Origin of the sequence: Vibrio nomapromontoriensis (assembly GCF_050337205.1) — a bacterium.
GTDB classification, from domain to species: domain Bacteria; phylum Pseudomonadota; class Gammaproteobacteria; order Enterobacterales; family Vibrionaceae; genus Vibrio; species Vibrio nomapromontoriensis.
On sequence record NZ_JAKJSS010000007.1, the window covers coordinates 518,192 to 748,877 of the forward strand.

A 230,686-nucleotide genomic window follows, 5' to 3' on the forward strand; every position below is an offset into this window, starting at 1 on the left:
TAAATACCATCATTTTCAGGTTCGGTAGTGTCACCTCTGAACCATTCGATTTAATCTTTTTGCCTGGTTCTAGAAGACTGTCTACCCAACGAGCAACCGGAATTACTCGGCTATAGCCATTAAAGTCTTGGTTAGTGTATTTCGGCTTCTGCCCTTGATCGATGTTCAGCGGGAACGAACCCGGCGCTGCAAATCCTGTCGCTGGTACGCCGATACCTGAGTAGTGGTGACCATAAGAAATACCGCCGCCCGGCAAACCAATTTGTCCGATCATCGCTGCAAGTACGGCACACATCCAGTATGGCTGTTCACCGTGCTCTTGACGCTGGACACTCCAACCGACCATGATCTGAGTACGACCATTCACCAACATGTGAGCAAACTTACGAATCTCTTCGGGGCTTACGCCACAGATTTCCGACGCCCATTCCGGTGTTTTCTCAACTTTGTCTTTGGTTTCACCCTGAACATAGCCAATAAAGTCTTCGAAACCTAAACAGTAAGTATCGATAAACTTCTTGTCGTACAAGTTTTCATTGTACAGAACATGAGCAACGCCCAGCATGAACGGTACATCAGTCTGCGGATTGATATATTGTTGTTCATTTTCTAAGTAGCGAGCGGTTTTGTTACGAACTGGATCAACAGAAACAACGTTGATTTCCTTGTTCGCAACTTTGTCTTTTAGCTGCTCCAAATACGCATAAGATTGGTGGGTTTCACAAGTCCAACCTACTTGTAGGTTTTTAACTGGATCATTACCCCAAAGAATAATGTTGTCACTATTCTCTAAGATCAAATCCCAAGACGTGCCTTGTGCGTACACTTCGGTAGAACCAAGTACATACGGTAGAATCGTCTGTCCTGCACCGGTTGAGTAGTCACCCACTTTCTTAACAGAGTAACCATGTAGCCCCATCGCACGCTGCATATGGTTGGTACAACTATGGAATTGACCCGTTTGACGCCAACCCGTTTGACCAGTGTGCAGTGCCCATGGTCCATAGTCTTTCTGTATGGTTTCTAACTCACGATAGAAAAGATCAAGCGCTTCATCCCACGTCACACGAACAAAACGGTTGTTGCCACGAGTCTCAGCCGCGTATTTATGTTTCTTTAGCCAATCTAGACGTACCATTGGGTAACGCACTCGTGATGGACTGTAGATGATGCCTTTAATGCCATTTAGCATGTCTGTCGGATGTTTATCGACTTCAAATGGCTTAATTTCTTGAACCTTGCCACCCCACACACGGGCACGAAATGCGCCCCAGTGTGAGCCTGATATTTTCCACGTTCCTTCTGTCTCTGCTGCACTAGCAGACGCCGAAGCTAATAAGCTTGGGCCGATAAGAGATGCTGCACTGGTACCTGCAACACCTTTAAGGAAGCTTCTTCGTGTAATTGCCATTTTGCTACTCCAATTAACGTCTATTAGTGGTGGCCTTCAGAAAAGTCTGATGAATGCTTCTGTAGATACTTAAGAACCAGAGCTTCAGTGTCTTTATCGAAGTTCACAAATGCGATCATACCGTCTAGCATGCCTACCCAACCATTGGCACTAAAGTGTGCGACGTCAGGTTGTGTGTGACACGTTGAGCAGTTGGTTTGATACGCTTCACCTGCCGCGTTCCAAATTGGCGTGTAGTCAGGCAACATGGATTCTTTTTTCATCCATAGGTTGACTGAAACTTGTTCCCAAGGCAGACCCGTTAGCTCGTCTTCTTTCTTCTCACCAACAACAACGTCAGAGCTTTGAGATACTTCTTTAGTCAGAATGGCTGTTGATATGTTCATACCAAAGTCTTCTTGAATAACTCGACCAAAGCCTTTTGCTTTGCGCCAGCCATCGATTTTAACTTCAATCATATCGCCTTTGTCATCAACAATTGCCACTTCACTTGCCGGGCTTAACAAACCAGCTTCAGTTGCAGCCGTTGCATCGGTGTAAAGTGGTAGATGACGAATTGAAACCACATCATTACCTTTAGAGTAAGACGTGCTGCTTGCTATCTGTTCTAGATCGCCAACAATGCCGCTTGCACTAGCCATATCTTTTGGTAAATGGTGAGCAATACCTTTATGACAATCAACACAACTTTGATCTCGCTCTGCTGCTGACGTCATTTGAATGCGTGCCGTCGGAGACATTTGCTCAAAGTCCATTGACTCATAAGCGTGACAGTTCTTACATTCTAATGATTTGTTCGCCGAGAAACGATCCCACTCATGGCGAGCAAGTTCGAGACGACGGGCCTCAAATTTCTCTGGCGTATCTAAATCACCAAAAATTTGTGCGAATACTTCTTTAGAAGCTTGCATTTTACGTGCAATTTTATCGGTCCAGTTATGCGGTACATGGCAATCTGGACAGGTGGCACGCACACCAGAATCATTTTTCCAGTGCACCGTTTCCTGAAGCTCCACATACACGTTCTCACTCATGGTGTGACAACCGATACAGAACTCTTCGGTATTGGTTGCTTCCAACGCCGTATTAAAGCCACCCCAGAAAATAACGCCTGCCAAAAAGCCACCAGCGGTTAGAACACCTAAGCTGATATGAACTGCGGGTCTACTGATAGTACGCCAAAGTTTGATTAAAAAGGATTTCATGTCTTACTCTCTCGAAACTCGTAATAGATTGAATGGCGGTTAAATTAGCCGTGAACGCCTGGAGGTCCAAATACGAAGATCTGAAGCATCCACACAGTAAAACCGTAACCACCTACGATCGCCACACTCAAGAGAGGAAAGAAAACTGCGCAGATGAAAAAGAAAGACTTCCATTCCATACCATGTTTTTCAGTGCTCTCAACTTTGTTAACATCACTCATACATTTGCCTATTTTGTATCGTGTTAAAGCTGCGATTTACTCTTATGAATAAATCAATTATTGAAACTATTCTAAGGAAAATGCTAAACCATACTATGTGTGTGGTTCAACCAATTCCGACCTCTCAACCCTTGTTAATCAACACTTTTTTGAGGTCACCCTAACTTGTTATTAATTAAATGTTGATATATAAAAATGTGAATGGATGTGAAGAAATAATATCTGTACAAGTATGTAAACAAGATCGCAATTATGCAACATTTCGCGGAATTATCCGTGCTAGAGTCGGATGAGATTTCATCAAATAGTGGGGAATGTCGTACAAAAATGTTACGTAAGAGTTAATAGAAGAGATCAATAACTGCCAAAAATCAGTGTGTGATTTCCAATAGTCCCGTAAAATAACGCCATCATCCCTTTGACGAAAATAGTGGTTATGCAAGACGTCATAGACATAACTTGGTGGCAGTTACTCGGATTTTCGACAACCTTATCCATCCCCTTTTTGATAAGCCGATACTATGCGCTCAATCTAAACAAAGACGCTTGTATCAGCATTCTTCGAATGACAGTGCAGCTCGCTCTCGTTGGTCTTTATCTTGAATATTTGTTCTACTTAGACAACATTTTCATCAATGCAATTTGGTTAACCGTGATGGTCATCGTTGGTGGAAGTGCTATTTTAAGCAAAGCCCGATTACCTAAGAAGCCGTTACTGCCTTATATCGTCCTGTCACTATTGATTGGTTTGTTACCTATCATCACTGTGCTATGTGTGGTGATCATCCAACCTGTCCCTGCTTATAGTGCCCAGTACGTTATTCCTCTTGCAGGCATGCTACTTGGCAATAGCCTGAGTGGGAATATTGTCGCGCTGCAAAACTTTTATGGGGCATTACATGACCGCTGGACAGAATACGAAGCTGCAATTTCGTTAGGGGCACCCGTCCCATTGGCCACACTGCCCTTTGTACGTCTTGCCCTACAAAAATCACTAGCGCCGATTCTCGCGACCATAGCAACGACTGGCTTGGTATCCTTACCCGGCATGATGACTGGTCAAATTTTAGGCGGAGCAAGTCCCCTTGTCGCCATTAAGTATCAACTGCTGATTATGCTCGCCATTTTTGTCATGATGAGTGTTTCTATTACTATTAACTTAAACCTGATTGTTCGGCGTGGATTTAGTCGTTCCGGTATGCCTTATGTATCACCACAACATGATACACGCTGAATATTGCTGTTTTTCGAGCACACCCATTCGAGATATTGCATTCCTTTTATAGCGCTCTCAACATCAAAGGTGCGCGATACTATCGTCAATATCTGTATTGTTAAGGCTCTTAAGACGAATCAAAAATGCCTAAAAATCATGTTACACACCTACTTTAAACTTGGTTATCCACAGGATATGTGGATAACCAAGTTACTGAGTTATTGATACTTTTCTTAATCAATGAAAAATAACAAAACCCTTCACGTTCATCTGTTCGTCATACGCAATAAGTAATTTGATTACTCGTTAGTCAGTGCAATGCACTCTGCCGCAAAATCAAAAGGGACGAGGGAGAAGCTATATGGAAAGCAAGCTTAATTGGATAACGTACAAAGCCAGTACAGAGCGTGATTCGGATTCCATGCAAGATAACGGCAAAAACTGGTTAATTTGCACACCAGCAGTGTTGTCTGAGTGTCATTCAGCTCCGCCTTGTGAGTTATCACCAAAAGCCTTTAACGATAGTTTTAGACACACTATTTTTTAGACACACGATAGCTTTAGTCATCATTTTCGGGTTAGCCGTTGCCATGGCGTGAGTCAGAGTCCTCGCCTTAACCGTCACTGAAATAGTAATAAGCACCGAGAGAAATGGGTGTTGATAAATTTAAACGAATAAAGCGCCCGGAAGGCGCTTTATTCGTTAGTTGGCGGATTTTTATAAGGTGTTAATGGCTAGGCGATGTCGCACCGCTCCCACAAAAGGTATGCATTACCTGACTTAATCGCGTAAATAGATTAACCAGTACAGCATTCCGACAAAGATGCCACCGCCGATTATATTACCCAACGTCACTGGAATAAGATTATTAGTGATAAATGCCAGCAAATTTAAGTCAACAAAATCTGCTGGCGTCGCACCGATGTTTTGCCAAAATTCTGCGGGTGCAAAGTACTTAATTCCAACCGCCATTGGAACTTGAAACATATTGGCAATACAATGCTCAAAGCCTGCTGACACAAACATCGCAACAGGCAACACCATCACAATGATCTTGTCTGTCAATGTTCTGCCGCTAAATGTCATCCACACTGCAACACAAACCAAAACATTACACATAATGCCTAACGCGACGGCCTGCCAAAATCCATGGTGCAACTTATGCTGAGCAATTTGCATCGTATTTAGACCAACCTGCCCTGCATCGAATAGATATTGCTTAGCGGTAAGCATTATCGCAACCAGGAACAATGCTCCTAGCATATTGCCAAAATAGACAACAGCCCAGTTCTTAAATAACGCACCCCAAGTAATCTTACCGCTTGCTCTGGCAACCAGCGTCAACACTGAACTGGTGAACAACTCACCACCCGTAATGATCACAAGTACTAGGCCAAGACTAAACGCCAATCCACCCAAGAAACGGGTTAAACCCCAAGGTAAATCATCAGCGCCGGTAGTGATGGTGGTATAAAAAATAAAAGCGATACCAATGTGTAAACCTGCCGTGATGGCAAGTAAAAAGGATTTCATTGGATCTTTCGTCGCTTTACCTACACCCGCCTCAGCGGCACGCTCTGCCATTTGTGGTGGCAACAAAGCATCGAACTGGTTCATTTCCATTTTCTCAATACATGTTTAGTAACAATTTGGTGGTGGCGGATAATGCTCCCAATCAATAGATATGGCAAGTGACATTTTCACTCATTATCAATATAAATATCTCATCCATGCTAAACCACAAAAAAATTACTTAAAAAACAATTAGAAGGTAGATAGTCCACATTTTTGCAGCCTTATTTTTCACCCGATTTTTTTCAAAAAAAAACACCGCCAACTGGCAGTGCTCTTCTGGTCACTCTGACCTTATGTCAGTATGTTACTATCAGGATAAAACGGTCAGTCCGCAGCTTGCTCTTGCAACGCACTAACTAACTTCTTCAGATTTTCAATCTCAGCTCTATTATTAGCGGCTTTATCCATCGCCTCGGACACGACTTGGTCATTTGCGCTCTGAACATCTCCACGCTGCATTTCCAGCAGTGCCAGTTTTTGCTTAAGTAACGCGTTCTCTTTACGTAAAGCAATGGACTGATCCGCTTTATTTAGCATCTCAACATCGTGCGCTATTCGCTCTGATTGCGATGTAAGATCCTGATCTCGGTAGTCATTGCCTTTCGCAGCAATGGATATTTTATGAAGACGGGATTCTGCATCCAACACTAACGGCTCAAAGTTAGACTTTTCAACATTAGACAACTTAGTCACCTCGGAGACGATAGCCTCCAGTCGTCGAAACTGGAAGTTGATGCTATCCACATCATGTTCAATGGTTTCAAAATCGCGTGGTGATTGGCTCACAAGTTTACGTAATTCCAAAATGCCCTGCTCAACATAGCTAAAGCTAATCGGTGCCATCACATTGTACCTAGCCTTAGACAACGAAGATAACTTTTGCGCCAATGGTTCCACGTATATCGCATCGATCACACGAACCTCAAGTGCCATCGCTTTCTCCAGAAATATGGCCTGATAGCTTTCCGCCCGATCCACTTCTGACACAACTAGGTATTCAAACAAACGCTCATATTCGCGCGTCACACTGGTCGTCGCGTGGCGGAAATACTTTGCTGCCTCTATTTTTCTTAAGTAGGCCATCTGGGTCATTGCTGGCTCAAGCAACTCATCGGCCTGCTTTTTTAAACGTTGGATCGCGGTAAAGTTATACTCCACGCTATTAATGCGATCTCGAAACGCAATCGCGTATGTTTCGCTGGAAAAGACGGAATGCTTCACATCAACTTGCGACGGATCTTTTCTCATTTCAATAAACAGCTCATGCGCGTCTTTCCATGAAGACATCATATCGCGATAATTTTCCGGTGCGTATATCCTTAATGACTCCGCATCTTCCAGTTGATTAGCCCACATCGAATGCGTTTTTAATACGTCTTGATAGACTTGATTTTGTGCTTGCTGAATCTGTTCAGGACTCAGATTCGGATCTCGCTCAACCGCCGTAGGAGTTGATGCACAAGAAGTAATGCCCAAAACACACATGAGTACCACAACCGCTTTGCGCGTAGACATTTTCGCTCCTTTACAACTAGATAGCCGCAGCGTATCTAGCCAACTAAAATCATAATAATTATGGATCTTCACTCACTATATGCAAACTCGAAAGTAAAAGACATGACTTAGACATTCAAATGGTTACAATTCATCCACTTAGAGTAAAAATCTTACAGAATACATAGAGAACACGGGGTCATCTAACAAAATATTCACTATCTGATTGTCATTACGCCCAAATCACTCTATGTTGATCGGACTATCTAAATGAAAAGGCACAGCTATGAAATTAACGTTAGAACACCTTGCCGAAATGAACTTGCTACTGCAATTTGACTTAAGCAGTTCAGCTACTGGAATCAAAGTTCATACCGACGCCAACGAAGAGATGCAAAAAGCAGTCCAACAGCTTCATGCTAAAGGACTATGTACCATGCCTGACGGTGGCTATTTAACGAGCGAGGGAATTGAAGTGGCAGAACATGCCGATAAAATCTTGCGAGTATTGAACGCGAACCTGTAATTCTGATGCTTTTCCCTATGAGGCGGCAGCTTTCTTCCGCCTCATCTATTTCCAACCTAGCGTACCCGTATGATCCTCATAGCAACTGGTTATCAAACCCGTATTTAGTGGTTATTAAAACTTCCTACCCAACGTTGATACGGCTGATATTTGTCATACACCCAATTAAATATCGTGGTGTAAAAAAAGAAAAAAATTAAAAATCCCGCCTCAATTAGTAATGCCATCCATAATGAAACCTGCAAAAACCACGCGATGACAGGAATAGTGAACAGTATAAGACCGGCTTCAAAACCGATAGCATGTACCGCTCTCACTAATATTGAGCGCTCACTTCGCCCCCCTGGAAGCCACTTATCAAACTGAACGTTGTAAATGTAATTCCAAATAACAGTAAATATACTCATTCCGATCCCGACCGTCATTAATGACAACGATTGACTTCCCGTAGCCATAGAAGCAACAGGCACAATGATAGCTAGAGCTAGCACCTCAAAAACAACAGCATGGAATATTCTTTCTTTATTATTCATAGCGATAACCTAAAATACCAATAATCAACATTACCAATATTATTATTATCCGCTATTCTAACCTCATTGAATAACGAGATTCCATCAGGATAACTGATATGTTAAGTATCGAGCAAATAGAAGCGTTTATTACGACGGTAGAAACCGGTTCGTTTTCTGCTGCCGCTCGGCAACTTGGGAAAGTGCAGTCGGCAATAAGTCAAAATATTATGAACCTTGAAATCGATTGCGGCGTCGAAGTATTTGACCGCAGCAAGCGCTACCCAATTTTAACGGAGGCGGGCTCTAAGCTCCTGCCCTACGCCAAAGCCACTATGATTCAACACCATCGACTGTCTGAACTTGCTGGTAGTTTAACGCTCACTGACATACAACCTATTGTACTTGCTGTAGACGAAGGGATCCCACTAGAACGCATCACTCCTATCCTAAAAGCATTGTCACAAGAATTCCCAACCCTGCAGCTTGAGTGCCTACTCGCCTCCAGTATCGACATCATTGAGATGGTGCAATCAGGGCGTGCAACTTCTGGGCTCGTATACGGCGAGCACGTCATTCCATTTTCGTTGGATTTTGAACATGTCGGGGCATTTGAATTCGATATCTTTGTTGCAGCATCACACCCTCTCGCTCATACAATCGCCCCCCATATTGAAATACTGAGCTTACATCGACAACTCGTCGTAAGCTCAAGAAACGCGCAAGAAAGCAGCTTTCATCAAATTCTAAGCCCAGATGTCTGGTATTCGGATAGCTACGCTATGATTATGGAATGGTGTATTGAAGGGTTTGGCTGGGCCTATGCGCCTTCCTATATGGCAAAAGCCGCACTTGAGCAAGGCACGTTGGTTCAAGTTCCTATAGAATTTGAAAAATTGTCAGCAATCATCAATATCGACTTAATCCAACACTCTGGGAAGAGTAAAGACGCTGGTCATAAAAAATTACGAGAGCTACTACGACATCGCTTCGAGGACGTTTAATATGAATGGAAATCACATACTCATTGTGGGGGCTGGCTGGCTAGGTCTTCCACTTAGCAAAGCCTTAATTAGCCGTGGATACCCAGTGACTGCAACCCGTACCTCTCAACAAGGTTGTGACGTCCTTACCGAAAGCGGAATCGACAATTTATGCTTAGATCTCAACACGCTTCGAGACGAGAGTGACGAGCTTGCGTTGACTAACCAACTCGTCAACAAACAAATCACTACCATCATTGGCTGCTTTCCCCCTGGCTTTAGACAAGGTGGTGGAGCTCGCTACGCGTCGCAATGGAACCAACTCTGCCAAATTGCCAAGCGCTTAGAGGTAGATAAAATCATCATGGTAAGCTCAACAACTGTCTACCCAGAGACTGCTGAGCTCATGACAGAAGATATGGCAAGGCTGCCTATCGCTCGTGGACGAGAGGACTTTACCGCGAAATCCATCATCATGTTGACGGCAGAAGAACACGTTAGAAATTCGACATTGGACTACGCCATCCTACGTTGTAGTGGCTTATTTGGCCCAGAGCGCCACCCTTCTAGGTTTGCTTCTAAGCTAAAATCGGTGAGTAATCAAGCTTCAGCAAATATGTTACACCTTGATGACGCAATTAATGCCATCATCTTTTCACTCGAAAATATCCAGTCTGGCGTCGTCAATGCAACGACACCCACCACCTGCGACAAAGTCACCTTTTACCGAGCAGCTCTGCGTTCGGTAGGGCTTGATACATCGCTTAATTTAGTCAATTCCGAGCCTGGGAAAACCATTTCCAGCGAGAAACTGCAGCGACTGGGCTATCACTTCAAATACCAACACGTTTTGGATGCGCTGTAGCTTTTGGCTGCGTAATAGTTATAAGTAACGGTGCTGTCATATTATCGATACAAAAAAAGGAAGCGTTCGCTTCCTTTTTAATACCATTAAATTTTTGCTGAGACTACTTACCAAGTGCCTCTTTATAGTGCTGACGACACGCGGATACGTACTGGTCATTACCACCAATTGCGACCTGATCACCTTGGGCTATCGCTACACCATTTTCGTCGGTACGAATCACCATATTGGCTTTACGGCCACAATGACAGATGGTTTTAAGTTCAACCAGTTTATCTGCCCAAGCAAGTAAGTATCGACTGCCTTCAAACAACTCACCTAAGAAATCGGTTCTTAGTCCGTAACACAGAACTGGGATGCGCAGCTTATCTACAACCTCCGTCAGTTGATAGACCTGTTCTTTAGAAAGAAACTGGCATTCATCAACGAGAATACAATGGCGTGGATTTTCAGCATGAAGCGTTGCAATCACATCATAAAGGTCGGTGTCCGGGCGAAATAGTTGAGCATCAGACTGTAGACCAATTCGAGAACTTACCTTACCAACACCATAGCGATCATCTAGAGCTGCAGTAAAAATAAGTGGGGTCATTCCTCGTTCTTGATAGTTAAACGAAGATTGAAGAAGAGTTGTAGACTTACCCGCATTCATCGCTGAGTAATAAAAATACATCTGAGCCAAAATGTTACACCACATCTAAACTTAAAAATAAGCCCTTGTCAGGCAAGGGCTAGATAATAATTTACGTTACGTTCAAAACACTGATGAATTATTTACGACGCCATGTAGTGCCGGCGGCGCCATCTTCAAGAACAATGCCCATCTCCGTCAATTTGTTACGAGCTAAATCAGCATTCGCCCAATCTTTTGACGCTCGAGAATCGTTACGAAGCTTAATCAACGCTTCAATCTCAGCCACTTCATCATCATCGCCAGCATCACCTTTCAGGAACGCTTCAGGGTCTTGATGTAAAATACCAATAATATCAGCCAGTTCACGCATCACAGCGCCGAGTTGGCTTGCTTGCTCAACGTCGACAGTTTTCAGACGATTGATTTCACGAGCCATGTCGAACAGCACTGAGTAGGCTTCTGGTGTATTAAAGTCATCATTCATAGCCGTAGTAAAACGTGTTACGTACTCTTCGCCACCCGTAGGTTCTGCATCCGCATCTAAGCCACGCAATGAAGTATAGAGACGCTCTAGCGCCGCTCTTGCCATATTTAGATTGTCTTCGCTGTAGTTTAACTGACTGCGGTAGTGACCAGACATAAGGAAGTAACGTACCGTTTCAGCGTCATAGTGGGACAATACGTCACGAATAGTAAAGAAGTTGCCTAATGACTTAGACATTTTTTCTTTGTCGATCATCACCATTCCGCTATGCATCCACGTATTCACATAAGGCGTGTCATGAGCACAGCAAGATTGAGCAATCTCATTCTCATGGTGAGGGAACTGCAAATCAGAGCCACCACCATGAATGTCAAAATGGTCACCAAGAATAGAAGAGTTCATCGCTGAACACTCGATGTGCCAACCTGGACGACCAGGTCCCCAAGGTGATTCCCATGTTGGCTCACCTGGCTTAGACATTTTCCACAGTACGAAATCGAGCGGGCTACGTTTCGCCGTTTCGATATCAACACGAGCACCCGCTTGCAGTTGTTCAAGATCTTGCTTAGATAGTCGACCATAATCGTCAAATTTACCGACTTCAAACATTACATCACCGTTGTCAGCAACATAAGCAAAGCCTCGTTCAATAAGACGCTCGACAAGCGCTACGATTTCTTCAATAAACTGAGTGGCACGAGGCTCAACATCAGGGCGCTTCATATTTAGCGCATCAAAGTCTGCATGCATTTCACCAATCAAACGCTCAGTAAGTGAATCACAGCTTTCGCCATTTTCATTCGCTCGCTTGATGATTTTGTCATCAATATCGGTGATGTTACGTACGAAGTTTAGATCGTAACCAACGTATCGAAGATAACGAGATACAACGTCAAAAGATACAAACGTACGGCCGTGACCAATATGACAGAGATCGTAAATAGTGACCCCACAGACATACATACCAACTTTGCCAGCATGAATAGGTTTGAATTCCTCTTTTTGTCTCGTCAGTGTGTTGTATATTTTTAACATGATCTCTATCTGGATTATTACGTTCAAAAGTATCGTCGATTATAACCATAAACCTCAACAGAATGGAGCGCTTAAACGAAGAAAACTCACAAATTGTCGTCATGAAACCCCAATCTCATCAATATCGAACAAAAACCACGCGCTGAGTGACGGATCTGTGTATTTGCCCGTTTGCTTGTCACCTCAGTTAAGCTAGAATCGTGGTTTCAACATAAAAACACGATAATAGGTATTCATCATGATCACCCTTCATACTAATTTCGGCGACATCAAGGTTCAATTAAACGAAGAGAAAGCACCAGAAACAAGTGCAAACTTTCTACAGTACTGCCGTGATGGTTTTTACGACAACACTTTGTTCCACCGTGTTATCGATGGTTTCATGATTCAAGGCGGCGGCATGACGTCTGGCCTAAAAGAAAAAACAACACGTGCAACTATCAAAAATGAAGCAAACAATGGCCTAAGCAACAAAGTAGGTACATTGGCTATGGCTCGTACAATGGAACCTCATTCTGCTAGCTCTCAGTTTTTTATCAACGTAAACGACAATAAATTCCTAGACTTCCGTTCAGAGAGCCTTGATGGTTGGGGTTACTGCGTTTTTGCTGAAGTTGTTGAAGGTCTAGATATCGTAGAAAAAATCAAAGGCGTTAGCACTGGCTCTATGGGTATGCACCAAGATGTACCACTAGAAGAAGTTATTATTACCAGCACAACGATCCACGAGTAATGGTGAGGGAGAGCGTGGCTCTCCCCTTTTTAATATGACGACACTATTTATATCTGACCTGCACCTCTCGCCTTCTCTTCCCGACACAACGGAATGCTTCATTAAGTTTATGCGTCATGAAGCGGTACACGCTGATGCCTTGTATGTACTCGGTGATTTATTTGAATTCTGGATCGGCGATGATGACCCGTCCGATTTTGCTGAGTCTATTCGCCATGAGTTTAAGCAATTGACCAACTCAGGCGTGCCGTGCTTTTTTCTGCAAGGTAATCGTGATTTTTTACTCGGCAAGCGTTTTTGTCGCGATACAGGCGTCACGCTATTACATGAGCAAACCGTTATTGACCTGTATGGGAAGAAAGTTGTGGTATTACATGGTGATACGCTGTGTACTGACGACACAAAATACTTAGCTTACCGTGCAAAGGTCAATCAGCCTTGGCTGCAATGGATTTTTAATCGCCTCCCATTCTTTACAAGACAGCGTATTGTTAATAAGATACAAGGCGATATCCGTGTAGAGAAAGTTGAAAAATCGCTCGACATTATGGATGTCGCACAAAGCGCGGTGGAAACCGTAATGAAGGCGGAAGACGTAGGTATGATGATTCATGGTCATACGCACCGTCCGAATATTCATACATTCAATCTTGGAACCGAAGAATATACGCGTATCGTCTTAGGAGATTGGTACACCCAAGGCTCTGTGTTGGTCTGTACGCCAGAAAAACAAGAACTACAAGTACGAGATTTTGTTGAAAGCATGAGCCATTCCACAGAAAATCCGACAGATCGATAGTCAACGTTACCTATTAAACGTTAAGATAGTTGATACGTTTATGAGATCATGATGCCAAATTTGAAATACTCGTACATTGCCAGACAACCTATTTTAGATATCCAACAAAAAACAGTTGGTTATGAGTTACTCTTTAGGGATGGCCCAAATAATACGTTTCCTGATATCGACCCAGATATCGCCACTAACCGACTACTTTCGGAACATTTTCTGGCAACGCATTACAGTACGATTGGCGATAAACTTGGCTTCGTGAACTTTCCTTATCAAAGTCTGGTCAATCTGGTCCCAACCCTTTTCCCGAAAGACAATTTGGTGGTTGAGATTCTTGAAAGCTGTGAGCCGACACAAGAATTATTATTTGCAATCAAAAAGATGGCAAATGCGGGCTATACCATTGCTCTGGACGATTTCATTCCTAAAAAAGAATGGCTGCCTTTCCTGCCCTATATCTCTATCATTAAGGTTGATATTCGCCAGTTTTCCCTCGACAAAGCAAAAGCATTGATTGAAAAGTTGCAGCCACACAACATTACTTTTCTTGCCGAAAAAGTAGAGACCTATGAAGAGTTCGAACAGGCCAAGGCGATCGGATTCACGCAATTCCAAGGCTATTTCTTTAGCAAACCACAGTTGATACGACGTAAACAAATCAAGCCGTCGTTTTTAACAGTGGTTCAACTGTGCAAAGAAATTTCTAACCCTGATATTAATTACGATGAGCTTGAACGCTTGTTCTCTGTTGACGTGACGTTGTCATACAAACTACTCACATTCGTTAATTCATCCTATTTGATCCGAGCAGAAATTAAGTCATTTAAGCAAGCATTGGTCTATTTAGGAGACGATCGTTTACGCAAGTTTATTTCCTTAGTCGCCATTACATCAACGCAAGACGACAAACCAGACTCACTTTATAGCCTGTCGATACAACGCGCTCGATTTTGTGAACTCATCCTACAAGATTTAGATAGCAATATTGAAGATGGGCTTGGCTTTCTAACAGGTATGTTTTCTTTGCTAGATTCGCTGTTTGACCAACCTTTAGAAGAGCTAGTTCATAAAATGCCAATCAATAATCTGGTTAAGTCCGCACTGGTGATCAAGCAAGGTAAGCTGGGCGATATCCTTTGCTTAGTTAAAGCGTACGAAAGTGCTGACTGGTGCTCTGTCATCTCGATTCGCGACAAGTTACGACTGAATGATGATAGACTAGCAAAGCACTACGACGATGCGATAAAATGGACCGAAGATCTACTTACGATCGAATCTGAATATCACGCTCACGCTTAATCTGGACCAACTATGTCACTTTGCTTTTGTGGTAGCCAAGTAGATTTTTCTGCTTGTTGCCAACCCGTTCATCTCAACCCTCTTTTAGCCAATACACCAGAGCAATTAATGCGCGCGCGCTTTTGTGCTCATATGACAAAAAATGTCGATTTTGTTGTCGCAACCTATCATCCTAGCTGTCACGCTGAAAATGAACGAGCATCCATTGCCGAGTCTATCAATGAGCGTTGGACCAAACTTGAAGTGGTAAGTACCGAAGCGGGCACGAATCCAAATGAAGGGTATGTGACATTTAAAGCCTTTCTTGAGCAAGATGGGTTTGAACATTGCCTTTCAGAATGCTCTCGATTCCTGTTTGAAAACAACCAGTGGTATTACGTTGATGGTGAGCTAGATGACAGCATCGCCCCTCGTCCGCTTACTGTTGCGTCAAGCAAAGTAGCAAGAAATGATCCTTGTCCATGTGGTAGCAATAAAAAATATAAGAAGTGTTGCGGCTAGTTATCTCACACCGCTCATTATTTGTCCGATTCATACGTACTCAGCAATCAAGACGACTAAGGAAAACAGCACGTCAGCAACGTGCTGTTTTCAATGTTACCTCTGATAGGCCTTAAATTGATTAGTGAGCGGATCATACTGATAACCTAACATATCAAGCTTGCTTATCACGCCCTCGACATCCATCTCATACATGCAAACCAGTTCTTCAAAGGAGTCGCACTCTAAGCGCAGTTTCTCATTGACGATACCCAATAAAATAATACTGTCAAAACTACTTACATTACTCAAATCCATAGTCATACTCCCTAAAAAAGGCCAGTCTTTTTAAGACTAGCCTTTTTTAACCAAATAGACAGGTAGCTGTCACAGACCGTGACACGATTCACTCAAAGGCAACTACATCTACATCTACATCTACATCTACATCTACATCTACATCTACATCTACATCTACATCTACATCTACATCTACATCTACATAAAGGAATACAGTCTAAATAGCCCGACACAAGCAGAAAGCAAGCAGAAAAAAGCAAAACTTAGTTGGCGTTTTTCCGGTGCGGTATGGCGGATAAGGTGCCAGATCCAGCACACAATACCAGCCAACAACATCAAGAATGACATGAGTAATTCGATTAAATAGCCCTGTGCTACTTCTTCAGGCCAGTGATAGGCGTTGACTAAAAATACCAATGCAAACGCCATTGCCAATATCACACCAGTTAGAGGTAAGATTTTATGGAATGCTTGCAAGCGAGAACGCGCAATCACCAGCAGCAAGTGGGCAAACGCACAGCCGAGTAGCAGTCCAGAGATCAACAACGCAACGCCCTGCCCTAATGTGGCTTGGGAAGAAATAACAATGCCAGAAAATGCCAATCCAAAGCCATTCGCTAAATGGATAACCCAAAATGGCCCTTTATCTCTTGTTTTTCCGGTTTTCACTTTTGAGTAAAAATAGAAAATAGCGAAAACAACCAGAAATGCTTCTACTTTTAATGACGCAATAGCGAGCCACAAAAGGCCGATAGCCGGAAAAAGCTTATGGATACGACCTCGCTGCCCCGGACAAATATCGCCTTTGGCCAAAATGAGCGTAAGGATTAAAAGGGTGATCGTAAGGGCTGGTGCCAAAAGTGTTAATATTGCAGTAACCATAATTCCAAGTGATGACTGGGCTAAAAGTGCGCTGATAATATATCAGCTCAGCATAATTTACTATTCCCTCTCCGCGCTTTCCACTTACTGCTATAACCCTACAGGCTATATCCTTATAGACTCTAATGACAAAGTCATTAGTTTTGAAGTCTCTGAGTTAGGAGTATATAATGCGCGCCTCCAAAGTTAGAGGTCAACTCATGTACAACGACATAACCCCAATCCATGAAACCAAAAAATACTGGGCAGAATGCTTCGGTGTCGCTCCCTTTCTGCCAACAAGCAGAAAAGAAATGGACGCACTTGGTTGGGACAGCTGTGACATTATTATTGTAACCGGCGACGCTTATGTCGATCACCCTAGCTTTGGTATGGCGATCATTGGTCGTTTGTTAGAAGCGCAAGGCTTTCGAGTTGGCATCATTGCTCAACCAGAATGGCAAAATAAAGACGCTTTTATGACTCTCGGTCAGCCTAACCTGTTCTTTGGTATTACTGCCGGGAACATGGACTCCATGATAAACCGTTATACCGCGGACAAAAAGCTTCGTCACGACGACGCTTATACACCAAATAACGAGGGTGGCAAACGTCCAGACCGTGCAACACTAGTCTATTCTCAGCGCTGCCGTGAAGCCTACAAAGAATGCCCAATTGTACTCGGTGGCATAGAAGCTAGCCTACGTCGCATTGCCCATTACGACTACTGGTCTGACAAAGTCCGTCGTTCGGTTTTATTTGATGCGAAAGCGGACATACTGCTTTTCGGGAATGCTGAGCGTGCCTTGGTTGAAGTCGCTCATCGCCTGGCTGACGGAGAGGACATCGCCACATTAACCAACATTCGTGGTACAGCGATCAACCTTCCAGCAGAGCCTGAAGGTTATACCATCATCGATTCTTCTCGAATTGAGAAACCAGGTAAGGCGTTCGTACCACAAAACCCTTACGCCGTAGAGAGCAATTGCGACACCAATAAAAAAGAACCCGATGTCACGGTAGAAGCAAAACCGATCGCAATTAGACCATCACGACACGACTCCAAGACGACAGCAGTTCGACTTCCTCCGTTTGAAAAGCTGAACAATGACCGTATTCTATATGCGCATGCAAGCCGTGTCATGCACCTAGAAACCAATCCATATTCAGGTAGAGCGCTCATTCAGCGCCACGGTAATCGTGAATTATGGGTTAACCAAGCTCCTATTCCTCTCGCCACGGAAGAGATGGATTATGTGTTTAGCTTACCTTACGCACGTGTTCCACATCCAATGTATGGTAAGGCTAAAATTCCGGCATATGACATGATCAAAACGTCCGTCAATATCATGCGTGGTTGCTTTGGTGGTTGCTCATTCTGTTCTATTACAGAACATGAAGGTCGTATTATTCAAAACCGCTCAAAAGAGTCGATCATCGGAGAGCTCGAAGAAATCCGAGATAAAGTTCCTGGATTTACTGGCACTATCTCTGACCTAGGTGGCCCAACAGCGAATATGTATCGCTTAGGCTGTTCGGACCCTAAAGCTGAAGCGAACTGTCGTCGCCCATCATGTGTGTTCCCTGGAATCTGTAACAAACTCAATACCGACCATAAACACACCATCGATCTTTATCGATCGGCAAGAAAAGTTGATGGTATTAAAAAGGTGATGATTGCTTCTGGAGTTCGATATGACTTGGCAATTGAGTCACCAGAATACGTTCGCGAGTTGGTCACTCACCATGTCGGTGGCTATTTAAAAATTGCTCCTGAACATACAGAGAAAGCCCCACTGGATCTTATGATGAAACCAGGTATGGGTACCTATGACCGCTTTAAAGAGATGTTCGAGAAATACAGTAAAGAGGCAGGTAAGAAACAATATCTGATCCCTTACTTTATTTCAGCTCACCCTGGAGCAGAGGATGAGGACATGTTGAACCTTGCACTTTGGTTAAAGCGCAATGAGTTCGAGTGCGACCAAGTACAAAACTTCTACCCTTCTCCAATGTGTAACGCGACATCAATGTATTACTCAGAAACAAACCCGTTAAAACGAGTGAAATACAAGAAGCGTGAAGACGTACCTGTAGCAAAAGGGGAACGTCAACGTCGCCTACACAAAGCACTATTACGCTACCACGATCCGGCAAACTGGCCGATGATCAGAGAAGCCTTAACCAATATGGGCAAAGCCTACCTTATTGGTGATAAAGCAAGCTGCTTGGTCCCAGCTGAAGATGTCGATTCACAAACACCGGCACAAAGACGAAAGTCAGGACGTCATGGTGCAAACCGTTTTGCCACCAAGCACACCAAAGGGCAGCCGGATATCCGTACCGATAAACCAAGAAATAGCAAAGGACCAAAGGCATCAGGCGGTCGAAATAATGACAACCGCAGTAATGGTAGTCGTACCAATAATGCGCCGCACTCAGCAGGTAAACCTAACAAGAATCGCAAGCCACGAACGCGATAGAGGCTAAGTATACTCCGTCTACTCTCTGCATTAAAAAGCGCTTCTCATATTGAGACGCGCTTTTTTTATTTTGAGAAACCAACCTTTCTAATTGGTTAACTATCTGATAAGACGCACTTTAATAAACTGGCACAGTTGATGCTTTTTCAATATTGTCACCACACTTTCGAGGCAATAGACATGGAACTAGTTAAAGCAGAAACCAATAACCATACTCTACGAGTGCAGCTTTTTGGAGACTTTGATGCAAGAGGTAGCCGCGAAGCCCAGACTGAAATTGATAACATTATCCACAACGATTGGCATCATGAAGTCGAAGTAGACCTAAAGAAGGTCCACTTTATGGATTCTTCAGGCATCGGTGCTATTGTTTATTTGTATAAGCGTCTGATTGAACGTGAACGCATAATGAGAATAGAAAACGTCACGGGTCAGCCATTGCAAATCATGAAGTTATTAAGAATTGGGCAAGCTATCCCAGTCAACACGCACGTCAACAACGAATACTTATAACAACAGCGTTTGGCTTCATCACGTTGAGCTAGGAGTAATATATGGATATATTTTCTCACGTAAAAGTTGCCACTGTTTCCGCCGCTATTTTGCTGTTAGCGGCGTGTTCAAGCTACCCTGAAGAAGGAACGGGTGGCGTTGCAGAACAATACGCGGGTTCAGATTTTTCCCCCGTCATGCCAGATGAACCACTAGGCCCAGAGCACGGACTAAGATTTGATTGGAAACTCGCAAAGCTTCAGCTTGACTCACTCATTCGTGAGGGGGCGAGCTGGTGTTTCCCAGCCGCCGTATTACAAGCCCAAGAAAAACAAAATCGTATTGCGAGAGAACTAGAAGGTGGACTATGGATTGACGCCGCCAATGATATCGTTATTCAACGCAAAAAGCTTAATGACTTGGAACTACGTCTCGACTACGTTCGCTCACAAGCAGCCTGCGCACCCCCAATGCAAGGTGACGATTTCAACAACTTGATGCAAGTCGTCCAACAGATTTACGACCTTCTTAACGTTGATAATCAATTTGCCGTAGATTCAACGGAAATTAACCCAAAGTACATGGGGCACCTTGCCGAAGCGGCGAATATCCTAAAACGTCACACTTCTATTCGCCTTTCCGTAACTGGTCATGCCGATATTACTGGTAGCAGTGAACACAATGACAAACTCGCTTTAGGTCGAGCGCAGCAAGTTAAACGCTACCTGTCTATATTCGGCTTAAACCCTCAAAGAATTGATACCTATTCCCTAGGAGATGAATTGCCACTATATGAAGGTAATTCCGATGGTGTTCGCTTAACAAACCGCCGAGTCAGCATTGAAGTCCTTGCCGACGATGCCAGCAGCACTGCGATGGAGGCATTATAATGAAATCAATATTGGCTCCGGCTCTGTATTACCTAACCAGCTTGCTTCTTCTAGTATCATTGTCACTTCATGCTGAGACAAAACAAGTTCAAGTTGGTGACCTGATTCAAGTAGACTTACCCGGCGAGTCGACGCTTAATCGAGGCTTTCAAGTCGATAAGCGCGGTCGGATCTCACTCCCAGAAGTCGGGACTATTTTTGTCGCCGGCTACGATGAAGAACAACTTGCAACAACGGTAACCACCGCGTTATCCCAAGCCTTCCGTGATACAACGAATGCTAAGGTGTACATCGCTGAACGACAAATACTCGTATCCGTTCAAGGCTATGTGACATCTCCGGGCGAATATACTCTTCCCCACAATTCTAATATCCAAATGGCCTTGCACGCCGCAGGCGGTCTACGCTCTGGCGCACAGCTAAATAAGATGATTCTAAAAAGAGGCGCTGAACGTCAAGATTTTGATTACAAGCGTTTTCTTGATACAGGAGATGATAACAACCTGCCCACCTTACAATCACTTGATACGCTATTTGTTCCGGCCTCCCCACTCGTGGGCAACATAGAACAAGAGTTTGATCCCTCTAAACTCGCGGATGCTGGTGACAGTGCTGACGCAAAAAAAGCCATCAAGGTGTTTGGCGAAGTGAATGCGCCCGGTTCGTTTTCTTACAAATCTGGTACCGACCTTGTCGACATTCTTATGCGCGCCGGAGGCGTTACTCGCTACGCGGGTGTCGAACAAATTCGAGTCATTAGTAACAATGTCCCAATATTATTTAACCTTAAACGTTACTTAGACTCTGGCGATACCTCACAGCTTCCTCCGTTGGTTGCTGGCGCGACCATTTTTGTGCCAAAACAAGAAGAGGAAATCAAATCTGGAGCGAACACCGTTTATGTCATGGGTGAAGTTGCGAGTCCCGGTGCTTACGAAGGAAAGCGTGGCGCAACATTTATGGATATCCTTGCCAATGCAGGAGGACCAACTCGATTTGCGGAGTCACGTCAAATTAGAGTCATCAAAGCAAGCGGAAAGGTCGTTAAATTCGATATGACCGCTTTTACAGAAGGACTTAAAGGGAATAGAGCACCGGACATTGGCCCTGGAGACGCGATTTTCGTACCAGAAAAGACCGACATGAATGAAAAGTCATGGCTAAAAATAGCCCCTGACCGTGCGGTTAATGTTATTGGTGAAGTGGTGCGCCCTGGCCGTATCGAGTGGTCAGATGAAATGGATTTAATGGACTTATTGGCGCATGTTGGAGGTCCGACCCTGAGGGCTGATACGACAAAGATTGAAATCGCTAATGGTAGAAAAATGAAGGTTTTTGACCTTGATAAGTTCATTAAAAATGGCGCGCCTCAATCGGGACTGCCTTATATTACCGCAGGCACCATTGTTCGCATTCACGATCTACCGCAAGATCCGTCAGACAATAAATCACAATGGGTTAGACAAAGCTCAGATGCATCAATTTACGTATTTGGCCAAGTCAATGCTCCCGGCCGCTATCGATTCACAAAAGAGATGCACTTTCTTGACATTCTTTCGGCTGCTGATGGTCCAACCAAGGATGCAGATATACATAATATTCGCGTTACTCATCGCGATAAAACTTACGCCAAAGTGAGTAAGTTGAATCTCTCTCTATACTTTGAAACCGGGGATGAGTCCATACTACCTAATGTACTTCCGGGCGATACCATTTATCTTCCTGAAAAGGATAAAAACTGGCTTGATACACCGAAAGAAGAAACGGTAAGGGTACTTGGCGCCGTGAATAATCCCGGTCGTTATTCATTTAACGACAACATGACCATCCTAGATATTTTGGCAGAAGCTGGTGGTCCAAGTGATAAAGCCTACCTAGAAAAAATCAGTGTGGTCAATATGTCCTGCTGCCAAGGCCAAGCTCGATCTTTTGACCTGGTGTCATTTAGTAAAACTGCTGATATCAGAAAGCTCCCAGTACTTCGAGCTGGTGACACCATTTATATTCCTGATAGAAGAGACAGCTTAGCCGAGAAAGCGCGCCTTGGTCTTAGCGATATTCTAAAGCTAACCACCACCATTATTTTAATAGGAGCGCTATAATGACTATTCCGGCGACTCACTCAGAGATTGAAGAAATTTACCTCAATGCAGAGCTTCATCAATGTCGCTCCCTGTGCATTTCCGCTTGTAATGAAGAAGAAGGCACTTCGTCGATTGCCCAAGCATTAACTGAGCGTTATTTACTTGCAGGATATAGAACCTTGCTAGTCGACCTCAATATGCATCACCCGAGTTTATTGCCGCTCTCTCTAAATAGCAAAGATCATTCTGTAGAAGAGACTGACGAAGCGTGGGTACAGCACAATGCCTCGCCCCGTGTTTTTCTTGGTATTGCCGCTCCAAGCGACCCAGCGACTAGGCTCACCTACAAAGATCCCCGCTTATTACAACAAGAAGTCACTCATTGGTTAGAAGAGTATGACCGCGTGATCATTGACACTTCCCCCATTCTCAACGTAAACAAAAATAACATTCCTGCACCTTGTGTCGCCAATGCGTGCGATGGCACTATTTTGGTCGTGTTAAGTGGAGTGACCGTCATCAACCAAGTAGAGGATGCCATTACACGTCTCACTCAAGGCGAACGTACCCGTGTACTCGGCACCGTTCTAAATTATCAACACCAACCGTCTCTCGCTTCAGAGATCTGCCGAGAAATCGATCGATTCAGTTGGCTACCACAAACTCTCACTGCGCGCCTAAAGCGCTCAGTCAATAACAATCGCTTTTTGTCATTGTCTATTTGAGGATGTATCTACCATTAAGACTTGATAGTCATTTTTACAGTGCAACTTATGATTAAAACCTTAACCTTCATACTGTTACCGATAAAAAACATTAACAATGCTCAGTTTTCGTCTATGCTTAAAGTCATCAAGGATGAATAACAAGAACAAGGACTGAGACATGACTCCGAAAGTACTTCTCATAGAAGACTCGTCATCTCTTGCTGTACTCTATAAACAGTTTTTGAAAGATGAACCCTACGACGTCATTCATGTCGCGACTGGCGGTGAAGCAAAGCGCATGCTTGAACGCACATTGCCTGCCCTAGTTATTCTCGATTTGCAACTTCCAGATATGCAAGGTGAAGTGATATTAGAATGGATTGCAGAAAAAAACCTGCAAGTTCCTGTCATTATTGCCACTGCACACGGCAGTGTTGATATTGCGGTTCACTTAATACAGAAAGGGGCAAAAGACTTTTTAGAAAAGCCCATTCGAGCCGACCGTCTCAAAACCTCGATTAGCATTCATTTGAAGCAAGCAAAACTTGAGCACATGTTGGACGATATCCAACAACGTTTAGACCGACAGCATTTTCATGGTTTCATCGGTGCCTCACTGCCAATGCAGGGGGTATATAAGATTATTGATGCGGTCGCAAACACCAATGCCAGCGTCTTCATTATTGGTGAAAGTGGCACGGGTAAAGAAGTGTGCGCTAACGCAATACATAATGAAAGTGACCGTCGCGACAAACCATTTATTGCTATTAACTGCGGTGCTATCCCAAAAGATCTCATGGAGAGTGAAGTTTTTGGTCACATGAAAGGCGCATTTACAGGCGCGACAACCGATCGAAAAGGCGCAGCAACCCTCGCCCATGGCGGTACGCTATTCTTAGACGAACTGTGCGAGATGGATTTAGAGATGCAGAAGAAGCTTCTGCGATTTTTGCAAACCGGAACCTTTACACCTCTAGGTGGTACGAAAGAACATAAAGTCGATACACGCATTATCTGTGCGACCAATCGTGATCCCCTTCTCGAGGTCCAAGAAGGACGTTTCCGGGAAGACCTTTACTATCGGGTTCACGTGGTCCCTGTCCATATGCCTCCATTAAGAGAGCGGGGGCAAGATATCGTTACGCTTGCTGAACATTTCTTAAACCAGTATGCCAAGCAAGATAACCGTCGCTTCCAAAGTATTTCACAAGATGCCCAACGCTATTTTAAAAAATACGCGTGGCCAGGTAACGTGAGACAGCTTCAAAACATTATCCGCAATATTGTCGTACTTAATGACGATAAATCGCTTGGTGTCCAACACTTACCCCCTGAAGTGAAATCTGGTAGCCCCTCGGTTTCTCTGAGCGTTGTCTCACCGCAACATCCCTCAATCACCACTCCCCCTTCGCAAATACGCGAAGTTTCGTCAACAAACCATGATGTTGCAGCTAGAGACGTATTACCCAATGGTATCGAACGCCGTAAGTCTGATATTCACCACCCCGAGATGGAGCCAGAGCCTGTCTTTTCTCAGCAGCACACTGCAAGCAACGATGCCTCCTCATCAACATCAGACATTAGTAATAGCAATGGCATAAGACCAATGTGGCAAATAGAAAGGGAAGCTATCCAACAAGCTATTGATTTTTGTGATGGAAATGTCCTGAATGCAGCGGTATTGCTCGAACTCAGCCCATCTACCGTGTACCGTAAAAAGCAAGCATGGGAATCTGAGGAAGATGCCTATCAACAATAACGTTTGGCTTGTTTTAGACAGCAGCCAATTTGGCGGCATAGAAACGCATGTTCTAGAGCTTGCTAAAGGATTGAAGCACCACCAGCAAAACGTCGTTGTGGTCATATTTGACCAGTACGACGAGTCACCACCTTTAATTGAAAAACTCAAACAACATCAAATTGCTACGCTAATACTCAGTACCCACTACCCCAACGTTCCAATATGGCGACAGTTACACTGTGCGATTCAGCAGGCAACCGCGTCATCAAATACCCCCGCAGTCATCCACTCCCACGGTTATAAAGCCAACATTCTAGCGAGGGTTACTCGCGTTTGGGGCCGTTACCACAACATCGCTTTTGTCGCCTCATTCCATGCCGGCGAGACCCCATCGGGCAAAGTTCGGCTATATGACTGGTTAGACCGTTATAGTTCAGTCTATAACCATTTGCGTATTGCTGTCAGTGAAGCAATATTGGCAAAGCTACCTCGTAGACAGGATGCAGCACTGGTTAATAATTTTGTTCCACTTCAGCCTGTTCAATCGCATTGCCACAACCGAATCGCTTTTGTTGGGCGTCTGAGTGAAGAAAAAGGACCGGATCGCTTTCTAGAGATCGCAGCATCCTGCCCAAGTGGTCACTTCGATATTTATGGAGACGGGATCATGCTATCGCAGCTGCAAGATAATGCTCCGTCCAACGTGACATTCCATGGCCAACAAAAAACCATGGATGTAGTGTGGGAGCGCATCGATCTACTGCTCATTACCTCCCGATTTGAAGGGTTGCCCATGGCCGCATTAGAAGCCATGTCTAGGGGCATACCCGTGATGAGTTTCCCGCTAGGGCAACTGCCCACATTAATTGAAACCGGCAAGAATGGCTGGATTGTCGAATCCAATCTAGAAATGGTGACCGCACTCAATAGATGGCTAGAAATGCCAGCTAAACAGCGCCAACGGCTCAGCCAAGCGGCTCATCGACAAATTCAACAGCACTACTGTACTGACATTATCATTCCACAATTACTTGACCTATACCAACACGCCTCACCAGAAACATCACTGTAGTATTGAGAGCAATAAACCATCGGTTTTCTGTATTTAACTCTGCTCTCAAGCGAACCCACTCACATTGCAAACTGATTCCTATATTGAGAATCCCTGTCACTCGTCCTTAAACGCACGCCAATCAAATTATAAGTAATTGTTTTAAATCACATATTTTATTGGCATTGCAATTGCTCTAGTAAAGTATCGATTGAACTATTGCTGAATGATTGTGAGGCCAATATGAAAAACATCTTGTATGTCCACTTTGGAGAAAATTGGATTCGTGGTAGTGAGCAATGCCTCATTCAGCTCATCGACCACTTAAACATGGCGGAGTATCACCCTGTTGTTTGGACGAATAACCGTACTCTTAACGATCTACTGGCGACACACTCCATTGACTCCCAACTGGATAACTTCACCCTACTAATGGGAGGATACCAACCGAATTTCAACGTCAAAAACTGGTTCCAACTCATCAGTAAAGGGATCGCGCTCATTAAGCAATTCAACATTGATGCTATTCATGTCAACAGTGGCGCACCATGCCAATGGATGAACCTCGTCGCCAAGGTAACGGGTACACCTTTGGTCACCCAGCTACACTCCGACTATATTCTACGCGATCGTTTTTGGCTTGGATTACATCTCTCACCACGAGTCGTGACTGTAAGCCATGCCATCTCTAAAAACCTGCTTGCTGACGGCTTCCCAAAAGATCAACTTGATGTGATTCACAATGGTATACCTAATACCTCCGCCTCAGAGACTGCACCAGAACAGTATCAAGAACTGCCGTCATCGTGGGTAAAACAGGAACTTCAACTCCCTGATGACACACTTCTATTTGCAACGGTAGGTTCTCTTATTCACCGCAAGGGCGTCGATCGGTTGCTACATGCTTTAGCTCGACTTACTCCCCACTACCCGAACTTGCACTTGGTAGTTATTGGCGATGGGGAATTAAGGCAAGCGCTGCAATCCCTCACTATGCACCTTCGCATCGAAAATCATGTCACTTTCGTTGGTGAACAATCCAATGTCTCGCAATGGCTGATCGGGGGTGTCGACGGTTTTATCAGCGCAGCTCGAGAAGAAGCATTTGGCCTGGTTATCGCCGAAGCAGCCTTAGCTAAGTTGCCCATTATTGCCCCAAACACAGGCGGTATCCCAGAATTTGTCACCCACAATACCAGTGCTCTTCTCTTCGACAATCAAGGTGACGATGAGCTCTTAGTTCAGTGGTGCCGACTCATTGATGAGTTTCCAAGCTTATCTCCGACGCTAGCCGACCATGCTTATAGCTATGTGTCTAAGCACCTCAGTGTAGAAACTAATACCCGAGCGATTGAGCATATCTACGACAAAGTAATCAAAAACCAAGCTCAGGAGAGTGTGTCTCTTTTTGCAGCATTAAGACCGCTAAAAACGTATATTCAGCGTCGTTGGATAGGAGGTGTCCGTCATGTCTAATTTGAATCCAGTCCCTGACAGCAAGTCTACACCAAACCGCCACGCGGTGATCTTTGATCCAATGCCTTTCCATGGTGGTTCAAAGGTCGCCACTCAAGCCATTCTCTCAGTTTGTGATGAGCCTGATTTTTCAGTCAGCGTTATTACCGCTCACCCTCGAGGGTGGCAAGAGTATGCTCGAACTGAGGGAAAGGAAATCAAAATACTCACTATTCCTTTTTCATCTTGGATGTCGTCGATCACGGGGCGAGTGTTTTATTTAGTACTGCTATTTCGCCTATGCTTGTGCATGGCTTATCTCACTTGGCTACCCAAGGCTACCTTACTAATAGGGACAACTCAGCCAGGGTCGGACATGGTACTTTACCTGCTCAAAACCCTACTTAAACTGCCGATTATTCAATTCATCCACGGACCGGTTGGAAATTCTCGCTCTGTCGCATGGTGCCTAAAACAAGCTGACCAGATTTATTACTTAGAAAGCACAAAAGCCTCTATTCAGCTCGCATTATCGATGCTAAATGATGGCACTCAACTTCGCCATATTAATACGACACCATTCATTAATGGGCTCAGCGTATCGCAATGGCCAAGTCTTCGCCAACAATCTCAAGCACGAGTATTTTGGGCAGCATCACTGCTAAAATGGAAAAACCTCGACCTTCTTACGGCTGCAATAAAGAGCATGAGTTGCCCTGTTGAAGGCGATATTTGTTACATCAAACCTAGTTCAATGATATCGCAACACGATCAATGCGCCGCCCCTCAGCCAGTGCCGACACTAAGTTGGCACGAGCAACCAGACAATCTTGATGATATTCGCAAGCAGTGCAGTATTTTCGTCTCCACCAGTACCCATGAGCCTTTTGGTCTTTCAGTACTTGAAGCGATGGCGACGGGCTTATGCCCTGTCATTCCAGAAGACGGCGCGTACTGGGACCAAGTACTCACCGATAACGTTGATTGCTTGAAGTATCAACCAAACAATGCACAGTCTCTTGCAGATAAACTTGTGTTACTCAGTCAGTCGCCACTGTTACGCGAAGAAATCAGTATTGCAGCATTAGAGAAAGCTCAAAACTACCGTGCCGATATTTGTTATCACGATGCCGCTCATTCAATTTCGATACTTTCTCAACCAATGTGCCTACGAGAAAGTTCTCATGAATAAGTCGTGGCAACACTTCATCACTTATGGCTTTAGCATTGTCGTGACACGAGGGCTTTCACTCATCATGCTGCCGTTCATTACTCGATATTTGGCGCCAGAACAAATTGGTAAGCTTGAACTACTGGCAACAATTAGCGTATTTGTTGGCTTATTCATTACCTTTTGCCTTCATGAAGCCCTTTATCGATATGCTGGTCACTTTACCTCTGTAAAAAAACAATACGTAATCGCTAATCGACTCTTTAGTTTATCGTGCTTAGTAGCCGCTATTATCGGTCTACCACTTTGTTTGTTAGCGTTTACTCTAGACCACCAGCTTCTGTCTCCTATAACGCATAAAGAACTGCTACTGGTATTAGTGAGCGTACTCTTTACTGGACCACTCTCTGTCTCCACTGCTTGGCTTCGAATGCAGGACAAAGCTCGCTCATTTTTCATCATTAGTGCAATCGCCAGTCTCATTCAAGTCATCTGGATCGTTATAGCGCTCAATCTACACGCAACAGTGGGTGCCATTCTTTGGGCAGGCCTGGTGGCGACATTATTCCAAATGGTGGCGCTACAAGTCGCAAACCAGTTTCGTTTGCGAAAAATGCCAAGTTCACAGGTGAAACAGTACCTTATTTACAGCCTACCCATTGTCGGTTCAGGCCTTGTTGCCTTTGGCCTAAGTGGTGCGGAAAGATGGATACTCGCGGCGAATACATCACTACTGGAACTTGGGCTATACGCCATCGCGGCTAAATTTGCGCTTGCCATGTGCCTATTAGTTCAGCCTTTCGGTATGTGGTGGATGCCAAAACGATTTCAGATGATTAAAGAACAAGGCCGCACGGCAGTCATCAGAATATCGCAAGCCGGACTCATCTATATTTTTATGCTTGTCGCAGCGATGAGTTATGCTGCCCCGCTGTTTATTTCAATCGCGTTGCCCATCGACTACGAGCCTGCCATCACTTTCATCGTTCCCGCCCTTATGATCGCCATGTTCAAGGAAATGGGTGAAATCACTAACATCGGCATTCTTTATCGCAAACAGACTCAACACCTATTCACCATCAACTTAATCAGTGCCGTCGTCGGCGTTTCTAGCGCTTTTTTTGCAGGCCAGTGGGGAATAATCGCCATACTAACGGTCCTATCCCTAGTGGGCATTGGACGGTTTGTCGCTATTAGTATCGTCAGTCACCGTTTGTACCGTCTCTATTATGACTGTGGTTCATTACTTGCTTTAGCTACGCTATCCATAAGTTTTTGTTTCCTGTCCATCTATGTACAGGACATGACGACTCGCTTGCTCATGAGCGTCCTCTCACCTATTTTTATTCTATTAACCGCATTATTGCTGCAGCGTTTTGCATTAACCCAACTGCCAACCCTACAGCAGCAGAGTGAGCCTTAAATGACAACAACGCATGCTAACCCAACCGCAAAACATGGTTTGCTCAGCCTTGGGGTTACCTTGTGCGTTGGCCTTATTTGGTGGTTCATTCCTCACCCGGTATTGGGGCTAGCACTCAGTTTATTGCCCATAGCAATTTTATTTGTTCTTAGTCAAACCTTTTGGCTCGTGACCCTCTTCATTGTCTTTTCATTTTTCCGAATCCATGAGGTTTTCCCGGTCCTTTACCCTTTAAAGTTCCCACTAATACTGTCTGCAGGGGCACTTGGTGCTTTACTTTGGCATACGCTCATCAGCCAGCAAGTCAAACTCTATTGGCACCAAACCTATATTTGGCTGCTTGCCTTTTGGGGACTGGTCATTGTCGGCGTGATTCTCGCAGCCAATAGAGGAGTCGCTCTGGCTATGTTCAATGGCACCTATTGGAAAATCATGGTCATGACATTGGCGGTATCGTGGCTTATCACGTCTCCCAAAGAGCTGTCTCGCTTCTCTTTTTTGATGGTAACTTCTGGGTTACTCGTGGGTTGCGTTGCCTTGTTTAATTCCGTTAACGGTATTGGGTTGGTTGAAGGCTCACGTGTAACTATTGGGCGAGATTTTGGCTCTATGCTTGGCGACCCAAACGATCTCGCGTTAGTGCTAATGTTCCCACTGGCGTTTTCTGTCGGCGCTGCGACGACAAAAGGGATAGGTGGCTTTTTTCGTACTTTTTCTTTCATTACCTCTATCGTGTTGTTGCTCGCCGTTATCGCGACTCAAAGTCGTGGAGGGTTGCTTGGCTCAATGTCCGTATTCGGAGTCTATGCTTGGCGACTTATTCAATCTAAAACCTTATTCTTTTCTATCGGCGGAATTGCCGCACTTGTTTTATACGCGGTTGCCGGTATCTCTGACCGCGCTTCTGGCGGTTCGGAAGAAGCTGGGATTGATGCGTCCGCAATGGGGCGGCTGTATGCGTGGGAAGCGGCTTATAAAATGGCACTAGATAATCCAATCTTTGGTGTAGGTTTGGATAATTTTTATTATAACTATTTTTTCTACAGCCCCCATTGGGATGGCGTCAATCATGCGGTTCACAGTACATGGTTTGGCGTGTTAGCCGAAACCGGTTTTTTAGGTCTAGGGCTATTCATCATGTTTATCTATTCTTTAGTAAAATGCGCTCGCCAAACCCTTCAGACCATCGATAGCCAAATCGATGTTCCCCCTTATCTTTTATCAATGGCACTCGCCGTCTACAGTGGATTAATCGGCACCATCGTTTCTGGTACCTTTCTTACTCAAGGCTTCAATTGGCCTATTTATCTCCTCGCTGCACTCACTATCGCCGTGTCACAAATTGCTTCTCAATTTGAGAATGCTCATGAACACCAATAACAACAGTTCGTAAGTAACTGTTTTAAAACAACTAAAATAGTTGGCTCGCTTCTTGTAATTCTATGAAGACCTCTAGCTTTTTGACAAGGACTTCAAAGATGAACGCCACTACTTCATTTGATTTTAAAACTTGGTTACGCTCGCACCCGAATCCTAAAATGCAAAAGCTGTTTGTCTTTTTGAAAAAAACACGAGCAGCTGGCCTCCCAACACCAAGGTTCTACAATAAAGTCCTCTATGCGGTGGTGACCTTATGTCGCAATAGTATTGAGACCTTCACTCGTTTAGTTATTTATACGCCGGCATTCAAAGGGCGTATCGCCAGCTACGGCCACTCATTGTATCTTTATAGTGGCCTCCCCCTTATTACCGGGCCACTGACCATTGAATTAGGTAACGAATGCCGGGTCTCTGGCCACACAACATTCAGCGGTCGAACCACTCCCCACCCTGATCCTCAGGTACAACCCAAACTGCTAGTGGGTAGTAATGTCGACATTGGTTGGCAAGTCACGATTGCCGTATCAGAGCTGGTTGAAATTCAAGACAACGTGAGAATTGCGGGTCGTTGCCAGCTATTTGGTTACTCAGGACATCCTCTCAACGCAGAAAAACGTGCATTAGGCGATCCTGATGAAGACCACCGTATCGGCAGTATCATTCTTGAAAAAGATGTTTGGCTAGCTACAGGCGTCACCATACAACCTGGAGTGACTGTCGGCGAAGGCACAATTGTCGCTGCTGGAAGCGTCGTCACCCATGACTTACCTTCAAACGTGATTGCGGCGGGTAGCCCAGCAAAGGTAGTCAAATATATCAACCAAGATCAGTAATGGATCAGCGCAAGTGAATAGCCGTCGTTGCCACTCAAGTAAGGAAATAATGATGAGAGATCTGATTGTATTTGGGGAAGATTTTGGTGCTCTGCCGTCAAGCACGCAGCACTTGGTCAAGCGTCTAGCCAAGCAAAGAAAAGTGCTGTGGATCAACTCAATTGGCTTACGTCAACCCCGTTTTAGCCGCCACGATCTTCACCGAGCGGCGAACAAACTTCTTGGCAAAGACAAGTCTCATCAACTTGATTTAGATACTGAAACGGTGCCGAATTCGATAACAATCGTTAACCTCATTACCATACCCGCGCCTCGTTCAATGGTCGCAAGAAAGCTGGCCGCAAACCTAATGGCTTATCAGCTTCGTCCCATCATCAATAAGTTATCATTAAATAACGCGCTCGTATGGACGTCGCTTCCAACCGCGGTTGACGTCTGTCCACTACTAGGAGACTACCCTGTTGTTTACTATTGCGGCGATGATTTTGGTGCGCTTGCCGGTGTTGACCACCGCACCGTGTTGGAACACGAGGAGAGACTGGTTGCCAATGCAAACATGATCATTACGGCAAGCGAAAAATTACTAAGCAAGTTTCCAGACTCTAAAACGAATGTCTTAAACCATGGTGTTGATTGCGGAAAATTTTCCACTCCTGCAATTAGAGCTACCGATCTTCCTAATAATAACCGTCCTATTGCTGGCTTTTATGGCAGCCTGTCCGATTGGTTGGATTATCCACTGTTGAATGACGCGATCCGAGCATTGCCCCATTGGGACTTTGTCTTTATTGGGCAATTAGAGTTAGATAGCTTTCCTATCATTCAAGCCGATAACGTCCACTACCTTGGACCTCGCCCTCATTCGCAATTACCTAGCTATAGCCAGCACTGGACGGTCAGCCTACTGCCCTTTGTGTTGAACGAACAAATAATCGCATGTAATCCACTCAAACTTAAAGAGTATTTAGCCTCTCGACGCCCGATCGTAACCAGTAACTTTCCTGCACTCGAACCTTACCGCGAGCACGTGAACGTCGTCCATGACTCTGCGTCACTGATAGAGGCACTAAAACGTCTTGAGTTACACTCCGCAGAGTTGCCCAAAGGGATTGTAGACAGCGAAAGTTGGGATCAGCGAGTCATAACACTAGAGCGTTATTTGGAGGTGATATGAGTGAATTAAAGCTGCGCCTTCTCATTATTTTCACCGCGGCATGGCGACGACGTTATGCCATCGCGATTCCAATATTGGTCATGCCATTTATTGCCTATGCGATTGCCACTTTAGCGCCATTAAAATACAAAGCTCATACCAGTATGCTGATTCAAGAAACAGCAAAAATGAATCCGTTCCTTGAAGATCTTGCCGTGTCTACCATGCTCAAGGATCGCATCGCTGCCTTAAAAACACTGCTCAACAGTCGCCACGTTTTATTATCTGTTGCCGCTGACCTCGGGCTAACCAATGATCAAATGCGCCCAGAAGAAGTGGAACAAGTCATTAATAAAATGTCTGCAAGCTTGATGGTGACACAACTCAGCAAAGATTTTATCAAAATCGAACACACCGCCTCACGACCTGAAGGCATGCAAGCGATGCTCGAAGCCGTCAGTGTCCACTTTATAGAAGAGTTACTTGCGCCAGAGCGCTCATCCATTCGTGATTCCAGCGAGTTTCTCGCCATACACATAGACAAACGACAAGAAGATCTTGATTCAGCAGAACAAGCACTGGCTGATTATTACAACCAGTATTCATCTTCAACACCCGAGATGCAAAATGAGAACCTTAGCCGCCTAGCCTCTTTACGCCAAACCCTCGCGGAAAAAGAAGCTGAGCTATCTGGTGTAGAAAAAAGTCTCGGGACGCTAGACCAACAGTTATCTAAAACCAACCCTATTGTCGGAAAGATTGAAGAACAAATCATAGAAACCCGCAGTGCCCTCACGCTACTCAAGGCGAAATACACCAATAGCCACAGCGCTGTGCAAGCGCGGGAGAGAGAACTCGATAGACTCGAGCAGGAAAGAACCTTACTTCTCAACTCAGAGCAATCCAGCTTAGATAATGATCAACTATGGGACATTGCCAATGCTTCTGTCAGTACGCAAGCAAGTGAGCTACAACCACTGCTTATTACGCAATTGCTGAGTCTGCAAGTCGTCAGAAGTCGCTACGAGTCGCTAAAACAAGAGACTGGCAGCTTAAAACGAATGATAAACGACCTCTCTGATACAGCCCAAAACTACGGTAGTACAGCAAAACAACTGTTAAAACTACAACGAGACGTGGCGTTAAAACGCCAGCTATATGACGAGCTGGTCGAGCGTTACGAAATGGCTCAATTAACGGGTTCGCTTGGGGTCTTTGAACAAAACAAACGAGTTAAAATTATTGACCGCCCTTTTACCCCTAGTGCCCCAGTCAACATTCCACCGATTGTTTTCCTTTTGGCTGGGATTTTTGCTGGGTTAGCACTTGGTATAGGTATGGCCATCGTCTTAGAGCTTTTTGATACCACCATTAGACGTAGACAACAACTCGAAACGATATCAGGTGTTCCACTCATCACAGCTATACCAAAATTTGAATAGCGTGTTTATCTCGCTTCAAACTGATTCTCAATTTAGGAACTGGCTACCACAACACCTGGGATGGTTTTAACTCACTGAAATAAGGTTATTTAATTTTTGGCATGAGGAATGCAATAACTATTTATCAATGATTGAAAACCCAAATTATCAACTATCAGATACTCAAACATCCACATTCCCCTCCCTTAAGGATGAGTGCAGGACAAGTTAGACATAAAGGAGAACACCATGAAAACGTCGCCTCTGATTGCCCACAAAGGTAAAGGATCCACTTTAAAAGTCATTCATGTTGTACAACATATGGCACCCGGTGGCCTTGAGACCATGGTCCTAGAGCTATTAAAGCAAGCTAACGATACCGAACGCGTTTTTATAGTAAGCTTGGAGGGTGAAATGGAACAAGCACTGGAACATTGGCCAAAGCTACGTCCATACCGCTCACATTTATTCTTTCTTGCTAAACCATCAGGCACTCAAATCACCTTAGTAAGAACGCTTTCGCGTCTGTTTAAAGTTCTGTCACCTCAAGTTGTTCATACTCACCATATAGGCCCACTTCTATATGGCGGTATCGCGGCAAGACTCGCTAAAGTACCGATTCGTATTCACACCGAACATGATATGTGGCACCTCAATTGCGAAAAGCGTCAGAGCGTAGAAGGCCTTGCACTTAAACTGGTGAAACCCATCTTAGTGGCAGATGCGTGTGGTGTACAACAACAGCTTATCGAGCTATTCCCCAACACTGAACCGCTGCTCATCAAAAATGGCATCGACTGTGACCGTTTCATACCTGGCGATCGTCTAAGCGCCCGTAGAGCACTCAACTTACCGGCTCATCCTATGATGATTGGTACTGCGGGTAGATTAGAAACCGTCAAGGGTCAGGTCTTTTTGCTCAAAGCATTAGCTCGAATGCCTAAGCACATCCACTTAGCAATTGCAGGAATTGGTTCACTCGACACCGACTTGAAACAACTGTGCCATAAGCTTGATATTCAAGACCGCGTCCACTTCCTTGGTCTCGTCGACCAAATGCCAACATTTTATCAAGCCCTAGACGTTTTTTGTTTACCGTCTTTGCAAGAGGGCTTTCCTCTATCACCGTTAGAAGCGCAAGCATGCAATATTCCAGTTGTCGTTACTGATGTTGGCGCCGCAAAAGAAACATTGTGTCCCCTATCAGGGGTAGTAACTGAACCCCAAAACGTCACTTCGCTTATTGATTCTCTCACTCTTACCCTTCAAACCAAGCATTTATTTTGTCCTCGGGATTTTGTCGTAGAAAACAATGATGTGAGAGCAATGAGCCAAGCCTATCGCAATCTGGTATTCAAGGCTTAGCGTTATACCCCAAGATTATGGCAGTCGATGTCATTCACAAATTTAGTAAAACAGCATTGCATAGGAGCAATTCAATGGACGGAATCTGGTTAGGTATATTTTTGATATGTGCGGCGCTCATCATTTACCATCATGCTGGCTACCCTTTGCTACTACGTTGGTATTCGAATAAACATCCGCTCAAAGCCGTGGCGTCGTCAAACCGCGGCTATCGCGAACAGAATAAAGACCGCGTCCTACCTAGCATTACCATTTTGATGCCGGCGTTTAATGAAGAGTTGTGGATTGCGGAAAAGATTCGAAACATCGCCTGCCTTGATTACCCCCAAAGTAAGCTTCGTGTACTCATTATTGCCGACGGCTGTACTGATAACACTGTACACGTAGCAGAATCGACGATACAGGAAGCGATATGTTCGGAAGCACATTTTGAAGTCATCGCCCACGAGAAGAACCGCGGTAAAGTCGCCATATTAAATCAAATATTACCCTGTATCTCTTCCGACATTACCGCGATCACCGATGTGTCATCACTTATCTCGATCGATGCTCTCGTTATTGCAGCTAAACAATTTGGTGACCCAGAGGTTGGAGTGGTGAATTCTACCTATCATCTACTCAATAAAGAAAGCAGTGAAGCGGCATACTGGCATTACCAAAATCAGATCAAGTATCGAGAAACGACATTGGGCTCCACTATCGGCAGTCACGGTGCACTGTACTTTATCCGTACAGCCCTATTCGAAGCACTGCCCACTAATGCCATTAACGATGACTTCCTCATTCCAATGCACATCGTGCACAAAGGGTATCGCGCTGCCTATTCACCTGACATGAACGCCGTTGAACTAGAAGCGACCCGAGCTGGGGATGACTTCAAACGTAGGATCAGAATTTCTGCAGGTAACATGCAGCAGGTTGTTCAGTTATTTGACTTATTTTCCCCACGTTTTAAGGGGGTCGCTTTTGCCTTTTTCTCAGGAAAAGGACTAAGACTACTTACACCTTACTTAATGATTATCTGTCTCATAACATCGGGTTTATTGAGCCAACACCTTTTGTTTCTATGCTTTTTCGTTGCTCAAATTGCGATCTACAGCTTAGCCGCTTTAGCCTATTGCTTCCCGTATTTACAACGTACTAAACCCTTACAGCTTTTAACGTATTTGGTCGTTGGTCACACTGCAAATTTCATTGGTGGCTTGCGCTACCTGCTAGGACTTGAAAACGGAAAATGGAAGCGTATCTTACGCTAGGAGAATTACCATGAAAAATAACACCTATGAAAAGCCAACCATTCGCATCGCTAAACGTATCTTCGATTTAATTGGCGCAAGTATCGGTGTGGTAATCTTAGCGATTTCCTTTCTTCCCGTTGCTATCGCGATAAAGTTAACGTCTAAGGGTCCGGTTTTTTATCAGCAATTAAGAGTCGGTAAGTTTACGCCGACAAAAGTTGACCTCATTCACGTCCTTAAATATCGCACCATGTACATTGATGCGGAGAGCCGAAGCGGCGCAACGTGGGCGACGGAAAATGATCCGCGAATAACGCCAGTTGGGCGATTTTTAAGAAAAACTCGACTCGATGAGTTGCCTCAGTTCATTAATGTCATCAAAGGCGATATGTCTTTAATTGGACCAAGACCTGAACGCCCTGATTTCTATACCAAGCTTGAACAAGATATCCCATTTTTTACCGAGCGAACCTATGATGTTTTACCCGGTATTACGGGGTTAGCACAAGTCAACCAAGGTTATGATACCTGTGTCGACGATGTAAGAAGAAAGGTAGGATTTGATCACAGCTACGCGTTATCGCTATCATCATTTAAAACATGGTTCATGACCGATGTTCATATCGTCATTAAAACATTGAAGATCATGGTTGATGGTCGTGGCCGTTAAGCCGTTAAGGATAACTAATCCTGTGGCTACAAATATAAAAAATCCAGCCTTAGCTGGATTTTTTTGCGGTAAAGATGCACATCAGTCCGACAAGAATAAACCCAATGCCAAACAACTTCACTCCATTAAATGGCTCATTCAACCACGGAAGCGTTACGGCCAGCGCATAAACTAAAACGTAACTCAAACTCAATAACGGATAGGCAACGCCTAAAGGTAAATGTTTAAGCGCCGTGACCCAACATGCCATTGAGGTGGCATAGCATAACAACCCTATCGCAACACAAACTAACGCAGGCCAAGTCGCTAGCCAAAGTTGCACTAACTCATATTGAGCGAGTAGCTCTGCTATTAGGGTCCACTGAGAAGATAAATTACCCATCCCCCACTTCATCGCCAATTGAGCGACGGAGATGAGAACGACGCTTAGCAAGGCAACCGGAAGTCCTGCTTTTAAATCTTTCAATACCATTAGCCAGCACCACCCAAAATACCGACACCAATCATGATAAACATTACACCAAGCCACTGCTTCGGAACGATCACTTCTCCAAATGCAAACTTCGAAACCAACAGCATGATGACAAAATTAATACTGAGTAATGGGTAGGCAATGGATACATCCCACTGACTCAGAACCCCAAGCCATGTAATAGCACTGGTTCCTAAAAACGTAATGCCAAGCATCATAGGGAAGCTAAAAAGCTTCCCTATGACCGATAAGTGTGGATTTTCTTCAAAGTGCATCGCCGCTCGTTTTTGCCAATATTGGCTTAACGAACTGGCGAGCACTGAAAGAACAAACAAAAAAACCGTCATTAGTTTTGCGCTTTCTTATCAAAAATCAATGCATGATAACGACCTAAATCAACATGATCACTCGATTCAGGAAAACCTTCAGGCAGCGCTGGTAAGTCTCTAAAGTGTAGCAATACCGGTCCTGTTAATTGCTTTTCTTTAATAAACTCACCTAATTGATTCCACTCAACATAGCGATGTTTTGAATCTTCATATTCAAGGCCATAGTCCACTTCACCCATCCCTTTCGTTAGGTACACGTCACTGCGTTTTAGGTACCAGTTTAATGCCGACATTGTGTCAGGGTAATCGGCAATCAGCACCATGTCGTCTGAGACTTTTGGCGCTAACATTGTCATAAAGTCTTCTGGCATTTTTGAGTGAATCGTTGTGTTAGGCACAGCAAAAGAAAACAAAGCAAACAACGCTAGTGGTGACACCATGTACGCAGCAAACTTTCTCTCAAATGACGACGTTTTGATGGCGTAGAAGGCACAAACAGCCCAAAAACCAAGAATAAACGCAGCTACTGCAACGCGGTAAGATTCGGATGCCTCGAGTGGCAGTTTGCCCATAAAGAACATCACCACTAATACCGTAGCGACTACAGCAAAGAACAAACCATTAATGGCTGAACCAATTGTTAAACCTTTTACTTTTTTCTCGCCCGCTTTCAAAAGGCCATGAGTCAAAAGAATCGCGATAGGCGCCATACAAGGAAGGATGTATGTCGCTAACTTCCCACTGGCATATGAGAAAAATAGGAAAGGAACAATCGCCCAAAGCAATGAGTAGCGAATGAGCGGTTTTGATAATTCACCTTTGAGTTGCGCCACAGCCGACGGAGCCCAAAATACCCACGGAAGCGTGCCCAAAAACAGGAATGGCACGTAATACCAAACAGGTGCAACGTGTTGAGCGTCTTCAGCGGTAAAACGGTGAATATGCTCTTCCCAGAAGAAATAATTCCAATAATCGGCTTCGGCTGCATGCACAGCAAGTGACCATGGTAAGCAAGTGATAAACGCCACAAGCATAACCCACCATCCCCAACGCAGTATTTCCAGAAACTGCTTTTGCATGATCATATAAGGGACAACAACGATCACTGGTAGCGCCAGCGCCAGGAAGCCTTTGGTTAATACAGCGCATCCACAGAAAAACCCTGCCAGACCATAATTAAGCCAGCGCTGAGCACTGGTTTGAGATTGGGTAGCAAAGAAGAATGCGACGTAACAAGCACTCAACCAGAACGCAAGCATGCCATCCAGTACGCTGTAGGTGCCAACCGCTGCCACCATGAACATACTTAGGAATACGCCAGCCGTTAACCAACCTTGACGGCGTGTCGTCATCTTACCGACAACTAATACTAAACTTAGAGCAACACCTAATGTGGCCAGTGCCGAGGCAATACGCACAGAAAAGTTATTCTCACCAAAAATCACCTGAGCGATCGCATTGAACCAATAGCCCATTACCGGCTTTTCAAAATAACGCAGGTCATTAAACGTCGGTACAATCCAGTTTCCGGACGCGACCATCTCTCGAGAGATTTCACCGTAACGCAGCTCATCAGGAGACCAGAGTGGACGAATATCCAACGGTAATATGTAGAGAGCTATAAAGAAAAGCGGAACCCATACCGCCCAGTTGATTCGAGATTGTTGCATTCTTCATCCAATTGAATAAAAGCCCACGACGATCATGGGCTTATGTTTTTGTATACAGCTAGCTTTATATACAGATAGTTTTATATACGATAAGGCGACTTAGAGTCCCATTCGTTCAACGAATGAGGCTTGGTGAGTCAACCAACCTTCACGTCCTTCCATCTCGATATTTTTTATCGAATCATGAGGAAGTGGATCAACTGCATCATTAAGCAGATCAATCATAGGCACGAATTCTATATTTTGTTGCTTAGCTCTGACAATCAATTCTTCAAACATTTCGGCACATACGATACCTTCCACTTCGGCATGAATCGTATAAACGTTCAGACCATCGCGTTTAATCAGCTTAAGAATAGCGTCATTATAGTTGCTATTGTCCACGCCATCTTGGCCAACCAATTCATCATACGTTGGCAAGGTGACAGGGATCTGTGGTGCCATCCCTTCTCCTGGTGAGAAAATGGAATCGCCACGGCAGTCACTGTTGTACTTGAAAGGAAAGGCATTTTTCTCAATCAAAGTCTGATCAGTACAACGCCATCCAGCGACAGCACTACAAGGTAAGTTTTTACCGGTGATGTCTTTGAGAAGATTATAGCCAAGGGTTATTTGATTGCGAAGTTCCGCATCAGACATGGTATCTGTTTTCATTTGCCATTTATGGTGATCCCACGCGTGGAGACCAATCTCATGGCCAGCGCGATCGGCGGCTTCAATGATAGGACGTAACTTCTTACCAATGATTGGACCCGGCCACAGCGTACCACGGATGAGAATATCGTAACCGTAAAGGCTCGCAGCTTTTGAGCGAAGCATCTTCTTCAAAAATGCAGGACGCAAAAGGCGCCATATATGGCGCCCCATGTTATCAGGTCCAACAGTAAAGAAGAATGAAGCCATCACTCCATGCTTTTCGAAAATTTCGAGCAGCTTAGGCACGCCGAGTTTAGTTCCTCGAAACGTGTCTACGTCGATCCTAAGACCGACCTTAGTGACTTCATTCTGATTCATTACTTATCTTCTGCTACTGCACCTTTAAGGAAGAAATCTAACGTCTCTTCGATAGTATCGTTCATGTGAACCTGTGGTTCCCAATCCAGAAGTTTCTTCGCGTTAGCAATACTTGGTTTACGGTGTTGAACGTCTTGGTAACCGTCGCCGTAAAACGCTTTGCTTTCTACTAGGTTGTAGCCTGCAAATGGAGGGAAGTTGCCACGTAATGGGTGGTTTTCAAACTTCTCTACCAATGTTTCAGCCAACTCTTTGATGCTCGCTTCGTTTTCTGGTGCACCAATGTTGATGATTTGACCGTCACACAGACCATCTTTGTTTTCGATGATGCGGAATAGTGCTTCAATCGCTTCAGAGATGTCAGTGAAACAACGCTTCTGCTCACCACCGTCAATCAGTTTGATTGGCGTACCTTCAACAAGGTTTAGAATAAGCTGAGTAATTGCACGGCTAGAACCAACACGTGCTGAGTTCAAGCTATCAAGGCGAGGACCCATCCAGTTAAATGGACGGAACAGCGTGAAGTTAAGGCCATCTTTTTTACCATAAGCCCAGATTACACGGTCAAGCAATTGCTTAGACACTGAGTAGATCCAACGCTGACGGTTGATAGGACCGACGATAAGTGGCGACGTATCTTCGTTGAACTCAGAATCCGTAGACATACCGTAAACTTCTGAAGTCGATGGGAAGATAATGCGCTTGTTGTATTTCACACAGCCACGAACAATCTTCAAGTTCTCTTCAAAATCTAGCTCAAATACTTTTAGCGGGTTACGCGTGTATTCAATTGGAGTCGCGATAGCAACCAATGGTAGTACGATGTCACACTTCTTAATGTGGTACTCAATCCATTCGTTATGAATCGTGATATCACCTTCAACGAAATGGAAGTCAGGGTGGCCCAGGTGATCAGAAATCTGATTTGAGCTCATGTCCATCGCGTAAACTTCGTAACCGCCATCATCAAGAAGACGCTTAGTTAGGTGAGTACCGATAAAGCCATTGGCACCAAGAATCAGTACTTTTTGACGTTTCTTAGCATTGATGATCGCGCTTGCTTGAGGACCAAAACGCATACCTTCAATCAAGTGAAGCTCTGCTGCCAGTTGCTCACCACCAAGGTACAGACCGTTTTCAGCTTCACCAGAGTTAACAATCACTGAGCCTTGAGCACAGGCAATTGTTAGTGGAGAAGTGGCAACAATCGTACCTGGCGTCGCTTCAAATGTTTTTTCGCTTGGTGTGACACTCCAGATTGTCAGCTTACGCTCACCTAGGAAAGTAAACGCACCTGGGAATGGTTCAGTAACCGCGCGCACTAAGTTAAATACTGTGCGAGAGTCTGTAGACCATTTGATTTCACCATCGGCGGGTGTACGGCGACCAAAGTACGTCGCTTTTATTTCATCTTGTGCTGTTGCTACTGCGCTACCATCAACGATAGTTGGCAATACTTTAGCCAGTAGATCGCTTGATGCTACCGCTAGACGCTTATGCAGTGTTTCTGCTGAGTCTTCGTCAGTAATGGCAATTTTTTCTTGTCCAACGATGTCACCAGCGTCTGCTTTTTGCACCATTTTGTGCAGCGTCACGCCCGTCTCTGTCTCGCCGTTAACCAGTGCCCAGTTGATAGGAGCACGACCACGGTAAGTTGGAAGCAAAGAACCGTGCAGGTTAAAGCCACCTTTTGGCGCAAGATCCAACACTTCTTGGCTGATCATATTGCGGTAGTAGAAAGAGAACAACGCGTCAGGTTTCATCTGGCGAATTTTCTCAACCCAAAGTGGGTGGTTTACGTCTTCTGGCGCATAAACTGGGATACCGTTTTTCGCCGCAAGCTTCGCTACAGACTCAAAAAATACGTTTTCGTTGCTATCATCAACATGGGTAAATACCGCTTCGATTTCAACGCCTGCTTCAAGCAAACTACGAACGCCTGTACAACCGATATTGTGGTAGGCAAACACGACTACTTTCATGGAATATTCCTCTAATATAAATCTTATTATTTGTTCTTTGATTCGTCAGTTTCACGTGCACTGCGAGTTGCCTCGCCCACCAAAACATCCTGTACGTAGTAACGCGGCCTTGCTCGCACATCGGAATAAATTCGTCCAATATACTCACCTAGCAAGCCTAAGCCGATAAACTGCCCACCAACAAATACAAATAGAATCGCAAATAACGTAAACAAACCGTCGCCAGCCCATTCTGAGCCAAATAAAATACGCATTAGCATTAGTATGATACCGAATGCGATACCTGCCGCAGCAGTCATACCACCAACGATACTAAGTAAACGTAACGGCGCGGTTGTCATACTCGTGATCAAATCGAACATCAGACTGATCAACTTCATAAAGCTATACTTAGATTCACCATCGGCGCGTTCGTCGTGGTGAACCGGGATTTCTGTGGTATGACGAGAGAAGCCATTCGCCAATACAGGGATAAATGTACTACGCTCATGACATTCTAGCATTGCGTCAACAACATGTCGGCGGTAAGCGCGCAGCATACAACCGTAATCGTTCATTTCAACGCCTGTAGAGCGCTTAACCAGTTTATTGATAACTTTAGATGGATAACGACGCAACGCACTATCTTGACGGTTTTGACGCACAGTGCCGACCGAATCAAAACCTTCTTCCGCTTTAGCAACCAGATTTGGAATTTCTTCTGGCGGGTTTTGTAAATCGGCATCTAGAGTGATAATTAGGTCGCCACGAACCTGCTCGAAACCTGCCATGATCGCATTGTGCTGACCATAGTTACGGTTAAGGATGACACCAACAACATGACTGCCTTCTTTCGCAGAGGCGGCTTCAATAATTTCGACACTGCGATCTCGGCTGCCGTCGTCGACCAACACTAACTCGTAGTCTTTACCTAGGCTGTCTGCTGCCTTCGTCGTCCGCTCTATTAGCTCTTGTAAGCAGCTTTCTTCGTTGTATACCGGTATGACGATAGACACAAAATTGATAGGTTCATTCTGTTTCATGGGTTATCCAATTATTTCTGACACGGCATTCACTACTCGCGCAACGTCGTCCTGAGTCATATCAGGAAATAGCGGTAGTGAACAAATTTGCTGGCTATTACGCTCTGTATTTTCTAAGTTTGGCGTTATTGCACCAAATTGTTCTGCGTAATTCTCTCGATAATATTTCTGGGTATGACACGCTTTAAAGTGAATTCCAGCGCCAATCCCTTTCTCTTTTAGTTTAGCAATCAATTCGTCACGAGTAATACCCGCTTGCGCAGGGTCAATACGTACGATCATTAAATGCCAACAGTGTTTGTGGTCATGATTGGCAAGACCTAAGGGAGTCACACCTTTAATGGCACTTAACTTCTCACGATAGCTTAACGCTAACTCAGTACGAGCCTGCGTGATCTCTGCAATACGATCCATTTGACCGAGTGCTAATACGGCGCAAATATCTGGCATATTGTATTTGAAGCCAGGTTCGATGACTTCGGCTTGCGGAGCTCGACCTTGAGTCTCGCGATCAAAAGCATCGACGCCTAGGCCATGAAATTTCAAACGGCGAATCTTATCAGCCAGCTCTGCATCAAACGTGGTGAAAACGCCACCTTCTGCCGTGGTGACATTCTTAATCGCATGCATGGAGAACAGACACGTACCGCGAGCACCAATAGGCTGACCTTGATACTCAGAGCCTAAAGCATGCGCCGCATCTTCAACCACTGGAATACCAAAACGTTCACCAAGTGCATAAATTGGATCTAAATCCAATGAAGCGCCAGCATAGTGAACTGGGATGATCAGTTTGGTTTTATCGGTGATAAGCGGTTCAATCTTTTCTGCATCCGTCATCAACGTGTCAACATCAACATCGACAAAAACTGGCTTAGCACCCACTAGGGTGATCATGTTGATCGTAGATACCCATGTAAGAGAAGGGGTAATGACTTCATCACCAGGACCAATACCAAGTGCCAATAAGACTAAATGCATACCTGCCGTCGCGCTACTTAACGCTACTGCATGCGGCGCTCCTGTATGCTCAGAGATTTTACTTTCCAAATCCGCATTTTTGGGACCGGTTGTAATCCATCCTGAACGCAGTACATCAACGACAGCTTGAATATCTTTTTCATCGACCGCAGGGCGACATAAAGGGAGAAAAGACTGGCTCATATATTTAACTCACAGATAACACGTGCGCATTGGCACGGAGAACGACAAAGTTTACTAGGGCGTTCAAAGAATTAAAAGGGCTGAAGGTGTTCAAATGTCTAATTTATTGACCTTTTAGAACACTATTAAATCAAACATTCACTGAGTATATTGTATTGTCGGCAAAACCTGAAAAAACTTAACAATCGACACGTAACATAAATTCGCAATCTAAACGTGACTACTTGGCATAGTATAGGCTCAGACTCTCAATTATTCCGTAATCCGCTTAAAAGTCAGATTTATGTCAATAATCACGTTAAACGGTCTATCAACATCCGTCTAGACCTATATGCCGCGCAGTTAAGCCACTTAACACTCATTGCAGATAATTATTACATATCTACGCAAAAGCAAATGTATGCGTTTGTAACATGTGTCATTTGTCACCGAGCCTGGTTAGCGTTAGAATTCGGTCCTTCCTATTCAAGCGGTTTTTCCAGTGAAACTCAAAGACAGCCCCGTCACTCAACATAATGTCGAAGGTCACTCGTTTTATTTAAAGCGCGATGATTTGCTGCACAGCCACTTCAATGGCAATAAGGCGAGAAAGTTTGCCGCATTATTGGAGCAAAACAACCCTAGCATCGTTCGTTTAGTTGGGTGGGGCTCAGCGCAAGCAAATTCTTTGACGTCACTTGCTGCACTCGCAAAGGTTAAAGGCTGGCAGTTCACGTATTATGTAGATCATAAACCCGCTTGGTTAGATGAAAAACCGATGGGCAATTATCGAATGGCATTAGAGCTTGGCGCAACCATCGTTTCACTCTCCGACCATCCTAATAACCTTGAAAAGATCCACCCCTGTGACTTTATTCAACGCCAACATGGCGATGATGACGCATGCCTCATTGTCCCAGAAGGCGGCCGGTTTCAACTTGCAGAAGTCGGCGTGCAAACGCTTGCCAGAGAAATTTTGGCATGGGCAAGGTTTGAAAAGAACCCTAACCTGAAAGTGGCTCTGCCTTCTGGCACGGGTACCACTGCGCTATATCTTGCTAAAGCACTGCACTCAGAAGGTATTGAAGTACTCACCTGCCCTTGTGTTGGTGGGCGAGAATACTTAGTTAAACAGTTTCAGGAATTGAACGAATTCGACGTTTATCCAACTATTTTGCAGCGGGACGCGAAACACCATTTTGGTAAGCTGTATCAGGAAGATTATGCCATGTGGCGCTTGTTATACGAGCAAACTGATATAGAGTTTGACCTACTGTATGACCCACTTATGTGGCGCTGCTTGCTCCCTTGGTTAGAAGCAAACCCCGATGCTACTGTACTTTATGTGCACCAAGGCGGGTTATTGGGGAACGAAACCATGTTACCGAGATATGAACGAAAGTTTGGCGCAAGAGATAACTCGATACTGAGTTGGTAATGGTTCTATGGTTCTATGGTTCTATGGTCCTATGGTCCTATGGTCCTATGGTCCTATGGTCCTATGGTCCTATGGTCCTATGGTCCTATGGTCCTATGGTCCTATGCTCCTATGCTCCTATGCTCCTATGCTCCTATGGTTCTATGGTCCTATGGTCCTATGGTCCTATGCTCCTATGCTCCTATGCTCCTATGCTCCTATGGTTCACACAAATACTGGAAATACTAAAAAGGGAAGCGTGGCTTCCCTTTTTTGCTAAGTCTACTTTAACTTTACCGTACTGGATTACTTATGAGATGAATAAGCCGCTAAATATTGCTTCGCCAAAAGGTTCGCTTCATCTATCTCTTCATTCGATAACTTGGCAGTTATTTCATCACGCAGATTCTCAGCGCTTTGATAGCCGTTTGTGGCAGCAACCGACGCCCAAGCAAGCGCTTGAACATTGTCGAGATCAACACCCTCACCTAATGAGTACTTAAAGGCTAAGTTGCGCTGGCCGTAGGCATAGCCATTTTCCGCCGCTTTACGATACCAATTCACCGCTTCAATGTCATTTTGCTCAATACCCAGTCCTTTCGCGTACATCACCCCTAAGCTGTTTTGTGCTACATCATAGCCACGCTCAGCGGCTAAGCGATAATACTCGACTGCCTTGGCATTGCTCTTGGGAACACCTCTGCCCCACTTGTACATACCAGCAAGGTAGTATTGTGCTTGGTCATGACCAATGTTTGATGCTTTCTCAAACCACGACGCCGCTTCTTTCGCATCGTAGTGAACACCGTGACCATTGTCATACATCATGCCCAACTTATACATTGCTGTCTCACTGCCTTGTTCGGCAGCTTTAAAGTACCATTCGACAGCCGTGGTATCGTCTTCTTTAATGCCATTGCCATCAGCATATCGGTCTCCTAGCTCAATCTGAGCAAACAAGTCGCCTTGCTTAGCCCCCTGAGTGACCGCCTTTACACTTGATGCTGACCAATCTTTTGCAAATGCTAAGCTCCCTGCGCTAAAACACAGACTACATAGTGAAACCGCTAACAGTGTTTTTCGCATTTCCTTTTCCCTTTCTGAAGAACTCGTCGAATACTGACACATGTTCATAGAAGTTTTAGGGATTTTAAACAGAATTCGCAATACTCTGACAAAGAATTTCGTTCAAGTCACAAAACCAATGCAACTTCCATTCACTCAAGCAATCTAACGCAACCAACCCTGTCCCAATTAAATAAAGCGTCCCTTTAGTTGAGAATAGCGGGAGAAAAAATGTAATCGTTTGCAATTAGCACTCGTGTTACTTGGCTAATTTTTGTAAACTTTGTCACAAGTGGATTTAAAATTACGGTATTTACATGGCTTCAAAATGGGCAAAACGATTTATCCAAATGGCCGAGCTTGTTGGGTCGTGGAGTAAAGACCCCTCGACGCAAGTTGGCGCGGTGATCACTAAAAACAATCGCATCGTTTCAGTGGGCTTTAATGGTTACCCACACGGTATCTCTGACAGTGCAGAAAGTGACGAAAGAGAAACAAAATACCTGAAAACTCTGCATGCAGAAGAAAATGCTATCCTCTTTGCAAAAAGAGATCTAGATGGATGTGAAATTTGGGTTACACACTTCCCTTGCCCTAACTGCGCAGCTAAGATCATTCAAACGGGCATTTCAGTCGTCCATTGCCCCGCACAATCTGAAGATTTCCTTTCTCGCTGGGGAGATAAAATCTCGCTCAGCCAAGATATGTTTGAGCAAGCTAATGTTCGCATTAATTGGCTGACGTTAGAGCAAGACGACGCTTAATTAATGTAACCGGTGGTATTAAGTATGCGATATCATTCAACTCAACTTTCGCCTACTTGATACACCTTAATACTCAACCTCTTTCGCCTTCAAGCCCCTACCTGCAAAGCAGATTCATAAAGAAAGTGATATATATCACTTTCCAACAATAATGCTATCCTTTAGAATTCGCCATCTTTATTAATGTGACCTAGTCACATCACGAGCAAGAGTAACTTCATGGTCAAATTCCGTTCGCTGTCTATTGCACTTATCGCAATGATTAGCGGGACTATTTCCCCAACACTACATGCCTTTGAGCTCCCTTTATTTAAAGCAGAGGCAGAAGAGCGTGGTTATACGTTACCTGAAGCCATAGGGTTAAGTTTTGGCTATATGAACGTTTCTCAGGGGATAAATGTTGATTCAATTACATTAGCGGGTTTAGGTCCGCTAGATGATATCGGCATTAAAACACAAGGTGGCTATCAAGAGAGCCAAGTAATCACCCTGAAAGCAGATGTATGGGTGCTACCTTTCCTAAATTTTTATGCCATAGGTGGCAAATTAGATGGTTATTCAGAAACCACTATTAGCCACGTTAAGCTGTTCCCTAACCTTCCAGGAGATGGCATTGAAATAAACGAGCCTTTTCGACTTGATTTAGATGGTTATACTTATGGCGCTGGCACGGTCATTGCGGGAGGCTATGAGAGTGTTTTTGCCCTCGTTGATGCCAGCTATACCAAAACAAGCCTGACTGTCATCGATGGGGAAATCGATTCAATCGTTATCTCTCCGCGCGTTGGCTATGATTTTTCAAGAAACAGCGATTGGCCAATCAGAGCTTGGGTTGGCGCACAATATCAGAATATAGAACAAACCTTATCCGGTAGTATTAACGATTTGCCATTAGGTGGTATTTCCTTACCAGACAACGCGAAATTTACCGTAAACCAGAGCTTAGCTAATAAATGGAACACGCTAGTAGGTGCTCAATACGAGTTCACTCCTAACTGGGTGCTTATCAGTGAAATCGGTTTTGGACAAAGAAAAAGCTTCTTCATTACATTGGATGCTAGATTCTAGGCACAAGTAGCCGCTACTCAGCAATGGCAGCCACTCAACACTTGATGAGTGGCTCACTTTTTACAGCGCTTAACTTTCTTTACTACTCGTTTCCACTCCGGTGATTTTCACTGATTTATTCGTCGCTTCTAACATAATAGGTAGCAACACTAAGCTGTAAACAAGAATACTCGACAAGGCAATCGTTAGCACAAGTCCGATAGAGTGCATCCCTTGATGTTTAGCGACAATTAACGCGCCAAACGTCGCGAGAGTAGTTAAACAACTGATTAGAGATGCTTTTGGTGTTGAGGTCTTAAAAAATGCCTCTAAACTGCCCACCGCACGAAAACGTTTAACGATATGAATTCCATTATCTACTCCCAAACCAAAAATCAGCGGTACCACGATAATATTGGCCATATTCATCGACAAATTGAGCCAATACATCATCCCCAACGTGGTGATGGTCGCTAAGCCTAACGGAATAAAGATCAGCACAATGTCGCGCTTTTTGTTCACTGTCCAAATAAGGATCAATGCGATCGCCAAGATCGACATCAAAATCGCCGCTTTAAAGGCATCAACGACAATAACACCCACTTCTTTTTCCGCGACGGCGCGTCCTGTCGCATTCGGAGCAATAAACTGCACATCGTCAATAAATTGGTTTAATTCTTCGACATTGCTCATGTCGCCTTGCGGCGTAACCGCGACCAACCATTCACCTTGCTTACTGATATAGCGTTGATAAAGCGAACGTGGCAAATCTCTCTCAATGCTAAGTGGCACTGCATTCGAACTAAATGCAGATAAAGTGCCATTGTCTATACTAGAAAATAGCATTTGTGTCAGTGCTCCAAGATCAGCACTATCGCTATTAGTATTAATATTAGTCGGAATACGCTCGGCATTTTTCCAACCCTCTTCTACCGCTAATCGCTTAAACTCACTCAATGATAATGGTTTTGCTGCCATGCTGGGCTGCAAGGCATCAGACAGTTGCTGCGCGCGTTGAGTTAGTTCCGCCGGCATAAAATCGCTGGCAATAATGACTTGACTGACTGTTGGCTCGTTAAGTAACTGTGACTTCCATTGCTGCGCTTCTTGCTCGTTTTTGGCAACGGCGTAAAGCTGGTAACTAGAGCCTAGACCATGTTGCTGCAGTGCGTATAACCCTAACACCGACTCCGATTGCGGGTTCTTCAATACTAACGTCGAAAAATCAAACTTAAATTGGGTCGCGCCATAACCCATCACCAATGACGTACAAACCATTAAAAAGGTGATTGTCCGCTTATAAGTCGCAAGCCCATGACCAAATGCAGAAAAATAACGCGTGTCAGCTTTGTGTTTAACCGTTGGATAACCAAATAAGGTGAAAAATAGTGGAATAACGACGAACGTCGCCAATAGCCCGAGTAACATGCCCAACGCGGAAACAACACCTAGTTCACCAAGCCCCGTGTAAGCGGTTGGATAAAAGCTAAGAAATCCGATACCAGAGGAAAGCGCACACAGAGCCAACGGGCGAAACGAGTGACCTGCAGCATGCGCAAGGCTATGACGGTTATCTTCGCCTTTAATCCTGAGCTCTTGAATATGAAGGCAAAGATGAATAGAAAAGTCGACAGCAAGCCCAATAAACATCACCATAAACACAATAGATATGGTGTTGTAAGATCCCACGACAAACAAACCAGCAGCGAACGTCCAAACGAGTCCTATTATGACCGTCAAATAACACGCGACGATGACGCGAAGCGAGCGAATGCCGATGGCAAGTATCAATACTAGACCAATTAGCGACGCACTACCTGCAATGGCGATGCTATTATTGGCATCAACGATTTCGTCGAAATCTAAGGCGGCTTGACCGGTAACCTGAACATCGACACTGGATGGCAAATCCGCGGCCGTTACAGCATTATGAATTGCTTCGATAATCGCTCTGTTTGGCTCTTTTACGCTGTCATCCGGCTGTGCAACTAAAGTGATAGCGTATGCGCTTGGTGGTTTGATATGACCACTTAATTCACGTGCCCAATCAAATTTCTGACCGCTAGCCGCAGACAATAAAGGCTCAAGTATATTCTCGTTAGCTTTATCTACATCTGCACCTAGAGCACTAGCAGCAATATTACTATTACGGTCAATTAATTGCCCCAAATACACCTCTAAGCGCTGAGCATTGGCGCCAGCAACTAATGGTGCAACCTGTTGGCTAGCAACCTCTTTAAGGGTTTGATAGTCACTGTCGGAGATAAACCCCAGCGCATATTGCTGGAACCAAGACAAGGCCGAAGGAGCAAATACGTCTTTAATAACAGAAGACGAGGCCAACTTATCAACCAGTGTTGCAACACTTTGCTTAGCAAGCTCGCCATCTTGGCTCGTGACTAACACCACCACGTTGCCCGTTTCAGGAAATACTTCTTCAAGGTGAGCGAGATCATCGACCCACGCGCCATCTTGTTTCACCAGAGAGGAAAGATCGGCGTTCATTTTGAAGTGATGTTGGCTATACCAAGCACTGGCTGCAGTCAGCGAAAGTACTAAAAATAGGACACACTTAGGGAAACGTTGGATAAGGGTAATAAGTTGATTCACGATAAATTGACAATCAGTAACGATAAGGCATTAAGTTTAACTCAAAATCACTAAATTCCAGTCAGATTATTGTTAGTACGCCTTCTTTTCTAGCGACTTTTGTTTTCTCACTGCTTTATAGAAACCTGTACTTTTATAGATTCATATAGCAGCCATTATCGGTGTCATTCGTGAACGGCTTGCATCAAAAAAGGAGCCGAAGCTCCTTTCACTGTATTTTCATCCGATCATAATCACTCAAAACAGCCCTAGCTATTCTTGATCGATCATCCACTTACGGAATTCTTTACGCTCTTGCTTGGAGGCTTTTAAATACCAAGCTTGAAGCTGGCCAACATTATCTGATACTTGCGGGGCAACCGCTTCCTTAGAGGCTGCGGTAGCCGATACTTTAGGGGTATCCGCTACCGTCGCAGCTACCGCAGTTGTGGCAGCCACCGTGGCGACAGGGGCTGCAGACGTCGCTACCACCATTTCACCGGATGTAAAAGTAATGCCTCGCTCAGCATTATGCGCAGCAATGAGTTCATCCATTTGCATGTATGGCATAAACCCATCTTTACCTTTCAGCTTCTCTTGCTCGTAGGCAAGCGCATAACCATCTTGCGTCACGCGCCATTGTGGCGTGTCACCACGAAACGCCACTTTCGCTTCTTGCTCGCTGCGCGCCACTGGATGATTAATTTTCACCTCGTCGCCCGTTACGTTCACAGTGAGGACATAAGGTGCAGAGGTGTAAACATTGGAACTACTGCCTTTACCCAATTTTTTATCCATGCGAACCACAACTTGGTTCTCACCTTGCTCGAGTTCGTTTTTACCAATTCTGCTATCGGCTTCTTGACCATTAATAAAGTAAACCGAGACACCCTTCATTGGCACAAGCGTCGCTGCATTTACACTAAACGCCAGCCCTAATGTGGCGAGAACAACCATACTATTTTTCACGATCGGCTTCCTTTACTGCTGCCTACTATCTTGTCAAACAGCATGACACAGAGATTACTCGCAAAAAAGGATTTTTTAGATAAATTGACATCTAAATCACTCTATTGGAGACGTAAAAAAGCCACCCTGAGGTGGCTTTTAAAATAATCTTTTAGCTTAAAGCTAGATTAGAATTCAGCTTTAACACCTAGAGCAAAACCAGTGCCATTTTGTTTAAGGTTTACACCAGTATCTGAAGAATCAAAATCAGTGTAACCGTCGTTGCCACCAACTTCTGCGTAAACAGTAGCACCCGGCGCTACATTGTAACCTACGTTAACAAACCAACTGTTTACTTTATCATAACTAACGTTGTTTGCTACGTCGGTAATAGCTTGGTCGTAGTTAGATTGGCTAATGCCGCCAGCAAATACGAATTGATTTACCGTATAATCAGCAGCAAAGGCGAATGTTTGGTTAGTAAAATCTTCATCCGCAAATGCTGGATCCAATTTTATGTTATAGTAACCCAATTCTAGGTTAAGATTTTCTACGCCAGCCCAACGAGCTTCTACAGCGTAAAGATTTTCTTTACCTTCGGTGTCGATATGACCTGCATCTGAAAGACCAGCAAAATTAGCACCAGCACCTTTAAAGTCGGCCATAGCATAAAAACCAGTGAAGTCAAAATCAGCTACTCTGTAACCAACTTTTGCGTCAACCATGTTACCGTCTTCACCTAGCTTGTTGTTTTTGTTTTTATCTTGCTTATACGCGATCCCACCGTAAAAGCTACCAGTATCGATATCGTAACGGATTGCTTCGTCGCCACCAAACGGAGACCCGTTAGAGAAGAAAGAGTTCACACCAAATTGATAATCAGACCCAACACCAGCGTCATCAAGAATAGTATCTAGACGACCAACTTTCAAAGAGCCAGCAGCTTGAGAGTATAGTGCTACGTACGTGTTACCAGCGTGAGCTGCTGTGCTCGTACCTTTAGTTACGCTGCTGTTCGCACCGTCAAATTCCCAGTACGCACCAAATTGTAAGTCATCGTTGATTGCGTAACGTGTGTCAAAACCAAAATCCGCATCTTGGATTTCTTGTTTAGTTGATGCACCATCTGCAACACCTTTCAAGTAAACAACTTCGATGTCACCTTTTAGGTTAACCGTCACTTTGTCTTGGTTATAGATTTCGATACCTGCTTGCGCAGAACCTGCTGCCAATACTGCTAGAGCTACTAGAGTCTTTTTCATGATAATCCACTGCCTTTTCATTAGATGGGAATTCCCTTTCGGTTCCCTTTTTTAATATATATCGCGCCAAAATCATTTTTTAGAACAACAACCTTTTGTTCCTAAGTCGTTTCAGCGTCGTTAAATCTCGAAATCAAGAATGCAAAAGATATAAGACAATGTCAAACACCCTAAAAAAAATAAGTAAATCACTCTAAATACCGATAAATCAACGGGTTACAAAACAGCATGTGATACACCGCAAACTTTAAAAGCACTCATATAGTGCAACCCCGACACTAAAATCTGCACATCAATCAGGTAAAAACTCCAACAGGAGCAAATTAATCGCACAACAATGAGAACAATCCACCAACCAAATGTCTTTTTTGGGGTTTTATATTTTTTGACCATTGAAAGATATATGGCTTTATGAAAGTTCACTCTGTTTTTGTGACATTGATCAAAACTATCACCGTAAAGTGATGATGAGAATCTCTGAATGTCACCAATCGAAGTGTGCTATCATCGCCGCACTGCAATTTGGATCACAGTATGACAACCAGTAAAATACAATCATCAATTCGTCAAAGTTATCAAAACCTGCAACATCAACTGGATAACTTCGTTCCTAGACGCGCGCAAAACTATCTTGTTTCTGAAATTGCCAAGACGTTGCTTGGTCAATATCACAAGTCGACGCGTATTATTGTTGCGGAGGCAGGGACAGGAATTGGTAAAAGTCTGTCTTATTTAATGGCAGCGATTCCTATCGCGGTACAAAACAATCGCAAAATAGTCATCTCTACTGCAACGGTGGCACTACAAGAGCAGTTACTTGATAAAGACTTGCCTCTGTTTCGACGTATTACTGACCAAAACTTCTCTTTTATTATTGCTAAAGGTCGCCAGCGCTATTGCTGCGCCGAAAAGTTGGCGGTGGCATGCGGCGCTGGCGAAGCAGATGCCGATAACAGCCAGCTTGCCATGTTTGAGTCCAAACCGAAAAAAAGTGATATCAAACAACTCCACGATATGTACGAGAAGCTGTCACAGAATAAATGGAATGGTGATCGTGATTCATGGCCCGCTCCTATTGATGATGCCATTTGGCAGACCATTGTCAGTGAAAAGCACAGCTGCAATAGTGGGCTGCCTGCGCACAGACAGTGCCCTTTTGCCAAAGCACGTTCAGAGCTGGACAAAAATGATGTCATTATTGCCAACCATAGCTTAGTCATGGCTGACGCAGATCTGGGCGGCGGGGTGATTTTGCCTGAACCAGAAAACACCATTTATATCTTTGATGAAGCCCACCACTTACCTCATGTCGCCAGAGACCACGCTTCAGCCTCATCGACATTAAAAGGGGCCGTGAGTTGGTTAGAGCGACTAAACCAAGCCGTATCGAAATTCTCTGGACTGGCAGATGAAAAACGCATTGGTCGTTTTCGCAATGAATTGCAAGACTCCATTCAGCAACTTATTCCAATACTGGGTGAAGTAAACACCTTCTGTTCATCGCTAACCTTTGAAGAAAGTTATTGCCGATTTGAAGATGGCGAACTGCCTACGTGGCTTGAAACCCAAGCTAAAGATCTCAAATCTATCACTCAAAAAGGCTCACAAGCCTCTGGTAAAATTGCGGATTTGATTTCAGAACGCCTCAAAGATGGCGAAATTGCCGCTAAACTTGCCGAGCCCGCACTCGCAGAGCTAGGCTTTTATATTCAAAGGTTTGAAAACCTCGCCGCCGTATGGCGACTTATGAGTGAGCCTAAAAAAGAAAAAGGCGCGCCACTTGCGCGTTGGATTGAACAAAGCAAAGAACGCGATAGCGACCATATTATTAGCGTATCGCCTTTAGAAGTGGGTTGGCAGCTCGACCAGCAAATTTGGTCTCGTTGTGTTGGCGCGGTGTTAGTCTCGGCAACAATGCGAGCACTAAATTCTTTTTCTTTCTTTTGTCACCAAAGTGGCATTAGCCAAAAGGAAGAAGACGGCGTTCAGTTCTTAGCACTGGCATCCCCTTTTGATTACGCCAATCAGGCGGAACTTATCGTGCCAAAAATGAAGTACGAACCACAAGCGAGTCCGTTTACTGATGAGCTGAAAGAGAAATTGATGCAGTACATCGCCGATGGCAAGAGCAATCTGGTGCTATTTTCTTCCTATTGGCAGATGAACCAAGTAGCGAACGACATTAAAGGAAAATTTGCCTTAAAAGGCTGGCACCTGCAAATCCAAGGCGAATCATCACGCACAGAAATTCTAAATAAACATAAAACGCTGACTCAATGCGGTAAAACCAGTGTGCTTTTTGGCACCGGCAGCTTTTCCGAAGGCTTGGATTTGCCCGGAGAGTTACTTGAGAACCTCATTATTACCAAAATACCATTTGGGGTACCAACTTCACCAATTGAACAAGCACATGCAGAATATATAGAACGTAAAGGCGGCAATCCATTTCTACAGATTACAGTTCCTGAGGCCAGTAAAAAGCTGATACAATCAGCAGGGCGTCTATTACGTAAAGAAAGAGATTGCGGTACCTTGTACATTCTAGACAGGCGCATCGTAACAAAAAGGTATGGCAAGTCACTTCTCGATTCCCTACCCCCATTTAAAAGAACTATCGAATACTAAGGTGACAGGTCTCCATGGAATTTATTGAACCAAGCATGCTTGTGGTGCTTGCGCTTGTCGCATTTGTGGCAGGCTTTATCGATGCGGTCGCTGGCGGCGGTGGCATGCTCACTGTGCCCGCCTTACTGTCTCTTGGGCTACCTCCTCATATTGCCCTTGGCACCAATAAATTAGCGGCGACCTTTGCCTCATCCACGGCGGCATTTACTTACTATCGTAAGCGACTGTTTAATCCAGAGTGCTGGAAAAGAGCATTTATAGCCACGCTTATTGGCGCTACTTTGGGTACGTTTGTCGTGGATATGATTTCAACAGAGTGGTTGGAAAAAGTATTGCCTCTCGTTATTCTTGCCGCGGCGCTTTATACCGTTTTTCATAAATCACCGAGTGCCGACGGTAACGGTGTCAATAAAGGCTGCCCTAAATTCAACCGTAAGCAATACTTGCAAGGTTTGTCACTTGGCTTCTATGACGGTGTTGCAGGCCCGGGAACCGGCGCGTTTTGGACGGTAAGTTCAATGGCCTTATATCGGCTAAATATTCTACTCGCCTCTGGATTGGCGAAAGCTATGAACTTCACCAGCAATTTTACCTCTTTGGTGACGTTTGCTTTCTTAGGGCATATTAACTGGGTACTAGGACTCACCATGGGTGTCTGTCTCATGGCTGGTGCCTACATCGGTGCCCATTCAGCGATAAAATTCGGTGGCAAGTTCATCCGACCGATTTTTGTCACCGTGGTAAGTATTCTTGCCATTAAACTTGCCTATGATGCGTGGTTTTAAAGCGCCCGAGCCAATACAAATCATTCTATAATTACTATGCGATTTACCACTGAGAAAAAAAGATGAAACTCGCGGATCTGCACACTCGTCTAGAAAAGCTTCGTCAATCGGCCGCCGCCTATGACGCAGAACGAAAAAAGAGCGCAACGGTGTTATTTGATGATCAACTCTTTAATGCCTCCTCTCGTTTTCTTTCCCCGTGCGTGCACGAAGCCAAAGATAACCTAAGGCAACTTTCATCTCCTTCAATTTCTCTAACTAAAGCCCAGTACTTAGCGGATCGCTTAGTGGCTCAACTCGAAGCATTGGAAAGAGCCCTAGCCCCATTTGCTCAGTTCAACGCTACTAGCCCGCAGGAGTCTAACGACCTTCATAGCCAATTACGCCAACACCAAGAATGGGAAGCTCGCTTATGTGCACTAGTCAGACATAAAGAAAGTCTGTTAGGGTCTGGGGGAAATAAGGACGCGCTTGAGCATGAATGGCAAATGGCTGAACAGCGATTGCAACGTTGTCGAGCGGCTTTACTCAACATCGAACATCAAATTAATGAAAGTGAGAAGTTTCTATAATGGCAACAAATCAAAGTTTAGAAAATGCACCTGAAGACGTTAAACTGGCCGTCGATCTCATTTACTTGCTAGAAAGCAATGACATCTCCCCTGAAGTCGCAATCAAGGCAATAGATATGGTGCGAGCGGATTTACTACGACAGCTCGAACAAGAGCAATCATAACCCTTACTTGTCATTCGCCGATTCAAAATAAAAAGTAAGGTCACTTATAAAGACACAACAATAAATGATAGGCATCGCTTATTTTGCAACACCTATCTTTTTCGCCTTTTCGTCTAATCTATTTGACTACCATTACACTTTGAATTGATTCATCAATGTCTGCTGCTGCGATGACAACTCATAAATATCGTTGCCAACATTTTCAGACTCACCCGCTTGCTCTAAGATCTTCGCACTCAAATCACGGATGTTGGTGACATTTTGATTCACTTCCGTTGACACCGACTGCTGCTCTTCCGCCGCTTTTACAATTTGCGAGTTCATATCGTTGATCGCGGAAATAGACTCAAAGATCTTACTTAATGATGTCACGGCCTGTTGAACATGTGTGGCTGTAGAGTCGGCGAGTTGTGATCCCTGCTGAATTGCATTAACCACATCTTTGGTGCCCGTTTGCACACGCTCGATCACTTCGCGGATCTCACCTACCGAGTCATGAGTTCGGCTCGCTAGACTGCGCACTTCATCAGCAACCACAGCAAAACCCCGTCCCTGCTCACCTGCACGCGCAGCCTCTATGGCAGCATTAAGTGCGAGTAGATTGGTTTGCTCGGAAATTCCCTCAATGACCGCCAGAATAGCAGTAATATTGGCATTGTTCTGAGCCAGCTCTTCGACAACCGGCACCGTCGATTTCATTTGTTCAACCAATCTCACCATCTCGGCGGCGGACAACTCGGCCACTTCTTGACCTTGGCTAGCTGAATCATTAGCGGAGGCCGCTGCTTGTACTGCCGTTTCCGCATTTTGTACCACTAACGACGCTGTTTGTGTCATCTCTTCTGACGCCGTGGCGACGAGATCCACCTCTCTAAACTGCGCATCACAGCTCACGCGACTAGATGCTGCTGTCGACTTAGCCTGCTCCGCCGTTTCAATGACTTGTTTCGACGTCGTGGCAACCTGAGAAATGGTTGACTGTAGCTTCTCTAAAAAGGCATTAAACTGCGTGGCAAGTTGACCTATTTCGTCTTCAGATTTCACGTCTAGTCGCTGAGTTAAGTCCCCTTCACCGGTGGCAATATCCTCTAACCTCGATACAACTTCGCGAATGGGTTTTACTAGGCTATGAGACATAACACCAATGATCACAAGACCAATGAATACAAACCCTACACCGACTAAAATTTCACTAACTATCCCTTCTTCAAGTTGAGATGACAGTGTTTGATCAAGACGAATGGCATCGCTTAATACCGAACTTCTTGGCATATCAAAAAACACGCCCCAAGTCTGATTTGCGATAGAGATCGGATTAAATACCGTTAACCACTCACCATTAGCACTCCACTGAATAACCGCTTCTTCGCCAAACATCAGATCTGTCACTTGATTGTTTGACAATACTGAGCTGACAAATGGCGTGCCGGCTTTTACATTAGCATTGTCACTGGCAATGACCGATTCGTCCAAGCTGACAATATTGACCTGACCACTGCCCCCAAACAAACTCGCATCCGATTGGGTGACGGTCTGAGCCAGTTGTGTCAAACCTAAATCAATACCTAAAAAACCAATAATCATATTATCAACTTCAATCGGTATCGATAACGACGAACTCAGATGCGTACTGCCCGCTATCTGCGTCGCCTTTGGTGTACTTACACAGGCAGATTCTGTCGCCAACGGGCAATAAAATCGCTCAGCGTCTGCAAAGTTATCTAAATCAGCCTGACTCAACACATGACGGTTGGCATTTTCACCAGTCTCTGCAATTTTCCAATAAGTGGCAAACTGACCGCGATCATTGGAGCCGACATAATCTGCTCCCTCATAATTCGAGTCTTCGCCATCAAGCAGATTAGGTTTAAATACTAAGTAAGCCCCTTCGATTGAAGGAAACTGAATAACGGCTTGGCGAAGCATTTCATCTAAAGCCGTGCGTAAGTCTTCACTCGGTACAAAGTTTTCTTCCGCGTTAGACTTTTGAAATATCGCGTTGGAAATAAGCATCTCAGCCCGAAAAATAGCTTCGCTGAAATAATCTTTTACTTCTCTCGCATTGATTTCGGCACGCGCTTCTAATAGCGCCTCCGACTTCTCCACTACGGATTGGGAACTAAGCTTCTGAGTGGCTTTTTGATTATTGGTGGCGTTGTAAAGCGAAAAACTAATCAGCGCTAAAGAGGTAAATAATAAACAGCAGCCGGCTAAAATCGTAATTTTCCACTGAACGGAGAGAGTTCGCATAATACATCCTTTTCGCAAACGGTTATCCATGTAGGCATGTTATCGACAGAACATCCTTTTTATTGAGCTTTTTATTACAACATTATTACACTTGTAACTCAATAATTTGAAGTATACCCATCTCTATGACAATGCTAATATTTCTGTTATCGGATCGGACATAATACAGGACCATCTCCAATGAAAGTCATCAGTTTTAACATCAATGGACTCAGAGCTAGATTGCATCAGTTGCAAGCCGTCATTGATAAACACCAACCCGATGTCATCGGACTACAAGAAATCAAAGTACACAATGATGCCTTTCCTATTGAAGACGTCGAAGCCATGGGTTATCACGTCTATTTTCATGGTCAAAAAGCGCACTATGGCGTCGCCATGCTGTGTAAACAAAAGCCCACCTCTGTACAGTACGGGTTTCCTACAGATAATGATGATCACCAAAAACGCATGATCATGGCGACGTTTGATAATGATAACGGCAAAAAAGTGACAGTGCTAAACGGTTACTTCCCTCAGGGTGACAACATCGCCCATGAAACTAAATTCCCGTATAAACGGGCGTTTTATAACGATTTAATGACTTACTTAGATGATCACCATACTGCTGAAGACGATGTCATCATTATGGGCGATATTAATATCAGCCCAATTGACTTAGATATTGGCATCGGCGCACCTAACCAAAAACGCTGGCTCAAAACTGGCAAATGCTCATTTCAACCAGAAGAACGAGAGTGGCTAAAGCGCCTGCTTGACTGGGGTTTTGTTGACACTTTCCGTCAACTACACCCTAATGTTGATGATCAATTTTCATGGTTTGACTATCGTTCAAAAGGATTTGTAGATAACCGCGGGCTGCGTATTGATGTTGTTCTCGCCACACCATCGCTCTCAGCTCGATGTGTCGAAGCGGGTATTGACTACGAACTACGTGGCATTGAGAAACCTTCTGATCATGCGCCTATTTGGTCGACGTTTAAGTAAGAAGTGGCTCTACTCGTTGGTTATAGAAGGCTAGACAGTCTTTATTCGCAATACATATACCAATAACAAAAAAGCGCTGCGATGTTCAACCGCGGCGCTTTTTTATCTGTTACTTATTATTTATTATCTGCTTCCATTACTTAGCTTAATGGTCGTAAATAGGCGAGGAAACGTTTTTCTGCGTTTTTAAATACCCAAAGAATAATAAACGTTAGCGCCATATAAAATAAACCGGCCGCTAAAAATGACTCAAATGGCGCATAATAGCGAGCATTCACCAACCTTGCAGCACCCGTAAGGTCCATAATAGTGACAATCCCTGCTACGGCAGAGCCATGTAACATGAAGATCACTTCGTTACTATAAGCAGGAAGCGCTCGACGTAGCGCACTTGGCAAAATGATTCGACGATAGGTTTTCCAATATCCCATTCCATAGGCCTTTGCCGCTTCAACCTCACCTTTTGGCAAGCCATTAATGGCACCACGAATGATCTCCGCAGTATATGCCGAGGTATTTAAAACGAATGCGACAAGTGCACAAAACCATGCATTCTCCCATAAGGTGCCTTTAACTGGGAAAAACTGGTCCATACCATAGTAAATGAGATACAGCTGAACTAATAATGGTGTACCACGAAAAAAATAGATAAATGCCCACGAAGGTGCTACCGCGAAATAGTTACTACTATTGCGAGCAATCGCCAACGGGATGGCAACACACAGGCCAATGACTAATGCTAGTGAAACCAGCCATGCCGTCGTCCATAGTCCGTCAAGGTAAACAGGGAAGCTGTCGATAATGATAGAAAAGTCCATATCTACCTCGTATGAATACTGAATTTGCGCTCAACCAGCTTGAGAAAGCCTGTCGATACTGCGGTAAAAAACAAAAAGATTAAGGCAACCGTCATGTAAAACGTAAATGGCATCTTAGTAGAGCCTGCCGCTAACGAACTCACACGTACCATGTCTTCCAAACCAATGATGGAAACAAGCGCTGTTGTTTTCAATAATACTAGCCAGTTGTTACCAAAGCCGGGCAATGCATGTCGGATCATTTGCGGTAATAAAATGCGTCGAAACGCCATTGGTCCACTCATGCCGTAAGCTTTCGCCGCTTCCATCTCACCTTTATCAACGGCCATAATTGCACCTCGAAAGGTCTCCGCCATATATGCGCCAAAGATAAAGCCTATGGTAAGAACACCGGCAATGAACGGCGAAACATCAATATAATCAGGTAAATAAGACGTCCACTCGTGATTAGGATCACTAGATGTAAACCAGTTATTGAGCCATTCATTGGCCGCATACAGGCTATTATTGAGTAGGATCTGCCCGCCAAAGAAGATCAACATCATTAGCACCAGATCTGGGATGCCGCGAATAACGGTTGTATATAGCGTGGCTATCGCACGTGCCCAACGGTAAGGAGCAAGTTTAGCCAACGCACCTAACATGCCCAAAAGCATGGCAAGAATGAGCGACAGTACCGCTACTTCTATCGTCAACACCGCCCCTTTTAAAATTGAGGCTTCATATCCTTGTAAATCGAGCATAGCTTCTTCCAACAGCGAAACTTAAATATTGATAAACTTACCAAATACGTTATCGAGCCCTATTTGGTAAAAAGGCTTGAGATAATACTCAAGCCTTATCAAAGCGTAATTAAATGAGTAATTTACTCACCGTATACGTCGTAGTTAAAGTATTTTGCGGCGATATCTTGGTAAATACCTTTCTCACGTAATGACAGGATTGCCGCATCCAATTGCTTGGTCAGATCTTTATCTTGTTTACGTACTGCGATACCGAAGCCGTCACCAAACCATTTTGGATCAGTTAAAGAAGGACCAACGAATTCGTAAGCTTCTCCGCCTTCTTTCTTAAGTACGCCATCTTCCAATGCTGACGCATCACCAAGTACAGCGGCAATACGACCATTACCTAAATCAAGATAAGCTTCATCGAATGAGCCATAACGTACAATTTCAACGCTATCGCCGAAGTTGTCCGTTAGATATTTGTCATGGGTGGTTGCACGTTGTACGCCAATTTTAACGCCATTTAGATTTTCAAAATCAATACCAGCGCCTTTCTTAGCAATAAACTTGTTCGGAATCAGTGCGTATTTACCAGTGAAATCGATTTTCTTTTTGCGTTCTTCAGTAATCGACATCGCGGCAATGATAGCGTCATATTTACGAGCCAATAGTGAAGGAATAATGCCATCCCAATCTTGAGGTACGATGACACATTTTGCTTTCAACTCTTCACAAAGCGCATTAGCCATGTCAACGTCAAAACCTTTTAATGACCCATCAGCTTCTGTCCAGCTAAACGGAGGGTACGCACCTTCAATGCCAAAACGCACTGTTTTCCATTCCTTTGCTTGCGCTACCCCAGTTGCTGCTGTTGCAACAATCGCTGCTGCTAATAACCACTTTTTCATTTCCATACTCCTGTGATTTACATTATTTTTAACTTACATTATTTTGTTTTTGTGTTGTGTTGTGTTGTGTTGTGTTGTGTTGTGTTGTGTTGTGTTGTGTTGTGTTGCTTTTTATCGTTATTTTGAGCGGCACTCAAAATAGAGATGCTCTCAAATTAATATATCGAAGAGATAAATTGCTTTAAACGTTCTGATTTTGGCGTAGTAAATAGCTGCGCAGGATCGCCCTGCTCTTCCACCAGCCCTTGATGAAGAAACATGACGTGGTTAGACACATCACGTGCAAACGCCATTTCATGTGTTACCACTAGCATTGTTCGCCCTTCTTCAGCTAGATCACGCATCACACCTAGAACTTCTCCAACAAGCTCGGGATCCAGTGCAGAAGTCGGCTCATCAAATAGCATGACTTCAGGTTCAACAGCAAGTGCACGCGCAATGGCTGCTCGTTGTTGTTGACCACCAGATAGATGACCCGGATAGTAATCCTTGCGTTCGTAAAGACCGACTTTTTTCAGAAGTAGTTCTGCGTTTTCAATAGCTTGAGCTTTAGGGACACCCAGTACATGAATAGGTGCTTCGATGACGTTCTCTAGCACTGTCATGTGAGACCACAGATTGAATCCTTGAAATACCATCGCTAAGCGCGAGCGAATACGTTGTACTTGCTTTTCGTTGACAGGAACGGCTTCACCAGAGCGGTTGTTTTTCATCTGGATCAATTCACCATTTACCCAGATCTCTCCCTGAGTAGGGGTTTCTAGAAGGTTAATGCAGCGAAGAAATGTACTTTTTCCAGAACCTGATGAGCCAATTATTGAAATGACATCACCTTTATGAGCGGTAAGGGAAATTCCCTTTAAAACTTCATTTTGACCAAATGTCTTGTGCAGTTCTTTTATGTCCAGCGCTGGTACATCATTCATGCGCTTGTGCTCCCTGTATTTTATTGACTGCGAAGGTACTCCGACCTTTTGATATTCGATACAAGCTAGCACTACAAAGTGCCGTTTGCAACAAATTATTAACCTAATATACTCGCTAATTCAGAGATTATAACTGAGAAAATATGCATGTTAAAGTGCTTTAACCTCGCCTTTATGAATAATAGCAGCCAATAGATGCAAATCTAGTCACTTCCCACTCATAATTAAAATCAATCTGATATATTTCCAAAATGTTACATAAAGCCACTCGATATTAGAGCTTATGCCTATAGAAACCACCAATATTCAGAATATAAGTCCAACTTATGTACCATTAGCGAAACTTATGCCCCGTTTGTTTATTGATAGAAATGTGATTTTAGTGGCCATTTGTTGATGGAAACTAGCCAGGAAGCATAAAAAAACAGCACGCTTAGCGTGCTGTTTTTATTTTCGTCACGTGTGTTGTCAATGGCTTATTGTCGTTACGTAGGCGTATTCCACAACGAAAATGCCTGCTCGGCAGTAAACTTGCCATCAAGCAGTGCTCGCCCAACAATAACTCCAGAAACACCACTGCCTTTCAAAGCGGCAATATCATCTAAGCTACCAATGCCACCTGATGATTGAAACTGGACCTGCGGGTATTGCCGACATAAATCGACGTAAAGCTCTACATTGCTACCTTTTAGCGTCCCGTCACGTGAAATATCTGTACATAACACATGAGTTAAACCAACCGTTAGGTAATCATCAATAAGCGCTTCGATGGTCACGCCAGAATCTTCTTGCCAGCCTGAAATAGCGACATTTCTGATTCCGTTAGCATCAATGTTAATATCAAGAGCAAGGACGATTTTTTCAGGTCCATATTTTTCCATCCATCCCTTCACAAGTTCAGGCTCCTTGACCGCAGTCGAACCAACGACAACACGCTGAGCCCCAGCTTCTAATAGATCAACCACGTCTTGCTCACTACGAACCCCTCCGCCAATCTGAATATGGGCAGGCGTACTCGCGAGTAAGGTCGCGATTAAATCCAATTGGCGTGCCGTGGTATCTTTTGCACCAGTAAGATCAACAAGGTGCAGCCAGTCTGCTCCTGCTTGATGATAGAGATTGAACTGCTGCGCAGGATCAACCTTATACTCAGTTACTTGACCATAGTCGCCTTGATAAAGTCTAACGACTTGTCCTTCGATTAAATCGAGTGCTGGAATTATCACTGTTAAGTCCCTTTCACTAATTTTTTAACTAATAGTTTCTAACTAATCTTAAATAGCGCTCTTTTCGCTGCCTATCAACACACCATAGCAATGCTGATAAGTTGGCTTTCTTATGAAGAATAAACGCCTTATACCAACTCAAGAAAATTCTGGATTAGTTTTGACCCAGCTTTAGACGAGCGCTCGGGGTGAAATTGCACACCATAATAGTTGCCACTTTGGATTGCAGCACTAAAAGGGCAACCATAATCACATTGCGCAATGGTGTAGTCACCCACCGGCATACCGAAGCTGTGCACAAAGTAGAAATACTCTGAATCTTCAATACCCGAAAACAAAGGATTTCCTTCATCAGCCTTCACGGTATTCCAGCCCATATGCGGCAATGGTAAGTCGCCAGTTTCTAGTTTTTTAACTTCACCAGAGCAAAGCCCAAGACAGTCGACTATTTCATCCGCTTTTTGTCCCTTCTCTTGTGACAGTTTTCCCAACAACTGCATGCCCAGACAAATTCCAAGCAGTGGCTGCTCGACCTTTTTCACAAGTTCAATAAGATCCCGTTCTTCGAGATTTTTCATCGCCTCGCTCGCCGTGCCGACACCGGGTAAAAACAGTTTATCGGCGGCAAGAACGATATCCGCATCTTTTGATATTGTGACCTGGTAACCAAGGCGCTCAATAGCAAACTTAACTGAAGATACATTGGCGCAGCCAGTATCAATAATAACGACTTTTTGTTCTGCTTTAGCCATTACAACACTCCTTTACTGCTCGGGAGCTCTGTACCTTCCACTTTAATCGCCTGACGCAAGGTTCGACCAAATGCTTTGAAAAGGCTCTCAATAATGTGGTGATCATTGTGGCCTGATGACGAAAGGTGCAGCGTACACGCTAGAGTATCCGTTAGCGAACGGAAGAAGTGCACAACCATCTCAGTAGATAAATCGCCAACTTGTTCGCGGGAAAATTCCGCTTCAAATTTCAGGTATGGACGTCCAGACAAATCTAATCCACATTGCGCTAAACATTCATCCATCGGTAAACTAAATCCGAACCGACCAATACCACGCTTATCACCTAACGCTTCTTTTAGTGCCTGCCCTAGTGCCAACGCCGTATCTTCAATCGTATGATGATCATCGATATGTAGATCACCTTTCACATCAATTTTCATTTGAAAACCGCCGTGTGTGGCAATTTGATCCAACATATGATCGAAGAAACCCATTCCAGTAGAGATCTCGTTACCGCCCGATTCATCAAGGTTAACTAACACCTTAATGTCGGTTTCTTTTGTCGTTCTTATGACTTCTGCAGTACGAGCATTAACGGTGAGATCTTTGAGAATATCTCTCCAACCCATCGTTTTCGGATGATATTGAATACCACGAATTGCCATATTTTCGGCAAGCTGCAAATCTGTCGCTCGGTCACCGATAACCACCGATGTTTTAAAGTCCACTTTGCCACTTTGTAAATACTCTTTCACCATGCCCAGTTTAGGCTTACGACATGAACAGTTATCTTCATCAAAGTGCGGACAAATAAGCACATCGTCAAACATGACACCTTGCGACTCAAAGATTTCCATCATCATATCTTGCGGCGCATCAAAATCAGCTTGAGGATAACTATCGGTACCCAATCCGTCCTGATTGGTCACCATGACAAGTCGGTAACCTGCATTTTGTAATGCCAACAAGCTTGGGATGACATACGGTTCTAATTTCAGCTTATCCAAACGATCGACTTGAAAATCAACGGGCGGCTCGACAATCAGCGTGCCATCGCGGTCGATAAATAAGATTTTTTGTTGATTGCTCACTATAAAATTCCTTGTCAGTATGCTCTGTTAGGCAGCGCTTTGATTAATTTGATTGCGGATAAATGCCAACGTTTTTTCGCACTCTTCACGATTACCAACACTGATACGTACACAGTTTTCAATTGGTGAATTACGTAAAATAATACCGTTGTCCCAAGTGGCTTTAAAAAGCTCATCACCATCGGTAAATTCAACTAGAAGGTAGTTCCCCCACCCTTCATGAACCACGACCCCCGGCAAGAGTGATAAACCCGCCTGCAAATACGCACGGTTGGCATTGAGATCCAATACTTGATATTTAGTACGAGCCAAGCCATGTTCTGATAACGCTTGAATCGCAATATCAGCAACAGGAACAGGCACTGGATACGGAGCAATAACCTTAAGTAGTACATTAATGAGAGATTCATTTGCTAAGGTAAAGCCGCAGCGTAACCCCGCAAGTGCGAACGCCTTAGATAGCGTACGTAAAATCGCCAGATTGGAATAGTCTGCGAGTAAATCGACCGTTGATGCCTCTGGACAAAAGTCGATATAAGCTTCATCCATAACGACGATCGCTTTATCTTTGGTCATTTCGAGCAAGGCGATAATATCGTCACGATTAACTAAGTTGCCCGTCGGATTATTAGGGCTGCAAACGAACACCAATTTTACTGCGTCCAAATTTGCTTCGATCGCAGGAAGATCAAGCTGCCAATCATCCGTCAATGGTACAACCTTTCTCTCAACACCAATGGTTTCTGCGCTAATGGCATACATTCCATAGGTCGGCGGACAATACAAAATACTGTCTTTACCTGGTTCACAGAAAGCGCGAATCAACAACTCAATACCTTCGTCGGCACCACGTGAAGTAAGAGTCTGACTTGCCTCAACACCCGCATAAGAGGCGTAAGCTTCTATTAACGCTTTAGGTTGGCATTCGCTATACCGATTAAGACGAGCAAAATCTGTTTTATATTCATTATCAAATGGTGATTCATTGGCATTCAACCAAATGTCGCCACTGCCACCAATTCGTCTTGCCGACATATAAGGGGTAAGAGCCTGAACTTGTTTACGAGCTAATTTTTCCATCACTTCTGCTCCTGCATCAGCTTTTCTACACGGATTGTGACTGCTCGCTTGTGCGCATCTAACCCTTCCGCTTCTGCCATTGTCACGACAGTTGGCGCGAGTAACTGTAGCCCCTCTTTTGAAAGCTCTTGTACTGTCATGCGCTTAGAAAAGTCGGCTAAACCCAAGCTCGAGTGCGTTCTTGTATAACCGTAGGTTGGCAATACATGGTTCGTCCCTGAAGCATAGTCACCGACGGACTCTGGCGACCAATCACCTAAAAATATCGAGCCTGCGTTGTCGAGCAGTGATAACAGTTCACGCGGGTTCTTCGTTTGAACAATAAGGTGCTCTGGTCCGTAATAATTCGAAATGGAAACACACTGAGTTAAAGAGTCAGCAATAATCACCAAGCTCGACCCTAATGCTTTCTCTGCAATTTCTGCACGCGACAGTGCTTTTAGTTGGTTACGTACTGCTTCTGTGACTTGATCTGCTAATACCGCTGACGGTGTCACCAAAACAACCTGAGAATCTGGACCATGCTCCGCTTGACTCAACAGATCTGCTGCGATGAATTCTGGGTCGGCACTATCATCGGCAATAACCAGCACTTCAGAAGGACCCGCTGGCATATCAATTGCCGCACCACGAAAATCGTTACTAACCTGACGCTTCGCCTCTGTGACATAGGCATTGCCTGGACCAAAGATCTTATCCACTTTGGCTACCGTTTCTGTCCCATAGGCCATTGCCGCCACAGCCTGACCACCGCCGACATTATAAACTTCGTCAATCTTACATAGCTTTGCCACATATAAGATTTCATCCGCAATAGGAGGAGGCGAACACAATACGACCTTCCGGCATCCCGCTATTTGTGCTGGCACGCCTAACATCAATACCGTTGAAGGCAGTGGTGCGCTCCCCCCAGGAATATACAAGCCCACTTTATTAATTGGGCGCGTCACTTGCTCACAAACCACGCCTGGTTGCGTTTCAACCTTCAGTGATTGCGGCTTTTGCGCTTTATGAAAGGTCGAAATATTGGCATACGCTTGCTCTAGAGCTTGCTTCATGTTCGCAGAAAGACGATCTGAGGCGGCGTCAATCTCGTCACTAGACACTCGAATGGAGTCGGGACAAACCTTATCAAACTTTTCGGTCAGCGCTAATACAGCACTATCGCCGCCTTGACGCACCTGATCAATCACTGAAGAGACTGCAGCAGTAATACTCACTCCGTCAGCAATAGCTGGTCGCTCCAAAATTGATTCCTGTTGGGATTGGCTCAGTGAGCGCCATACAACGGTTCTCATAGTCATTACCCCATCATTTTTTCAATTGGCAATACAAGTATTGAGCTAGCACCTAGCTCTTTTAAGCCTTCCATTGTTTCCCAAAAGAGATTTTCAGTACTCACTAGGTGAACGGCAACGCGCTCTTTATCAGTAGATAGCGGCAATACCGTCGGGTCTTCAGCTCCCGGTAGTAGCGCTTTAATCTGTTCCAATTTTTCAACTGGAGCATGTAGCATAATGTACTTAGACTCTTTCGCTTGCTGCACACCTTGCATACGCGTCAGAAGCTTTTCAATCAGCGCTAACTTATCAGCATCAAACTCACCTTTACGCTGAATCAGCGTCGCTTTAGAACGGAAGATCACTTCCGCTTCTTTCAAGCCGTTAGCCTCAAGCGTTGCGCCAGTTGAAACCAAATCAGCAATCGCATCAGCAAGCCCTGCTCGTGGAGCAACTTCTACCGAACCCGTTAGCATACAAGCGCTGAAGTTCACGCCTTGCTTATCCATGTAGGATTTCAAAAGCTGAGGATACGTGGTAGCAATGCGCTTACCTGCCAAATCTTGCGGTCCGTTATACGTTTCGTCTTTATCTATCGCAATGGATAAGCGACACCCACCAAAATCTAAGCGGCGCAATGTAAGAAATTCGTTGGGTTCACCCAGTGCAATACGGTCTAAACGCACTTCTTCTAGTTCATTTTCACCAATGAAGCCCAGATCAACGACACCATCCATAATAAGTCCAGGAATGTCATCATCGCGAACCAACAACAAATCAATTGGCATATTTAGTGAATGAACCACAAGGCGCTCACCCATAACGTTGAACTTCACTCCACATTTTTTTAGTAGATCTTGGCTGTCTCTACTAAGACGACCTTTCTTTTGAATTGCGATTCTTAGGCGTTGTGATTGCATTGCTGTATCCCTGTGCAAATTATTGATTTTTTTTAAATTATAAAACGAAAAACCCTCGGGAGCTTTAGTCTCCCGAGGGTTAAATTCTTAAATCTTGCTTCGAACCACCGAGAGTTTTTTTAGCTCTCAGGTATGCGTGCATCTCCCGAAAGACTAGATTGGGTGATGATGGTGATGATGAATGTTCATATCGTTATTACGCATAGTTATTTGGCGATTCCTTTTAAGCTGTGACTTCACACTAACTAAGCTCAGTTAAATTTTCAACAATTAATTTGCAGTTTTTTAAAATTTAATCTAGTTCGAACCCTGTCGAACTCGATCGCAATGTCATTCACATTGGATAGGGCCAAAAAAAAGAGCCCTGACAGGCTCTTTTCAATCTACTCATCACTATGAAAGATATGAGTTACGCTTTAACATCTTTTGTCATGCGAGCTTTAGATAACGCAGAAAGCACGCAACAAACTAATACAAATGTCACACTAGCTGCGGCAAACGAAATCCAAACAGAGTTTGTCATACCTAGCGCGATGAAACCGACGCAAGACACAACAGCGACTGACAATGCGTATGGCAACTGAGTCGATACGTGGTCAATGTGATTACAACGAGCACCTGTTGAAGACAAAATCGTCGTATCTGAAATTGGTGAACAATGGTCACCAAATACCGAACCAGCCAGTACCGCACCTAACATTGGTAACATCATAGCGATATCCGTCGCACCAGCCATGTCACCCGCAATTGGTAACATAATGCCAAACGTACCCCATGATGTACCTGTTGAAAATGCCATCAAGCCAGCCAATAGGAACAAAATCACCGGCAACCAATGAACATCAATATTGCCCTGAACGGTAGACGACAAGTAAGCACCGGTCTTCATATCGCCAATCACAGAGCCAATTGACCATGCAAAGAACAAGATCAGAATTGCACCAAACATCGATTTAGCACCAATCCACATCGTTAATGCGATATCTTTTGCTGCTAGCTTTTGTTTCACTACCGTATAAATCGCCATTGCAAGACCAGCACTGCCACCGTAAATCAGTGACATACCTACATCGGTATTTTCAAATGCCCCTAACATATTAAACGGTAGGCCGTCAGCAGCTAGGGCTTGGCTACCAGTAAATAGCATCGCCCCGACCATTGCAAAGATAAGTACGACAATAGGAAGAACAAGATCAGAGACTGACCCAAAGTCGCTTTCTTTAATATCAAGCTCTTCGTTTAGTTCGTGTGCTTCTTTTGCATCGTTTTCTTGGTCATGATCAAAACCAATACCTTGCTTCGCGCGCATCTCATGTTTACGCATTGGGCCAACATCAAGTTGGAACCAAGCTACAGCAAACACCATTAGTAACGCAAAGACAGCATAAAAGTTCATTGGAATAAGTCGAACATAAGCACCAATTGCCGAGTATTCAGTAATACCATGACTAATTAAGATGCCACTGACAATCGTCATGATATAAGCGCCCCAGCTAGAAGCTGGCATCAAGACACACATTGGAGCGGCTGTTGAGTCCAAAATGTAGGCAAGCTTAGCACGTGACACATAAAAGCGATCCGTGACTGGGCGTGAAATGGCGCCAACCGCAAGGCTGTTAAAGTAGTCATCAACAAAAATGAAAACGCCAAGGAATGCTGCCAGTAATTTGGAACCGCGCTTGCTTTTTACGCGAGACTGGGCCCATTCAGCAAATGCTTTTGTACCACCGGATAAGGTGAGAAGTGCCGTCATCATACCAAGCAACAATAAGAAGCCGACGATACTCATATTCCAAAGATTCAAGCCACCGTCTTCAATGATGACACCAGAAACAGTATCAAAGACGTAACCTGCAGCATTGGCAACAGAGTAATCATTAAGAAGGAAGGCACCGAGAACAATACCTACTCCTAAAGAGAGTAAAACGCGACGTGTGATAATAGCCAAACTCAAAGCTACGATCGGCGGTAGCAGTGACAATGGTGAGGAAGCAAAATCGATTAAGTTCATGATCTTCAAAAACCAGTTTTAATTATGGTCAGAGATCTACTGCAGACATATGTAAGCACCCGTTTTGGGTATACACATACAGATTTCAACAAATGTTGAATAAGCGAAAGAAAAGCGATGGCTTTCCCAACCCCTACAGTAGCGCTCCATAGTTTAACAAATAATAGACTATGGCAGTGTTGTTCCTTTCAGAGACAACCCCAGCGAGAAAGCGTGATCTTCTATTCCCACTTCGGCGACTGCGCCTTTTGTTGTCGTCCATTGGCATCACCCCAACGACAAGTACTTTTCGCAGTCGCACCTCTACATCAAAAGTAACGTTTACCACTAATCCTACAAGTGTAGCATTAGAAGAAAATTCTTACTTTTGCATTAGGTGCGCGCCATTGTACTTACTGACCTGTCAATTGCAACATCAATATTGTGAATAAGTTGTTATAGATAGAGGGAGGTATGGCTGAGATTATTTAGAGATGAAGTATGACTCCAAAAGACTACGACGACAATAATCACTATATTTCGTAGCGGTATTGCAACAACATTGTACGTTTGAACGTGCTACTCTTCGGAACTCTAATAGCTGATAGTAAATAAATAATAGAGCGTTAATGTTTGCTCACTCCCTAAAGTACACGAACTATAGACATTTAGCATAATTAAGCCCGACATTTACTATTTACTTTAGTTCACTTAGAAATGTAACTTTCACGCCATTTAAACGCCCCGAAAGATGATAGACAAATATGCAACCACGCTATCTACCATCTAGTGAACTCGTATTGATACCGCTCGCAGTATCATTAAAAACATTGTTAAACCATGACTATTAATGTAATCACACGTTACATTTAGGGTCGTTTCTCATTCTTTTATCAATTTTCTGTAAAAATTAATATATTTTCACTTTTGTTACAGCTATTTTATTGTCAATATAGAAAATGACGTTTATTATTAATCTCGAACAAAATAAATCATGGGAATTGTCATGTCTGAATTAACAAAAACTTTGCTTAATATTCGTAGCCTGCGTGCATTTGCTCGTGAACTAACGGTTGAGCAACTTGAAGAAGCACTAGAAAAGTTAACGCTTGTTGTCGCTGAGCGTCAAGAGTCTGAAAAAGAAGAAAGAGCAGAAAGAGAAGCTCGCGAAGCTAAGCTAAGCGAATACGCTCAAATGATTGCTAAAGATGGCATCGACGTTGAAGATTTAATTGCAGCATTGTCTGGTGAATCAAAAGCAAAAAGCAAAAGCAAACGTGCACCACGCCCAGCAAAATACAAATATGTTGATGGCAATGGCGCAGAAAAAACATGGACTGGCCAAGGCCGTACTCCATCAGTAATTCAAGCTGCTCTAGATGCGGGTAAGTCTCTAGAAGAATTTGAACTTTAATCCTCTATATCTAATTGAATTAGAGTTATATAAAAAAAGCGCCTTTCGGCGCTTTTTTATTATCTTTCCCAATACGCTTCTTCTAAGCTATCTTCTCTTTCTGGTAAGCCTCTCGACAACCTCGGCGAATGCTGAACCAATACTTCATAACTTGCTCTATTAGAATACTTGCACACTTGTGAGAAAGAAGAGTAAGTTAAAAACTGATATTGATGTTTACTGGAATTTGGCACATTTTCTCTATGGTGTTTATTCGCTGCCATGTCATGCAATAATGCCGACAGTGCTGCATCACCCGCACCATTGGTATTTTTAATCTTCTCTGGGCCACCCATATACGGTGCAATGTGAGAGTACACTTTAATGGGGTTATTACATTCTGCCTTTACGGCTGGACGACTAAATTCGTAACGATTAAATTCCGCAATACTACCCGGTAGTAATGGCAATGACGTTTCTCGCTTGGCATCACTTTCCGTATAACCACCCATAAATAGTCCAATTGGACCAGCGGTACACAATACTAAGTCTACCCACTCGAGTGCTTTATCCGATGCAGCCAAAGGATCACTCTCGCCTGTCAGAGCTTCTGCTTCATCTTCATTCATCGCAACAACTGTGACATGCTGCTTTAAAAAATCCTGCCAATATTCCGGGTCGTCTTGAATAACAAAACGGGTCCCTAACGTTAGTACCACTGGCACGTTATATTTTTTGGCATACTCTATCGCCTGCATGGTCGCTTCTGGCATTGGATCGCCCGGTTTACAACGCACTAAATAAGCGGTTAATACTAACGCTGACGCTTTTTTGAAGATATTTTCTGGGATACTTTCCGGCTTAAGCTGGTTCATTTTCCCTTCACTAATTGCAAACGTACGCTCGCCGTCTTCAGTAATAAGGGTGAAGCAACGTCCTATCGCACCGTCAACACCTTGCAAATAGTTAAGATCCATTCGGCTTGATGTATTACAAAGATAACGGTATCCGTAACTACCAATCTTAATATCTGAGCTCATCACACCGAGTAATACAGACTTGTCATCGGCAAGTACAGAAAAGTTGTGCAATGTATTCCCTATCGTTCCACCAGCAAATTCATTGGTGATGAGTTCTTTTTCCTTTAACTCTGTGTATAAAGCTTCTGCGGCTTTATCATCAATAACCAATGAATGTCCTTTACTCAAACGATATTTTTCGATCAAGCTACTGTCTACTTTCGCTTCAATATCAACCAAGGTTTGGTCAATACCGACAATATGCGTTTTAGACATTTTTTTACTGCTTTGCGCTTGGCTCACTAATGGGTCGCGAGCATGAACGGGAAAGTAGTGCTTGGATTTTCTTTGGCCAGGGAATTTCATAACGTAATCTGCTTAGGGAAAAAGAAGGCGGCAATTCTAACTCTGTATAGATCATCAGAGCAATATAGGCAATAAAGGCAAACGATTACCTATTCATTTTTTTGTCAAAAGACTTGTATTTCTCTTGTTGAAGACACACATAACGTGCTTAAGAAAGTGTGATTTAGTTCGCGGAACTGTATTGCACGTTTTGTTTCTGCTAAAATCTGCGTCCAATTACTATAGGTGGTATTTAAACATGTCTGATAACAGCCAAAAGAAAGTGATCGTCGGTATGTCCGGCGGTGTGGACTCATCCGTTTCTGCCTATCTTCTAAAACAGCAGGGCTATCAAGTAGAAGGCCTGTTTATGAAGAACTGGGAAGAAGACGATAACGAAGAGTACTGCACGGCTGCAGAAGATCTTGCAGACGCACAAGCTGTTTGCGACAAGCTAGGTATCCACCTTCATACTATCAACTTTGCTGCAGAATACTGGGATAATGTCTTTGAGTATTTCTTGGCAGAGTATAAAGCAGGGCGCACGCCAAACCCTGACATCCTTTGTAACAAAGAAATTAAGTTCAAAGCCTTTTTAGAGTTTGCCGATGAAGTACTTGACGCCGACTATATAGCTATGGGTCATTATGTCAGTCGTACATTCCCAGAAAACGGTGAAAAGCCAAAAATGCTGCGTGGCTTAGATAGCAACAAAGACCAAAGCTATTTCCTATATACATTAAGCCATGAGCAAGTAGCACGCAGTCTATTTCCAGTGGGTGAGCTAGAAAAACCTGAAGTACGTCGTATCGCGGAAGAGCAAGACCTGATTACTGCGAAGAAAAAAGACTCGACCGGTATCTGTTTTATTGGTGAGCGCAAATTTACCGACTTCTTGTCTCGCTATTTACCTGCGCAACCGGGTAAAATCGAGACACCTGAAGGCACTGTCATTGGCGAGCATCAAGGTTTAATGTACCACACGTTAGGACAGCGTAAGGGGCTACATATTGGTGGCCAAAAAGGCGGCGGTGGTAATGAAGAACCGTGGTATGTAGCCGAAAAAGATCTTAAACGTAATGTCTTAATTGCAGTGCAAGGGGCCGATCACCCGTTATTAAAGTCAAATGGCTTACGTGCATCTCAATTACACTGGGTTGATCGTGAAATCATTACTGAACCAATGACATGCACAGTGAAAACACGTTATCGTCAACAAGATATCCCTTGTACTATCATTCCAATGGATGATAACAACATCAAAGTCATCTTTGATGAACCTCAGGTCGCCGTTACACCTGGGCAATCTGCCGTCTTCTATAAAGACAACGTATGTCTAGGTGGCGGTATCATTGAAGAGCGCATTTAATTTATTAGGAGAACTACGTGGCTAATACACTTTACGACCGTACCATTGCATTCGCTGGCATTTGTCAAGCCGTTGCGCTCGTGCAAAACATGGCAAAAGACGGTCACTGTGATTCAGACGCGTTTGAAACTTCACTAAAAGCAATCACCAACATAAGCCCATCAAATACCCTTAGTGTATTTGGCAACGAGTCGGATTTAAAAGTTGGACTCGAATGCTTGGTTAACGGTATTGACAGCACACCGACCGGAAGTGAAATCACACGTTATATCATTAGTTTAATGGCGCTCGAGCGTAAGCTAAGTAGCCGTAACGATGCCATGTCTCAGTTAGGGGATCGTATTCAAATGGTTGAACGACAGCTCGAACACTACGATCTGTTAGACGAACAAATGATCAGCAACCTTGCCAGCGTTTATCTTGATGTCGTCAGCCCTATTGGCCCAAGAATTCAAGTCACGGGTACGCCTTCTGTCTTACAACAAACTGGCACCCAACAGAAAGTGCGCGCATTACTATTATCTGGCATCCGTAGCGCGGTTTTATGGCGTCAGGTCGGTGGCAAGCGTCGTCACTTAGTATTTGGACGTAAGAAGATGATCGAACAAGCCAAAATTCTTTTAGCTAGGCTCTGATAGGCTAGCTCGAATACAAGATTCAGCTCGCACTTTGTTGCGAGCTATTTGTTTAAAGCCTATTCACCTTAAGGCGCTTCGCTTTGTTAAAACAATAGTGTTTTATTCGCGCTATATCGTTTAACTAAAGCAACATAGCTTATTAGAAAAGGTTTTAGACGAATACTACCTTTGGACCAACACAACCCTCGCGCAAACGTTTGCCTAATGTGCGTGACAATTGCGACGGTTATTGGTATAAAGCTCACGAAATTTAGAAACCCAATTCAGGAGAACACCATGGAACTGTCAGCATTGACTGCTGTTTCACCAGTAGACGGCCGTTACGGAAGCAAAACAACTGCACTACGCAGCATCTTTAGTGAGTTTGGCCTACTAAAGTACCGCTCTATCGTTGAAATTCGTTGGCTACAAAAGCTTGCCGCTACAGATGCAATCAAAGAAGTTCCGGCATTCAGTGCAGAAGCAAATCAGTTTCTAAATGAATTAGCAGCTAACTTTAGCGAAGACGATGCCGCTCGTATCAAAGAAATTGAGCGCACAACCAACCACGATGTAAAAGCGGTTGAGTATTTTCTAAAAGAACAAGTAGCCGGTGTTCCTGAGCTTCACGCGGTTAATGAGTTCATCCATTTTGCGTGTACTTCTGAAGATATTAACAACACGTCTCATGCTCTGATGCTTAAAGAAGCTCGCGAGACGGTTATTCTTCCTGAACTTCGTAACATCATTGATGCAATCGGCAAGCTTGCTGTTGAATATCGTGATATTCCATTACTATCTCGCACACACGGTCAGCCAGCTTCCCCGTCAACAATGGGTAAAGAGATGGCAAATGTTGCGTACCGTATGGAACGTCAATACAAGCAAATCGAAGCAGTAGAGATCCTAGGTAAAGTGAACGGTGCGGTTGGTAACTACAACGCTCACCTATCAGCTTACCCTGAGCTAGATTGGCACAAGTTTAGTGAAGAATTCATCACTGACTCTCTTGGCGTTACGTGGAACCCGTACACAACGCAAATCGAACCTCACGATTATATTGCTGAGCTTTTTGACGCTATCGCTCGCTTTAACACTATCCTAATCGATTTCGATCGTGACGTATGGGGCTACATCGCGCTAGGTCACTTCAAGCAAAAAACAATTGCTGGTGAAATCGGCTCATCAACTATGCCACATAAAGTAAACCCAATTGACTTCGAAAACTCTGAAGGCAACTTAGGGCTTGCGAACGCGGTATTTGCTCACCTAGCACAAAAACTTCCAGTTTCACGTTGGCAACGTGACCTAACTGACTCAACGGTTCTTCGTAACCTTGGTGTTGGTGTGGGTTACGCAATCATTGCTTATACTTCAACTCTGAAAGGTATTAGCAAACTTGAAGTAAACCGTGAAGCATTGCTTGCAGAGCTTGATAAGAACTGGGAAGTTCTTGCCGAACCTGTACAAACAGTGATGCGTCGCTACGGTATCGAAAAGCCTTATGAAAAGCTTAAAGAACTAACTCGTGGTAAACGCGTAGATGGCGAAGCTATGCGTAACTTCATTGATGGCCTAGAGCTACCAGAAGATGAAAAAGCACGTCTAAAATTAATGACGCCTGCTAACTACATTGGTCAAGCGATTGAACTTACTGACAAGCTTTAATATCTAGTGTTGGAACCAGCCTGTCTTCTTATAGGCTGTGTTATCGTACTATGGTGAAAAAGGTTTGATATACGTAGAAGGGCTGCATCACTGCAGCCCTTTTGTTTTGCTCTCGATTTTACATTTCTAAATAGCAGACGGTAAATGAGAACTCACGTCTATTTACTTGGCAATATTGCTTTTGCCAAAAAGTAATATTGTTACCCAGTACTTTTGAGGCTTATTGCTTTAGTCACTTATACCTTGAATAGCTTGTACCTTAAGTAGCTTGTAGCTTTAATAGGTACTTATTTTTGAAAAAACAAAGTAATCGTGCCTACTTCCTTACCGAGTTTTCTGATACTCGTTAGATTGAAGATATGGTCTTCATCTTGCCTGTAGAGCCAATCATCAAAAGCTACCGTAAAGGTTGAGCCATCTACCTCTAATTCAAAATCGTACTGCCATCGTAGCGCGTTCCCCACCGTTTCCCCGGTTGCGACACCAATAATGTCATCTGCCGTTCCTTCGTATGAGCCATCCTCTAAACGCTTGATCGTCCAAATTCTTTGATCGGTTTCTCCATCATGAAAGACAAAGTCTTCGGTCAACGTTAGGGTGTCACCTTCCACCTCCCCTACAATGTCGACAACAAAGCGTCGTGTTTGTTTTTCAGCGTAATCTTGAACCATTCCCCAAGCCCGAGATTGACCGTTAAAATAACCGAATAAGTCAAAACTCGGTGTACTTTCATCATACTCATCCAGATTGGCACTGCAGGATGTCAGCAATACAACCATCATTAACCAAAGTGTTAAAGCGAGCTTTTTCATCTGTTCATCCCTATAAGTTGCGCTCTCAATTTAGGATACTGGCTATTCGGTGCTAACCAAATGCCAAGAAACCCGTCGTTTAACGCTTCATCGTCAATTCTTCCTACCGCTTGCAAGGGCTTTTCATCGGTTAAATAATAAAAAGACCCAGACGCGCCGTCTGACACGTAAATCAATTGCTGTCCTTCTTCAATGTCAGGAAACACATCATAAAGCCTTGCTATCCATTGGTTTCTAATTTCCTTATCAACGCCCATTTTTTCCCATTGGTCTAATGTCGCATCCAAGAGTTGCGTGCGACTTATGTCCCTTTGATACTGTATCCTGAGCGCGATTGGGTGCGGTGACACATCAGACGACAGAGTATATGTGCCTTGTGGTGTAAGAAGTTGCGAGCGGTAGACATCAAAAAATAGCCAACTGAGTTGAGCTTCACCGACGACTTTCCAATGACGCCAAGCTTCATAGCTGACTGCATTATCAGGTCCAGCCTTTACTGGGGTTGATATTGCCGTAAGCAGTAGTGCGAACGTTGCTAATTTACGAATCATGCTTCAGTACTCCTTCCGTCAAACGCTGATAACTGACAACAAACCAAATAATCGCTAACCACTCCATAAACAGAATCATCATGGTTAGTGGTAGTGAATACCCTACGACGACGGCACCCAGTTTGTTACCAGCTAAATAACTCAGCGCGCCACCCGCGCCTCCTATTAGTGATACGTATAGGATTGGGTATTGCATCAAAGTACTGCGTAAAAAATTGGCGTACCAAGAAAACGCCAGCCATAGTGTCACTAACCAAACAGGCAACGCAGGGACTGAAAAAATGAGGACATTGCTCATCACATTGAGGCTATCTAGGATAAGACCTAACAAAGCGATCAGCACCACATCTCTTAGACTGATTGATAACACTCGATAAGTGGTGATGATTGTCAAGAGCGCAAGCGCAAGACCGAGCCATTGAAAGCGCGATTGCCCAACGACAGAGAGAAACCATAAACATTGAAACCAAGTACTGACACAAATAAGCTTAGCAACGTGTGACATTGTTTTTCCCTCTTCAATGGCGTCTATTTCAGTTATCTAGGTTCGTTTCACGAGTTTCTTTGTAGAGTCATATGCACCGTGCTAATACTTTTCGCTCTAAACCCCCCTTCGCAATAACAAAAGTAATAACGCCACATTCGAATAAAGCGCTCGTCATAGCCAAGCTGCTTTACCGTTGGAAGGGCTTGTTCGAACCTTGCTCTCCAATCGGCAAGGGTGGTAGCATAATCTGAGCCAATGTCGAATAGGTCTCGCGTCACTAAGTCAGTGTGCTTGGTACATGCACTGGTCAATGCAGTAATTGAAGGTAGAAAGCCACCCGGGAAGATATACTTCTGGATAAAATCGACATTTTTTGAATAACTATCGTAACGTTGATCGGCAATCGTAATCGCTTGAATCGCCATCAAGCCTTTAGGCTTTAACATCGATTGGCACTTTTTCAGATAAGAGGTAAGAAATTGTTTACCAACGGCTTCTATCATCTCTATCGACACCAATTTGTCGTACTGCCCCTCTAATAAACGATAGTCTTGTTTCAATAACGTTATCCGCTCATTGAGCCCAAGCTCATTGATTTTGTTCTGCGCATAATCAAATTGTTCATCAGAGATGGTTGTCGTGGTGACCTGGCAACCATAGCGTTGAGCCATATAAATAGCCATTGCTCCCCAGCCTGTACCAATTTCAAGAACATGATCGTCACTAGAGAGCTGAAGCTGCTGACAAAGGCGCTCCATCTTGTTTAATTGTGCGGTTTCTAGTGAATCTGCGTCACTGTGATAAATAGCCGATGAGTAGAGCATGCGCTCATCAAGAAAGGTCTCATATAAAGCATTACCTAAATCATAGTGAGCGTGAATATTCTCTCGTGAGTTATCCAGAGTATTCCGCTTTCCCCAATGCCCCAACCAATACAGTATTCGTGTCAAAGGCGTAGATTTTGCTTCAATGGTATCCAGCGCCGACATGTTGATCGCCATGAGTTCCATCACACACGTTAAATCCGGGCTATCCCACCAGCCATCCATGTATGCTTCCCCAGCTGCGATGCTCCCACCCTTTAACAATCGACGATAAAAATCCGGATGCTTCACTTCTATTACCGCATTTGGCTTACCGCGTTCTGGGCGACCAAAACGCTCACTGACATGTTTGTTGCCCAATCCATTTTGTTCAAAACTCTCTACAATCGTTAAGCAACCGATATCCAGTTTATAAAGGCAATTGAATGCCACCGATCTGGCGGTTTTCTGAATAGTTGTCAGCGTTTGAGAACTGACTAGTGTCGTGTCCAACATAAAGCACTCCCTTAATCTTTAGAATTTTGTTGAGATAAAGCCTCCGCAGGGCTACTTTTTTTCTCTGGATGATCGTAGATGGGCATGCCTTTGCACCACAGTTTAAAGGCGTGCCAATAAATGCCAGCCACCACTTTTACTGCCATCACGGGTGTTTTGATCAGTAGAGATAACAATTGTTTCGAGCAAAAAGGCTGGCTCTTCATTGATACCGTCGCATCAAATTCTTTATGATCACGATGGCAAGCCAAGTGAACAAACAACCGTTCTCCAAGCGGCTTAAGCTTCCATTTGTACTGCTGATCTATCGGATTGAACGGCGATACATGAAAGGCTTTATCATGTTGCCAGTTCTCATCTTGGTTGCCACTTTGTGCGTTAACTGCGTAATAATGGCGTTCATTCCAAGGCGTATTACTCACCTCGGCTAACAGGTATTGCCATTGTCCTCTCTTATCGTAGAGGTAATAGAAATTGACCGGACTAAAGTAAATCCCTAGATAACGCAAATGGCACACGGCAATCACTTTGCCCGTGAGTTTGTCTCCGGTAAGTTCATGCACCTTATTCTGTAGAGCTAGCTTTAAATCGCCTTGCCCCAAATAGTCTGTGCGTTGAAATCTTGCCCAATGCCACCACTTATCGCCAAAGCCCCAAACACTCTGCTTCAACTGCTCCAACTCATCAAGATCGATAGCGGGCATGAACAATGGATATCGCAAATAGTGCTTTTTAGGCGTAAAGCGTCTATGGTCAACGCTTCCTACCATTAAGCGGCTGTTGGCTACTGGAGCACTCATGCGACCCCCTTAATGGGATTGCTTTGATCGCGGTTGAGAGCTTGGATTCTCTTAACCACATCCAGCGCGCTTCTAACTCCATCTTCATGGAACCCGTTATACCAATACGCACCACAAAACCAAGTCTCATTGCCTCCAAATAGCTCCTCTCTGCGATTCTGAGCTCGAATGGATTTTGAAGTAAACACTGGATGAGAATAATGAAAAGTACGCAGTATCTTATCGCTATCAACCAGATTCGAAGAGTTCAGAGATACACAAAGTGTACTGGATGACTCAATGTGTTGAAGGATATTCATATTGTAAGTGAGTGTGGGCATCTGCTCTTCACACCCTTCGTTTAACGCATAATTCCATGATGCCCAAGCGCGTTGCTCCTTCGGTAGCAAACGAACATCCGTATGTAATACCACTTCATTCAATTGATACTCCATATCAGACAAAATACTCCGCTCACTTTCAGTTGGCGCTTCTAGCATGCTTAATGCTTGGTCGCTATGACAAGCAAAAATCACTTGATCAAACCACTGCGATTCGCCATTCACTATCACCTCAACCGCTTGGTCGTAACGTTTCACAGTCGTCACCGGAGCATTGAGTTGTATCTTATCGGCGAAACCACGTGTTAAAGGTTCAATGTATGCCCGTGAGCCGCCATCAATGACGTACCATTGCGGTCGATTCACAACATCCAGTAAGCCATGGTTAAGGAAGAATCGTAAAAAGAAACCTAACGGAAACGCGCGCATATCTGCCAATGTCGAAGACCAAATCGCAGCCCCCATTGGTAGAATGTAGTTAGTGCAAAAGTAGTCACTAAATTCATGCTCATTTAAAAAGGAATCTAGTGTCGTCTCCGATGCAATATCATTCTCCGCAAATTCTTTTGCTAGTTTATTAAAACGTAATATTTCAAAGACGAACCGGTAGAAGGTAGGACTGAGCCAATTTTTCTTTTGAGCGAATAACGTGGAAACCGTGTGACCGTTATATTCAAGACCATTTGCCTGATTTTTCACGCTAAAGCTCATTTGCGTTGGTGTGCTTGTCACGCCAATTTCATCCATCATTTTTATGAAATTAGGGTATGTGCGATCATTGAATACGATGAATCCTGTATCGACTGCGTGCGGCTCACCGTCAACGTTTATATCAACCGTGGCGGTGTGACCACCAATATAATGGTTCGCTTCAAAAAGTGTCACATCGTGCTCATTGTGTAAGTGGTAACCACACGTTAACCCTGATATTCCTGTCCCGATAATGGCAATTTTCATAATGAATTCCTTTTTAATTGCAGCTAATCATTTCGTCAATTCACTCGGTTGTTACGTAGGTATTTTGCTAACTAAGAAGCTTATTGACTAAGTAGGTTTGCCACGAGTACGGCAGCAACGATATAACGCGAATAATCGCAGTGAATTTTGCTGGGAAGTAGATGTGAGACTGACGTTTTTCTATCCCCTTTCGAATAGCGGCTGACGCTTCCTCAACTTCTATCATCATTGGCATGTCAAAATCGTTTTTATCGGTTAAGGGCGTTCTTACAAAACCAGGATACACACAAGATAACGTTACGCCTTTGGCTTTCCAGTCAAGTTGCAATGCACGTATTAGATAACTCACCGCAGCTTTTGACGCTCCATAGGCTTCCGCTCTTGGCAATGCCAACTCACTTGCGATAGATCCAACGACAACAATATGATGTTTATTTGATAGCATCCCTTGTATCGCTTCTAGCACGTGAATGACGCCAAACATATTGACATCAAACACACGCTTCATTACCTCTGAATTGATATGCCCCTCATCCATGTACTCACAATCACCTGCATTAATGATCCACAACGTTGGCATAGTGGATAAACTTCTAATCGTAAGGTCAACTTCGTCTTGGTTAGTAACATCGAAAGACAACAGGTGGATATTCTCGCGCCCCGCTTTTAACTCTTCTAATTTGAGGATAGAGCGTCCACAGGCATAGACTTCATAGCCTTGATTTGCATAATCGTCAGCAAGTTGCTTTCCTATACCGGAAGAAGCGCCAGTGATGAAAACCGTCTGATTTTCAGAGTCCATTAGTTACCCAACCTTTTTTTGATGCCTTTAATCAACCCACCAAGCACGACAATATGTTCGTAGAGCATTTCTCCAAGATCAAAGTAGTCTCGATGGTAAATCACAAGACCATTTTCAAATTGAATGTGGCTTGCGCCTTTCACTGAAATGGGCTGACCGCGATTTAGCTTTGGATGTTGAAGATTCATTGTCCAAGTTAGAAAGCCTTGGCTTTCAAGTTGCTGTTGCTGCTCTATGTCAAATTCACATCGAATGACGTTGGCATAAAGCGCATGAAAGTAAGCCACTAGAGAGGTCTTCCCCACAACGGTATGTGCAGGATCTTCAAAGACGACGCTGTCATGATAAACACCCTCTAATAAATACAAGCTCTGCTTGTCTAGCTGCTGATACAGGCGGCTTACATCGTTAATATTCACATCACTTCCTTTTAAATTTCGCCATCATTTTATTAAATTTAGTCTGTTTTAAAGTTATACAAGATTTCATTTTTTAACTTTTTGTATAACTAATACGCAGTGCCTTTTAAAAAGATCAAAAAAAAAGCCTGGCGAATTCGCCAAGCTTTTTAATGAGTTAATGGTTATTACTACACTCGTGATTTATACCAGTGCCGTTTTGCTACCGTTATTTTCCGAGCTATCAGTAATTTTGCTGACGCAATGCATCAATACGTTTGTCTAGAGGCGGATGGCTCATTAGTAGTTCCGTCATAGAGCGTTTACCATTGATACCAAATGCCATCATTGAGCCTTCTAGCTGCGACTCTTGGCTCATTTTTAAACGCTCTAGTGCTGCAATCATCTTGTGCTTGCCAACTAGTTTTGCAGCGCCTGCATCGGCGTAGAATTCACGATGACGGCTGTACCACATTGTAATAAAGCTCGCGAGGAAACCAAACACGAGTTCTAGTACCATAGAAACACCAAAGTAAACCATCATGTTACTTCCGCCCTCTTCGTCATTGTTATTTGATGACACAATATTGGCGATAAAACGTGATAGGAAAATAACAAACGTATTCACAACACCTTGCATAAGGGTCATCGTGACCATGTCACCGTTGGCGATGTGGCTCACTTCATGTGCCAACACCGCTTCAGCTTCATCTCGCGTCATGTTATGAAGTAATCCTGAAGAAACGGCCACCAATGAATCATCACGTTTTGCGCCAGTGGCAAATGCATTGATATCAGCAGAATCATAAATCGCCACTGTAGGCATTCCAATACCAGCGGCTTGTGCTTGACGACTTACTGTTTCCAACAACCAATGTTCGGTTTCATTACGTGGGGTTTCTATGGCTACTCCACCCACCGATCGTAAAGCCATCCCTTTTGACATCATTAACGATATAAAAGAGCCACCAAATCCAAAAACAGCGGCCATCACCAACAAACCAGAAAGGCTACCAGGTTGCATCCCAGTCACTGCATACACGATATTAAGCACAACGCTTAAGACCAAAACAACAGCCAAGTTAGTTGCTAAAAAGAGTAAGACTCGCTTCATTCATATTTCTCCAGATTAAGAAGCTTTATTATGATCAAAGAATGGTTTCTCTGATTCTTTTATAGTGTCCTCAAAAACTCATCACTTCAAAGAATTTTTGGGATCGGGGTAACATTTTTCGACTTCACTATATACATAGTGTCTTAGATTTAAAAATCAAGGTTAAGCATTAAATTGAAACAAACCGTTAATTTCTTGATCAGGAACAACACCATAAGCCATTGAAATGATTATACCAACCCCAAATAGCACTAGATATGCAATTTGTCACTTACAATATTCCCTACAAAAGGTCTTAGAACAAGACTGACATCGTTAGACTTTGGTCGTATTGAGTCTTGCTCCCCATACCGATAAAGTCGCCTGAGACTTATTAGTTCCATGCCGAAAAGGAAAACCTCATGGTAGAAAATAACAACTTTCAGATGGCGATTGACTTACTTTGTTGTCACTTAGGTATTAGTGAGGATGAAGCAAGAGAGCAGTTGGGTATTAGCGAAGCAAGTGAACTAGATACTCATATTTTAGAGACTCAATCTGCATTTGTCGGGCTTGCTAGCGAGAAATAAAAGCTTGGTTCTACGGTAAATCACGTGACGAATACAAGTAGCGAATAAAAAAATGCCGCTCTAGTTGAGCGGCATTTTTTATTAAACATCTAGGACATCAAGGTTAATGTACTTACCAATATTTCTTTGTTTACACCCTGGAACGTACGGAATCTCACCAAGTTTTGGTGCCCCCATTTTGTGCTCTAGCATCTTTATGATATCTGCATAGTGTTCGACACCCGGATTGATGCGGTTTGCGACCCAGCCGACTAACTCAAGACCGTCGGCTTTTATTGCTTCAGCCGTCAGCATCGCATGGCTCAAGCAGCCCAACTTAATTCCAACAACAAGTACAACAGGTAAGGCTTCTTGCTTAACCCATGTCGACAAACAATCGTCTTCAGAAACCGGAACGCGCCAACCACCCGCGCCTTCTACCAATACGAAATCACTATTTTCTTTGTGTTGCTTTAAGACCGAAGAAAGCTTCTCATAATCAACGCTTACACCATCGGCTAACGCCGCGATATGTGGTGATGCAGGTAAAGACATCGCATATGGATTAACCAAATCATAATCAACGTTAACGGTTGCCGCTTGCTGTAGATGCAAAGCATCTGAATTGCGCCAACCATTTTCTGTCTGCTCACACCCTGCCGCAACTGGCTTATAGCCTATCGTTGCATGCCCTTGGTCTCCTACAGCACTTAATATCGCTTTCGATACCACTGTTTTACCAACTTCAGTATCCGTACCTGCAATAAATAATGCTTTCATCATAATGTCACTAACCCCAAACAAACTTGATAACTCGCTGGTAATAAACCCACTGGATTTGAGAGCTTGTTGTATTCCATTTCTAGCTTCTGCAATGTTTTCTTGCCAGTAAAGCTACGGGAGCGCCCCTTTACATGGGTAGCACCGATCCCTTTCAAGTCCTTCATCAAATCAAGTGCGGTTTGATACCACATAACTATTTCCGGGCAGTCTAGTTGATACTTCACACTACCAGATTGCGCCAACGCAATTTTTATCTGATTTGTCGAGATAAATCGATTCACATGCTGATATTCGTCAACTTTGCTCCAAGCGGTACTCAATTCTTTAAGCGAACCCGTAACTAACGTTGAAAAGGCGTACTGCCCACTTGGCTTGGTCACTCGTTTGATTTCCGCTAGCGGCAGCGCCAAATCATCACACCACTGTAATGCCAGACTCGACACGACGTAATCAAAACTGCCACTTGAAAATGACAGCGCCTCTGCATCTTCGACGTGATACGTGACTTTTTCATTTCCGCACCGTTGTCGTGCTTTATGTAACATCTCGCTAGACAGATCGGCACATACAACGCTTGCCCCTCGCTGAAGTAGCACTTTGGCGCAATAACCTGTGCCGCACCCTAAATCGAGTACTGTTGTTCCATTTAAATCATCTGGCAGCAATGCCAATAACTTGTCAGCGACTTGCCGTTGAAACTGAGCATGCTCATCATAGCGTGCAGCCGCGCGGCTAAAGGCGGTAGAGATGGCCAATTTGTCATTGGTTTCTTCTTGGATAACTAACGCTTCTGACATGGTAATTCCTTTGCCGACTCTTCCAGACCAATCACTAACGCTCTAATGTCTGCTGGCGTATGTGTGGCTGATAATGTAATTCGTAAGCGCGCACTGCCTTTTGCAACCGTTGGCGGTCGTATCGCAGTCGTCCATATATGATTAGATTTCAATGCGGAGCAAAGTGATATCGTATTCATTTCATCCCCCACAACCCATGGCTTTATCGGTGTCTGCGTATCCACATATGCAGGAAGATGAGCCACTCCTTCGCGAAACAGCGCCCCCAATTCACACACTTTTTCTCGACGCCATGGTTGTGTTTGAATCATAGTAAGCGCCGCTAATAACGCCGACGCATGCGCTGCGGAAAAGGCCGTAGAATAAATATAGTGGCGAGCAAACTGTGTCAGGTACTCAGACATGGCTTTAGAACACAAAACCGCTGCGCCATTAAGCCCAAATGCCTTACCAAACGTCACCACCAATATGTCTGGCTTGCGTTGACACTGTGACAATGCACCAAGCCCATCATCACCGAGCACACCGATGCCATGTGCGTCATCGACCATCGTCATCACATTGGCAGCCTGGCATCGCTGTATGAATTCATCTACGGGTGCGATATCTCCATCCATACTAAATACACTCTCAGTAACCGCTAATGTTGGAGTGCATGGCACGAATAACGATGCTAAATGATTAAGATCGCCATGACGATAGCGCTTCATCGTTGCCGGGCTCAACATACCTGCCTCCATTAATGAGGCATGATTGAGACGATCTTGCAGCAGAAGATCCCCCTTCTCTAGCAATGAAAACAACACCGCTTGATTAGCGGAAAAGCCAGATGAAAAAAATATCGCACTGTCATAGCCAAGCCATTCAGTCAACGCACTTTCGAGATCAGCGTGAGAATTTGAATACCCCGTCACTAGAGGTGATGCCCCACTACCCGCGCCATATTTGGCTATCGCTTGCTGGTATGCGAGCGCCAGCTCTTCACTGGCAGCTAATCCTAAATAATCGTTAGACGAGAAATTGATGAAGCGCTCACCGTTCAAAGCAAACTGGCGATGATTGCCATCACCAATTGCTTGAGTGCGTCTAAATAAGCCTTGCTGCTGCCGTAAAGAGATCGCCTGCTCTATGCGGCTATCAAACGCCTGCTTCATAGAAAAGGTCATCTTTTTCAGGACGAGAAGCAACACGCATCGCAACTTGGTCTAGTAAATCACTTTCTTGAACTTCATCAGGTTTTTGCGAGGTTTCTTCGCGATTGATACCCAACTTGTTAAACAATTGCAGATCGGTGTCTTCGTCTGGGTTTGGTGTCGTCAATAACTTGCAGCCATAGAAAACTGAGTTAGCACCAGCCATGAAACAAAGCGCCTGCATCTGCTCATTCATGTTTTCACGTCCAGCAGATAAACGAACAGCGGATTGCGGCATCATGATTCGAGCAATAGCGATAAGGCGGATAAAATCAAACGGTTCTACATCATCAACCGCTTCCATTGGCGTCCCTTTAACCTTCACCAACATATTAATCGGTACACTTTCTGGATGAACTGGAAGGTTAGCCAGCTCCATGAGCAAACCGGCTCGGTCGCTGGCACTTTCACCCATACCAATGATGCCACCAGAACAAATTTTCATCCCTGCATCACGTACATGGCTAAGCGTATCCAAACGGTCTTGATAAGTTCGCGTGGTAATGATTTTGCCGTAGAATTCTGGCGAGGTGTCTAGATTATGGTTGTAGTAGTCAAGACCAGCATCGGCAAGATGACTCGCTTGCTCTGGAGTTAGCATGCCCAACGTCATGCACGTCTCTAACCCCATATCCTTTACGCCTTTAATCATTTCTTTGAGCAAAGGCATGTCACGCTCTTTCGGATTTTTCCATGCCGCTCCCATACAAAAACGAGTCGAGCCTGCCGTTTTTGCTTTTTGCGCCGCTTCTAATACTCGGTCAACTTCCATTAGTCGCTCGGCTTCAACATCTGTACGGTAGCGCGCACTCTGCGGGCAGTATTTACAATCTTCTGGGCAAGCACCGGTTTTAATGGACAGCAATGTACTCACTTGTACATGATTCGTTTGCTGATGCTGCCTATGCAATGTTTGCGCTTCAAAAAGTAGATCCATGAAGGGTTTGTCCATCAGGGCCGAGACTTCCGCTAGCGTCCAGTTGTGTCTTACTTCCACAGAAAATTCCTTGCTCACATTATTATTAGTCTTGGCTAGTGTACCCACAGCCGTTACACTGTCAACACCGACCACGCCACGGCGTTTACATCTGATTAAATAACACACAGAGAGTTATGATGGATCTCGACTTTGATCGCCAACATATTTGGCACCCTTACACTTCAACGCTTAATCCTTTAACCTGTTACCCAGTCACCTCCGCCAATGGGGTGAATATTGAGCTTGAGGATGGACGCCAGCTCGTTGATGGCATGTCATCTTGGTGGTCGACAATACATGGCTATAACCACCCACTACTTAACGATGCGCTAAAACGCCAAACAGACAAAATGGCGCACGTTATGTTTGGTGGGATCACTCATGAGCCTGCAATTAACGCCTGTAAAAAGCTCGTCGCGCTATCACCAAGTAATCTTGAACACGTTTTTCTCGCCGACTCTGGGTCAGTCGCTGTAGAAGTCAGTTTGAAAATGGCATTGCAATATTGGCACGCAAAAGGTGAAAGTCGCCCCAAGTTTCTCACCTTATGCCATGGCTATCATGGTGATACCTTCGCAGCTATGTCTGTCACTGACCCCAATAATTCTATGCACAGTTTGTATAAAGGCTTTTTACCAGAGCACATCTTTGCCAATTCGCCTAACATTGGTTTTGGACAAGAGTGGGACGACGCTGACATCAAAGACTTCGCAGACAAACTTGCTAGCCACCACCGTCAAATCGCCGCTGTCATCCTCGAACCTATTGTTCAAGGTGCAGGAGGTATGCGCATCTATCACCCAACATTTCTTAAAAGAGTGCGCCAACTATGCGATGAATATGGGGTATTGCTCATCCTTGATGAAATTGCCACAGGCTTTGGACGTACGGGTAAGCTTTTTGCGTGTGAGCATGCCGATGTGCAGCCAGATATTATGTGTGTCGGTAAAGCTCTCACGGGGGGCTACATGACATTATCGGCAACCCTAACATCGAAGCATGTGGCAGATACGGTGTGCGGAGGTGAGGCTGCGTGCTTCATGCACGGGCCGACCTTTATGGGAAACCCTCTCGCTTGCGCCGTCGCCGAGGCGAGTTTGTCGCTTATTGAGACCGGAGAATGGCAACAGCAAGTCTCATTAATCGAGTCTTTGTTTGCCGAGCTTCTACCACCGCTTTTGCAGTGTGACCGAGTCAGCGATGTACGCTGGTTAGGGGCGATAGGGGTAGTTGAGGTAACCACTGCCGTTAATATGGAGGTGATTCAACAGCATTTTGTTGATAGTGGTGTTTGGATTCGACCATTTGGTCGCTTGATTTACATGATGCCACCTTACATTAGCCAACCTGAACACATTGCTAAACTGGTTCAATCGATTAAAGCAGCGTTACACAATGATCAGTGCTTTGCTTAACAGCCAAATAAGTGAGCTCTATATTCGTTAGCGATTTAAGTCACTCACTAAAATCGCTAACGTGGTCATGTACCATCTGCTTCTCTAGACTATTTTAGATACCGTCATTTAGGTGCTATCGTTTAGATACCGTAAGTCTAGGTAGCGCAGTTTAAGCGCAACTATCTTAGCTGGCTGTCCTTACTCGCTCGGCGATTAAATAACGACGAGCGCTGATAAGCATGCTCCTGCGACGATTGACAATGAAGACACAAGCGAACACCTTTTATAGCGTTACGCCTCGCCTCCGGGATATCCTCTCCACATTCGTCACAAAATTGCGCACTCTCTCCTGTGATAAGATTACGTCTTACTCGGCTAATTTCGTCATCAATATTATGCTGAATTTGTTGACTAACACTGTCGTCACCTGCCCATCCAACTGCCATACGCCCTCCTCGAAGATTGATTGAGAAAATCGTGTTTATCGCAGTACTACACTGCGATGACGTTGCACATTATATCGACAGCAACGGTTTTAATAAGATAGCAAAAAGCCAAAACACTATTACCGCCGTGTAATAGTCAACAGCAACCGTAACCCGCACACACCGGAGAGGCAATTCAACATCTCTAAATATTACGCCCATAAAAAAGCCCAGCGAGTGCTGGGCTTTATCATTCTATCAATTGGTATTAACCAATGTGAGTCACACCGCGCATATACGGTTGTAGCACTGTTGGGATAGCAATACGACCATCTGCTTCTTGGTTATTCTCAAGAATAGCTACCATAGTACGGCCAACAGCCAAACCTGAACCATTTAGTGTGTGAACAAGCTCTGGCTTCTTCTCACCTTTACGGCGGAAACGAGCTTGCATGCGACGTGATTGGAAATCCCACATGTTTGAACAAGATGAAATTTCACGGTACGTTTCTTGTGCAGGAACCCAGACTTCGAGATCGTAAGTCTTACGAGCACCAAAGCCCATATCACCCGTACACAGAACCACTTTACGGTAAGGCAGTTCAAGAAGCTGTAGCACTTTCTCTGCGTGACCGGTTAGCTCCTCAAGTGCGTCCATTGAATCTTCAGGCTTAGTAATTTGTACTAATTCCACTTTATCAAATTGGTGCATACGAATCAGACCACGAGTGTCACGACCGTAAGAACCCGCTTCAGAACGGAAACATGGCGTATGCGCAGTCATTTTAACAGGCAGGTCTGCTTCATCCGTAATGGTATCGCGAACCATGTTGGTCACTGGTACTTCTGCCGTTGGGATTAGAGACAGCTTACGCGGCTCTTCATCACTCACTTTTTCAACAAGCGGCTCAGTATGGAAAAGGTCTTTACCGAATTTAGGTAACTGACCTGTGCCGTAAAGGCTATCTGCATTCACTAGGTAAGGGACATACATTTCTGTATAACCATGCTCATCAGTGTGAAGATCGAGCATGAATTGTGCAATTGCACGGTGAAGACGCGCAAATTGCCCCTTCATAACGATAAAACGGGCACCGGTAATTTTAGTCGCGCTTGCGAAATCAAGGCCACCTGCGATTTCACCTAGATCAACGTGATCTTTCACTTCAAAGTCATATGACTTTGGTTGACCCCAACGAGAAACTTCTACGTTTTCGCTTTCGTCTTTGCCATCTGGCACATCATCTGCCGGGATGTTTGGCACTGACAACGTAATATCGTCAAGCTCGGTCATTAACGCCGCTAGCTCAACTTTTTTCGCTTCAAGATCGCTACCTAAAGTACCAATCTGCTTTTTGATTTCTTCAGCGCCTTCTTTATCGCCAGCCGCCATTTTCTGACCGATTTGCTTGGAGATGGAATTGCGCGTGGATTGTAAATTTTCTACTTCGACTTGAATCGACTTGCGTTGCTCTTCAAGTTTACGAATAGTTTCTACGTCAAGCGTAAAGCCACGACGCGCCAATTTTGCAGCTGTTTCATCCAGCTCTGTACGAAGTAATTTAGAATCCAGCATTGCCAATCCTATGCATTAGGTTATGAATACGTTTATAAGCGATTAATTTGTAACCGCTGATAAATCTTGATAATTGAACCGGATAACGATAACGAAAAGCCACTACTTTTCATAGCGCTTTTGTGGGCTTTTTGCGTCTAAATCGGCCAGATAATCTAACTTTTCACCAATTTTGGTTTCAAGACCGCGATTTGTGGGCTGATAGTAGCGTGTGCCGCTCATTTCAGGAGGTAAATATCGTTCGCCAGCCGCGTAAGCGCCAGGTTCGTCATGAGCATAACGGTACCCTTCACCGTACCCCATATCTTTCATAAGAGAGGTAGGTGCATTGCGTAAATGATGGGGCACTTCATACTCTGGTAATTGGTGCGCGTCAGTTAACGCTTGCTTCCAAGCAGTATATACGGCATTACTTTTAGGCGCGCAGGCAAGATAAACGATGGCTTGTGCTATCGCTCGTTCACCTTCTGCTGGACCAATGCGAGTAAAACAATCCCAAGCCGACATCGCGACTTGCATCGCTCTAGGGTCTGCATTGCCGATATCTTCCGACGCTATCGCTAATAAACGTCTAGCGATGTATAACGGATCGCAACCAGCAGCAATCATACGTGCCGACCAGTACAACGCAGCATCTGGGTTTGAGCCGCGAATCGATTTGTGAACGGCGGAAATAAGGTCGTACCAAATGTCGCCCTTATTATCAAAGCGATTTACTTTTTCTCCGGCGACTTCCGCAAGCAAAGGCAATGTGATCAGTTTTTCACCTTGCGCATTGTCCTCCGCCATATCATAGAGCAGCTCTAGATAATTCAGAGACATACGCGCATCACCATTAACGAGCTCTGCCAGTCTATCTAAAACATTGTCCTGAAACTCCACCGACACCTGACCTAACCCACGCGCTTCATCTTGAATCGCTTGCTCAAGTACCAGCAGAATATCCGCCTTATCAAGCGAGGTCAGCTTATAGACCCGTGCTCGAGACAATAATGCGTTATTAAGTTCAAACGATGGGTTCTCTGTCGTCGCCCCAATAAAGGTCACCGTTCCATCTTCAATGTGTGGCAAAAAGGCGTCTTGCTGGCTTTTATTAAAGCGATGCACCTCATCCACAAATAAGATGGTTCGCTTACCTGCCAGTTTATTTTCTCGTGCTCTTTCAATCGCGGCGCGAATATCTTTAACACCCGAGGTTACCGCTGATACGCGCTCGACCTCTGCGTCAGCATAATTTGCCGCCACTTCAGCAAGCGTCGTTTTCCCGGTACCCGGCGGTCCCCATAAGATCATAGAGTGAAGCTGGCCCGCCTCTAAAGCACGACGAAGTGGCTTACCAACACCAAGAATATGTTGCTGCCCGATGTACTGCTCTACTGTTTCTGGACGCATTCTCGCAGCCAGGGGACGAAAATCTTCGTCCCCTGAAAAGTCAAAACTAAAATTACTCACGTAATCCCCTAGTTTCTTTGATCATCAATTTCTACACCTTCGGGAACCACAAAAGTGAATCTATCCGATGATGGTTTGCCAACCTTGACCGTTTCAAACACAAACTGACCTTGCTGACCGTCTTGTTCTATGACATTAAACCCATGCACAATCCCTTTAGGATCAATATTGATTTGGAATTGTCCCTGGGTTGAGTCAACCGCCGTCGGCGTTAGAGTGAACATATCTCCACGCTGTTCAACACTATAGTTGTCCCAATCACTTGCACGGTTACGAGTCAGTAATACAAACGGGGTTTGTTCCGTCGCTTGCTCTTGATTATAAATACTCACCTGCTCAATAAACGGGCTGTAATACCAAAGATTAATTCCATCTGATACCAATACATTCTCATCAGGTAACGTGGTCACCCAACGAAACATACTCGGGCGGGCGATTTCAACATTCCCTTCGCCTTCCATCACCACATCCCCATCAGGGCTGGTCACGGTTTGCTTAAAATTCGCACTGAATCCATCATTAAGCTGCAAACGTTCACTCAGTTCTTGCTGAGGAGATGCAAACGCCGTAAAGCTAAAGGCGGAAGCGGTGACGAGCGCAAGCGAAAGCCATTTATTCATGTTAATTCCTTACTGCCATTATTCTTTAATTGGGGGTGGAGCCAATACTTCGCGGTTACCATTATGGCCCGGTGCACTGACTATCCCTTGAGCTTCAAGTTGTTCAACAATGCGAGCCGCTCTGTTGTAACCAATTTTAAAACGCCTTTGAACACCAGAGACTGAACCTCGACGTGAATGCACGACGTGCTCCACTACTTGGTCAAACAACGGGTCCATTTCCTCATCGCCTTCCATTTTTTCTCCCGGCAATAAGGTTTCTGGGCTTTGATCACCATTGGTAATCTCTTCAATATAGTTAGGTTTGCCCCTCGCCTTCCAGTTATTCACCACAGCATGAACATCATCATCGGACGCAAATGCGCCATGTACACGAGTCGTATGACTCGACCCAGGCGGTAGGTACAACATGTCACCCATACCTAACAGTGACTCTGCGCCGCCTTGGTCTAGGATAGTTCTTGAATCTGTTTTGGTTGAAACCGTAAAGGCAACACGTGTCGGAATGTTGGCTTTAATCAAACCAGTAATAACATCGACAGATGGTCGCTGCGTTGCCAAAATCAAGTGAATACCTGCTGCTCGGGCTTTTTGAGCCAAACGGGCAATCAGTTCTTCAACCTTCTTACCAACAACCATGATCAAGTCAGCGAATTCATCCACGACCACCACGATGTAAGGTAGGTTTTCAAGCAATGGCGGCTCTGGATCCATACTATCGCCATCTTTCCATAGTGGGTCATGAATAGGGTGACCCGCTTCCGCCGCCATTTTCAGTTTGTCGTTAAAGCCCTTAATGTTTCGAACACCCAGTGCCGACATCAGCTTATAGCGACGCTCCATTTCCCCAACACACCAGCGCAGTGCATTAGAGGCGTCTTTCATATCAGTAACCACTTCCGACAACAAATGCGGGATACCTTCATAAATCGAAAGCTCCAACATTTTCGGGTCAATCATGATAAAGCGCACTTCTTCTGGCGTCGCTTTATATAGCATACTTAGAATCATCACGTTAACGCCAACCGATTTACCTGAACCGGTTGTACCTGCCACTAATACGTGAGGCATTTTAGACAAATCGGCGACCACGGCTTCACCCGCGATATCTTGGCCTAATACCACCGTAGTTGGCGACTTAGACTCAGTAAACGCAGGGCTACCGATGACATCCGAAAAATAAACCGTCTGACGCGTCATATTAGGTAGCTCTAAGCCTACATAAGGCTTACCGGGAATAACTTCCACTACACGCACTGCCATTGCAGATAATGAACGCGCTAAATCCATAGACAAACCAGAAATACGGCTGACCTTCACACCCGGTGCGAGATCGAGCTCAAAACGAGTAATCACTGGCCCAGGGAAAATGTCGACGACTTCAGCCTTAATCTTGTAATCAGCCAACTTGGACTCAACCAAACGAGCGATATTTTCCAGTGCTTCTCTATCAATAAAGTTTTCACGCTTTTCAGGATGGTAAAGCAGCTCAAGCGTCGGCATTGGTTCCGCAGGCTTAGGTAAATTGGCATCCTGCTGCACCAAAAATGGGTTCACCTTCGCCACAGCCGTTTTTTGCGCTTCTGCGACCAAAGACTGGAACGCTTGAGAATCCGCGTCTACATATGCGTCCTCTTGAGGTTGAGCAGCAGGCTGTACATTCGGCTCTTCAACCCACACTGCTTCTGGCTCAACATGTTGGTCAATCGACTCAATTTTGTCAGGTTCAAGCGAAGAGGTACTTTCCTGTGACCAAGACTCAACATCTGTATTAAGGAGCGCAGAGTCAGAAAGATCCGCCGATGCTGTTGGCTCCCCTGTCACGTCAACGCTCTCTGAGCTCCAAGGTAAATTATCGCCATCTTGCGCGGCCAACGGTGCGCTAGCAATCGCTGTCGTCACTGCGGCGGTTGCTAGATGTGAGGTGTTGACATCACGATGCTCAACGTCACTGGTTATCGTTGGCTCTACATAGTTGGAGTCTATCTGTTTAGAATCAATCTGCTGAATATCTGTGTGTGTGGTATCCGCGTGTGTAGATTGATCAGCAAAGTCGTCATAGGTTCTTGCCGCTATTTCAAGGTCTTCTATCGTCGCACCCAGTAAATGACTGCGGTCCTCTTCAGGGGCAACCGTCGGCCTTGATGACATAGCAGGAGCTGGCTCATCCATCGATGGCGGCACCACTCTTGTTTCATGCTGCGATAACTCAGGCGCACTTTCGCCGATAACGGGTTCCGTTCTCGCTTCCACAATAACGTCGTTAGACGGTATCTCAGCGCTGTTTGGTGTTGGTATCGCGTCAGAAATAGAAGAGTACTCATTAGCTTCTACGGTATCAGTCGCAGGCGCAGAGGTGGCAAACAACGGATCATGGGCATCTGTGTCGTCTAGACGCGACTCTAAATCCGCGGTATCTGGCATATGAATATTATAATGACGTCGTTTAGTCGACGATAGCGCTTGCTCATCAGACAACACTGCTTCATCTTTCGCCGAAAAATGTGGCATCACGTCATCTTCTTCAACCCGCTCTGGTTGAGATAATACTGGCTCATACACTTGCTCTTTACTGCCACGGGCTTTGTTCGTTAACGCCGCGATGAAGGTCAGTACGCTATTGCCAATCCACTCCACAATGCTTAACCATGAAATTCCAGTCAATAGCGTAAATCCGGCTCCCCACAAAAATAGTAAGACAATGGTTGTACCCAACACATTTAGAGTTGGCAACGACAAGCTGGTCAGCACATCGCCAATCACACCACCAGACGAAAAATACCAAATATCATCAAAGTTAATATCTGCTAAACCGCAGCTCGTCAATATGATGATGGTCAAGCCGAGCGTGCGTGTTCCCCAAATCATAAAATCAATTTCATCGTCTTTATCGCGAGTACGGAAAAACACCCAAGCGCTAAAAGCAACAACAAAAGGAACGGGGTAAGCCAAAGAGCCAAAAACGAAAAATAGCGTATCAGCAAGCCATGCACCGACGAGGCCGCCTGCATTTTGAATGTCGCCACCCCATGAGGTTTGAGACCAAGAAGGGTCTGCTGGGCTGAAAGTAAATAATGCGACCGCCAATAAAATCGACGTCAAGACTGCCAGTATAAAGCAGCATTCTCTTAATCGTTGAAAACCGTTGAGACGTGAAGCTTCCTGCTCTTCACTGGTCTTAATGATCGTTTCGACTCTTTTTTTGTCCTGTTTGAACATATCCAACATCTAACTTAGTAGAAACAGCCCGAGCGGCAAAAGCCGCTCGGAGTATTTATTGATTTAACCACATCGGGGATTAAAACCCAATCTAGGAGATGAATAAAGCATGGATTTTCATGGCATTAGTCAACTCCTTGTTAGAATAGATTTATCGCGTCTTAATCACCAGTTGGTTCGTTTGCTTCACTTCTTCCATTACAACGTAAGTTCGCGTGTCATTCACACCCGGTAAACGCAATAATGTATCGCCAAGCAACTTACGATACGCACCCATATCCGACACCCTTGTTTTCAAAAGATAGTCGAAATCTCCAGAAACGAGGTGACATTCTTGGATGTCATCCAATCGTTGCACTGCTGCGTTGAATTGCTCAAACACATCTGGGGCACCACGATTTAACGTAATTTCCACAAAGACCAATAGTGACGCATCTAAGTATTGTGGGTTAAGTAGAGCTGTATAGCCCGTAATATATCCCTGACGCTCAAGTCGACGAACACGTTCCAAACACGGTGTAGGCGATAGACCTACGCGCTTTGACAATTCGACATTTGAGATCCTACCGTCTTTCTGCAATTCATTAAGAATATTGCGATCAATACGGTCTAGTTCCTTGGACGGCTTCTTATAGTTGTCTGCCATTTTTTATTCCACCTTGTTACTTCCTTGCAAAAAAATATACTACAACTCTGTAATATTCAGTATCAAATTTTGTTAATTAGCTTCTATACTAGTCAGTAATTCGACAATAACACCCTACACACAGTTAATACAACCATATAATAATGAGGAGTCAGGATGATCATTGGCGTACCTAAAGAGATAAAAAACCATGAATACCGTGTTGGTATGATCCCAGCAAGCGTAAGAGAGCTTATCTCAAACGGCCATCAAGTTTTCGTTGAAACTAATGCTGGCACTGGTGTTGGTTTTTCAGACGATGATTACATCGCTGTAGGCGCATCCATTCTTCCTACCGCCGCCGACGTTTTTGCGCAAGCAGAGATGATTGTAAAGGTCAAAGAACCCCAAGCTGTCGAGCGTGCTATGTTACGTGAAGGACAAGTTTTATTTACTTATCTTCACCTAGCACCAGATTTTCCACAAACTGAAGAGCTAATTAAAAGCAAAGCTGTCTGCATTGCCTATGAGACTGTAACAGATAATATGGGTCGCTTGCCACTATTAGCACCAATGTCAGAAGTCGCTGGGCGAATGTCTATACAAGCTGGCGCTCAAACACTCGAAAAATCCAACGGCGGACGCGGCCTTCTACTTGGTGGTGTACCAGGTGTAGAACCTGCGAAAGTCGTGGTTATCGGTGGTGGCGTTGTTGGTTCAAACGCCGCTCGTATGGCTGTTGGCATGCGTGCAGACGTTACAATCTTAGATCGTAGTATTGATACATTACGCGCTTTGGACGAAGAATTCCAGGGTCGCGCTAAAGTGGTTTATTCTACAGAAGATGCATTAGAGAAGCATATCCTAGAAGCAGACCTAGTGATCGGTGCCGTTTTAATTCCTGGCGCAGCAGCACCAAAGCTGGTGACAAAAGCACATATTGCGAAAATGAAACCAGGCGCGGCAGTGGTTGATGTGGCCATCGACCAAGGTGGATGTTTTGAAACCTCTCATGCGACTACACACGCAGATCCAACTTACATCGTCGACGATGTCGTTCACTATTGTGTTGCCAACATGCCCGGTGCGGTTGCTCGTACTTCAACGTTTGCACTAAATAATGCAACATTGCCGTACATCATCAAACTTGCAAATAAGGGCTACCAGCAAGCGCTGACTGAAGACAAAGGATTCCTAGATGGACTCAATGTCATTCACGGTAAAGTCACTTGCAAAGAAGTGGCGGAAAGCTTCGACCTTGAATATGTTGAACCTATCGCAGCAATGGCGATGTTTAACTAGTAAGCATCATCGTTAGCTAACGACAGATTAACGAAGCATATTTATTTATCAAACGGGCGTGATCGCCCGTTTTTTTTATGTCCGAACAGCGTGTATTACCAAATTCCTTGGGGTAGTCGCGGGGTCACAAAATGTAAATATTTCAGTATCATAGCCCTGCTGTTGCAAATATAAGGCTTTATCTAACGCGAGCCAAAGCTCCAATGGTCGACGAAAAACACCTTGAATCAAGCTAAGTGCTTCCATTTCCCAATAACGTTTCATGCCGACACCCTCATAATGACAGTAATCTACAATAGGTAATGTCAGCTGTTTTTTCTTCGCCGCCCAAAGACAAAACGCTTCAAATCCATCGGCTAATTGGGATTTTTTTATACTTGGGATCGATATGTACGCCTGACTCAACCCCATTTCACTGCACAAAGCATCAAAACCTAGTCTAAACGTCATCTCTTGCTCACGATGACGTTTAACTCGCTCTCCGCCAGTCACTGTTTCTTGCAATGGTATCCGAAGCTCTTGCTTAGTCAGTGTTAACTTCGCTTCATGCCCTTCGTTAGACATTGGTTGATAGTGAGTGTCATGAATAAGGTGATAGCAACACGGTGATAATGTCACGGCAGGCAGTTTGCCTCTGACTGCGTGCTTAATTAGGGTCACATGTAGATCACCACAAGCGTGTAAAGCAACCGCATGTTGGTGATGAGAAAACACATGTTCTGCTTCATCACTAAACGCATCCCCTTGGACAAATGTCATCGGCAACGACAATTTATCTGCGTCATTCTGCCCCGATTTACATAATGCAGCCTGAAATTCAAAACTCGTGACAAGCTGTTGTGATTGTGAAGAAAGTAATCGCCCAAGGTAACCTTTACCTGCGCACCATTCTAGCCATTGAGTGCCGTGATGATCAGAAATACAAACGTCACTAAGCGAAGAGATTTGTTGCAGCTTTCTTCCTGGAATACCACTATCTAAACCACGTGGGAATTTCGCAGCGCTCTCGTTAAAGGGACGATGAGGGACAGTGATGGTGCTTAACAACTCGGCGTCAGGTAACCATTCACTGAGTTTCGAAGCAAAAAGCGGCGGATTTTTTTTGTAGGTAGAAATCGCGTCTCGGCTAAGGGCTTGTAGCCAAGTCAAGAGCTCAGGGTTCGCGCTTTTCCATGGAATTTGACCGCTAATTACCTGCGTAAACGGGTCTTGACGCCAGTAGCTTTGATATTGCTTAAGCAGTCGGGTGATCAGTTGAAATTGTTGACGGTTCACGATGATAAACTTCCCCTACTTTTCTGGTGCGATTGTAGGGGGAAGCAAGGCACAACGGAAGCGTTTTGTGCCCATGATATTGTTAAAACGATGAAAGAAGTTACCTCACCGGTAAGTCGATATCCTTAAACATTGCTTCAATTTCGACATTTGATTTCAGCGAAATGGCTTGCTCAACAACAGGTCGTGTCAAGTGAGGGGCGAAACGCTCCATGAAATCATACATATAAGTACGTAAAAATGTCCCGCGACGGAATCCAATACTCGTCGTACTGGCTTCAAATATATGGCTCGCATCTATTGCGACTAAATCGTTATCCTGACTGTTGTCCATCGCCATGCTCGCGATTACACCCACACCAATACCCATTCTAACGTAAGTTTTAATCACGTCTGCATCGGTTGCCGTGAAGACTACTTTAGGTGTTAGCCCAACTTTATTAAACGCGGTATCGAGTTCAGAACGTCCAGTAAAGCCAAACACATAGGTTACCAGTGAATACGCAGCAAGATCTTCGATCGTCACCCTTGCTTTTTGAGCTAATGGGTGGTCCTTGCGAACGACAATAGAACGGTTCCAATGATAACAAGGCAACATAACGGCATCTTGATACAAATGAAGTGCTTCGGTGGCAATGGCAAAATTGGCGGTGCCTTTTGCTATCGCTTCCGACATCTGTGATGGTGTGCCTTGGTGCATGTGCAGGGAGACTTTAGGGTAGCGAGCCGTGAAGCCTTTAATCACCTCAGGGAGCGCATAACGAGCTTGTGTATGCGTTGTTGAAATGTTCAACGTGCCCATTTCCGGATGAGTATGTTCACCAGCTACCGCTTTGATGCTTTCCACTCTCGACAGTATTTCTTGTGAAATACGTATAATGTCTTCGCCTGCAGGCGTGACTTGGGTAAGATGCTTACCACTTCGCTCAAAGATTTGAATGCCGAGTTCGTCTTCTAATAAACGAACTTGCTTACTAATACCGGGTTGGGAGGTATATAAGCTTTCTGCAGTCGCGGAAACATTTAAATTATGATTCAATACTTCAACGATGTATCTTAACTGCTGTAACTTCATTGCGCCCTCGTCATCCTTGTCCGTTTCTGCTGTCCATCCAATAAATGCTAACAGCAAAGCATATAATTAATAGTTATAACGAATTCCTAGAAAGATTAACAGTTTTTTGCGGATCTATTACTCATATTTCTCGTTACGTACAAATAATCAGCTATTTTCCCAGTTTATGACCTAAACGACGACTTAGCAGTGTTGATGACTTTCGCTTTGGTGTATTCTGAATCTTCTTGTTGTAGGGAAACTCACTGTAGATACAAAAAGTTATGAATATTGGTTTGATCATTGCGCTGGTCGCACTCCTGCTTGTCCTCGTTCTCGGGTACAACATTATGTTGCAATACAAATTGAAAGCGGAAGCGACACGCCGACAAGAGTCCGCACGCTACGTTGCGCTTATTGATGCTACTGAAGAGCTAATTAGTGGAGCCAGCTACCTTCCCTATAGTAAAGAACTCATGATTTGCCTACATAATCGAATCTTGGATGCATTAAAGAACATGCATGATCTCGATCCAAAAAACAAACACCTCACACAACGTGTCGAATCGGCTCAAACACAAATCCAGCAGTTAAATGAAAACTACGAAGGCAACGAAGCCACCTCATTTAAAGTGCCAACCAGTGACAAGCAAGCGATTGTCATGCTTAAACTGGTTAAGCGCCTGCGTGATACGATTCGTACCGAACACAATAAAGGTCGCATTGAAACTCAAGCCTACATGGTAGAGAACGGCCGTTTGGAAACCATTCAAATACGAATCAATATAGAGAATGTCGTAAAAAGAGCCCATGAGTCCATCGCTAAAGGGCAACCAGGCACAGCAATGCAACTGCTCAAGAAAGGTATTGACGCATTAAGCTCAAAAAATGACAACTACTCGATTCAAGCCAAAGAAAAGCTCACTGAGATTCTTGAACAGCTGCAAAACTCACGACAAGCAAAAGCCGATGAACAGCAACAACAGCAAGCCAGTCGTGAGCGAGATAACGACATGGATGAACTATTTGGTGAAAAGAAAAAATGGTAGTATTGAGCGCCTGCTTTTGCTGAAGCTACACGAATCAAAAAAGGGTCGCAGATGCGACCTTTTTCAATTGCTCAAAGAAAATAATATAACATGACTAGTCAGACTCAAATGGAACAAATTTTAGCGCCTATTAACCAGTTTCTACATTGCCCAACGCCCGATGCATGGGTAACAGAAGCAAAGAAGCCCGAAAACCTTCCTGTTATTTTGATTGATCACCTCTTGTGCGAACTAAAAGCTGGCCAATCAGCCATGTATCTACTTCGTAAGTATGCGGTTGATGCTAAGAGCAGCGAAGTTTTGCAAGAATGGTTCAAGCCTTACGAACAGTTTGCTTATCGAAAACAAGGTAATTCTGATTCGTTGCGAGGTAAAAGCAATATCTCCAAAGCCATTATGGCAAAGTCAGCCTCACCTTACAGCCAAGATTTAATCGACAAAATGATGCTCTTGATTAAAGAAGAGTTACATCATTTTTATCAGGTATTAGAGATCCTTGAAGGAAGGAGCATCCCCTATCACCCTATTCCTGCTGGTCGATATGCCAAAGGCTTGTTGTCGAAAGCGACGACTCACGAACCCAATACGCTAATTGATAAGCTCATTATTGGCGCGTACATCGAAGCCCGTTCTTGTGAGCGCTTTGCAAAACTTGCCCCATACATGGACGATGATATTGCTAAATTTTATGTCTCTCTACTACGCTCTGAAGCACGCCATTACCAGGATTATTTAAAACTTGCTGAACAGGTTTCTGGGGGCGACATTACAGAAAGAGTCGAGTTTTTTGGCAAGATTGAAGCCGATCTGATTGCATCACCAGATAGTGATTTTAAATTCCACAGTGGTGTGCCGTTATAAGAGTAATTGGCGCTCCCCACTTCTGTACAAAGTTCGAATTAAAAAACTAAAACGCCAGACCATAAGGTCTGGCGTTTTCAATGTCGACTACCGTTTTTCGATGTTAACGAAGTGAAGCATTAATATCTGCAAGTACCTGCGCAGGATCGGCGGCTTGAGTGATAGGGCGGCCAATAACAAGATAATCAGAACCAGATTGAATCGCCATATCCGGTGTCATAATACGTTTTTGGTCACCTACTGCAGCGCCTGCAGGGCGAATACCAGGAGTCACTAGCTTAAACTCTTGACCCAACTCTATTTTTAGCATGCTCGACTCTTGCGCTGAACATACAACACCGTCAAGTCCCGCGCGTTTTGTTAGGTTAGCTAAGCGCAACACTTGCTCTTGAGGTGCGACGTCAATACCGATCCCTGCAAGATCAGACTGTTCCATACTGGTTAATACCGTCACACCAATAAGAAGTGGACGATCCTTGCCATAAGGTTCTAAGATCTCGCGAGATGCCGCCATCATACGCTCACCACCACCAGCATGAACGTTCACCATCCAGACACCCATCTCTGCAGCGGCTCTTACTGCTTTTGAGCACGTATTTGGGATATCATGAAATTTAAGGTCAAGAAATACCGAAAAACCACGTTTATGAAGCTCGCGAACAAAACTAGGACCAAATAGTGTAAACATTTCCTTGCCAACTTTTAGTCGACAAGAAGTTGGGTCAATTCTATCAACAAAAGCTAATGCGTCGGCTTGATTGTCATAATCCAGTGCCACTATCACTTTTTGGTCAATCATTTTTGCTCCTTACTAATACTGAGTGCTAACTCAAAAAAAGCAGCACATAAGTGCTGCCATAAAAACCTTAATGTTGGACTATTCGCCGTCCAACCCTCTAATCGGCTTGATCGTACCCCATCCTTTACAAGATGGGCAATGCCAATACAATGAATGCGTCGAAAAACCACACTTTCTACAACGATAGTGCGGCTTCAACTTTAACTGCTCACCCACCAAAGATTGCAGCGTTGTTAAACTCTCTTTTGCGCGTCCTTCTTCAGCATTTGCTAGATGATAGTCCATCAAGCGATAGAAACCTTTCATTGTCGGGCTTTTCACTAGCTGACGAGTCAATAGCGCTTGAGCTGAAGCGGTTCCTTCATGATGAGCAACAAGCTGCGCTAGCATCAACTCAGCGGACACGCCTGCCCCCTTTTGAATGCTAGAGCGCAAAAATTCAACAAGATCTTGCTCTTGACCTAGGTGATGGTAGCATTCCGCTAGCGTCGGCAGTACCTCACTAACAAAGTCTTTGTCTTGTTCAAGGACGGATTCTAAACACTGAATCGTCTTTGTATACTCTTCATTTTCTAGATACAGGCGCCCTAGTGCAATATTGGCTCGAGCACACTTAGCATCAACGGTGAGCGCTTTACGAAAATACTGAATTGCCTTAGGTGTATTACTACCCGCCTGCTCGACTATTGCGAGTTCACACCAAAAATGAGCAATATTGTTCTTAACTCGCTTCTTACCTAGCTTTTGTAATGCTGAAGCGTACTCAATCGCCTTATGCCACTCTTGAGTTTGCTCATAGATAGAGACCAACTGAGTTAAGGCCGCTTCTCTATGCTCTGGTTCATCAACAAGCTGAACAAATATTTTTTCAGCACGGTCAAGGAAACCCGAAACCATATAGTCTTTGGCAAGTTGTTGTAAGGCTATGTTTTTTTGCTCAATGGTAAGGCCCGAGCGCGAGATAAGGTTTTGGTGAATTCGGATCGCGCGGTCAACTTCGCCCCTTGAACGGAACAAATTGCCCAACGCTAAATGGGTATCTATTGTTTCATCATCAACTTGAAGTAACTCAATAAAGTGGTCAACCGCTTTATCGGACTGATCTGAGAGCAATAGGTTAAGACCCGTCATATACTGACGAGATATCTGATGAGATTGCTCTTGTCTGTCATGTTTTACACTCCGCTGCCCCATATACCAACCATAGGCTGCAGCAATCGGTAAAAGCAGAAATAGTAGCTCAAGCATGTACTAAATAGACCCTAATATTCAATCAGTTGCTAGGGCTAGTCGTTGCCACGTCTTTTGACTGAGGCGGAGCTTGCTTAGCCAATTTCTTTCTCAATTTTCGAACCGTCAATTGAGACTTAAGATGCAAGCTTCCAAAAATAATCCAAGAAATCACAAACCCAGTAACAAAGACGACGCCAAGTAACGTAGATAAATGAAATTCACCTTGGGCTAATAGGTAATTAAACGTCACGATGGCCTGATTCTGCGAACCAAGTGCTAGAGTGACTAAGAAAAGTACAATTAGTAAAATTATTTTTATAATCTTCATGTGTTTTCACCACAGTCATTGGATAGCTAAGATTATGCAGCAAATAGTAATCACACACCATGCTTACTCGCCATAATCTTACGAATCATTGCTAAATTCGCGCCTTATGTCGAGAGATCCCAATATTTGGACCTTAACAAAATCTCATTACTTCTATTTATATTCAGAAATACAAAAACGGCACACTATCTGTATGCCGTTCAACTGATTTAAAGAGAGTGCTTATAGACTTTCGTTTACGCGTTCACGCAACTCTTTACCTGGCTTGAAATGAGGTACGTACTTGCCCTCTAGTTCAACCTTATCGCCCGTCTTAGGGTTGCGCCCTACACGTGGTTCGCGGTAATGAAGTGAAAAGCTACCAAATCCACGGATTTCAATACGGTCACCGCTTTCCAGCGTATTAGCCATATGTTCTAAGATGTCTTTTACCGCATCTTCAATTTCTTTTGCGGATAAGTGAGTTTGCTCAGCGCAGAGTCTTTCAATCAATTCAGACTTAGTCATAGGTGGTTACCCTCATTACTCTCATGTTCAGTTGAAACGGTCTTTACCATTGTATAACAACAGTTCACTAACTGCCTGTATAAACAGATAATAGTCTATAATTCGCAAAGTTAAAAACAAAAAAAAGGAGCCTTGCGGCTCCTTTTTTCTTAGCTGAGTAAATTACTCGCCTTTAGCAGCTTTAAATGCGTCTGCCATAGCACTACCGAACCCGCCGTCTTCTTGCTTGTTCAGTGAAGCCATTGCTTCTTGCTCATCAGCTTCATCTTTAGCTTTGATAGATAGGTTGATTACGCGGTTCTTACGGTCTACACCTGTGAACTTCGCTTCAACGCTGTCACCAACGCTTAGGATTAGAGATGCGTCTTCGATACGGTCACGTGAAACTTCAGATGCGCGGATGTAACCTTCTACGCCTTCTTCTAGTTCAATAGTAGCGCCTTTAGCGTCTACTGCTGTAACTGTACCGTTAACTAGCGTGCCTTTCTTGTTATCAGCAACGTAAGCATTGAATGGGTCATTTTCCATTTGCTTAACGCCTAGAGAGATACGCTCGCGCTCTGCATCTACAGCTAGAACTACAGCTGAGATTTCGTCACCTTTCTTGTATTCACGAACAGCGTCTTCGCCAGTTGCGTTCCAAGAAATATCAGATAGGTGTACTAGACCGTCGATGCCGCCTTCTAGACCGATGAAGATACCAAAGTCAGTGATAGACTTGATCTTACCAGTAACTTTGTCGCCCTTAGCTTGCATTTCTGCAAATGATTGCCATGGGTTAGCTTTACACTGTTTCAGACCTAGAGAGATACGACGACGTTCTTCGTCGATATCAAGAACCATAACCTCAACTTCGTCGCCAACATTAACAACTTTAGAAGGGTGGATGTTCTTGTTAGTCCAATCCATTTCAGAAACGTGTACAAGACCTTCAACGCCTTCTTCGATTTCAACGAAGCAGCCGTAGTCAGTAAGGTTAGTAACGCGACCAGTTAGCTTGTGACCTTCTGGGTAACGCTTAGCGATTGCTACCCATGGATCTTCGCCTAGTTGCTTAAGACCTAGTGAAACGCGAGTGCGGTCACGATCGAACTTAAGAACTTTAACTAGGATTTCGTCACCAACGTTAACGATCTCAGATGGGTGCTTAACACGCTTCCACGCCATATCAGTGATGTGTAGAAGACCGTCAACACCGCCAAGGTCAACGAATGCACCGTAGTCAGTAAGGTTCTTAACGATACCTTTAACTTCAGTACCTTCTTGTAGAGTTTCAAGAAGTTCGTCACGCTCAACGCTGTTTTCAGATTCGATAACAGCACGACGAGAAACAACAACGTTGTTACGCTTCTGGTCTAGCTTGATAACTTTGAACTCTAGCTCTTTGTTTTCAAGGTGAGCAGTGTCACGGATTGGACGTACGTCAACAAGAGAACCAGGAAGGAAAGCACGGATACCGTTAAGTTCAACAGTGAAACCGCCTTTAACTTTACCGTTGATGATACCAACAACAGTTTCAGCTTCTTCGTAAGCTTTCTCAAGAACGATCCAAGCTTCATGACGCTTCGCTTTCTCACGAGAAAGTTGAGTTTCACCGAAACCATCTTCAACAGCGTCTAGAGCAACATCTACTTCAGCACCAACTTCAACTTCAAGTTCGCCAGCAGCGTTCTTGAATTGTTCAGCAGGGATAGCAGACTCAGACTTAAGGCCAGCATCAACAAGAACGAAACCGTTCTCGATAGCTACTACAGTACCTTTAACGATACTACCTTGTTGGAATTCAGTTTCATTCAGAAACTCTTCAAAGAGTTGAGCAAAAGATTCAGTCATTATTTAATCTTCAATTAGTAAACGTCCACGGGTATCCTACCGCATGGGGTTGATAATTTCGCCAGTCATCATCCTTGCGACCAACGTTCGAAACTCACCAAGTTTGGTACCGAAGCACAACTACTTAGTGAGATTAGATTCGATATATTTTAGCGCTTTTTCGACAACCTGCGTAATATTTAACGAGGTAGAATCGAGCACTAGAGCGTCATCAGCAGGACGTAGAGGTGCAACCGCTCGGTTGCGGTCTCGGAAGTCTCGCTCCTCGATCTCGCTCAAAAGGTCGTCAAATCTAACATCTAAGCCCTTTAGTTGCAACTGCTTAAAGCGGCGATGGGCCCTTTCTTCTGCACTTGCATCTAAGAAAATTTTCACTGGAGCTTGCGGGAAAACAACAGTGCCCATATCGCGACCATCCGCGACAAGTCCAGGTTCGATATTAAACGCACGTTGACGACGTAATAACGCCTCTCTAACACGAGGTAAAGCCGCTATTTTTGACGCTGCATTACCGGTCTCTTCTTTACGAAGTTCGCCTGATACGTCTTCACCTTCTAAAATAACTTTCACTAAGTCACCTTCGGCGATGAACTGCACATCAAGATGCATCGCAATTGGTACTAATGCATCTTCTGAGTCTAAATCAATACCATGATGAATCGCAGCTAATGCCAGCACGCGGTAAATCGCACCAGAATCAAGTAAATGGTAACCTAGCTTTTCAGCCAACAACATACACAATGTGCCTTTTCCAGCACCACTTGGCCCATCTACAGTAATCACGGGTGTCATTGAGGACATGTTTTACTCCACGTTGTATTGTTTGGCTAACTATCTTTATTATTCTTCATTTTTACGGCGCAAAATTATATACCCAATAGCACCAATATGCCATTTTCTTTAGCGAATAATGATTCTAGGGTGAGCTACCTTTCATGCCTAGCCAAATCAAAAGGGTTAAAGAAAACAACCCCAAGTACACTTGGGGTTATTCTGCGCCATCTTAGAGTGCATTACCGCCTAAACAATAGGTCTTTGACCACGGCTGATCCATTTCATCAGTACGTTGTCAGCAGCTTGGCCTGCTGCACCTGCAAATTTATCGCTCAGCTTTTTCTTCTGTACGTAACGAATAGACAATACCGTTTTCTCTTTACACGCAGCGGTAACCACATCGTCTGATGTTTGAATATCGTCCACTAAGCCAAGCGCTTTTGCTTGAGTACCAAACCAGTGCTCACCTGTCGCGACTTTTTCTAGCTCAAGCGCAGGACGGTGATCTCGAATAAAGTCTTTGAATAGCCCATGTGTTTCTTCAAGCTCTTCTTTAAACTTATCGCGCGCTTTATCGGTATTTTCACCAAACATTGTTAGTGTTCGCTTGTATTCACCTGCCGTCAGCTGTTCAAACTCGATGTCATTCTTTTTCAATAATTTATTAAAATTGGGTAACTGCGCAATCACACCAATAGAGCCCACCACCGCAAACGGTGCTGACACGATTTTATCGGCAATACAGGCCATCATATAGCCACCACTTGCCGCAACTTTGTCAACAGCAATAGTTAGTGGCAGATTAGCGCCTTTAATTCGGTCTAGTTGTGACGACGCTAGTCCATAGGCATGCACCATACCGCCGCCTGACTCTAAACGAACCAATACTTCATCGCCCACACGAGCAACGGCAAGAATCGCACTCACTTCTTCTCTTAACGACGCCACTTCTTTAGCATCTATGCTGCCAATAAAATCCAACACAAACAAATGAGGCTCACGTTTGCTATCAAGATCGCCACCTTTAGAGGCTTTCTTTATCTCTTTTTCACGTGACTTTACTTTCTCTTTTTCCGCTTTTTTTTCAGCCTTATCACGAGCCTTAATAAATGCGTCGTCATGCAAGTGGTGTTCTAATTGCTCAACCGTTTGTTTTCTTTGCTCGGTAAGGTTGGTGATTTCGAGTTCACCCTTTGCGCTTCCCGTCCGACCGCCTACGGATTTCGCCACTACAATCAGCGCCACAATTGCCGCTAATACTGTCACGATTTTGGCTAGAAAAAGCCCGTAATCTAATAAAAATTCCAATGTCTTATCCCCAATCCTACGAATTAGTGTATTGTAACCAACTTGTCACGATTACCAAGAATTATTCAAACTAAGGAAGTGTTCTGTGGAATATTCAACCGCTCCTAAGGCGCTAGCCGACAAAATCATTCTCATTACTGGTGCTGGTGCTGGTATCGGCCGTCAAACCGCACTCAGTTATGCTGAGCATGGTGCAACAGTGATTTTACTCGGCCGTAATGTGGCTAACTTAGAGCTAATTTACGACGAAATTGAAAAAGCGGGTTACCCTCAAGCGGCCATCGTTCCGCTCGACCTTAAAGGTGCGACTAAGCAGAATTACGTGGATATGGCAGAAACGATTGAAGGTCAATTTGGACGACTCGATGGTCTTGTTCATAACGCAGGTGTCTTAGGAACCCTAAGCCCATTTGAACAGATTGATGAAGAGACATTTGATGATGTCATGCAGATCAACGTCAAAGCTGAATTCTTAATGACACAAGCTTTACTACCAATTCTGAAAAAATCAGAAGCTGGACGCGTTATTTTTACTTCTTCGACTGTTGGGCATATTGGACGTACCTTTTGGGGTACCTACGCAATCTCAAAATTTGCGACAGAAGGCATGATGCAAATTTTAGCGGATGAGTTGAGTGACACCGCCATTCGAGTCAATGCCATTAACCCTGGTGCTACACGCACTCGCATGCGCGCTAAAGCCTATCCAGGCGAAGATGCGAATGCACTAAAAACGCCAAAAGATCTTATGCCTCTTTACTTACGTCTAATGGACCCAACAGTGACCAATATCAATGGCCAGTGCATTGACGCCCAACCGAAATAAGCAAAAAAGTCAGGCGTGATATCAGACAATGTAATACAGATAAGCGGCTATTTAACCCGCCGCTTATTTTTCATCATTCAGATAATCTACTTATCATAATGCTGCTTTAAAAACTCTCCAGCCACAGCCATTCCATGTTGATAGTCCTCAAGTATTTGATCTTTGTGACTCATTAACCCTTTAGATGCAAGTTCATGCTTGGGCTGAATATGCCATAAATTGACATCTTCAGGAGGCGAATCTAAAAACTGTTCAATTTGGCTATGGTTCGTGTAGTGTGCCACCAGCATATCGAGATGGCTGGTCCCGCTACGACTAAATGGAATACGCTTATTTTGAATATCGATCAAACGTGATAGTTTTTCATTGTCATGAATCCACGTTGATAACTTGCGCTTTTCACTCGGTGCGATTTTGTATAACTCAGCCTGATTGGCCGTAAATTGCTTATAGTCCATTTTAATGGTGTGCAATTTTTCTGAAAAATGCCGATGAAACTCGCTTAACTTTTCTTTTGTACCGGATATTTTTAGGTGGTTTAAGTGCGCCGCTAGCCCTGCTTCTAACTCTTTTTTCCAACGCTCTAAAGATTCCATCGCCGGTGAATGCAGCACTTTATCGCCACTTTCCGGAATGGTACTGATCACCACCATATTGTTAATTCCACGACGATAAGACTCTTCAACAGGGATGGTTGCCGAAACCCCACCATCGACCCACTTCTTACCATCAAATTCAATATCATGATAATAGAGCATTGGAATCGCACAGGTTGCCCTAAGAACATCAAACCAATTATCCGCAAAAATAGGGTAATAGTAATCTTTCAGGTCTTCCACATCGGTAATGCAAGCCAATGCGACTTTATCTTCGCCAAGTTGCATTTTCCCTTTCGGTATATTTAAAGGAAACTCCCCCGTATTGACGAATTCAAAAGCCCAGTCTAAGTCCATAGGCTGCTGTTTTTGCAGCAACTTATTGACATCAAAAAATCGTCCACGAGTGGTATAATTCAAGATAAAGTCTAGCCCGAGCCCTTCTTGTTTTGTGACAAAAGAGGAGACATTCAGTGCGCCAGCAGAGGTCCCAATATACAAAGAGAATGGGTCAAACTTTGCACTAATAAACTTATCTAACACGCCGGAGGCGAACGCCCCTTTTTGCCCACCGCCTTGCACTATCAAAGAATACTGTTGATCTTCAGTGAACACATCACTCTCCTCATGTCCGCTTTACCATCTTTTGGTTTTTTAAAACAATTACTCTAATTCAAATACCCTTGTCAATGTAATTCATCGCGACGTCGTAAGCACTTATTACACGATGCTGCTTTATTGTCCATCCACAACGATTCCATCACTCTGTCGTTGATTACTGTTTGCAGCTCAATTACTCACGCATTATACTGTATGGATATACAGGTAAAATTATTATGCATACTTTGATCACTGAGCTCCAAAATAAACAATTAATTTGGAAAGGAAGCCGCTCCTTCTCCAGCACTAAAGATTATCACCCAACAGGTTTTGATGAACTTGATCAGCGCTTAAATGGTGGGTTTCCTAACCACGGTGTCGTTGATATTCAATCGATCGGTGGCATTGGCGAGTTGCGGCTGTTGCTCCCTCATATTACTACATGTGCAGAAAAACGACTTTTAGTCTTAATCAATCCACCGGGTTACTTGTGTGCCGACTATCTCTTAGGCCAAGGTATTCAACCTTCACAAGTACTCATGCTCTACCCAACCTCAATCAAACATGCGTTGTGGGCTGCCGAGCAAAGTCTAAAGAGTGGAGCCTGTGGTTGTGTTTGCTTATGGCAAAAAGACATTGAAATTCATCATGCTAAACGCCTTCAAGTCGCCAGTGAAACCGGACAATGCTTGCAGTTTTTATTCCGTCCAGTTCAACCCCACATTTTCTCTTTGCCCGTTTCTTTAGGCTTAACGCTTGAACCTCATGAATCAGGACTTGAAATCAGCATTACCAAGCAAAAAGGCGGATTCTCTCGTCATCCTTTTATCGTCAATATGACGGCTTGCTGGCCAGAGCTCACTGTCACAGCTGAGCCTAGCGCTTCAACTGTAATTTCATTTCCTATGCAGCAGCAAGGGTAGTCATCATCATGTTGCTTTGGTTATATCTACATTTCCCTACACTACAAATGGACACGTTATTTCACCAAGATAAAGATAACGACCTGACTTTAGCAATTGTTGATGGGCGTAAACATACTATTGTGCAGCTCAATCATAAGGCTAAAAAACAAGGCTTACAGTTAGGGATGGGGCTTGGTAGCGCAGCGGCGCTTTGCCAAGACTTACAAGTTCACCCTTACGAGCCTAAAATTGAAGAACGACGTTTAACTGAGATTGCTCAATGGCTCTATTTGATTACCTCTGATATTAGCCTCTCTCCCCCTAATGGCATTTTAATCAAGGTTACCAACATGCTGTCGCTATACAGCAACATGGAGAATTACTGGCGTAATCTGTCCCAGCACTTGGCGCATTTACAGGTTCATACATCCTACTCAACTGGGCTTTCTCCGTATGCAGCCACCCTCATGGCGAAACAAAACAAAAACTGGGTGGCGACGGATACGCAGCAGCTGAAGGATGCAATACGCCACTATCCTATTTCATTGAGTGGACTACCAGCCCAACAAGTGAACCAATTACAACGAGTTGGTATTCATAATATTGATGACCTATTAGCACTTCCTTTACCTGAAGTGGCTAAACGATTTGATATTGATTTGGTTAATTACATTGGTAAGCTTACTGGGCAATTTAAGCACCCCATCGATTTTTATCATCCACCAGAGCTCTTTTGCTCTTTTCTTGAATTGCTATTTGATATTGAAAACATCGCATGGTTAGAAAAGCCGCTTAACATTTTATTCCAGAGACTTGAGCTATTTTTAAGGCTACGAGACAGCGTTGCTTATGAGCTTAATCTTGTGCTCCATCAACGCGATCACCAAGATAAAATCATCCCATTTCATTCCGCGCAAGGCGATTATCTAGCGACAAAGTGGCACGCTCTATCTTCGCTTACACTAGAAAGTATTCGTATAGACAGCGCCGTCACAGGACTGACGCTTTCCGTCACCAGATTGGGTGAAAATAGCAGTAGTGAACATGACTTATTTGAAGGTGTAAAGGGGAATCAAACCGCATTAGAGCTTACTTCTACGCTACAGGCTAAGCTTGGCCCACAAGCGGTAACCTCTCTTTTACTTACCGATGACCCAAGACCAGAAATGGCGACTCAAGTCGTCCCTTTTACCCTAGATCCCCAACAATGCACGCCGGTTTGCCCACTGACATCAAAGTCGACTCTATTCAGACCTAGCCTTTTATTTCCGCACCCTATTCCACTCACAACTCAAGTTAAAGTGACTATCGGACCAGAGCGTATTGTTAGCGGTTGGTGGGATGGTCACCCTGTTAAACGAGATTACTTTGTTGCTCGAAATACGTCGGGTCAATGGCTATGGATATTTCGAACCGAAGAGCAGCACTGGTTCGTGCATGGTCAATTTAGCTAGGAGGTGCTATGAAATACGCAGAGCTGTTTTGTCAAAGTAACTTCTCTTTCCTCGTGGGTGCCTCTCATGCTGAAGAAATCATGCTTCAAGCAGAATTTCTTCAATATTCGGCCTTAGCTATCACTGACGAATGCTCACTGGCAGGTGTGGTACGGGCGCATACCGCAATCAAACAGCACAACCTTCGCATCAAACAGCTCATCGGCAGCATGTTTTGGCTCAATTCAGATTGTCAATTTGTCTTACTCTGCCCCAACAGGGAAGCCTATGCAGAGCTTTGCCGCACCATAACAAATGCAAGACGCCGCTGTGAAAAGGGGCAATATCGCTTATCAGAGTGGGACATCATGTCACTGCGCCATTGTTTTGTTATCTGGCTACCAACAGGGAACAGTGATGATAGTAAATGGGGGCAGTGGTTATACAGGCACCATAGCAATAGAGTCTGGATGGGTCTACAACGTCATTTAACCTCTAATGAACACCAGTACCTACAGCATTGTAAACGGCTTTCCCAACAACTTAGCATACCAATTACCGCTTGTGGCGGTGTGCTCATGCATACGGCCACTCGTTTACCGTTACAACATACTCTTACTGCTATCCGCCTTAATACCTCTATAGACAAGGTCTGCGGTCAGCTATTAGTCAATACCGAACGAAGCCTAAGACCCAAAAGTAAACTTGAAAAGCTCTATGAGCCAGAGTGGATTGCGGAAAGTGTTCGTATTGCAAAATATTGCGATTTCCAACTAGACACCCTTCGCTATGAGTACCCAAGTGAGCTACTCCCTAAAGGGGAAACTCCTATGAGTTATCTACGAAAACTGGTTGAGCACGGTAAAACAATACGCTTTCCTGAAGGCGTCTCATATGAGATAGAACAGACCATAGAAAAAGAGCTCAATTTAATTCAACAACTTAATTACCCGTTTTTCTTCCTGACGATTCATGATGTCGTCATGTTCGCTAAACAGCAAGGGATCCTCTATCAAGGCAGAGGATCCGCTGCTAATTCAGTGGTGTGTTATTGCTTGGAAATTACTTCCGTCGACCCTCGGCATATTTCGGTATTATTTGAGCGTTTTATTAGCAAAGAGCGTAAAGAGCCACCTGATATCGATGTCGACTTTGAACACGAAAGGCGCGAAGAAGTCATTCAATACATCTATCGAAAATATGGCAGGGAGAGAGCGGCACTTGCCGCTACGGTCATCTCTTATCGCTTTAAAAGCGCGATACGAGATGTTGGCAAAGTTCTGGGGATCAGTGACACTCAACTCGATTTTTTTGTTAAAAATATTAATCGCCGTGATCGCAGTCAGGGATGGCAAGCGCAAATCGTTGAGCTTGGTTTACAACCAGACTCTTTAAAAGGCCAACAGTTTATTGAACTGGTCAATGAAATCATGGGATTCCCAAGGCACTTATCGCAACATGTTGGTGGCTTTGTTATCTCAGCAGGCCCATTGTATGAATTGGTACCCGTTGAAAACGCCGCCATGGATGAACGAACTGTAATTCAATGGGATAAAGATGATTTAGAAAGCTTAGGGTTACTCAAAGTCGATGTCTTAGCGTTAGGTATGCTAACCGCCATTCGAAAATGCTTTCAATTAGTAAAGCGCCACTACGATGTGGATTTAACAATTGCAGATATTAGCCGTCAAAAAGACGATGCTAACGTCTATAAAATGATTCAAGCGGCCGATACGGTTGGGGTATTCCAGATTGAATCTCGGGCGCAAATGAGCATGCTGCCTCGCCTAAAGCCAGCCTGTTATTACGATCTTGTGATACAAATTGCCATTGTCAGACCCGGTCCTATCCAAGGGGACATGGTGCACCCTTTTCTTAAACGGCGAAACGGTGATGAAGCTATCTCTTACCCCTCAAAAGAAGTGGAAGCGGTACTATCGCGAACGCTAGGGGTGCCTATTTTTCAAGAGCAGGTTATCAAATTAGCCATGGTCGCAGCGGGGTTCAGCGGTGGTGAAGCAGACAAGCTGCGTCGAGCAATGGCGGCATGGAAAAAAAACGGCAATATCTTTAAATTTCGCACTAAGCTCATTGATGGAATGCAACAAAGGGGCTACGAACTTGCATTTGCAGAGCGTTTATTTGAACAAATTTGCGGCTTTGGTGAATATGGGTTTCCAGAAAGCCATTCCGCTTCATTTGCGGTCTTAGCATACAGTTCCGCTTGGCTAAAATATTATTACCCACACGCTTTTTATACAGCCTTACTCAATAGTTTACCGATGGGGTTCTATAGTGCCTCACAGCTGATACAAGATGCGAAGCGACATGGTGTCAGCATACTACCGGTGTGCATTAACCACTCCCATTATCACCATGATTTAGTGCCAACGAACAGCAAACCTAATACACATTGTTCAAACTTAAATTTAGACTCAGTAGCCGCAAATGCTCATCCCCTTGCCATCCGTCTTGGTTTTAAGCAAATCAAGGGATTACGGTATGAGAGTGTGCAACGTATCCTCCAACATCGTCCTGATGCAGGGTTTACTACGCCAACACAAATCAAACAGTTGGGGTTGAACAAAAAAGAACTGGAACTGCTCGCATCAGCCAATGCGCTACAGATTATTTCAGGTGATCGCTATGCGACTCGCTGGGCTATGATGGACACCCTACAAGATTTACCACTCTTTCATACGCTGCCCTATGAAGCACAACCCCTTCCCCATAAACCAAGTGAAATAGACAACGTACTTGAAGACTTCTCTTCAATGAACATGTCACTTCACCAACACCCCATTCAGTTACTTGATCAAGCGGGGGTGTTAGGTAGGTTTACTCGAATGCAGTCTCTTCAGCATCACCCCCACCAATCCATTGTGCATGTGGTTGGGTTAGTCACAGGGAAACAATCGCCAGGAACCGCAGCAGGCGTCACCTTTATTACCTTAGAAGATGACACCGGAAATATTAATGTCGTGGTGTGGAGTGCAACGGCAAAAGCACAAAAAAAGGCGTATTTAACCGCCAAGATTCTGAAAGTTAGCGGCATTTTAGAAAGAGAAGGAGAAGTCACACATATTATCGCTGGCAAATTAACAGATATCACCGATAAATTAGCTGCGTTAAAAGTTCAGTCACGAGAGTTCCATTAAGCCGCGTGATAAAGCTATAAAAGCGCATTATAAATCTATAGCCGCATGATAAATCTATAAACCGAACGCTAAGGCTTGGCATTGTGGCTACACTAATTCAATCGTGAATAATTCAATAATGCCATTCTATGTTACGCCCTTATTTACCAAATAACAGATGAGAAAAAAGGGAGTAAATACTCCCTTTTAAGTTCAGATTCTCGGTCGTCATGGTGCTAATCGCTCCATGACATTACCGATCTATTTCAACTGGCGCTTCCGTACGTCTTTTTTTCCATTCCCTGAATATTAGTAAACTTAGAGTCATTACGACTTTTGAAGTTAGCCAAATCATTCTGATGGAACAACCTTTCGTCAGTAGAATTATAGTTCACCATATCTATCTCTACACAGAGATAGATACACGTCAATTATAGCACGCTAAACGCTCAGATTGTAATCACACAACTAAAGTATCAACTCTACCCTATAAGATTTGGCTCATTCTTTGCTGAACAACATCGACAAGTAAATCTGGCTGGAACTTAGAAATAAAGCGGTCACAACCCACTTTTTCAACCATGGCATCATTAAAGCTGCCACTTAACGAGGTATTCAATGTGATATAGAGTTGACTCATGCGAGGATCATTGCGAACTTCATGCGTCAATTTGTACCCATCCATCTCAGGCATCTCTGCATCAGTAATCATCATCAATAGCTCAGAACAAACATCAATTCCTTCATCACACCATTGCTTCAATAGCCTTAATGCCATAGCACCATCGAAGCATTCGATAATTTCTACACCCAATTGCTCCAAAGTACCCTTAACTTGATTTCTGGCGGTAGAAGAGTCATCTACTATTAAGATTTTTTTACCAGCTAAATGAGGAAGTAACGCAGTGTCTAGCGTTTCTTCTGAAATAGAAACGTCATAATCAATGATCTCGGCGAGTACTTTCTCAACATCAATAATTTCAACTAAATGGACATGTTCTCCTTCCTCTACCTTAGTGATCGCAGTGAGATAATTCGCCCGACCGACCGTTCTTGGAGGAGGCTGAATCTCTGTCCATGTGGTATTAACGATGTTCTTCACTTCGCCCACTAAAAAGCCCTGCACCGTACGATTGTATTCGGTGATAATTAGGTTGTGATCTCCGCCCTCTGCGGGTCTAGGAAACCCTACCGCTCGTCTTAAATCAATAACAGGAACAGAAACGCCTCTAAGTGACGCTATGCCACAAATACTAGGGTGCGAGCCGGGAAGTTGAGTAAGAGGGGGAAGCTTTAGCACTTCCTTAACTTTAAATACGTTAATAGCAAACGTCTGACGGCTATTTAAGTTAAACATCAGCAGCTCTAGGCGGTTTTCACCCACCAGCTGCGTTCTTTGATCAACTGAACTTAATACGCTCGACATGAGATTTCCTTGGAAAAACAGTTACTAGAGTCCTTATCTCATGTAATCAACATCTTGGACAAGAAGTTTTGCGACAAAACATCCAAAACTATGACTCTCAACAAACACCCTACGCACAGTGAAATTCGATACACACGGTAGAAATGTCGATGACTAGCCTTCGATGACTTTCATGAGTAATACACCATCATACAACGCTTGCTTCACCAATGCCGCACCGGGCATCGTTGCTTGCTTATAAAACCGAGACTCTACTAATTTAAGATCTTGAGTATAAACGGGTAGGCTTTGCTGCTCTATACAGCGTTGAATTGCTGGGTATAAAATATCTTTTGCCTGATTAATAACCCCGCCAATTAACACTTTTTCAGGGTTAAAGAGGTTAATGACTATCGCGATAGCAGAACCGAGGTTGTCCCCTAGTTTTTCGATAACATTCACAGCAAGTGGATCGCCATTGGCGGCGGCCTCACAAATAGCCTCAACACTAATTTCTTCTTGCTCAGCCAATACTGACGTCTCACCATTTGCTATGCGTTGGGATACTTCTCGTCGAATAGCCTGCGAACTCGCAACGGTTTCCAAACAGCCTTTGTTGCCACAGTGGCAATCCAATCCGTTACGATCGATCTGAATATGCCCGAGCTCACCAATGTTACCATGGCGGCCTTGTAGCACGCGTCCATCAAGAATAATGCCCGCCCCTAAGCCATGGTGAATGGAAATCAGAACCGAATTATCACAATCTTGAGAATGACCAAATAAATTCTCAGCCAGCGCCCATGCACGGGTGTCATTCGCGACAAATACCGGGAGGCCAGTTGCGTTAAATATTTCCGCACCAATCGGGAAGTTAGCCACGTTGTAATGCGGCATTTGCAGCACAATACCCTGATCGGTATTGACTAAACCAGGCAGTGTTAGCGCGATACTGGTGACACGGTCTAGCTCGTTGGTGTAGGTTTCAAAAAATTCTTCGATTTCATATAAGAGGCGAGCAATAACGTCATCTTGATCAACTTCATGAATCTCAATTTTAGTATCAATGAGGACATCCCCACCAAGCTCATGAAGCGCGATGGTTAAATATCCTCGCCCCAGACGCATCGATAAGAATTGCCATCCTTGATTATTCGTTTGTAAACCAACAGCAGGACGACCACGACTGATCGCTTCCTGAACCGCCGTTTCATGAATAAGGTGTGCAGCGATAAGTTCTCGCGTGATCTTCGTAATACTCGCTGGCGCTAAGCCACTTAATTTCGACAAATCGATGCGCGATATAGGCCCAAATTGGTCTATTAATTTATACACACGACCAGCATTGACCTGCTTGATATGGTCGATATGCCCAGGTTGAGCCATGTACATCTTGCACTCCAAAAAACAACAACCTAGCAATTTTTTTACTTTGCGAAGTAATTGTGAAGCAGTTTGGTGAATCGCCGTGACAAACATCACGCATATAGGGCAAAGTTTGGGGTGCAGGTCATGTTACTCATCAAAACTGCGCCTAAAACAATGAAAGAATATTACACCAGCACAAGAAAAACACACCAAAAGCATTACTAAAAATGCACTTATTAATCCACGAGAAATAAGTGATTTTCAGCGCTCTTCGATACAGTGTTTTTTGACTTTTTAGATAAAGAATCGGTTTGAGTTTTGCGGCTTTGTCACTAGGCTTTGATAGTGTTCTATAAACTGAAATCCAGCTTCTAGACCTAATTGGTAATCATGCAAAATGTCATCTTTTTTACTCATCAACGATGATGTTTTCAACGCTCTGCTTGGCGCTATTTGCATAATGAAACAGTCATCCGGAGGCAAGGATAAAAAGGTGCTCGTCAACGAATAAGTCTGATAATGCACCATTAGCATATCCGCAAGACCAGCATCGAATTTCTCACCAAACACATGACTAAGGCGATAGATATCAGCGCCACCAAATAGCCAGCGACCACCATTAATCATATTAAGGTGCTGAGAATGTTTCTGGGCTTCGGCTTTACTTAGCTGGAGGTCAAAGAATCCGTTCCAGTCCTTAGACCATTGTTCTAACTTGTCTTGCCATTGTAGTTGAACACTATTTAGTGACTCACGAAACCACGTTGGCGGCTCAGTCACCTGCGGCTGATCTGATACGATGGGCTCTTCCTGTGTGAGTTGTTCCTCGGTACGAATCACCACCATCATACGATTTTCTTGTCGCCATGCCTCCTGAACCGGAATCGATGCAGAGACCCCTCCATCAATGTACTCACGTCCATGCACCGACACCGAACCATCAAACAAATTTGGTATGGCACTTGTCGCCATCATTACCCAATACCAATCATCTTGTAGCATGGGTAAATAGTGATCTTTCAGAGTTAAAGTGTCCGTCACAGCCGCAAAAGCTCGCCGATGCCCCATGGAACGCCGCCCCATATCAATATCAAGCTTATAAGGATAATCATATAATTTATCCAACGCCCACTTGAGATTCAGTGACTGCTTCTTACGGATAAAACTGAAGACATTAAAAAATTGTGGATCCGTAGTTAAATCCAGCAGAAATGCTCGCCCCAAACCAGGTTGACGCGCCAAATACGCACACAGGTTAAGCGCCCCTGCCGAGGTACCATAAAACTCATCAAAAGGGTCAAAGTTAGAAAGTAGAAAAGAATCAAGAACACCAGAGGTAAAAATACTACGCTGTCCTCCTCCTTGTGCAATTAGCGCAGTCTTACCTCCTACGTACTGTCTAAAGCGTTTAGGATCAATAGCAGCATGGGAGTCCGTTACCACACCTGTATTTGCCATAACGTAGCTAAGCGGCCAAAATTGCAGTGAAGCCAAAAGCAAGAATGATAGAAAATGCTATTGTAGTAATACTAAGCGCCATTTTTAAATTAAAGTCCATACAACCTCCAAATGTAACATTGTGTTTACTATTGTGACACAGTATACCAATACGGAAATAACGACTTCAAAATTATGATGTTACTGTCACACTATGTTTAAACGTTAGTACAAACTGGTCAATTACGCTAATGACACAAACACCATCAGCTCAATGAAGGAGAAGCCTTATGACTAAGTTTATTAGCCAGATCATCGCCACTTTCTTTGTTTTAATTGCCACGCCTTCACTCTCTTTCGCCAACGTCATCGTTACGCCGTTCATTGGCTATAGCATTGGAGGGACTGCCGTTGATGGTGACAATAAAACCTATGACATTTCTCCTTCAAGCAATCTGGCACTTGCGGTCGAGTTTCCGCTATTAAATGGACGCATTGGTGCGTTCTATTCACAGCAAAACTCATCTCTTGATACGTTGAATTTGGATTCAAAGATACAGTACTTACAGCTACAAAGCAGCGCAGAGTACCAAGTAGCCGAGAAAACTCTCGCCTATATTGGGGCTGGATTAGGCGCTTCACACATTTCAGCAGACTGGACTAAGTCTCAAACAGGCTTTGCCGCAAGCATTTTCGGTGGGATTGAATACCAGCTAATGCCTCGCTTATTCCTCAACGGTCAAGCAAGATGGCAAGGTACCGTCGTGAGTAATGAAACCATCTCGGTGTGTAATTTACCCACTAACGACCAAAGTTGCTTTATTGGCTTTAACACACAATGGATGAATCAATTTCAGACTAATATTGGCGTGAGCGTTAAATTTTAGTATCAAACAATACCTTGCCGCTTACACATCGATATTTATATTGGTTTGTAGCACATATTTTAGAGACTACGTCTAAAATAAAATTTAGTGGTTTACTCTATTTATAAAACGCCTAATTATGGATTGATTTGCGATAGATATCACAGTCAGCATACAAAACCCAAAAAGTAACATTTCACAGATGATTCATCTACCAAAGATTCCCCCCTATACAAACGTAATCTATTGCCAACACTCTATAACATGGGTAATCTTAACCTCACACTTAGTTGAAAGTTTTAACTTTCAATACTAAGCGCCAGGAAATATGGTTTATATCACTACGATAACGCCACATTACCAACATAAAAAACCACAAGTAAAACACAACACAACCGATAATTGGCTCACCATAAAAAATGACATTTAATAATTGGTGCAGCTCGCTATTCTTTGAATAGCATTTTATGTCGCAGACGATGTAGTAAAAGGAGTTAACTATGAAACGCGAACAGTGGGGATCCCGCGCTGGATTTATTCTTGCAGCAGTGGGGTCGGCAATCGGACTCGGCAATATTTGGCGATTCCCTTACATGGCCTACGAAAATGGTGGCGGTGCATTCTTTATTCCTTACCTTTTTGCCATGATCACAGCCGGTATTCCATTCATGATTCTCGAATTCAGTATGGGTCAAAAATACCGAGGTTCTGCACCAAAAACACTCAGTAAAATTAACGCCAAGTTTGAATGGCTCGGATGGTTTCAAGTCGGAGTTGCGGCAACAATCGCCGTCTACTATGTCGCAGTTATTGGTTGGGCAATTTCTTATTTTGGCATGTCGTTTACTCAAAGCTGGGGAACCGACACTAATGCCTTCTTCTTTAGTGAATACCTACAGCTAGGCGACAACTCGCCAACTAGCCTTGGCGCTATTCAGTGGAAAATTGCTGGCGCAATGCTCATTGCCTGGGCAATCACCTACTCCGCTATTGCTGGTGGTGTAAAGGCAGGGATTGAGAGAGCAGCAAAAATCATGATGCCTATCTTGTTCATCATGGTAATTCTACTTATTGGTCGCATGATATTTCTTCCTGGCGCACTCAACGGTGTTAACTACCTATTCGAACCCGATTTCAGTAAAATCTGGGACATGAAAGTCTGGGCTGCCGCTTATGGTCAAATCTTTTTCACGCTAAGTATTGGTTTTGCCATCATGCTCGCTTATTCAAGCTATTTGCCTGAAAAGTCAGACATTACTAACAATGCTTTCATGACAGTATTGATTAACTGTGGCTTCTCTATCCTAGCTGGTATCATGATTTTCTCTGTACTTGGCTACATGGCTCAAGAGCAAGGTAAACCACTAACAGAGGTCGTTACAGCGGGCGTAGGCTTAGCATTTGTTACTCTACCTGCGGCAATTAACTTATTACCAGCACCGTACATCTTAGGGCCACTGTTTTTCTTTGCTCTCGTGATTGCTGGTCTAAGCTCACATATTTCTATCATGGAAGCGGTTACCTCTGCAGTCATCGACAAGCTGAACTGGAGTCGTAAAAAAGCGGCCACGATCATTTGTGGTGCTGGCCTCATTATTTCCATGGCGTTTGCAACTAATGGCGGTCTATTACTACTAGATTTAGTTGACCACTTCGCGAATAACGTTGGCATTGTTGTGAGCTGCTTCATTGAGATTATCCTCATGGCATGGCTACTAAAAATTGCCGATGTACGTGAATATGTTAACAAGGTTTCTGATTTTTCAATTGGTGCTTGGTTCGACATCTGCTTACGCTTTATCACGCCAGTTATTCTCGCAATGATTGTTGCAACAAAATTCCAAACTCTTATCACTGAGGGTTATGGTGGCTACGCGCAATTTGATCTCATGCTACTTGGCTGGGGACTCATGGGGCTACTCGTCGTCGTTGGTGTTGCCGTCAATGTTACTAGTAAGAAGGACGCTTAAAATGACAACAAGTGCAATTATTATGATGGTTTTAGGGCTAGGTATTACATGGGGTGGTGCATCTTACTGCATCAAAAAAGCCATGGATAAAAACCATAAGTAGCCTATCGCTTTCAATACTTCTTAACGCCCTTCACCAGAACAGTTAGGGCAATAACATAAAAGCCAGCATCTTCATGCTGGCTTTCTTATTGGGGATGTCTTCCGTCTTTACTTTTAAAAACTGTAACGAATACCAATACCCGCTCCAATCCCTAATTTCAAATCACTCTTGTGGAACATCATATTGGGTGTTAACTGCGCATAAGCATCCCAACCATTCGAGATATCAAGTTCGACACCAAGCGCAATTCGCGGACCGAAGTTATCAGAACGTTTGATTTGACCACCGACGCCAGCAAACCAGGTGAACGGCACATCGCCACCAAAACGACCACGATTAAAAATGTAGTCTGCCGCAATACCATCATTGCCAATCGCAAAGTTGACCTGGTTGTTGATTTGACCAACTACGCTCAAGCCTTGATCCAGCCCCATACCAATTTTAAACCCGCCATTACCGCCGCTACTTCGACTGGAAGATCGTTGACTACTGGACTTTGCAGGCTTTGATTGAGCTTGACTCGATGATGCGTTGCTATTCGAAGAAGCGGTACGGCTGGTGTTCGTGGATTGTTTAGCAGCGGCTGTATTGGTACTGCCTTCTTCAACGATCTGCCACTCTTCCTCACCACCTGCAGTATTGCCTGCAGCGAATGAGAAAGTAGAAACGAACATCAGACTAATTAAACTGATACCGAGTTTGAGTTTTGATTTCATGTGTTTGTTCTCTGCTTAGTGCGACCGCTCTTCTATTTGTCGAGAGCGTTTATGGGTATAACAAAATTGCAGAGATTTTAGTGAATGAGGTGATCACTATGTCATGACAAGGAAAGGGGGAAGACAAGGTTCAGATAGAAAAAAGGGAAGCAAATGCTTCCCTTGATAGTCACTTAACAAATTAGAGATTAACCGTGGTTACGAATCCACTCATCCATATCTGTTTTCAAGTTATCTGACTTAGTACCGAAGATAGCTTGTACGCCACCCGCTACCACTACCACACCAGCTGCACCAAGCTTCTTAAGCTTATCTTGGTCAACTTGTTCTACGTCAGCTACTGCAACACGTAGACGAGTGATACATGCGTCTAAACCTGTGATATTTGCCTTGCCACCAAATGCAGCAACTAATTCGCCAGCCATGTCGCTACCAGACTGAGCTGCAGCTGCGTCGTCTGACTCATCTTCACGACCCGGTGTCTTAAGATCCATTGCTGTGATAACAGTACGGAATACAAAGTAGTAGATCGCCGCGTAAACCAGACCAACACCAATCATTAGACCCATCTTCTGAGCGTTGCCAGAAAGTACTAGGAAGTCAATTAGACCGTGTGAGAAAGACGTACCGTGTACAAAACCAAGCATGTTCGCAACAACGTATGCAGAGCCCGCTAGTAGAGCGTGAATCGCGTACAGAATTGGAGCAACGAATAGGAAAGAGAATTCGATTGGTTCAGTAATACCCGTTAGGAATGAAGTCAGAGCTGCAGAAGCCATGATACCCATTACTTTCGCACGGTTTTCAGGCTTAGCACAATGTGCGATAGCAATTGCCGCTGCTGGTAGACCGAACATCTTGAACATGTAACCGCCAGCTAGTTGACCAAAGCCATTGCCTGCTGCTCGAGATGCTTCATCAGCAACTAGGTAACAAGTTAGAACGCCGTTTTGAGTTTCGCCTGCTGCGTTCACACATGTACCTGCTTCGAAGAAGAATGGTACGTTCCATACGTGGTGCAAACCAAATGGAATCAGAGAACGTTCAACAATACCGTAGATACCGAACGCAACTGTTGGGTTTTGGTGTGCAGCCCAGTCAGAGAATGCACTGATCGCGCCGCCAATTGGTGGCCAAATGATAGAAAGAAGGATACCAAGACCAATTGCTGTGAAACCAGTAATAATTGGCACTGCACGCTTACCAGCGAAGAAACCAAGATATTCTGGCAATTGAATTTTGTAGAAACGGTTAAATGCCCACGCAGCAACACCACCGACTAGGATACCACCTAGTACGCCCGTATCGATGCCTTCAACACCCATAACACCAGCCATAACGCTTAGTGTGGCTGTCATGATGCCGTAACCCACGATTGCAGCAAGACCTGCAACACCGTCGTTGTTAGTAAAGCCAAGTGCAACACCAACAGCAAATAGCAATGCCATTTGACCGAATACTGAACCACCAGCTTGTTCCATCAAGTTAGATACTACGTCTGGAATAAAGCTAAGGTCGGCAGCGCCTACCCCTAATAAAATACCTGCAACTGGTAAAACCGATACTGGTAGCATCAGTGACTTACCAACTTTTTGCAGGTTAGCAAAAAGGTTCTTAAACATGTTTATGCTCCTGATAAAGTTATTAGATTAATGGGCACTAACGGCACACCCCCGCAGCCTTAAATGTTAGCACCCAATGAAAATGTAACCACATTATGATTTGTATTTTCTGTTGATAAATATAGCTTGAGGAACCTAATACTTTCTACTGTGTTACGAAGTTAAGTTTCAAAACTCAGAGTAGATCACAGTCAAAAAAACTCTAAAAACCATCAATTATCATTCATAACCACATGAATAATAAGAAAATTACATTTATGTCAATTAATTTCACCCAATAAATAAAATAGCCCTATAAGTTATTTTACGTAACGTAATTACACACTGTGGCGTAGGGTCGATTTTACTTCAACATTTTTGGTGAACATTAACTTTTCGTTAACCATTTGAGTTGCAATCCTAAAAAAGGATGCTTAAAGCATCCTTTTTGTTTAAATAACACGCCAACTTAATTATCAGAGAGAAAAAAGCGATCGGTAGTTTTCTGACGTTTTTTCTCCTACTTCATGTAAAGAAATGCCTTTTAATTGCGCGATATAGGCGGCGACTTCAACCACATAAGCAGGCTGGTTTTGCTTACCTCTGTGGGGAACAGGGGCTAAATACGGAGAGTCTGTTTCTATCAAAAGTCGCTCCAGTGGAAGTTGCTTCACCACCTCTTTTAGCTCTGTCGCTTGACGAAAAGTCACAATACCAGAAATAGAAATATAGAATCCTAACTCCATCGCAGCTTCTGCAAACGGAAGGTCTTCCGTGAAACAATGAATCACGCCACCACAACGTTCCGCACCACCATTACGCAGAATAGCCAGTGTATCTTCACGCGCATCGCGCGTATGAATAATGAGTGGCTTATTCACGTTCACGGCGACATCTACTTGCTGCTCAAACCGCTCTTTTTGCAGGGCTGCAGTCTCTGGCTGATAGTGGTAATCCAGCCCTGTCTCACCCACCGCAACAACCCTTGGGTGCGCGACATACTCTTTAAACGTCGCAAGCGAAAACGCGCTTTCTACATCTAATGGGTGAACCCCACAAGACGCCATAACTTCAGGGTAAGGCTCAATGAGCTCCATCATCCCTGGAAAGGCCTCTAAGGTAACACCGACAGAAAGCAACTGGTGTACGTTGGCTGCTTTGGCTTGATTAACAATATCTTCAATCCCTGACGGATGGCCGTCTAGGTTAAGCTTATCGAGATGGCAATGAGAGTCTACAAACATAGAATAAGTACTTTTTAAAATATAAATGACGCTAATGAATAGCGTATATGATGAAACAATATAGCGGATGATGGAAGTAAAGGGTAAACATCAATAATGGAAAATATAGGCTGTGACCAGCCTATATTTTAAAATCGACACAGTAAGCGCCACGCCGATAACTAGCTAAGCGTATTAACGACTAGAGGCTTGGAACCTAGTTACTAAACCGTAAAGCTTATTCGCTACGTTAGGCAGTACAGCGTTGACTTATATCACTCAAACTCATACAACCAACTGGCAAACAACACTTCGCCATTTAGCCCTGGATTTGAACGTAACTGGTTACGTAACTCTTGAATCCGATTGCCTTGCTGAAACAAACGTTCATAGGAAAATAACTGAGCCAGCGTGGCTGCGTCTTTCAAGTGATAGGCGCCATCAAGTCCTAAGGCCTGTTTTTGAGCCGCGCAAAGCAGGTGCCAATACCAACCTAGGGTAATGTTAAGGTCGATTTTGCTTTTCGACATTTCAGCCCAAACACTCGAGGTGTCCAAACGGTTACCTTGTAGAAAGGTTATGAATGCGTCCATCATCAAATCATAAGATTTATCGTGTTTTTCTTTAATAAAGTTCAACACCGTTAATGGCTCATAACTACATAAGTAGCCCGCAGATTCAGGCACTGGCTTGCCCGTCTGTTCGCCAACCCATTCCAAGCATGCTTTCACACTAGGCAACGCAATGTGCCACACTTCACAACGGCTTCGTATCGTGGGGAGCAAAAGCTTGGCATTCTCAGTCGACAATATAAATAAACACTGCTTAGGCGGCTCCTCTAATGTCTTTAACAACGCATTGGAAGCCGAGACATTCATGGTTTCCGCATTCGGTATTACGATAATACGGTACCGACCAAACTGAGAAGACTCCTGAGCCCATTTGTTAGCCTGACGGATTTGATCAACAGACAGCGCCTTCTTGTCTTTTTCAGGCGACAAGTAGTGAACATCCGGGTGCGATTCACTCTTCAGTAAATCACAGGAATGACAAAACCCGCACGGCTCTGAATGATCGTTCTGGCACATAACTCCAGACACGTATTGGTGTATCAGCGCATCAGGGGCTAAGCCCTTCTGCGCCTGAATGAGCATTGCGCCAGGGATACGTTCATTATCAAGGCTCTGCTTGAGTTGCAGCCAAAGCCCGTCAAGCCAAGGATAGCTTTTCACTGTTACCCCTTCTGCTCTATCAACCACGTTTGCACTGCCGCCTGAATGCTTTTCTGTACACCCTCGATAGATTGGCTTGCGTCAATGATTGCCACGCTATCGTCAGATTCTGCAATTTTCAAATAAGAAGCACGGGTTCTTTCAAAAAAGCTCAAGTCCATTTTTTCAATTCGATCCAACTCGCCACGACCACGAGCTCTCTCTAAACCCAACTTCGGGTCAATATCGAGATAAAGCGTGAAGTCAGGTTTGAAATCTCCAATGGCGATTTGCTTAAGTGAATTCATCACCGACTCATCAATTTGTCGACCACCACCTTGATAAGCCTGAGATGACATATCATGGCGATCACCTATCACCCATATGCCTTGTGCTAAAGCTGGCTTTATCACCGTTTCTACAAGCTGAATTCGAGCCGCGTACATAAGAAGGAGTTCCGAACGATCTTGCAACGCCTCATCAGCGTGTTCTTCTTTTACTAAGGCGCGCATTTTCTCCGCCAGTGCGGTACCACCAGGCTCTCGCGTGTTAGTGATTCGCTCAATGCCTGAACGTTCTAATTCCGAACGGAGAGTTTGAATAGCAGTACTTTTTCCTGCACCCTCTAGTCCTTCAATAACAATAAATTTAGCTTGGCTCATTTCTGACTTCTTATAGTTTTTAAATATTTTTGTACCGCACGATTATGGTCTCTAAGATTCTTAGAGAACACATGTCCTCCTGTGCCACTGGCAACAAAGTAAAGGTAGCGACTTTTCTCTGGGTTTAACGCAGCATGTATAGATGCTTCCCCTGGCATAGCAATCGGTGTTGGTGGCAATCCATCAATAACATACGTATTGTATGGCGTTCTCTCACGTAAATCCTTCTTACGAATGTTCCCATCGTATCGCTCCCCCATTCCGTAAATAACGGTAGGATCGGTTTGCAGGCGCATCGGTCGGTTGAGACGGTTAACAAATACCGAAGCAACACGCTCACGCTCAGATGCAACCGCGGTTTCTTTTTCAATAATAGAGGCAAGTATCAGCGCTTCATAAGGTGTTTTTAGAGGTAAGCCTTGCTGCTTATTGTTCCAATTCGTTGTCAAGATGCGGTCTAGTTTATTATGAGCTCGACGCAAAATATCAAGATCGCTATCTCCTACAACATAGTGATACGTCTCTGCTAAAAATAACCCTTCCAGTTTTGTTTGTGGAATATCAAGCTTCGCCGCAATATCGGCTTCCGACATGTCACTCGCGACTTGATTTAAATGCTCTGCAGCGGATAGTTGCTCACGCCACTCTTTAAAGGTCGAACCTTCAATAAAGGTAATGGCAAGTTGGTACTCGATACCTTCATTTAATACATCAATCGCCTGTGTGAGATCCATACCAGGTTGGAGTTGGAAAGTACCCACTTTGAGCTGAGAAAGCTCAGGGTGAAAACGACGGACAAGCTGAGAAAAAGGACTTTCATCAATCCAATCATTTTTTTGAAACTGTGAAAATACAGTATTAAGGCTGTTTCCTCTCTTTATCGTCACCAACTGAGGTGATTCGATACGCAAAGATTGCCCAAGAAATGCATCAACACCCTTCTGCACATAAAACATCGCCCCGAGAGCTAAAGCAATGAGCACAATAATAATAAATAACAGCTTCTTTAACACTGACCTAAATACTCCTGAATACGTCTGGTAACCCTACCAATAGGTAAAGCAGCTTCCTCAATTTTCTTCACCGGCGCAACCCCTAGAATACAATTGCTCACAAAAATTTCATCCGCAGACAATAGTGCTGACAACGAGTACTCATCTTCATAGCACTTTATCTGAAAGTGCTTTAACGCCTCAATGATCTCAGCTCTCATGACCCCTGCCACACCTGAGTTAGCAAGAGTCGGCGTATAGACCTTGTTTTCACTAACCCAAAAGACGTTCGCCATACTTGTTTCAACCACATTGTCATTCAAATCTAGGGCAAGTCCATCATCAAAGCGAGTTTGTTCTATTTCTGCTTTCATCAATATTTGCTCTAAACGGTTATTATGCTTAATACCCGCGAGCAAAGGATTTAACCCTAATTTGGTCTTACACAGCATTAAAGATAAACCTTCTTCACGCCATGACAAATAGTGTTCTGGATAGGTAAAGCAACTGATCGTAATCATTGGGCCCCCTTCAACTGAGGGGCTATAGCCTCTGCCGCCACACCCGCGACTTACATGAATTTTTAACCCAGCAAGTGGTGCTGTTAGTGCGACGGAAATGAGCTGCTCATAGAGAGCGGACCAATTAGGTTGTGGGATCTGCAACACCTTGAGGGCGGTGTTCATGCGCGAAACATGTTGCTGCCACAACGTGATATTGCCATGTTTGGTCAGTATCGTTGTAAAGCAACCGTCACCATATTGAAAACTTCTGTCTGACACAGACACTTTTTCAATAATTTCTCCGTCTCTCCAGAACATGTGCCTTCCCTAAATAAACAAACGGCTTAATGCTAAGCATCAAGCCGTTCGATTACAAGTGACTTCTTTGAACGAAAGGGTTAAATCTTTTTGAAGATCAACGAGCCGTTCGTTCCGCCGAAACCAAATGAGTTACACAGAGCATATTCCATATCAACTTTGCGTGCAGTGTGCGGCACAAGGTCAATATCAATTTCTGGCTCTTGGTTATCTAAGTTGATTGTCGGTGGAACAATTTGATCAACCAAAGACATAACCGTAATGATGGCTTCCGCTGAACCAGCAGCACCTAGAAGGTGACCAGTCATCGACTTAGTAGAAGAAACCAGAACTTGCTTAGAGCCAGCTTCACCCAATGCACGCTTAATGCCATTGATCTCGGCAATATCGCCCGCAGGTGTTGATGTACCATGTGCATTTACATAACCGATTTGTTCACCAGTTACGCCAGCATCACGCATTGCCGCTTCCATAGCTAGCGCACCACCAGAGCCGTCAGCACTAGGTGATGTCATATGGTAAGCGTCACCACTCATACCAAAACCAACGATTTCAGCATAAATTTTAGCGCCACGAGCTTTAGCATGCTCATATTCTTCAACAACCATCATACCGGCACCGTCACCCAGCACGAAGCCATCGCGATCGACATCCCAAGGACGCGACGCTTTTTGTGGCTCATCGTTACGAGTAGACAAAGCTTTAGCAGCTCCGAAGCCCGCCATGCCAAGAGGCGTTGACGCTTTTTCAGAACCACCAGCAACCATCGCTTCAGCATCGCCATAGGCGATCATGCGAGCGGCATGGCCAATGTTATGCAAACCAGTAGTACACGCTGTAGAAATTGCGATATTCGGGCCACGTAAGCCTGCGAAAATAGATAACTGACCAGCAACCATGTTTACGATGGTTGATGGAACAAAGAAAGGACTTACACGACGTGGGCCTTTACCTACTAACGCATTGTATCCCGCTTCAATTAAGTCTAGGCCACCAATACCCGATCCAATAGCAACACCGTAACGGTGTGCGTTTTCTGGGTTAACTTCTAGGCCTGAGTCTTTGAGGGCTTGCATACCTGCCACGATTCCGTACTGGATAAATAAATCCATTTTACGAGCATCTTTTTTGGTGAGGTATTCGCTGTAATCAAAGTCTTTGACTAAACCAGCGAAGCGAGTGGAGTATTCAGTTGCATCAAAGTGCTCGATATTAACGATGCCACTTTGACCTTCTAATAGGGCTTTCCATGAAGATTCTACGGTGTTGCCTACCGGTGACAACATACCCATGCCAGTGACAACAACACGACGCTTGGACATGATATTTTTCTCCGGGGGATTGAAATGTTTCTATTTGAAAGGATAGAAGAGGTTAAAAAAACACAGGCGGCCAGAAGGCCGCCTGGGAGAGATATTACTGAGCGCTATTTACGTAGTCGATAGCCGCTTGAACAGTAGTGATTTTCTCTGCTTCTTCATCAGGAATCTCAGTATCGAATTCCTCTTCTAGAGCCATTACTAGCTCAACTGTGTCTAGAGAGTCTGCACCTAGATCGTCAACAAATGAAGCTTCGTTCTTAACTTCTGCTTCGTCTACACCTAGCTGTTCTACAATGATTTTTCTTACGCGTTCTTCAATGTTGCTCATTTTTCTTTTCCTTTACAGATTTCGCTCAATGCGATGTTTCCGTAGTTTATTCGAACTGTTGAAAGTTGCAAGGGGGTCCTTGCTGGTCAAACCACAATTTTCGCGAATTTAACCGAAATTCAGTACATTTTTGACTTAAATCATGCACAAATGTTGCGCAGATTAAACCATATACATGCCGCCGTTCACGTGAAGTGTCTCACCCGTGATATAAGCCGCTTCTGGAGATGCAAGAAATACAACCGCTGAAGCTATTTCACGAGGATCACCTAAACGACCTGCAGGTACGTTCGCTAGTGTAGCAGCTCGTTGCTCATCATTCAGCGCTTTTGTCATATCTGTTTCAATAAAACCTGGTGCAACGGTATTTACTGTGACACCGCGCGAAGCAACTTCACGTGCCATTGACTTAGTAAAGCCAATAACACCAGCCTTTGCAGCTGCATAGTTTGCTTGACCAGCGTTACCCATAGTGCCAACAACTGAACCTACATTGATGATGCGTCCTTGACGTTTTTTCATCATGCCACGCAATACCGCTTTAGAAAGACGGAAAATAGACGTTAGGTTTGTATCCATGATATCCGTCCACTCGTCATCTTTCATACGCATAAGTAGGTTATCACGAGTAATACCGGCGTTGTTAACTAGAATATCAATCGCGCCGAACTCTTCTGTCATTTGCTTAAGAGATGCCTCAATTGATGCAGTATCGGTTACGTTCAACGCAAAACCCTTACCGTTCTCACCAAGATATTCACTAATAGCAGCTGCGCCATTTTCCGTCGTAGCAGTACCGATTACCGTCGCGCCGCGCTCTACAAGCAATTCAGCAATAGAACGACCAATACCGCGACTCGCACCTGTTACTAAGGCAATCTTGCCTTCAAGGTTCATCATGTTAATTTTCCTTATTATTTTGCTGCTTCAAGTGACGCTGAATCATTAACTGCAGCGGCACTTAGTGTCTTAACGATACGTTTCGTTAGACCGGTTAATACTTTACCTGGGCCAAGTTCAAATAACTTTTCAACACCCTCTTCACTCATCTTCGTCACGCCTTCAGTCCAACGAACTGGGCTATAGAGCTGAGCCACTAACGCTTCTTTAATTTTAGCTGGATCGCTTTCTGCTACTACCGCGACATTGTTAATCACTGGCAGTGTTGGTGCGCTAAACTCAATGTCTTGCAAAGCAGTCGCTAATTTTTCAGCCGCTGGCTTCATTAACGCACAGTGTGAAGGTACAGACACAGGTAAAGGCAGTGCGCGCTTCGCACCCGCTTCTTTACACAAAGCACCAGCACGTTCTACAGCGGCTTTGTTACCTGCAATAACAACTTGGCCTGGTGAGTTAAAGTTTACAGGAGAAACAACCTCATCTTGGGCTGCTTCTTCACACGCTTTAGCGATAGCCGCATCGTCGAGGCCGATAATTGCGTACATTGCACCGACACCTGCTGGTACCGCTTCTTGCATCAACTGACCACGCAGCTGAACCAATTTGATCGCTTCTTTAAAGTCAATCACACCTGCACATACCAGAGCAGAGTACTCACCAAGACTATGACCAGCAATCATGCTAGGTTGTTCTAGCCCTTGCTCTTGCCATACTCGCCAAATTGCAACAGACGACGCAAGTAAAGCGGGTTGTGTACGATGTGTTTGATTGAGATCTTCTGCTGGACCTTCTTGGACCAGTGACCATAAGTCATAGCCTAACGCTTCAGACGCTTCTGCAAATGTTTGCTTAACAACATCGAACTGCTCACCAAGCTCGGCAAGCATACCAACAGTTTGTGAACCCTGACCTGGGAACACGATTGCAAAATTACTCATCGCTATTTCCTTAAACAACGCAATCAATATTAAATTCGTTTATTAGACACTTAGGGCTAGAAACGGACTAACGCCGCACCCCAAGTAAATCCACCACCAAAGGCTTCGAGTAGCAGGTTCTGACCGCGCTTAATTCGACCATCACGTACCGCTTCATCGAGTGCGGTAGGGACAGTCGCAGCCGAGGTATTACCGTGGCGATCAAGCGTCAATACCACTTGATCCATTGGCATACCTAATTTTTTTGCCGTCGCGGAAATGATACGGTAATTGGCTTGATGGGGCACCAACCAGTCCAAGTCGGATTTATCCATATCATTCGCAGCAAGGGTATCTTTAACCAGTTTAGACAATTGCGTCACGGCAACTTTAAAGACTTCATTACCCGACATGTTCAGCCATTTATCAAGCTCACCACCACGAACAGGCATCTCAAGGCTTAATAAATCGCCGAATCGACCATCCGCGTAGGTATGAGTTGATAAAATTCCAGGTTCTTCGCTAGCGCCAAGTACAACTGCACCTGCGGCGTCACCAAAAAGAATAATCGTCGAACGATCAAGTTCTTCGACGGTTTTAGACAAACAATCCGAGCCAATGACAAGTACATTTTTGCACATACCCGTTTTGATATGCTGATCGGCAACCGATAATGCATACACAAAACCGGTACACGCGGCTGCCATATCAAATGCAGGACATCCTTGAATACCAAGCTTTGCTTGAACTTGACACGCCGAAGACGGGAAAGCATGGCTACTGCTGGTGGTCGCAACGATGATCATATCGATATCATTCTTATCGATACCAGCCATTTCAATGGCTTTCACTGAGGCGTGATACCCCATATCAGCAACAGTTTCATCTTCAGCAGCGATGCGGCGTTCTTTAATGCCTGTACGCGTTACGATCCATTCATCTGTCGTATCTACCATTTTCTCTAAGTCTGCGTTTGAACGCACCTGAGACGGCAGGTAGCTGCCTGTACCTAATATTTTGCTATACATGAAGACTATTATTGCCTCTCGAGTAACACTGCTTCTAGACGATCACTTATTTGGTTTGGCACTTGGCGCCTCACCTCATGGACTGCTTCGCCTATAGCATTAACAAGTGCTGGGACATCAGCACTTCCATGGCTTTTAATGACAATGCCGCGCAATCCTAACAAACTTGCCCCATTATACTGGTCGGGGTTCAGTGTTTTCACCTCACTTATAAGATCAGAGAACAATATTCTTGCTATCAATCCTTTTATCGTTGAGGCAGACAAGCGAGCTTTCAACTTATCAACAAAAAGTTGAGCGGTACCTTCACATGCCTTTAGTACTGTATTTCCTACAAAACCATCACACACAACCACATCCGCGGCATCATGAAGTAACTCATTACCTTCAATATAACCAATATAATGGATGGAATGTGTTTGCGACAACATTTCAGCGCAACGTTTGACTAAATCATTGCCTTTAATCTCTTCTGCGCCAATATTGAGAATCGCCACTCTTGGCTTTCTCCGCAAATGTTGTTCAGCTAGTGCACTGCCCATCACCGCAAATTGAAATAAAGAGTCAGCATCAACTGACGCGTTTGCGCCTAAGTCCAGCATCCAGGTTTTATTGCCCTGTGCGGTTGGCAACGCGGTCACAAGCGCTGGCCTATCAATGCCTGGTAGTAACTTAAGACGGAAACGAGAAAGTGCCATGAGAGCGCCCGTATTTCCGCTGCTCACGCAGGCGTCAGCTTGCTCAGATTCGACTAGGTCAATCGTGACACGCATAGAGGTGTCGTGGCTATGTCTAAGTGCAAGTGATGGCTTTTCTGAATTCGAGATGATTCGGTCACAGTGTCTTACCGTTAAACGGCTGCTACGCTGGTAACCCAATTCGTTGAGTTGGTTTTGTATCGACGCTTGATCGCCGACAATTATGACTTTCAGCTCTGGGAAATGCGACAGTGCCTGCACGGCGGCAGGCACTGTTACGGAAGGACCGAAATCCCCGCCCATTGCATCAAGTGCAACGGTTATATTATGCAAAGGTCAACCTTACTTGTTGATAACCTTTTTGCCACGGTAGTAACCGTCAGCAGTCACATTGTGACGTAGGTGAGTTTCACCTGAAGTTGCGTCTACAGATAGCGCAGCTGAAGTTAGCGCATCATGTGAACGACGCATGCCACGCATAGAACGTGACTTCTTGCTTTTTTGTACGGCCATTGACCCTACTCCTGTGTTAATGCTTAAAAATTATTTCTTTAAGCTTTTTAAAACGTCGAATGGATTCGGTTTATCTTCCACAAGTTCTTCTGGAATTTCACCAAACACCATATTATTTGAGTTAACGCTACAATCTGCGTCGTCATGCATTGCTATTTGAGGCAGGTTTAAGATGAACTCGTCTTCAACCATTCGTATCAAGTCCACTTCACCGTATTCATTAAGATCTACCAAATCATAATCTTCAGGTGCTTCTTCTTCACTTTTCTCACTATAGTAAGGAGTATAAGTGAATTGAACTTCGCACTCATGTGCGAAAGACTCGTTACAACGTTGACACTCTAAGTCGACTTCGATGTTAGCTTTACCAGAGATAACAACTAATCGCTGTTCATCATGCCCAAAGGACAATGATACGTTCGCATCGCGTTTTACGCTCTCAACCGACTCGTGAAGACGCTTGAATAAACTCACTTGGATGATGCCATCAAAGTCGAGTCTTTTCTGTGCTGTCTTGGACGGGTCAACCGTTCGCGGTATTTTTACCTTCTGCATAGGGCGCGAATATTATCTTCCAAATCAAATTTAGTCAAAGAAAAAGGCAAAAAAGTTGTACTTTTTTCACCTTACGATTGAGAATCTTCAGAATACTCTAAAAACCGAACGAATGATAAAAAAATGACAGCACAAATGGAATCATTTCAGCTAATTTTAGCATCCACCTCGCCTTACCGCGCAGAGTTACTTAGTAAGCTAGGGCTAGATTTTACAGCAAAAGCACCGAATTTCGACGAAACCGCCCAGCCAGATGAAACCCCAGAAGCCTTAGTTCAACGACTCGCACTGGGCAAAGCAAAAGCACTATGTACAGAACCTAACGCGTTGATTATCGGCAGTGACCAAGTTTGTGTCATTGATGGTGCGATCATAGGTAAACCGTTAACGCGAACCAATGCTATTGCTCAGCTCACCCAACAAAGCGGAAAAACCATCCGTTTTTATACCGGGCTGGCCTTATACAACACCACAACACAACAGTCTGACGTAAGAGTTGATACTTTTGACGTGACATTTAGAACACTCACCTCACGGCAAATTGAACGCTACGTCGACATTGAACAGCCACTATATTGCGCGGGTAGCTTCATGAGTGAAGGTCTTGGTATCACTCTGTTTTCATCACTTAATGGTAAAGATCCCAACACTCTAGTTGGATTACCGTTAATTGATTTGGTCAGTATGCTTGACGCATACGGCATCTCGCCGCTTACCTGAGTCATCCAGCATGAACTCATGGATAGGACGAAGCGAACAAAATAGGGATGACTGACAAGCGAATAAAATGACGCTCAAGCGTGATGAGACCCACGCCCAATAAGCGATTAAACGATGCTAATCTCCCCTTTAACCAGAAAGCTAAAGGGGGCATATTTTATTTTAATTGAGCGATGGCTTTCTTGAGCTTCGGTTCCATTTCAGCATGAATTTCCATACGCTTTTCTGTAGCAGGGTGAACAAAAATAATATTGGCAGCATGCAAGAACAATCTGTCCAAACCCACTTTTGCCGTGTACGCATCAAAACGGCGATCGCCATAGCGGTCATCCCACGCAATCGGGTGGCCAGTGTATTGAGCATGCACACGTATTTGATGGGTGCGCCCCGTGATAGGACTAGCCTGAACTAGCGTTGCCTCTTCAAATGCTTGCAACACTTTGAATCGCGTTTCAGAGGCTTTACCATTTGGATTCACTCGAACGATGCTATTCACTTCGTTTTTAAGCAAAGGCGCTTTAACCACCTTACAACTTGGCTTCCATTTTCCCATTACCAAGGCAAAATAATATTTCTGTACCGTTTTTTCTCTGAACTGAGCTTGCAAATGTCTCAAAGCAGAACGTTTTTTGGCAACCAGTAAAATTCCTGACGTATCACGGTCAATACGATGCACCAACTCAAGAAAACGAGCGTCAGGGCGTAGCGCTCTCAACGCTTCAATCGCACCAAACTTCAAACCACTGCCGCCATGAACAGCGGTACCTGAAGGTTTATTCAAAATCAATACGTGGTCATCTTCATAGATGATGTGAGATTCAAGCTCTGCGACCTTGTTGAGCTTTGTACTCACAGGTGCATCAGATTCTTTTTCTTCAATCGTTACAGGTGGTATACGAACAATGTCACCGGCTTGAAGCTTGTACTCAGCCTTTACTCGCTTTTTATTAACACGAACTTCGCCCTTGCGGACAATTCGATACACCACACTTTTCGGTACGCTTTTTAATTGGTTGCGTAAAAAATTATCAATACGCTGACCAGCCATATCGTCGTCGATGTCGACAAATTGGACTTTAGTTCTTATTTCACTCATTTGGCGATTATAACACCCAAAGCACTAAGAAAATAACGCTTTCTCTTCACAACAACAAAGCAAAGCACTCTTTACTGTTTTCAGTCACCCCTGATTTATTCTACAAGGACAAGCTGTGGATAATTTTCATGCAATTTTGACAAGCCAAGATAGAAACTTTCGAAATAAGAATAAAATTCAACCAATTAGCTAAAAATCTTCCAAGGAAAACATGTTTTTTTCTGTGGTTTGTCGTAAAGCTGATTGCTGATATTTCGCTGCGCTGCTATAGTTCACAGCTGCGTAAGGTAATTAGATTGGATTTAACTATTTATCACTATTATTCCTACGTAAACTACACCATGAGTAGAGCCCTTAATATTGAGACGCTGCGTACGGCATAAGACGTTGATAATTAAGGCAGCCTTGTCATCTACTCACGTATTCGTGTTTGAGTATTACCGCCATATGCGGATCACCCAAGTTTGACTTGTGTGATGACTGTAGTGCCCCAGAGCATCCCCTTCCAGCCGGGAGGCTGCAACATTATTAGCCATGGGATCAGGCACCACGATTTACGACCTTCGTGACAAGAGCAATGATGAAAACAAAGAAAATAAACGAGAATTTCCGCAATGAAAAGAATGTTAATCAACGCAACTCAAAAAGAAGAGTTGCGTGTCGCTCTGGTCGATGGCCAGCGACTATTTGACCTAGATATTGAAAGTCCAGGTCACGAATCAAAAAAAGCAAACATCTATAAAGGTCGTATCACACGAGTAGAACCAAGCCTTGAGGCTGCATTCGTTGACTACGGTGCCGATCGCCATGGTTTCCTCCCTCTTAAAGAAATTGCACGCGAATACTTCCCAGCCGGTTATACCTACCAAGGTCGCCCAAGCATCAAAGATGTGTTAAGCGAAGGCCAAGAAGTGATCGTGCAAGTTGAAAAAGAGGAGCGCGGCAGCAAAGGTGCAGCACTGACGACATTTATCTCTCTAGCAGGCAGCTACTTAGTATTGATGCCTAATAACCCAAGAGCTGGCGGTATTTCTCGTCGTATCGAAGGTGAAGAACGCACAGAACTAAAAGCGGCACTGAGCACACTTGAACTACCACAAGGTATGGGCCTTATCGTCCGTACTGCTGGCGTAGGTAAAAGTGCAGAAGAACTAGAGTGGGATTTGAAGTTCCTTCTAAACAACTGGGGCAATATTAAAAACGCCGCAGACGCTAACCCAGCACCTTTCTTAATTCACCAAGAGAGCAACGTTATTGTTCGTGCGCTACGCGATTACTTACGTCGTGATATTGGTGAGATCTTGATTGATAGCAACACCATTTACGAACGCGCCAAACAACATATTGAGCATGTACGCCCAGACTTTGTTAGCCGTGTTAAAAAATACGATGGTGAAGTACCGCTGTTTAGCCACTACCAAATTGAAAGCCAAATTGAGTCAGCGTTCCAGCGTGAAGTTCGTCTTCCATCTGGCGGCTCAATCGTTATCGACCCAACAGAAGCTCTAACTTCTATCGATATCAACTCTGCTCGTGCAACTAAAGGCAGTGACATCGAAGAAACCGCGCTAAATACTAACTTAGAAGCCGCAGATGAAATTGCTCGCCAACTTCGTCTACGTGACTTGGGCGGCTTAGTCGTCATCGACTTTATCGATATGACGCCAGTTCGTCACCAAAGAGAAGTTGAAAACCGACTACGTGAAGCGGTTCGTATCGACCGTGCTCGTGTCCAGATTGGTCGCATCTCGCGTTTCGGTCTACTAGAGATGTCTCGTCAACGCTTAAGCCCATCACTCGCTGAAGCAAGTCACCATATTTGTCCACGCTGTACAGGTACTGGTGTCGTTCGTGACAATGAATCTTTAGCGCTGTCTGTTCTGCGTCTAATTGAAGAAGAAGCACTTAAAGACAACACTTGCCAAGTTTTGGCGATTGTCCCTGTGCCTATTGCTTCTTACCTTCTTAATGAAAAGCGTCGCTCTGTTAACCACATTGAACGCGTTCAAGAAGTTAAAATTACGGTTGTTCCAGATTCAGATATGGAAACACCTCACTTTGAGGTGATTCGTGTACGTGATGGCGAAGAGCACGACCTTCTTTCTTACCTACTTCCTAAGAAGATTGATGCTCTGAAAGAAGCGGAAAGCAAAGAAGCGCCAGAATCTGAAATTAAGCCTCGTAAGATCGAGCAACCAGCTGTTCAAGGCTTCGCTACTCCAGCACCAGTTGCACCTAAACCTGCAGCAAAAGCTGAAGCAGCACCAGAAAGCAACAAACCTGGTCTAGTTTCACGTTTCTTCTCCGCTATTAGCTCATTCTTTGCGTCTTCAGAAGAACCGAAGAAAGAAACAACTGAGCCTAAGAAAGAAGATAAGCCACGCGGTGATAAGCCTCGTCGCAACAATCGCAATGACCAGCGTCGTCGCAATAATCGTGACAACCGCGATTCACGTGATAACGATCGCAACAAAAATCGTCGTAAGCCAACACAAGACGCCGACGCAGCAAAAGAGCAGAATGAAACGGCTCAAGAGCCGCGTAAGTCACAAAACCGTCGTAACAAACCACAAGACCGTCGCAACAAAAAGCGTGATGAGTCTACTGGTAAGTCGAAGGTTGCTGAGCAAGGTCAACAAATAGCGGCTGATGTTCAAGCTGAGAAAGCAGCGCCTCGTACGCAAGAAAAAGCACCACGTACTGAAGAGAAGACAGCGAAGATCAAAGAACGCCGTCAACGTCGTAAGCTGACTAAGCAAATCCGTACTAAAGATCAAAACGCTCAACAAGACGTTGAAGTTATTGCTCAAGAAACGGAAAACCTAAAAGTTCAGAGCGAAAAAGCAACGCAAGCAGCAAAAACCGTTGATGCCGTTGTTGATACGCAAAATACTGACGCACCAGCAGCAAAAGAAGAAGGTAAGCAACGTCGTAACCGTCGCTCTCCTCGTCACCTGCGTGCCAGTGGTCAACGCCGTCGTCGCGGTCGCGATCGTCGCCCTAACCCGTTTAGACTAAGAAAAGGTGGCGTTGCCTCTCCAGAGATGGCAATGGGTAAAGTAATGCCAAGCTATGGCATTATTAAGCCAGCACCTAAGAAAACTCAGCAGGAAGCGACAAGCACGGTTGCAACGTCAACCATTACTTCAGGTGTTGCTCGCCCAGAAATGGCAATGGGCAAAGTGATCATTCTAAGTTCTGCTATTGTAGAAGCACCAATGGCAAACCAAGCGATCACTGAGAGTACCGTAGTAGAAGCACCGATTGTTAAAGCGCCTATCGCAGAGGCAGCTGTGGTCGATACACCTGTCGTTGAAGCTATCGTTGTTGAAACTAAAGCTGCTGATACAGAAGCTGTGGAAGCTAAAGTAGTAGAAGCAGAAGTAGCAGCAGCAGAAGCTAAAGCCGTTGAAAATGAGGTGATTGAAGCACCTGTTGCTAACGAGCCTACGGTTGTTACCGAACCAGTTACTGTAGAAGTAGAGGTAACGGAAGAAAAAGTGGCTGCAGCGGTAGAAGCGGCACCTGTCGTTAAAAAATCAGCACAGGCACCGGCTCAAGCACCTAAGCAAGCCCCTAAACAAGTTCTAGCTAAATCTAGCTTTAAAGGTCACGCTAGCGCCGCAATGGCAAAAGCGCCAGGCGTTGCTGAGTTAGGTGACATCGAAGTTAAAGCGGCGGCTTTCAGAACTGAACGTTACACACCGAAAGGTGCGGGTAGCCAGGTAGCAAGAAGTTCTGCGGGTGCAGCAACGACTAAGCCTAACTACTAATAACCCATCGGTTTTAACACTTCTTAATGCGTTAACATTAGAGTGTGAGTAGCAAGAAATAAAAATGGGTTGCCTTGGCAACCCATTTTTTTACCGAGTTTAATACATACACATTTCGTTTCATTATTGAACTTCTCCTCACATTTCTGTAGCATGCGCAACCTCGTACGTTTCATTACCAATACGCCCTATCGCTGTCACATGACATGCCGATAATGATTGTAATTAGCTTTGAATTGCCGCGATTCTTGCAGCAACACCCCTTTTTAATCATGTCGCTACTTGTGCTGTTTGGAATGGATGTTTATCCAACACAACTACTGAATTGAATCCTATGTTTGAATTTCCACAATTTTCAAAGCACTCGGTTAAAAACGATGTGTTATCGGGGCTAACTGTAGCCTTAGCGTTAGTTCCTGAAGCGGTTGCGTTTGCATTCGTGGCTGGTGTTGACCCAATGGTAGGTCTCTACGCTGCCTTTATCGTCGGCCTAATCACCTCAATCTTTGGTGGTCGCCCTGGCATGATTTCAGGTGCTACTGGTGCAATGGCTGTTGTGATGGTTAGCTTAGTGGCAACACACGGCGTTCAATACCTCTTTGCCGCCATCATGTTCGCTGGTTTTTTGCAGATCACAGCTGGCCTCTTCAAACTGGGTAAATTCATCCGAATGGTGCCACATCCGGTAATGATCGGCTTTGTAAATGGTCTCGCCATCGTTATTTTCCTCGCTCAAATGGGCCAGTTTAAAGCCCCAGATTTGACAGGCGCGATGACATGGTTACCACAAGGACAAATGATTATCATGCTGGGCCTTGTCGCACTCACCATGGCTATCATTCATTTCCTACCAAAACTTACTACCGCAGTACCTTCATCATTAGTTGCGATTGTCGCCGTAACGGCATTAGTTCATCTGTTAGGTCTTGAAACACGTACCGTTGTGGACTTCCTAAGAACGATGTCAGGGGATGTCACTGCAACATTGGCTGGCTCGCTACCTACGTTCTCTATTCCTGCTGTGCCGTTCACATTAGAAACATTCAATATTATCCTTCCATACGCGATTATCTTAGCGGCAATTGGCTTGATTGAATCACTACTAACGCTAACGGTTCTCGATGAAATGACCAATACTCGTGGTCAATCTAACCGTGAATGTGTGGGTCAAGGTCTAGCTAACGTGACATGTTCTGTGTTTGGTGCGATGGGTGGCTGTGCGATGATCGGTCAATCAATGATCAACGTAAACTCTGGTGGTCGCGGTCGTTTATCCGGCATCGTCGCCGCAAGTGCACTGCTGTTCTTCATTCTATTTGCTTCTGCCATGATTGAAATGATTCCTCTAGCGGCGCTAGTTGGGGTCATGTTCATGGTTGTGATTGGTACCTTTGAGTGGGCAACGTTCAAACTTGCACGCCGTGTCCCTAAACAAGACTTCTTTGTTATCGTACTGGTAACCGTTGTGACTGTATTAACAGATCTAGCTGTCGCCGTAGCCATTGGTGTGGTTGTGTCTGCCCTTATGTTTGCGTGGGAACATGCTAAACATATCTATGCAAGCAGCCATATTAACGAAGAAGGCTCAAAAGAATACAAGATTAATGGTCCTATCTTCTTTGGCTCAGCCAGTAATTTCTTAGAGTTGTTTGATGCGAAAAATGACCCACAAGATGTGATCGTTGATTTTGCTCAGTCTCGCGTGGCGGACCACTCTGCTATCGAAGCAATTGAAACACTCGCCGAGCGCTACACTGCTGTTGGAAAAACGTTGCACCTAAGACACCTAAGCCCAGATTGCCGTGCTTTATTACATAAAGCAGGCAGCTTAGTTGAAATCAACGTAAAAGAAGATCCAAGCTACAAGGTTGCCACAGACCTTCTTGCTGGCTAAACGTTGCTTGAACGGTTAGCAAAAAAATAGAAAAGGGACCATTCGGTCCCTTTTTTGTGCTTATCATCTAGCGCGATGTTGAGGCTAACTGTGGTTGTTTAATTCTCTGCCACTTTAACGCGCACAATATCTTCCTGCTCAGCTGAGAACTGCTTCTTTAGCTCCGCCTTCGACTTAAAGGCAATCTCCCCACCCGCTGCCACTGACATATGTTGGGGGTCAACATTATGCTTCGACTGGTATAGCATAACAGCTTGCATACAGGAATCTTTCTGGTCTTGAGACAATACGCTTCCTTCTGGCCAGCGACCGGTCTCACACGCATAAAGAAGTCGATCGTAAACATCTGGCGTCATCGCACTTAAGAGTTGCTCTACATCCATTCTGAACCTTCTTATTTTTCTTTCTCTCTATCTCGCAAAAGCGACGTTCTGCGAGGTTAATATCTTACTGGAACCATAACCTGATGTTACACTGAGTCAAGTTGAGCTCAATAAATCAGTGTCTCTGATCACAAGTAAATCAATGAAATTACATTACGCTATACTCTTACTATCATCTAGCGGCCTGTTAACAGGTTGCTTTGAATCTCGCAAAAATACGGACCAAGTCTGCCTATCGGAGCCCACGTTGCAGTGCTCTTCATTAAATGTAAATGATGGACAATGCCGCATCACTCGCACTGACTTGATCTGGCATCGCTATGAGGCGCTAGATATACCGAAAAATGACGTTTCTCAAATCGAAGAGTATTACTTACTTAAGGAATATCGTAAGTGCCTTGAGTTGGCATCGCAAATACAGCCTATCGAACAAGCGGCATTAAAGGAAAAGCGCTTTAACGCGCTCATGTATGCAATAAACGAACAGGAGCGTATACACGCTGAGCTTGCGCCATCACACGCACCAGAAACATTGTATTTTTTATGGAGCGAAACGGGTGACTCAACAGCAAAACGACGGTTTTTGGCCATGGAGGGGCAGCCAGCATTAGAATCCTCTGCGATGCAGTATGCGCTTGCTACTCATTACATCTCAAGAGATAAGCCCAAAACCCATGAATTACTCTTGCGCTCTTTAGAGCTCTCTAACGATGGTAATATTAACAACGATACAATCAAGTCGTTAGCTAGCGTGAGCTACGCTTTATCAAAAACACATGAATCTTATCTATGGACAATGGTTGGTAAACAGCTCGATGTGCCTGTTGTCACAGTGACAGAGCTAAAACGAATGTTTGCCTTTAACGACGATGAGTACCAACGACTTGATGCTCAGGCCAGCACCATTACCTCATCACTAAAAGCGGGTGAATTTACTCGTCAACTCGCGACAATCAATCTTTAAACAATTGCCCTATGCTATGAGAAATTCGCGTTAGCCTATTTTTCATAGCATCCACCTACCTGTAATAATGATACATCCAGCTTCAGAAAATTTGTCTTAACTTTCAGTTTTGTTGAAAATTAACGACACTGAGTTAACACAATACCTTTCACCCGTTGTTTTAGGTCCATCTTCAAATACATGCCCTAAATGACTATCACATGTGCTACAACGTATTTCTACTCTCACCATTCCGTGACTTGTGTCATCTAAATAACGAATAGCATCACTGTTTAAAGGCGCATCAAAGCTTGGCCAACCACAGCCCGAGTCATACTTATTTTCTGATTCAAACAATGCAGAACCACAGCAAGTACAACAATATTGCCCTGTCCCTTTATTGTGTAGCAACGTCCCAGAAAAAGGCGCTTCAGTACCTTGCTGACGACATACTCTGTATTGTTCGTCTGTTAAAGCCTCACGCCAGTCCTCATCAGTCTTAGTGACCTTTTTATTTTCCTGATTCACAACCTTTACACTCCCTTTCTTATTGACTACATTTTAGTCACTCTAAAGTTCCGCTAAGAGTAAACTTTGCTGTAGCACGCTGTTTAACTGTAGAACCTAATCTGTTTCAAATATGTTAACCCAGCTCGCCACAAAGGTTAAACACATCATTTTAACATTACAGAAACTCGACTAAAGTTCAAAAAACAATCACTTAATGCTAAACGTTAAAAAATCCGACACTTTTTTTTGACTTTAAACAAATTAATTCCGATTATCTATTGAAGTTAGTGACTGGATTCTGTAATTTTACTACCAGTTATCTTAAAACAGAAATTAAGTTGTGGAGCAACATAATGACTATCAAAGTAGGTATTAACGGTTTTGGCCGTATCGGTCGTTTCGTATTTCGTGCAGCGCAAGAGCGCAACGACATCGAAGTAGTAGGTATTAACGATCTAATCGACGTTGAGTACATGGCATACATGCTTAAGTACGATTCAACTCACGGCCGTTTCAACGGTACTGTTGAAGTTGAAGGCGGTAACCTAATCGTTAACGGTAAAACTGTACGTGTAACAGCTGAGCGTAACCCTGAAGATCTTAAATGGGATGCAATCGGTGTTGACGTAGTTGCTGAAGCAACAGGTCTTTTCCTAACAGACGAGACTGCACGTAAGCACATCACTGCTGGTGCTAAGAAAGTTGTTCTAACTGGCCCTTCTAAAGACGCAACTCCAATGTTCGTTATGGGTGTGAACGATTCAACTTACGCAGGTCAAGACATCGTTTCTAACGCTTCTTGTACTACTAACTGTCTAGCTCCTGTAGCTAAAGTTCTTAACGACAAGTTCGGTATCGAATCTGGTCTTATGACAACAGTTCACGCTACTACAGCAACTCAAAAAACTGTAGATGGTCCTTCTGCTAAAGACTGGCGCGGTGGCCGTGGTGCTTCTCAAAACATCATCCCATCTTCAACTGGTGCTGCTAAAGCTGTAGGCGTTGTTCTTCCTGAACTAAACGGCCTTCTAACTGGTATGGCTTTCCGTGTACCAACTGCTAACGTATCTGTAGTTGACCTAACTGTTAACCTTAAGACTGCTGCATCTTACGAAGCAATCTGTGCTGCTATGAAAGAAGCATCTGAAGGCGAGCTTAAAGGTGTTCTAGGTTACACTGAAGACCAAGTAGTATCACAAGATTTCATCGGTGAAGTTCAAACTTCAGTATTCGATGCTAAAGCTGGTGTTGCTCTAACTGACAAATTCGTTAAAGTTGTATCTTGGTACGACAACGAAATCGGTTACTCAAACAAAGTTCTAGACCTAGTAGCTCACATCTCTAAGTAATGTAAGCATCTAGTTCCAACTTTTAAAAAGGCGACTCTTAGGGTCGCCTTTTTTGTACCTGAAAAGTGTGTATTCCTAGTCTGAGGTATCAAATATGGACTTTAACTCCCTACCAGCAGTCACCGTACTTTCTGATTTTGTCACCATTACTCAATGTGGTGACAATAAAATTGTTCGTGTCATTCACCCAAAAGCATCAGCCGCTATCTCTCTTCATGGGGGGCATGTTCTCTCTTACCAACCTGCTGGCGAGCACGATCTTATCTGGATGAGCAAAGAAGCCGTTTACGATAACGCAACCGCATTGCGTGGTGGTATTCCTATTTGCTGGCCTTGGTTTGGTCGCATTGCCGCTCCCGCTCATGGGTTTGCCCGCACCAGCGAATGGTCTCTTATTGAGCATAAAGAAAATGAACAAGGTGTCATCATTAGCCTTGGTTTAAACGACTCTGATACAACGCGTGAAATTTGGCCACACCAGTTTTCCCTAGTCCTCAATGTTGAAATCGGTGACCAACTCACTGTAACGTTAAACATGACTAACACTGATGATAAGCCATGGTCATACTCCGGTGCGTTACATAGCTACTTCAACGTAGGTGATATCACCTCGACAGAAGTCACAGGTATGGGACACAGTTACATTGATGGCTTACTCGAAGGGCAGCGCTGTGAAGGCAGTGACACGCTTGCTCTCACCGATACCATTGATCGCGTCTATACTGCGCCTGAGAAAGATATCCTCATCAAGGATAGCCGACTCAACCGCACAATCTCGGTTACTAACCACGGGCATAACTCAGCGGTACTTTGGAACCCTTGGGCAGCTGGAGCCAAAGCCATGGGTGACATGAATGATGACGGCTACCAAACGTTCCTATGCGTCGAGTCTACTCTGCATGCTCCAACGCTAGAACAAGGTAAACAAGTTTCACCGGGTGAAACCGCTGTGCTTTCCACGGTCATTGGAATTCAATAAAAACGCCTTTGCTTAATTGCGCAGTGGCAATGATATGGTTAGACTTAGCAAAATTTTCCGCGAGTCTAACCGTATGTCTTATCAATGCCCACTTTGCCACCTCCCTCTTCAACAGCGCGAACGCCATTTTGCCTGTGAAAACCGCCATCAATTCGATATGGCGAAGGAAGGCTATGTGAATTTGATGCCTGTGCAGCACAAGCAATCAAAAGATCCTGGCGACAACAAAGAGATGATGCAGGCAAGACGTACCTTCCTCGCCCATGACTTCTACGCGCCCATGCGTAACGCCGTCGCTCAGTCCCTTGTTCAACATCACCCACTCGTGTCTGTCCAAGCTCTGGATATAGGCTGTGGTGAAGGCTACTACACGCATTATTTTGCGGATTACCTAAGTGAACATTTAGGGGATGATCAGCACCACCCCATCGACTGCTATGGACTCGATATTTCCAAAGTCGCCGTTCGTTACGCGGCCAAGCGCTATACCAACGTCTCTTTTACCGTAGCATCTAGCCACCGACTGCCTTTTGCTGACGACTCTCTCTCTGCCGCTATCCGTATTTATGCACCTTGTAAACCCGAAGAGTTAGCTCGATGCATTCAACAAGATGGTATTGTGGTCACTGTCACACCAGGGGCACATCACCTATATGAATTACGCGAGCGTATTTATGATGAAGTTCATCTTCATGATGAAGAGGCAGAAACACTCTCTCAATTCCAATTAGTCTCGGAAAATAAGCTAAACTACGTGATGAAGCTAACGGGCGACCAAGCGCATGATTTGTTGCAAATGACGCCATTCGCATGGAAAGCCACAGATGAAGTAAGAGCAACACTTAAAGCCGCTGAGCAGTTTCAATGCCAAGCTGACTTTATGGTCAGAGTATTCAAGAAAGTGTAATGAAAATAATTATCAATTAGATTGAATCCAATCGCTAACTTGATTATCATCTTTCTCGCGAATAGCCTTCGATAACGTCGGCTATTTTTGTTTAGGAGCTCGCTAATCTCATGAAGTTATTACCTATCGCCCTCCTTGCAGCCCTTCTCAGCGGGTGTGCATCATCTCTCAATACAAGCTCAACCTTAGCGCATCAAACGCAGCACGTGGAAACGTTCTACGATTACCAACTTTACACGAGCCAAGGTGCACCGATCTCACTGACAGCTTTACCAGAGACACTGACCAACGCTGACGTAATCTTAATAGGAGAATGGCATACCCACCCTGCCATTCATCGCTTTCAAACAGAATTGTTGCAAGCATTAGCGAACAAAAATCCCAACGTAGCCCTATCTATGGAGCAATTTTCTCGCCCCTCACAACCCATTGTTAACGACTATCTAGACGGGAAAATTGGCGAGCAAACCTTAATATCTGAAGGAAAAGCGTGGCCTAACTATGAAAGTGACTACCGCGCCCTTGTCGAATTTGCGAAACAAAACCAATTATCGGTGATTGCCAGCAACGCGCCAAAAGTAACGGTTCGCTGTATCGGGCGAACTGGTATAAGTTATCTCGACACGCTTAGCCCGATAGAGCGCAGCTATGTAGCAGAAACCATCGATACCTCTACCAGTCCATACAAAGATAAGTTTATGAGCTCCATGCACCACGGCACACCCGAGCAAACCGCTAAGCAGTTCGCCGCTCAGCTGACATGGGATGCGACTATGGCGGAAAGTATCGTCCGCTTTATCGACACAACGCCTACTGCTCAAGTGATGCACATCGCCGGCAAATTTCATATCGACAACGGACTCGGTACTGCAGCACAAATACAAAAATTAAACCCTAACCTAAAGATCGCCATCATCAGCCCAGTTATCGACATTAGCCCGGAATCGACCACCAGCGATATGCAATTACAGGTGCTTCCTATGCCAACTCGTTATGTCCAACAAGCAAACCGACTTAACGCCTATAAGGCCCTAGGCAATAGAAATGACAACCTAATATGTACACCATAATTCACACATTGAATCATTTGGCTTAGATTTTGCTACCAATATCCACTGATAACGTTCTATTCACGCCGCTGATATAATTTATTAAAGTTTTTATCTTCAGTGGCGATACAGATATTGATAGTGGTGAAGGAGAACCGGTATGCAAAGCGTCAATTCTAACCTGAGTCAAACAACACCTGTGGTGACTAATGCCAGCCCTGTGACCGCAGAAGCTCACGGCGCCAATAGCGGCAAAACGTTGCCATTGGCAGAATCCGATACCGTGCAAATATCTGCACAGGCAAAAGCCGCGTTGGAACAAGATAGCCTAGCCAAAGAAGAAGACGAGTCCATGGGTAAGAGTGTCCAATCCTTTGCACATGGCGCTTTAGGCATGGATCACCCCGATGATCTCAAGGAACAAGAAGATGACTCTTACTCAGCAGGCCAATACGTTTCTGCGGCGGTAACCGTTGGGGCATTAATTCTTGCTCTAGCCTAACCAATTCACCACCACCTACCAGTTTTTATCTTTACGACAAACAATCGTGTTTGTCGCCAAAGGCGTTCTACTTAGATAATCATCTTCTTTTACTAAGTGATTAGCCAACATGGAACGCTACTTTAAACTTATTGATAAACCGACCTTTTTTGGCGCTATCGCGCTACTTTTTTCAGTTATTATTCCTCTTATCTTGTTTCCACAACAAGGTGCGGAAGTCATTTCACAAGCCAAACTGATCATGACGGACAAATTTGGCTTTCTCTATTTGTCACTCGGTCTCGCCGCTTTCTTTTTCATGATTTTCATCATTTTCAGCGATATCGGACAAATCAAACTTGGTGACCCGGATGAAGCCCCTGAATTCAAAACTTCCTCATGGGCTGCGATGCTATTTTGTGGCGGTATTGGTGCCAGCATTCTGTATTGGGGCTGCATTGAGTGGGCTTACTACTATCAAGCGCCACCATTTCAGTTAGAGCCTGGCAGTGAAGAAGCCGTTCGTTGGGCCGCTACCTATGGCCTGTTCCACTGGGGCCCAATTGCGTGGTCAATTTACCTCATTCCAGCATTGCCTATCGCCTACTTCTATTACGTGCGCAAACAACCTGCGTTAAAAGTATCGAGCGCGCTCATCCCTGTCCTTGGTGAAAAACACACGCATGGCGCGCTTGGTAAGTTAATTGATGTTCTGTTTATCTTCGGTCTTTTGGGTGGCGCGGCAACAACACTTGGCCTTGCAGCACCGCTCATTAGTGAAGGCCTGAATGTGCTATTTGGCTTGCCACAAAATACCTACTCACAGATTGGCGTACTTGCCGTTTGTACTGGTATTTTTGCCTACTCCTCTTTCGCAGGAATGGAAAAAGGCATTAAGGTTCTAAGTAATATTAACTTTTGGGGTGCGATGATTTTATTGGCACTGGTGTTAATTCTAGGTCCTACCGTATTCATTTTAGAAACCGGGTTAGATTCGATTGGTCGTATGATGTCAAACTTCTTTGTCATGGCGACATGGGCAGAACCTTTCGGCGGCTACGGCACTTTCGACAATACTCACTTCCCCCAAGATTGGACTATCTTCTACTGGGCATGGTGGCTAGTATTTGCACCAAGTATGGGGCTCTTTGTTGCGAGAATTTCCAGAGGCCGTACCATCAAACAAATGGTAGCGGGTTCGCTATTCTTCGGCTCTTGCGGCTGTTTCTTATTCTTCATTATTCTAGGTAACTTTGGTCTATCACTGCAGTTATCTGGACAATTAGACATCGTCGGCATTTTGAACACGTTTGGTCCAACAAAAGCGATCTTCTCCATGCTATCTGAATTGCCATTTGCATGGTTCATTATTCTACTCTTTACCGTGCTTTGCATTATTTTCACGGCAACGACCTTTGATTCGATTTCTTATATCTTGGCATCCGTAGTACAAAACGACGTGACTCAAGAGCCAATGCGTTGGAACCGTATGTTCTGGGCCTTTACGCTCAGCTTCATGCCAGCAGTGTTAATGTTCTTAGGCGGATTAAGTACGCTGCAAACAGCGGCGATTGTCGGTGGTCTACCTTTGCTTATCATCGCGGTAATGTTGATGATATCCGCTGTGAAAGCGGCAACGCTAGATATACGTCATCAAGATGATTATGTCGAACCGACCATTAATATCGAAGAACTGCCTGAATTTGATCCTTGGTCAACAGAAGGCGTAGCACTGGCTCATTTTGAAAAATGTCGTGACATCGCACAAAATGCGGCCGATGAAGAACGCGCGGCAATGCACGAGTTGTTTAAGACGAAAAAGGCCATTCGCGCCTACGCTCTTGAACATGCTGCGGATGAAAACCACGAGATCCCACAAGCTCTCCTTGACGAGCTAGAAGCAAAACTTCAAGCGCTCAGTGATGCTCAAAACTCAAAAGAGCAATCATCACAAGCCGCTCAAGACGCAAGAGTGCGCTTTACTGAAATCTGTACTGCTAGCTAAAACTAAAAAGGCAGAGCGTTAATCGCTCTGCCTTTTTTAATTGTGGGTCCCTGAATAAATTTCCCTGAATAAATCAGGCAAATCTGACACTAACTTATCTATTGGGGTGATTCAGAATGTGGTCTTCCCAGTCAATCACATCAATCTCATACACGACTTTATTTCTTACGCTTTCATCAGCAGCATGCATCGCTGCCTTACTACCAGTAATTAACGGATGCCATGCCGGGAGGTTTTCGCCTTGAGACAGCACACGATACGCGCACGTTTCAGGTAACCAATTAAATTCAGAGATTTTGTCTCGCGTTAACTTCAGGCACTCTTCGCCAGATTCAAAACGATTCATGTAATCTTTACATGAACAGGTGTCGCTGTTTAACCAGCTGCACGCCACATTGGTGTAATAGACGTCGTCGGAGTCTTCATCCATGAGCTTATGGAGACAACATTTACCACAACCATCGCATAGAGACTCCCATTGCTCTTCCGACATTGCTTCTAGCGGTGTTGTTTCCCAAAATGGCTTGCTCATGTTTACTACCTTTACGTTCTGTGGAGGCGTTTTATACCGCTAGTTTAGGTAAACTTCAAGTCATTCTCTATGACAAGCGTGATTCAATTGTGTACAAGCGACGATGTTTGGTACACTCTGCGCCCCATTACTTTTAGGTTATTAAGATGGACTGTCGATTAGGCTGTGGCGCCTGCTGTATTGCACCAAGTATTTCTTCTGCCATTCCGGGTATGCCCAACGGCAAACCTTCCGGCGTGCGCTGCGTACAGCTCAATGAAGACAACCTTTGCAAACTCTTTGGTCAACCAGAGCGACCTAAAGTGTGCCATGATTTTAAACCATGCCCTGATGTATGCAGTAGCACTAACCAACAAGCGCTGAGTAATTTATTGGAGCTTGATAGACTGACTTAACAAGGTCTTGTCTCGATATTAGCAACAAGTAACGCGGATCGACCATTTCCTACCTATCACCAGAAAAGCCTAGTTTCGAAGGCTCTAATTGAGATTTCGCCGTTATGAGAAAAATTAAGGAATAGACACGTTAAAAAGCTATTATCAAAATTCACTACAGATAAAAACTAACAAACACGGCGCAGTAATTTAATATATCGAATCAGATCGGCAGCATCAGTTTCTATTTTTCTATTACTTATGCTACTAAACTATTCTAACATCATTTTTTATTTTCAAAAACAATGCATATGTAGAAGTCATTATTGATGGCAGTGTCCAAATAGATACAAAGCAGCTCCACGTATAAACCGTATATCCTAAGACCCCATCAACAGGCTTCCAAAGGAAAGACATCCTCCCAGTGCTATTAGCACCAGCATGGTTAAATGAGAAGAATATTGCTATATAAACTACAACCAAGAGAATTAAAATAATACCAACAATCCTAAAGCTGGATATTTTTACTTGTCTTATCATTTCTGAAAATTTAAACTCTCTTAAAAAAGCAATCTCCACAACTAAAAGAACCATACCAAAAGCCAGACATAATGGCATAACAGATGATAGTATTAACACTATATTTGATAATTCAACCAGCCCTCCACCTGCTTTTATTATCTCTTCTTGTAACGAATCAATTACAACCAAGTTTGAAGACATGAAATCTACATATTTGACGGATAAGATGGTGCCTAGATTTAGCCAACCAATAAAGTACACCCCTAAAGCACATGCGATGAGAATATACTTAGACAACTGCATGAGTTTTACATACCTATACATTAATACCCGACTGTTACCATTATGAAAATCCTCTACGTCTTGCCCATAGAGGTTTGGACTATAGAAGTTTGTTTGTACTACTTTTAATTTACTATAATCACTTTTGTTTTCCTGCATTATCCACCTCCGTCTTAGTCGCAGTTAGTCAGTCACTCATCACATTCTTCCGGTCAGTTTGATCTAACGACCATCGCGCCTAATCTATAGTTTTAAGTATGTGTCATGGTATCGGCACCTTACATGCGATTACTGAACAATCTTTGTGCGATTCTTCTGATGGCGGATGGTACTGGTTTCATATACCGCTTTCAATTACTCGCTAGGACGTAAAACGCCATTCTGTTACGAATGTCACTTATTATCATTCCTTCTTAGCGAAAATTGCGCCGATTTCCCACTTGCATCCCCTACTACAATCACTTTAAATACCTAGCATCGTATTTAAAGTTAAGGATTTACCATGTATCTCGTCTTGTATTGTCACAACATCGGTATGACGGATTTCTCTTTCTTCGAGACAGAAGATTTTGATAAAGACGATGGTTATACCGTTCGTGGCAAGTGGCCTAACGAAAGCGCGTTTCGCGACTATCTCACTAAAGAGTTTGGTGATATGAGTGAGTTTCACGTTGTTGATTTAATTTCTAGAGGCGAACAAGCCGAGCACTACTCTGTGTTGGAGCTTACCCAGTTATCACAACAAATTGAGCCTTAAGGCTTGATATCTATACTTTGCGCCTCCTCGCCCAAACTGGCGGTATCAATAAAATCAGCTATGTTTCAAAGGAACCGCAATTATAGGAGTGGGATTTCTTATGAATCGTTATTTAGCTGAACTATTTGGTACATTTTGGTTGGTTTTAGGAGGATGTGGGTCAGCCGTGCTCGCCGCAGGCTTCCCTGAACTAGGAATCGGCTTTCTAGGCGTTGCGTTGGCGTTTGGTTTAACCGTATTAACCATGGCATTTGCCATCGGACACATCTCTGGCTGCCACCTAAACCCAGCGGTCAGCATTGGTTTGTGGGCTGGCGGGCGATTTGAAGCCAAAGAACTTCTACCCTATATCATTGCTCAGGTCGTTGGTGGAGTACTGGCAGGCGGCGTACTCTATCTTATTGCTTCTGGACAAGCAGGGTTTGATGCCACCGCGTCTGGCTTTGCATCTAATGGCTATGGCGAGCACTCTCCAGGTGGTTACACGCTAACTGCTGCGCTGGTATGTGAAATTGTCATGACCGCCATGTTCCTTATTGTCATTATGGGAGCGACCGACTCCAGAGCACCACAGGGCTTCGCCCCTATTGCTATTGGTTTATGTCTTACCCTCATTCACCTCATCAGTATTCCGGTCACGAATACTTCCGTTAACCCTGCTCGTAGTACTGGTGTAGCCTTATATGTGGGCGAATGGGCCACAGCTCAATTGTGGCTATTTTGGGTTGCGCCTATCATCGGCGCGGTAATCGGGGCATGGATCTATCGCTCTTTGCTTGGTAGCAATAGTGATTAGCTAGTAACTGTTATTAGGTAGGAATAGTTATTAGGTAGGAATAGTTATTAGGTAGGGATAGTTATTAGGTAGGAATCGAAATTAATAACAGACAATCAAAAAAGGCGCGATAAACGCGCCTTTTTAAATCTTGTGTCGTCCTAATAAGGAATGAGACAAGGTTGTACCATCTACCAGCTCAAGCTCACCACCAACAGGAACGCCATGAGCAATTCGGCTCGCGGTCACTTCATGCTCGTGACACAACTCTGCAATATAGTGAGCAGTGGCTTCGCCTTCAACTGTTGGGTTGGTGGCAAGAATGACTTCACTAATATCACGCTGCCTTAAACGATAATCCAAGGTATCTAAACCGATATCGCTTGGCCCGATACCATCTAATGGTGAGAGGTGCCCCATCAACACAAAGTAACGTCCTGAATATTGCCCGGTAGCTTCCACCGCAGCGATATCTGCTGGGCTTTCTACTACGCACAATTGACCGTTTTCTTTGCGTTTAGGGTTAGTACAAATATGGCAGGTCTCTTCTTCCGTAAACGTCCGACATTCCTGACAATGACCGATATCGGTCATGGCTTGAGACAAAACCTCGGCAAGCTGCAGCCCACCTTTTCTGTCTCGCTGTAACAAATGAAAGGCCATGCGTTGTGCTGACTTGGGGCCAACCCCAGGTAGACATCGCAAGGCCTCCATCAAATGCTCCAGCATTTGGCTAGTTCGCATTTATTGTTCTCTAATTTTTCAATTAGAATGGCATTTTCATACCTGGTGGTAATTGCATACCGCCAGTCACTGATGCCATTTTCTCTTTTTGTGTCTCTTCAACACGACGAGCAGCATCGTTAAACGCCGCTGCAATCAGGTCTTCTAGCATTTCTTTGTCGTCTTCCATCAAGCTCTCATCGATCTCGACACGACGTGTGCTGTGACTACCAGTGATCGTTACCTTAACAAGGCCCGCACCAGATTCACCTGTTACTTCCATGTTTGCAATTTCTTCTTGAAGCTTTTGCATACGCTCTTGCATTTGCTGGGCTTGCTTCATCATGTTGCCCATTCCGCCTTTACCAAACATAGGTTTCTCTCGGTTGATTCAGATTATTAATAACATGGGGGCACGGTTAAAAAATGCAACCCCTTAACATACTTTGCTTTATAGACTTATAGCGGACGAATACTCTCTTCGTCTAGCTCTGCAGAAAATCTTGTAACAATAAACTGTACGTTGGCATCAGATTGTAAAGCACCTGCCGCATGGGCCAGTTTATCTTGATAAATCTTTTCTCTCAGTTCGAGTGGCGTAATGCCCTGCTCCGACACTTCCACAGACAAATGGCACGACTCACCAAGCGCTGAGTTTAGGCTCGCCAATAGCTCGGATTGGTTCCTATCCGTGTTCAAATGGGCGTGCGTTGCTCGCAGGCCAAGAGAAATCGAGGAACCGTCTTTACTGTAAGCTGAGTTCAGCGCTAATTGTTGGACCAATTTACTGGTGTTTAGTTTCTCAATTAATGCCGCCCATGAATCTTGCTGCGCGGCTTCAACCGTTAATCGCTGCGCCATTTCAGGCGTTTTTACATGTTCAAGTGCTTTTCTTAACGTTGAAGGCTTTACCGATGGGGTAGTGTTGGTCTCCACTACCGCCTTGTTCATCGCGCGCCAACGATACGGTTCGTTGTCATCGACTTGCTCAGAAGCGTTTTCACGACTCGCGTCACCAGAAATAGCAGAAGCGGCGCGACGAGGAGTACTTCGCTGCGCGACTCTTTCTATTGCTGATGCTGGTTCGGGTGACGCATCAGTCTTTTTTGTTGTAGGCACTCCTGGACGAGATGCGCTCTGCGCCGAACTCTGCCTTTTAGAACGCAATTGATGACGCAAGCCGCCAACAGATGCAGCCTTAGGCTGAGGCGTTGGTTCCGGGGTAACTTGTTGCTGCTGAACAGGCTGTTGTGGCGGCACCTGTGATGGATTCATTGGCTGCTGATTCACAGCTGATTGTGACATCGGCGGCGAAACATGCTGTGGTGCAGAATCTGGGTAATAACCTTGAGGCGCCGAGTCATAGCCATGCGGTGCTGAGTCATAGCCATGTGCTGCCGAATGCGATACCGCACTATTATCTGACGGCATTGCATATTGCTCTTGCGGCGGCACATCATAAGGCATTGCCGATTCTGCTGGCGAAGTATATCCCTGTGCTGGTGCTTGTGCTTGTGCTTGTGAAGCAGGCTTCACGGCTACTGGCGCTGAGGTAGTAACATTAGAAGCATTAGCCATAGACGTACTGGACGCAAGCGTCGTTTGTGCCGAGCCCGTAATAACAATGTCATTACTGCTAAGCGGCGTAGCAGGCCTAAAGGCAAGCATTCGCAACAGCGTCATTTCTACTGCAATTCGCTGGGATGGCGAAGCAACCAAATCTTGACGACCTTTTATTGCAATTTGATAGTAGAGCTGTACATCGGTTGGCTGAAGTTTTTTGCCCAGCGCGGCGACTTTTTCGTTGTCAGGGATGCTCACATCAAGGCTTCCAGGCAAGGCTTGATACATCGCAATACGATGCAATTGTGAACCTACCTCCAACAACAACGCATCCCAATCGACACCGTTCTCAGCCAGTTGCTCAATCGTACTCATCACTTGCGCGGCATCACCTGTCGTAATGGCTTGAATAATCTTAATGGCAAGAGAGGTGTCTAACGTACCCAGCATTAAGCTGACCGTCGACTTGGTGATATGTCCACTGCCTAACGCTATCGCTTGGTCGGTTAAGCTCAGAGCGTCTCGCATACTGCCGTCAGCGGCATGAGAAATTAAAGCCAATGCTTGATGCTCCGCATCCACCTTCTCATGCCCTAGGATATCCACCAATTGCTGTTGGATGGTATCAACCGTAATAGGTTTCAAATGGAATTGCAGACAGCGTGACAAGATAGTCACGGGCAGCTTTTGCGGATCGGTTGTGGCCAACAGGAATTTGACGTATTCCGGTGGCTCTTCCAACGTTTTCAGCAAGGCATTGAAACTATGACGCGACAGCATGTGCACTTCATCGATCAAGTAAACCTTGAAGCGATTACGCGCTGGTTTATATTGAACGTTATCAAGCAACTCACGAGTGTCTTCAACTTTAGTCCGAGAGGCAGCGTCAATTTCTAGTAAGTCGACACTTCGCCCTTCATCAATTTCTACGCACGTCGCACATTTACCGCACGGGGTAGCCGTAATACCCGTTTCACAGTTTAATCCCTTAGCAAACAAGCGCCCTATTGTGGTTTTACCCACACCGCGAGTACCACTAAATAAATAGGCATGGTGTAAGCGGTTTTGACTTAATGCATTCTCTAGAGCAGTAAGGACATGCGCTTGTCCCACCACTTCGGAAAACTGTTTTGGGCGCCATTTTCGGGCTAAAGCAAGATAACTCATGAATAGTTCCCGATTAGTGACCTTCGAATTCACAAATGCTGTAAACGTCTAAATCGAGCGCTTGTAGGCGTTTATCACCGCCAATCTCTGGCAAGTTAATCACAAATGCAGCGTGAGCCACAGAACCGCCGAGTCGACGGATCAACTTTGTCGTTGCCTCAATAGTGCCGCCAGTTGCCAATAAGTCGTCGACCATAAGCACTTTGTCACCGTCAACAATAGCATCAGTATGAATTTCTAATACGTCGGTACCATATTCTAGCTCGTAAGACTGTGACACAGTCTCGCGTGGCAACTTACCAGGCTTACGCACTGGAACAAATCCAACACCAAGTTCTAAAGCCAATGGTGCACCAAACAAAAATCCGCGAGCTTCTGTACCGACAATTTTTGTAAAACCCTGATCCTTATATTTCTCTGCCAACAGAGCAATGGTTGCTCTATAGGCTTCAGGATCTTCCATTAAGCTGGTGACATCGCGAAAAAGAATGCCTGGTTTTGGGTAATCAGGAATGCTTTTGATGCTGGCTTTGATTTGTGAAATTTTATCGATGCTCATAATTTTTGTCTCTGGAGAGGTCAATCTGTGCCCAATGACGTGAGTAATGATTTCACAACGCAAAACCATACTTTCATTCTGTTGGCCTAAAAATAAACACTCGCAAAACGCGAGCGAACAATCCCCTAATGTTAGTGACTTTCAGACTTATCAGCAACCGACTCTTTCACAGGAAGTCGCAAAAAAAAGCCTAAAACAATGCCACATAGGCAAAAGAGTGCAGCCTTTAACCACACGAGCGGAACAACAATGATGGAGATCAGGAAACTGGCCAAAATAAACACTATGCCTTTATTGCGCGTCGCGCGCGATACGGCTCGCTCGGTTTCCCAGGTTAAAATCACAGGACCGAGTTTAGGATGTGCCAGCAATCGCTGGTGAAGGTGTGGACTGCCTTTCAAAAAACACGCACTGGCAAGTAGTAAGAAAGGAGTCGTCGGTAATAGTGGTAGAAATATCCCAATTACCCCTAGGGTAACCGAGCAGATGCCCGCGACACTCCATAAGGCCTGTCGCAGTGTCATATTAACTTTGCTTTCAAAAAGTTGCATACCCATTCATGATACGAAATAAAGTCAGAGTAGCCGGAAGGGTTGGAATAAGCAATACAGCGATGAAGCCTAAGAAATAGAAAATATTATAGGGTTCTTTGAATTCAGTGTTAGACATAACTTTGCTCTTAAATTGATGACTTTAAATGATAGTGAGCCGTGTCGACGTTATCGTTCGTCGTTAAACACCGGCCATGCAATGAAATGGCGATCAGTCACCATTTCATTAACATGCGCACTATATATTAATTACAAACCATCAAAAACAGAGTAACTGTATGGTTATTCTTTGTTAATCGCTCTCAGATGAGCGAATATCCCAACTAAAGCTAGATGCACCAACCTGACTCATAGAAAGCTTACTCAACTCATGAACCGGAAGATCTTTAGTCATAAAATTGCGAATGCAGTTTTCGCCTAACTTCTGGCCACCTGCAATATGATAGTGAGCATCCCCATTTTGCCAACGGCAATCTAAACCAGCAGGCAATATCGAAAGCGTGCGATCGGACAAATCAATCACACCTAAAAGAGCATCGACGGGATAGGCACCAACCGAGCACTCTAGGCCTTTCTCTATGTTTATGGCTAAGTCTTTAAGATCAACACTGTTGTGCTGTACTCGGCGAATATAATCATCAAATAATGCTCTAACCAGTAAGGTGCTCGCGATCCCGCCCTCCTCGCTGGACGAGGCGTCGACCAAGTAAAAAGCCAGTTGTCCGCTCATCAGCCAAGAAAAGTCGAACACTAAAGGTAGATTCGTAGTGGATTGAAGCAGTCGATAACTACTGTGCCAAGCCCCTAAAGAACAATCCTTTTCTGGTAATAGTGCCGTTAATAGCTCACGCGCAGCATTGGGGTTTTCTTGTAAAAACTTTAAGTGCCAATGCAGTTCTTGCTCATCTTGAGAATTATCCTTGTCACTTTCCTCTAACCGGAACCAACGGCTAACAAAATCGCTCTGTTCACACACATAAGCACTGTCTTGCAATACTTTATCAATCGCCTCATTTAAGTATCGGTAGTCCGCGATTGGTTTCGTTAAAAAATCTTTAACGCCAAGGCGTAGCGCTTTAGCCACATCTCCCATCTCTCCGGTTGCCGATATGACGATGACCGGAAGTGATGGGTACTCCATTCTCACTTCTTCGGCAAATTCCATCCCCGTTAATAGCGGCATAGATAAATCGCATAGCACTAAATCTGGTTGCGTGGAATCGAGCAGCCTTAACGCCTCCAAACCATCTTGCGCCTCAAACACACGATACCCTATCGCTTCCAAATAGTTTTTTGTCACCGAGCGAAATACAGGGTCGTCGTCAACCACCATAATCCTCGCGAGACTTGGCTGATGCGCCTGCACCTCAGCAACTTGACTGTCAGTTTTAGACATAAAATTACGCCTCACAAATCTTCCATTGCGCGTTTCGTTATCGTTTTTATTGGTTTGCATCAAACTTCGTGTCGCAAGGAAACGCTACAATAATGCACTTAATTGAGTAATCTACTCCCAAGCCACTGGCTCTTGAGTATATTAACTGTAGGCAAAAATAGTCTTTTATACAAATGTACCCCTTTGCTTCAAGATCTAATACAATATGTGGGTGTCTGAGATTTAACCAACTTGTTAATATTTAAACTAACTTATTGATATTGAGCTATTCTCAGCCATTGTTTCCACTAATTTAGTGTCTACAGTCATGCTGCCTGCGAGTTGAGCCTATCGGGCTAAGCCATAATAAAACGAATCAATACAAATAGTTGACCATATGAAACTCGACGATCTAAACCTATTCCGACTTGTTGTTGAAAATGGGAGTTATACTGCAACTTCACGCAAAACCATGATTCCTGTTGCAACCATAACGCGACGAATCCAAGCGCTTGAAGACTCTCTTAATCTGCGTTTATTAAATCGCCACGCCCGAAAACTGTCTTTAACAGAGGCGGGAGAGCGTTTTTATAACGAATGTTCACCATTGCTTCATAGACTCACGGCAACATCTGAAGAAATTGCTGACGAATGCAAAGGCGCGTCAGGCAAGCTTAAGATATCGTCACCTTCAAATCTGACTAAACGCATGATCATGCCGATGTTTAATGACTTCATGGCACAATTTCCTGATATTAGTTTGGAGTTAACCACCAGCAATCACGCAGACCAACTTGACCCAACCGAATGGGATGTTATTTTCCGCGTTGGTCCACAACGAGATTCGAGCCTAATTGCGCGAAAAATCAGTACAGTTAAAGATGTATTGATTGCAACACCTAGCTACCTTGCACAGAATGGTGAGCCTTCTCACGCAGAAGAGCTCACGACCCATCGCCTACTTAAAGGTGCACCACTGATCAAATGGCAACTGAAAAACAACAGTGGTGAATCAGTGATTAACAACACAAAAGCGCGCTTTGAAGCCAACAGTCTAAATGTCGTTAGAAGAGCGTGCTCGGCTGGGCTAGGTATTACGTTAATGCCTGATGTGATGGTAAAAGAGTACATCGACAACGGTGAGCTGGTACGCATTCTTCCCGATTGGAGTGCCAATCCACGCGACATTTACATGCTCTACAATCACAAAGATCACTTACCAGAGAAAGTCCGATTGTTTATTGATTTCGTTATCGATTATTCAATTCACTAGAGATCAGTCACTCAGTCCAAGATCCACTAGCGATAAAAAACCAGAGCGAAATTCACTCTGGTTTTTTTACGTCCGTAGAAATGCGAGCAATATTACGCGCCTTCGTTATGAAGCTCTAGGTTAGCAAGATCTTGCTGAATTTCTCGTTGTACTTTCGAATCATCGTTACGCAGTGAGTCGAGGAAATCAAGGTACTCTTGATCGATGTCTCCCGTCACATATTGACCATTGAAAACTGAAGTATCAAAGCAGCTGATATCTGGGTTGCCCATACCTACCGCTTCAATTAAATCTGGTAGCGTTTGGAAAATCAGTGCGTCAGCACCAATCGCTTTACAGATTGCATCGTTATCACGACCATGAGCAATAAGCTCGTTGGCGCTTGGCATATCGATACCGTATACGTTCGGGAAGCGTACTTCCGGAGCCGCCGATACCATGTAAACCTTATTTGCACCGGAATCACGGGCCATCTCGATAATCTGCTCTGACGTAGTACCACGCACAATGGAGTCATCAACCAACAGTACGTTCTTGCCTTTAAATTCAGAGCGAATCGCATTAAGTTTACGACGCACAGACTTCTTACGCTGTTGTTGGCCCGGCATGATGAACGTACGTCCAACATAACGGTTTTTAACAAACCCTTGGCGGTAAGGCTTATCAATCGCTTGTGCTATTTGCAGAGCGATATCGCAAGAGGTCTCAGGGATTGGGATAACAACATCAATGTCGAGATCGCTATATTCTTGCTGAATGCGCTCACCCAGTTTTTTACCCATTTCTACGCGAGCACTGTAAACCGAAATTTTATCGATAAAAGAGTCTGGTCGAGCAAAATAAACAAATTCAAAGATACATGGGTTTAATGCCGGATTATCAGCACATTGACGCGTGTGTAATTCACCATCAAATGTCGCGTAAATACCTTCGCCTGGTGCAACGTCACGAATGAAGTCAAAGCCAACTGCGTCCAGCGCAACAGATTCTGATGCCACCATGTATTCCGTTTTTCCATTCACTTCACGCTTACCTAAGCATAAAGGTCGAATACCGTGCGGGTCACGGAACGCAATCATACCGTGACCGATAATCATTGCTGCCACTGCGTACGCACCCTTAATGGCACGGTGCACGTTTGTCACTGCGCGGAATACGTCATCTGAGGTCACGTTACCTTTAACGGTATCAATCTCATGTGCAAGTACATTAAGAAGCACTTCAGAATCAGAAGTCGTGTTGACATGACGGCGGTCTTTTTCGAACAACTTTTCACGCACTTCATTCGCATTGGTTAAGTTGCCGTTGTGAGCCAACGTAATACCAAACGGTGAGTTTACGTAGAAAGGCTGAGCCTCTGATGCACTTGAACTACCTGCTGTTGGGTAGCGTACGTGACCAATTCCCACACAGCCTTGAAGGCGTTGCATGTGTTTCGCTTCAAAAACATCTTTAACGAGACCATTCGCCTTACGCAGACGAAAACGATTGCTTTCTATGGTAACAATACCAGCGGCATCTTGGCCACGATGCTGTAAAACGGTCAAAGCGTCATAGATAGACTGATTCACAGGCGTAGAGCCAACGATTCCAACAATACCACACATGTCCTAATCCTCGATTTGCGACATTTAGCTGGCGCAATTATGCGCCAGACAGGAAACTAGAAGTTGCTTCGATATGCTCAAAAAACGGTTGAATCACCAGCTTAAAATGCGGCATGAGCTGTGAGCTTTCCCACCATTCGCTGCTATTCAATGTGGTAAAGGTATCCACAAAAAACAGCACCGCTGACACGATTAGCACACCTCGTAGTGCACCAAACACCACACCCAATACTCGATCTGTACCTGACAATCCCGTTTTTTGAACCAACTGCCCTAGAACATAATTGATCAATGCCCCAACAATGAGTGTTGCGACAAATAGAGCAGCGATTGCGGCGCCATTACGAAACATCTCGTCTTCAATATTAGTAAAGTACACCGCTAGTTTAGCGTAGTACTGACTGGCGATAAAAAATGCACCAAACCATATTACCAACGACATCGCTTCTTTAGCGAATCCGCGAACTAAGCTGATTAAAGCTGACAGCCCAATCACACCCAAAATGACAAAATCTAACCAATTCATTAATTATTCATCTCAAGTTGGCGCGCATTTTAACAGAAAAAAACGCGACGCAAACGTTTTCTTATGGATTTAGTGGTTTAAATTTGAGCAATTGACCTCTTGAACCGGTAATTTTCTCTAATTCAACCAATTGCGTCTCAAGTTTACTTTTTGAAACATCGGGGCCGATTATCACGCGAGTAAAGTTTGACTCTTGCTTCACATGCGCTTGATAACCCCGTTTCTGTAAATCAGCGACCAGTCCGCGTGCATTTTCCGCATTCTTAAGGGCCATAAGCTGAATAATCCATGCACTATCTGCATAGTCATTTCGCTCAGGCACCTCTTGGATCGCGACATCTACCACGTCTGATTGCGTCTTATCTTCAAGCGTTTCACCAACCGTCGCTGTCACTGGCGAGTCTGGTAATACCTCTGAGGCATCTTCTGGCTCCAACAATTCGAAGCTTTCAACATCAGAGTTTAGCTCCGGTTTAAGCGGGATACTGGCAAACTCTTCTTTGTAGTGCAGTTTCTTGCCGTCTAAAAGGTCCGGCAAAATAATGACACCAACAGCAACTAACACAATGGTGCCAATCAGACGACTTTGGAATTTACTCGCCATCTCTACTCCTTATGGTTTAACGGTCGCACCCACTAGTAAGGCTTTCGTTGTATTCGAGGACTTCCCCTACAGTATGGAAAGAACCGAGTACCAAGACAATATCATTGTTTTCTGCCGATTCAATCGCCGCCTTATAGGCCGCGACAGGGCTGTCGTATAAAGATGAGGCCACATCATTATCCAAGCAGTTAGACAACTCCTGAGCGCTCGCAGCACGAGGGCCAGACAGCGATGCTAAATACCAGTCTCGCGCTAGCGGTTGTAGGGCTCGCATAGTTTCTGCTACGTCTTTATCATGCAACATACCAATGACAACTTTAAAGATCTGATCAGGATAGCGTTTTGCTAACTGTTCAACCAAGTATTCAGCAGAATGTGGATTGTGTGCCACATCTAGAATGGTGAGGGGCTGACTCGGTAAGATCTGCATACGTCCGGGCAGCGTTGCTTGCTTTAAGCCATTCACGATATTCACATCGGAGATATCCAGTTTTGCCGCGCCCAGTGCCATTAGTGCCGTATTGGCGTTCATCAAAGGAAGCGCTGGTATTGGTAACGAATCTAACGCAAACGTACCATGCTGCCATGACCAGGTTGTTGCGGATGTCATTTCATAGTGAAACTGAATACCGGTTTGGTAAAAATCAGCCCCAATGTCATCGGCATGAGCGGGAACTGTCGCTGGTGGCTTTGGCTGACCACAGATTGCTGGCTTGCCCGAGCGGAAAATACCCGCTTTTTCAAACCCTATCACATTAATGTCGTCGCCTAACCAGTCCACATGATCGACCGCTAAACTGGTGATCACTGACACATCATGATCAACCACATTTGTGGCATCCAAACGCCCTCCAAGTCCCACTTCGAGTAACAATACTTCAACGTTGTGATCTTGAAACTGTTTAAGTGCCGCTAACGTCGCGTATTCAAAGAAACTAAGGCTAACGTCACCACGAAGCGTTTCGATGTAATCAAATGCTGCAACATGAGATTGGTCGGGAAGTTCATGACCATTGATACGAACACGTTCGTTATAGCGAATAAGATGAGGAGAACTGTAGACACCAACGGAATAGCCCGCATCCAACAGGATGGCTTCCATTAGTGCGCAGGTAGAACCTTTACCATTCGTCCCTGCGACGGTGATAACGGTGGGAGCAGGTTTGGTTAACTTGCCCTTGTTTGCCACCACGGCAACTCGCTCTAGACCAAGGTCAATGGCGCTACTGTGGATACTTTGTAAATAATCAAGCCACATCTGAAGTGAAGATGTGGCTTGTGGAATGGATTGTGAACTCATTTAGCAGTCAATATCTAAATAATGATAACTTAGTGAGTACTTTACCCTTTTTCGTCCACTTCTGGTACTTCATATGCGGGTTCTGCTGGAGAATCTTTAACAGAAACCACTAAAGGTGAAGTCGCACGAGTCATTTTTGCCAGCATACCACCGACACGTTGACGCATTTCGCGACGATCAACAATCATATCAATCGCACCGTGCTCTAATAGGAACTCACTGCGTTGGAAGCCTTCTGGTAAGTCTTCACGTACCGTTTGCTCGATAACACGACGTCCAGCAAAACCAATTAGTGCTTTAGGTTCACCAATGTTAATGTCACCAAGCATCGCAAGACTTGCCGATACGCCACCCATTGTTGGATCCGTCATTACTGAAATGTACGGTAGACCTTTCTGAGACAAACGCTCTAACGCTGCACTGGTTTTCGCCATCTGCATCAAAGACATTAATGCCTCTTGCATACGGGCACCACCACTAGCAGAGAAACACACTAGACCGCAGTTGTTTTCAATAGCCGCATCAACAGCAGCAACAAAGCGAGCACCTACGACTGAACCCATGGAGCCGCCCATGAAAGCAAACTCAAACGCACAGGCCACGACAGGGATGCCAATGACTTCACCTTGCATGACAACAAGTGCGTCTTTCTCACCGCTATTTTTTTGCGCTGTTGAGATGCGCTCTTTGTAGCGTTTAGAATCTTTAAACTTCAGTTTGTCCTGAGGTTCAAATTCAGTCCCTAGTTCAATACGGTTATCTTTGTCGAGGAACGTTTCCAAACGACGACGAGAACGCATACGCATGTGATGGTCACACTTTGGACATACTTCTAGGTTACGCTCAAGTTCTGCATGGTATAACACCTGCTCGCAAGACGTACATTTCGTCCAGATCCCTTCAGGGATCGAGGCTTTACGTGAGGTAACAATGTTGCTTTTTTCTAAAATTTTTTCAAGCCAACTCATGGAAGACCTTTTATTTTGTGACTCCCGCTATCATAGCGAGAGTATTGAATTCAAATATGCTTGAGGATTAAACCACATAACAGCGCCACTGTAGATAAAAAACTGGTTGTACCTTGTAGTCAAGCACCCACCAACTCTTTCATTTGAGTCGTTTTACCAGCCTGAGTTCAAATCATCTGGGAAAAATAATGGACCAATTGGCACATTTGGGAGCGAATACTCATCTGGGTAATCAACATCAACCAAATACAGCCCTTCTGCCTTCGCTGTCGCGCCCGCAAGCTTTCTGTCTTTTTGCGCTAGCAACCATTCGATCCACTCTACCGGTTGTTCCCCGCGACCAACAACAATCAAACTACCGGTAATATTTCTCACCATGTGATGGACAAACGCATTCGCCTTAATATCAATCACCACATACGGACCATGACGAGTTACATTAAGGTGCATAAGGTTACGCCAAGGGCTTCGCGATTGACAATGCACCGCTCTAAATGAAGTGAAATCATTTTCGCCTAGTAAAAACTGACCCGCTTGATGCATTTTTTCAACATCAAGCTCACCATGATAATGGCTAACGCCTGTCGATAAAATTCCAGGTCGCAAAGCGTGGTTGAAGATCACATACCGGTAACGACGCGCCGTTGCAGAAAAACGCGCATGAAAAGACTCAGAGACCTCTGTTGCCCAGCGAACGGTAATATCTTTAGGAAGATTGGCGTTTACACCCATTGTCCATGCGGCTGGCTTACGAATGACCGGAGAATCAAAATGAACCACTTGGCCCGTTCCATGAACACCGGCATCTGTGCGTCCCGCGCACATCACTTCAATTGGCTGATTCGCGACTACTGATAGCGCCTTTTCCAATTCCGCTTGCACACTATTCACATCACGTTGTCTTTGCCAACCATAGTAATTGGCACCGTTATACTCGATACCTAATGCAACTCTCATATTTCTCTCTGAACGTTCGTCATTCCTACTGGGTGGCAAAGTATATACTCAAATGGCTAGATTACCAATTTGCCGCTAAGCACAGCACAGACCTAACACGATACTAACAAAAGGCTGACCCGTACTTCGCCCCCTCCAGACTTTTCCTCCTCTCACTATGTGAGACAAAACCGTAGACCATACAAAACGCACGTCGTTATAGCGCCATAAAAAAACGGCGTCTCCGCCGTTTTTAATTTTTCGTAACCTGCTAAAATTTTCCGCAGCCTGCTAGTCGTAGACAGGAATAATGGATAAAAATTAGCAGGCGAGCCACGTTAATACGCGGACATTTTATCCAGCACGCCTCGCGCCTCATCTTTTAGGGACTCTGAGCCCTCATCAAGTACTTTTTGCAGTAACTTTTTCGCGCCATCAAAATCATTCATTTCAATGTAGATTTTCGCCAAGTCAAGATTCCCTGATGCCTCTGAGTCATTATCCACATCGACATCAGTGACCTCGCCAATAACATCTGGGAACTCATCTAGCCCAACGTCAAGTTGTAGTGCTTCTTCCTCATCAACCTCAGACTGCGGTTCGTCGTTGACCTGAGCCATCAGCTCATCAATCGTCATAAACTGGGCGCTGCTGTCTTCAAAATTTTCTACTGGGTCTTGAGAAGACCAATCTTCGTTCTTAGCACTTTTTAGTGAACCTGCGTCCTGAGTCCAGATCGCTTGCTCTTCATCAGGAATAGATTGGTCTATGGCGTTTTTTTGAGCATCCGTTAGAGTAAATCCATTCCAATCTTCACCACCATCCATCGACGTATCGTCTTCTAGCATGGTTGCCAAATCAAGTCCTGCGCTGTCTGCTGTAGTTTGATCCACTGGATTAATATTGCTAAAGCCTTGCTTGCCATCGCTAAGCAACTCACCCAGTTGACCTTCTTGCTCCAACGCTTGCGTATCAACCATTGAAAACGCATCCGCCAACGCATCGATTTCAGAATGATCCAGCGTTTCACCAACCATCTCTTCCTGGGTTGAAAATGCTTGCGCTGGCTCTTCTAGGGCGGAAATCTCGGATTGAGGATGTTGCTCAGCACTATCCACATCCGCTGAATCCGCTGAATCCGCTAATGCATCCTCTTCGGTATATTCAGGGAATACAATGTCATCATGACTAAACGTCTCATCAAGTTTGCCCGTGTTAAGCGCGTCACCATCATCATTTACATCAGCGACACCGCTTTCCGTTAATGGCATTTCAGTGGCTGGCACTTCAGTTATTGGCGAACTCGCTGTTGACGCTTCTTGGCGTTCTAAGGCTTCATTGACAAGCTCGGGCTCTTCATCCGCATCCTGTTGACTATGATGGTTAGTATCCGCTGACAATTCGTCTTTAAGCGCGCCCATTGCCAATACGTCAGCCAAGGCGTCTTCTTCACTGTATTCAGGAAGGTCAGTATCATCAACGGCAAAAGCTTGCTCTTCACCCACCACCTCATCGCTGTCAAACTGATAATCATCTTCTGAATCCGCTAATGCTTGGGCTTCGCTGTATTCGCTACTTAACGCTGAATCCAAAAATTCATCGTCATTTGCCTCATCACTCAATGCCGCTTCGCTATCCTGCGGCGGCGAAGTCATGTCTGGCTTAACGGTAACTTCTGGTTCTACGGCGTCATGGGCCACAGCGTTTGGTTCCACCGGTGTCGTGCTATCCACATTCCAGTCGTCATCATGTGGGATGCCAAACTCGTTTTCTACTAACGCATTAAGCTCAGCTTGCTCTCTCTCAGCGTCAAAATCATCATCAGGGGCATCAACACCACCTTCAATTTGTGGTGAAAAGTCAAACTCACCATCAATAGTAGGAGGCACAGTATCGTTAGCGTGTTCTCTCGCCAATGCCTCAGAAGGCGCGCTGGTTGCTATCGCTTCTATCGCATCATCCAGAGTCGCTTGAAAACCAGCATCTACATCGGCAACATCTGCGTCAGTCACATGCTCATCACTAGCCTTTTCTGCACCTTTGTCCTGAATTGAGTTTTGCTCTAGCAGTGAATCAATATCAAAGTCGCTATCCGCATCGATATCGCTTGCAGCAATATCACTAGACGGCACATTGTCTTGCTCAGTCAAATCAGGCTGTTGAATGTCAGCATCACTTAATACTGGCTCATGATTCAGCTCACTAGTAACTTCTGCCAACGGCTCTTGGCTACCATGCTGAGCCAGTAAAGCGTCGATATCGTCCAACTCATCGGGCGCATCTACTTCTTCTACCCCTTCTAACTCATCTACCTCTTCTAACTCACTAGAGTCACCTAAACTAAGAGCATCTTGAGCGCTCGCCTGTGTGGTTTCACTGTCTCTAGTCGCGTGTTCTTGAGCCTCTAACTCCTCGTCACTAGCACTAAATAGTTCTGCAAACGCATCCTGTTCTTCTGTGAGTTCAGATTCTTCTTCGAGTTTAAAGTGAGCTTCAGGCTCATCATCAGTTAACAGCTGACCAGATTCAAATGGGTCGAGCGCCAAAGATTCATGGTCGTCTTTATCAGGCGCATCAAAGGCATGCTCAAACATTAGCTCATCAAGCAGATCAGTACTATTTTCATCAAGGTTAATATCATCGTCCAAGTTATTCTCGTCCGAATTTTCCCCTTTCGATTGCAGTACTTGATCCGGCGATTCACTATCAACGATCTCTTCCAGCATCAAATCTGAGTCAGAGATATTCGATAATTCAAAATCGTCTCCAAGCATTTCATCAAGTAAGGCGACCTCATCTGAGGACTCCGACTTTTCTGACTGAGCTTGCGTCTGTGGCGGTGTATCACTCGGCGTATCTATCTGCGAGAATTGTGCAAAAAGGTCATCAATATCATCATTACCAACCTCAATGCCAGCATTGCTCTCTGGGGTATCTGCTAACGATGTATCGCTCACTGATTCCTGCTCAGCAAAAATATCATCCAATGCGTCAGCTTCTGATTCGTCTAGATCAAACCCACTAGACAGCAGTTCATCCATCTGCGCTTGGTTGATCGCGCCATCATCAGATTCTACTGGTTCATCTATTTCAAATTGCTCATCTAAGCTTGGTTCCTGCATGTTAATTTCAGCAAATAAGTCATCCAACTCTTGCTGAGAAACCGGATCCGTTTCATCTTCATCAGACAAGTTAAGGTCGAGGTCATCTAAGTCAGATTCAGGCACCGCAACGTCATTGAGCGCGCGTTCCATTTCCTCTAAGCCTAATGCTTTCTCACCGTCTTTAACGCTAATGCCATTATTACTGGCGTCGAGATCAACAAAACCGATATCCAATTCACCGTCGTCACCGATGCTAGCAAAAGGGTCATCTTCATCATCAAGGTTGAAGTCTAAGTCGCCTTCATTTAGGTCGGCAAAAATATCGTTCTCGGCTTCTTTTTCCTGCTTCGTTGCCGCTTCATCCGTGTCAACATCAGTTTCGAAGTCGCCAAACAGCTCATCAGAGAACAAATCGTCATCATCTTGCATCGATTCTGCAGTGTCAGACGCCATCACAGCCGCACCTGCCGCTCCCATGGCTGCAACGCTTGCTGCATCACCATGCTCATTGTTGTCATGAGACCATGCACCATCATTGGTCTTGCTCTTGCGTGTTCTCATCACGAGCATCACAAGTAGTCCAACAAATAACGCGGGTACAATGGCAAGAAGCCCAACAATCCAAGGGTTAGATAACCAAGTATCCATGGCTGTCGGTGCTAAACGCTGCATCTCTTCTTGTTTGCGCTTTTCATCAAGTAATTGACGTTCGACTTCACTGCGAATGCGCTCTTCATTACTCACTTCATCTTGTAGCGTGTCCACTTGCTGCTGAACCTTGGACAGCATGAGTCGCAACTGGTGATTACGTTCCTCTAATGAAATAAGCTCGTCTTCTGAACGCGTTAGCTCTTGCTGCAATTTATTGGTCAGTGATTTCTCCACTGACTCTGCAATGGCTTTTTTATCAACGCCCTTGTTATCGATAACCTTGCTATCAATAATTTTGCTATCCACAGCCTTATTATCATTAGCATCGCTAGTCAGTGGTGGCTGAGCGGATGTTTTGGCTATTGGCGTTTCTACCGATGGCGTAACCTTTGCAACTGGTTTTGGTTCAATTTTGGGTTTAACCGTCGCTTTATTCGACGTTAGCCGCTGTTGATGCGCAGCTAAAACTGATAGTGCTTCCTGACGATCAACTTGATTGATTTGTGTTGAAGACGGGACACGTAGACGATTACCCGGGATCAGCTTGTGAATATTTTCGTCTTCAAATACACCGGGATTAAGTTCGTAAAAGGCATAAATGGTTTGCTGTACGCTCGCGCCTGTTGGCTTGAATTTTGACGCTATAGACCACAAGGTCTCTGAGCGTTTAGTTGGACCATAATATCGAGAAGGCTCATCGGCCACGGAGGCGGATACAGGGCGTCGGATCTGCTCTGAATAGTGAGGAGCATCCAATAGCTCACCATTCGGGCCAGAAAGGCGAATAGTGTCAGCACTAAATGATGATGACGTTGTGGCTCCAACTAGTGCTAAGGCCACTAGTAGACGCTTGAAAAAATGATGCATGGAAGGCTCAGCTGTCTGCGATTATAAATACAATACTTATCTCTTTACTATATCGGATATTTGCTCCAAAACTATAGGTTCTATGGGAAAAAACACGAATCAAGCAAGATAATCGCATCAAGTTCACACGGTTAGATCGCACAAAGGCCTCATAAAGAGGCCTTTGGTTAAAAATAACGCGTATTTAGAAGTAGTCGCGAATCAAGACTTCTGCAATTTGAACCGCGTTCGTTGCTGCGCCTTTACGCACGTTGTCCGCGACAACCCACATATTGATGCCACTGTGGTGACTAATGTCGTTGCGGATACGTCCAACCAATACATGATCTTTGCCGCCAGCATCACGAACTTGTGTTGGCATTTCTTGACCGTGGAACACTTCAATCCCATCCGTCTGCTCAAGCAAGCGTGTTACTTCGTCCGCATCAATCGGTGCACGAGTTTCCACACTAACCGACTCAGCATGACCATAGAAGACAGGCACGCGTACACAAGTCGCGTTAACCATAATGCTCGGATCATTGAAAATCTTTTGTGTTTCCCACACCATTTTCATTTCTTCTTTGGTGTAACCGTTATCCATAAACTGATCAATTTGTGGAATACAATTAAACGCGATCTGTTGATCAAAAGCGCTGGTTTCTGCTGGTCGACCATTTAACAATGATGCCGTCTGTCCAGCTAGCTCATCAATACCTGCTTTACCTGCACCCGAAACGGATTGATAGGTTGAAACATTAATACGCTCAATTCCTACCGCATCGTGGATCGGTTTTAACGCCACTAGCATTTGGATAGTTGAACAGTTTGGGTTAGCAATGATATTGCGGTTACGAAACTCAGCAATCGCCTCTGGATTGACTTCAGGTACCACTAAAGGGACGTCAAAATCATAACGATAGTGAGAAGAGTTGTCGATAACAACCACACCTTCATCTGCGGCGATCGGCGCATACTTCGCAGACAATTCTCCGCCTGCCGAAAATAATGCAATGTGCACTTGAGACCAATCAAAGTCCTCAACGTTTTGTACTCGTACCGTTTTACCATTCACACGGTACGTTTTTCCTTCGCTACGTTCGCTTGCTAGAAGGTAAACATCGCCCATAGGAAACTCACGCTCTTGAAGTACTTCGACCATAGTTTCACCTACAGCACCGGTGGCTCCGAATACAGCGATATTAAATTGTTGGCTCATTGGTTTACCTCTATCTGAAATCCTAACTCTGCCAAAGGTGCCAGATTACAATCGGCGTGACCTTTGACTCGAACAGCGCCGTATTCGCGTCTGTCCCAATAATGTTTGCGCATACTATCAAAACCATTTTCTTGGTGAATTTCACGGCGGAAAACGGCGTCATCCTTACGGACGTCATAGATGACTTGCGTTAAACTGTGCAGCACAGCCTCGTCCCACTCTCGATCTAACGTGATCGCAGGGATCGGCGCGACAGGTAATAATGCATCTGGATTGGCTCGATTTTCCAATTCCATAAACTCACAGAAGCGATTAAAGATCATCGTCGTTCCACGCGCTTTCCCTTCTAGACCATAGCCTGCAATATGAGGGGTCGCAAACGTTAGCAGAGGAAGCAGTTCAAAATCAACCTTAGGTTCAAATTCAAACACATCAAGAACGGCAGTAAAGCCGTCATTTTTCTGCAAGCGACGCTTCAACGCTTGATTATCCACCACAGGGCCTCGAGCCGCATTAATCAATATTTGATCAGCGCGCAAGTGCCCCAAACGCTGTTCATTGATCAAGTGATGGGTTGGAAACTCACCATCAGTCGTAATTGGAGTGTGCGTAGTAATCACATCCGCTTGCTCCAACAACGTATCGAGCTCAGTAAACGTGCGAGTGTCCCCTTCTTGTTGCTTTAGAGGATCATTAATCAGAACATTAACACCAATACCTTCTAGGCATTTTTGTAGATAACTGCCCACCTGACCGCAACCAACGATACCCACGGTTTTATCAAAGATTGAAAAACCTTGCTGCTGACCAATCACCATCAGGCTACTCATCACATACTCTGCGACCCCGACTTTATTACATCCTGGAGCGGCGGTAAAAAAGATACCTTTCTCTTTCAGTAGTGCTTGGTCGACGTGATCCATACCCGCCGTGGCCGTACCAACAAATTTCAAGCGATTAGCTTTTGTCAGCAATGTTGCGTTCACTTTGGTGATAGAGCGAATCATCAGTGCATCAACGTCGACGAGATCATCTGCGTTTAGCTCTCGACCTGGCATGGCAACGACATCACCAAGTTGTTGAAATAACTCAACTGCATAAGGCATCGCCTCATCTACAATAATCTTCATTACCTAGTTCCTGATGGGGTTCTTTCAAATATGCTGAATTGTGCAAGATAAACGCCATGCTGTCGAGAAAGGTTTAGCACCGATTTATTCTCTAGCCCCGCGCCTCTTCATACCCATTACTTTTCTTGCGTCCAAAAAGAAAAATGCCCGTCCTTAAAAAGGCCGGGCAATATCCAGAACAAAAGGATTCCAACCCGCTCTCCAGGGGTCAAAATTTGCGTCTGCGACTGACTTTCATCAGTCAGCTCTGGAAACTTCTAAATTGTCTCTCGTTACATTGATTAGATGCTAGCTCAGTAAGCTAACCTAGCATCGTTTCACAACACGAGATTAAACGCTTACGCTTGGTATTTTTTGATAACCAATGTCGCGTTTGTGCCACCAAAACCAAAGCTGTTTGACATAACAGTGTTCAGCTCTTGCTCGCGAGTTTCTTTCACGATGTCTAGGCCTTCGGCTGCTTCGTCAAGCGTATCAACGTTGATGCTTGGCGCAATAAAGCTATGGTGAAGCATTAGCATTGAGTAAATCGCTTCATGAACACCCGCCGCACCAAGTGCGTGGCCTGTCATCGCTTTAGTCGCTGAAATTGCAGGGCTGTTACCACCGAAGACTTCTTGAATTGCACCTAGCTCTTTCACATCACCGACAGGCGTCGACGTGCCGTGAGTGTTAACGTAATCGATGCTATCAACGTCTTGCATTGCCATCTTCATACAACGCACTGCGCCTTCACCTGATGGCGCAACCATGTCGTAGCCATCTGATGTTGCACCGTAACCAACAATCTCACCGTAGATAGTCGCGCCACGCGCCAATGCGTGCTCTAGTTCTTCGACAACAACCATACCGCCACCGCCAGAGATAACAAAACCGTCACGGTTGGCATCATAAGTACGTGATGCTTTCGTTGGATCGTCGTTATATTTCGTTGACAGTGCGCCCATTGCGTCGAACATCATGGTTTGCGTCCAATCAAGCTCTTCACCGCCACCAGCGAAAACGATATCTTGCTTACCTAGTTGAATCAGCTCCATCGCGTGACCGATACAGTGTGCTGATGTCGCACATGCTGAGCTCATTGTGTAGTTAACGCCACGAATCTTGAATGGGGTTGCCAAACAAGCTGAAACAGTTGAAGACATAGTACGAGGAACCATATATGGGCCTACGCGCTTAACGCCTTTCTCACGAATAGTATCCACTGCTAGCGTTTGGTTAAGTGCAGACGCACCACCAGAACCAGCAACAATACCTGTGCGATCATTTGAAACGTGCTCTTCTGACAGTCCAGCATCGGCAATTGCCTGCTCCATTGAAAGGTAAGCGTACGCTGCAGCATCACCCATAAAGCGCATTTTTTTACGATCAATGTGCTCTGCTGGTTTAATTTTCAGATCGCCCCAAACTTGAGAACGAAGACCCATTTCTTTGAACTGCTCAGAGGCGTTAATACCAGAACGGCCTGCTTTTAGAGACGCTAAAACTTCTTCAACGTTGTTACCGATGCTCGAAACAATACCCATACCGGTAATTACGACTCGTTTCATGTGACATTCCTATAAATTTCAAAACTGCTAAATAATAACGAAGTTACTGGATAAAAGTGGTCAGCTTTCCCATAAATTCGTACAATTCACATCAATTACTGCAACTGATGCCCCATAACTGTAGCTGTGATACGGCTATACAATGGGTATAACACAAGTTAAGTGTCAATATTATGACTTCTATCACTCACGCTCAACTCGATTGGAACGAAGCGGGAACGCCGGTTTCAGACCAATTTGATGACGTTTACTTTTCAAACGTCAATGGTCTTGAAGAAACACGCTACGTTTTTTTAGAGAAAAACCGCCTTCCTCAACGTTGGCACGAATTAACAAACCGACGCTTTGTCATCGCCGAGACTGGCTTTGGCACAGGGCTAAACTTCCTCGCAGCTTGGCAACAGTTTGAGCAATTTCGAGAGCAAAATCCAGATGCCGCGATGCAAGAGCTGCATTTTATTAGCTTTGAAAAGTACCCACTAACAAAGCACGACCTTGAAAAAGCGCATCAAGCGTGGCCTGAACTCGAAAAGTACGCCAAACAATTGCAAGCGCACTATCCCATAGCTGTGCCTGAATGTCATCGAATAGTGCTCGCTAACGGTATGATTACCCTAGATCTCTGGTTTGGTGACATTAAAGACTGCATGCCTTTAGTCCCCACGCCCGAACAAGGTATTGTGGATTGCTGGTTTTTAGACGGATTCGCGCCAAGCAAAAACCCAGAGATGTGGAACCAGACCTTGTTTAACAACATGGTCAAGCTTGCCAAACAAGACGCAACATGCGCCACCTTTACTGCAGCCGGGTTTGTACGCCGTGGACTCAATGAGGCCGGTTTTGATATGCAAAAAACCAAAGGTTTCGGCACTAAGCGAGAAATGATCGCAGGCCACATTAGTCAAAAGCAGCCTTACAGTAACTTTGACCCGTTTTATCACCGTACTACACCAGCTTCAATCGGTAGTATTGCCATTATTGGCGGTGGCATTGCCAGTGCAAGCTTAATCACCTCTCTAGCTCGACGTGGTATCCAGTCCACCCTCTTTTGTAAAGACGCCCAAGCAGCAGAAGGGGCATCAGGCAACCGACAGGGCGCTGTTTATCCATTGCTAAATGGTGAGCATAAAGGCGTTTCAAGGGTCTTTGCTCCGGCCTTTTTATACGCACGACAGTTTGCAGAGCAAGCCGCAATGAACGTCCACTTTGATCATGACTGGTGTGGAGTGACTCAGTTAATGTGGGACGAAAAATCTGACATTAAACTCAACAAAATGTTGCATGGCCAATTTCCAACGGCACTAGTACAAGGGTTGTCCGCTCAAGACACCTCAAACACGATGGGTGTTGATTCACCTTTTGCAAGTGTCAGCTACCCACTTGGTGGTTGGCTATGCCCAGCGCAGCTTACTCAAGGGCTCATTCGAAAAGCGCAGCAAGAGAATCATCTTACTTGTCACTTTTCGACCGCAGTTACCGATGTTAAACCGGCAAGTAATGGACAATGGCGCATTTCTAGTTCAACCAATGACGCCAGCAATAATGAGCAAACATTTGATATTGTTATCATTGCCAATGGGCATGAATTTACTCAGTTAGAGCAAACCCAACACTTACATTTATCTGCCGTGAAAGGACAAGTCAGTCATATCCCCACAACCAAGCAGCTTTCACAGCTCAAGACAGTATTGTGCTATGACGGTTACCTCACGCCTTGCAACACCAACACCGATACTCACTGCATTGGTGCGAGTTACGATAAAGATAATATCAATAGCGAGTTCGACGCCGACGCACAACTCGACAACCAAGAAAAACTAAAGCGCTGCCTACCTAACACACCGTGGGTAAACGATGTCGACACCTCAACCAATCAAGCGCGACAAGGGGTACGTAGTGTCAGCCGCGACCATTTACCGTTTGTCGGTCAGGTCACTGACTATGAAAAGCTCCGCGCTTTGCATGCAGCATCACCTAACGCAATCTCTGCAGTACCTGAGCACCGCAACTTATTTTGTATGTTGGGTCTGGGCTCGCGCGGTTTAAGTTCTGCCCCCCTCGTTGCGGAAGCGTTAATTTCACAGATTTGTGGTGATCCACTACCACTACCAGTGGATTTACTTTCTGGTATTCATCCTAGCCGAACATGGATTCGACGAATCAAAAAGTCACGCCCGCTATTTGGTTAATAAATCAAGCGCAAGCCGATAAGTCGCCTTCACAATGCCGCTAAATCGGCGTTAAATTAGAGTCTTATGTTCGTTATCACTGACATGAGACTCTCGATTTTCTGTCTATTTCTTCCCCCGCTCCACTTTGCTTCATATCAACCTCCAATCCCTCCACGCATAAGACCTCATCTTATCGTTTAGCGCCTCTTAATTATTACAAGACTCATGTCGGTATAAACGCTCTTATAAAAGAGACGACGTGTTAGAACTGAGACGAAGGGCTAAACCCATCGTTCAGCGTCGACAGGCACTAGAACGCTTCCCATACTGCTTAAAAGCACGGGGAGAGCAGGATGAAATGGACACAACGACTCACATCACTCAACTTCTTATGGTGCCTGTTTTTTAATTCAGGGTTATTAGCAAGTACAGACTCAACGCCACGAGTTGTGTTTGTCAATCCGGGTCACGCAGATGAAAGCTTTTGGCAGGACGTAGATGACTATGCAAAAGCAGCAGCAAAAGCACTCAATATTGACTTGGAGATCATTCACGGGGAACGCGACACAGAGCTAATGCAACAACGGCTATCAGAAAGAGTGGCAAATGGTAAAACACCTGATTATGTCATTCTCGTCAACGAAGCCCAGACAGGAAGATCTTTGCTTCAATCGCTAAGCCAAACCTCATCCCACGTCGTTTTTACACTCAACAACTTAACGCCGGATGAGCTCGTTGAAATACAGCGAGAGCCCGAGTGGCAACAACGCCTACTACCAGGGGTTTTTCCTAATAATTTTCGCATTGGCTACCTCACTGCTCAAGCCTTATACCGACAAGGAGGCCAACACGCAGGAGAGGCACTATTGCTCTCGGGTGATAGCAGTACTCCTGCATCGATACAACGCAAAGCCGGCGCTCTTGCATTCATTGAACAAGTCGGGGGATTAGATGGCGTCCGTCATGGCTATGGTGAATGGCAAGAAAGCAGTGCTTATACTGAAACGAATCGGCTCCTTTCCCTTTACCCGAATATTCGTTACATCTGGACCGCGAATGATCATATGGCTTATGGCGCTCAACGTGCGCTCAAAAAAAGCGATAAAGTCATAGGAGAAGAAGCATTTATCAGCACGATCAACACGTCAACTCGAGTACTCAATGAGCTGGAGCAAGGCAATATCACGGTTCTTGGCGGCGGTCACTTTACCGCAGTTGGTCTGGCCTTGGTAAAAATACACCAGCACCGAACAGGGAAGCTCTGGCCACAGCGCACTAAGTTTACGCTTTTCCACTTGATTGAGCCGGACACGACTTTATTCCACGTTTTATTAGACAAGCAATGGAATAACATTGATTTTCGCGCCATCGATCTAAGCAGCAATCCCATCGACCCTTATCTGCAACGAAAAGAAGAATAGAACGCTACGTCATATAAGATAATTCAATCATGGCGCACAATGGTAAATTCGATCTCTATTTACTGTCATTATCGTTACCATAATTTTTTGCATTTCCCTGACATTACTGGTCAGTGTAAACTCCACACTAGCCGGCTTTATTTTTCACCCTCGACATATGGTTCTCTATGAAAGTTGCTTTTTTGTTCATCAGTCTACTGCTTGCATCACTACAACCTAGTTTTGCATCTACCGACACCGTACCCGTTGGAATTCGACCATGTTGCGCCTTTGGAACGGGCTTAAAAGCAGAGCTAGGAAGCGTCCCTGTCCCCTTTTTCTCGATCAATAACGTTTTAAACCCTGAAGATATTCAGGCGCACGTTTTTAACGACGGCTCTTCCAACGTTGTCAGCAGTCTGTTTGGCACATCTGAAGAAACCAACGGTCTGATTTTTACCAATAAAGGCGGATTTATCGATACCGCGCATGTTCGCGACACGGCTGATTTTGCTTTTTATCTTTATCGCGCTATCAAAAACCGCAAGGAAGACACGCTATCGATTAAACTTACGCCTGAGTTGCGTGAGCGCCGTATTGAAATGACGGATCTCAATGCGTTAAATGCTGCCGAGCATGAAGATGCAAAATTGGCCGCGCTGCTTGCATTTCGATTAGCGCAATGGCACGAAGTCGCCCAATGGTATGGCCTAGTATCTGTCGGTGGCTTTAAAGAATACGCATCAGCGTTTTCCCCCGAAGATCTTTATTCCAATATGCTGGGAGCACGTATTGCCCTAGAAATTATCGAGGTGAACCCTGCGATTACTCAAAAGAACTTCGTCTTGTTGTTCCCGCAATATTTCCGCAAACACCTAAAAGCCCTTGATGCACAAGATGAAGACACAACGATCGCGCAACTAAAAACACTCGATGGTATCTGGTGGGATAGCGAAAACCGTCTACCAGACAAATGGGTGGTCAAGACTCGTGATTACCAGTTTTCCCTTGTTTTAACACCAAATGGCGTTAAAAATGGCACGCAATTGTCACTCAATGAATTTGCTGAACTCGAAAAACACGCCCAATTTCAATTAGTAAAAGCTGACAATATCAAATCGTTTGATATACTCCCCGTCGCTTTGAAGTCAATGGAAGTATGGACTGTTAACGATTTCCAATCGCTCGCCAATGTGGCGAAAGCTGAAGACGATAAGCATTCAAATAACCGCAATGACGCATTATCGATGAAGTTGAACGAAAGCCATGACTGAGATGCAAAAAAACACAGGTATCAAACGTATACTCCTCGCCGCTAAATATTCTTGGTTTGGTTTAATTGCCGCATGGAAGCACGAAGCGGCGTTTAGACAAGAGATCATAGGCCTAGTGATTGCGGTCGCAGTCGCTACGTGGCTGGATATTTCTCTCGTAGAAAAAGCAGCACTAATTAGCAGTGTACTGTTTGTCATAACCGTTGAGCTGATGAATTCAGCTGTTGAAGCCGTTGTCGATAGAATAGGTCTAGAACGTCACGAGCTATCAGGGCGTGCCAAAGATCTCGGCTCAGCCGCAGTATTTGTTGCAATCGGGTTAGCATTGCTCGTATGGGCAAGTATTCTTTGGACTTACTTTAGCTAATACGTTCAAACCATTATCTAATACGTTCAAACCAATAGTTAGTGAGTTCAAATTAATCGTTAGTAAATTCAAACTCATAGTTAATCGCTCCTAACTTACGGCAAATAAACCCAAACTAACGGCTAATAAGGCTTGACCTTTCCCATAGGTCAAGCCTTAGTGTTATCTAAACACGATAAAACTAAGGCCAATTCATGGGATGCTGCAATCGTCCGCCCAACGGCGGCACAAACCAACTAGGTAAACTGTTCAAGCTTATCGCCATTTTATTCGTGATCATTTTCACTCTTGCCCTACTCTTTCCAAGTTAATCGTTTTTCTGTTTTAATTGATAAGTCTATAATATATAAGCATGTTCTATTAATGTGTTGGAATGTAGACCTACTATCCACTCACCGATGAAAATGCCACTCATTGCATAGTATTAATTAGAGTTGTCTTCCAGCGATCTAACACTAGCACTCTGTTACATTTTATTTACATTCATCTTGAATAATCATTATTTGTTATGCACCGCATCGGTGAGTGCATAACCCATATGGAATATTCAACATGGAGTAACAGATGCAACAACATAATAAAATACTATTGGCTGGAATAGTCAGTACGACAATGCTCAGTGGCTGTTGGTGGGAAGACCCGAAAAACGTTGCCAAATACGTCAGCGAGAAGATTGAACGTGAAGAAGTGGTTGAGCACCTCGTCACGCTAGAAGGGCTTGCTTCTACTACCTCTGATGGCGCATCAACCACGCGCGCCGCCGGTTCAAAAGGCTATCAAAACTCGTTGGAGTATATCGTTGAAGTCATGCAAGACAGTGGCTATGACGTCACTACCCAATCCTTTGACTTCCGAGCATGGGAAGAACTAACGGGCACTCAGCTTGTCGTTGATACACAGCCTCTCATTGGTGTTCGCGATGTACAATCAGGGCAAGAGCCCGATTTTGCCACCATGTCTTACTCTGGGTCGTCTAGCGGATTACTGACGAGTAACCTTGCCTTTGTGACACCAGACTTCCGCTTCGACGCAAGCGACTACGACAGCACAGACGGGTGTGAAGCATCCGATTTCACCGGCAAAGCCATTGCTGGCAAGATTGCCGTCATACAACGCGGTGGCTGCTCCTTTGATGCTAAAGTCGTTAACGCTCAAAATGCCGGAGCCATTGCGGCCATTGTGTTCAACCAAGGTAACGATGAAGGTCGCAAAAGTGTGGTTAACGGCACATTGGGGAGCGACAGTTTAGCCACTATCCCAGCTTTTGGTGCGCGCTATGATCTTGGTAAATCCTGGTATGATTTATCACAAGCCAATGCCGTCAGTGCATCGCTGTCTGTCAGCGTTCAAGATGAGGTTGTTGTCACTGAGAATATTATTGCCGACTCCAAAGGTGGAGATGAATCACAGATTGTCATGATTGGTGCTCATCTAGATTCAGTACCAGAGGGACCCGGAATCAACGATAATGGCTCCGGTACTGCAGGTCTACTGGAATATGCTGTCACATTGGCTGATTTAGGCATACCCGTTAAAAATAAAGTTAGATTCGCTTGGTGGGCAGCAGAAGAAGCCGGACTGGTGGGCTCTGAATATTACACCAGCACGCTTTTCTCTCAACTGTATACGCAAGCACAAAACGAAATACTAGCAGAGCTCGGGCTTAGTGACCCATCCGAGCTCACCGCTGAGCAAGTCGATTTAGTTGAGGCTCGTTATAATGCGAACAATGATATTAAACTCTATCTTAATTTCGATATGATTGGCTCGCCAAACTACGTACTTGGTGTAATGGATGGTGATCTATCCGATACAAAAGACAGCCCAGACAATGCTTACACTGGCAATTTCGAGCCACCTTATGGCACCTCTGACATTGAGCTAAATTTCAACGAATTCTTTGGCTCAAAAACGCTTACAACGGTACCACAAGCACTCTCCAAGCGTTCAGACTATGCAGGCTTTGCCGATTGGGGCGTCGCATTTGGTGGGCTATTTACTGGCGCAGAGAAAGTAAAATCGGCTGAAGAAGTCGAGCAGTTTGGTGGCGATATTGGCGTCGCTTACGATGTCTGCTACCACCAAGCTTGTGATGATCTCAATAACATCAGCCAAGAAGCCCTGTATGTTAATACTCAGGCTCTTGCCTATGTGACAACGTATTACGCAATGAGTCCGAGTTTATTCCCAGAAAAACCGCAAGCGGCGCCACAAGTAGCAAGCTTTGGTTTGCGCGAAAACGCGTCGCAATCACTACGCATAGGCGAAAGACTTAAAGCCGCTGATAGCGTTTCTGATCATGACCACTTCCACGGAGATTTTGACCAAGATAAACACTAACTAACATCGCAGCCATGCTTTTCCTCTAGTACAGACGTGCTGGAGGGAAAGCATCATTATCACAGCGCAGCTATTCACTGCGGCATGATTCAACAATGAAGATTCTCAATTAAAGCAAATTCCATTACAGTGATTCCATATTGAAGAAACAAATGGAAAACACGTGAACCTACGACAATTGGAAGTCTTTTATGCCATCATGCAAGCTGGCACCGTTTCCGGCGCGGCAAAAAATCTACATGTATCACAACCCAATGTCACACGAGTTCTCGCTCATACGGAACAGCAGCTTGGTTTTACTCTTTTTGAACGAGTCAAAGGGCGCTTAGTCCCTACCCTTGAAGCAAACACCTTGCTGCCAGAAGTTGAAAACATCTACCGCCAGCTCAATCAGTTTCAAGTTCTCACCAATAAAGTGAAGCAAGGACACCAGCATATTCGTATTGGTGCGCCACCAGTACTTGCTAGTCATTTGCTCACCCCAATTATTGCGGACTTCTACCAATCACACGCATGTACTATCGATTTAACCACAGGGAATCGTAACGAGTTGTGTGATGCATTACTGAATAATGAACTCGATATCGCGATCGCGTTTGGCGACAAAACACCGGCAGGGATTTCTCATGAATTACTCATAAAAACCGCCATGAAAATATTGTTGCCTCGCTTACCTTGCCAATCATTAATCCCTGCTGATAAGCACCCTATTAACATCCCGCTCGAACTATTGTTGCAACAAGACGTCGCAATTATCGCATTGGACAGCCGCGATCCATTGGGAGACAAATTATCTCAAGCCATCGCTGCCATTGACTCAAACCACGCCCCCTCTATCACTGTGCGAAATTACAGCGCTGGCGCAGAGCTTGCAAAACTTGGCGCGGGCATTGCCATTGTTGATCCTTGGACGGCCGCTCAATACCAACATTGCCCTGAACTCTATGTCGCAGAATTGAACACACCACTAGATTGTTCAGTCTCTTTAATGACCAGTGATCTACACCCACTGTCGATTACTTCAAAACAGTTTTTGCAGCAACTTCGCCAATATGACGCAGTAACGCAGTAACGCAGTAACGCAGTAAAAATACTAAACCACTGTCTATTAGCACTGCCCATAACCTAACGTTATAGGCAACCAACAATAGAGTATTCGTCCCTAGCTCAAACCGCGTTTATCTTAGTTGTTACTTAATGCACGCTAAATGAAAGGGACACCATGCGAATTTCTCAACCATACTTACTTTTCCTCGGGGATGTTACCGACCCTCTTTCCGCAAAAACGGCGCGTGGTATTGTGCAATGGCGGCCTGAAGCATGCTTAGGTCAACTTAGACTCACCGCAGACACCGTTTCGCTAGGTCTTAGTGAGATGACCCTGCAACAAGCAAAACAGCAAGGAGCCAAAACCTTGGTGATCGGCACGGCGAATGCGGGGGGAGTGATACCTAGAAATTGGCTAGACACGCTGATCAGCGCCGCGAACATGGGGTTTGATATTGCTTCAGGTATGCATCAACGATTGTCTGAAATACCAGAACTTACCGAGTTAGCAAACCAAGGGATTACCCATCTATTTGACGTTCGCCACTACGATGAACGGCTATGTGTGGGGACAGGGAAAAAGCGTCAAGGTATGCGGCTGCTAACCGTTGGTACAGATTGCTCGGTTGGCAAAATGTTCAGTGCTTTAGCAATCGAACAGTCACTTAATTCACGCGGAATCAACGCTCGCTTCAAAGCCACCGGCCAAACCGGCATCCTAATTGACGGTCAAGGTATATCCGTTGATGCCGTGGTGGCGGATTTTATCTCGGGTGCTGTTGAACAAATAAGCCCTGATTTCGACACACACCAGTGGGATATTATTGAAGGACAAGGGTCATTATTTAATCCCTCTTTTGCTGGCGTCAGCCTAGGGCTTTTACACGGGGCACAACCGGATGCCCTGATTCTATGTCATGAAGTCGGTCGCCAGCACATCCGGAATCTACCGCACGCCCCATTACCGACGCTCGACCAAACCATTGAAGCCAATCTTTGCGCCGCTCGCGTGACAAACCCCAACGTTCAATTCGCTGGTATCTGTTTAAATACTTCGGTATTAAGTGTAACGGACGCTAAACAATTGTGTTTAAGCTTGAGTGAGCAATATAAGCTCCCAGTAACTGACCCTGTACGCTTCGGAGTTGAAACCATTACCCAAAAGCTATCGACATTGTAAGAGAGCACTAAATAAGAGAGCACTATGAAGATAATCAGTTGCCATCACGCGATAAAATTAGCCAAGCCTTTTACTATTTCTCGAGGCACTCGCACGCATTGCGACGTCGTTCGCGTGTCTGTGCAATTCGAGAGTTTCACCGCTGAAGGGGAGTGCACTCCTTACCCCAGATATGGCGAAACGGTGGACTCAGTAATAGCGCAAATTTCACAATTTAGCTCACAACTCACCTCCCTTACGCCGTACTCGGCCCGTTTGGCTTTACAGACAATGCCTGCTGGTGCAGCTAGAAACGCCATCGACTGCGCTTTGTGGGCACTCGAAGCCAAGCAAAAGGGACATCAATTCCCACTGCAGCAATTTTCAATCAAACCAAAAATTGAAACGGCGATGACCGTTTCAATGGCCAGCCTTCAAGTGATGGCAGAGCAAGCCAAAGGGTATGTCGAAGAGGGAGCAACCTTACTTAAGGTGAAACTTAATGCCGATGAGGTCATCGAAAAAACTCGTGCAATCCGAGCGGCGGCACCGAATGCCAAAATCATCATCGATGCCAATGAAGCATGGCAAACATTGAATCTGCCGACGATCTTTAGTGCCCTTGCGAAGTTGGAGGTCGCTATGATCGAGCAACCTGTACCTAGCGGACAAGATCATTTACTCAAGGGCATCCCCCACCCCATCCCGCTGTGCGCCGATGAAAGCTGCCATACTCGTGCCGAACTTAACGCCCTAGTTGGCTGCTATGACATGATCAATATTAAACTCGACAAAACCGGTGGACTCACTGAAGCATTAGCGTTAGAAAAACACGCGCGTGCGCTAGGGCTGGGTATTATGTCCGGTTGTATGCTAGGTACCTCGATGGCGATGAAAGCTGCTCTGCCGATCGCCACTAACGCGGATATTGTTGACCTTGATGGCCCCGTTCTTTTAGGGACTGATATAGACGACAAGCTAACGTACCTAAATGGCGCGATAATATTGTAATTGAATAGCAAACAGCCCGAGCATCAAGTCTCGGGCTGTTTGCTTGCGGTCTTACTCATTACGCAGGTGACACATCACCGCTATCTGAGTGACGGCGAACAACAATTCGCAGACGGAGCAGCATCAAGGCAGCCGCAACCGTTAATCCTGTCAGTATACCGACCCAAAAACCTTCTTCTCCCATTGCTGGAACAATATGGTCCGTCAATCCCAAGACCACACCAATTGGAAGCGCGAGCCCCCAATAAGAAGCAATCGCAAGAAACATCGGCACTTTGGTATCTTTATAGCCGCGCAATGCACCATTCGCTGACGTTTGCAGCGCATCACTAAATTGATACATGGCAGTAAATACCAATAAGGTTGCTGCGGTCGCACTAATTGCAGGGTCAGCGGTATAAAGCCGAATGATAACTTCAGGGAACAATAAAAACGTCGCGACAGACAGCAACGACATTAATGCCGCAACGAGAATACCAAACTGGCTTCGCTCAACGGCGCCCAGATGATCCTTAGCACCAAGAGCATGACCCACACGAATCGTAATGCCGAAAGAAATACTCATTGGAATCACATACGTCATGCTAGAAATATTCAGAGCAATCTGAGCAGCTGCCACATTCTCTGCCCCAATCCGTGCAATCAGCAACGCAATCACGGCGAAGATACTGCCACATACGGCAATATTCATCCCAATCGGCAAGCCTAATTTTAACAGATGGCTAATTTCTTTTGCTCGCGGTTTAGTGTCTTTAAAACGTAAGATTGTTTTAAAATGATGGTGCCCTTTAATATAAGAGTACAACAGCGCCGACATCATCCAATACACCAAACTGGTTGCCCAGCCACACCCTACAGCGCCCATTTCTGGCAAACCAAACTTGCCATAAATAAGGACATAGTTCACGGGAATATTGACGAGCAAACCCAAGACCGAAATGATCATCGGCGCTTTGGTATTATTCATCCCTTCGCAAAAGCCATTCAAAGTATAAAACAGGGCAATACCCGGCACACCAAAAGCTAGGGCGTACGCGTAGTCGCTGGCAATAGGAATAATCTCTGATGCCACGCCTATCCACAGTAATATGGGTTTAGCACTTAATAAATAACCAATAAGCAAAGCACTCGAGGCTAGTGCAAGCCAAAGCATCTGAACAAATTCAACAGAAATACTATCAAAGTCACGGGCACCGCGGTGAAAAGCCACCACAGGCGTTAACGCCATAATAATGCCGCGCAGCAGCAGTAACACCGGAATCCAAAGACTGGTACCCAGTGCTATCGCAGCTAGATCAGCAGGACTCACCTGCCCTGCCATTGTCGTATCAACGAAACCCATCGCCTGAGTAGCAAGCTGGGTCAAAATAATCGGCGTCGACAACGTCATTAACGCTCCCGATTCGCGGGTAAAACGAGGTAAAAAAGCACGAGCGGTAGTTTGCATGGGGGTTCAAAACACCAATATAAATGCACCAGTAATGGCGGGATGGCGGTGTGCATTTTAGGGTGTGCCCTGTGGGCGGCGACAATATAAACGGCATCATGGTTAATTTCAAGCCACCAATAACTGAGAATTGTATTGATGTTCGACACGAAAGCACGCAAAATAGCGCGCCTTGCCCTATCTTAGGGTGTATGGGTGCACAAAAAAGGATACGCCTACCCCGGCAGTATCGATTTGCTATCCCACTCTGCTATCCCACTTACTGAGTACCACTATGAGTTTTGAATCCTTAGGATTATCTGTTCCACTTCTTCGCGCTATCGACGAGCTTGGCTACACCAAAGCATCGCCAATTCAAGAAAAAGCCATTCCTGCCATTATCGAAGGCAAAGACGTCATGGCTGCCGCTCAAACAGGAACAGGCAAAACTGCAGGATTCACGTTACCGCTACTTGAAAAGTTGAGCTCAGGGCAAAGAGCCAAGAGCAATCACGTACGCGCGCTTATCCTTACGCCAACCCGTGAACTTGCCGCTCAAGTTCATGATAGCGTAGTTAAGTATGGCGCTCACCTGCCTACAACGTCTAATGTGATATTTGGTGGCGTTAAAGCCAACCCGCAAATGCAAAAGCTTCGTAAAGGCTGTGATGTCCTTGTTGCGACACCGGGTCGTCTGCTCGATCTTTACAGCCAGAATGCAGTGAAGTTTTCACAGCTTGAAGTACTTGTACTTGATGAAGCCGATCGTATGCTCGATATGGGCTTCTTCCGTGATATTAAAAAGATCCTCGACCTATTACCAAAAGAGCGTCAAAACCTGCTTTTCTCGGCAACCTTCTCGCCAGAAATTCGCTCTTTAGCAAAAGGCTTAGTACACAATCCGGTCGAGATTTCAGTAAACCCGCCTAACTCAACCACTAAATTGGTTGAGCAAAGCATCTATGTTTCCGACAAAAACCAAAAGTCAGCGATTCTGGCTAAGCTCATCGAACAAGGTGACTGGAAGCAAGTTCTCGTCTTTAGCAAAACCAAACACGGTGCTAACCGTTTGGCTCGCTTTTTAGAAGGCAAAAACATCTCTGCGATGGCGATCCACGGTAACAAGAGCCAAGGCGCAAGAACCAAAGCACTGGAGCAGTTTAAAACTGGGCAAATCCGTGTGTTAGTGGCTACTGACATTGCGGCTCGTGGCTTAGATATTCCTCAGTTGCCACAAGTCGTCAACTTTGATTTACCACATGTCTCTGAAGATTATGTGCACCGTATCGGTCGTACTGGTCGTGCTGGTGAAACGGGTAAAGCATATTCACTGGTTTGTGCAGACGAAGCGAAAGAGCTGTTTTCCATAGAGAGACTAATTGGCGAAGTGTTAACACGACATGAAATGGAAGGCTTCAAGCCTGTTCATGCACTGCCAGCCTCAAGAACAGACACTCGTGCAATGAAGCCTAAAAAGCCGAAGAAACCAAAACAGCCAAAAACAGAACATGCGGATGGTCAACGTCCAACGAATAGCCATCAAAAAACCAAGCAGAGACAATTTGGTAACTCTGAGTCAAATAACAAAAATGGCGGCAAACCGAATGCTCGTTCCGGCGCGAATGCCCGCCCAGGCAATGCCCCAAGAAGACGTAAGCCAAAACCAACCAATACGGTTGCTAAGTCACAATAACTAGACGGCTTATTAAGCCGTTATTATTGATTAAAAAAGCCATCGCAAGATGGCTTTTTTAATGGTGCTGTGACCATCGCCTTACCGCCAAATAGTAAACACCATCGAGGAGATACTACTTAATGGGTAGCCTTATTTTTGACACTAAGTCAATATTTTGACTACACTTGCGCTACATCATTCTTCTATAAAATAACTATGCAACCTCTTTTCACTTGATAACAATTTTTGTTAAGTTCATCGCAAACATATTGCATAGGGTTATATTCATGCTCAGGTCGCTACGTTCGCTCAATATTAAGAATACCATTCTAATCGTTTTCTTAATTCCAACGTCTCTATTAATCATTTTAATTGGAATTCAAATAAGCCAAACTAATCTGCAAGTTTCTGAAGCAGAAACCTCTGAAGAATCGGTCCAGCTATTTCACCTTTACGACGAAGTTGCCCACCAATTTGCGGTTGAGCGTGGATTAACAGCGGGTGTCATTGCAAGTAAAGGGCAAGGCTCACAAGTTGATGCACTCAAAAAACAACGAAGAAATGCCGACCTTGCTTATCAAAACCTCATTACTTTCCAACCTGTGCATATCGAGCCTGCGCTTTTTAGCAGCCTTATGATGGATATTAAGCAACAACTTGAGCGAAGAGGTAATATACGCACGCAAGTCGACAACCTAAACATCAAAGACTCTCCGTTTGCTTTCTATACCAACATCAATACTTTAGCACTTGATAACTTATCCGTATTACTGACTCAAATTAGTGACCCACAGCTCAAACTGAAAATGCAGGGGTTACTAGAATTATTAGTGATCAAAGAGGAAGCAGGGAAAGCTCGCGGCGCTCTTAATGGTGCCTTTGCAGCGCAGCATTCTTCATTAGACGCCTATACCAATATCAACACGTATGTCGCTACAGAAAAGCAAGCATTGAGACAAGCCGAACTTCTATTGCAAGGGGATATCAAACAGCAACTCATCGATATTACTCGTGGCCAGACTTGGAAAGAAGTTAACGGTATACAACAGCAGTACCTTAGCCAAAAAGACAGCCTTGCCACGTTATCCGGTCCAACACCGCAAACGTGGTTCCCATTAGCCACCAAACGAATTGGCTCAGTGAAAGCGCTGCGTGATACCTTTACTCTCGATATTTCTCAGACGGCTTCTGAACTGAAAGCGCAAGCGAGTCGTACTCGCTTTTCCTATATTACTCTCGCGCTATTTGTCGTGGTGCCATTGACTCTACTCGCCATCCATTCGGTACGCACCATCCGTCAGCGGGTCCGTCAATTTAGTCAGCAACTTGACCACATTGCGAAAAACAAAGACCTAACGGTGAAATTGACCAGCAACAAAAATGATGAATTGGGTGAAATTGCCTTTCATTTTAATCACCTTACAGACAGTCTAAGCCAAGCGTTACGTAAGTCGCTCGATGTTGCTAACCGAACCGAACACGAAATGAAAACTATGACGAAATTGGTCAGCCAAGCGCAAGAAGCTAGCCAACAGACGCACCTTCGTTGTGACAACATCGCAACGGCGATGACCGAAATGTCACAAACCAGCCAAGAAGTGGCCAGTATCACGGTAGAGGCGCAAAACAGTGCCGATAGTGTCAAAGACAAAGCTATAGAATGTCATCGACACGGCGAACAATCGCTCGCCACTACCACGGGTCTGATTGAAAGCGTAAACGATACCTATACGTGCTTAGAAAGCCTTGAGCAGCAAATGGCGAACGTGACTGAAATACTCGACAGCATTAATGCTATTTCAGAGCAAACTAACCTTCTCGCGTTAAACGCGGCGATAGAGGCCGCCAGAGCTGGCGAACAAGGGCGCGGGTTTGCTGTCGTCGCAGACGAAGTGAGAACGTTGGCGCAACGCAGTAAACAGTCCACAGAAGACATTCGACACCTTCTGGACAACATCAGTGATAATGCCAAAACCTCCTTTGGCAATATGCAGCGTAGCCGAGATGCTAGCTACACCACTCAAACCATGGTATCTGAAACCAACGATATGATGGATGCACTCACTGTGACGGTGAAAGAAATTACCGATTTCAACACCAGCATAGCTACCGCTTCAGAAGAACAGTCTCAAACCACACTATCGGTTGATTCTGATATCGATAATTTATTGGCTCTTGTGGAAAGTACCAATCAAACCGTTGCTAACCTTCACAACGAAATGAGTACTGTGGAGTCGCGAATGTCGGAGCTAGTAAACGAAGTATCTGCTTTTAAACTAAGTGCCTAATGTTAAATTGAATGCGTAACGTAATAATTTAAAATACTTTATCACTTAAAAGCGTAGATAAAAAAATACCGAGCTAATCATGAACAATGCATTAGTCTCGGTATTTTTATTTGGAGTCAGCGCCGATACGAGCCGCTTATCCGCTAGGAACTCGCGTAGATCACACTGCCACCTTTAATGGTGTCAATAATCTCTTTAGATAGTGCCTCAGGTAGTGCTGGGCAACCCCAACTGCGACCTAAATAACCATTCTTTTTAATAAATGATTCATTCGCATAGTCTGCACCGTGTACGACGATATAGCGCTCTCTTGCATTATCGTTAACACCACGACTCAAGCCATCTAACCGTAACGAATACCCGTTGGATCCATAATAAGTGGTGTCGGTGACAAAGGTACCTAACGATGTTTTTCTAGAATTAATCGCGTTGGAAAACGCCGTTGCTTCTTTTGCACCACTATTAACACCATGAGAAACGTACGTATTATACATAAGCGATTTTTTATCTAAATCAATCACATAAAATCGCTTATCGGTTGAAGGCTTAGAATAATCAATGATGGTTAATAAGGGTTTCTTTTTTTCAGGCGTTTTTCGATAAGCAATATAAGCCTCTTTAAACAGCTGAAAATCAACCACACCATCTAAGGCTGCACGATGATAGATGAGTTCAACAAGCGTTTTAGGTGCCTCTGCCTTTAGCTCGACATTGCCCGGTGATAGCTCTGTTTTGCTCGATAATAGTTCTGTTTCACTGTATGCATTATATGAAAATGCCAAAGTCGCTATAAAAGCAAACGTCCATAGCGGGGAAATAATATTTTTAATCATTACTACAACAAGTTAGCTCAATAAACCGATTCATACGTTCAATGACGCACGGATAATTGCCGAGATATTACGCTAATTCGAGCAGACATTGAACACTATTGTGTGGTTTTTAAACAAAAATTTGAAACAAATCGTATAATATCTACAGAGACTTTAATCGATTTATTTATAATCAATAAGTTAACCTTCTTATTCCAATACATTAAGTGTTACAAGATAAATACGCCACTTAATTCATAGCCCATATGCTATCTGTATGGCACAATCTATTTTATAGCATGCATATTAATATGCATTAACCATATGTCATTCCGTCCGCTGTTAATGATGTGACTGGCTTGGTCTGCTGAGAATGATGGCCGGTAAATATACGGTCAAAATAACTCAGTGACGCGATTTTAGCGTTGGCTTTACCTTGCCACTTAGAGCTGTTTGCTACCAACCATCTTTCATTTGCACCAGCAATAATATGTTGGCTGACTGCGGCCTCTCGTAATTCATGCTCAAAAGCATAATCTTGCTGTTCACATGGTGCAGACGCAAACGAGCAAGATCGCACACTCGTTGACATCTCTACCGCACGAATAGAAGCGCAGCTCACAATACCAATATCGGCGGAGAACTGGTCAAAAAATGGTACCACGTGGTCCCCAACGACGTCTCTATCATTGCTTCGAACTCGCCCACCGGGTACCCAAGTTTCAATATGATCGCACTGAGACAGGACATGCGCTGCTTCAAAATTGTTCGTGACTACTCGTAACTCTTGATGAGCGACTAATTGTTCTGCAATCATCGCAATGGTGGTACCAATACCCAAAAATACCGTACTACCATTCGGAATATGCTGAGCCACTTGCTTGGCAATAATCACTTTTTCATCTTTATTGGTCGTTTGACGCGACACATAACTGCGATTCGCCAACATCGCGGGTAAACCCACGCCTCCGTGATGACGGCACGCTAGCCCAAGGCGGCACAATTCGTTTATATCTCGCCTTATTGTTTGAGTCGTTACCTCAAAGCAACGTGCTAAATCATCAATAGCGCAATATTCCTGAAGATGGACTTTGTCTATAATTGATTGCTGACGTAGAGTTAATTTATGCATGATTACAAGGTCTCACACACTGCAGTATTCGGCGTAATGACCATAGAATAATAACATTGCGGCTTATCGGTAATCATCATGTCTACGCCCCACCCCCAATATTCAACTACCTCACCCGGTCTGTTGGGCGTATAACAATAGAGTTCGTAACCCAATGACTTAATATTCTTCGCCTGCCCTTTAGACAAATAACGATAATCACAATGCACGCTGAATGCCTCTATTTCTAACAATAGTTCACTGGCATTAGTTGGAATACTTTGCCAAAGCTGACCACGTTTTATCTCTGGCAATATCACTCCAAGATACTTTAATACACTACTATCAAAACTAGAAAATAGCAGGTCAGCCAATGTTAGGTTATGCGCATCTATGACGTTTTTTATTTGATCGCAAAGTTCAAATACATCATCGTCCGGGTAGCGCTTTATTTCAATATTTACCTTAGTCCCATTAGCTTTAGCCAACAATAGTACTTCACTAAGTGTCGGAATTTGTTCCTGTTTATATTTATCATCGAACCAAGAACCCGCATCTAGCTGTTTAAGCTCCTGCAACGTCATTTGGGAAACTCGCCCACTGCCATTACTGCATCGGTCTACCGTTTTATCATGGATGACCATAGGGATATTATCCGCGCTCAGCTGAACATCTAACTCAATCCAATCACAGTGATATTGCTTCGCTAAATTAAATGCTACCAACGTATTTTCTGGCGCCATACTGGACACGCCTCTGTGTGCGGTTAACTTCATTAATAATCTTCTCTGGTTCATAAATTTAAACCGAAGAATCTCAGATTAACGTTACGATTTTATTTCATAAAAAATGAACAAGAATGAACACAATCGAAAAATTAACTTCATTTTATTGTCACTAAAGCGTCATTAAGTTCATTTAACTTTCAAGTGAACATTTTGGTGGCAACTAATTCTTTTCCATCAATTCTTACTACCACAATATTGATGTCCTCAGATAAGGAAGATCTCATGTCAATTAAGACATTTACTGGTTTAGCATTAACAACCGCACTATTAAGCACACAAGTTCACGCTAAAACAGAAGTAGAATGGTGGCACGCAATGGGCGGGGCGCTTGGTCAAAAAGTCAATGAAATTGCCGCTGACTTTAATGCCAGCCAATCAGAATACGAGATAAAGCCCGTTTATAAAGGCAGCTACGCTGAAACCATGACCAGCGCAATTGCGGCCTTTAGAGCAAAAGAGCAACCAGCGATTGTACAAGTATTTGAAGTGGGTACCGCAACAATGATGGGGGCTAAACAAGCCATCTACCCTGTGTATGAACTGATGGAAGATACCAAAGAACCGTTCAATACTGAAGATTACCTCGCCGCCGTCACAGGTTACTACACCACTAATGATGGTGACATGCTGTCTATGCCTTTTAACAGCTCAACCCCTGTTATGTACTACAACAAAGACATGTTTAAAAAAGCTGGCATTAGTGCAGCACCAAAAACATGGAAAGAAATGGAGTCAGTTTCACGTAAACTGATGGAATCTGGCGCGCAGTGCGGCTTTACCACTACATGGCAGTCTTGGACACAAATCGAAAACTTTGGTGCTAGAAACAATATTGCTGTCGCTAATAACAATAATGGTTTTGGCGGTGTAGACACTCAGTTTGAATTCAACGCCGCACCATTTGTTAAACACATCGAACAGATGGGTGAATGGTCAAAAGCAGGCATTTTTAAATATGGGGGTCGCCAATCTGACGGGATGCCGCTGTTCTATACGCAAGAATGTGGTATGACGATGGGCTCTTCAGCAGGTCTTGCTGGTATCCAAGAAAACATGAAAGGCATCGATGTGGGTGTCGCACAACTGCCTTACGACGATACGTTGATTGAAAAACCACAAAACACCATCATTGGTGGTGCCTCTCTTTGGGTGCTTCGTGGTCATTCTAATGAAGAATACAAAGGTGTTGCCAAGTTCTTTAGTTACCTATCAAGCCCAACGGTTCAAGCCGATTGGCACCAGTTCACAGGCTACCTGCCAATAACTAAAGAAGCCTATGAACTCACTAAGCAACAAGGCTTTTACCAATCTAACCAAGGGACCGATACCGCCGTTGTGCAGATGACCTCTACAACGCCTACTGCGAACTCTAAAGGTGTTCGCTTTGGTAATTTCCTGCAAACTCGCGACATTATTAATGAAGAGCTAGAAGCCGTTTGGGCAGGAAAAGCGTCTGCGAAAACGGCACTCAACAACGCTGTTCGCCGCGGTGACGAACAACTGCGCCGCTTTGAACGCACGCAAAAATAAAAAACATAATTAGTCGCCACCGTTAGCGGTGGCGATATTTTGCTTTGCCGTCGTACCTTGGAACACTTGTATGTCATCTCCCGTTGTATTTAAAAATAAGTGGCTGCCTGTCGCGCTCATCGCGCCTCAGCTATTCATCACTTTAGTCTTTTTTATCTGGCCTGCGGGTCAGGCTATTTTCCAATCCTCGCAGCTTGAAGACGCGTTTGGATTAAGTAAAGAATTCGTCGGCCTAGAAAACTTCGTGACTCTTTTCAACGACAGCTATTACCTTGATGCATTTCTTACGACATTGCAGTTTAGTATTAGCGTGGCCTTTCTCGCGTTAATTAGCGCACTAATTTTATCGGCGTTTGCTGAGCAAATTGTTCGCGGGTCAACCTTTTATCGCACGTTTCTCATCTGGCCGTATGCCGTCGCCCCCGTTGTTGCTGGCTCGCTATGGCTCTTTCTCTTTGACCCGACCATTGGGGTCGTGACTGAAATGCTCGGATGGTTTGGCATAGATTGGAACCCGACATTGAACGGCAGCCACGCGATGTGGATGGTCATCATTACCTCGACATGGAAGCAAATTAGCTACAACTTTCTGTTCTTTCTTGCCGCGCTGCAATCGGTGCCTAAATCCTTGCACGAAGCAGCAGCGATTGACGGAAGCGGGCCAATTAAACGCTTTATGACCATCAGCTTTCCATTGATTTCGCCCACCAGCTTTTTCTTGTTAGTGGTGAATTTTGTCTATGCCTTTTTCGATACGTTCGCGGTGATTCACGCTATGACACAAGGCGGACCAAGCAACAGTACGTCCACCCTAGTTTATAAAGTGTATAACGACGGTTTCATCGGACTCGACCTCGGTTCATCAGCCGCTCAATCGGTGATTCTAATGGCGTTAGTGGCCCTTCTAACGGTATTCCAATTTAAATATGTTGAAAAGAAGGTGGCGTACTAATGGTTGAACGAAGACCCCTATTTGCGATTTTTTGTCATGTTATTTTGATCCTTGGCATTCTTTCTATTGCACTACCTGTTTGGGTTGCGCTCGTCGCAACCACTCATGACAACACGGCTTTCGCTACAGGTACACCACTTTGGTTCGGCGATCTAGGGCTTAGTGTATTTAGAGAGTTATGGAGTAACGAGAGTACCTACAATAATTCGGCCTTACCCATCACGCACATGTTATTTAATTCACTCATCATGGCGTTATGCATTACCGTCGGTAAGCTAACTATCTCCATTTTATCCGCCTACGCGGTGGTATTTTTCAGATTTCCCGGACGTATGTTGGCATTTTGGATGATTTTCTTCACGCTCATGCTGCCCGTTGAAGTGCGTATCATGCCGACATTTGAGGTTATTACTAACCTGAATATGCTCAATTCATTTTCAGGCTTAACGATTCCGCTCATCGCTAGTGCGACGGCGACTTTCTTGTTTCGTCAGTTCTTTTTAACCGTCCCTCATGAGTTAGTCGAAGCCGCTCGTATGGATGGTGCGGGACCTATCAAGTTCTTTATTGATATTTTACTGCCCTTGTCGAGAACGAATATCGCTGCGCTCTTTGTTATTACCTTTATCTATGGCTGGAACCAATATCTTTGGCCATTACTGATCACCACCGATGCTCAATACTTCACCATTGTTATGGGTATCAAACAAATGCTAGGCGTCGTCGATGGCGTCGTCGAATGGAACAAAATTATGGCGACCACCATTATCGCTATGCTGCCCCCTGTCATTGTTGTTATTGGCATGCAAAAAGCATTCGTCAAAGGCCTAGTCGATTCGGAGAAATAAATGTCAACGCTCACTCTTAGAAACATCGCAAAATCGTACCCAAATGGCTATCAAGCCGTGCAAAAATTAAACCTAGACATCAATGATGGCGAAATGGTGGTGCTTGTTGGACCCAGCGGCTGTGGCAAATCAACACTACTGCGCATGATAGCGGGATTAGAAGAAATCACCTCCGGTGAGCTCACCATCGACAACACCGTCGTCAACCACCTTGAACCGGGTGAACGAGACATTGCGATGGTGTTCCAAAACTATGCGCTTTATCCGCATATGTCGGTGTTCAATAACATGGCGTACGGACTTCGCAATCGTAAAACCCCCAAGGCGGAAATCCAGCGTTTAGTCGATGAAGCAGCAGAAATGCTCGAGCTTTCACACCTACTCGATCGCAAACCCAAAGAGCTTTCCGGTGGTCAACGACAGCGTGTAGCGATGGGTCGAGCGATCGTTAGAGAGCCCAAGGTATTCTTATTTGATGAACCCTTGTCTAACCTCGATGCCAAGTTACGAGTACAAATGCGTCTTGAGATTAAGAAACTGCAACGCAGGCTGGCGACAACGTCTGTTTACGTGACACACGATCAAGTCGAAGCCATGACACTTGCAGACAAGCTGGTTGTACTTAACAAAGGTAACGTCGAACAAGTAGGCACACCGTTAGAGATTTATGACAACCCCGCCTCCATGTTTGTCGCCACTTTCATCGGTTCACCATCAATGAACATTCTTGATGCGAACGTCACCGTGGATGGTCTGCAGATTGGGCATGCTTTACTGCCATGCCAGACTCAATTACTCGATCTCGGCGAAGTCAAACTCGGCTTACGGCCAGAACACCTTACCATTGCTGAAACCGACCCTTGGTTTGAAGTCGAGGTGGAATTGGTTGAATCACTGGGCGCTGATTTACTTCTTTACTGCAAAACTCAAGATAACCAAGCACAAAAACTGGTCGTGCGAGTGGAAGGACACAGTAACATCAACATTGGTGATATTCTTGGTTTAGATATCGACCTAAATCATGTCCATTTATTTGACTCTAAGACCGAAAAACGCATCGAGTTTGATACTCATGTGGCAAACAACCCAGAGGTTATCAATGCCTAACAACGCAAACAACATGTTGTCACCAGTAACGTCAAATACCTCTCAATCGCTGAAAAATCCACAGCCATTGACTGCCGTCCCGACTGAGGCACTGAAACGTATTCAATGGTTGCTCACTGATGTTGATGACACATTAACATGGCAAGGCACGCTACCCGCCCAAACCCTTGAAGCACTAACACAACTCAAGGAGGTGGGGGTTCATGTTATTGCGGTAACAGGCGCGTGTGCAGGGTGGTGTGACCAAATCGCAAAATTATGGCCTGTTCATAGTGTTATTGGCGAAAATGGTGCCTTTTTCATGCAAAAAGATTTCAACGGCTTTCACACACAGTCAGTATTACCCATCGCAACGATGAAGCACCAACAAACACTATTAATGGAAGCATTAAGTGAATTGCTTCGTGACTACCCCGATACTGATTTCGCTAGTGATCAGGCGTTTCGCTACTGTGATGTGGCCATCAATATAGGACAAGACCGCTCTGCCGTTGATCGCGACACATGCCAAGAGTTACTCGCGCGTATTCAGCAACTGTCGATTGCAGGTCATAAGGTAAAAGCCACGCAAAGTTCAATTCATATTAACGTGTGGATAGGCGAGCACAGTAAGCAAGCAACGAGTGAGCTTTTGCTTCGACAGCAATTATCGCAAAAATCCTTACCTCTCGAACACATCACTTACATTGGCGACTCCCTCAACGACGAGTCTATGTTCTCATGGCTCCCTATGACATTTGGGGTAAGCAATATCACTCGATGGTTACCACAACTCAGTACAAAGCCAAGTTATATCACAGACAGTAGTGGTGGATATGGGTTTTCAGAGCTAGCTGCGTCGATTATTCAAGCTAAGCAGTAATTGACCATGCTTCACAAAAAAGCCGACATTGCGTACACAATATCGGCTTTTTTCACACTAAAGGCGAGTAATTACTCATATTCGTGTTTACTTACAGTGATAAACCGAAACTTGTGCCCCGGCTGGAAGCTCGTTACGAGTTTTAATCACTTTATCCACATTAAAGTGAGTACCACTCAACATGTACGTGGTGTTCTTAATGTACGGATAGAAATTATTCGGATGCCCGTCCTCAAACACGAATGTATCTATCTGTTCACATTGCATACGTTTTTCGGTGAAATCAGACATCATTCGAATTTTTGTCGCTTCAGGGTCTACGGGGATTTTTCTCGTCACACAGCCTGTGGTCAGTAAAGTGAGGAGGAGAAACAGTGTGGTACAAACTACTTTAAACATTTATTAGGCTCTGACAATAACAATCATAATTCGACGCGACTATAATCGTTACCGTATTCAAAACCAAATAGCGCCTATCGATAAAGTCAATAGAATGTATGCACAACCTAATTTTCAGCTAACGTTGGGGTTTAAGATTTCCGTCATGTTAGTAGTAGATACTGGGTTGCTTACTTAGCTGCTCAATTGCTTAAATAAAAAAGCCGACATTGAATTCACAATATCGACTTTTTGTACTCACACTATCCGCGATTAGCGCTAGAAGCCACTGATTGGCAGTGGTACGCCGATACCTGCGCACCAACTGGTCGCCCTTTGCGAGTTTTAATCACGTCTTCAATCTGAAAATGTGTGCCACCCAACATATACGTTGTGTTCTTAATGTACTGATAAAAATTATTCGGGTGTCCATCTTCAAACTTGAAGGTATCGACCTTCTCACAGCTCATCCCTTGTTGAGCAACAGCAGAGATTGCGTGAACTTTCTCTGCCCCAGGTTCGACAGGGATTTTGCGGGTAACACACCCCGTACTCACGATAATAGTAAGCACTAACGCTGCGCGAAAAATAACTTTAGACATGTAATCGGCCTTACTCATAATAACGATAATTCGACAGGACTCTCGTCCATATCAAAAGTGTATCGCCAAGCAACGTCGTTACTCCAATCAGTTATGCATCAAAAATCATTCGAACCTTTCATTGCACATCGTTAATGCTGAGTTTCAAATACGTATTTTCAGGTACTTAGCCACAAATGCTTAGTCACAAAAACTTAGTCGCTCGCTTTCAACTTCAATAACGTATGACCCAACCCAATATTATCGGTACGCTCTGTCACCTCAAGCCCAGCAGCTTCAACGATTTCTAAGAAATCTTCGCTACGGTAGAAACGGCTATTACCATTAGCAAGACAAGTAAAATACAACGAGGTAGCGTTTAGACTAAATGAGGCGGCATCGTATTTTTGTGCATCCCAAAACAGTTCTAAAATATAAACCGTCGAGCCAGGGGCAAGCTGAGCTCGTACGTTTTTCAAAATGGTCAGGATTTCCATTGGCGAAAAACAATCTAGGAATTGGCTCATCCACCACACATCAGCATGCGCGGGTAATGGCTGCGATTTATCTAGCATATTCGCAGGAAATGGATGAACGCGATCAGCAAAGCCATTGTCAGCAACATTTTTCATCGCCACATTAAGCTGTTGGGGTAAATCAACGATAGTGACTTCAACATCATCATTGTAACCACAACACTGCAGGGCCCACTTTCCGGTATTTCCACCAATATCTACGATGTGTTTAGGTTTTAGGCTGAACACTTCTTTAAGCAAAATAGGAAACGAACGATCAGAATAGAAATGGTCAAACTTAAACCAACTTTCTTTCGCTTTTTCAGGTAGTTGAGACAGTCCCTGATAGATGGTCTCCCACTCGCCTAACTCTTTCAGACCAGCGGGTTTACCTTCTTTAATGGATTCTGTTAAATGCATCATCGCGGCGTAACAAACATCAGCAGTAAAATCCATATTCGCTTGGGTCATACCATCATGGAGCAAAAAATGCCCCATGTTCGCCAATGAATAATTTGGTTTATTCCACAATACAATATGGGCACTAATCGCCATATCCAGTAGTACTTTCACCCCGTATTCCGAAACACCTGTTGCTTGAGCTATTTCTTCGGCATTAAGACCCTTTTCACCAACTTTGTCGAGTTCGGCTAGAATTCCCAAATCTCTTAGGGTGCGAGCAGCTTGAAACACAATCGGAGCGAAAGACAGCTCTTGAGCGGCTGTCTTTGCTTCAAATGCATTGTATGGATCAATGTTTTGTTCTGACACGTAAAATCCCGATTACTATATTATTAAATTATTTCGACGCTGCGGCAGCGGTAAGTTGCTTTCTTATATCAGTATTCAAATTATTGATCCAGCGATTGTAATTGCGATGAATTTCACCATCCGCTGCTTTTAGATTTTTAGAACTAACGTAAGTGATGGAATAATATTTATTGGTATATGGGATTTCAGCTTCCGCTTCGTGGGTGCGAACCAAAATCGTTGCCTTTAATACACCTGGTTTAGGCTCAGAAATAACCCACTCTCTCGCTGTTGCGGCTGCGATTATCGCAGACTTAACTTGCTCTGCGGTCAAATCATGCGCCACTGGCTCATTTTCAAAGTTCAATACTGGTTGTACTCGCCCACAACCAACTAATACCAACGTCATGACAAATGCCACTGCAAACTTTAGCGCTTTCATACTATTTCCTTACATTTTAGTTTATAAAACGATATGATTATCCAGTCGTGTGCCAATAAATCAATATCTTATGTCTCATTCATTACCATTACTTTCTTTCCAAATTGACGCTTGGTGTGCAAAATCCAAAGGATTACATACGCCGTCAGATTGGTTTTCCTGGTCTAAATCAGCACAATGGCCTGAAGACGAGACGCTTGAAGTCAATAAAATCCCAGCGATGATGCGACGTAGAATGAGTTCATTAAGTAAGCTCGCAGTCCAGTGCGCACTCGAACTCATGGAAAACCAGCACATTGATTATATTGTTTTTTCTAGCCGACATGGTGAGTTGCAACGCAGTTCTGAACTAATTAAAAGTATCATTAGTGGTGAAGATGCCTCACCGATGGCATTCTCTCAATCTGTTCATAATACGGCAGCAGGTCTCACTACGATAGCGGCTAAACAAGCGATCCCAGTAACCTCTATTTCCGCTAGCAGTGATACCTTTAATAGCGCACTTATCGAAACTTGGAGTTACCTAGAAGATAATCCATCGCATCGCGTGCTACTCGTAGACTTTGACGAGCCCGTACCCGAGGTTTATCAACAGTATGAAGACAAAGAGTTCCGTGGCTACAGCTTAGGGTTGGTGTTAACTCGCGGCGAGACGAACTCATTTTTACTTCAAAATAGCCACCAAACCAATAGCCGTTTACCACAAGCCTTAGATTTTCTTCAGCAGTGGTTAAAGTCTGAATAGAACACCCCCTTTAACCATATCAACCGTAACAAGGATCACCATAGACAATGGCCGTCAACTCGCTTTATCTAAAAACAAATCAGCTATGGCGTATTTTCGCTACCGGATTTTGCTTTAGTGTCTTTGGTGTTGGTGGGCTTATTCTCAGCTTTATCCTCATTCCTGTTATTAGCCGAGTCACGCCAGACCCTACAATAACGGAGTATCGTGTCCAAAGGCTGATACAATGCTCGTTTCATATTTTTTGCCGTCTCATGAAGTTCACTGGCGCCATTGACTACGAAATAACGGGCGCAGAACATTTACAGCACGATCGTAATTGCCTTATTGTCGCTAATCACCCAAGCCTGATTGACTACGTGTTAATTGCGTCGCAACTGAAACAATGTGATTGTTTAGTGAAAAGCGCGATTTGGCGTAACCCTTTTATGAAGCATATTGTGCGTGCTGCAGGCTATATTCCCAATGAAGCTCCCGATGATGTTATATCAATATGTGAGCAACGGTTTGACCAAGGAAACGTACTGCTGGTATTCCCTGAAGGCACACGCACTACCCCCGGCCTTGACCCCAAATTGCAGCGCGGTGCCGCGCAAATTGCCATTCGAACGCAACGAGATTTACGTGTAGTTCATATCTCGGTCACCCCCAGTTTTTTAACCAAAGAAAAGATGTGGTACCAAGTCCCAAAGATCAAACCCTTTTTCCATGTCGAAATAAAAGGTAAGATTGAGGTAGAGCCGTTTATCGAGCAAACGAACTCCCCCACTTTAGCCGCAAGAAAACTGAACCGTTATTTGGCTGAAGCTCTTTTTCCCAAAAATGAACAACGATGAGTAAGATCCTGTGGAAGCACTACAAAATCAAATCAAACAACTAATTATTGATGCTTTAAATTTAGAAGACATCACCGTCGACGATATCGAAACCAACGCTCCACTGTTCGGCGAAGGCTTAGGGCTCGACTCTATTGATGCATTGGAACTTGGTTTGGCGATTAAGAAAACCTTCAATATCGTGATTGACGCCGATGATACGAATACCCGCGAGCACTTTGCATCCGTTGCAAACTTAGCCAACTATATTTCATCTCAGACTAATTTCGTCTCAAACTAGCCACTAATTAGCAGATAACATCATGACAGAACTAAACCAACAACAAGTATTTGAGCAAGTAAAATCAGCGCTCGTTGAACTCTTTGAGATTGACGAAGCCGATATTCAGCCAGACGCTCACCTTTATCAAGACCTAGATTTAGACAGCATTGACGCCGTTGATCTTGTGGTACATCTGCAAAAAGTAACCGGTAAAAAGATCAAACCTGAAGAATTTAAAGCCGTTCGTACCGTCAATGATGTGGTTGTCTCTGTCACCGAGCTATTGAAAGAAAACTAATGCGCCCATTGCTGACCATACTGTCCGCAATCGTTATTTTTGCGTACCCTTTTGCCGTCTATTTCGGCGCAGAACAATTTGGTCTGCAAGCCATCAGTCTGATTCTTATCACTGTCTTTGTGATAAGAATCTTTTCTAGCAATAATACCAAGCTTAAAGAATTCAAACAGCTCGCTTGGATAAGCGGCCTAACGGGTATCACTTTAAGTGTACTTGGCGCTGTTTTTAAACAACATGGATGGCTGACTTTCTACCCTGTTGTTGTCAATCTTTGTATGCTCACCGTTTTTGCACTCAGCCTCACTCAACCACAGTCGATCATCGAACGATTTGCTCGTCTCCAGCAACCTTCTCTGCCTGAGAGTGGCGTTCGCTACACTCGTAATGTGACCAAAGTGTGGTGTGTTTTTTTCATCGTAAATGCAAGTATTGCGCTTTATACCTGCTTTCAAACACTTGAAGTTTGGACACTTTACAACGGCTTACTCAGCTATCTTGCTGCTGGTTGCTTATTTGCAGGCGAGTGGATCATTAGACAGTTTGTTCGCGAGGATTAATCTAACATGTCGTCCCACAATCAAGCGAACATCGCTTCAACTCAATTTCTGTCTCTTGCACACCTAGTCAGTACCGCGCGTGATAAACATCATGTCGTCGCATTTGATGGCACGCATAACTGGACATGGCAACAACTGCTGCACGACGTCAGCGCAACCCTTAACGATATCTCAACTTTTCCAGGTCAGCGCATTGCTCTATGCACGCAAGATAGCTATCACTTTACAGTCGGATTACTCGCCATCTGTCATAGTGGAAAATCTCTGGTCTTACCGGGAAATTACCAACCAGCAGCGCTTGCTGAGCTTGCTTGCCAATTTGACCTATTACTGCACGACAACGGTGTAGAACCGATCCCAGGTCGTCCATGTCAATCCATTCGCGTTGACAGTCAACACGGCGAAATCAAGACCTTTGATACTCTTGAGCTCAGCAATATCGATGTGGTGTTATTTACCTCTGGGTCTAGTGGCACGCCAAAAGCAATAATCAAAACGCTGCACCACATAAACACCGAAATCGCCATCTTAGAGTCAGTTTGGGGGGCGGATTTGAAAAACAGTGTTATCGAAAGCACCGTCTCTCATCAACATATCTATGGTTTACTATTTCGTGTGCTTTGGCCCTTGTGCAGTGGACGAGCCTTTGCCTGCCAAAATCTAGAATACCCGGAACAAGTCATAAGCCACGCGTCAGCTGACTGTGTGTTAATTAGCAGCCCTGCATTACTTAAACGCCTTACCACACAAACATCCTTGGCAACCTATCGCGCGCTGTTCTCTTCCGGTGGCCCTTTGCCATATCAAGCCGCACAACAGGCACACACCCTTTTTTCGCAGTTGCCAATTGAAGTCTATGGCAGTACCGAAACTGGGGGAATTGCGTTTAAGCAGCAGCACCATGACGGTGAGTATTGGAAACTGTTTCCCGGAGTCAAAGCCGAACTCAACCAAGAAGGCTGCCTACGATTACAGTCCCCACATATCGATCCTGAAAATTGGTACCAAACCGCTGATGCCTGCGTCTTGCACAATGATGGACTGTTTGAACTAAAAGGGCGAACTGACCGTATAATAAAGATAGAAGAGAAACGAATTTCATTAGTCGAAATAGAGAAGCGGTTAGATCAACTCGACTGGATTTACGAAAGTGCGGTATTCTCTACCCAGAATGAACAACGGCTATCCCTTAATGCCGCTATCGTGCTAACAAAAGCTGGACAAAGTGAGCTTGAAAGTATCGGTAAAGGCAAGTTTTGGTTACTACTACGTTCTGAGCTAAGGCAATGGGTGGAGCCCATCGCCATTCCACGTCGCTTTAAAGTGATTCAAGATATCCCTTTAAATAGTCAAGGAAAACGCCAAGCTTCAGAGCTGGAGTCGTTATTCAACGAAGCGCAATAACCTGCTCCCAGACACCTAGACCCTTTACATTCACGCGACCGATACCGACACGACCATGACAAAAAGAAAACCGACCGTTTTACAATCTGATGTACAATCGCCTAGTGCCACGCTAAGCCTACAAGTCGATGCTGATATTCTAGACTTTTGCGGTCACTTTACTCATTTCCCTTTGCTACCGGGAGTTACGCAAATAGATTGGGCGCTTTACTACGCTATCAAGTTACTTCAGGTACCAAGTGCATTCAAAGGGATGGAAGTGATCAAATTTCAAGAGCCCATATTGCCTGATGCGATTATCACACTGACACTGAATTGGAATGCAGAGACGCAAAAGTTAGCATTCAAATACAGCTCAGTTTCGGACGAACACACTACCGTACACTCTTCAGGAAAAATGAAGCTAGGCACACCTTGTGACTAACACGCTAGAAAGAGAACCCGCAGACCGCATGAGTGATAGCAAACCAATAAACCATGATTACACCCCCTGCTTTCTTATCCCCTGTTTCAATCATGGCGATACCATCGCAGATGTCATCGCTTCATTGAAGCCATTTAGCTACCCTATTTTACTGGTAGATGATGGCAGTAATCAGGAAACAAAAGAAGCGTTGGCCCATGTCGCTAAACTCGAACATGTACACCTGATTACACTTGAAGTTAATCAGGGTAAAGGCGGGGCTGTCATGGCTGGCATTCGTCAAGCCAAGGTTTGGGGCTTTAGTCACGTCATCCAAATAGACTCTGACGGTCAACACGATCTTGAATCACTACCTTCTTTGCTTGATGCGTCGCAAACACAACCGAACAAGCTTATATCCGGACGACCCGTTTACGACAGTAGCGTGCCTAAATCTCGTCTATACGGCCGTTATGTCACTCACTTTTGGGTGTGGGTAGAGACTCTATCGTTCGATATCAAAGATAGTATGTGCGGTTTTAGAGCCTACCCTGTCAAGCAAACCGTCAAGGTGCTTGATAAGTATCGCATTGGCAGCCGAATGGACTTCGATATTGAAGTTCTAGTTCGCATGTACTGGGAAGGCTGCGACATTCAATTTATCGACACTCGCGTCATGTACCCTGAAGGCGGTATTTCTCATTTTGATGCGCTTTGGGACAACGTCAAAATTAGCAAGATGCACACCAAGCTATTTTTCGGTATGTTGCCGCGTATTCCCAAGCTCATCGCTCGCCACTTTAAAAAGACTGACCCTACGGCAGTCGCATCTCACAGCGCAAGCAACGCACCAGCCACGCCACCTCATTGGTCGAAACAAAAAGAGCGTGGAACCATACTGGGTATAAAAACTTTATTATGGATCTACAAAGTATTAGGGCGCCAAGCGTTCAATCTCATCTTGCCGCTTGTTATTCGTTACTACCACCTCACTAATCATCGTGCGCGCGATGCATCTGAGCAATACCTTCAGCTGCTAACCCGTTTTGCAAAGCGTCATAATGCCACTCTGCCAGGCAATCTAACCAGCCAGCAACACTTATTGTCTTTTGGTCATACCATGTTAGACAAGCTTGCCGCCTGGAAAGGCGATTTTTCTCTCGATAACTTGACGATTCACGGGCAAGAACAATTCCAGCCACTCATAGACAATAAAAAAGGCGTACTACTGCTCGGATCGCATCTCGGCAATATTGAGCTATGCCGAGCACTTAGCCGTCGCTACAGCCATATCAAAATTAATGCGTTGGTGTTTACCGAGCACGCTGAACGCTTTAATGCTGTGATGAAAGCGGTGAACCCTAACTCAGATCTCAACCTAATTCAGGTCAACCATATGGGTCCCGACACCGCTATCTTGCTGCAGCAAAAAATAGAGCAAGGTGAGTGGATCGTCATCGTTGGGGATCGCACTTCTACCAGCAAAGAGCAGCGCTGTATCTGGGCTAACTTTCTCGACAAGCCAGCACCGTTTCCACAAGGGCCATTTATGTTAGCATCGGTACTTAAAGCACCGGTTTATCTCATGTTTGGCCTTCGCGATGATAGCCAAACCACCCCGCATTTTAATGTCTATTTTGAGCACTTTAGTGACAAAATAGCCTTACCACGCCGTACACGGCAAGCCGCATTGGAGCAGGTCGTACAATATTACGCGAATCGCTTAGAGCATTACGCCTTACAAGCGCCGCTACAGTGGTATAACTTTTTCAACTTTTGGACGTTAAGTAAGCAAAATGACGAAGAGCAATAATATTATTTTTGGCGCAGAGCGCCTCTCTATTGAAGATGTCGTAGCCATTTCTGCAGGTGCACAGGCCAGCATGAATCGCTCTCCAGAGTATGTCGCCAAAATCGATCGCAGCGTGGCATTTTTGGAGCGCTTATTAAAAGAAGAAGGCGTGATCTACGGTGTCACCACCGGATATGGTGACTCCTGCACTGTCGCCATTCCGCCTCATCTTGTTGATGAACTGCCTTTGCATCTCACACGCTTTCACGGCTGCGGACTCGGTGACATTCTCACCCACGAGCAATCGCGCGCCGTATTAGCAACGCGCCTATGTTCCTTGTCTCAAGGTATGTCTGGCGTCACCCATGACTTACTCAATCAAATTACCACCCTCATTAATCACGATATCGCACCAAGAATTCCACAAGAAGGCTCGGTGGGAGCCAGTGGTGACTTGACCCCTTTGTCCTATCTTGCTGCGACACTGATTGGTGAACGTGAAGTCTTATACAAAGGTGAAATTCGCGCGACGCAAGATGTATTTAAAGAACTCAATATCAAGCCGATTACGCTTAAGCCTAAAGAAGGGCTGGCGTTAATGAATGGCACATCAGTGATGACGGCTCTGGCCTGTTTAGCCTATAAACGTGCAGAATATTTAGCTCAGTTGTGCACCAAAATCACGGCGATGGTATCGGTCGGTATTCACGGCAACGATTTCCACTTTGATGAAGCTTTATTTGCAGTCAAACCTCACCCAGGCCAACAACAAATTGCCGCATGGCTACGTGATGATTTACAAGCAGAAAGACCTCCTCGTAATAGCGACCGACTACAAGATCGTTACTCACTACGCTGTGCGCCCCATGTCATCGGCGTGGTACAAGACTCTCTGCCTTGGCTTCGTCAACTCATTGAAAACGAACTTAACAGCGCCAACGATAATCCGATAATTGATGGTGATAATGAGCGTGTCTTGCACGGTGGACACTTCTACGGCGGCCACATTGCCATGGCAATGGATACACTAAAAACAGGTGTGGCGAATCTCGCTGATCTATTGGATCGTCAAATGGCGCAGTTGATGGATTACAAGTTCAACAATGGCTTACCGTATAACTTAACGGGGGCAGAAGGCGATCGTAAGCCAATCAACCATGGTTTTAAAGCGGTACAAATCGGCATCTCGGCATGGACGGCTGAAGCCCTAAAGCACACCATGCCTGCCAGCGTATTTTCACGCTCGACCGAATGCCACAACCAAGACAAAGTGAGCATGGGTACCATTGCCGCGCGTGACTGTTTACGTGTACTGGAATTAACCGAGCAGGTCGCCGCAGCCTCACTACTGGCAGGAACGCAAGCGATAGAACTTCGCAAGCGCCACAATGAACTCGACGAGCACCATATGAGCGATAACTTGAAAGCGATTCGTGATTCGATTTTAAGTGAATTTGAAATGGTGAATGAAGACCGCCCATTGGAAGCGGATTTACGTCATTTCATGAGCCGAATTCAACAGCGTCATTGGTCACTCTATTAATTTCAATGATTTCGTTTAGCTAAATCATTGTTTAATTTAGCTCATCAGTTTATACAGTATTAGGAAGCACTATGACTGACATCCTACATCCGCTCACATCAGAGGTGAGCATGATTACTTCTTTTCAAGATGCGGATCCCATGGGCGTCATCTATCACGGTAACTTTTTCCGTTTTTTCGAAGAAGCGCGCCGAGTGTTGATGGATAATATTGATTACGATTATCGCGCGATGCAAGCGTCCGGGTTTGCTTGGCCCATCATTGATACCCGAGTGAAGTATGTTAAGGCCATTCCGTTTAATCACGCTATTCGTGTGACGGCAAAACTCACCGAGTGGGAAAACCGTCTGCGTATAGACTACGTCATCTATGACGCCAACAATGGGGCTAGAATGTGTAAAGCACACACGACTCAAGTCGCCGTTTCGATTGATACCGAAGAGATGTGCTTTGCGTCGCCTCGCGTCTTTATCGAAAAAGTCGACTATTGGCATCAACATGGACACCTAGCATATGAGGCTTAACCTGCTCTCACCATTTCGCCTGCCATCGCTGGCAAAGACATTCATACGCAAACATGCCATTTTGGCCGTGCTGCTGATGTTTTCCCCTTTGTCGTTGGCACAAGTCGATAACCTAGCCGATTTGCAACAACAGCTTGCCAAGCATTCGCTGGTACGAGGGGACTTTGAACAACAGCGTCATATCGAAATGTTTGAACAGCCCCTGATCTCATCAGGGCAGTTCACGCTCGATAAAACCAATGGTTTATTATGGCGTCAGCAATCGCCATTTCCTGTCCAGCTTGTCCTGACAAAAGATAAACTTCGCCAGACTTTTGCCGATCAACCAGCTCAAGTCATCACCGCAAAAGACAACCCAATGGCGTTCTATTTTAGCCATATATTCTTGGCGGTGTTTCACGGTGACACCCAACAACTAGAACAACAATTTGAAATGAATTTCACCGCGACTAAAGGACAATGGTCACTGGTCTTGACGCCACGTGCTGCGCCACTCAATTCTGTCTTTGACACCATTTCAATCCGCGGCAAAGACGAACTGGAACAACTCACACTGCAAGAAATTCGCGGCGATAAAACCGACATTATTTTTAGTCATCAACGTTATCAACCAAAGAGCCTAACGGATGCCGAGCAAGCCCAGTTCCAATTTTAGCCAAGCGAGTCGCTTCAGCTTCACGCAAGCACGAGCCTATCAACTGGCTCTATTGTGGTTTGGCGCGGTTCTATTCGCTATCGCTCTACTTATTAAACAGTGGGCGTTTAGCACCGTGTCGCCCATCGAAACCGACATTCTAAAATTACTCCCTGTTAATGAACAAAATCCAGTCGCTGAAAGTGCCTTTAACAAAGTCACGACCAGCATGAGTGACAAGGTCGTTTTTGTTCTCTCGGAAAAAAATTCGTCGGCGGATAGCGCAGCACTATATCAAGCGGCTGAAACCTTTGCCGACCAACTTCAACAGAGCCAGTACTTTGCCACTGTGACGGCGAGAATAGATGACAATCAGCAACAGCAATGGGCGAAATATTACTTTCAACACCGTTGGCAACAGCTGACAAACACTCAGCGAGAGCGACTAGAACACAACCCTAGCGCGCAAACACAACGCGTTATTCAGGCCGTGTACAATCCTTTCTCTGGTGTGACAGGACAAGAGTTAGAAAACGACCCCTTTTTGCTGTTTCGAGATTATTTAAGTCAAATCAGTCATTCGTCCTCTTCCTTTGTCTTAACGCAAGGTTACTTATCAACGCAATACCAAGACAAAACTTACCTGCTGATTAGCGCTGAACTCAACGATTCCCCCTACAGCATGCAGGCACAACACGTGGTGCCACTTATCGAACAATGGCAGCAAGACATCGCGCAACATTACGATGTAGAAATTGCTCATACTGGGGTGCTTTTTTATGCCGATTTTGGTACGCGAAGTGCGAAATCTGAGATCAGTACCATCGGTGTGTTCTCATTATTAGGGGTGGTTTTGCTCATTGGTTTGGTGTTTCGCAGCCTCACTCCATTGGCGTTGGCCTTACTGTCGGTATCAATGGGGCTTGTCGTTGCAATGGCAGTCACAACCTTCATTTTTGGACGAATACACTTATTTAGTTTGGTGTTTGGCGCCAGCTTAATTGGCGTGTCTATCGACTACGCCTTTCATTTCCTCACAGATCGCTTAGCGGCGGGAAACAAATGGGATAGCCTTAAAGGGCTAAAACACATATTCATTGCCATCACCTTGGGTCTTGCCACCAGCTTGATTGGCTACTTAGGTTTACTTATCGCCCCATTCCCCGGTTTACAACAGCTGGCTTTATTTTCGGCAATAGGACTTATCTCTGCCTACATCACGGTGGTGGCTTGGTATCCTATTTTAGCAAAGTCGCCAAGCAAACCACGCCAACTTCCGGGTAAGATATTAAGTCAAAAATGGCTCTCTTGCTGGCAAAGTCGCGCGGTGTCATGGGGCTTACCCTTCGCAACGCTCGCACTTAGTGCACTGATGATGACGCAGGTACGCTACAACGATGACATTCATCAGCTGCAAGCCATGCCCCAAACCCTAAAGCAGCAAGAAACGCTCATCGCAACGTTAACAGGCATGCAGTCATCTCAACAAATGTTAGTGGTAACTGCCGACGATAACGAATCACTGCTGCAATCGTTAGAATCCATAGAAACGCAACTCAACGAATGGCAACAATCACAAGTGATTAGCGGCTATCAAAGCTTGCACCGTTACCTCCCCTCCCAACAAAGGCAGGCCGAGGACTTTGCGCTCATTCAATCGCTCTACAGCACTCAAGCCGAAACACTGGCTAAATCGTTGCATCTTACGCACGTTCCTAACATAGTCGAGCAGCCAGAGCTCATCACCTTACGCGACTACCTTCAGCATCCTGTGTCGGAGCCTTTACGATTTTTATATCTAGGTGATATCGACGGACAAATGGCCTCGGTTATTTTACTTAAAGATGTCTCTAATGCTGATGCTATTAAAGCGCTCGCACAACAAAACCATCACATCACCTATCTCAATAAAGCAGAAGAAGTGTCGGTGTTATTTGGGCAATACCGCATAAAAATCATGGAGCTCCTTGCCCTGGCAACCCTAGCAATTGCTCTGGTTTTGGTATGGCGATATGGTGCTAAACGTAGCATTCGCATCCTACTGCCATCACTCATCGCTTGTCTTGCAGGACTGGCGGTAACCGTTGCAACAGGCAGCGAATTAAACTTATTTAACCTGTTAGCCTTGGTGTTAATTATCGGCATTGGCATTGATTACACCCTGTTTTTTGCAGAACAGCAGCGCTGCCATAGCACGTTACTTGCTATCACTTTATCTGCCATCACCACGCTGTTGTCGTTTGGTTTATTGTCGCTAAGTGATACACACGCCATTCACAGTTTTGGTATTACTGTTCTCACGGGTATCTTCATTGCTTGGTTGCTGTCCCCGCTCGCCATCAATGATGACAAGGAGCCTCAATGACACTAAGCATATTTTCTCCTTTGGGCTGGATAACCACACTAACGCACAACCTCAGGCGGCGCTTTTGGCGCGGGTTCGTGCTGTTACTCACCCTTTCTAGTATCACGGGTTGTGCGCTAACGCCTCAAAACGCTTCGACGCAAGTACAACTAAAACCCGGTACTCGTGTCACTCTACCGACACCGGCAGAACTGGGTTATCAACTCTCAGCAAGCCAGTTAATTAGCGCGACTTGGCATAGTGAAAAAGGACAGGAATCTTCCCAGCTTCCAGTGCAGCTGCAAGTCGATAAAAACCAACTGGTATTAGCTGGGTTCTCATCTTGGGGAACGCGGATTATGTCACTTACCTACCAAGATGATGACATTCAAGCGAGCGTGCTCAGCGGACTGGAAAATACCTTGCCAGAGCCAGAACAGATCTTATTTAATTTGATGGTAACGCTCTGGCCGCAAAGTGCTTGGGAAGCCCCATTAAATGCGATAGAGTGGCGTATCATCGACTCGAAAAATCAGCGCCAACTCATTGATGAAACAGGCACAACCGTCATCAACATTCGTTACGAGAGCCATGATCCTCTGCAAGGTAAAATTTATTTTGAACACCAGCAACTGGGGTACTCTATCGTAATCCAAACGCTCAATTTTCAACTCAACGACAACGAACAATAAATAAGCATGAAGCGAACTAATCCCTCAACTCCGATATTTATCCATGACTGCGGATTTCACTCTGCACTCGGCAACACACCACTCAGTGTGCAACAAGGCTTGTCACAGGGTCACTGCCCTCATATGGAACCGGCGGAAAATTTGCTAAACAGTGGGAAGTCGACCGTTGTCGGCCGTGTAAAAGAAGCGCTGCCTGCGCTTCCCTCACATTTGCTTCAGTTTGACTCAAGAAATAATCGCCTTGCCCTTTCTGCCTTACAGCAAATCGAGACGAGCGTACGCGCGGCAATAACACGCTATGGCTCAGAGAGAGTCGCAGTCATTGTCGGCACCAGTACATCCGGTATCTCTGATGGTGAAGCAGGCTACGCAGAAAAATTATCAACTGGCGACTTTCCTCGTGATTACCACTATCGTAAACAAGAGCTTGGAAACGGCAGTGACTTTATCGCTCACTATTTCAACCTCACCGGCCCATGTTATTCCATTTCTACCGCATGTTCTTCAAGCGGACGGGTGTTTATCAGTGCTAAGCGGCTATTAAAATCAGGACTGGTTGACGCCGTTATTGTCGGTGGCGTCGATACCCTTTGCGCGCTAACACTCAACGGTTTTAATAGCTTAGAGGCGCTCTCTAGCACCTTATGCCGCCCGTTTGATGAAAACCGTAATGGCATCAACATTGGTGAATCCGCTGCCTTTATGCTGCTGTCTAAAGAGCGCCCCACCACACGTGAACCTGCTATTGCTTTGTTGGGGGCTGGCGACAGTTCTGATGCTCATCATATTTCCGCCCCTCACCCTGAGGGAGACGGCGCTGAGCAGGCCATGCTAAAATCACTCGCAGACGCGCAATTGCAACCCAACGATATTGGCTACATCAATGCGCATGGTACCGCGACACCACTTAATGACAGTATGGAAAGCAAAGCGATTGCTCGCATCTTCGGTCAGTCAGTACCGGTAAGCTCTACCAAACCGTTGACGGGGCATACTCTGGGAGCAGCAAGTGCAACAGAAGCTGCGATTGCTTGGCACATGCTGAAATATGATTTGTCGTTGCCCAAACAACAGTGCCAACACAAAGCAGAGGATATTGATGTGGATTTAGTAGAATCCGATATCAAGCTAAATGGTAAAGCTATTTTGAGTAACTCTTTCGCCTTTGGTGGCAACAATGTCAGTCTAATTTTTGGAGTATGCCATGACTAGCTTCCCCCCAATTGAGCAACTCCTCCCCCACGATGCGCCGATGATTTTAGTGGATCGTGTTATCGATGTTCAAGACGAGTCCGTTCACTGCCAAGTCGATATTGGCGATCATCATTTGTTTTTTGATCCCGCGACTCAAACAACGCCAGCGTATGTGGGCATAGAATTTATGGCTCAATCAGTGGCTGCGTGGTCTGGTTTTCATGCCAAGAGCAAAGGGGAAACCCCGCCTATCGGTTTTCTATTAGGAAGCCGACGATATCAAGTCGACTATGAGCATTTTAAACAAGGTCAAACGCTAGATATCCATGCAGAAAAGGTGATCGAAGACAGTGGCATGGCAGTATTTTCAGCTCGCCTTGAGTTGAATGGCGAACAAATCGCGTCATGCCAACTCAATGTTTATGTGCCGTCAGAACAGAAATTAAAAGAAATGAAAAATAGGAAACCCCAATGAGCCGACAAGTATTAGTCACCGGTGCCAGTAAAGGTATCGGTCAAGCGATTGCCATCCAACTTGCCAGTGATGGGTTTACCATCGCCGTGCATTACATGGGGGACGAACAAGGCGCGCAACACACACTTTCGACCATTGAAGCAAACGGCGGCAAAGGCCGATTAATTCAATTTGATATTAGTGACCGCAAGCAATGTCGCGAGCGCCTTGAAGCCGATATAGACCAACATGGTGCCTACTACGGTGTCGTGAATAACGCCGGCATCACAAGAGACACCGCTTTCCCTGCGATGACAGAAGAAGAATGGGATGGCGTTATTCATACCAACTTAGACAGTTTCTATAATGTGCTTCACCCGTGTGTGATGCCTATGGTGCAAAAACGCAAAGGCGGCCGAATTGTCACGCTCGCTTCTGTTTCTGGCATTATGGGCAATCGCGGTCAAACCAATTACAGCGCGGCCAAAGCAGGCGTCATTGGCGCAACAAAGTCACTCGCACTCGAACTTGCAAAACGCAAAATCACCGTTAACTGCGTTGCTCCGGGCTTAATTGATACTGGTATGGTCGATGAGCATGTGAAAGAACATGCCATGCCACAGATCCCATTGCGCCGCATGGGTGAACCAGAAGAAGTCGCCGGGCTGGTTAGCTACCTTATGTCGGACATCGCTTCCTATGTCACCCGCCAAGTTATTTCGGTAAATGGAGGTTTAGTATGAACCGCCGCGTTGTTGTCACTGGCATGTCGGGCGTTACCGCATTTGGAAACGACTGGGCATCAATAGAGCCTAAATTGCGCGCGTGTGAAAACGCCACGCAATATATGCCATCCTATGAGCAATATGATGGGCTAAATACCAAGTTAGCCGCACCCATTGACCACTTTGAATTGCCTAAGCATTACAAGCGCAAGCAAGTTCGTGGTATGGGTCGGGTATCTAAGCTGGCGACTGTCGCCACCGAAAATGCGTTAATTCAATCCGGACTGTTGGGTAATGAAGTACTCACTAACGGCCAAACGGGGATCGCCTACGGGTCCTCAACGGGCAGTACCGATGCCATTGGTGCCTTTGGTGTCATGCTCAATGAAAAGAGCACACGAGCCATTACCGCCACCACTTATGTACAAATGATGCCGCACACCACTGCCGTTAACGTGGGGCTATTTTTCGGGCTTAAAGGACGCGTTATTCCTACCAGTAGTGCGTGCACCTCTGGCAGTCAAGCGATTGGCTATGCGTATGAAGCAGTGAAGCACGGCTATCAAACCGTTATGGTCGCAGGGGGTGGTGAAGAGCTTTGCCCAACAGAATCCGCCGTTTTTGACACCTTGTTTGCCACAAGCCTAAAAAATGACGCGCCGAAATCAACACCTAGCCCTTATGATTCAAGCCGCGATGGTCTTGTTATTGGCGAAGGCGCAGGAACGTTAGTTTTAGAAGAATATGAACACGCCGTCGCTCGTGGCGCGACGATTTACGCAGAAATTATTGGCTTTGCCAGTAACTGCGACGCCGCCCATGTGACGCAACCACAGATGGAAACCATGCAAATATGCATGGAAATGGCACTACAAAACGCCAACCTATCACCAGAAAAAATTGATTATGTCTCTGCCCACGGAACCGCAACCGAGCGTGGTGACATTGCAGAAAGTAATGCTACGGCTAATGTCTTTGGCGCGGTTCCTATTAGCTCTCTGAAAAGCTACTTCGGCCACACGTTAGGTGCTTGTGGCGCAATTGAAGCATGGCTTGGGTTAGAAATGATGCACACTGGCTGGTTTAACCCAACCTTGAACCTCAATACGCTCGACGAACAATGCGGGAAGTTAGACTACATCACAGGCACAGGTCGTGAACTCAATGCCACCTATCTGATGAGCAACAACTTTGCGTTTGGTGGTATTAACACTTCAATCATTTTTAAGAAAATCTAACGCTCACCCACAAACACGTAAACGGGTATTCAACGCCAGTTTACGTGTTTTATCTTAGGTACCTAACGATACCATCATCCATGCTTTGATACTGAACACCATATTTCAACGTTAACCCCACCGTACATTTTGCTTTGACATCAAAGCAATTAACGAGTTGCCATTGGTATTTGCGCGACTTAACCTAGCTCACTAGTCAGCATATTAACGCTAATTTCACCTGTCATTCATTGTATAATTGTTACTAACAAAGCCGCGCTTAAACTCCCTGATCACTTTGCATTAACAAAAACCACGCGCAACCCGTTGAAAACAATGCATCCACACACATAACCAAAACCATTGCTGGCACATTGATATTGTAAATTTATATGTCACACCAACAACCCAAAAGCACCTCTTATGAGTTGAAGCCCTTTCTATATATGCCTTTCGTTGCTATTTTATTCGCACAAAACCTTTAGAGCACTAATTAAAATACCAGGTATGACTGGTCGCTTTTATGTTAGATTACGGCGCTGGGATTGGGCGTGACGTAACGTGACGAGTTCACAAAAAGTGCCGGGGGTTATATAGCACTATCCGTCTAATCAAAGATTAATTAAAAATGGAGTTGGTCGTTGTATCCGTGCATTCGGATATACAAACCTCATTACTATGAGTTTTAAATCAAAAAAATACAGTATAGATTCTACCGACTATCAGGTTGGTCAAGACAACATCACTAAATGGGGGATGGACGTTCACAACACCGTATTTACGGCGTCGGCAGGTTTATCCATTCTCTTTATCATCACACTTTTAGTGCTTTCACCTGCCGACGCCAAAGCGGCCATCGATGCAGTTAAAGCAGCCGCGCTCTCTAAATTTGACTTCGTCTTCATGTGGGGAGCAAACATACTGCTACTATTCGCCATTGGTATCGCTTTTTCACCTTTAGGTAAAATCCGCTTAGGGGGTGACGAGGCGACAACTGATTACTCCACTCTGTCTTGGATTTCTATGCTATTTGCCGCGGGTATGGGCATTGGACTGATATTTTGGGGGGTCGCCGAGCCAACCGCATTTTTCACCAATTGGTTTGGCACCCCGTTAAATGTCGAGGCGTATACTTCTGAAGGTCGTGAGCTGGCACTGGGCGCTGCAGTATTTCACTGGGGGTTCCACGCTTGGGCCATCTATGGCATGACAGCGCTCTCTCTGGCCTATTTTGTTTATAACAAAGGGCTACCGCTTTCAATGCGCTCGGTGTTTTACCCACTACTTGGCGAAAGGGTTTGGGGTAAGATTGGTGATGCCATTGATGTTATGGCTGTGTTAGTCATTTTATTTGGACTCGCGACTTCTCTAGGGTTGGGCGGCTCGCAAGCTGCAAGCGGTATAAGCCACGTATTCGGCCTTGAGAATAGTCTTTTCCTGCAACTGTCCGTTATCCTCGTGATCATGGGTTTAGCCATTGTTTCAGTGATTCGTGGGATGGATGGTGGCGTTAAAGTGTTGAGTAACCTCAACATGATTATCGCTTTTGTGTTCCTTGGTTTTCTCGCCATCCTTAACTTCACCACTGTATTCAACTCCTTAACGACAGCGGTGGTGGGCTATGTAAAAAACATCATTCCACTGAGTCAAAGTTCTGGACGAGAAGACACAACATGGTTACATGGTTGGACCGTGTTTTATTGGGCTTGGTGGGTTGCTTACGCACCATTTTTTGGCATGTTTGTCGCCCGAATCTCAAAAGGTCGCACCATCCGTGAGTTTTTGGTTTGCGTCATGGTTGTGCCAACCTTAGTCACCACGGCATGGATGTCTTTCTTTGGCGGCATCGCTATCCAACAGATCATTGATAAGGTTGGACATCTCGGCGTCGAACAAGGCATTAGTGATGTGTCATTAAGCTTGTTCTATATGCTAGACGCCTATCCAATTGGCAATGTACTTTCAATCATTGCGGTTGCGCTGATCATTGTCTTCTTTGTTACCACCCTTGATTCTGGCTCTATCGTTGTCGATAGTATGACCGCGGGTGGAAAATTGGAGCTGCCAATTAAACAAAAAGTGGTATGGGCGTTTATCTCTGCCGTCATTGCAATGGTAATGCTATGGATTGGTGGAACGGACTCTATTCAGGCGCTGCAATCCATTACTATTATCGCAGCCCTGCCGTTTACGTTGATTCTAATTCTCGGTGCAATCAGCTTAGTGAAAGCCTTATTGACTGAGGTCGAGCAACCCAAAGTCACCGAAAGCAAATCGGCTTAGGGTTTAACCTAGAATTAAGGCTTATCAACAGCATTTGTTGATAAGCCTGAGCCAGTATTAATTATCTTCTCCGCACTTTTCACATTCATTATACGTACGTTCACCTTCACTGATCACAACGTAGTCTTGCACACACTTTTCACAAAGTGCCGGCTTTGGGTAAGCTTTTTTGGCGCGCTTATCGCCCTCAACGGTATAGTACTTTCTCATCTTCTTTGCACAACCACATCCAATTATCGTTAACCGCTATGGGTTTATTTAGCCAAGATTATACAAGCTTCTCACCTTGATTAAAGCGTGGGTAAATGAAAGGCAGTGTCGTATAGAAACTAGAAACGACTCGCTCGGGTCTACCGCTATTGCGGTATGTGTGTCTCAGTTGCCATCACGCAATAAGACCTAATTCATAACTTTTGATATTGTTCGTGCTTAGACAAATACATTGAGGCTCTAGAAATGAAAAACTTGCTATTACTTATTGCGATCACATTTTTCATTAGTGGCTGCTCCAATACATGGAATGGAGTGAAAGATGATTCTTCTAAGATATGGAATGACACCAAAGAAGCCGTCCATGAAGCCACTGAGTAACACCGATGGCGTGCTTTATCACGGCAAAAAAAGCTACAAACAATGTTGTGGCATAAGCGCGATCAAGACAATCTGGTTCACCGCTGGTTACGAGAGAAGCTCAAACAATTGGTAAAAAACTAGGCTGGATAGACCAAGCCACTCAATACAGTCGCCACCATGATTAACACCAATTGGAGCTCGCATCACAAATATTCGCTATGTTTTCACAAGCTATTTATTGATTTATCAGCATGTTAGACAATACTTAAGCAAGAGTATAATTGTGGATAATAGAAATGCGCATAGAGAAAAAACAGCACACTATACTGCTTGTTGATGATACGCCTGATAACCTTGACCTGCTCAACGGTGTGCTTGCAGAAAAGTACCAGATAAAAATAGCGACCAGTGGCAAAATCGCCCTAAAGATTGCACACCGCTTACCCAAACCCGATCTCATTTTGCTCGATATCATGATGCCAGAAATGGATGGATACGACGTTTGCCGACAACTTAAGTCTCACCCAGTTACCCAAGATATCCCCGTAATATTTATCACCGCCAAAACTCAAACAGAGGATGAGACCAAAGGGTTTGCCCTTGGCGCCGTCGATTATATTACCAAGCCCATCAGCCCTCCTATCGTCCGAGCTCGTGTCGAAACGCATCTCTTCTTACATAATCAGCGACAAGCCCTTGAGCTCGAAGTGCAAATCCGTACTCAAGAATTACGACAAAACCAATCTGAAATTATTAACTGCTTAGGGCGAGCCGCCGAATTTAAAGACAATGAAACCGGTATGCATGTTATTCGTATGAGTCACTATAGCCGCTTACTCGCCGACGCTATTCATGTAGATCCTAAATGGCGGGATCTGCTGTTTGAAGCCGCGCCAATGCATGATGTCGGTAAAATTGGAATTGCGGACAACATATTACTAAAACCCGATACTCTCAATGACGACGAATGGCATGAAATGAAGCGTCATGTGGACTATGGCGTTGAAATCTTGGGCTCTTATTCGTCACCATTACTTGATTTAGCAAAGGAGATTGCCCAAAACCACCATGAAAAGTGGGATGGCAGTGGTTACCCTAAAGGCATTAGCGGCGAAAATATTCCCCTTTCAGCACGTATCGTCACGATTGCCGATGTATTTGATGCCCTCACAAGTGTCCGCCCCTATAAACGAGCTTGGACAGTAGAAGAGGCATTTCAGTTTATAACTGAACAATCAGGCCAACATTTTGACCCACAATTAGTCGACACTTTTCTCTGTTTAAAAGACGAGATAAATAAAATAAAACAACGATTTAGTGACTAATTTTCGACGAGGTAATTTTGCAACATGGTCGTTTGGCAGCATAACCGTTTGACAGCATAGTCACTCACCATGGGCCCACCACTAACTTACACTCGTACCATACAAGACACAATCAAGGAAGATCTGCCATGCTCTCTAATGACGTACAACGCTCAATCATACGCTCTAACCGTATTGTGGTTGGATTCTTGATTGTGGTTGTCATGCTGTTCAGTATTGGACTAATGGCTTGGGTAAGCCTAAACAAATTATTTAGCTCCGTAGATCGATACGAAGGCGCTGGGCAGCTATTGTTAACATTAGATCGCGCTCGTCTGCACGAGTTATCGTTTACTCGAGATTTGGCCGTAAAAGAATCAGATGTCGCGTTAAATTACATGCAAGAAGCACTCGTACTAGCTAATACCTTTCACCTAGAACGGCAACAAGACAGCTATGGTACTCAGGAACTTATTCATAAAATCTCCCAATACGAAAGCGACTTTGGCAACTATGTCGATCTCAGTTTAAACTTCCTTCAAGAGCGAAATGTGATGGTGCAGAATGCTCGGAAAGCCAGTACATTATCGGACGCTATTCATCGCCTGCAGCTCAAATATATTGACCTAGATAAAATGCGAGTTGATGAGCTTCGCAAAGAGATGAGTGATATTTCAAAAAACTCTGCAACGTCTTACCAACTTTCAGTTTCCGTTGAGTCCGCTCGTAATTTTGCTAAAGACTTTCTTGTCTTTAGCAATAAAAAAGACTATCGCTTAAGCCTAGCTGAACTTAAGAAAATATCTCGCTACTTAGAGCAGCTAAGTTCTAGAGTAAAAGATAAACGTAGCCGAGCACTCCTATCCAAACTCGACCTGCTAGAAAATGAATTCTATGATCGTCTCCATCAATTGGAAAATGTATCTGGACCAAAAGATGTTAGCCTTGATAACCCCCTGATACGCAATTTTGCTATGACCGCGTTTGAACTTGCTCAAGCCTCACTAGACTTAAGAAGCAACGAAACCCTTGTGTTTGAGCTCGCCCAAGA

Annotated in this window: 210 protein-coding genes, 1 pseudogene, 1 riboswitch and 1 other annotated feature (2 of these 213 cut by a window edge); of the genes and pseudogenes, 100 read left to right on the forward strand and 111 right to left on the reverse strand. The window is 44.6% G+C overall.

Annotated features, from left to right (window positions below; genetic code table 11):
• The 3 genes in view from torA to torE are tightly spaced (at most 44 nt apart) and all read right to left on the reverse strand, a layout consistent with a single transcriptional unit that may run on beyond the window.
• Positions 1–1,411, reverse strand: the 5' portion of a protein-coding gene (gene torA / locus L4D05_RS06445; RefSeq protein WP_428751840.1) for a trimethylamine-N-oxide reductase TorA. The gene continues 1,052 nt to the left of window position 1, outside the view; the window shows 1,411 of its 2,463 coding nt (coding positions 1–1,411); the start codon lies at positions 1,409–1,411; its stop codon lies off the left edge, out of view.
• A gap of 23 nt (positions 1,412–1,434) precedes the next feature.
• A complete protein-coding gene (gene torC, locus L4D05_RS06450; RefSeq protein ID WP_428751839.1) occupies positions 1,435–2,616 on the reverse strand; it encodes a pentaheme c-type cytochrome TorC in 1,182 nt (393 codons plus the stop codon).
• Positions 2,617–2,660: 44 nt separating this feature from the next.
• Entirely contained in the window at positions 2,661–2,837 is a 177-nt protein-coding gene (torE, locus tag L4D05_RS06455) for a trimethylamine N-oxide reductase system protein TorE (RefSeq protein ID WP_250616776.1), read from the reverse strand.
• 436 nt (positions 2,838–3,273) lie between these two features.
• On the opposite strand from torE, the gene L4D05_RS06460 reads away from it, so the two are divergent.
• Together L4D05_RS06460 and L4D05_RS06465 are read left to right on the forward strand one after the other, a co-directional pair.
• The gene (locus L4D05_RS06460; protein ID WP_428751838.1) at positions 3,274–4,071 is read left to right on the forward strand and encodes an ABC transporter permease; all 798 of its coding nucleotides are present in this window, start codon (positions 3,274–3,276) and stop codon (positions 4,069–4,071) included.
• 343 nt (positions 4,072–4,414) lie between these two features.
• Positions 4,415–4,600 (forward strand): hypothetical protein, encoded by a 186-nt coding sequence (locus tag L4D05_RS06465; protein ID WP_428751837.1) that lies wholly within the window; start codon positions 4,415–4,417, stop codon positions 4,598–4,600.
• A gap of 234 nt (positions 4,601–4,834) precedes the next feature.
• Here the strand turns inward: L4D05_RS06465 and focA are convergent, their stop codons facing one another.
• The gene (gene focA / locus L4D05_RS06470) at positions 4,835–5,677 is read right to left on the reverse strand and encodes a formate transporter FocA (protein ID WP_428751836.1); all 843 of its coding nucleotides are present in this window, start codon (positions 5,675–5,677) and stop codon (positions 4,835–4,837) included.
• Positions 5,678–5,953: 276 nt separating this feature from the next.
• On the reverse strand, positions 5,954–7,144 hold the full coding sequence (locus L4D05_RS06475) for a BAR domain-containing protein (RefSeq protein ID WP_428751835.1): 1,191 nt from the start codon (positions 7,142–7,144) through the stop codon (positions 5,954–5,956).
• A gap of 265 nt (positions 7,145–7,409) precedes the next feature.
• Here L4D05_RS06475 and L4D05_RS06480 point away from each other — a divergent pair, with 265 nt between their 5' ends.
• On the forward strand, positions 7,410–7,649 hold the full coding sequence (locus L4D05_RS06480; RefSeq protein ID WP_428751834.1) for a TIGR02647 family protein: 240 nt from the start codon (positions 7,410–7,412) through the stop codon (positions 7,647–7,649).
• A 104-nt stretch (positions 7,650–7,753) separates the two neighbouring features.
• Here the strand turns inward: L4D05_RS06480 and L4D05_RS06485 are convergent, their stop codons facing one another.
• The gene (locus L4D05_RS06485; protein ID WP_428751833.1) at positions 7,754–8,182 is read right to left on the reverse strand and encodes a PACE efflux transporter; all 429 of its coding nucleotides are present in this window, start codon (positions 8,180–8,182) and stop codon (positions 7,754–7,756) included.
• A gap of 98 nt (positions 8,183–8,280) precedes the next feature.
• Here L4D05_RS06485 and L4D05_RS06490 point away from each other — a divergent pair, with 98 nt between their 5' ends.
• Together L4D05_RS06490 and L4D05_RS06495 are read left to right on the forward strand one after the other, a co-directional pair.
• Positions 8,281–9,165, forward strand: a complete 885-nt coding sequence (locus L4D05_RS06490) for a LysR family transcriptional regulator (RefSeq protein ID WP_428751832.1) — start codon at positions 8,281–8,283, stop codon at positions 9,163–9,165.
• Between the two features lies 1 nt (position 9,166).
• The gene (locus tag L4D05_RS06495; RefSeq protein WP_428751831.1) at positions 9,167–10,009 is read left to right on the forward strand and encodes an NAD-dependent epimerase/dehydratase family protein; all 843 of its coding nucleotides are present in this window, start codon (positions 9,167–9,169) and stop codon (positions 10,007–10,009) included.
• 103 nt (positions 10,010–10,112) lie between these two features.
• Here the strand turns inward: L4D05_RS06495 and L4D05_RS06500 are convergent, their stop codons facing one another.
• Together L4D05_RS06500 and cysS are read right to left on the reverse strand one after the other, a co-directional pair.
• Complete coding sequence (locus tag L4D05_RS06500; protein ID WP_428751830.1) at positions 10,113–10,691, reverse strand: thymidine kinase; 579 nt, start codon at positions 10,689–10,691, stop codon at positions 10,113–10,115.
• Positions 10,692–10,779: 88 nt separating this feature from the next.
• The gene (cysS, locus tag L4D05_RS06505) at positions 10,780–12,162 is read right to left on the reverse strand and encodes a cysteine--tRNA ligase (RefSeq protein ID WP_428751829.1); all 1,383 of its coding nucleotides are present in this window, start codon (positions 12,160–12,162) and stop codon (positions 10,780–10,782) included.
• Between the two features lie 238 nt (positions 12,163–12,400).
• Between cysS and L4D05_RS06510 the strand changes: the two genes are divergently transcribed.
• The 4 genes from L4D05_RS06510 to L4D05_RS06525 are packed head-to-tail and all read left to right on the forward strand — an operon-like array spanning position 12,401 to position 15,488.
• Positions 12,401–12,895, forward strand: coding sequence for a peptidylprolyl isomerase (locus L4D05_RS06510; protein ID WP_428751828.1), 495 nt, complete (start codon positions 12,401–12,403; stop codon positions 12,893–12,895).
• A gap of 34 nt (positions 12,896–12,929) precedes the next feature.
• Positions 12,930–13,694 carry a UDP-2,3-diacylglucosamine diphosphatase gene (gene lpxH / locus L4D05_RS06515; protein ID WP_428751826.1) on the forward strand — a complete coding sequence of 255 codons (765 nt, stop codon included), beginning with the start codon at positions 12,930–12,932 and terminating at the stop codon, positions 13,692–13,694.
• Positions 13,695–13,754: 60 nt separating this feature from the next.
• Positions 13,755–14,987 carry an EAL and HDOD domain-containing protein gene (locus L4D05_RS06520; protein WP_428751914.1) on the forward strand — a complete coding sequence of 411 codons (1,233 nt, stop codon included), beginning with the start codon at positions 13,755–13,757 and terminating at the stop codon, positions 14,985–14,987.
• A gap of 12 nt (positions 14,988–14,999) precedes the next feature.
• A complete protein-coding gene (locus L4D05_RS06525) occupies positions 15,000–15,488 on the forward strand; it encodes a YchJ family metal-binding protein (protein WP_428751825.1) in 489 nt (162 codons plus the stop codon).
• A gap of 96 nt (positions 15,489–15,584) precedes the next feature.
• On the opposite strand, the gene L4D05_RS06530 is transcribed toward L4D05_RS06525, so the two are convergent.
• The gene (locus tag L4D05_RS06530) at positions 15,585–15,785 is read right to left on the reverse strand and encodes a DUF4250 domain-containing protein (protein WP_428751824.1); all 201 of its coding nucleotides are present in this window, start codon (positions 15,783–15,785) and stop codon (positions 15,585–15,587) included.
• A gap of 180 nt (positions 15,786–15,965) precedes the next feature.
• Positions 15,966–16,649, reverse strand: a complete 684-nt coding sequence (locus L4D05_RS06535) for a hypothetical protein (protein ID WP_428751823.1) — start codon at positions 16,647–16,649, stop codon at positions 15,966–15,968.
• 200 nt (positions 16,650–16,849) lie between these two features.
• Between L4D05_RS06535 and L4D05_RS06540 the strand changes: the two genes are divergently transcribed.
• From L4D05_RS06540 to L4D05_RS06620, 17 genes and pseudogenes are all read left to right on the forward strand, one after another.
• Complete coding sequence (locus L4D05_RS06540; RefSeq protein ID WP_428751913.1) at positions 16,850–19,111, forward strand: YgiQ family radical SAM protein; 2,262 nt, start codon at positions 16,850–16,852, stop codon at positions 19,109–19,111.
• Positions 19,112–19,291: 180 nt separating this feature from the next.
• Complete coding sequence (locus L4D05_RS06545) at positions 19,292–19,624, forward strand: STAS domain-containing protein (RefSeq protein WP_265673466.1); 333 nt, start codon at positions 19,292–19,294, stop codon at positions 19,622–19,624.
• Positions 19,625–19,665: 41 nt separating this feature from the next.
• Complete coding sequence (locus tag L4D05_RS06550) at positions 19,666–20,493, forward strand: OmpA family protein (protein ID WP_428793388.1); 828 nt, start codon at positions 19,666–19,668, stop codon at positions 20,491–20,493.
• Between the two features lie 83 nt (positions 20,494–20,576).
• Positions 20,577–22,595, forward strand: a pseudogene (locus tag L4D05_RS06555) (SLBB domain-containing protein); the annotation flags it as partial.
• Positions 22,595–23,302 carry a P-loop NTPase family protein gene (locus L4D05_RS06560; RefSeq protein WP_428751821.1) on the forward strand — a complete coding sequence of 236 codons (708 nt, stop codon included), beginning with the start codon at positions 22,595–22,597 and terminating at the stop codon, positions 23,300–23,302. The pseudogene L4D05_RS06555 and the gene L4D05_RS06560, both read left to right, overlap by 1 nt.
• Positions 23,303–23,462: 160 nt before the next feature.
• On the forward strand, positions 23,463–25,043 hold the full coding sequence (locus tag L4D05_RS06565; protein ID WP_428751820.1) for a sigma 54-interacting transcriptional regulator: 1,581 nt from the start codon (positions 23,463–23,465) through the stop codon (positions 25,041–25,043).
• Complete coding sequence (locus L4D05_RS06570) at positions 25,027–26,097, forward strand: glycosyltransferase family 4 protein (RefSeq protein WP_428793389.1); 1,071 nt, start codon at positions 25,027–25,029, stop codon at positions 26,095–26,097. The genes L4D05_RS06565 and L4D05_RS06570 overlap by 17 nt, the downstream gene beginning before the upstream one ends.
• 222 nt (positions 26,098–26,319) lie before the next feature.
• The gene (locus tag L4D05_RS06575) at positions 26,320–27,552 is read left to right on the forward strand and encodes a glycosyltransferase (RefSeq protein WP_428793390.1); all 1,233 of its coding nucleotides are present in this window, start codon (positions 26,320–26,322) and stop codon (positions 27,550–27,552) included.
• The gene (locus tag L4D05_RS06580) at positions 27,545–28,723 is read left to right on the forward strand and encodes a glycosyltransferase family 4 protein (protein ID WP_428793391.1); all 1,179 of its coding nucleotides are present in this window, start codon (positions 27,545–27,547) and stop codon (positions 28,721–28,723) included. Before L4D05_RS06575 ends, L4D05_RS06580 begins: the two co-directional genes overlap by 8 nt.
• Complete coding sequence (locus L4D05_RS06585; protein WP_428751816.1) at positions 28,716–30,125, forward strand: lipopolysaccharide biosynthesis protein; 1,410 nt, start codon at positions 28,716–28,718, stop codon at positions 30,123–30,125. Before L4D05_RS06580 ends, L4D05_RS06585 begins: the two co-directional genes overlap by 8 nt.
• Positions 30,126–31,505: an O-antigen ligase family protein gene (locus L4D05_RS06590; RefSeq protein WP_428751815.1), complete on the forward strand. Its 1,380-nt coding sequence runs from the start codon at positions 30,126–30,128 to the stop codon at positions 31,503–31,505.
• A 98-nt stretch (positions 31,506–31,603) separates the two neighbouring features.
• Positions 31,604–32,338, forward strand: a complete 735-nt coding sequence (locus tag L4D05_RS06595) for an acyltransferase (protein ID WP_428751814.1) — start codon at positions 31,604–31,606, stop codon at positions 32,336–32,338.
• Positions 32,339–32,390: 52 nt separating this feature from the next.
• On the forward strand, positions 32,391–33,512 hold the full coding sequence (locus L4D05_RS06600) for a glycosyltransferase (protein ID WP_428793560.1): 1,122 nt from the start codon (positions 32,391–32,393) through the stop codon (positions 33,510–33,512).
• Positions 33,509–34,933, forward strand: coding sequence for a GumC family protein (locus L4D05_RS06605; RefSeq protein WP_428751813.1), 1,425 nt, complete (start codon positions 33,509–33,511; stop codon positions 34,931–34,933). The genes L4D05_RS06600 and L4D05_RS06605 overlap by 4 nt, the downstream gene beginning before the upstream one ends.
• 228 nt (positions 34,934–35,161) lie before the next feature.
• Positions 35,162–36,277, forward strand: coding sequence for a glycosyltransferase (locus L4D05_RS06610; protein WP_428793392.1), 1,116 nt, complete (start codon positions 35,162–35,164; stop codon positions 36,275–36,277).
• A 74-nt stretch (positions 36,278–36,351) separates the two neighbouring features.
• A complete protein-coding gene (locus L4D05_RS06615) occupies positions 36,352–37,533 on the forward strand; it encodes a glycosyltransferase family 2 protein (protein WP_428793393.1) in 1,182 nt (393 codons plus the stop codon).
• A 10-nt stretch (positions 37,534–37,543) separates the two neighbouring features.
• Entirely contained in the window at positions 37,544–38,185 is a 642-nt protein-coding gene (locus L4D05_RS06620) for a sugar transferase (protein ID WP_428793394.1), read from the forward strand.
• Positions 38,186–38,234: 49 nt separating this feature from the next.
• On the opposite strand, the gene arnF is transcribed toward L4D05_RS06620, so the two are convergent.
• The 7 genes from arnF to arnB form a co-directional block, all read right to left on the reverse strand.
• Positions 38,235–38,657 (reverse strand): 4-amino-4-deoxy-L-arabinose-phosphoundecaprenol flippase subunit ArnF, encoded by a 423-nt coding sequence (arnF, locus tag L4D05_RS06625; protein WP_428793395.1) that lies wholly within the window; start codon positions 38,655–38,657, stop codon positions 38,235–38,237.
• Positions 38,657–39,004: a DMT family transporter gene (locus L4D05_RS06630; RefSeq protein ID WP_428793396.1), complete on the reverse strand. Its 348-nt coding sequence runs from the start codon at positions 39,002–39,004 to the stop codon at positions 38,657–38,659. Before L4D05_RS06630 ends, arnF begins: the two co-directional genes overlap by 1 nt.
• Positions 39,004–40,656, reverse strand: coding sequence for a lipid IV(A) 4-amino-4-deoxy-L-arabinosyltransferase (arnT, locus tag L4D05_RS06635; RefSeq protein WP_428793397.1), 1,653 nt, complete (start codon positions 40,654–40,656; stop codon positions 39,004–39,006). The genes L4D05_RS06630 and arnT overlap by 1 nt, the downstream gene beginning before the upstream one ends.
• 99 nt (positions 40,657–40,755) lie before the next feature.
• On the reverse strand, positions 40,756–41,670 hold the full coding sequence (gene arnD / locus L4D05_RS06640) for a 4-deoxy-4-formamido-L-arabinose-phosphoundecaprenol deformylase (protein ID WP_428751805.1): 915 nt from the start codon (positions 41,668–41,670) through the stop codon (positions 40,756–40,758).
• On the reverse strand, positions 41,670–43,652 hold the full coding sequence (gene arnA / locus L4D05_RS06645) for a bifunctional UDP-4-amino-4-deoxy-L-arabinose formyltransferase/UDP-glucuronic acid oxidase ArnA (RefSeq protein ID WP_428751804.1): 1,983 nt from the start codon (positions 43,650–43,652) through the stop codon (positions 41,670–41,672). Before arnA ends, arnD begins: the two co-directional genes overlap by 1 nt.
• A 26-nt stretch (positions 43,653–43,678) precedes the next feature.
• Entirely contained in the window at positions 43,679–44,674 is a 996-nt protein-coding gene (gene arnC / locus L4D05_RS06650) for an undecaprenyl-phosphate 4-deoxy-4-formamido-L-arabinose transferase (protein WP_250616733.1), read from the reverse strand.
• Between the two features lie 3 nt (positions 44,675–44,677).
• Positions 44,678–45,838 (reverse strand): UDP-4-amino-4-deoxy-L-arabinose aminotransferase, encoded by a 1,161-nt coding sequence (gene arnB, locus L4D05_RS06655; protein WP_428793398.1) that lies wholly within the window; start codon positions 45,836–45,838, stop codon positions 44,678–44,680.
• 481 nt (positions 45,839–46,319) lie between these two features.
• On the opposite strand from arnB, the gene L4D05_RS06660 reads away from it, so the two are divergent.
• Positions 46,320–47,255, forward strand: a complete 936-nt coding sequence (locus tag L4D05_RS06660) for a 1-aminocyclopropane-1-carboxylate deaminase/D-cysteine desulfhydrase (protein ID WP_428793399.1) — start codon at positions 46,320–46,322, stop codon at positions 47,253–47,255.
• A gap of 285 nt (positions 47,256–47,540) precedes the next feature.
• Here the strand turns inward: L4D05_RS06660 and L4D05_RS06665 are convergent, their stop codons facing one another.
• Positions 47,541–48,320, reverse strand: a complete 780-nt coding sequence (locus tag L4D05_RS06665; protein WP_428793400.1) for a tetratricopeptide repeat protein — start codon at positions 48,318–48,320, stop codon at positions 47,541–47,543.
• 296 nt (positions 48,321–48,616) lie between these two features.
• On the opposite strand from L4D05_RS06665, the gene L4D05_RS06670 reads away from it, so the two are divergent.
• Both L4D05_RS06670 and L4D05_RS06675 read left to right on the forward strand, forming a co-directional pair.
• On the forward strand, positions 48,617–49,063 hold the full coding sequence (locus L4D05_RS06670; RefSeq protein WP_250616729.1) for a dCMP deaminase family protein: 447 nt from the start codon (positions 48,617–48,619) through the stop codon (positions 49,061–49,063).
• Between the two features lie 219 nt (positions 49,064–49,282).
• Positions 49,283–50,131, forward strand: a complete 849-nt coding sequence (locus L4D05_RS06675) for a TonB-dependent receptor (RefSeq protein ID WP_428793401.1) — start codon at positions 49,283–49,285, stop codon at positions 50,129–50,131.
• Positions 50,132–50,200: 69 nt separating this feature from the next.
• Here L4D05_RS06675 and L4D05_RS06680 read toward each other — a convergent pair whose 3' ends face one another.
• The 3 genes from L4D05_RS06680 to L4D05_RS06690 all read right to left on the reverse strand — a co-directional run bounded on the left by L4D05_RS06680 (position 50,201) and on the right by L4D05_RS06690 (position 54,909).
• Complete coding sequence (locus L4D05_RS06680) at positions 50,201–52,720, reverse strand: efflux RND transporter permease subunit (protein ID WP_428793402.1); 2,520 nt, start codon at positions 52,718–52,720, stop codon at positions 50,201–50,203.
• Between the two features lie 252 nt (positions 52,721–52,972).
• A complete protein-coding gene (locus L4D05_RS06685; protein WP_428793403.1) occupies positions 52,973–53,668 on the reverse strand; it encodes a YccT family protein in 696 nt (231 codons plus the stop codon).
• Positions 53,669–53,835: 167 nt separating this feature from the next.
• Positions 53,836–54,909 carry a porin gene (locus L4D05_RS06690; protein WP_428793404.1) on the reverse strand — a complete coding sequence of 358 codons (1,074 nt, stop codon included), beginning with the start codon at positions 54,907–54,909 and terminating at the stop codon, positions 53,836–53,838.
• Positions 54,910–55,443: 534 nt separating this feature from the next.
• On the opposite strand from L4D05_RS06690, the gene dinG reads away from it, so the two are divergent.
• The 4 genes from dinG (at position 55,444) to rsmS (ending at position 59,055) form a co-directional block, all read left to right on the forward strand.
• Entirely contained in the window at positions 55,444–57,534 is a 2,091-nt protein-coding gene (gene dinG, locus L4D05_RS06695) for an ATP-dependent DNA helicase DinG (RefSeq protein ID WP_428793405.1), read from the forward strand.
• A gap of 14 nt (positions 57,535–57,548) precedes the next feature.
• On the forward strand, positions 57,549–58,319 hold the full coding sequence (locus L4D05_RS06700; protein ID WP_250616723.1) for a TSUP family transporter: 771 nt from the start codon (positions 57,549–57,551) through the stop codon (positions 58,317–58,319).
• Between the two features lie 62 nt (positions 58,320–58,381).
• Positions 58,382–58,891, forward strand: coding sequence for a primosomal replication protein PriC (gene priC / locus L4D05_RS06705; RefSeq protein ID WP_428793406.1), 510 nt, complete (start codon positions 58,382–58,384; stop codon positions 58,889–58,891).
• The gene (rsmS, locus tag L4D05_RS06710) at positions 58,891–59,055 is read left to right on the forward strand and encodes a pleiotropic regulatory protein RsmS (RefSeq protein ID WP_428793407.1); all 165 of its coding nucleotides are present in this window, start codon (positions 58,891–58,893) and stop codon (positions 59,053–59,055) included. Before priC ends, rsmS begins: the two co-directional genes overlap by 1 nt.
• A 132-nt stretch (positions 59,056–59,187) precedes the next feature.
• Here the strand turns inward: rsmS and L4D05_RS06715 are convergent, their stop codons facing one another.
• Entirely contained in the window at positions 59,188–61,305 is a 2,118-nt protein-coding gene (locus L4D05_RS06715) for a methyl-accepting chemotaxis protein (RefSeq protein ID WP_428793408.1), read from the reverse strand.
• A gap of 180 nt (positions 61,306–61,485) precedes the next feature.
• Here L4D05_RS06715 and xthA point away from each other — a divergent pair, with 180 nt between their 5' ends.
• Positions 61,486–62,292 carry an exodeoxyribonuclease III gene (xthA, locus tag L4D05_RS06720; RefSeq protein WP_428751789.1) on the forward strand — a complete coding sequence of 269 codons (807 nt, stop codon included), beginning with the start codon at positions 61,486–61,488 and terminating at the stop codon, positions 62,290–62,292.
• Positions 62,293–62,432: 140 nt separating this feature from the next.
• On the opposite strand, the gene L4D05_RS06725 is transcribed toward xthA, so the two are convergent.
• The 11 genes from L4D05_RS06725 to L4D05_RS06775 form a co-directional block, all read right to left on the reverse strand.
• Positions 62,433–63,110 (reverse strand): ABC transporter permease, encoded by a 678-nt coding sequence (locus L4D05_RS06725; protein ID WP_428751788.1) that lies wholly within the window; start codon positions 63,108–63,110, stop codon positions 62,433–62,435.
• 2 nt (positions 63,111–63,112) lie between these two features.
• Positions 63,113–63,853, reverse strand: a complete 741-nt coding sequence (locus tag L4D05_RS06730; RefSeq protein WP_265673431.1) for an ABC transporter permease — start codon at positions 63,851–63,853, stop codon at positions 63,113–63,115.
• 122 nt (positions 63,854–63,975) lie between these two features.
• Positions 63,976–64,746 (reverse strand): ABC transporter substrate-binding protein, encoded by a 771-nt coding sequence (locus L4D05_RS06735; RefSeq protein ID WP_265673430.1) that lies wholly within the window; start codon positions 64,744–64,746, stop codon positions 63,976–63,978.
• A 155-nt stretch (positions 64,747–64,901) separates the two neighbouring features.
• Complete coding sequence (locus L4D05_RS06740; RefSeq protein ID WP_428751787.1) at positions 64,902–65,672, reverse strand: ABC transporter ATP-binding protein; 771 nt, start codon at positions 65,670–65,672, stop codon at positions 64,902–64,904.
• Between the two features lie 485 nt (positions 65,673–66,157).
• Entirely contained in the window at positions 66,158–66,898 is a 741-nt protein-coding gene (gene hisA / locus L4D05_RS06745; RefSeq protein WP_428793409.1) for a 1-(5-phosphoribosyl)-5-[(5-phosphoribosylamino)methylideneamino]imidazole-4-carboxamide isomerase, read from the reverse strand.
• Positions 66,899–67,026: 128 nt separating this feature from the next.
• Positions 67,027–67,650 carry an imidazole glycerol phosphate synthase subunit HisH gene (gene hisH / locus L4D05_RS06750; protein WP_428793410.1) on the reverse strand — a complete coding sequence of 208 codons (624 nt, stop codon included), beginning with the start codon at positions 67,648–67,650 and terminating at the stop codon, positions 67,027–67,029.
• Complete coding sequence (gene hisB, locus L4D05_RS06755) at positions 67,650–68,723, reverse strand: bifunctional histidinol-phosphatase/imidazoleglycerol-phosphate dehydratase HisB (RefSeq protein WP_428793411.1); 1,074 nt, start codon at positions 68,721–68,723, stop codon at positions 67,650–67,652. The genes hisH and hisB overlap by 1 nt, the downstream gene beginning before the upstream one ends.
• Before the next feature lie 27 nt (positions 68,724–68,750).
• On the reverse strand, positions 68,751–69,803 hold the full coding sequence (hisC, locus tag L4D05_RS06760) for a histidinol-phosphate transaminase (RefSeq protein ID WP_428751783.1): 1,053 nt from the start codon (positions 69,801–69,803) through the stop codon (positions 68,751–68,753).
• Positions 69,803–71,101, reverse strand: coding sequence for a histidinol dehydrogenase (hisD, locus tag L4D05_RS06765; protein WP_428751782.1), 1,299 nt, complete (start codon positions 71,099–71,101; stop codon positions 69,803–69,805). Before hisD ends, hisC begins: the two co-directional genes overlap by 1 nt.
• 5 nt (positions 71,102–71,106) lie before the next feature.
• Positions 71,107–72,003: an ATP phosphoribosyltransferase gene (hisG, locus tag L4D05_RS06770; protein ID WP_428751780.1), complete on the reverse strand. Its 897-nt coding sequence runs from the start codon at positions 72,001–72,003 to the stop codon at positions 71,107–71,109.
• A gap of 43 nt (positions 72,004–72,046) precedes the next feature.
• Positions 72,047–72,181, reverse strand: a sequence feature (His leader region).
• Between the two features lie 231 nt (positions 72,182–72,412).
• The gene (locus tag L4D05_RS06775) at positions 72,413–74,014 is read right to left on the reverse strand and encodes a Na+/H+ antiporter NhaC family protein (RefSeq protein ID WP_428793412.1); all 1,602 of its coding nucleotides are present in this window, start codon (positions 74,012–74,014) and stop codon (positions 72,413–72,415) included.
• A gap of 131 nt (positions 74,015–74,145) precedes the next feature.
• Positions 74,146–74,328: riboswitch (Lysine riboswitch) on the reverse strand.
• Between the two features lie 671 nt (positions 74,329–74,999).
• Between L4D05_RS06775 and L4D05_RS06780 the strand changes: the two genes are divergently transcribed.
• Positions 75,000–75,407: an H-NS family histone-like protein gene (locus L4D05_RS06780; RefSeq protein WP_428751771.1), complete on the forward strand. Its 408-nt coding sequence runs from the start codon at positions 75,000–75,002 to the stop codon at positions 75,405–75,407.
• Between the two features lie 59 nt (positions 75,408–75,466).
• Here the strand turns inward: L4D05_RS06780 and L4D05_RS06785 are convergent, their stop codons facing one another.
• A complete protein-coding gene (locus L4D05_RS06785) occupies positions 75,467–76,771 on the reverse strand; it encodes an inosine/guanosine kinase (RefSeq protein ID WP_428751770.1) in 1,305 nt (434 codons plus the stop codon).
• 238 nt (positions 76,772–77,009) lie between these two features.
• On the opposite strand from L4D05_RS06785, the gene mnmA reads away from it, so the two are divergent.
• The 3 genes from mnmA to purB all read left to right on the forward strand — a co-directional run bounded on the left by mnmA (position 77,010) and on the right by purB (position 80,404).
• Complete coding sequence (gene mnmA / locus L4D05_RS06790) at positions 77,010–78,119, forward strand: tRNA 2-thiouridine(34) synthase MnmA (RefSeq protein ID WP_428751769.1); 1,110 nt, start codon at positions 77,010–77,012, stop codon at positions 78,117–78,119.
• A 17-nt stretch (positions 78,120–78,136) separates the two neighbouring features.
• The gene (gene hflD, locus L4D05_RS06795) at positions 78,137–78,754 is read left to right on the forward strand and encodes a high frequency lysogenization protein HflD (RefSeq protein WP_428793413.1); all 618 of its coding nucleotides are present in this window, start codon (positions 78,137–78,139) and stop codon (positions 78,752–78,754) included.
• A gap of 279 nt (positions 78,755–79,033) precedes the next feature.
• On the forward strand, positions 79,034–80,404 hold the full coding sequence (gene purB, locus L4D05_RS06800) for an adenylosuccinate lyase (protein WP_428793414.1): 1,371 nt from the start codon (positions 79,034–79,036) through the stop codon (positions 80,402–80,404).
• A 287-nt stretch (positions 80,405–80,691) separates the two neighbouring features.
• Here purB and L4D05_RS06805 read toward each other — a convergent pair whose 3' ends face one another.
• From L4D05_RS06805 to htpX, 9 genes are all read right to left on the reverse strand, one after another.
• Positions 80,692–81,216, reverse strand: a complete 525-nt coding sequence (locus L4D05_RS06805; protein WP_428793415.1) for a DUF3833 domain-containing protein — start codon at positions 81,214–81,216, stop codon at positions 80,692–80,694.
• On the reverse strand, positions 81,213–81,767 hold the full coding sequence (locus tag L4D05_RS06810) for a chalcone isomerase family protein (protein WP_428751765.1): 555 nt from the start codon (positions 81,765–81,767) through the stop codon (positions 81,213–81,215). The genes L4D05_RS06805 and L4D05_RS06810 overlap by 4 nt, the downstream gene beginning before the upstream one ends.
• On the reverse strand, positions 81,757–82,272 hold the full coding sequence (locus L4D05_RS06815; protein ID WP_428793416.1) for a DUF2878 domain-containing protein: 516 nt from the start codon (positions 82,270–82,272) through the stop codon (positions 81,757–81,759). The genes L4D05_RS06810 and L4D05_RS06815 overlap by 11 nt, the downstream gene beginning before the upstream one ends.
• A 47-nt stretch (positions 82,273–82,319) precedes the next feature.
• Positions 82,320–83,573, reverse strand: a complete 1,254-nt coding sequence (locus L4D05_RS06820; RefSeq protein WP_428793417.1) for a class I SAM-dependent methyltransferase — start codon at positions 83,571–83,573, stop codon at positions 82,320–82,322.
• Between the two features lie 11 nt (positions 83,574–83,584).
• Positions 83,585–84,373, reverse strand: a complete 789-nt coding sequence (locus tag L4D05_RS06825) for a DUF1365 domain-containing protein (RefSeq protein ID WP_428793418.1) — start codon at positions 84,371–84,373, stop codon at positions 83,585–83,587.
• A complete protein-coding gene (locus L4D05_RS06830; protein ID WP_428793419.1) occupies positions 84,370–85,650 on the reverse strand; it encodes an NAD(P)/FAD-dependent oxidoreductase in 1,281 nt (426 codons plus the stop codon). Before L4D05_RS06830 ends, L4D05_RS06825 begins: the two co-directional genes overlap by 4 nt.
• Positions 85,651–85,717: 67 nt before the next feature.
• The gene (locus L4D05_RS06835; RefSeq protein WP_428751757.1) at positions 85,718–86,452 is read right to left on the reverse strand and encodes an SDR family NAD(P)-dependent oxidoreductase; all 735 of its coding nucleotides are present in this window, start codon (positions 86,450–86,452) and stop codon (positions 85,718–85,720) included.
• Positions 86,452–86,871: a nuclear transport factor 2 family protein gene (locus L4D05_RS06840; protein WP_428793420.1), complete on the reverse strand. Its 420-nt coding sequence runs from the start codon at positions 86,869–86,871 to the stop codon at positions 86,452–86,454. Before L4D05_RS06840 ends, L4D05_RS06835 begins: the two co-directional genes overlap by 1 nt.
• A 223-nt stretch (positions 86,872–87,094) precedes the next feature.
• Positions 87,095–87,964 (reverse strand): protease HtpX, encoded by an 870-nt coding sequence (gene htpX, locus L4D05_RS06845; RefSeq protein ID WP_265673409.1) that lies wholly within the window; start codon positions 87,962–87,964, stop codon positions 87,095–87,097.
• 401 nt (positions 87,965–88,365) lie between these two features.
• On the opposite strand from htpX, the gene L4D05_RS06850 reads away from it, so the two are divergent.
• Positions 88,366–88,533, forward strand: coding sequence for a hypothetical protein (locus tag L4D05_RS06850; protein ID WP_265673408.1), 168 nt, complete (start codon positions 88,366–88,368; stop codon positions 88,531–88,533).
• Between the two features lie 81 nt (positions 88,534–88,614).
• Here L4D05_RS06850 and bioD read toward each other — a convergent pair whose 3' ends face one another.
• From bioD to bioB, 4 genes are read right to left on the reverse strand one after another with little or no spacing between them, the layout of a single operon-like run.
• The gene (gene bioD / locus L4D05_RS06855) at positions 88,615–89,295 is read right to left on the reverse strand and encodes a dethiobiotin synthase (protein WP_265673407.1); all 681 of its coding nucleotides are present in this window, start codon (positions 89,293–89,295) and stop codon (positions 88,615–88,617) included.
• Positions 89,292–90,092: a malonyl-ACP O-methyltransferase BioC gene (gene bioC, locus L4D05_RS06860; protein ID WP_428793421.1), complete on the reverse strand. Its 801-nt coding sequence runs from the start codon at positions 90,090–90,092 to the stop codon at positions 89,292–89,294. The genes bioD and bioC overlap by 4 nt, the downstream gene beginning before the upstream one ends.
• Complete coding sequence (locus tag L4D05_RS06865; RefSeq protein ID WP_428793422.1) at positions 90,077–91,246, reverse strand: 8-amino-7-oxononanoate synthase; 1,170 nt, start codon at positions 91,244–91,246, stop codon at positions 90,077–90,079. The genes bioC and L4D05_RS06865 overlap by 16 nt, the downstream gene beginning before the upstream one ends.
• Positions 91,230–92,282 carry a biotin synthase BioB gene (bioB, locus tag L4D05_RS06870; protein WP_265673404.1) on the reverse strand — a complete coding sequence of 351 codons (1,053 nt, stop codon included), beginning with the start codon at positions 92,280–92,282 and terminating at the stop codon, positions 91,230–91,232. The genes L4D05_RS06865 and bioB overlap by 17 nt, the downstream gene beginning before the upstream one ends.
• 119 nt (positions 92,283–92,401) lie before the next feature.
• On the opposite strand from bioB, the gene bioA reads away from it, so the two are divergent.
• Positions 92,402–93,679 carry an adenosylmethionine--8-amino-7-oxononanoate transaminase gene (gene bioA, locus L4D05_RS06875; RefSeq protein WP_428793561.1) on the forward strand — a complete coding sequence of 426 codons (1,278 nt, stop codon included), beginning with the start codon at positions 92,402–92,404 and terminating at the stop codon, positions 93,677–93,679.
• Between the two features lie 161 nt (positions 93,680–93,840).
• Here bioA and L4D05_RS06880 read toward each other — a convergent pair whose 3' ends face one another.
• The 6 genes from L4D05_RS06880 to lrp all read right to left on the reverse strand — a co-directional run bounded on the left by L4D05_RS06880 (position 93,841) and on the right by lrp (position 101,599).
• Positions 93,841–94,107 carry a DksA/TraR family C4-type zinc finger protein gene (locus L4D05_RS06880; RefSeq protein ID WP_428793423.1) on the reverse strand — a complete coding sequence of 89 codons (267 nt, stop codon included), beginning with the start codon at positions 94,105–94,107 and terminating at the stop codon, positions 93,841–93,843.
• 247 nt (positions 94,108–94,354) lie between these two features.
• Complete coding sequence (gene serS, locus L4D05_RS06885; protein WP_428793424.1) at positions 94,355–95,662, reverse strand: serine--tRNA ligase; 1,308 nt, start codon at positions 95,660–95,662, stop codon at positions 94,355–94,357.
• A 102-nt stretch (positions 95,663–95,764) separates the two neighbouring features.
• Complete coding sequence (locus L4D05_RS06890; protein WP_428793425.1) at positions 95,765–97,114, reverse strand: replication-associated recombination protein A; 1,350 nt, start codon at positions 97,112–97,114, stop codon at positions 95,765–95,767.
• 8 nt (positions 97,115–97,122) lie between these two features.
• Positions 97,123–97,734 (reverse strand): outer membrane lipoprotein periplasmic chaperone LolA, encoded by a 612-nt coding sequence (lolA, locus tag L4D05_RS06895; protein WP_428793426.1) that lies wholly within the window; start codon positions 97,732–97,734, stop codon positions 97,123–97,125.
• 18 nt (positions 97,735–97,752) lie between these two features.
• Positions 97,753–100,953 carry a DNA translocase FtsK 4TM domain-containing protein gene (locus L4D05_RS06900; RefSeq protein WP_428793427.1) on the reverse strand — a complete coding sequence of 1,067 codons (3,201 nt, stop codon included), beginning with the start codon at positions 100,951–100,953 and terminating at the stop codon, positions 97,753–97,755.
• Positions 100,954–101,104: 151 nt separating this feature from the next.
• Positions 101,105–101,599, reverse strand: coding sequence for a leucine-responsive transcriptional regulator Lrp (gene lrp / locus L4D05_RS06905; protein ID WP_265673398.1), 495 nt, complete (start codon positions 101,597–101,599; stop codon positions 101,105–101,107).
• 156 nt (positions 101,600–101,755) lie between these two features.
• Here lrp and ald point away from each other — a divergent pair, with 156 nt between their 5' ends.
• Positions 101,756–102,880, forward strand: a complete 1,125-nt coding sequence (gene ald / locus L4D05_RS06910) for an alanine dehydrogenase (protein WP_265673397.1) — start codon at positions 101,756–101,758, stop codon at positions 102,878–102,880.
• Positions 102,881–102,955: 75 nt separating this feature from the next.
• Here ald and L4D05_RS06915 read toward each other — a convergent pair whose 3' ends face one another.
• Both L4D05_RS06915 and cysB read right to left on the reverse strand, forming a co-directional pair.
• Positions 102,956–104,155 carry a methyltransferase gene (locus tag L4D05_RS06915; RefSeq protein WP_428793428.1) on the reverse strand — a complete coding sequence of 400 codons (1,200 nt, stop codon included), beginning with the start codon at positions 104,153–104,155 and terminating at the stop codon, positions 102,956–102,958.
• A 100-nt stretch (positions 104,156–104,255) separates the two neighbouring features.
• Positions 104,256–105,230 (reverse strand): HTH-type transcriptional regulator CysB, encoded by a 975-nt coding sequence (cysB, locus tag L4D05_RS06920; RefSeq protein ID WP_428751743.1) that lies wholly within the window; start codon positions 105,228–105,230, stop codon positions 104,256–104,258.
• A gap of 263 nt (positions 105,231–105,493) precedes the next feature.
• Between cysB and L4D05_RS06925 the strand changes: the two genes are divergently transcribed.
• On the forward strand, positions 105,494–106,258 hold the full coding sequence (locus L4D05_RS06925; protein WP_428793429.1) for a DNA repair protein: 765 nt from the start codon (positions 105,494–105,496) through the stop codon (positions 106,256–106,258).
• A gap of 90 nt (positions 106,259–106,348) precedes the next feature.
• The gene (gene miaE, locus L4D05_RS06930; protein ID WP_428793430.1) at positions 106,349–107,119 is read left to right on the forward strand and encodes a tRNA isopentenyl-2-thiomethyl-A-37 hydroxylase MiaE; all 771 of its coding nucleotides are present in this window, start codon (positions 106,349–106,351) and stop codon (positions 107,117–107,119) included.
• A gap of 103 nt (positions 107,120–107,222) precedes the next feature.
• Here the strand turns inward: miaE and pyrF are convergent, their stop codons facing one another.
• From pyrF to sohB, 7 genes are all read right to left on the reverse strand, one after another.
• Positions 107,223–107,918, reverse strand: coding sequence for an orotidine-5'-phosphate decarboxylase (pyrF, locus tag L4D05_RS06935; RefSeq protein WP_428793431.1), 696 nt, complete (start codon positions 107,916–107,918; stop codon positions 107,223–107,225).
• Positions 107,919–107,996: 78 nt separating this feature from the next.
• Positions 107,997–109,166, reverse strand: a complete 1,170-nt coding sequence (lapB, locus tag L4D05_RS06940; RefSeq protein WP_428793432.1) for a lipopolysaccharide assembly protein LapB — start codon at positions 109,164–109,166, stop codon at positions 107,997–107,999.
• 25 nt (positions 109,167–109,191) lie between these two features.
• Positions 109,192–109,479, reverse strand: a complete 288-nt coding sequence (locus L4D05_RS06945) for a LapA family protein (protein WP_428751738.1) — start codon at positions 109,477–109,479, stop codon at positions 109,192–109,194.
• A 222-nt stretch (positions 109,480–109,701) separates the two neighbouring features.
• Positions 109,702–109,986: an integration host factor subunit beta gene (gene ihfB / locus L4D05_RS06950; RefSeq protein WP_250616675.1), complete on the reverse strand. Its 285-nt coding sequence runs from the start codon at positions 109,984–109,986 to the stop codon at positions 109,702–109,704.
• 162 nt (positions 109,987–110,148) lie between these two features.
• Positions 110,149–111,819: a 30S ribosomal protein S1 gene (gene rpsA / locus L4D05_RS06955; RefSeq protein WP_265673389.1), complete on the reverse strand. Its 1,671-nt coding sequence runs from the start codon at positions 111,817–111,819 to the stop codon at positions 110,149–110,151.
• Between the two features lie 120 nt (positions 111,820–111,939).
• The gene (gene cmk / locus L4D05_RS06960) at positions 111,940–112,620 is read right to left on the reverse strand and encodes a (d)CMP kinase (RefSeq protein WP_428751737.1); all 681 of its coding nucleotides are present in this window, start codon (positions 112,618–112,620) and stop codon (positions 111,940–111,942) included.
• Positions 112,621–112,839: 219 nt separating this feature from the next.
• Positions 112,840–113,901 carry a protease SohB gene (gene sohB / locus L4D05_RS06965; protein WP_428751736.1) on the reverse strand — a complete coding sequence of 354 codons (1,062 nt, stop codon included), beginning with the start codon at positions 113,899–113,901 and terminating at the stop codon, positions 112,840–112,842.
• Positions 113,902–113,986: 85 nt separating this feature from the next.
• Here sohB and L4D05_RS06970 point away from each other — a divergent pair, with 85 nt between their 5' ends.
• Positions 113,987–114,727 (forward strand): YciK family oxidoreductase, encoded by a 741-nt coding sequence (locus L4D05_RS06970; protein WP_428793433.1) that lies wholly within the window; start codon positions 113,987–113,989, stop codon positions 114,725–114,727.
• An 86-nt stretch (positions 114,728–114,813) separates the two neighbouring features.
• On the opposite strand, the gene L4D05_RS06975 is transcribed toward L4D05_RS06970, so the two are convergent.
• Positions 114,814–115,938 carry a patatin-like phospholipase family protein gene (locus tag L4D05_RS06975; protein WP_428793434.1) on the reverse strand — a complete coding sequence of 375 codons (1,125 nt, stop codon included), beginning with the start codon at positions 115,936–115,938 and terminating at the stop codon, positions 114,814–114,816.
• 221 nt (positions 115,939–116,159) lie between these two features.
• Here L4D05_RS06975 and imuA point away from each other — a divergent pair, with 221 nt between their 5' ends.
• From imuA to L4D05_RS06990, 3 genes are read left to right on the forward strand one after another with little or no spacing between them, the layout of a single operon-like run.
• A complete protein-coding gene (gene imuA / locus L4D05_RS06980) occupies positions 116,160–116,846 on the forward strand; it encodes a translesion DNA synthesis-associated protein ImuA (protein ID WP_428793435.1) in 687 nt (228 codons plus the stop codon).
• A gap of 11 nt (positions 116,847–116,857) precedes the next feature.
• Positions 116,858–118,282 (forward strand): Y-family DNA polymerase, encoded by a 1,425-nt coding sequence (locus tag L4D05_RS06985; protein ID WP_428793562.1) that lies wholly within the window; start codon positions 116,858–116,860, stop codon positions 118,280–118,282.
• 8 nt (positions 118,283–118,290) lie between these two features.
• Positions 118,291–121,419, forward strand: coding sequence for an error-prone DNA polymerase (locus tag L4D05_RS06990; RefSeq protein ID WP_428793436.1), 3,129 nt, complete (start codon positions 118,291–118,293; stop codon positions 121,417–121,419).
• A gap of 466 nt (positions 121,420–121,885) precedes the next feature.
• Here the strand turns inward: L4D05_RS06990 and L4D05_RS06995 are convergent, their stop codons facing one another.
• From L4D05_RS06995 to cydH, 4 genes are all read right to left on the reverse strand, one after another.
• Positions 121,886–122,824 carry a chemotaxis protein CheV gene (locus L4D05_RS06995; RefSeq protein WP_265673382.1) on the reverse strand — a complete coding sequence of 313 codons (939 nt, stop codon included), beginning with the start codon at positions 122,822–122,824 and terminating at the stop codon, positions 121,886–121,888.
• A 153-nt stretch (positions 122,825–122,977) separates the two neighbouring features.
• Positions 122,978–124,195 carry a sugar metabolism global transcriptional regulator Mlc gene (gene mlc / locus L4D05_RS07000; RefSeq protein WP_428751730.1) on the reverse strand — a complete coding sequence of 406 codons (1,218 nt, stop codon included), beginning with the start codon at positions 124,193–124,195 and terminating at the stop codon, positions 122,978–122,980.
• A gap of 270 nt (positions 124,196–124,465) precedes the next feature.
• Positions 124,466–125,629 carry a patatin-like phospholipase family protein gene (locus tag L4D05_RS07005; RefSeq protein WP_428751729.1) on the reverse strand — a complete coding sequence of 388 codons (1,164 nt, stop codon included), beginning with the start codon at positions 125,627–125,629 and terminating at the stop codon, positions 124,466–124,468.
• A gap of 7 nt (positions 125,630–125,636) precedes the next feature.
• Entirely contained in the window at positions 125,637–125,729 is a 93-nt protein-coding gene (gene cydH, locus L4D05_RS07010; protein WP_390902881.1) for a cytochrome bd-I oxidase subunit CydH, read from the reverse strand.
• Positions 125,730–125,898: 169 nt separating this feature from the next.
• On the opposite strand from cydH, the gene L4D05_RS07015 reads away from it, so the two are divergent.
• From L4D05_RS07015 to L4D05_RS07025, 3 genes are all read left to right on the forward strand, one after another.
• Positions 125,899–126,495, forward strand: a complete 597-nt coding sequence (locus L4D05_RS07015) for an outer membrane protein (protein WP_428793437.1) — start codon at positions 125,899–125,901, stop codon at positions 126,493–126,495.
• 479 nt (positions 126,496–126,974) lie between these two features.
• Positions 126,975–128,444, forward strand: coding sequence for a sodium-dependent transporter (locus L4D05_RS07020; RefSeq protein ID WP_428751727.1), 1,470 nt, complete (start codon positions 126,975–126,977; stop codon positions 128,442–128,444).
• Position 128,445: 1 nt separating this feature from the next.
• The gene (locus L4D05_RS07025; protein ID WP_106427128.1) at positions 128,446–128,547 is read left to right on the forward strand and encodes a MetS family NSS transporter small subunit; all 102 of its coding nucleotides are present in this window, start codon (positions 128,446–128,448) and stop codon (positions 128,545–128,547) included.
• Positions 128,548–128,660: 113 nt separating this feature from the next.
• On the opposite strand, the gene L4D05_RS07030 is transcribed toward L4D05_RS07025, so the two are convergent.
• The 15 genes from L4D05_RS07030 to yceD form a co-directional block, all read right to left on the reverse strand.
• Positions 128,661–129,263, reverse strand: coding sequence for a hypothetical protein (locus tag L4D05_RS07030; RefSeq protein ID WP_428751726.1), 603 nt, complete (start codon positions 129,261–129,263; stop codon positions 128,661–128,663).
• Positions 129,264–129,451: 188 nt separating this feature from the next.
• A complete protein-coding gene (ptsG, locus tag L4D05_RS07035) occupies positions 129,452–130,885 on the reverse strand; it encodes a PTS glucose transporter subunit IIBC (protein ID WP_428751725.1) in 1,434 nt (477 codons plus the stop codon).
• A 455-nt stretch (positions 130,886–131,340) separates the two neighbouring features.
• Positions 131,341–132,108 (reverse strand): TatD family hydrolase, encoded by a 768-nt coding sequence (locus tag L4D05_RS07040; protein ID WP_428751724.1) that lies wholly within the window; start codon positions 132,106–132,108, stop codon positions 131,341–131,343.
• Between the two features lie 254 nt (positions 132,109–132,362).
• Positions 132,363–133,319 (reverse strand): DNA polymerase III subunit delta', encoded by a 957-nt coding sequence (gene holB, locus L4D05_RS07045; RefSeq protein ID WP_428793438.1) that lies wholly within the window; start codon positions 133,317–133,319, stop codon positions 132,363–132,365.
• 2 nt (positions 133,320–133,321) lie between these two features.
• Positions 133,322–133,960, reverse strand: coding sequence for a dTMP kinase (gene tmk / locus L4D05_RS07050; RefSeq protein WP_428751722.1), 639 nt, complete (start codon positions 133,958–133,960; stop codon positions 133,322–133,324).
• Positions 133,957–134,973, reverse strand: coding sequence for an endolytic transglycosylase MltG (gene mltG / locus L4D05_RS07055; RefSeq protein WP_428793439.1), 1,017 nt, complete (start codon positions 134,971–134,973; stop codon positions 133,957–133,959). Before mltG ends, tmk begins: the two co-directional genes overlap by 4 nt.
• The gene (gene pabC, locus L4D05_RS07060; RefSeq protein WP_428793440.1) at positions 134,967–135,773 is read right to left on the reverse strand and encodes an aminodeoxychorismate lyase; all 807 of its coding nucleotides are present in this window, start codon (positions 135,771–135,773) and stop codon (positions 134,967–134,969) included. Before pabC ends, mltG begins: the two co-directional genes overlap by 7 nt.
• Positions 135,774–135,853: 80 nt before the next feature.
• Positions 135,854–137,095, reverse strand: coding sequence for a beta-ketoacyl-ACP synthase II (gene fabF, locus L4D05_RS07065; protein WP_250616653.1), 1,242 nt, complete (start codon positions 137,093–137,095; stop codon positions 135,854–135,856).
• A gap of 94 nt (positions 137,096–137,189) precedes the next feature.
• The gene (gene acpP / locus L4D05_RS07070; RefSeq protein WP_027697107.1) at positions 137,190–137,423 is read right to left on the reverse strand and encodes an acyl carrier protein; all 234 of its coding nucleotides are present in this window, start codon (positions 137,421–137,423) and stop codon (positions 137,190–137,192) included.
• Positions 137,424–137,585: 162 nt separating this feature from the next.
• On the reverse strand, positions 137,586–138,320 hold the full coding sequence (gene fabG / locus L4D05_RS07075) for a 3-oxoacyl-ACP reductase FabG (protein ID WP_250616821.1): 735 nt from the start codon (positions 138,318–138,320) through the stop codon (positions 137,586–137,588).
• A gap of 17 nt (positions 138,321–138,337) precedes the next feature.
• Entirely contained in the window at positions 138,338–139,261 is a 924-nt protein-coding gene (fabD, locus tag L4D05_RS07080; protein ID WP_428793441.1) for an ACP S-malonyltransferase, read from the reverse strand.
• A 56-nt stretch (positions 139,262–139,317) separates the two neighbouring features.
• A complete protein-coding gene (locus tag L4D05_RS07085; RefSeq protein WP_428751715.1) occupies positions 139,318–140,268 on the reverse strand; it encodes a beta-ketoacyl-ACP synthase III in 951 nt (316 codons plus the stop codon).
• A gap of 8 nt (positions 140,269–140,276) precedes the next feature.
• Positions 140,277–141,299 carry a phosphate acyltransferase PlsX gene (gene plsX / locus L4D05_RS07090; RefSeq protein WP_428751714.1) on the reverse strand — a complete coding sequence of 341 codons (1,023 nt, stop codon included), beginning with the start codon at positions 141,297–141,299 and terminating at the stop codon, positions 140,277–140,279.
• A 9-nt stretch (positions 141,300–141,308) separates the two neighbouring features.
• On the reverse strand, positions 141,309–141,479 hold the full coding sequence (gene rpmF, locus L4D05_RS07095) for a 50S ribosomal protein L32 (RefSeq protein WP_031493499.1): 171 nt from the start codon (positions 141,477–141,479) through the stop codon (positions 141,309–141,311).
• Positions 141,480–141,509: 30 nt separating this feature from the next.
• Positions 141,510–142,034, reverse strand: a complete 525-nt coding sequence (gene yceD, locus L4D05_RS07100) for a 23S rRNA accumulation protein YceD (RefSeq protein ID WP_428751713.1) — start codon at positions 142,032–142,034, stop codon at positions 141,510–141,512.
• Between the two features lie 135 nt (positions 142,035–142,169).
• Between yceD and L4D05_RS07105 the strand changes: the two genes are divergently transcribed.
• Positions 142,170–142,754, forward strand: a complete 585-nt coding sequence (locus L4D05_RS07105; protein ID WP_428793563.1) for a Maf family protein — start codon at positions 142,170–142,172, stop codon at positions 142,752–142,754.
• Positions 142,755–142,911: 157 nt separating this feature from the next.
• Here L4D05_RS07105 and rluC read toward each other — a convergent pair whose 3' ends face one another.
• Positions 142,912–143,850, reverse strand: coding sequence for a 23S rRNA pseudouridine(955/2504/2580) synthase RluC (gene rluC, locus L4D05_RS07110; RefSeq protein WP_265673364.1), 939 nt, complete (start codon positions 143,848–143,850; stop codon positions 142,912–142,914).
• A gap of 614 nt (positions 143,851–144,464) precedes the next feature.
• On the opposite strand from rluC, the gene rne reads away from it, so the two are divergent.
• Both rne and L4D05_RS07120 read left to right on the forward strand, forming a co-directional pair.
• Positions 144,465–147,623 (forward strand): ribonuclease E, encoded by a 3,159-nt coding sequence (gene rne / locus L4D05_RS07115; RefSeq protein ID WP_428793442.1) that lies wholly within the window; start codon positions 144,465–144,467, stop codon positions 147,621–147,623.
• 334 nt (positions 147,624–147,957) lie between these two features.
• Positions 147,958–149,517, forward strand: coding sequence for a SulP family inorganic anion transporter (locus L4D05_RS07120; RefSeq protein ID WP_265673362.1), 1,560 nt, complete (start codon positions 147,958–147,960; stop codon positions 149,515–149,517).
• Between the two features lie 98 nt (positions 149,518–149,615).
• Here L4D05_RS07120 and L4D05_RS07125 read toward each other — a convergent pair whose 3' ends face one another.
• Positions 149,616–149,900 carry a YeaC family protein gene (locus L4D05_RS07125; protein WP_428751710.1) on the reverse strand — a complete coding sequence of 95 codons (285 nt, stop codon included), beginning with the start codon at positions 149,898–149,900 and terminating at the stop codon, positions 149,616–149,618.
• Between the two features lie 142 nt (positions 149,901–150,042).
• On the opposite strand from L4D05_RS07125, the gene L4D05_RS07130 reads away from it, so the two are divergent.
• Positions 150,043–150,864 carry a DUF2989 domain-containing protein gene (locus tag L4D05_RS07130; RefSeq protein ID WP_428793443.1) on the forward strand — a complete coding sequence of 274 codons (822 nt, stop codon included), beginning with the start codon at positions 150,043–150,045 and terminating at the stop codon, positions 150,862–150,864.
• Between the two features lie 96 nt (positions 150,865–150,960).
• Here the strand turns inward: L4D05_RS07130 and msrB are convergent, their stop codons facing one another.
• Positions 150,961–151,371: a peptide-methionine (R)-S-oxide reductase MsrB gene (msrB, locus tag L4D05_RS07135; protein WP_428793444.1), complete on the reverse strand. Its 411-nt coding sequence runs from the start codon at positions 151,369–151,371 to the stop codon at positions 150,961–150,963.
• 335 nt (positions 151,372–151,706) lie between these two features.
• Here msrB and gap point away from each other — a divergent pair, with 335 nt between their 5' ends.
• The 6 genes from gap (at position 151,707) to L4D05_RS07165 (ending at position 158,123) form a co-directional block, all read left to right on the forward strand.
• On the forward strand, positions 151,707–152,702 hold the full coding sequence (gene gap / locus L4D05_RS07140; protein WP_265673358.1) for a type I glyceraldehyde-3-phosphate dehydrogenase: 996 nt from the start codon (positions 151,707–151,709) through the stop codon (positions 152,700–152,702).
• 94 nt (positions 152,703–152,796) lie between these two features.
• Positions 152,797–153,681, forward strand: a complete 885-nt coding sequence (locus tag L4D05_RS07145; protein ID WP_428751707.1) for a D-hexose-6-phosphate mutarotase — start codon at positions 152,797–152,799, stop codon at positions 153,679–153,681.
• A 73-nt stretch (positions 153,682–153,754) separates the two neighbouring features.
• A complete protein-coding gene (gene rlmA / locus L4D05_RS07150) occupies positions 153,755–154,588 on the forward strand; it encodes a 23S rRNA (guanine(745)-N(1))-methyltransferase (protein ID WP_428793564.1) in 834 nt (277 codons plus the stop codon).
• Between the two features lie 110 nt (positions 154,589–154,698).
• Positions 154,699–155,658 (forward strand): ChaN family lipoprotein, encoded by a 960-nt coding sequence (locus tag L4D05_RS07155; protein WP_428793445.1) that lies wholly within the window; start codon positions 154,699–154,701, stop codon positions 155,656–155,658.
• 139 nt (positions 155,659–155,797) lie between these two features.
• Positions 155,798–156,139 (forward strand): hypothetical protein, encoded by a 342-nt coding sequence (locus L4D05_RS07160; protein WP_428793446.1) that lies wholly within the window; start codon positions 155,798–155,800, stop codon positions 156,137–156,139.
• Between the two features lie 109 nt (positions 156,140–156,248).
• Entirely contained in the window at positions 156,249–158,123 is a 1,875-nt protein-coding gene (locus tag L4D05_RS07165) for a BCCT family transporter (RefSeq protein ID WP_428793447.1), read from the forward strand.
• Between the two features lie 94 nt (positions 158,124–158,217).
• On the opposite strand, the gene L4D05_RS07170 is transcribed toward L4D05_RS07165, so the two are convergent.
• Positions 158,218–158,655: a YcgN family cysteine cluster protein gene (locus tag L4D05_RS07170; protein WP_428793448.1), complete on the reverse strand. Its 438-nt coding sequence runs from the start codon at positions 158,653–158,655 to the stop codon at positions 158,218–158,220.
• A 146-nt stretch (positions 158,656–158,801) separates the two neighbouring features.
• On the opposite strand from L4D05_RS07170, the gene L4D05_RS07175 reads away from it, so the two are divergent.
• Positions 158,802–159,050 (forward strand): YkgJ family cysteine cluster protein, encoded by a 249-nt coding sequence (locus L4D05_RS07175; protein WP_428793449.1) that lies wholly within the window; start codon positions 158,802–158,804, stop codon positions 159,048–159,050.
• A 246-nt stretch (positions 159,051–159,296) separates the two neighbouring features.
• Here L4D05_RS07175 and L4D05_RS07180 read toward each other — a convergent pair whose 3' ends face one another.
• Entirely contained in the window at positions 159,297–159,992 is a 696-nt protein-coding gene (locus L4D05_RS07180; RefSeq protein ID WP_428793450.1) for a hypothetical protein, read from the reverse strand.
• A 343-nt stretch (positions 159,993–160,335) separates the two neighbouring features.
• Between L4D05_RS07180 and L4D05_RS07185 the strand changes: the two genes are divergently transcribed.
• Both L4D05_RS07185 and aqpZ read left to right on the forward strand, forming a co-directional pair.
• On the forward strand, positions 160,336–160,590 hold the full coding sequence (locus tag L4D05_RS07185; RefSeq protein ID WP_428751697.1) for a hypothetical protein: 255 nt from the start codon (positions 160,336–160,338) through the stop codon (positions 160,588–160,590).
• 100 nt (positions 160,591–160,690) lie between these two features.
• Positions 160,691–161,386, forward strand: coding sequence for an aquaporin Z (aqpZ, locus tag L4D05_RS07190; protein WP_250616629.1), 696 nt, complete (start codon positions 160,691–160,693; stop codon positions 161,384–161,386).
• A gap of 123 nt (positions 161,387–161,509) precedes the next feature.
• Here aqpZ and recR read toward each other — a convergent pair whose 3' ends face one another.
• The 6 genes from recR to L4D05_RS07220 all read right to left on the reverse strand — a co-directional run bounded on the left by recR (position 161,510) and on the right by L4D05_RS07220 (position 167,324).
• Positions 161,510–162,109 (reverse strand): recombination mediator RecR, encoded by a 600-nt coding sequence (gene recR, locus L4D05_RS07195; protein ID WP_428751695.1) that lies wholly within the window; start codon positions 162,107–162,109, stop codon positions 161,510–161,512.
• 22 nt (positions 162,110–162,131) lie between these two features.
• Positions 162,132–162,461 (reverse strand): YbaB/EbfC family nucleoid-associated protein, encoded by a 330-nt coding sequence (locus L4D05_RS07200; protein WP_102471711.1) that lies wholly within the window; start codon positions 162,459–162,461, stop codon positions 162,132–162,134.
• 86 nt (positions 162,462–162,547) lie between these two features.
• A complete protein-coding gene (gene dnaX / locus L4D05_RS07205; RefSeq protein WP_428793451.1) occupies positions 162,548–164,818 on the reverse strand; it encodes a DNA polymerase III subunit gamma/tau in 2,271 nt (756 codons plus the stop codon).
• Between the two features lie 13 nt (positions 164,819–164,831).
• On the reverse strand, positions 164,832–165,377 hold the full coding sequence (apt, locus tag L4D05_RS07210) for an adenine phosphoribosyltransferase (protein ID WP_428793452.1): 546 nt from the start codon (positions 165,375–165,377) through the stop codon (positions 164,832–164,834).
• A gap of 131 nt (positions 165,378–165,508) precedes the next feature.
• Positions 165,509–165,928: a YbaN family protein gene (locus tag L4D05_RS07215; protein ID WP_428793453.1), complete on the reverse strand. Its 420-nt coding sequence runs from the start codon at positions 165,926–165,928 to the stop codon at positions 165,509–165,511.
• 292 nt (positions 165,929–166,220) lie between these two features.
• Positions 166,221–167,324, reverse strand: coding sequence for a response regulator (locus L4D05_RS07220; RefSeq protein ID WP_428793454.1), 1,104 nt, complete (start codon positions 167,322–167,324; stop codon positions 166,221–166,223).
• A 376-nt stretch (positions 167,325–167,700) separates the two neighbouring features.
• On the opposite strand from L4D05_RS07220, the gene L4D05_RS07225 reads away from it, so the two are divergent.
• Positions 167,701–168,576, forward strand: a complete 876-nt coding sequence (locus tag L4D05_RS07225; RefSeq protein WP_428751689.1) for a LysR family transcriptional regulator — start codon at positions 167,701–167,703, stop codon at positions 168,574–168,576.
• Positions 168,577–168,668: 92 nt separating this feature from the next.
• On the opposite strand, the gene purF is transcribed toward L4D05_RS07225, so the two are convergent.
• The 10 genes from purF to fabB form a co-directional block, all read right to left on the reverse strand.
• The gene (purF, locus tag L4D05_RS07230) at positions 168,669–170,183 is read right to left on the reverse strand and encodes an amidophosphoribosyltransferase (protein WP_428751687.1); all 1,515 of its coding nucleotides are present in this window, start codon (positions 170,181–170,183) and stop codon (positions 168,669–168,671) included.
• Between the two features lie 37 nt (positions 170,184–170,220).
• The gene (locus L4D05_RS07235) at positions 170,221–170,709 is read right to left on the reverse strand and encodes a CvpA family protein (RefSeq protein WP_428751686.1); all 489 of its coding nucleotides are present in this window, start codon (positions 170,707–170,709) and stop codon (positions 170,221–170,223) included.
• A 61-nt stretch (positions 170,710–170,770) separates the two neighbouring features.
• A complete protein-coding gene (locus L4D05_RS07240; RefSeq protein ID WP_428751685.1) occupies positions 170,771–171,313 on the reverse strand; it encodes an SPOR domain-containing protein in 543 nt (180 codons plus the stop codon).
• A gap of 16 nt (positions 171,314–171,329) precedes the next feature.
• The gene (gene folC / locus L4D05_RS07245; RefSeq protein WP_428793455.1) at positions 171,330–172,613 is read right to left on the reverse strand and encodes a bifunctional tetrahydrofolate synthase/dihydrofolate synthase; all 1,284 of its coding nucleotides are present in this window, start codon (positions 172,611–172,613) and stop codon (positions 171,330–171,332) included.
• 41 nt (positions 172,614–172,654) lie between these two features.
• Positions 172,655–173,581 (reverse strand): acetyl-CoA carboxylase, carboxyltransferase subunit beta, encoded by a 927-nt coding sequence (gene accD / locus L4D05_RS07250; RefSeq protein WP_428793456.1) that lies wholly within the window; start codon positions 173,579–173,581, stop codon positions 172,655–172,657.
• Between the two features lie 153 nt (positions 173,582–173,734).
• The gene (gene truA, locus L4D05_RS07255) at positions 173,735–174,538 is read right to left on the reverse strand and encodes a tRNA pseudouridine(38-40) synthase TruA (protein WP_428793457.1); all 804 of its coding nucleotides are present in this window, start codon (positions 174,536–174,538) and stop codon (positions 173,735–173,737) included.
• 317 nt (positions 174,539–174,855) lie between these two features.
• Positions 174,856–179,139: a FimV/HubP family polar landmark protein gene (locus L4D05_RS07260; RefSeq protein ID WP_428793458.1), complete on the reverse strand. Its 4,284-nt coding sequence runs from the start codon at positions 179,137–179,139 to the stop codon at positions 174,856–174,858.
• Positions 179,140–179,323: 184 nt separating this feature from the next.
• Positions 179,324–180,337: an aspartate-semialdehyde dehydrogenase gene (locus tag L4D05_RS07265; protein ID WP_428751680.1), complete on the reverse strand. Its 1,014-nt coding sequence runs from the start codon at positions 180,335–180,337 to the stop codon at positions 179,324–179,326.
• Complete coding sequence (locus tag L4D05_RS07270) at positions 180,334–181,467, reverse strand: 4-phosphoerythronate dehydrogenase (protein ID WP_428793459.1); 1,134 nt, start codon at positions 181,465–181,467, stop codon at positions 180,334–180,336. The genes L4D05_RS07265 and L4D05_RS07270 overlap by 4 nt, the downstream gene beginning before the upstream one ends.
• 338 nt (positions 181,468–181,805) lie before the next feature.
• Positions 181,806–183,017, reverse strand: coding sequence for a beta-ketoacyl-ACP synthase I (gene fabB, locus L4D05_RS07275; protein ID WP_428751678.1), 1,212 nt, complete (start codon positions 183,015–183,017; stop codon positions 181,806–181,808).
• Between the two features lie 173 nt (positions 183,018–183,190).
• Here fabB and mnmC point away from each other — a divergent pair, with 173 nt between their 5' ends.
• The 8 genes from mnmC to dgcA all read left to right on the forward strand — a co-directional run bounded on the left by mnmC (position 183,191) and on the right by dgcA (position 193,786).
• Positions 183,191–185,206, forward strand: a complete 2,016-nt coding sequence (gene mnmC, locus L4D05_RS07280; protein WP_428793460.1) for a bifunctional tRNA (5-methylaminomethyl-2-thiouridine)(34)-methyltransferase MnmC2/FAD-dependent 5-carboxymethylaminomethyl-2-thiouridine(34) oxidoreductase MnmC1 — start codon at positions 183,191–183,193, stop codon at positions 185,204–185,206.
• Between the two features lie 335 nt (positions 185,207–185,541).
• Positions 185,542–186,609, forward strand: a complete 1,068-nt coding sequence (locus L4D05_RS07285) for an ABC transporter substrate-binding protein (protein ID WP_428793461.1) — start codon at positions 185,542–185,544, stop codon at positions 186,607–186,609.
• Positions 186,610–186,776: 167 nt separating this feature from the next.
• A complete protein-coding gene (locus L4D05_RS07290; RefSeq protein WP_428793462.1) occupies positions 186,777–187,862 on the forward strand; it encodes a DUF4056 domain-containing protein in 1,086 nt (361 codons plus the stop codon).
• The gene (locus L4D05_RS07295; protein WP_428793463.1) at positions 187,855–188,229 is read left to right on the forward strand and encodes a diacylglycerol kinase; all 375 of its coding nucleotides are present in this window, start codon (positions 187,855–187,857) and stop codon (positions 188,227–188,229) included. The genes L4D05_RS07290 and L4D05_RS07295 overlap by 8 nt, the downstream gene beginning before the upstream one ends.
• 564 nt (positions 188,230–188,793) lie before the next feature.
• Entirely contained in the window at positions 188,794–190,569 is a 1,776-nt protein-coding gene (locus L4D05_RS07300) for a M28 family metallopeptidase (protein WP_428793464.1), read from the forward strand.
• A gap of 163 nt (positions 190,570–190,732) precedes the next feature.
• Positions 190,733–191,641 (forward strand): LysR family transcriptional regulator, encoded by a 909-nt coding sequence (locus tag L4D05_RS07305; RefSeq protein WP_428793465.1) that lies wholly within the window; start codon positions 190,733–190,735, stop codon positions 191,639–191,641.
• Positions 191,642–191,791: 150 nt separating this feature from the next.
• Positions 191,792–192,796, forward strand: a complete 1,005-nt coding sequence (dgcN, locus tag L4D05_RS07310; RefSeq protein WP_428793466.1) for an N-acetyltransferase DgcN — start codon at positions 191,792–191,794, stop codon at positions 192,794–192,796.
• Positions 192,797–192,820: 24 nt separating this feature from the next.
• Complete coding sequence (dgcA, locus tag L4D05_RS07315) at positions 192,821–193,786, forward strand: N-acetyl-D-Glu racemase DgcA (protein WP_428793467.1); 966 nt, start codon at positions 192,821–192,823, stop codon at positions 193,784–193,786.
• Between the two features lie 58 nt (positions 193,787–193,844).
• Here the strand turns inward: dgcA and L4D05_RS07320 are convergent, their stop codons facing one another.
• Positions 193,845–195,233, reverse strand: a complete 1,389-nt coding sequence (locus L4D05_RS07320; RefSeq protein WP_428793468.1) for an MATE family efflux transporter — start codon at positions 195,231–195,233, stop codon at positions 193,845–193,847.
• A gap of 274 nt (positions 195,234–195,507) precedes the next feature.
• On the opposite strand from L4D05_RS07320, the gene L4D05_RS07325 reads away from it, so the two are divergent.
• Positions 195,508–196,905, forward strand: coding sequence for a DEAD/DEAH box helicase (locus L4D05_RS07325; RefSeq protein ID WP_428793469.1), 1,398 nt, complete (start codon positions 195,508–195,510; stop codon positions 196,903–196,905).
• Positions 196,906–197,174: 269 nt separating this feature from the next.
• Entirely contained in the window at positions 197,175–199,175 is a 2,001-nt protein-coding gene (locus tag L4D05_RS07330) for a methyl-accepting chemotaxis protein (protein ID WP_428793470.1), read from the forward strand.
• A gap of 143 nt (positions 199,176–199,318) precedes the next feature.
• On the opposite strand, the gene L4D05_RS07335 is transcribed toward L4D05_RS07330, so the two are convergent.
• The 3 genes from L4D05_RS07335 to L4D05_RS07345 form a co-directional block, all read right to left on the reverse strand.
• Positions 199,319–200,008, reverse strand: coding sequence for a murein L,D-transpeptidase catalytic domain family protein (locus tag L4D05_RS07335; protein WP_428793471.1), 690 nt, complete (start codon positions 200,006–200,008; stop codon positions 199,319–199,321).
• Between the two features lie 295 nt (positions 200,009–200,303).
• On the reverse strand, positions 200,304–201,119 hold the full coding sequence (locus L4D05_RS07340; protein WP_428793472.1) for a DeoR/GlpR family DNA-binding transcription regulator: 816 nt from the start codon (positions 201,117–201,119) through the stop codon (positions 200,304–200,306).
• 2 nt (positions 201,120–201,121) lie between these two features.
• Complete coding sequence (locus L4D05_RS07345) at positions 201,122–201,874, reverse strand: glycerophosphoryl diester phosphodiesterase (protein WP_428793473.1); 753 nt, start codon at positions 201,872–201,874, stop codon at positions 201,122–201,124.
• 234 nt (positions 201,875–202,108) lie between these two features.
• On the opposite strand from L4D05_RS07345, the gene ugpB reads away from it, so the two are divergent.
• From ugpB to L4D05_RS07370, 5 genes are all read left to right on the forward strand, one after another.
• Positions 202,109–203,416, forward strand: coding sequence for a sn-glycerol-3-phosphate ABC transporter substrate-binding protein UgpB (gene ugpB, locus L4D05_RS07350; RefSeq protein ID WP_428793474.1), 1,308 nt, complete (start codon positions 202,109–202,111; stop codon positions 203,414–203,416).
• A 70-nt stretch (positions 203,417–203,486) separates the two neighbouring features.
• The gene (gene ugpA, locus L4D05_RS07355; protein WP_428793475.1) at positions 203,487–204,368 is read left to right on the forward strand and encodes a sn-glycerol-3-phosphate ABC transporter permease UgpA; all 882 of its coding nucleotides are present in this window, start codon (positions 203,487–203,489) and stop codon (positions 204,366–204,368) included.
• Positions 204,368–205,216 (forward strand): sn-glycerol-3-phosphate ABC transporter permease UgpE, encoded by an 849-nt coding sequence (gene ugpE, locus L4D05_RS07360; protein ID WP_428793476.1) that lies wholly within the window; start codon positions 204,368–204,370, stop codon positions 205,214–205,216. Before ugpA ends, ugpE begins: the two co-directional genes overlap by 1 nt.
• Positions 205,217–206,323 carry a sn-glycerol-3-phosphate import ATP-binding protein UgpC gene (locus L4D05_RS07365; RefSeq protein ID WP_428793477.1) on the forward strand — a complete coding sequence of 369 codons (1,107 nt, stop codon included), beginning with the start codon at positions 205,217–205,219 and terminating at the stop codon, positions 206,321–206,323.
• 13 nt (positions 206,324–206,336) lie between these two features.
• Positions 206,337–207,185: an HAD-IIB family hydrolase gene (locus L4D05_RS07370; protein ID WP_428793565.1), complete on the forward strand. Its 849-nt coding sequence runs from the start codon at positions 206,337–206,339 to the stop codon at positions 207,183–207,185.
• An 87-nt stretch (positions 207,186–207,272) separates the two neighbouring features.
• Here the strand turns inward: L4D05_RS07370 and L4D05_RS07375 are convergent, their stop codons facing one another.
• The 4 genes from L4D05_RS07375 to L4D05_RS07390 all read right to left on the reverse strand — a co-directional run bounded on the left by L4D05_RS07375 (position 207,273) and on the right by L4D05_RS07390 (position 209,851).
• Complete coding sequence (locus L4D05_RS07375; RefSeq protein WP_428793478.1) at positions 207,273–207,584, reverse strand: hypothetical protein; 312 nt, start codon at positions 207,582–207,584, stop codon at positions 207,273–207,275.
• A 242-nt stretch (positions 207,585–207,826) separates the two neighbouring features.
• Complete coding sequence (locus L4D05_RS07380; protein WP_428793479.1) at positions 207,827–208,165, reverse strand: hypothetical protein; 339 nt, start codon at positions 208,163–208,165, stop codon at positions 207,827–207,829.
• Positions 208,166–208,359: 194 nt separating this feature from the next.
• Positions 208,360–209,430: a methyltransferase gene (locus L4D05_RS07385; RefSeq protein ID WP_428751663.1), complete on the reverse strand. Its 1,071-nt coding sequence runs from the start codon at positions 209,428–209,430 to the stop codon at positions 208,360–208,362.
• Positions 209,431–209,458: 28 nt separating this feature from the next.
• The gene (locus L4D05_RS07390; RefSeq protein ID WP_428793480.1) at positions 209,459–209,851 is read right to left on the reverse strand and encodes a hypothetical protein; all 393 of its coding nucleotides are present in this window, start codon (positions 209,849–209,851) and stop codon (positions 209,459–209,461) included.
• Between the two features lie 70 nt (positions 209,852–209,921).
• On the opposite strand from L4D05_RS07390, the gene L4D05_RS07395 reads away from it, so the two are divergent.
• The 21 genes from L4D05_RS07395 to L4D05_RS07495 all read left to right on the forward strand — a co-directional run.
• Entirely contained in the window at positions 209,922–210,596 is a 675-nt protein-coding gene (locus L4D05_RS07395; RefSeq protein ID WP_428751661.1) for a beta-ketoacyl synthase chain length factor, read from the forward strand.
• A gap of 47 nt (positions 210,597–210,643) precedes the next feature.
• Positions 210,644–211,432: a lysophospholipid acyltransferase family protein gene (locus L4D05_RS07400; RefSeq protein WP_428793481.1), complete on the forward strand. Its 789-nt coding sequence runs from the start codon at positions 210,644–210,646 to the stop codon at positions 211,430–211,432.
• Positions 211,433–211,442: 10 nt separating this feature from the next.
• The gene (locus tag L4D05_RS07405; protein ID WP_428793482.1) at positions 211,443–211,712 is read left to right on the forward strand and encodes a phosphopantetheine-binding protein; all 270 of its coding nucleotides are present in this window, start codon (positions 211,443–211,445) and stop codon (positions 211,710–211,712) included.
• A gap of 22 nt (positions 211,713–211,734) precedes the next feature.
• The gene (locus tag L4D05_RS07410) at positions 211,735–211,992 is read left to right on the forward strand and encodes an acyl carrier protein (RefSeq protein WP_428751658.1); all 258 of its coding nucleotides are present in this window, start codon (positions 211,735–211,737) and stop codon (positions 211,990–211,992) included.
• Positions 211,992–212,549, forward strand: coding sequence for a COG4648 family protein (locus L4D05_RS07415; RefSeq protein WP_428793483.1), 558 nt, complete (start codon positions 211,992–211,994; stop codon positions 212,547–212,549). The genes L4D05_RS07410 and L4D05_RS07415 overlap by 1 nt, the downstream gene beginning before the upstream one ends.
• Positions 212,550–212,555: 6 nt before the next feature.
• Complete coding sequence (locus tag L4D05_RS07420; protein WP_428793484.1) at positions 212,556–213,953, forward strand: AMP-binding protein; 1,398 nt, start codon at positions 212,556–212,558, stop codon at positions 213,951–213,953.
• Positions 213,954–214,008: 55 nt separating this feature from the next.
• Positions 214,009–214,377 (forward strand): ApeI family dehydratase, encoded by a 369-nt coding sequence (locus tag L4D05_RS07425; protein ID WP_428751655.1) that lies wholly within the window; start codon positions 214,009–214,011, stop codon positions 214,375–214,377.
• A gap of 28 nt (positions 214,378–214,405) precedes the next feature.
• Complete coding sequence (locus tag L4D05_RS07430) at positions 214,406–216,169, forward strand: glycosyltransferase family 2 protein (RefSeq protein WP_428793566.1); 1,764 nt, start codon at positions 214,406–214,408, stop codon at positions 216,167–216,169.
• Complete coding sequence (locus L4D05_RS07435) at positions 216,153–217,691, forward strand: HAL/PAL/TAL family ammonia-lyase (RefSeq protein ID WP_428751654.1); 1,539 nt, start codon at positions 216,153–216,155, stop codon at positions 217,689–217,691. The genes L4D05_RS07430 and L4D05_RS07435 overlap by 17 nt, the downstream gene beginning before the upstream one ends.
• 71 nt (positions 217,692–217,762) lie before the next feature.
• The gene (locus tag L4D05_RS07440) at positions 217,763–218,215 is read left to right on the forward strand and encodes an acyl-CoA thioesterase (protein ID WP_428793485.1); all 453 of its coding nucleotides are present in this window, start codon (positions 217,763–217,765) and stop codon (positions 218,213–218,215) included.
• Positions 218,216–218,291: 76 nt separating this feature from the next.
• The gene (locus tag L4D05_RS07445; protein ID WP_428793567.1) at positions 218,292–218,870 is read left to right on the forward strand and encodes an outer membrane lipoprotein carrier protein LolA; all 579 of its coding nucleotides are present in this window, start codon (positions 218,292–218,294) and stop codon (positions 218,868–218,870) included.
• Positions 218,842–221,214 (forward strand): MMPL family transporter, encoded by a 2,373-nt coding sequence (locus tag L4D05_RS07450; RefSeq protein ID WP_428793486.1) that lies wholly within the window; start codon positions 218,842–218,844, stop codon positions 221,212–221,214. Before L4D05_RS07445 ends, L4D05_RS07450 begins: the two co-directional genes overlap by 29 nt.
• Positions 221,211–221,885, forward strand: a complete 675-nt coding sequence (locus L4D05_RS07455) for a DUF3261 domain-containing protein (RefSeq protein WP_428793487.1) — start codon at positions 221,211–221,213, stop codon at positions 221,883–221,885. The genes L4D05_RS07450 and L4D05_RS07455 overlap by 4 nt, the downstream gene beginning before the upstream one ends.
• Positions 221,886–221,891: 6 nt before the next feature.
• Positions 221,892–223,097, forward strand: a complete 1,206-nt coding sequence (locus tag L4D05_RS07460; protein ID WP_428793488.1) for a beta-ketoacyl-[acyl-carrier-protein] synthase family protein — start codon at positions 221,892–221,894, stop codon at positions 223,095–223,097.
• Complete coding sequence (locus tag L4D05_RS07465; RefSeq protein ID WP_428793489.1) at positions 223,090–223,554, forward strand: hotdog family protein; 465 nt, start codon at positions 223,090–223,092, stop codon at positions 223,552–223,554. The genes L4D05_RS07460 and L4D05_RS07465 overlap by 8 nt, the downstream gene beginning before the upstream one ends.
• Positions 223,551–224,276 (forward strand): 3-ketoacyl-ACP reductase FabG2, encoded by a 726-nt coding sequence (locus tag L4D05_RS07470; protein ID WP_428751648.1) that lies wholly within the window; start codon positions 223,551–223,553, stop codon positions 224,274–224,276. Before L4D05_RS07465 ends, L4D05_RS07470 begins: the two co-directional genes overlap by 4 nt.
• Positions 224,273–225,496: a beta-ketoacyl-ACP synthase gene (locus tag L4D05_RS07475; RefSeq protein WP_428793490.1), complete on the forward strand. Its 1,224-nt coding sequence runs from the start codon at positions 224,273–224,275 to the stop codon at positions 225,494–225,496. Before L4D05_RS07470 ends, L4D05_RS07475 begins: the two co-directional genes overlap by 4 nt.
• 657 nt (positions 225,497–226,153) lie before the next feature.
• Positions 226,154–227,758, forward strand: coding sequence for a BCCT family transporter (locus L4D05_RS07480; RefSeq protein WP_428793491.1), 1,605 nt, complete (start codon positions 226,154–226,156; stop codon positions 227,756–227,758).
• Positions 227,759–228,214: 456 nt separating this feature from the next.
• On the forward strand, positions 228,215–228,349 hold the full coding sequence (locus tag L4D05_RS07485; RefSeq protein WP_428793492.1) for an entericidin EcnAB: 135 nt from the start codon (positions 228,215–228,217) through the stop codon (positions 228,347–228,349).
• A 278-nt stretch (positions 228,350–228,627) separates the two neighbouring features.
• A complete protein-coding gene (locus L4D05_RS07490; RefSeq protein ID WP_428793493.1) occupies positions 228,628–229,656 on the forward strand; it encodes an HD domain-containing phosphohydrolase in 1,029 nt (342 codons plus the stop codon).
• Between the two features lie 128 nt (positions 229,657–229,784).
• Positions 229,785–230,686: the 5' portion of a response regulator gene (locus L4D05_RS07495; RefSeq protein WP_428793494.1), read on the forward strand. 2,782 nt of this gene lie beyond the right edge of the window; 902 of the gene's 3,684 nt are visible here — the first part of the coding sequence; it begins with the start codon at positions 229,785–229,787; the stop codon falls past the right edge of the window.

Bases quoted from the DNA above. Each gene is read 5' to 3' on its own strand.
- torC (WP_428751839.1), bottom strand. From the start codon at position 2,616: ATGAAATCCTTTTTAATCAAACTTTGGCGTACTATCAGTAGACCCGCA.
- torE (WP_250616776.1), bottom strand. From the start codon at position 2,837: ATGAGTGATGTTAACAAAGTTGAGAGCACTGAAAAACATGGTATGGAA.
- L4D05_RS06460 (WP_428751838.1), top strand. From the start codon at position 3,274: ATGCAAGACGTCATAGACATAACTTGGTGGCAGTTACTCGGATTTTCG.
- L4D05_RS06465 (WP_428751837.1), top strand. From the start codon at position 4,415: ATGGAAAGCAAGCTTAATTGGATAACGTACAAAGCCAGTACAGAGCGT.
- focA (WP_428751836.1), bottom strand. From the start codon at position 5,677: ATGGAAATGAACCAGTTCGATGCTTTGTTGCCACCACAAATGGCAGAG.
- L4D05_RS06475 (WP_428751835.1), bottom strand. From the start codon at position 7,144: ATGTCTACGCGCAAAGCGGTTGTGGTACTCATGTGTGTTTTGGGCATT.
- L4D05_RS06480 (WP_428751834.1), top strand. From the start codon at position 7,410: ATGAAATTAACGTTAGAACACCTTGCCGAAATGAACTTGCTACTGCAA.
- L4D05_RS06485 (WP_428751833.1), bottom strand. From the start codon at position 8,182: ATGAATAATAAAGAAAGAATATTCCATGCTGTTGTTTTTGAGGTGCTA.
- L4D05_RS06490 (WP_428751832.1), top strand. From the start codon at position 8,281: ATGTTAAGTATCGAGCAAATAGAAGCGTTTATTACGACGGTAGAAACC.
- L4D05_RS06495 (WP_428751831.1), top strand. From the start codon at position 9,167: ATGAATGGAAATCACATACTCATTGTGGGGGCTGGCTGGCTAGGTCTT.
- cysS (WP_428751829.1), bottom strand. From the start codon at position 12,162: ATGTTAAAAATATACAACACACTGACGAGACAAAAAGAGGAATTCAAA.
- L4D05_RS06510 (WP_428751828.1), top strand. From the start codon at position 12,401: ATGATCACCCTTCATACTAATTTCGGCGACATCAAGGTTCAATTAAAC.
- lpxH (WP_428751826.1), top strand. From the start codon at position 12,930: ATGACGACACTATTTATATCTGACCTGCACCTCTCGCCTTCTCTTCCC.
- L4D05_RS06525 (WP_428751825.1), top strand. From the start codon at position 15,000: ATGTCACTTTGCTTTTGTGGTAGCCAAGTAGATTTTTCTGCTTGTTGC.
- L4D05_RS06530 (WP_428751824.1), bottom strand. From the start codon at position 15,785: ATGGATTTGAGTAATGTAAGTAGTTTTGACAGTATTATTTTATTGGGT.
- L4D05_RS06535 (WP_428751823.1), bottom strand. From the start codon at position 16,649: ATGGTTACTGCAATATTAACACTTTTGGCACCAGCCCTTACGATCACC.
- L4D05_RS06540 (WP_428751913.1), top strand. From the start codon at position 16,850: ATGTACAACGACATAACCCCAATCCATGAAACCAAAAAATACTGGGCA.
- L4D05_RS06545 (WP_265673466.1), top strand. From the start codon at position 19,292: ATGGAACTAGTTAAAGCAGAAACCAATAACCATACTCTACGAGTGCAG.
- L4D05_RS06550 (WP_428793388.1), top strand. From the start codon at position 19,666: ATGGATATATTTTCTCACGTAAAAGTTGCCACTGTTTCCGCCGCTATT.
- L4D05_RS06560 (WP_428751821.1), top strand. From the start codon at position 22,595: ATGACTATTCCGGCGACTCACTCAGAGATTGAAGAAATTTACCTCAAT.
- L4D05_RS06565 (WP_428751820.1), top strand. From the start codon at position 23,463: ATGACTCCGAAAGTACTTCTCATAGAAGACTCGTCATCTCTTGCTGTA.
- L4D05_RS06570 (WP_428793389.1), top strand. From the start codon at position 25,027: ATGCCTATCAACAATAACGTTTGGCTTGTTTTAGACAGCAGCCAATTT.
- L4D05_RS06575 (WP_428793390.1), top strand. From the start codon at position 26,320: ATGAAAAACATCTTGTATGTCCACTTTGGAGAAAATTGGATTCGTGGT.
- L4D05_RS06580 (WP_428793391.1), top strand. From the start codon at position 27,545: ATGTCTAATTTGAATCCAGTCCCTGACAGCAAGTCTACACCAAACCGC.
- L4D05_RS06585 (WP_428751816.1), top strand. From the start codon at position 28,716: ATGAATAAGTCGTGGCAACACTTCATCACTTATGGCTTTAGCATTGTC.
- L4D05_RS06590 (WP_428751815.1), top strand. From the start codon at position 30,126: ATGACAACAACGCATGCTAACCCAACCGCAAAACATGGTTTGCTCAGC.
- L4D05_RS06595 (WP_428751814.1), top strand. From the start codon at position 31,604: ATGAACGCCACTACTTCATTTGATTTTAAAACTTGGTTACGCTCGCAC.
- L4D05_RS06600 (WP_428793560.1), top strand. From the start codon at position 32,391: ATGAGAGATCTGATTGTATTTGGGGAAGATTTTGGTGCTCTGCCGTCA.
- L4D05_RS06605 (WP_428751813.1), top strand. From the start codon at position 33,509: ATGAGTGAATTAAAGCTGCGCCTTCTCATTATTTTCACCGCGGCATGG.
- L4D05_RS06610 (WP_428793392.1), top strand. From the start codon at position 35,162: ATGAAAACGTCGCCTCTGATTGCCCACAAAGGTAAAGGATCCACTTTA.
- L4D05_RS06615 (WP_428793393.1), top strand. From the start codon at position 36,352: ATGGACGGAATCTGGTTAGGTATATTTTTGATATGTGCGGCGCTCATC.
- L4D05_RS06620 (WP_428793394.1), top strand. From the start codon at position 37,544: ATGAAAAATAACACCTATGAAAAGCCAACCATTCGCATCGCTAAACGT.
- arnF (WP_428793395.1), bottom strand. From the start codon at position 38,657: ATGGTATTGAAAGATTTAAAAGCAGGACTTCCGGTTGCCTTGCTAAGC.
- L4D05_RS06630 (WP_428793396.1), bottom strand. From the start codon at position 39,004: ATGACGGTTTTTTTGTTTGTTCTTTCAGTGCTCGCCAGTTCGTTAAGC.
- arnT (WP_428793397.1), bottom strand. From the start codon at position 40,656: ATGCAACAATCTCGAATCAACTGGGCGGTATGGGTTCCGCTTTTCTTT.
- arnD (WP_428751805.1), bottom strand. From the start codon at position 41,670: ATGAATCAGAATGAAGTCACTAAGGTCGGTCTTAGGATCGACGTAGAC.
- arnA (WP_428751804.1), bottom strand. From the start codon at position 43,652: ATGAAAGTAGTCGTGTTTGCCTACCACAATATCGGTTGTACAGGCGTT.
- arnC (WP_250616733.1), bottom strand. From the start codon at position 44,674: ATGAAACAGAATGAACCTATCAATTTTGTGTCTATCGTCATACCGGTA.
- arnB (WP_428793398.1), bottom strand. From the start codon at position 45,838: ATGAGCCAGTCTTTTCTCCCTTTATGTCGCCCTGCGGTCGATGAAAAA.
- L4D05_RS06665 (WP_428793400.1), bottom strand. From the start codon at position 48,320: ATGCGAAAAACACTGTTAGCGGTTTCACTATGTAGTCTGTGTTTTAGC.
- L4D05_RS06670 (WP_250616729.1), top strand. From the start codon at position 48,617: ATGGCTTCAAAATGGGCAAAACGATTTATCCAAATGGCCGAGCTTGTT.
- L4D05_RS06675 (WP_428793401.1), top strand. From the start codon at position 49,283: ATGGTCAAATTCCGTTCGCTGTCTATTGCACTTATCGCAATGATTAGC.
- L4D05_RS06690 (WP_428793404.1), bottom strand. From the start codon at position 54,909: ATGAAAAAGACTCTAGTAGCTCTAGCAGTATTGGCAGCAGGTTCTGCG.
- dinG (WP_428793405.1), top strand. From the start codon at position 55,444: ATGACAACCAGTAAAATACAATCATCAATTCGTCAAAGTTATCAAAAC.
- L4D05_RS06700 (WP_250616723.1), top strand. From the start codon at position 57,549: ATGGAATTTATTGAACCAAGCATGCTTGTGGTGCTTGCGCTTGTCGCA.
- priC (WP_428793406.1), top strand. From the start codon at position 58,382: ATGAAACTCGCGGATCTGCACACTCGTCTAGAAAAGCTTCGTCAATCG.
- rsmS (WP_428793407.1), top strand. From the start codon at position 58,891: ATGGCAACAAATCAAAGTTTAGAAAATGCACCTGAAGACGTTAAACTG.
- L4D05_RS06715 (WP_428793408.1), bottom strand. From the start codon at position 61,305: ATGCGAACTCTCTCCGTTCAGTGGAAAATTACGATTTTAGCCGGCTGC.
- xthA (WP_428751789.1), top strand. From the start codon at position 61,486: ATGAAAGTCATCAGTTTTAACATCAATGGACTCAGAGCTAGATTGCAT.
- L4D05_RS06725 (WP_428751788.1), bottom strand. From the start codon at position 63,110: ATGGACTTTTCTATCATTATCGACAGCTTCCCTGTTTACCTTGACGGA.
- L4D05_RS06730 (WP_265673431.1), bottom strand. From the start codon at position 63,853: ATGCTCGATTTACAAGGATATGAAGCCTCAATTTTAAAAGGGGCGGTG.
- L4D05_RS06735 (WP_265673430.1), bottom strand. From the start codon at position 64,746: ATGAAAAAGTGGTTATTAGCAGCAGCGATTGTTGCAACAGCAGCAACT.
- L4D05_RS06740 (WP_428751787.1), bottom strand. From the start codon at position 65,672: ATGAATGATGTACCAGCGCTGGACATAAAAGAACTGCACAAGACATTT.
- hisH (WP_428793410.1), bottom strand. From the start codon at position 67,650: ATGGCTAAAGCAGAACAAAAAGTCGTTATTATTGATACTGGCTGCGCC.
- hisC (WP_428751783.1), bottom strand. From the start codon at position 69,803: ATGGAAAAATTAGCTCGTAAACAAGTTCAGGCTCTTACCCCTTATATG.
- hisD (WP_428751782.1), bottom strand. From the start codon at position 71,101: ATGAGAACCGTTGTATGGCGCTCACTGAGCCAATCCCAACAGGAATCA.
- hisG (WP_428751780.1), bottom strand. From the start codon at position 72,003: ATGCAATCACAACGCCTAAGAATCGCAATTCAAAAGAAAGGTCGTCTT.
- L4D05_RS06775 (WP_428793412.1), bottom strand. From the start codon at position 74,014: ATGAACTTAATCGATTTTGCTTCCTCACCATTGTCACTGCTACCGCCG.
- L4D05_RS06780 (WP_428751771.1), top strand. From the start codon at position 75,000: ATGTCTGAATTAACAAAAACTTTGCTTAATATTCGTAGCCTGCGTGCA.
- L4D05_RS06785 (WP_428751770.1), bottom strand. From the start codon at position 76,771: ATGAAATTCCCTGGCCAAAGAAAATCCAAGCACTACTTTCCCGTTCAT.
- mnmA (WP_428751769.1), top strand. From the start codon at position 77,010: ATGTCTGATAACAGCCAAAAGAAAGTGATCGTCGGTATGTCCGGCGGT.
- purB (WP_428793414.1), top strand. From the start codon at position 79,034: ATGGAACTGTCAGCATTGACTGCTGTTTCACCAGTAGACGGCCGTTAC.
- L4D05_RS06805 (WP_428793415.1), bottom strand. From the start codon at position 81,216: ATGAAAAAGCTCGCTTTAACACTTTGGTTAATGATGGTTGTATTGCTG.
- L4D05_RS06810 (WP_428751765.1), bottom strand. From the start codon at position 81,767: ATGATTCGTAAATTAGCAACGTTCGCACTACTGCTTACGGCAATATCA.
- L4D05_RS06815 (WP_428793416.1), bottom strand. From the start codon at position 82,272: ATGTCACACGTTGCTAAGCTTATTTGTGTCAGTACTTGGTTTCAATGT.
- L4D05_RS06820 (WP_428793417.1), bottom strand. From the start codon at position 83,573: ATGTTGGACACGACACTAGTCAGTTCTCAAACGCTGACAACTATTCAG.
- L4D05_RS06825 (WP_428793418.1), bottom strand. From the start codon at position 84,373: ATGAGTGCTCCAGTAGCCAACAGCCGCTTAATGGTAGGAAGCGTTGAC.
- L4D05_RS06830 (WP_428793419.1), bottom strand. From the start codon at position 85,650: ATGAAAATTGCCATTATCGGGACAGGAATATCAGGGTTAACGTGTGGT.
- L4D05_RS06835 (WP_428751757.1), bottom strand. From the start codon at position 86,452: ATGGACTCTGAAAATCAGACGGTTTTCATCACTGGCGCTTCTTCCGGT.
- htpX (WP_265673409.1), bottom strand. From the start codon at position 87,964: ATGAAGCGAGTCTTACTCTTTTTAGCAACTAACTTGGCTGTTGTTTTG.
- L4D05_RS06850 (WP_265673408.1), top strand. From the start codon at position 88,366: ATGGTAGAAAATAACAACTTTCAGATGGCGATTGACTTACTTTGTTGT.
- bioD (WP_265673407.1), bottom strand. From the start codon at position 89,295: ATGATGAAAGCATTATTTATTGCAGGTACGGATACTGAAGTTGGTAAA.
- bioC (WP_428793421.1), bottom strand. From the start codon at position 90,092: ATGTCAGAAGCGTTAGTTATCCAAGAAGAAACCAATGACAAATTGGCC.
- L4D05_RS06865 (WP_428793422.1), bottom strand. From the start codon at position 91,246: ATGAAGCAGGCGTTTGATAGCCGCATAGAGCAGGCGATCTCTTTACGG.
- bioA (WP_428793561.1), top strand. From the start codon at position 92,402: ATGGATCTCGACTTTGATCGCCAACATATTTGGCACCCTTACACTTCA.
- L4D05_RS06880 (WP_428793423.1), bottom strand. From the start codon at position 94,107: ATGGCAGTTGGATGGGCAGGTGACGACAGTGTTAGTCAACAAATTCAG.
- serS (WP_428793424.1), bottom strand. From the start codon at position 95,662: ATGCTGGATTCTAAATTACTTCGTACAGAGCTGGATGAAACAGCTGCA.
- lolA (WP_428793426.1), bottom strand. From the start codon at position 97,734: ATGAATAAATGGCTTTCGCTTGCGCTCGTCACCGCTTCCGCCTTTAGC.
- L4D05_RS06900 (WP_428793427.1), bottom strand. From the start codon at position 100,953: ATGTTCAAACAGGACAAAAAAAGAGTCGAAACGATCATTAAGACCAGT.
- lrp (WP_265673398.1), bottom strand. From the start codon at position 101,599: ATGGCAGACAACTATAAGAAGCCGTCCAAGGAACTAGACCGTATTGAT.
- ald (WP_265673397.1), top strand. From the start codon at position 101,756: ATGATCATTGGCGTACCTAAAGAGATAAAAAACCATGAATACCGTGTT.
- cysB (WP_428751743.1), bottom strand. From the start codon at position 105,230: ATGAAGTTACAGCAGTTAAGATACATCGTTGAAGTATTGAATCATAAT.
- L4D05_RS06925 (WP_428793429.1), top strand. From the start codon at position 105,494: ATGAATATTGGTTTGATCATTGCGCTGGTCGCACTCCTGCTTGTCCTC.
- miaE (WP_428793430.1), top strand. From the start codon at position 106,349: ATGACTAGTCAGACTCAAATGGAACAAATTTTAGCGCCTATTAACCAG.
- pyrF (WP_428793431.1), bottom strand. From the start codon at position 107,918: ATGATTGACCAAAAAGTGATAGTGGCACTGGATTATGACAATCAAGCC.
- lapB (WP_428793432.1), bottom strand. From the start codon at position 109,166: ATGCTTGAGCTACTATTTCTGCTTTTACCGATTGCTGCAGCCTATGGT.
- L4D05_RS06945 (WP_428751738.1), bottom strand. From the start codon at position 109,479: ATGAAGATTATAAAAATAATTTTACTAATTGTACTTTTCTTAGTCACT.
- ihfB (WP_250616675.1), bottom strand. From the start codon at position 109,986: ATGACTAAGTCTGAATTGATTGAAAGACTCTGCGCTGAGCAAACTCAC.
- rpsA (WP_265673389.1), bottom strand. From the start codon at position 111,819: ATGACTGAATCTTTTGCTCAACTCTTTGAAGAGTTTCTGAATGAAACT.
- cmk (WP_428751737.1), bottom strand. From the start codon at position 112,620: ATGTCCTCAATGACACCCGTGATTACTGTAGATGGGCCAAGTGGTGCT.
- imuA (WP_428793435.1), top strand. From the start codon at position 116,160: ATGCATACTTTGATCACTGAGCTCCAAAATAAACAATTAATTTGGAAA.
- L4D05_RS06990 (WP_428793436.1), top strand. From the start codon at position 118,291: ATGAAATACGCAGAGCTGTTTTGTCAAAGTAACTTCTCTTTCCTCGTG.
- L4D05_RS06995 (WP_265673382.1), bottom strand. From the start codon at position 122,824: ATGTCGAGCGTATTAAGTTCAGTTGATCAAAGAACGCAGCTGGTGGGT.
- mlc (WP_428751730.1), bottom strand. From the start codon at position 124,195: ATGTACATGGCTCAACCTGGGCATATCGACCATATCAAGCAGGTCAAT.
- L4D05_RS07005 (WP_428751729.1), bottom strand. From the start codon at position 125,629: ATGGCAAATACAGGTGTGGTAACGGACTCCCATGCTGCTATTGATCCT.
- cydH (WP_390902881.1), bottom strand. From the start codon at position 125,729: ATGGACTTTAATTTAAAAATGGCGCTTAGTATTACTACAATAGCATTT.
- L4D05_RS07015 (WP_428793437.1), top strand. From the start codon at position 125,899: ATGACTAAGTTTATTAGCCAGATCATCGCCACTTTCTTTGTTTTAATT.
- L4D05_RS07020 (WP_428751727.1), top strand. From the start codon at position 126,975: ATGAAACGCGAACAGTGGGGATCCCGCGCTGGATTTATTCTTGCAGCA.
- L4D05_RS07025 (WP_106427128.1), top strand. From the start codon at position 128,446: ATGACAACAAGTGCAATTATTATGATGGTTTTAGGGCTAGGTATTACA.
- L4D05_RS07030 (WP_428751726.1), bottom strand. From the start codon at position 129,263: ATGAAATCAAAACTCAAACTCGGTATCAGTTTAATTAGTCTGATGTTC.
- ptsG (WP_428751725.1), bottom strand. From the start codon at position 130,885: ATGTTTAAGAACCTTTTTGCTAACCTGCAAAAAGTTGGTAAGTCACTG.
- L4D05_RS07040 (WP_428751724.1), bottom strand. From the start codon at position 132,108: ATGTTTGTAGACTCTCATTGCCATCTCGATAAGCTTAACCTAGACGGC.
- tmk (WP_428751722.1), bottom strand. From the start codon at position 133,960: ATGAGCCAAGCTAAATTTATTGTTATTGAAGGACTAGAGGGTGCAGGA.
- pabC (WP_428793440.1), bottom strand. From the start codon at position 135,773: ATGTTCTGGAGAGACGGAGAAATTATTGAAAAAGTGTCTGTGTCAGAC.
- fabF (WP_250616653.1), bottom strand. From the start codon at position 137,095: ATGTCCAAGCGTCGTGTTGTTGTCACTGGCATGGGTATGTTGTCACCG.
- acpP (WP_027697107.1), bottom strand. From the start codon at position 137,423: ATGAGCAACATTGAAGAACGCGTAAGAAAAATCATTGTAGAACAGCTA.
- fabG (WP_250616821.1), bottom strand. From the start codon at position 138,320: ATGAACCTTGAAGGCAAGATTGCCTTAGTAACAGGTGCGAGTCGCGGT.
- fabD (WP_428793441.1), bottom strand. From the start codon at position 139,261: ATGAGTAATTTTGCAATCGTGTTCCCAGGTCAGGGTTCACAAACTGTT.
- L4D05_RS07085 (WP_428751715.1), bottom strand. From the start codon at position 140,268: ATGTATAGCAAAATATTAGGTACAGGCAGCTACCTGCCGTCTCAGGTG.
- rpmF (WP_031493499.1), bottom strand. From the start codon at position 141,479: ATGGCCGTACAAAAAAGCAAGAAGTCACGTTCTATGCGTGGCATGCGT.
- yceD (WP_428751713.1), bottom strand. From the start codon at position 142,034: ATGCAGAAGGTAAAAATACCGCGAACGGTTGACCCGTCCAAGACAGCA.
- L4D05_RS07105 (WP_428793563.1), top strand. From the start codon at position 142,170: ATGGAATCATTTCAGCTAATTTTAGCATCCACCTCGCCTTACCGCGCA.
- rluC (WP_265673364.1), bottom strand. From the start codon at position 143,850: ATGAGTGAAATAAGAACTAAAGTCCAATTTGTCGACATCGACGACGAT.
- rne (WP_428793442.1), top strand. From the start codon at position 144,465: ATGAAAAGAATGTTAATCAACGCAACTCAAAAAGAAGAGTTGCGTGTC.
- L4D05_RS07120 (WP_265673362.1), top strand. From the start codon at position 147,958: ATGTTTGAATTTCCACAATTTTCAAAGCACTCGGTTAAAAACGATGTG.
- L4D05_RS07125 (WP_428751710.1), bottom strand. From the start codon at position 149,900: ATGGATGTAGAGCAACTCTTAAGTGCGATGACGCCAGATGTTTACGAT.
- L4D05_RS07130 (WP_428793443.1), top strand. From the start codon at position 150,043: ATGAAATTACATTACGCTATACTCTTACTATCATCTAGCGGCCTGTTA.
- gap (WP_265673358.1), top strand. From the start codon at position 151,707: ATGACTATCAAAGTAGGTATTAACGGTTTTGGCCGTATCGGTCGTTTC.
- L4D05_RS07145 (WP_428751707.1), top strand. From the start codon at position 152,797: ATGGACTTTAACTCCCTACCAGCAGTCACCGTACTTTCTGATTTTGTC.
- rlmA (WP_428793564.1), top strand. From the start codon at position 153,755: ATGTCTTATCAATGCCCACTTTGCCACCTCCCTCTTCAACAGCGCGAA.
- L4D05_RS07155 (WP_428793445.1), top strand. From the start codon at position 154,699: ATGAAGTTATTACCTATCGCCCTCCTTGCAGCCCTTCTCAGCGGGTGT.
- L4D05_RS07160 (WP_428793446.1), top strand. From the start codon at position 155,798: ATGCAAAGCGTCAATTCTAACCTGAGTCAAACAACACCTGTGGTGACT.
- L4D05_RS07165 (WP_428793447.1), top strand. From the start codon at position 156,249: ATGGAACGCTACTTTAAACTTATTGATAAACCGACCTTTTTTGGCGCT.
- L4D05_RS07170 (WP_428793448.1), bottom strand. From the start codon at position 158,655: ATGAGCAAGCCATTTTGGGAAACAACACCGCTAGAAGCAATGTCGGAA.
- L4D05_RS07175 (WP_428793449.1), top strand. From the start codon at position 158,802: ATGGACTGTCGATTAGGCTGTGGCGCCTGCTGTATTGCACCAAGTATT.
- L4D05_RS07180 (WP_428793450.1), bottom strand. From the start codon at position 159,992: ATGCAGGAAAACAAAAGTGATTATAGTAAATTAAAAGTAGTACAAACA.
- L4D05_RS07185 (WP_428751697.1), top strand. From the start codon at position 160,336: ATGTATCTCGTCTTGTATTGTCACAACATCGGTATGACGGATTTCTCT.
- aqpZ (WP_250616629.1), top strand. From the start codon at position 160,691: ATGAATCGTTATTTAGCTGAACTATTTGGTACATTTTGGTTGGTTTTA.
- recR (WP_428751695.1), bottom strand. From the start codon at position 162,109: ATGCGAACTAGCCAAATGCTGGAGCATTTGATGGAGGCCTTGCGATGT.
- L4D05_RS07200 (WP_102471711.1), bottom strand. From the start codon at position 162,461: ATGTTTGGTAAAGGCGGAATGGGCAACATGATGAAGCAAGCCCAGCAA.
- dnaX (WP_428793451.1), bottom strand. From the start codon at position 164,818: ATGAGTTATCTTGCTTTAGCCCGAAAATGGCGCCCAAAACAGTTTTCC.
- apt (WP_428793452.1), bottom strand. From the start codon at position 165,377: ATGAGCATCGATAAAATTTCACAAATCAAAGCCAGCATCAAAAGCATT.
- L4D05_RS07215 (WP_428793453.1), bottom strand. From the start codon at position 165,928: ATGCAACTTTTTGAAAGCAAAGTTAATATGACACTGCGACAGGCCTTA.
- L4D05_RS07220 (WP_428793454.1), bottom strand. From the start codon at position 167,324: ATGTCTAAAACTGACAGTCAAGTTGCTGAGGTGCAGGCGCATCAGCCA.
- L4D05_RS07225 (WP_428751689.1), top strand. From the start codon at position 167,701: ATGAAACTCGACGATCTAAACCTATTCCGACTTGTTGTTGAAAATGGG.
- purF (WP_428751687.1), bottom strand. From the start codon at position 170,183: ATGTGTGGTATTGTTGGAATCGTTGGCTCTACGCCTGTGAATCAGTCT.
- L4D05_RS07235 (WP_428751686.1), bottom strand. From the start codon at position 170,709: ATGAATTGGTTAGATTTTGTCATTTTGGGTGTGATTGGGCTGTCAGCT.
- L4D05_RS07240 (WP_428751685.1), bottom strand. From the start codon at position 171,313: ATGGCGAGTAAATTCCAAAGTCGTCTGATTGGCACCATTGTGTTAGTT.
- folC (WP_428793455.1), bottom strand. From the start codon at position 172,613: ATGAGTTCACAATCCATTCCACAAGCCACATCTTCACTTCAGATGTGG.
- accD (WP_428793456.1), bottom strand. From the start codon at position 173,581: ATGAGTTGGCTTGAAAAAATTTTAGAAAAAAGCAACATTGTTACCTCA.
- truA (WP_428793457.1), bottom strand. From the start codon at position 174,538: ATGAGAGTTGCATTAGGTATCGAGTATAACGGTGCCAATTACTATGGT.
- L4D05_RS07260 (WP_428793458.1), bottom strand. From the start codon at position 179,139: ATGCATCATTTTTTCAAGCGTCTACTAGTGGCCTTAGCACTAGTTGGA.
- L4D05_RS07265 (WP_428751680.1), bottom strand. From the start codon at position 180,337: ATGAGCCAACAATTTAATATCGCTGTATTCGGAGCCACCGGTGCTGTA.
- L4D05_RS07270 (WP_428793459.1), bottom strand. From the start codon at position 181,467: ATGAAGATTATTGTAGATGAGGCGATGCCTTATGCAGTTGAGTTATTT.
- fabB (WP_428751678.1), bottom strand. From the start codon at position 183,017: ATGAAACGAGTCGTAATTACCGGTATGGGTATTGTTTCGAGCATCGGT.
- mnmC (WP_428793460.1), top strand. From the start codon at position 183,191: ATGACTTCTATCACTCACGCTCAACTCGATTGGAACGAAGCGGGAACG.
- L4D05_RS07285 (WP_428793461.1), top strand. From the start codon at position 185,542: ATGAAATGGACACAACGACTCACATCACTCAACTTCTTATGGTGCCTG.
- L4D05_RS07290 (WP_428793462.1), top strand. From the start codon at position 186,777: ATGAAAGTTGCTTTTTTGTTCATCAGTCTACTGCTTGCATCACTACAA.
- L4D05_RS07295 (WP_428793463.1), top strand. From the start codon at position 187,855: ATGACTGAGATGCAAAAAAACACAGGTATCAAACGTATACTCCTCGCC.
- L4D05_RS07300 (WP_428793464.1), top strand. From the start codon at position 188,794: ATGCAACAACATAATAAAATACTATTGGCTGGAATAGTCAGTACGACA.
- dgcN (WP_428793466.1), top strand. From the start codon at position 191,792: ATGCGAATTTCTCAACCATACTTACTTTTCCTCGGGGATGTTACCGAC.
- dgcA (WP_428793467.1), top strand. From the start codon at position 192,821: ATGAAGATAATCAGTTGCCATCACGCGATAAAATTAGCCAAGCCTTTT.
- L4D05_RS07320 (WP_428793468.1), bottom strand. From the start codon at position 195,233: ATGCAAACTACCGCTCGTGCTTTTTTACCTCGTTTTACCCGCGAATCG.
- L4D05_RS07325 (WP_428793469.1), top strand. From the start codon at position 195,508: ATGAGTTTTGAATCCTTAGGATTATCTGTTCCACTTCTTCGCGCTATC.
- L4D05_RS07330 (WP_428793470.1), top strand. From the start codon at position 197,175: ATGCTCAGGTCGCTACGTTCGCTCAATATTAAGAATACCATTCTAATC.
- L4D05_RS07335 (WP_428793471.1), bottom strand. From the start codon at position 200,008: ATGATTAAAAATATTATTTCCCCGCTATGGACGTTTGCTTTTATAGCG.
- L4D05_RS07340 (WP_428793472.1), bottom strand. From the start codon at position 201,119: ATGCATAAATTAACTCTACGTCAGCAATCAATTATAGACAAAGTCCAT.
- L4D05_RS07345 (WP_428793473.1), bottom strand. From the start codon at position 201,874: ATGAAGTTAACCGCACACAGAGGCGTGTCCAGTATGGCGCCAGAAAAT.
- ugpB (WP_428793474.1), top strand. From the start codon at position 202,109: ATGTCAATTAAGACATTTACTGGTTTAGCATTAACAACCGCACTATTA.
- ugpA (WP_428793475.1), top strand. From the start codon at position 203,487: ATGTCATCTCCCGTTGTATTTAAAAATAAGTGGCTGCCTGTCGCGCTC.
- ugpE (WP_428793476.1), top strand. From the start codon at position 204,368: ATGGTTGAACGAAGACCCCTATTTGCGATTTTTTGTCATGTTATTTTG.
- L4D05_RS07365 (WP_428793477.1), top strand. From the start codon at position 205,217: ATGTCAACGCTCACTCTTAGAAACATCGCAAAATCGTACCCAAATGGC.
- L4D05_RS07370 (WP_428793565.1), top strand. From the start codon at position 206,337: ATGTTGTCACCAGTAACGTCAAATACCTCTCAATCGCTGAAAAATCCA.
- L4D05_RS07375 (WP_428793478.1), bottom strand. From the start codon at position 207,584: ATGTTTAAAGTAGTTTGTACCACACTGTTTCTCCTCCTCACTTTACTG.
- L4D05_RS07380 (WP_428793479.1), bottom strand. From the start codon at position 208,165: ATGTCTAAAGTTATTTTTCGCGCAGCGTTAGTGCTTACTATTATCGTG.
- L4D05_RS07390 (WP_428793480.1), bottom strand. From the start codon at position 209,851: ATGAAAGCGCTAAAGTTTGCAGTGGCATTTGTCATGACGTTGGTATTA.
- L4D05_RS07395 (WP_428751661.1), top strand. From the start codon at position 209,922: ATGTCTCATTCATTACCATTACTTTCTTTCCAAATTGACGCTTGGTGT.
- L4D05_RS07400 (WP_428793481.1), top strand. From the start codon at position 210,644: ATGGCCGTCAACTCGCTTTATCTAAAAACAAATCAGCTATGGCGTATT.
- L4D05_RS07410 (WP_428751658.1), top strand. From the start codon at position 211,735: ATGACAGAACTAAACCAACAACAAGTATTTGAGCAAGTAAAATCAGCG.
- L4D05_RS07415 (WP_428793483.1), top strand. From the start codon at position 211,992: ATGCGCCCATTGCTGACCATACTGTCCGCAATCGTTATTTTTGCGTAC.
- L4D05_RS07420 (WP_428793484.1), top strand. From the start codon at position 212,556: ATGTCGTCCCACAATCAAGCGAACATCGCTTCAACTCAATTTCTGTCT.
- L4D05_RS07425 (WP_428751655.1), top strand. From the start codon at position 214,009: ATGACAAAAAGAAAACCGACCGTTTTACAATCTGATGTACAATCGCCT.
- L4D05_RS07430 (WP_428793566.1), top strand. From the start codon at position 214,406: ATGAGTGATAGCAAACCAATAAACCATGATTACACCCCCTGCTTTCTT.
- L4D05_RS07435 (WP_428751654.1), top strand. From the start codon at position 216,153: ATGACGAAGAGCAATAATATTATTTTTGGCGCAGAGCGCCTCTCTATT.
- L4D05_RS07440 (WP_428793485.1), top strand. From the start codon at position 217,763: ATGACTGACATCCTACATCCGCTCACATCAGAGGTGAGCATGATTACT.
- L4D05_RS07445 (WP_428793567.1), top strand. From the start codon at position 218,292: ATGTTTTCCCCTTTGTCGTTGGCACAAGTCGATAACCTAGCCGATTTG.
- L4D05_RS07450 (WP_428793486.1), top strand. From the start codon at position 218,842: ATGCCGAGCAAGCCCAGTTCCAATTTTAGCCAAGCGAGTCGCTTCAGC.
- L4D05_RS07455 (WP_428793487.1), top strand. From the start codon at position 221,211: ATGACACTAAGCATATTTTCTCCTTTGGGCTGGATAACCACACTAACG.
- L4D05_RS07460 (WP_428793488.1), top strand. From the start codon at position 221,892: ATGAAGCGAACTAATCCCTCAACTCCGATATTTATCCATGACTGCGGA.
- L4D05_RS07465 (WP_428793489.1), top strand. From the start codon at position 223,090: ATGACTAGCTTCCCCCCAATTGAGCAACTCCTCCCCCACGATGCGCCG.
- L4D05_RS07470 (WP_428751648.1), top strand. From the start codon at position 223,551: ATGAGCCGACAAGTATTAGTCACCGGTGCCAGTAAAGGTATCGGTCAA.
- L4D05_RS07475 (WP_428793490.1), top strand. From the start codon at position 224,273: ATGAACCGCCGCGTTGTTGTCACTGGCATGTCGGGCGTTACCGCATTT.
- L4D05_RS07480 (WP_428793491.1), top strand. From the start codon at position 226,154: ATGAGTTTTAAATCAAAAAAATACAGTATAGATTCTACCGACTATCAG.
- L4D05_RS07485 (WP_428793492.1), top strand. From the start codon at position 228,215: ATGAAAAACTTGCTATTACTTATTGCGATCACATTTTTCATTAGTGGC.
- L4D05_RS07490 (WP_428793493.1), top strand. From the start codon at position 228,628: ATGCGCATAGAGAAAAAACAGCACACTATACTGCTTGTTGATGATACG.